This window comes from Micromonospora sp. USAFONa4 (assembly GCF_057197825.1).
The window spans coordinates 1770580-2001265 of sequence record NZ_CM170072.1 but is presented as its reverse complement, the minus strand read 5'-3'; the positions used below and the strand labels follow the sequence as shown (position 1 = coordinate 2001265).

Sequence of the window (230686 nt, the reverse complement as noted above, 5' to 3'; positions counted from 1 at the left end):
TGCTGCACGAGGTGGCCACGTTCGACTCGGCAGGGGTGGCCGAGAAGTGAGCGAGCCAACCGACCGGCCCGCAGGCGTGTCGCGTCCCGCCGCCGCCAGCGAGCACGGCGGGGCGGCGGCGTGAGCGGCAACCCGTACCCGCTCGGCCTGCGGCTCGCCGGCCGTCGGGTGGTCGTGGTGGGCGGGGGAGCGGTGGCCACCCGGCGGGTGCCGGCCCTGCTCGACGCCGGCGCGCACGTCTTCCTCGTCGCGCCCGAGCTGACCCCGGCGCTGCGCGCGCACGTCGACGCCGGACGGCTGCACTGGGCGCCGCGCCGGTTCGCCCCCGACGACCTGGACGGCGCGTGGCTGGTCCAGGTCGCGGTCGACGACCCGCTCGCCGCCGCGTCGGTCAGCGCCGCCGCCGCCGAGCGGCGCATCTTCTGCGTACGCGCCGACGACCGCGCCGCCGCCACCGCCTGGACGCCGGCGGTGACCCGGCACGGGCCGGTGACCGTGGCGGTGCTCGGCGGAGGCGACCCGCGCCGGGCGATGGCCGTCCGCGACGCCGTCCGCGCCCTCCTGGATGTGAGGAAGGGCCCCCTGTTGACGCCTGCGGTAGAGGAAGGGTCCCTTCCTTACCCGCCGGCCGGGCGGGTTGCGTTGGTGGGGGCCGGTCCGGGGGACCCGGAACTGATCACCGTCAAGGGCTGGCGGCTGCTCACCGAGGCGGACGTGGTGGTCGCCGACCGGCTCGTCCCGGGGCTGCTCCTCGACGAGCTGCGCCCCGACGTCGAACTCGTGGACGCCTCCAAGATCCCGTACGGGCCGTCCCGGGGTCAGGAGGAGATCAACCGGATCCTCGTGGACCGCGCCCTGGCCGGGAAGTTCGTGGTGCGGCTCAAGGGCGGCGACCCGTACGTCTTCGGCCGGGGCGGCGAGGAGCTGCTGGCCTGTGCGGCGGCCGGTGTGCCGGTGACCGTGGTGCCCGGCGTGACCAGCTCGATCGCGGCTCCGGCCGCGGCGGGCGTCCCGGTCACCCACCGGGGGGTGGCCCACGAGTTCACCGTGGTCTCCGGGCACGTCGCACCCGACTCGCCGGCCTCCCTGGTCCGGTGGGAGGCGCTGGCCGGGCTGCGCGGCACGCTGGTCGTGCTCATGGGGCTGAAGAACCTCGCGGCGATCACCGCGACGCTGATCGCGCACGGCAAGCCGGCGGGGACACCGGCCGCCGTGGTGCAGGAGGCGACGACCGGGGCGCAGCGGGCGCTGCGCTCCACGCTCGGCGCGGTGGCCGCCGACGTGGCGGCCGCCGGGCTGCGCCCGCCCGCGGTGGTGGTGTTGGGGGACGTGGTCGACGCCCTCGCCGACGGGGCTGGTCTTGAGGGATTTGCGGGCAGCCCGCTCGCTCCGGGCGGTCAGGCTTGATCCCTCCGCGAGCGGGCTGCCCGGAAATCCCCGGTGGGCGTCGCCCGTAAGGCGGCTCGGGTTCGACCGGGTTGGTCTGGTCTCGACGGATGAACGACGGCGGCCGGAGACTTCGAGTCTCCGGCCGCCGTTTTCGCTGGTCAGGTCACTGCTTGAGCATGTTGTCCAGCAGCAGGGCGCAGCGGATCAGACCGAGGTGGCTGTAGGCCTGCGGGTGGTTGCCCAGCCCGCGCTCGGCCATCGGGTCGTACTGCTCGGGCAGCAGGCCGGTCGGGCCGGCGGTGTCCACCATCTGCGAGAACAGCTCCTCGGCGTCGGTACGCCGCCCGGTGCGCAGGTACGCCTCGATGAGCCACGCCGTGCAGATGTGGAAGCCGCCCTCCCGCCCGGGCAGGCCGTCGTCCCAGTGGTAGCGGTAGACGACCGGGCCGCTGCGCAGGTCCGCCTCGATCCGCAGGACGGTGGAGAGGAAGCGCGGGTCGTCGCCGGGGAGCAGGCCGGAGAGCCCGATCCACAGCGACGAGGCGTCCATCTCCTCGTCCCCGTACGCCACGCTGTAGGCCTCGACGGTCTCGTGCCAGCCGTACTCCAGCACGTTGGCGCCGATGCGGTCGCGCAGCTCCACCCACTCCGGCCGGTCCTCGCCGCCGTGCTGGCGCATGACGTGCAGCGCCCGGTCGACGGTCATCCAGCACATCACCTTCGAGAAGATGTGGTGCCGCGGGGGGAGGCGGGCCTCCCAGATGCCGTGGTCGGGCTCGTGCCAGCGGCGGCGGACCGCCTCGACCATGTTGTCGAGCACCCGCCACTCGTCCTCGCGGACGGAGCCGCGGGCGTCAGCCACGGCCGCGATCAGGTCCGCGATCGGGCCGAAGACGTCGAGCTGGAGCTGGTGGTTGGCGAGGTTGCCGACCCGGACGGGCCGGGAGCCGGCGTAACCGGGCAGGGTGTCGATGACCGCCTCGGCGCCCAGCTCGTAGCCGTCCACCGTGTAGAGCGGGTGCAGCCGCTCCGGGTGCCCGCCGGTGCGCTCGATGCACCCGTCGACCCAGCGCAGCAGCGCCTCGGCCTCCTCGATCGAGCCCAGGTCGACCAGGGACCGCGCGGTCATCGCCGCGTCCCGCAGCCAGCAGTAGCGGTAGTCCCAGTTGCGTACGCCGCCCAGCTCCTCCGGCAGCGAGGTGGTCGCGGCGGCCAGGATCGAGCCGGTGGCCTCGTGACAGAGCCCGCGCAGGGTCAGCGCGCTGCGGACCACCAGGTCGCGGGCGGTGCTCGGCAGCCGCAGGGTGGCCACCCAGTCCTTCCAGGGCTGCTCGGCCAGGGCCTGCCGCTCGTGGACCGGCAGCCGGTGGTGTTCCAGGCTGTGCGTGCCGAAGCGCAGCTCCAGCACGACCTGCCCACCGGAGGCGGAGAGGTCGACGACCGCCTTGGCCGTCTCGTAGCCGCCGTCGTTGGTGACCTGCCACTCGACCCCGGGCGAGTAGAGCGCGACGGGCTCGTTGGAGCCGAGCACCAGCAGGCCGTCGCCGACCGGCTGCAACTGCACCGCGACCTGGCCGAACTCGGGCCGGGGCGCGAACTCCAGCCGGGCCCGGCCCGAGCCGGTGAGCACCCGGACCATCGTCGAGTCGCCGGTCACGACGGCCGGGCCGTCCGGCGTGGTCTCCCGGGCCGGCTTGTCGAGCCAGTCGGTGACGGTCAGGCCCGACCAGCGGGTCTCGACGGTCATCGTCCCCGAGCGGTAGCGCTGCCCGAGCGGGATGCCCCCGCGTTCCGGGGCCACGCTGAAGTGCCCGGCGGGGCTGCCGCCGACCAGGTCGGCGAAGATCGCCGCCGAGTCCGGCTTGGGGTGGCAGAGCCAGGTGACCTTGGCCTCGGGGGTGAGCAGGGCCACGGTCCGCCCGTTGGCAAGCATCGAGTGCCGCTCGATGGGGACCGCACGCTCGCCGAAGAGCCAGTGCCGCCGGGTCTCCAGCAGCAGGCCGAGGGCGCGGGCGGCCTCGATCGGCTCGGCGACCCGGTAGCCGGCCTGGGTGTCGCCGGGGCCGATCTTGATGCCGACGTCCGGCCCGTGCAGGTTGCCGAAGGCGTTCTCGTCGGTGACGTCGTCGCCGATGAAGAGCACCGCGCTGGCCGAGAGCTGGGTGCGCAGCTGGTCGACGGCCGTGCCCTTGTGCGTGGCGACCACCGACAGCTCGATGACCTCCTTGCCCTGGGTGACCGTCACGTCGTCCCAGGTGGCGGGGCCGCTGCGGACCGCCTCGATGGCGGCAGCCGCGATCTCGGGCGCCACCCCGCGGGTGTGCACCGCGACGCTCGCCGGCTTGCGCTCCAGCCGGATGCCCGGGTGGGCCGAGGCGATCTCGCGCAGGGCGTCGCGCAGCCGGGTGCGCACCGCGATCAGCTCGGGGGAGAGCCGCTCGACGAAGCCGATGTCGAACTCGGAGCCGTGGCTGCCGACGAGGTGGACCTCGCTGGGCAGCCGGGAGAGGGCGGCCAGGTCGCGCAGGGCCCGCCCGGAGACCACCGCCACGGTGGTCTGGGGCAGGGCGGCCAGCGCCCGGACGGCCGCCACCGACTCCGGCAGCGGCACGGCCTTGCTCGGGTCCTCCACGATCGGCGCCAGGGTGCCGTCGTAGTCGCAGGCGATCAGAAGCTGGGGTACCCGGGCGATGCGGCCGATGGCCGCCCGCAGTTCCGGGTCCATCGTGCCGGCCGCCGGGGTGATGATCTCGCTGGCGGCGTTCACGCGTCCTCCGATTGAGGCACACCGAGCTCGGTGAGGAAGGACTTCGCCCAGTGCCCCACGTCGTGGGTGCGAAGATGGCGTTGCATTGTCCGCATTCTGCGGCGTGCCTCCGGCTTCTCGACGTGCACGGCCCTCAGCAGGGCGTCCTTGACCGCGTCAGGGTCGTGCGGGTTACACAGGAACGCCTGACGCAGCTCGGTGGCGGCGCCGGCGAACTCGCTGAGCACGAGTGCACCGCCCTGGTCGGCGCGCGATGCGACGTACTCCTTGGCTACCAGGTTCATTCCGTCTCGCAGCGGGGTCACCATCATCACGTCCGCGGCGGCGTACATCGCGGCGAGTTCAGTGCGACTGTACGACTGATGCAGATAATGCACCGCCGGCACGCCGACCCTGCCGAATTCGCCATTAATCCGGCCGACCTCGCGCTCCACCTTCACGCGTAGTGCCTGGTAGTGCTCCACGCGCTCACGGCTGGGCGTGGCGACCTGCACCATGACCGCGTCGGGAACTGTCAACTTTCCGTCAGCCAGCAGTTCGCGGAAGGCCTTGAGCCGCAACTCGATGCCCTTGGTGTAGTCGAGCCGGTCGACGCCCAGGATGATCGTCTTCGGGTTGCCCAGCTCCTCGCGGATCTCCTTCGCCCGGGCCTGGATCGCCGGGTCGGCGGCCAGCCGCTCCATCTCCTTCGTGTCGATGGAGATCGGAAACGCGCCGGCCTTCACCTGGCGCCCGTCGACCTGGATCATCTGCCCCTCGTAGCGCAGCCCGAGCAGGTGCCGGGCCAGCCGGACGAAGTTCTGCGCGGCGAGGCGCTGCTGGAACCCGACCAGGTCGGCGCCGAGCAGGCCGCGCAGGATCTCGGTGCGGAACGGCATCTGCATGAACAGCTCGATGGGCGGGAACGGGATGTGCAGGAAGAAGCCGATCCGCAGGTCGGGCCGCAGCTCGCGGAGCATCGCCGGGACGAGCTGGAGCTGGTAGTCCTGCACCCAGACCGTCGCCCCCTCGGCCGCGACCTCCGCCGCGGCCTCCGCGAAGCGGGCGTTGACCAGGCGGTACGCCTCACGCCAGCGGCGCTTGTAGGCGGGCGTCTCCACCGCGTCGTGGTAGAGCGGCCAGATCGTCGCGTTGGACTGGCCCTCGTAGTAGCGCTCCAGCTCCTCCGCGCTGAGCGGCACCGGGTGCAGCCGGATGCCCTCCAGGTCGAAGGGCTCGGGGGCGGCGCCGGTGCCACCGGCCCAGCCGACCCAGGTGCCCTGGTGCTCGGCGAGGACGGGGTGCAGTGCGGTCACCAGCCCCCCGGGGCTGCGACGCCACTGCCGTCCTTCGGGGGTGCTCACCTCGTCGACGGGTAGCCGGTTCGCCACTACGACAAAGGAGCTGCGGACGGTCACGTTCGGCCACCTCCGGGTGCTGACGGGTCAACCGCGAATGAGCGTACTGAGCGTAGCTGCGGCTTCTGGGGCCCCGTGCCGGAGTCACCTACCCTTCCCACGATGGTCCAACCCTTGGCGTGATCTTGTCGATACCCCTGCTCGGAAGCAGGGGTGGCGGGACGCGTCCGGGGCGTCGGGGGCGGGGTGATGTGGGCGCGACGCCGCGTACCTGTCAGGATTGACGATGGCGTGCGTGCGGCCGGGCCACCGGCCGGCGGCGGCGGGCGGAGGTCGGAGCCCGCGCCCGCGCCCGCCGAACCCAGTCGCAACCTACGGAGGTAGCCCGCACCGTGGCCCAGTACATCTACGTCCTGGAAAAGGCGCGCAAGGCGCACGGCGACAAGGTCGTGCTCGACAACGTGACGCTGAGCTTCCTCCCGGGGGCCAAGATCGGTGTGGTCGGCCCCAACGGCGCCGGCAAGTCCAGCCTCCTCAAGATCATGGCAGGCCTGGACCGGCCGAGCAACGGCGAGGCCCGGCTGATGCCCGGCTACACCGTCGGCCTGCTCGCCCAGGAGCCCCCGCTCAACGACGCCAAGACCGTGCTCGGCAACGTCGAGGAGGCGGTCGCCGAGACCAAGGCCAAGCTGGAGCGGTTCAACAAGATCGCCGAGCAGATGGCCACCGACTACTCCGACGAGCTGATGGAGGAGATGGGCAAGCTCCAGGAGGAGCTTGACCACGCCGACGCGTGGGACATCGACTCCAAGCTCGAACTGGCGATGGACGCGCTGCGCTGCCCGCCGCCGGACGCCGACGTCACCCAGCTCTCCGGGGGCGAGCGGCGCCGGGTGGCGCTGTGCAAGCTGCTGCTGGAGGCCCCCGACCTGCTGCTGCTCGACGAGCCCACCAACCACCTGGACGCGGAGAGCGTCTCCTGGCTGGAGCAGCACCTGGCCAAGTACGCGGGCACCGTCATGGCGATCACCCACGACCGGTACTTCCTGGACAACGTGGCCGGCTGGATCCTGGAGCTGGACCGCGGCCGGGCCGTCGGCTACGAGGGCAACTACTCCACCTACCTGGAGAAGAAGGCCGCCCGGCTGGCCGTCGAGGGCCGCCGCGACGCCAAGATGAAGAAGCGCCTCACCGAGGAGCTGGAGTGGGTCCGCTCCAACGCCAAGGCGCGGCAGACCAAGTCCAAGGCCCGCCTCGACCGCTACGAGGAGATGGCCACCGAGGCGGAGAAGACCCGCAAGCTGGACTTCGAGGAGATCCAGATTCCGCCGGGCCCCCGCCTGGGCAACACGGTGATCGAGGCGCACGGCCTGACCAAGGGCTTCGGCGACCGGGTGCTCATCGACAACCTGTCCTTCTCGCTGCCCCGCAACGGCATCGTCGGCATCATCGGCCCGAACGGCGTCGGCAAGACCACCCTGTTCAAGACCATCGTCGGGCTGGAGCAGCCGACGAGCGGCGACGTCCGGGTCGGCGAGACGGTCTCGCTGTCGTACGTCGACCAGAACCGGCAGGGCCTGGCCGGGGACAAGACGGTCTGGGAGGTCGTCTCCGACGGGCTCGACCACCTGATGGTCGGCAAGGTCGAGATGCCGTCGCGGGCGTACATCGCCGCGTTCGGGTTCAAGGGGCCGGACCAGCAGAAGCCGACCAAGGTGCTCTCCGGCGGCGAGCGCAACCGGCTCAACCTCGCGCTGACGCTGAAGATCGGCGGCAACGTGATCCTGCTCGACGAGCCGACCAACGACCTGGACGTGGAGACCCTCTCCAGCCTGGAGAACGCGCTGCTGGAGTTCCCCGGCTGCGCCGTGGTCATCTCCCACGACCGGATGTTCCTCGACCGGGTCGCCACGCACATCCTGGCCTGGGAGGGCGACGACGAGAACCCGGCCAAGTGGTTCTGGTTCGAGGGCAACTTCGAGGCGTACGAGAAGAACAAGGTCGACCGGCTCGGCGCGGAGGCGGCCCGCCCGCACCGGGTGACCTACCGCAAGCTGACCCGTGACTGAGCGCGCGGACCGCAGCCGATCATGAGCGACCGCTTCGTCTACCACTGCACCCTGCGGTGGTCCGACCTGGACGCGTACGGCCACATCAACAACTCGCGCTTCCTCACCCTCTACGAGGAGGCGCGGGTGGCGTTGATGTTCGCCGGCGGCCGGGCGTGGGGGGTGGGCTCGTTCGCCGACGGCGTCGTGATCAGTCGGCACGAGATCGACTACCTGCGCCCGGTCGAGTACGCCCTCGGCCGGGCCACCGCCGAGGCTGCCCCCACCGTGCGCATCGAGCTGTGGGTGGAGGAGATCCGGGGCGCGTCCTTCACCGTCGCCTACGAACTCTTCGACGGCGAGGTGCTGGCCAGCCGGGCCCGTTCGGTGCTGGTGCCGTTCGACCTGACCCGGCAGCGGCCCCGGCGGATCACCCCGGAGGAGCGGACGTTCCTGCTCACGTACGCGCCGCAGGGCGGGGTGGCGTGACGACGGCCGGCGGGCCCGTCGCCCCGGCGGGGGCCGGTGGCGGCGGGACGGTCGCCGGCGGGCACGGGATCGCCGACGCGGCCGACGCGGGGGCCTTCCTGGCCCGTCTCGTCCGGCTGGACGGCGAGGCGCCGGTCCGGCTCAGGTCGGCCGGCGCGACGGGCCGTACGGCCCTCTGGGGGCGTCTGCCGTGGGGCGTGCTGGTCGTCCGCACGGTGGCCGGCGACGGCCCCGGCGACGCCACGGTCCCGGCCCGAGAGTTGCTGGCCGAGCTGGCGGCGGGCGGCGCGGCCCTGCCGACGCGGCGGGACGAGCGGTGGCGGTGGCCGCTGCCGCCCGCAACGAGCCGCCGGGTGGAGACGCTGCCGGGCGTGGAGCTGCGGCGGATCGCGGCGGCGGCGGCGGGAGCCCTGCGGGACGCCAGCACCCACGGCGTCGGCGGGCGCGCGGTGGGGCAGCGGGCGCTGCGGGACGCGCTGCTCGACCACGTGCCCGTGGTGGTCACCCCGGAGGACCCACCGGGCGAGCCGGTCGAGGTGACCCAGCGGATGGTCCAGGGGTTGGTCCGGATGGGCTTCCTGGGCGCCGCCGAGGGGTCGGCCGGGACGGTCGGCGAAGGCGACGTCCAGGTGCGAATGGTCGGCCGATGGGTCGGCCTGGTGGGACCGTACGGAGCGACATGGTCGCAGAAGGCCACCGAACTTGCCGTGCGGCCCCTCTGAATTCATCCGTTCGGCTGACCCTCGGTCATTCTTCTGTCCTGGGGCTGTCGTTGGGGGGGTGCTTCAACCCGGCTGTCCGGGTACCGTCCATCCTCGGATCCAACGCACCGTAGGCGAGTGGATCCGCTGGGGAGTGAGGTGCGCGAGCGATGCCGTGGTGGTCATGGCGCCCCGGTCCCGCCAACGGCGGCGGCGACCCGGAAAGGCGGAGCGGGGTCACAGTGGAGAGCACCGTCCGGGTCGGACCACCGACCCCCCGTCAGCCGGGAGACGACTGCCCGCCGACGGAGCGAGCCGTGATCGCGGACATGCCCGCCACGGTCGAGCCGGTCACCCTGCGCCGGGTCTGCGACGCACTCGACATGCTCGACGTGCGCTACCTGGCCGACGGCGACGGCAACCTGCTGGCCATGTGGGAGCGGCACGCCGTGCTGGTCACACTGGAGGGTCCGGAGGACGAGATCCTGGTGATGCGGGCCCGTCCACACGCGACGGTGCCGCCGGACTGGGCCGACCGCGCCTACCGCGTGGTCAACGAGTGGAACCACACCCGCCGCTTCTGCAAGGCCTACATCGGCGACCCGACCGAGCGCGGCCAGTTGCCGATCTACGCGGAGTTGCAGGTGCCGTTCGGTGCCGGGGCGCACGACGCGCTGCTGGTCGAGATGCTCGACTGCGGCGCGGCGGTCGCCACCAGCTTCGTGGACTGGCTGCACGACGAGGGCGCCCTGCTCTGAGGCGCCGGACGCCCGCCGGGCGATCCGGCGCCTGGGCGAACGCCGACGGGCCGCCCGGCACCCGCCGGGCACCCGAGGGGCGACCCGGTCAGGCCGGCCCCGCCGGGTCCTCCATCGCGTTGACCATGAAGTAGGCGGCCCGCTCCAGGTAGTCCCACAGTGCGGTGGCGATCTCCGGCGGCAGGTCGAGCCGGTCCACGGCGCGGCGCATGTGCAGCAGCCATGCGTCCCGCTCGGCGGCGCCGATCCGGTAGGGCGCGTGGCGCATCCGCAGCCGCGGGTGCCCCCGTTGCGCCGAGTACGTGTTGGGACCGCCCCAGTACTGCATGAGGAACAGGGTCAACCGGTCCGCGGCCGGGCCCAGGTCCTCCTCCGGATACATGGGGCGCAGCAGCGGGTCGTCGGCGACCCCGGCGTAGAACTCGTCCACCAGCTTGCGGAATGTGGGCTCGCCGCCGACCGCTTCGAAGAGGGTCATCGACGCACCGGGACGGTCGGACTCACCTGCGGCATTCACCGTTCCATCCTGCCAGGTGCCACGTCGGGCGAGCGGGGGGTGCCGGCTGTGGGCCGGGTCACCGCGTGCCGCCGCCGTCCCGCCTCGCCGGGGCGACTTCCCAACGGGCCGCCGGCCCGCCGGACCGCTCCTCCGCGGGCCGCCCCGGGGCGGCGGGACCGGCTGCCTGCCGGGGGGCCGCTCCGCCCGCCTGCTGGGCCGCCTCGATCGCCGCGTCGATCGTCGACCGGCTCGGCCAGCGCAGGGCGGCGAGCGTCATCAGCAGCACCCCGACGGCGCTCCACACCCCGACCACGAGCGGGATGGAGTATCGCTCGGCCAGCAACCCGGTGACCAGGACGGCCATGCCCTGGATGACCTGGACGCCGGTCGCCATCACGCCGAAGGCGCGGGCCCGGAAGCCGTCGGGCAGCGCCCGGACGAAGAGCCCGTTGGCCACCGGCAGCATGCCGGCGACGGCGAACCCGCAGGCCGCAGCGAGCAGCGCCACCACCAGGGGCGGCGGATCGAGCAGGGCGGGCACCAGGGCCAGTGGGGAGAGCACCGCCAACGGCCGCATCAGGCTCAGCCGGCGGTCCGGCCCGAACGCCCGGCTGACGACGAGGCCGCCGAGGATGAAGCCGACGGGGTTCGCCGCCATGATGATCGCCTGCGCGGCACCGGCGTCCAGCTGGCCGGCGTGCTCGCTCGCCCAGGCGGCGGCGAGGCCCTCCGGCACCACGGAGAAGAGCATGGCGGCGAAGACCAGCACGGCGATGGCCCGCAGCACCGGGGTGCCGAACACGATCTGGAAGCCCTGCGCGGTCTCCCGCAGCAGGTGGCTGCGGTGCGCGGCGGTCATCGCCGTCGGCCGGTCGGCCACGCCGAAGCGGACCAGCGCGGCCGACAGGGCGAACGTCGCCGCGTTGACCAGGAGCGCGGTGGTCGGGTTGAAGGCGGCGATGGCCGCGCCCGCCAGGTAGCCGACGACCTGGGCGGCCTGCCCGACGCTGCTGATCATCGAGAGCCCGACCACCAGGCGGTCCCCGGTGAGGACCAGGGGGATCAGCGCCGACTTGGCGGCCTGGCTCGGTGGGTTGGCCAGCGTGGTGGCGAAGAGCAGGGCCAGGACCATCGGGACGGGCACGCCGGGGATGGCGATGCACACCATCAGCACCATCCGGACGAGGTCGCAGATCACCATGACCTGCCGGTAGCGGTGCCGCTCCGCGAGGGTGGCGAGCAGGGGGCCGCCGACCAGCCAGGGCAGGTAGCTCACCGCGAAGGCGGCGGCCGAGAGCGCGACGGACCGGGTCTCCTCGTAGACCAGCAGGGTGACCGCGGCCTTGGCGATGTAGTCGCCGATCCAGGAGAGCGCGCTGGCCGTGAAGACGGCGCCGTATTCGCGGTTGGCGAACACCTCGCGGAAGGTTGCCGGCCCTTCCGGGGATGGTCGCTCGTCAGGCACCGTCGCCTCCATCGTTCCCCTGAGCAGGCCACTCGTGATGGACGGCCCGGGAACCGTCGTCAGATCCACGGATCAGCGAGGACGTGATCACGCTCCGGGGGAGCGCGTTGCACCGGATTTTGCCCGATCGTCCGACGAGTGGCTAGGGCGAAGGGGTTGATCGTCGCATCTCCGACTGAACGAACGGACGATACCCGAGGGGCCACCCGGCTCGCGACCCCCGCCGCCCGGCGTTCTGGAAGCCTCAGGTGGCGCCGCCCTGCCCGGTCTCGCCGGGGGTGGAGACCGGCATGCCGGGGTAGAACCGGGCGGCGGCGATCTTCGCGGTGATGCCGGAGTTCTCCAGCGCCTCGGCGAGCCGGCGACGCAGCTCCCGGCCGACGGCGAACTGCCCGTCTGCGGTCGTCTTGACCACCGTACGGATCACCGCGCCGTCGACGGTCATCTGCTCGACGCCCAGCACCTCCGGCGCCTCGACGATCTCCGGCGCCAGGTCGGGGTCGATCGCCACCGAGGCGGCGGCGGTACGCAGCACGGCAGTGGCCTCCTCCGTGCCGGCGAAGCCGATCGGCAGGTCGACCACCACCAGGGCCCATCCCTGGCTCTTGTTGCCCACCCGGACGATCTCGCCGTTGCGGATGTACCAGAGCACGCCCCGCCCGTCGCGGACGGTGGTGACCCGCAGCCCGACCGACTCCACCACGCCGGTCGCCTCGCCGAGGTCCACGGTGTCGCCGACGCCGTACTGGTCCTCGATCAGCATGAACAGGCCGGCGATCAGGTCCTTGACCAGGCTCTGCGCGCCGAAGCCGAGGGCCACGCCCGCGATGCCGGCGCTGGCCAGCAGCGGGGCCAGGTCGAAGCTGAACTCCTTGAGGACCATCAGCAGCGCGATGCCGAAGATGAACGCGGTGCTCAGGCTGCGCAGCACCGAACCGATCGCCTCGGCCCGCTGCCGGCGCCGCTCGGGAACGAACTCGCCGGGCTCGACGGCGGCGGTGGGGATCCGCTCGCGCAGCGGACGCAGCATGGTCGGCACGCCCGCGTCGGTGGTGGTGCGCACCAGTCGGCGGATCGTGCGGTGCACCAGCCACCGGGCGGCGACCGCCAGCAGCAGGATCATCACGATCCGCAGCGGCTTGAGCAGGATCCAGTAGCTGCCCTCGGCGAACCACACCGAGCCGGTCATGTCGTAGACGCTCTTGCACAGGGCGTCGTCCAGGCAGGTCGGCGACGGAGCCGGGTCCGGCGCCTCGACGGCGGGCAGGGCGGGCGGCGTCAGGCTGGCAGCGGTCACGCTGTCTTCGTACCGCACCCGGCGCGGCCCCGACCCCCCGACCCTCCGCGTCGTGACCCGGCCCCCGGATGGCGCGTGCCGCCCGGGCGCGGTCGCACCGGTCAGGTCGCGCCCTCGAAGTACGAGGTGACGGCGCACCTATCATGATCAAATGACAGCTTCCACCTTCGTCTTCGTGCCCGGTGCCGGCAGCAACTCGTTCACCTGGGCGCCCATGCAGCGGGAGCTGGCCCTGCGCGGGCACCGCTCGCTGGCCGTCGACCTGCCCGGGCACGGCTTCGGCGCGACGTTCCCGGCGGCGTACCAGGCCCCGCAGGACCTCGCCGCCCTGGCGACCGCGCCGAGCGCGATGGCCGGCATCGGCCACGCCGACAACGTGGCGCACGTCCTGGACGTCGTGCGGCGGGTACGCGAGCACGGACCGGTCATCCTGGTCGGGCACAGCCGGGGCGGGCTCACCCTGACCGGGGTCGCCAACGCCGCCCCGGAGCTGCTGGACCGGCTGGTCTACATCTCGGCGTGGTGCTGCGCCGCCGACACCCCGGCCGGCTACCAGGCCTCGGCGGAGAACGCGTCGAGCGCCCTGAACGGCGTCGGCGGCCTGCTCGCCGCGAACCCGATGGAACTCGGCGCGCTGCGGTTCAACTGGCGTACCGCCGACCCCGCGCTGCTCGCCACCCTCCGCGAGGCGGTCCTGGCCGACGGCACCGACGACGAGTTCCACGGCTACCTGAACACCCTGGAGCCGGACGAGAGCCTGGATGCCGGCGAGGAGCGGGCCGACCCGCAGACCTGGGGCCGCGTCCCCCGCACCTACCTGCGGCTCACCGCCGACCGGTCGATGCCGATCGCGCTCCAGGACCGGTTCATCGCCGACGCCGACGCGCTCACCCCCGACAACCCGTTCGACGTGTGGTCCCTCGACATCAGCCACGCCGCGGTGCTGGTCCGACCCGGGGAGACCGCGGCACTGCTCTCCTCCCTGGCCCGGGTCTGACGGACCGGCGGGCCGATCGACGCCCAGCGCGGCCGACGATGTGCGCGGGAGGTCGCACCCGCCGGGGTCGAATTGATCAAGTCATCGTGATCGTGTTCATCGGCTTCAATGCCGGAATCTCGAATTCAACCGGCCCGACCTCTCTGATGTGCGCTTCCATCTCCTCCGCAACAATGGCGTCTAGGTCGACCGTCCCCGCTGATCCGCTTTTCGGCGTCGCGAGATAAAAGCCGCCGAAATGCTCCACGGAGTATCGCAATTGCTGAAGAACGTGAAGCTCCTCACGAGCAACGTCCATGCATCGTGCGCCGGCTTCCATTCCCAGAACCTCACCGCCTGAGGTTGGGAGGAGTGCAACCTTTCGCCCTTGTTAGTCCCCGCCGCCTCCAGCACCGCCGGCCCCATCACCCAAGGCGCCGTTCTCAAAGATGGCGTGAGAGTGCCGATCCGGCACACCGTGGCCCCGCTGGAAGATGTCCCGGTTCGGGCGGAGTGAATTCCTGCGTATTGACCGCACAGCCCGCCCCGCGTCTCGGCGCTGCTGTTCCCTGGTGCGCGGTCTGCCACGCCGAGAGCGCCGGAGCCACGCCGTTGAGGCCAGGGCAACGACGGTAGCGATCGCGAGGACTATCCATCCATACGTCGACATGAAGCAATTCTATGAGCTGGTCGCCAGCGACTTGACCTATGGCGGGACACTATGGCCGGAGCGTAGTGTGTTCAGACTTTCTTTACTTGGTCAAGGGCGGGCCTGCGGCCCGCCGCCGTGTTCGCGCCGGGGCGCGCGTGCGGCCTGGCGGCCGGTCACGCCCCGGCGCACGGCTATCAGGAGAGCCCTTGACAGCCGCAGTGCAGCTCCCCGGCCGACCAGGCTAACCCTCGTGTACTCCGGCGTCAGGACAGGCCACCGCCGGGGTCTCAGCGCCGAGAATGACCCGCAGGGCAGGACCGGTAAGCCCCAAGCATGGGGGCGGCGCCCGCGGTGCCGAGCAGACGACCCCCCGTGCCAGCCACGACCCAATCCAGGTCAGGTCAAAACCATCGCCTGGAAGGGGGTGGGCAGCCGCCGGGGTCGAGGCGATCGGCCAGGAGCCGGCTTCGCTGCCGGTCGCGGTTCAGGTCAAGAGCGCCGCTGTGGCGGTGTCCGCCGGGTGCCGGACCGTGACGCGAAAGCCGACTCCGACCCCAGGCGCCCATCAGATCGACGGGCAGAGCGCAGGCCAGTCAGCCGGACGAAGATTTCCCGCTTGTCGACGGCGTTGCCCCGCTCATCGAGCTGATAGCCCGTCAGCCACACCCAGCCCGGATAGGTCGGCTTCGGGCACACCGAGATCACCCGGAACACGAACCGCTTCCCCACGAACTGCACCGAGGCTTCCCGGTCGATCCACAGCTCATCACCAGACTTGGGCGGGCAAGATCGCGGCCTGGCCCACGTGTTGCCCTGTTGTTCGGCAGGCATGAAGACCCCTTCCTGCTCGAAGGTTGCCCTGCCCGGCGGGTTCGGAGGTCACCGGCCGGGCAGGGCGTTCGCCGTGCCGGTGGCGGGTTCGAGTCCTCCACCACTGGCACAGCGCCGACCGTCACCTAACAGGCGTCAACCCCGTCGACTTGACGGAGTTGCTAACCGGCAAGTCCGTACGGTCTGGCTATGCGGCTCGCGGGCATGTCAGAGATCCAACAGATGTTGGGTGGCGTCAGCCGGCAGCGTGCATCGGAGATCGTGGCTCGACCCGGGTTCCCAGCACCGCTGGACACCTTGGCAACCGGGCGAATCTGGGAGCGGGATGCGGTGATGGCGTGGATCGCCGAGAACCGACCGACCCAGCGCACCGACGAGCAGTAGAACAACGTCCGCGAGGCGGTGACGGCACGTCAGTCGTCAGCAGCGGTCTGGCCGGATGTAGTCGCCACACCAAGCCGGAGCCTCAACCGACCAGACCCGCCAACCGCCCCGATCTTCTCGGACCTCAAAGCGCCGCGGATGCCGACTGCCCGTCTGTGACACCTGGTCGAGCCACCAGACCGCGTAGACCTCGGTGACCACCAGGGCGACGCCGTCGCGGACGTGGTCGACCTGCAACGGACCCGATTCCAGCTTGTTGGGCGGCATGGCGGACCCTGACATCTGCGCCCGGTAAGCGCGCCACTGACGCACCAGCTCGTCACGGCGATCGGCGGCAAGCACTCGACGCAGCCCGCCGTCATCCCCGCTACTCAGCCGCAGCAGGTAGACCGCCACCGCAGCATCAGGAGCGCGCTCACCCTGTTCCGCCTCAACCTGGACTCTCGCCGCCCAAGCCGCAGGAACGGCCAGCGCACCTGAGCCCGCCAAGACAACGACAGACAGGAAAAACCCAGGGCCAACGCTTCGAGAGGGCTTCCCGCTTCACGCTGGGCACTGTAGTGATCTTAAGTTAGCTTGATCAAGTTTACGAAGGTCGATGCGAACGCAAGATCATCGGGCACGGATCCGGCACAACTGAGATCGAAAACGGGTGTAAAACGTCGAGAGGTGCTGAGGGGTTCCGCCCTGCTCAGAGGGCAGATCTGCCCGTTTCCGGGTGATGTCCACTTGGCTTGTCACATTAGTGCGTGCAATCCGGGAGCCGATCAGGGACGATGGGCGCACGGACGTCGGTGATCCGGCCGGCGTCGGCCGTGGTGGGCGACTGCGCCCGTTTCCGGTCGGCGGTGGCGAGCATGGGGCCGCTGAACCGGGAGGGTGAACGCGATGCCTGACATACGACCCACGGTGGGCTCCGGTGCGCTGGTCCTCAACGCCACCTACGAGCCGCTGTGTGTCGTGTCGGTGCGCCGCGCCGCCATTCTCGTGCTCTCCGCCAAGGCGGTCTGCGTCGCCGACGGCGACGGCATCCTGCACAGCGCCCGCGACGCGCTGCCGGTGCCGTCGGTCGTCCGCCTCACCCGCTTCGTACGCGTGCCCTACCGCACCCACGTCGGGCTCTCCCGCCGCGCCATCTTCGCCCGGGACGGCTGGCGGTGCGCCTACTGCCGGGGGCCCGCCGAGACCATCGACCACGTCTTCCCGCGCAGCCGGGGCGGCCGGCACGCCTGGGAGAACGTCGTCGCGGCCTGCGCCCGGTGCAACCACACCAAGGGCGACAAGACGCCGGCCGAGCTGGGCTGGCGGCTGCACGCGCTGCCAGCGGCCCCGAAGGGCACCGCCTGGCGGGTGCTCGGCCACCGGGCACCGGATCCCCGCTGGTCCGACTGGCTCGACCTGCGCGAGCCCGAAGGCCGCCTCAGCCGGGAACCCGAGGCCGCCTGACCCGTCGCCCGCGCCCGCACGCGGCGCGCGGGCGGGGCCGGTCACGTCGTGCGCGCGCGGACCAGGGACGCGAAGACCACCACGTTGTCGGCGTAACCGGTCTCCCCGCCCACCCAGCGCCCGCCGCAGGTGATCAGACGCAGTCGGGGACGGTCGAAGTCGCCGAAGACCTCGTCGACAGGCAGCCGGTCCTTGTCGAAGCGCTCGACGGAGTCCACCTCGAAGACGGCCACCGAGCGGTCCTGCCGGGCGACCTCGATCCGGTCGCCGTCGTCCAGGTCCCGCAGCTTGTGGAAGACCGCCGGACCGCTGGTCGTGTCGACGTGCCCGACGATCACCGCCGGGCCGTACTGCCCGGGGGTCGGGCCCTGGTCGTACCAGCCGGCCTCCTGGGCGCGGGCGGCGTCCGGCACCGCGATGCTGCCGTCCGGGGCGATGCCGACCCCGTGCACGGGCGCCCGGACGTCGATCGGGTCGATGGCGATGCCGACGGGCCGGCTGGCGGGCAGCACCGGGAACTTCTTCGGCGCGGGCCGCAGCCCCGCGAGGAACCGCTCCGGCAGCACGCTCACGCCGGCGATCCGCTCCACGCCGAGCATCGTGACGATCAGCGCCATCAACGTCCCGATCACCAGCACCGGCAGGCCCGGCCCCCGCCCCGGGGCCAGCCGGCGGCCGGCCGGGATCCGGCGGTACCGGGGCCGGGCGGGCAGCGGACCGGCGGCCGGGTCGGTCGTGGCGACGCTCGCCGACCCCGCCTCCCCGGCCACCCGGCGCAGCCGCCGGGCGGCCGCGGCCGCCGCCCGGCGGGACGCCCGCAGCGCCCGCCGGGTGGTCGCCCGGACCCGGCCCGGATCCGATCGCCTGGTACGCCTCAGGGAGCCGGCCATGGCGACGGCGGGTCAGGAACCGGACCCGGTCCGGCGGCGGTTGCCGAAGAAGCCGAAGCCCACGGCCAGGGCCACGACCGCGAGGCCACCGATCATCAGCATCGAGCCGGTGCCCGAGGCGCCGGCGGTGCCGCCACCCCCGGTGGCCGGGCCCTTGCTCGGCTGCTCCATGTTCAGCACCGTGAGCGTGGTGGTCGCGGTCTTGCCGTTGTCGCACCGCAGGTCCACCGGGTAGTCGCCGGGCTCCTTGCTGCCCGGGATGGTCACCTGGCCGGTCAGGAAGCCGTTGTCCGGCCGCAGCATCACCCGCCCGAAGGCGTCGGAGTGCACGTCGGCCTGGCGGTTGTTGGCGTTGTCGCAACCGGCCCGGATGCTGACCCGGGTGCCGGCCTGCGCGCTGTTGGGCACCACCTCGACGAAGGTGTTCTCACCCGCCCAGGCGGGTGCGAGAGTCGTCAGGACGAAGGCCCCGACCAGCCCCAAGACGGTCAGAGCGCGGGTCAGGGCACGTTGGAACGCTGTGAGCACCGGCATGATCCCCCCTTCCGGTGACGATCACCGGAATCCTCCCCGGGCAACAGGGGCCTGCTTTCCCGCTGGCCGGGGGGCAAACCCGGGGCGGGTCAGCGCTGCCGGTCGGCGGGGGGCAGCGGGGTGACGGGCTGCCATTCCAGCGGGGTGGAGAGCACCATCGTGCTGGACGGCTGGCCGTACGGGGCGAGCCGGTCGATGACGCCTTCGAAGTCGCCGATCGACCCGGCGGCCACCTTGAGCATGCTGCACGCGTCGCCGGTGATCCGGTGGATCTCCAGGATCTCGGGCCAGCCCGCCACGTCCGGGTCGTGCAGGATGCACCGCGCCCCGTAACAGGACATCCGGATCAACGCGACCACGGTGCGGCCGGCCCGGGTCAGGTCGACGTGGGCGTGGTAGCCGGTGATCACCCCGGACTCCTCCAGCCGGCGCACCCGCTCGGCGACGGCCGGCGGCGACAGGTGCACCCGTCGGGAGAGTTCGCTGAAGGAGAGACGTGCGTCGGCCTGCAGTTCCTTCAGCAGCGCCCAGTCCATGTCGTCCATGAGGCGACCTTACTTTCTCGAAGCCGAATCCGGCTCATGCCTTCTGCGTCGCAGGTCAGACGGGGTGAGCGCCGTTGATCCGGCATTCCATCCGGGGGTTCCGCCGAGAGATCATGTCGACATCCCGAAAACGGCCGACCGTCGGCCGTCCCGGGTGACGGAGCAGAGGGAGGCCACGGGTGGAGCAGACGGACGTGCGCGTACCCGCCAAGGCGGCGGTGCGCCCGGTGACCCCGCGGCAGCGCGCGGCCCGCGCCGCCCGCAACGGCGGCGAACCGACGCTGGAGTTCGCCGAGCGGGTGCCGTACGACGCGTACGTGCACGCCAGCACGCTGCATCAGCTGCAGCAGCCGCTGAGCGACGACCCCGGCGAGATGTCCTTCCTGATGGTCAGCCAGATCATGGAGCTGTACTTCAAGCTGACCTGCCACGAGCTGCGCGAGACGCAGCGACTGCTGCGGGCCGACCGGGTGTGGGACGCGCTGGCCCCGCTGCGCCGCGCCGCGCTGCACCTGGAGGGGCTGAACGCGGCCTGGAACGGGCTGCGCTGGATGACCCCGGCCGACTTCAACCGGTTCCGCAACCTGCTGGGCGAGGGCTCCGGTTTCCAGTCGGCGATGTACCGCCACCTGGAGTTCCTGCTCGGCCTCCGCGACGAGACGCTGATCCGGCCGTTCCGGCGGCAGACCGACGTCTACGCCGAGCTGCGCGCCACCCTGGCAGCGCCGAGCCTCTGGGACGACGTGGTCGCCCTGCTGGCCCGCCACGGCCACGACCTGCCGGCCGATCTGCTCGACCGGGACGTCAACGCCGAGCACCAGCCGCACGCCGCCGTGGAGGCCGCCTGGGTGCGGATCTACGCCGAGCCCGGGCCGGAGAACCACCTGCGGATGCTGGGCGAGGCGCTGACCGAGGTGGCCGAGCAGTTCGGCGACTGGCGGCAGCACCACGTCAAGGCGGTGCAGCGCACAATGGGCGCCAAGGTGGGCAGCGGCGGCTCCGCCGGACTGGCGTGGTTGCAGCGGAGCATGGCCCGGGTGGTCTTCCCCGAGCTGTGGTCGGCCCGGACAGCGATGTGACCCGAGAGCGAGACGACCCCATGACCACCCCCGCATCCGATCCGTCCGGTTTCGCCGCCGGTGAGGCCGAGGCGCGTCGCCTCGACGCCGCCGATCCCGGGCACCGCCACCTGTTCCATGTGCCGTCGGCCGACGGCGGCCGGTACCCCGAGGCCGCCTACCTGGCCGGCAACTCCCTCGGCCTGCAACCCCGGGCCACCCGCGACGAGCTCACCGCCGACCTGGACGCGTGGAGCCGCCTCGGCGTCGAGGGACACCTGGAGGGCGAGCGCCCCTGGCTGCCGTACCACGAGCTGCTGACGGCGCCGGCCGCGCGACTGGTCGGCGCCGCCCCGGCGGAGGTCGTGGTGATGAACTCCCTGACGGTCAACCTGCACCTGCTGATGGTCAGCTTCTACCGGCCGGTCGGGGCGCGCACGCGGATCGTCATCGAGGACAGCACCTTCCCCTCGGACAGCTACGCCGTGCGCAGCCAGGCCCGCTTCCACGGCCTCGACCCGGACACCACGGTCGTCCGGCTGCGCCCGCGCGCCGGCGAGGACACCCTGCGCACCGAGGACGTGACCGCCTACCTGGCCGCCGAGGGCGACACGGTGGCGCTGGTGCTGCTCGGCGGGGTCAACTACCTCACCGGGGAGCTGATGGACATCCCGGCCATCACCGCCGCCGGCCGCGCGGCGGGGGCCGTGGTCGGCTGGGACCTGGCGCACGCCGCCGGTAACGTCCCGCTAGCCCTGCACGACTGGGACGTCGACTTCGCCGCCTGGTGCTCCTACAAGTACCTGAACTCCGGCCCCGGCGCGCTGGCCGGCGTCTTCGTGCACGAGCGGCACCTCGGCGCCCCTGACCTGCCCCGCTTCGAGGGCTGGTGGAGCACCGAGGCGGCCACCCGGTTCGAGATGACCCCGGTCTCCCGGCCGCCGGCCACCGTCGAGGCGTGGCAGATCTCCAACCCGCCGATCTTCGCGATGGGCCCGGTGCGTACCTCGCTGGAGCTCTTCGACTCCGTCGGGATGCCCGCGCTGCGCGAGCGCAGCGTCCGGCTCACCGGCTACCTGGGTCAGCTGCTGGACGAGGTGACCGCGAACCGTCCGCTGACCGTGGTCACCCCGCGCGAGCCGGAGCGGCGCGGCTGCCAGCTCTCGGTGCGCATCGGCGCGGGCAGCGCGGCCGGGCTGGCCAAGCGGCTGCGGCACGAGCACGGCGTGATCGCCGACGCGCGGGAGCCGGACATCATCCGGTTCGCCCCGGTGCCGCTCTATTCCACGTTCCACGACTGCTGGCGGGTCGCCGACGCGCTGGCCGCCACCGTGGCGGAGGTGAACCGATGACGAAGGAACGAGACGAGATCGCGGTCGTCGGCGCGGGCCTCGCCGGCTGCCTGCTGGCCTGCTTCCTGGCCCGGCGCGGCTACCCGGTGGCGCTCTACGAGCGGCGGCCCGACCCGCGCACCGGCACGGTGGAGCGGGGACGCTCCATCAACCTGGCGCTCTCCGAGCGGGGCCTCGACGCGCTGCGCCGGATCAGCCTCGACGAGCAGGTGCTGGCCGACGGGCTGCCGATGCGCGGCCGGATGATCCACCCCGTCGACGGCGAGGCGCAGTTCCAGTCGTACAGCGCCGCCGGCGACCGGGCGATCAACTCGATCAGCCGGGGCGGGCTGAACAACGCCCTGCTCGACGCGGCCACCAGCCTGCCCGGGGTGCGGGTCGCCTTCGACCACCGGCTCGTCGGGCTCGACCCGACCAGCGGCGAGATGACCTTCGAGACCCCGCAGGGCACGGTCGCGGCCACCGCGTCGGTCGTCCTCGGCGCCGACGGCGCCGGCTCCGCGGTGCGCGGGCAGTTGCTGGCGTACGGGCTGCTGACCGAGAGCGTGGACTTCCTCGACTACGGCTACAAGGAGCTGACGATCCCGCCGCTGGGCGGGGACTTCGCCCTCGACCCGGAGGCGCTGCACATCTGGCCGCGCGGCACCTCGATGATGATCGCGCTGCCGAACCCGGACCGCTCGTTCACCTGCACGCTCTTCTGGCCCACCCACGGCACCGCCAGCTTCGCCTCGCTGGGCAGCCCGGCGGCCATCGAGCGGCACTTCGCCGAGCACTACCCGGACCTGCCGCCGCTCGCCCCGGGCCTCGTCGACGACTACCAGCACAACCCCGTGGGCGTGCTCGGCACCGTCCGCTGCACCCCCTGGCAGGCGTACGGGAGGGTCGGCCTGCTCGGCGACGCGGCGCACGCCATCGTCCCGTTCTACGGCCAGGGCGCGAACTGCGCCTTCGAGGACGTCGTCGAGCTGGACCGCTGCCTGGACGAGTGCGCCGACGACTGGTCCGAGGCGCTGCCGCTCTTCCAGCAGCGCCGGCAGGCCAACGCCGAGGCCATCGCGCAGATGGCGCTGGCGAACTTCGTGGAGATGCGGGACAAGGTCGCCTCGCCGCTGTTCCAGGCCGGCCGGAAGGTCGAGCACGCGCTGGAGCGGGTGCTGCCGGGCCGGTACGTCTCCCGCTACGAGCTGGTGTCCTTCTCGACCACCCCGTACGCCGAGGTGCGTCGCCGGGTCCGCCGGCAGCACCGCCTGCTCGGGGCGGTGGCCGCCGGGACCGTGGCGCTGCTGGCCGGCGCGGTCGGCCTCACGATCAGCCGAGGGAGGCGTCGATGACCGTCACCTGGGATCCGCGACTGATGGCCGGGACGGCGCCCGACGGCCCGCCGCTCCTGCGCAATTTCGTCGGTGGTGAGTTCGTCGATGTGGGGCGGCGGTTCACGAAGCGCAGTCCGGTCACCGGTGAGCCGGTCTTCGAGGTGGTGGAGGCCGACCAGGGGTGTGTGGACGACGCGGTCGCCGCCGCGCGGGCGGCGTTGCGGGGGCCGTGGGGTCGGATGGGGGAGCGGGAGCGGGCGGAGGTGTTGCGTCGGGTCGCCGTCGAGTTGGAGCGTCGTTTCGACGATCTGGTGACCGCCGAGGTCGCGGACACCGGTAAGTCGATTTCGCAGGCGCGGACGTTGGACATTCCGCGTGGTGCGGCGAATTTCCGGGCGTTCGCGGAGATCGTGGCGACGGCGCCGACGGAGTCCTTCACGACGGTCACCCCGACCGGCGGTCGGGCGCTGAACTATGCGGTGCGTAAGCCGGTGGGTGTGGTGGCGGTGATCGTGCCGTGGAACCTGCCGCTGCTGCTGCTGACCTGGAAGGTCGCTCCGGCGCTGGCGTGCGGTAATGCCGTGATCGTGAAGCCGAGTGAGGAGACGCCGGCCTCGGCGACGTTGCTCGCCGAGGTGATGGCTGCCGCCGGGGTGCCCGACGGTGTGTTCAATCTGGTGCACGGCTTCGGGCCGGATTCGGCCGGCGAGTTCCTGACCCGCCACCCGGGGGTGGACGCGATCACGTTCACCGGTGAGTCGTCCACCGGGAGCGCCATCATGCGGGCGGCGGCCGAAGGTGTTAAGGCGGTCTCCTTCGAGTTGGGTGGCAAGAACGCCGGGCTCGTCTTCGCGGACGCCGACCTGGACGCGGCGGTGGCCGGCTCGGTGCGGTCGAGTTTCACGAACGGCGGTCAGGTGTGTCTGTGCACGGAGCGGATCTATGTGCAGCGGCCGGTGTTCGAGGAGTTCACGGCCCGGTTGGCTGAGCGGGCTGCTGGGCTGTCGTTCGGGTGGCCGGTGGACGAGGCGACGGTGAACATGCCGTTGATCTCGCGTCAGCATCGGGAGAAGGTGCTGGGCTATTACGACCTGGCTCGTGGTGAGGGTGCGCAGGTGCTGGCCGGGGGTGGGGTGCCGGCCTTCGGTGATGCGCGTGATGGTGGTGCGTACGTGCAGCCGACGGTGTTGACGGGGTTGGGTGCGGATGCGCGGACCAATCGTGAGGAGATCTTCGGGCCGGTGGTGCACGTGGCGCCGTTCGATGATGAGGATGAGGCGTTCGCGTTGGCGAACGGCACGGAGTATGGGCTGGCGGCGGCGGTTTGGACGCGGGATGTGGGTCGGGCGCACCGGGCCGGTATGGGGTTGGACGCGGGGATCGTGTGGGTGAACACGTGGTTCCTGCGGGATCTGCGGACGCCGTTCGGTGGGGTGAAGGCGTCGGGGATCGGGCGTGAGGGCGGCGTGCACTCCCTTGATTTCTATTCCGAGTTGACCAACGTCTGCGTGGACCTGACATGAGCGCGCAGCCAATCAGGCGCAGTGCCGTGGAGCCCGCTGGCGGCGGCGAGCGGAGTGGGGAGCCGACATGAGCGTTGATTACGAGGCGGCGGCCCGGGAACTGGTCGACGCGCGGGAGGTCGGTAGGCCGTGTCCGCCGCTGCGCGGGCGGCTGCTGCCGGAGGGGGACGTCACGTCGGCGTACCTGGTGCAGCAGCTTCAGGTGCGGCAGTGGTTGCAGCGCGGCCACCGGCGGGTGGGCGCGAAGATCGGGTTGACGTCGCGGGCGGTGCAGGAGAGCTTCGGTGTCTTCCAGCCGGATTTCGGGGTGCTGCTCGATGACATGGCGGTGCCCGACGGGGTCGAGGTGCCGATGGGTCGGCTGCTGCAGCCCCGGGTGGAGGCGGAGGTCGCGTTCGTGCTGGGCGCGGATCTGCCGGACGAGCGGATCACGAGTGCGGACGTGATCCGGGCGGTGGATCATCTGTTGCCGGCGATTGAGATCGTGGATTCGCGGGTGGCGGGGTGGGACATCTCGATCGTGGACACGGTGGCGGACAACGCCTCCAGCGGCCTGTTCGTGCTCGGCACCACGCCGCGCCGGCTCCCCGACGTGGACCTGCGGCTGTGCGGCATGGTCCTGGAGCAGGCTGGTGAGCCGGTGTCGGTGGGGGCGGGCGCGGCGTGTCTGGGTAATCCGTTGCACGCGGTGCAGTGGTTGGCGCAGACGATGGCACGCTCGGGTGATCCGCTGCGCGCCGGGGATGTGGTGCTGTCCGGGGCGCTCGGCCCGATGGTGCCGGTGACTCCCGGTGCGGCGTACGAGGCGCGGATCTCCGGCCTGGGCTCTGTCCGTACGTGCTTCTCCAAGGAGGCGTCGTGACCACCGGCGTGGCGGTGATCGGGTCGGGCAACATCGGCACCGATCTGATGATCAAGGTGTTGCGGTTGTCGGAGTCGCTGCGGATGGTGGCGATGGTCGGCATCGACCCCGACTCCGACGGGTTGGCGCGGGCGCGGCGGTTGGGTGTGGCGACGACCGCTGAGGGTGTCGACGGTCTGGTGGCGATGCCGGAGTTCGCGGATGTGGAGTTGGTGTTCGATGCCACGTCGGCGGGCGCGCACCGTTACAACGACGCGGTGTTGGCGGCGCATGGTCGGTTGGTGGTGGATCTGACGCCGGCGGCGGTCGGTCCGTATGTGGTGCCGCCGGTGAACCTGGACGAGCACCTGGGCGAGCGCAACGTGAACATGGTGACCTGTGGTGGGCAGGCCACGGTCCCGATCGTCGCGGCCGTCGGTCGGGTGACTCCTGTCGTCTATGGGGAGATCGTCGCGTCGATCGCGTCGAGGTCGGCGGGGCCGGGGACGCGGGCGAACATCGACGAGTTCACGGAGACGACGGCGCGGGCGATCGAGGTGGTCGGTGGTGCGCAGCGTGGTAAGGCGATCATCGTGTTGAATCCGGCGGATCCGCCGTTGTTGATGCGTGACACGGTGTACTGCCTGTGCGAGGACGCCGACGCCGATCGGGCGGCGATCGCCGACTCGGTGGGACAGATGGTGGCGGCGGTGCAGGAGTACGTGCCGGGGTATCGGTTGAAGCAGGACGTGCAGTTCGACCGGGTGGATGCGTATGTGCCGTCGTTGGGTCGGCGTCTGCGCGGGTTGCAGGTGTCGGTGTTCCTGGAGGTCTCGGGCGCGGGCCATTATCTGCCGGCGTACGCGGGGAACCTGGACATCATGACGTCGGCGGCCCTGCGTACGGCGGAGCGGCTGGTGGCGGTGCGTTCCGAGGCCGCTTCGGGGGTGCTGTCGTGACTGATCTGTACATCCAGGACGTGACGTTGCGCGACGGCATGCACGCCGTCGCCCACCGCTACACCGTCGAGCAGGTCCGCACGATCGCGGCGGCGTTGGACGCTGCCGGGGTGGCGGCGATCGAGGTGGCGCACGGCGACGGCCTGGCGGGGTCGAGTGTGAACTATGGCCATGGTGCGGCCAGTGATGCCGACTGGATTGCGGCGGCGGCCGAGGTGATGACGAACGCGAAGCTGACGACGCTGCTGTTGCCGGGGATCGGCACGATCGCGGATTTGAAGGCGGCGAAGGCGCTCGGGGTGACGAGTGTGCGGATCGCGACGCACTGCACGGAGGCCGATATTTCGGCGCAGCACATTGCGTGGGCGCGGGAGAACGGCATGGACGTGTCGGGGTTCCTGATGATGTCGCACATGAACGACCCGGCTGGTCTGGCGGGGCAGGCGAAGTTGATGGAGTCGTACGGGGCGCACTGCGTCTACGTCACCGACTCCGGCGGCCGGCTGCTCATGTCCGATGTGGCGCAGCGGGTGGACGCGTACCGGCAGGTGTTGGAGCCGAGCACGCAGATCGGCATCCACGCCCACCACAACCTGTCATTGGGTGTCGCCAACAGCGTCGTCGCGGTGGACCACGGGCGCATCCTCGGCGACGGGCCGCTCGGCTCGGCGTCAGGTCGGACGGTGCGGGTCGACGCGTCCCTGGCGGGGCAGGGTGCCGGGGCGGGCAACGCGCCGTTGGAGGTGTTCGTGGCGGTGGCGGAGTTGCACGGGTGGGAGCACGGCTGTGACGTGTTCGCGTTGATGGACGCCGCCGACGACATCGTGCGTCCGTTGCAGGACCGGCCGGTGCAGGTCGACCGGGAAACCCTGTCCCTCGGCTACGCGGGGGTGTATTCGAGTTTCCTGCGGCATGCGGAGCGGGCCTCGGACAAGTACGGGGTGGACGTGCGCTCGATCCTGGTGGAGTTGGGCCGCCGCCGCATGGTCGGCGGGCAGGAAGACATGATCGTGGACGTGGCACTGGACCTCGCCGGCAAGGAGACATCATGATCGGGCCGGACACCGCCGGTATCGCCGAGCGCCTCGGCGCGGCGGCCGACACCGCCACCGCGATTCCGCAGTTGGCTGCGGAGACGGGTCTGGACGTGGATGCGGCGTACGGGGTGCAGACGGCGTTGATCCAGCGTCGCCTCGACCGGGGCGAGCGTCTGGTCGGGTTGAAGATGGGCCTGACCAGCAAGGCGAAGATGGCGCAGGTCGGCGTGGACGAGGTCATCTGGGGCCGCCTCACCGACACCATGCGCATCCCCGACGGCGGCACCCTCGACCCCACCGCCTTCATCCACCCGCGTGTCGAACCGGAGGTGGCGTTCCTGCTGGACCGGCTGCCCGAGCCGGGCGAGCCCGTCGGGGACTTCACCGACGCCGTGCGCGCGGTCGCCCCGGCCATCGAGGTCATCGACTCGCGGTACGCGAACTTCACGTTCTCCCTGCCGGATGTGATCGCTGACAACACCTCTGCCGCCGCCTTCGTCATCGGCCCCTGGTCGCCGGTGCCCGACGGCCTGGACAACCTTGGGGTGCTGCTGGAGATCGACGGACGGGTGGCGCAGGTCGGCTCGACCGCCGCGATCCTCGGCGACCCCCGCCGCGCACTCGACGAAGGCATCCGCCTCGCCGGCCGCCACGGCGTACGCCTGCGCGAGGGCTGGGTGTTCCTCGCCGGCGCCGCCACCGCCGCCGTGCCCCTGAAACCCGGCGCCCACGTGCGCGCCGTCGTCGAACACCTCGGCACCACCTCCCTGCGAGCCGCCGCATGACCCCCAACCAGGGCACGAGCGCGAGCCAGGACACGCCCACGAGCCAGGACACGGGCGCGAGCCAGGACACGACCACGAACCAGGGCACGGCCGCGAACCAGGGCGCGACAGTCGGTCCCAGCACGAGCGCCGGCCACGGCACGGGCGCACAGGCGCATGTCGTGGCCGGCAAGGCCGTACCCCGGGGCGCGTTTCCGCACGTGAAGGTCGCCGGCGGGTTCGTCTTCGTCTCCGGCACCTCCAGCCGCCGCCCCGACAACACCTTCGCCGGCGTGCAGGTCGACGAGCTGGGCACCACCAACCTCGACATCCGCGTGCAGACCAGGGCCGTCATCGACAACATCCAAGATCTGTTGAAGACAGTCGGCGCCGACCTGAACGACCTCGTGCAGGTCACCACCTACCTCGTCAACATGAACGACTTCGGCGGCTACAACCAGGTCTGGGCCGAGTACTTCGACGCCACCGGACCCACCCGCACCACCGTCGCCGTGCACCAACTACCCCACCCGCACCTGCTCATCGAGATCCAGGCAGTGGCCCTTCTTCCGTCAGGAGGTCAGTCGTGAGTGAGATCGCGGAGCCGTTCAGCTTCCCCGGTTGGATCGCGGAGAACCAGCACCTGCTCAAGCCGCCGGTCGGCAACAAGGAGATGTTCCCGGGCGGGGACGACTTCATCGTGATGGTGGTGGGCGGACCCAACCAGCGCACCGACTTCCACGTCGACCCGTACGAGGAGTTCTTCTACCAGGTCAAGGGCAACATGCACGTCAATCTGATGACCCCGGAGGGGCCGCGTACGGTGCACGTGCGCGAGGGCCAGATGTGGATGCTGCCGCGCAACACCCCGCACTCGCCGCAGCGGCCCGAGGCCGGCTCGATCGGCGTGGTCGTGGAGCGGGTCCGCGAGGAGGGCACGCTGGAGAAGTTCCAGTGGTACTGCGCCGAGTGCGGGCACAAGGTGCACGAGGTGGAGTTGCAGGTTCGCGACATCGCCGCCGACCTGCCCCCGGTGTTCCAGGCGTTCTACGCCGACGAGGCCGCCCGCACCTGCGGGAACTGCGGCGCGCTGCACCCGGGCAAGGGCTGATGCCTGCCGGGTCCGGGCCGGCGCGGCCCCCGGTGGTCGACGTGCACACGCACGTCGTACCGAAGGGGTGGCCGGACCTCGGCGCGGCGTGCGGCGGGTCCGGTTGGCCCTGGCTGCGGGTCGACTCCGAGCGGGCGGCCATGATCATGGTGGGGGAGATGGAGTTCCGCCCGGTCGGGGCGGAGTGCTGGGACGCACCGACCCGCCTCGGCGACATGGACGCCGACGGCGTGGACGTGCAGGTCGTGTCGCCCACCCCGGTCTTCTTCAGCTACGACCGGCCCGCCGACCAGGCGGTGAAGGTGGCCCGGATCTTCAACGACCGCACCCTGGAGGTCACCGCCGCCGGTGGCGACCGGCTGGTGCCGTTCTGCCAGGTGCCGTTGCAGGACCCGGAGGCGGCCTGCGCCGAGTTGGACCGCTGCCTCGCGGCCGGGCACGCCGGGGTGGAGATCGGCAACCACGTCGGCGACCGCGACCTGGACGACGCCGGGATCGTGGAGTTCCTGACGCACTGCGCCGAGGTGGGCGCGCCGGTCTTCGTGCACCCGTGGGACATGCCGGGCGGCCCCCGGCTGGACCGGTGGATGGCCCGCTGGCTCGCCGGGATGCCCGCCGAGACGCACCTGTCGGTGCTGGCGCTGATCCTCGGCGGCGTCTTCGACCGGGTGCCCGACACGCTGCGGATCTGCTTCGCGCACGGCGGCGGCAGCTTCCCGTTCTGGCTGGGCCGCGCCGACAACGCCTGGCACCGCCGTGGCGACCTGGTACGTGGCGCCTCCACCGCCCCGCCCAGCTCGTACGTCGACCGGTTCTGCGTCGACTCGGTGGTCTTCTCCACGCCCGCGCTGCGGCTGCTGGTCGACACGATGGGCGCCGAACGGGTGCTCGTCGGCAGCGACTACCCGTACCCGCTGGGGGAGCGGCCGGTCGGCCGGGTGGTGCGCGAGGCGGACTTCCTCACCGGCGAGCAGCGCGACCTGCTGCTCGGCGGCAACGCGCTGCGCTTCCTCGGCACCCGCTCCTGAGCCGCGCCCGGGCGGCGCGGTCCCCCAGGGCCCCGCGCCGCCCGGCGGGTGGAATCCGGAGCCGTCGCGGCCCCCAGTGCGCGCGACGGCTCCGGAGCATGGGGTTCAGGAGTGCGGGCAGGTGTCCCGGTACTCCTCGATCGCCGAGCCCCGCGGGGCCGGGCAGAGGAACTGCTCGTAGCGGGTGTCGTCGTCGACGAACCGCTTGAGCCAGGAGATGCTGTACTTCGCCACCGTCACGTTCGACGACGTGGGCGCGGAGTGGCTCGCCGCGTTCAGCTCCAGGTACGCCTTGTCCAGAGTGGCCGGCAGGCTGGTGTAGAACGGCTCCGAGTGCGACGAGACCGGGGCCACGGTGTCGTTCTCGGCCCCGATGACCAGGGTCGGTACGCGCACCGACGACCAGCTCTTCTGGGTGTGCCAGCCGGTCAGCGGGATCGCCGCCTGCAACGCGGGCCGGGTGCTGGCCGCCGACAGGCTGCCTCCGCCGCCCATCGAGTGACCCATCACGGCGAGCCGGTTCCGGTCGATCCGGGTGCGGACGGTGCTGGTGTTGGTCAGGTAGTCCAGAGCGGCCAGCAACTGGGTGCCCCGGCTGGCCGGCTGGTCGTACACGGACAGGGTGTCGATGGTGATGACGACGAAGCCCTGCGAGGCCAGGCGGGGGCCGAGCCACGCGACGGACGTCTGGCGCGCGGTGAAGCCGGGGGAGATGGCGACCGCGCCGAAGGTGCCCTCGGCGGTGCTCGTCGGGTAGTAGATCGTCCCGCCGCCGAAGCCGCTGACGCTGCTGGCACCCACTGTGGTCTGTGCGGTGGCGAACGGGCCCCGGGTGGCCTCGATGCTGGCCACGGTGGGCGCGGGGCCGCGCTCGTAGGGGTTGGCGGCGAGCGGCGCGGCCGTAGGCAGGTCCCGGGCGCCGGCGGGTGCGGCGGGGGCGGCGGCCAGGCTCGCGCCGACCAGGGCGAGGGCCAGCAGCGGACGGGTGGCGCGCGAGGACCAGCGGCGGCGGGGGACGGGGTGCAGAGCGGGTAGAGGTTGCACGACGACGCTCCCTGCGGGGGTGGGGGTCGGTGGCGGCGTTGCGGGGGACCACCGGGTGGACTGTGATCGCCATCGATCGGGTCCATCCTGCGTGCCGGGTGCCGGGGGCCGGTCATCCCGATGTGGTCATGTCCGGGGGGATATGGCGCTCGTCGCACCGCCGGCCGGCCGTGTCGTACGGCACAGTGGCGGCCGGGCGGGCAGGATGAGGGGATGGCCGAGCCGCACGACCTGACCGCGCTGGAGCAGGCCGCCGCGATCGCCGGCGGCGAGCTGTCCAGCGTCGAACTGGTCGAGCACCACCTGACCCGGGTCGACGCGCTCGGCGACACCGTCGGCGCGTTCGTCACGGTCACCGGCGAGCGGGCCCGCGCGGCGGCCCGCGCCGCCGACGCCGTCCCCGCCGACGAGCGCGGCCCGTTGCACGGCGTACCGACCGCGATCAAGGACCTGACCCTCACCGCCGGGGTGCGCACCACCTTCGGCTCGGCGGCGTTCGCCGACTTCGTGCCGCCCGTGGACGCCGACGTGGTCCGGTTCATGGCGGAGGCCGGGCTGGTGAGCCTGGGCAAGACCACCACCTCCGAGCTGGGCTGTTCGCTCTACTCGGAGGGGCTGGTCGCGCCGCCGGCCCGTAACCCGTGGGACCTGGCGTACACCGCCGGCGGCTCCAGCGGAGGGGCGGCGGCGGCCGTCGCGGCCGGGCTGGTGCCGGTCGCCCAGGGCTCCGACGGCGGCGGCTCGCTGCGCATCCCGGCGTCGCTGTGCGGCCTGGTCGGCTACAAGCCGAGCCGAGGGCTGGTCTCCGGTGGGCCGGTCGGCTCCGGCGCCTTCGGCCTGCCCACCAACGGCCCGATCGGGCGTACGGTCGCCGACGTGGCGGCGCTGCTCGACGTGCTGGCCCGGCCGGTGCCCGGCGAGCCCTACCTGGCGCCCGTCCCGCCCCCGGGCGGCTGGCTCGGCGCGGCCCGCGCGGCCGACCCGGGGCGGCTGCGCGTCGGGCGGTTCACCGCCCCGATGCTCGCCGACGAGCCGGTGCACCCCGACTGCCTCGCGGCCGTGGACCGGGCGGCGGCGCTGCTCACCGCCGCCGGCCACGAGGTGGTCGAGGTCCCCGCGCCCCTCGGGCCCGCCGTGTGGCCGCTGTTCGAGATCGTCTGGTACGTGCTCGCGCTCGCGCCCGTGCCGCACGGGCGGGAGAGCGCGCTGCTGCCGCTGACCCGCCACCTGCGGGCCCGGGGCGCGGAGATCTCCGCCGGCACCCTCACCGCCACGCTCGGCGAACTCCAGGCGCAGGTACGCCTCGGGGTGCGCCGCACCGCCGGCTGCGACCTGCTGCTCTGCCCGACCCTCGCCGCGCCGCAGGCGCCGCTGGGGTGGTTCGCCGAGGGGGGCGACCCGGCCGAGGACTTCGACCGGCAGCGCCGGTTCTCGCCGTACTGCGCCGTGTTCAACGTCACGGGTGATCCGTCCGTGTCCCTGCCGGTGGGCGTCACCGCCGAGGGGCTGCCCGTGGGGGTCCTGCTGACCGGCCGGTACGGCGACGACGCGAGGTTGATCGCCACGGCTGCGCAACTGGAGCACTCCAGTGGCGGATGGGATCGCCACCCCGCAATCTGGCGGGCCGTGGGCTCCGCTAACGTGAATGGCAGCGGTGTCGGGAGGTCGGCGCCATGATCGTCCACCCGACCCGGATCCTTGAGGTCTCTTCTTCCGCCTGGGGGCGTTGGGATTGTCTGTAACCGAGACGTTGCTGGTCTTCGTCGGCATCCCGGCGGCCGCGGTGCTGGTGATCGCCGGTCTGGCGTACGCCGGTAGCCGTGGCGGCGGCGGTGGCGGCGCCAAGCGCTACCGGCCGGGCCGGTCCTTCGACTTCACTCCGGTCTGGTTCCTGGGCCGGCCGGAGCAGCTGGCCGACTCGGCCGGCACCGCCCTGGCAGCGGGCGCGCAGGCGCCGGCGCTGACCAGCCGCAAGCAGGAGCAGGCCGGCATCGAGGCGCCGGCCGGTGGAACCGGAGGCGCAAGTGACCGTTGGTGAGAAGCAGGCCGGGACGGGGAATCCGCCCGAGGTGCTGGACGGGCCGTTCTCGACCCGCCAGCTGCTGCGCATCGACGAGGCCCTGCGCCTGGCCGACCAGGGCACCGGCCTGGTCTTCTCGGTCTTCGTCGGCGGCCTCGACGAGCCGATCCGGGAGCACGCGGAGCGGCTGCACCGCCAGCTCGCCGAGCCCGACCGGTCGGTCCTGATCGCGGTGTCGCCCAACCAGCGGCAGCTGGAGATCGTCACCGGCCGGCACGCCCGCAAGCGCATCCCGGACACCTACGCCCGGCTCGCCGCGCTGTCGATGGTGGCGGCGTTCGGCGGCGGCGACCTGGCCGGCGGCATCATCAACGGCCTCGACCAGCTCGCCAGCCACGCCGGCAAGGGCTGACCGACCCGAGCCCCACCCGACATCCAACGGTGAAGCCCGGTCCGCACCGCGGACCGGGCTTCACCGTGTCGGGCGTACGTCAGGCGCTGCGGGCGTCCCGCTCGCGGGCCCGCAGGGCGCGGACGACGCCGTCGCGGCCCTCGCCCACCAGCCGGCGCAGCGGGGCCGAGTGGCCGTCGCCGGCCAGCCACGCGTCGGTGGCCGCCACGGTCTCGTCGTCCACCAGGTACGCCGGGTACGCCAGCTGCGCGAACTCCTGCGCCGGCTCGCTGTCCCGGCTGCCCCAGACCTGGTCCACCGTGGCGAAGTACGCGTCGCGGTAGGGCACCGTCAGCTCGACCTGCGCCGGGTGGATGAGGCCCTGCAACAGCGCCCGGTTGCGCCAGTTCGGCAGCGACTCCGGGCCGGTCAGCTCGGCCCACACGGCGGCCTTGTTCTCCGCCGTCGGCACCAGCGCGTGCGCGTACGCGGCCTCGCGCTCGCCACTGGCCGTGCGGTCCCCGGCCAGCTCGGCCTCGATCTCGGCGGGACCGGCCGCGCCGTTGGCGACCAGCGCCCCCAGCACGGCCCACCGCAGCTCGGTGTCGATGGACAGGCCCGCCGGAACGTCGCTGCCGGCCAGCCAGCCCCGCAGGGTGGCCAGGTCCTCGGCCGAGCGGGCCGCCGTGGCGTACGCGCGGGCCCAGGTCAGCTGGAAGCCGCTGCCCGGCTCTGCCGCCGCCAGCGTCGTCCGCGCGGTGCGGGCCAGCTCCGCCCAGCCGGTCGGCGCCCAGGCCGGGTCGGCGTAGAACGTGAGCGCCGTCTTGGCCTGGCGCAGGGCGGCGTTGACCAGGTTGATGTCGGTCTCGGCGGGCAGCCCCGCCAGCACCAGCGCCACGTAGTCGCGGGCGGCCAACTCGGCGTCGCGGGTCATGTCCCAGGCGGCGGTCCAGCACAGCGCGCGGGCCAGCGACGACTCGAAGCCGGCGATGTGCTGCACCACGGTGGCCATCGACCGCTCGTCGAGGCGCAGCTTGGTGTAGGTGAGGTCGTCGTCGTTGAGCAGCAGCACGTCGGCGGCGGGCACGCCGCGCAGCGCGGTCAGCTCGGTCCGCTCGCCGGCGACGTCGATCTCGTGCCGCTCGCGGCGGACCAGCCGGCCGTCGGTCAGGTCGTAGAGGCCCACCCCGATCCGGTGCGTACGCAGCGTCGGGTGCGCGGTGGGCGCCTCCTGGAGCACGACCACCTGCTCGTAGGTGCCGTCCGCGCCGATCGTCAGCTCCGGCCGCAGGGTGTTGACCTGCGCCGTCTCCAGCCACTGGGCGGCGAACTTGCGCAGCTCCCGGCCGGAGGCCGTCTCCAGCTCGGAGAGCAGGTCGTCGAAGGTGGCGTTGCCCCAGGCGTGCTTGGCGAAGTAGGCCCGCAGGCCGGCCAGGAACGGCTCCTCACCGACGTACGCGACGAGCTGCTTGAGCACGCTCGCGCCCTTGGCGTAGGTGATGCCGTCGAAGTTGACCTCGACCGCCTCCAGATCCGGCATCTCGCAGTAGACCGGGTGGGTGGAGGAGAGCTGGTCCTGCCGGTAGCCCCAGTTCTTGCGGATGGACAGGAACGTCGTCCAGGCCTCGGTGAAGCGGGTGGCGTGGGTGTTGCACCAGTGGCTGGCCCACTCGGCGAACGACTCGTTGAGCCACAGGTCGTTCCACCAGCGCATGGTGACCAGGTCACCGAACCACATGTGCGCCAGCTCGTGCAGGATCGTGTTGGCCCGCTGCTCGTACTCGTAGTCGGTCACCTGCGAGCGGAAGAGGTAGTGCGACTCGGCGTGCGTGACGCAGCCGAAGTTCTCCATGGCGCCGGCGTTGAAGTCGGGCACCCACAGCTGGTCGTACTTGGGCAGCGGGTAGCGCACGCCGAACTGCTCGTGGAAGAAGTCGAAGCCCTGCTTGGTGACCAGGAAGAGGTCGTCCGAGTCGAGGTGCGGCGCCATCGAGGCCCGGCAGAACGCGCCCAGGTCGATGCCGTCGTGGCTGTCCCGCACCTCGTGGTACGGCCCGGCGCAGAGGGCGGTGATGTAGGTGCTCATCCGCACCGAGGTGGTGAGGTGGACGGTCTTCAGCCCCTCGCCGGCCGCCTCCTCCCGCTCCACCGGCATGTTCGAGACCACCTTCCAGTGGTCCGGGACGGTGGCGTGCCAGGTGTAGACGCTCTTCAGGTCGGGCTGGTCGAAGCAGGCGAAGACCCGCTGGGCGTCGGCCGTCTCGAACTGGCTGTAGAGGTAGGTCTCGCCGTCGACCGGGTCGACGGTGCGGTGCAGGCCCTGCCCGCTGTTCGAGTACGCGAAGTCCGCCTCGACGACGAGCGTGTTCTCGCTGTCCAGTCCCGACAGGGTCAGGCCCTTCTCGGCCGACCAGTCGCCCAGGTCCACCGGGGCCCCGTTCAGCGTCGCGGACCGCACCGAGTCGGCGGCCAGCTCGATGAAGGTGCTCGCGCCGGGCTCCGCGCACCGGAACCGCACCTCGGTCCTCGAACGGAAGGTGCGAGCCTCGGCTGCCGCCCGTACGGCGGACGAGAGGTCCAGACTGATGTCGTATCCGGTCACGTCGAGCAGGCGGGCCCGCTCGGTGGCCTCGACCTGCGTCAGGTTGCGCACTCCCGGCACTTTTCGTCTCCATCCCGTTTCGCCGCACGCCTTGGTGGCGCCGTCATCGACCGCTCGTGACGGCCGGATTCGAGTCTTCCATGCACGAACACCCTGTGGTGGGCGAGGTCACGCTCTCATTCCGCTGTCGGTCGATACCCGCTGGGGTGAAGATCGCAGGAGGCGCCGGGAGGCCGGCGCACCCCGTTTTCGAAGGGACCAGCCGTGAGCGAGCGTGCCGCCGTAGACATGTTCTTCGACCCCCTCTGCCCGTGGGCGTGGATCACCTCCCGTTGGCTGCTGGAGGTGGAGCAGGTCCGGGACGTGGACGTCCGGTTCCGTGTGATGAGCCTCTCGGTGCTCAACGAGGGCCGGGACCTGCCGGAGCAGTACCAGGAGCTGATGCGGACCGGCTGGGGCCCGGTGCGGGTCTGCATCGCCGTCGAGCAGCGGTACGGCCAGGACGCCGTCCGGAAGCTCTACACCGCGCTCGGCACCCGGATCCACCTCGGGCAGGAGAAGCTCACGCGGGAGCTGTTCGTCGCCGCGCTGACCGACGTCGGGCTCGACCCGGCGCTGGCCGACGTGGCCGAGGGCACCGCCCACGACGAGGCGCTGCGGGCCAGCCACGAGGCCGGCATGCGTCCGGTCGGCACCGACGTCGGCACCCCGGTGATCCACGCGCCCGGCCCGGACGGCGGCACGGTCGCCTTCTTCGGCCCGGTGGTCACCCCGGCGCCGAAGGGGGAGGCCGCCGGCCGGCTCTGGGACGGCGTCCTGCTGGTCGCCGGCACCCCGGGCTTCTACGAGCTGAAGCGCTCCCGCGACCAGGACCCCATCTTCGACTGACCCGCTCCTTCGTCCGGCCCCACCGTGGGCACCTCCCGGACCGATCAGGGGTTCGCGTCGTGAACCCCCTGGTCGGCGGCGGGCGACGCGGGGCCCGGGGGCGGGCGGGGGCGTCACCGGGGCGGCGGCGGGATCGTTGGCCCGGGTGTCCGCCGCAGCGACCCGCAGGGCCGCACCCGCAGCTCGTGGAGGCAGTTCCGATGGCCAAGCACCGTGTGCCCGGTGACGACCCGTCGACCCGGGAGGGGGTGACCGAGCGCCCGGACGCGGCGTACTGGTCGGTCGACGACTCCCGCTGGCCGGCGGTCCGTCCCGACCTTCCCGCCCACATGGTGGACCTGCTCGCTCCGCCGATCGTGGTCGGCGTCGCCCGCGTGCCGGCCACCTCCCGGCTCACCCCGCCGACCGAGCACCGGCCGGTACCGGCCGCGCCGGGCGGGACCCGGCGGATCGTGCCCGCGGGGCCGGGCGTGCCGGGCCGGCGACCGGCGGGCGGCCCCACGCCGGGCGGCCGGCACCGCAGGGCTGCGGGACAGTCCGACCGCACCGCCTGAATCCGGCGCCCGCCCCGGTAGCTCTTTCATCTGGTGGACCCCGCGCGGGTCCCGCGCCGGCGGGACCCGCGTCGCCGGTAGCGTCTCCGCACATGACGGTCGTGCATCCGATCGCCCGGGCCTGGATCACCACTGGCGGCACCGGCGCGCAGAACTACGACGAGTTCGCCGACGACGCGGAGATCACCGCGATCATCGAGGCGAACCCGCACAGTGCCCTCGGCATCGAAATGCCGCACCGGGCGCCGGAGAGCCTGGGCAGGTCCTTCCTCGACGCCCTGCCGGACGCGGTGACCCGGCTCGCCGAGGCCAAGGCCGACGGCAGCTACACGCCGGCCGAGCAGGTCGTGGTCCTCTACCGCATCAGCGCGCCGGGGGAGGAGAACGCGTACGGGCTCTTCGCCATGGTGGACACCGACCAGATCTCCACCCGCGCCGACGAGCCCGGCCTGGTCATCCGCAACGAGGACGTCTTCATCGCGAAGGTGCGGGAGCGGGTGGCGCTCGCCGAGGCGCTGGGGCACCTGCTGTCGCCCGTACTCCTGCTCCAGACCGGGCGCGGCGACGAGCTGCACGCCGCCCTCGCGGCGGCGACCGACGCGGCCGGCGCGCCGGCGGCGACCGACACCGACCAGGCCGGGCGCACCCACGCCATCTGGCTGCTCGGGCCGGGCCCGCGCCAGGACGAGCTGACCGCCCTGGCGGGCGGCGGGGAGCTGGTCGTGGCAGACGGCAACCACCGCAGCCTGGCCGCGCAGACCGGCGGGCTGCCGCGCTTCCTGTCGGTCATCACGACCCCGGCGTCGGTGGCGATCCAGCCCTACAACCGGCTGGTGAGCGAGCTGACCACCACCGCCGACGACCTGCTCGGCCGGCTCCGCGCCGCCGGCGCGGAGATCAGCCCGATCGACGGCCCGGTCGAGGTCCCGGCGGCCGGCGGCACCGTGCACCTCCGCCTCGCCGGCCGGGGGTACGCGGTCACCCTGCCGCACGTCGGCGAGAACCGGCTGGAGAACCTGGACCACGCCCTGGTCGAGCGGCTGCTGCTGCGCGACGCGCTCGGGCTCGACCCGGGCGACAAGCGGATCACCTACGTCGGCGGCGACTATCCGGCGAGCTGGCTGACCGGCGAGGTCGACGCGGGCCGGGCCGAGCTGGCGGTGCTGGTCGCCCCGGTGACGGTGGACGACTTCGTCGCGGTCAACCTGGCGCGGGAGAAGATGCCGCGCAAGAGCACCTGGTTCACCCCGAAGGCCCGCGGCGGCCTGGTGGTCGCCGAGCTGTCCCGCTGACCCCTGTGACGAATCCGCCTCCGGGACGCCGCCCGCGCGTCGTCCCGGAGGCGCGCCTGACAGACTGCGCGGTATGCGCGTCTACCTGGGATCCGACCACGCCGGTTTCGAGTTGAAGGTGCACCTGGTCAACCACCTGACCAAGGAGGGGCACGACGTGGTCGACGTCGGCCCGCACGCCTTCGACCCGGACGACGACTACCCGGCCTTCTGCCTGCACACCGGTGACCGGGTGGTGGCTGACGAGGGCAGCCTCGGGGTGGTCATCGGCGGCTCGGGCAACGGCGAGCAGATCGCCGCGAACAAGGTGGCCGGCGTCCGGGCGGCCCTCGCCTGGAGCATCGACACCGCCCAGCTGGCCCGCGAGCACAACGACGCGAACATCGTCGCGGTCGGCGCCCGCCAGCACACGCTGGACGAGGCCACCGCCATCGTCGAGGCGTTCCTGACGACCCCGTTCTCGGGCAACGAGCGGCACGCCCGCCGGATCGCCCAGGTGGCCGACTACGAGAGCACCCGCCAGCTCCCCACGCTGCCCTGACCGCCGTGTCCCTGCCCGGCGGTTTCCGCCAGGGTCGGGGTCAGCGGCGGGGGAGGTCCTCGCGGGGCGTCCAGTTGCGGCGGATGATCACCACGCGTTCCTCGGCCGCGGCCAGGTCCTCGTCCGTGGGGCGGGAGGCGTCGCGGGCCCGCATCGCGGCGGTCACGCTCACCTGGGAGGAGCCGGGGCCGACGAGACCACGCAGGCCGCGGTCGCCCTCGTCACCCGGGCCGCCCCGGCGGGCACGCGGCGGCTCGGGGCCGTCGTGCACCCCGGCGGTCGCCGCGTTGGGGCCCCCGGTCGCGCCCGCGTCACCGCTCGGGTGCCGTACCCGGCGTCGGCGTCGCTCCGTGTCACCCATCAGCCGACCGTACCGCCCCGGCCCGATCGGCGCTGGCTCGCGCGTCCGGCGCTGGCTCGCGGGTCTGTCCCTGCTCGCGGGTCCGGTGCCGGCTTGCGTATCCGGCGCTGGCTCGGGGCGTCGGTTCGCGGGTCCGTGTCGGTTCGCGGGTCCGGGGCGTGGCGCGCGGAGTGGTCGGTGACCTCGGTCACGGCGATCCGGCCGTTGGCGCACGGCGGGTCGGCCGGCCCCCGCCGTGGCCGGCGGATCTGGGCCCGCGCCCGGGTGCGGCCTCGGCGACCGGTTTGCGGGCTGGCTACCCTCGGAACGGACGGCGGCCGGTGGTTGCCGTCGGTCCAGGGGAGGGACGAGATGGTCGACCAGACGCAGCCGTGGGCCGAGCGGACCGTCGAGGTGCCGCCGCAGCCCGGTGCCGGGGTGCCGCCGCAGCGCGACGCGTACCAGCGGGGGGTGGCCTCGGTCGGGCAGTCCCGTACGACGCGCACCGAGCCGTTCCCCGTCGTCGAGCACGAGCCGACGGGCACCGGGTGGCCGGACGCGCCGGCCCCGCGCCGGCCGCTGAGCTGGCACGTCGAGCAGTTGAAGCGCGGCGGCGAGTGGAGTGCGGCCGGCGCGCTCTTCGCCTTCGTCTGCTGGGGGATCTGGGCCATCTCGGGCGGCGGGAACCTGGGCGGCCCGTTCCTGATCTTCCTGCTGAGCCTGCTGGTGGCCGTCGGCCTCTTCGCGTTGGCCCGGCTGCTCGGCAGGGTGGTGCTGGAGCGGCAGTTGGGTCGGGTGCGGCGCAGCGCGCGCGGGGCGCACCTGGTGACGGCGGTCTTCCTGGCCGGTCTCGGGATCGCCTACCTCCAGCAGACCGAGTGGGTCGTGTCGGCCTGGAACTGGATCAGCAACAACTGACCGTACGCCCGGGCGGGCCGGCCTGCGCCGCCCGCCCGCGCGCCCGGTCGCGGCGTCTCGCGACCTCCGGTCGTTCCACCAGGTCGCCGGCTGCTTACCCGGCCGGCCGCGGTTCATCCGCGCCCGGCCGGAGCTGATCCGCAGCTCAGTGCTTCCCGCCGTGGCCCTCCGAGTCGGCCTTCGGGGAGGCCACCCGGGCCGCCGGGTCCTCGACGCCGGGCTCCCCGCCGTCCGGCGCCACCATTCCGTCGTAGTTGTAGACCGTGCCGTCCTCGCCGTGCTGCTTCGTGGTCCGGACGTAGCGGTGCATCATGCCGTCGATCTCCACCTCGAGCAGGGCGTCGCCGCCCGTGTCGATGGTGCTGCCGTCCCGGGGTCCGCCAACGAGGTGTGCCTTCGTGTTCGTGTCCATGTCCCAGGCCGTACCCGGGCGGTCCCGGCGCAAAACGGGCGATGCGCGTCCGGCACGCCGAATCCTGGTCGGCTGCGGTATGACCGACGCGGGATGTGTCGGGGCATTGCCATGCATCGATAGATATCCATAGGCTCCCGCCATCGGTTTCCGGCGCGCCGCCTCGGCCCGCCGCGAGGGTTCGGGAGGCTTCCATGGTCCGTTGGCGCACACTCGTCGGCCGGTTGGCCGCCGCGTTGGTGGCGGTCACCGCCGGCTCGTTCGTCCTGGCTGTTCCGGCCTCCGCCAAGCCCGGGCCCGAGGTGACCCCGTACGTCGTGGGCGGAACGCTGGCCGCGCAGGGCGAGTTCCCCTTCATGGTCCGGCTCTCCATGGGCTGCGGCGGTTCCCTCTACAGCCCGCGCCTGGTGCTGACCGCCGCGCACTGCGTCGGCGGGACCGGCACGAACACCAGCATCACCGCCACCCTCGGCGTCGTGGACCTCCAGTCGTCGAGCCGGATCCAGGTGCGCTCGAACTACGTCTACCGGGCGCCCGGCTACAACGGCAACGGCAAGGACTGGGCCCTGATCCGGCTGGCCACGCCGGTCACCACGCTCCCGACGCTGAACATCGCCACCAGCACCGCGTACGACAACGGCACCTTCACGGTCGCCGGCTGGGGTGCCGCCCGCGAGGGCGGCGCGCAGCAGCGCTACCTGCGCAAGGCCAGCGTGCCGTTCGTCAGCGACGCGACCTGCAACTCCTACTACGGCGGCCAGATCATCGCGAACGAGGAGATCTGCGCCGGCTACGCCAGCGGCGGCATCGACACCTGCCAGGGAGACTCGGGTGGCCCGATGTTCCGGCGCGACGCGAGCAACGCCTGGATCCAGGTCGGCATCGTGAGCTGGGGCAACGGCTGCGCCCGGCCCTCCTACCCCGGCGTCTACACCCAGGTGAGCACCTTCGCCCCGGCGATCGCCTCGGCGGCGGCGAGCCTCGGCGGCTGACCCGGAGCCAACCCTCGGGGCCCGGCCGGCTAGTCCGGCCGGGCCCCCGCGCGTGCTCCGACTGGCCCTGACCGTGCGCCCGCCCGACGGCTCCGCGCGGCGGGCCGCTCGGGCCGCGGCCTCGACTACAAGTGACAGAAAGCGAGGTGGCGAAAGTCGCGTGCTCCCCTTCTTCGGCCGGCCCCCTGATGCCCGTGATCGGCGATGGGGCATGGATCGGCGCCGATAGTCGTAGGTCGCTTTGCCGTATGTCGATCCCGCCTGTCGACCGTCGTCTTGCGGGTGGTGAGGGGTGCGGGTAGGGGTTACTGCCCCCAGCCCCTGTTCGTAATGATCGGACTGTCGTGTTTCGGGGCGTACGGGGAGGTAGTTCGTGGCACGCATGGGCGGGAATGGTCACTGCCGTTCGTTCAACGGGAACGGGAGGCTGGACATCATGGCCCGTGACGACGACACGGGTGAACTGCTGGTCTTCCCGCACAGCGGCAGCTTCCGGGGTAGCGAGACATACGACGAGCCCGTGCTGATCAGCACCGGCTTCCACCCGTACCGCCACCACGGAATGGTTCGTCCGATCGACGTCAACGGCAACGGCTACGCCGACGTCATCGGCGTCAGCATGAGACACATGAACGAAACGCACGGGATCTTCCTCTATCCGAACAGGGGTGGGCTGAACGGTCTCGACACGCTCGGCGAGCCGATCCGCATCTCCGGCGCCCGCGACGACAAGAAGTGGGAGACCCTCGGCATCGCCGACGTGGACCTGGACGGCTGTGACGACATGTTCGGCCGCGAGCAGGACGCGGGCCACGTCGACGCGTTCTTCAACAAGCGCCAGGTCACGCAGAACGAGACGTACGACCGCACCGCGCACCGCCTGGTGACGATCGACGTCGAGGACTTCCCGCTGGCGATGGCCGACGTCACCGGCACCGGCCGGCCCGACCTGCTGGTCCGCCGCGCCAACGGCGACCTCGACCTGTACGAGTTCGCACACGACACCTCCGGCGAGGGCCCCTGGTGGCGGGGCGAGGGCCAGTGGTTCACGCTCGGCAAGGGCTGGCAGGAGTTCGCGCACATCACGGTGACCGACATCGACCTCGACGGCCGGCCGGACCTGCTGGCCGTACGCGCCGACGGCACGCTCGTCGTGCACCTGCACAACGGCAAGTTCGACGCGGAGCGGCCCTCGGCCACGTTCTCCGCGCCGGAGGTGCTCGCGACGGGTTGGCAGAAGTACTCGGTGGTGAGCTGACGTAGGCCGCCCGCTGGAGGCCGGCCGGCCCGGTGACGCCGGCTTCTGCCCGGTGGAGGCCCTCTTCGATGTGCGACGCGCGGACGGGGGTCCAGACCGCCCCGACGAGGTGACGGCGGCCGGGTCCCGCGCCCGCCCGGCTGCCGGCCACGCGGCGACACCACCGGTCCGGCCCGGGCGACATCCCGCACGTGCGGACGATCCGCTGACCGCAGGACATCTCGACACGGCTGCCGAGCCTTCGCGTGGAAGCGCCCGACCACCCCGCCGCTCGCGTGGGAAGCGCCCTGCCGCCGCACTTTCGCGTGGGAGCGTCCTGCCGCCGCACTTTCGCGTGGGGGCGTCCTGCCGCCCCGCCGCTCGTGTGGAAAGCGCCCTGCCGCCGCACTTCCGCGTGCGAGCGCCCCTGCCGCCGCGCCGTTGCGTGCGGCCGCCCCCGCCGCTCGCGTATGGCCGCCCCGGTGATCAGGACGCCATGGACGTTATCCAGCCGTTTTAAGGTCCATGGCGTCCTGATCACCATTGGCTGGGTCGTCGTCAACACGGCGTTCCCGGAATGCGTCAGTTATCAGCCGGACAAACCGGGCGGGGTGCCGTGGTGCGTCGTCCGCCGTGGAACGCAGCGCCAACCAGCCCGCCGCGCGGAGTGCGTTGAGCGCCGAGCCACGTCCCGCTGGAAGTGCCTGCGTTCCCGCTGGTGGTCACCCTCGTACTCGATCGGCGTGCGCCCGGGGCCGGCGGGCCTTTCCCGGTCCGGACGGGTCGTTCCCGTCCGGGTGGGCCGTCCCCCGGTCGGGCTGCTTCCGGTCCGGGCGGGTGCGGATTCGGCGGGCGTCTCGTGCGTCTCGCGAACGGACCAGCCCTCCATCCCGTAAACGGACCGCCCCCCACCCCGTCTTGCGGGGTGGGGGGCGGTCGTGGCTGGCCCGGGGTCAGGCGTTGTCGAGCTCGCTGTCCAGGATGTCGAACAGGTCGTCCGCCGTGACCGAGGCGAGGTCCGTGGCCTCGGCCGGGCTGGACTTGTCGCGCCACCTGGTCAGCAGCCGTTGCAGGGCAGCGGCGATGTCCGTCTCCGCCGTCTGCGTCGCGTCCACCAGCTCCAGCGTCGCCTCGACCCTGGCGATGCTGTCGACGAGGGTGCGCAGGTTGAGCTGCGCCTGGTTGCCGCCGAGCTCCCCGATCAGGTGCTCCACGAGCGCCGCGGGCGTGGGGTGGTCGAACGTCAGCGTCGCCGGCATCCGCAGGCCGGTGGCCTGGTTGAGCCGGTTTCGCAGCTCCACCGCCGTCAGCGAGTCGAAGCCCAGTTGCTTGAACGCCTGGTCCGCCGCGATGGTCTCCACCGAGTCGTGGGCCAGCACGGCGGCCACGTTCGTGCGTACCAGGGTCAGCAGCACCTCGCGCTGCTCCGGCTCGGCGAGGCCGGCCAGCCGGCTGGACAGCGATGCCGCGCTGCCGGCCGAGGAGGCGCGCCGGGGGCGGGTGAAGGAGCGCAGCGGTGCCGGCGCCGACGTGCTCGTGCGCAGGACAGCTACGTCCAACCTGATCGGGACCAGGCACGGCTCGTCGGTCCGGCAGGCCGCGTCGAACAGCGCGAGCCCCTCCTCGACGGTGTGCGCCCGCACGCCGGTGCGCCCGATGCGGGCGAGGTCGGCCTCGGTGAGCCCGCCGGTCATCGCGCCACCGCTGCGCCACAGGCCCCAGGCCAGCGAGGTCGCCGTGCGGCCGGACGCCCGACGGCGCGTGGCGAGCGCGTCCAGGAAGGCGTTCGCCGCCGCGTAGTTCGCCTGGCCGGCCGTGCCCAGCACCCCGGTCGCCGAGGAGAACAGCACGAACAGCTCGACGTCGCCGGCCAGCTCGTGCAGGTTCAGCGCCGCGTCGACCTTCGCCCGCAGCACCGCGTCCACCCGTTCCGGCGTGAGCGACTCGACCGTGCCGTCGTCCAGCACGCCCGCGGCGTGCACGACGCCGACCAGGCCGGGCAGGGACGCCAGGAGTTCCGCCAGCGCGGTCCGGTCGGCGGCGTCGCAGGCGGCGACCGTGATCCTGGCGCCCAGCGACTCCAGCTCGGCCGTCAGCTCCGCGGCGCCCGGCGCGGCCGGGCCACGACGGGACGTCAGCACGAGGTGCCGCGCACCGTGCGCGGTGACCAGGTGGCGGGCCAGTTCCGCGCCCAGGGCTCCGGTGCCGCCGGTGACGAGCACGGTGCCCGCCGGGTCGAACAGGCGGCGGTCCGAGCCGGTCGCGAACGTCGCGAGCCGCGGCACGGTCGGCACCCCGTCGCGGACGGCCACCTGCGGTTCCCCGGTCGCGACGGCCGCGCCGACGAGAGCCGGGTCGTCGGTGTCGACGAGGACGAAACGATCGGGATGCTCGGTCTGCGCCGAGCGGACCAGGCCCCAGACCGCCGCGCCCGCCGGGTTCGTGCCGTCGGTCGCACCCTGGGACACGAACACCAGCGGGGAGCGGTCGCCGGGCAGCCACTCCTGGACCGCCGCGAGCGCGTCGTGCACGGCGGCCCGTACCGCCTCGGCGTCCGTGCCGGTCCCGACCTGGAACACGTCGAAGGCGCCGGCGGGGGCCACGGGCGTGGGGACGGGTTGCCACTCCAACCGGTGCAGCCCGTCCGGACCGGCGGTGGAGCGCAGCTGCTCGATCGTCACCGGGCGCGCGACCAGGGACTCGACCGTGGCCACCGGCATGCCGGTGGCGTCGGCGAGCGCCAGGGCGAACGCGTCGCCGGCGGTGGGCGTGATCCGCACCCGCAGGGCCGTCGCCCCGGTGGTCAGCACCCGTACGCCGTGCCAGCTGAACGGCAGGCGCAGCGGACCGTCGGCCCCGGTGGCCAGGGAGATCGGGTGCAGGGCCGCGTCCAGCAGTGCCGGATGCAGTCCGAAGCGGCCCGCCGGCGCGTCGGCGGGGAGCGCGACCTCCGCGAGCAGTTCGTCGCCGCGCCGCCAGGCCGCCACCAGTCCCCGGAACGCGGGGCCGTAGTCGACGCCGAGGTCGGCGACGCGGTCGTACAGCTCCTCGACCGGGGCCGGCACGGCGTCGGTCGGCGGCCACTCACCGGCCCAGCCGGTCTCGGGTTCTCCGGCGGCGTCGAGCAGGCCGCTCGCGTGCTGCGTCCACGGCTCGCCGTCGGCCGCGTCCTCGCGCCGGGAGTGCACCCGCAGCGGCCGGCGTCCGGCCTCGTCGGGTTCCCCGACCTCCACCTGCACCCGTACCGCGCCGTCGGCCGGCAGCACCAGCGGCGCGTGCAGGGTCAGCTCCTCGATGCGGTCGAGTTCGACGTGCTCGGCGGCCCGCCGCGCGAGTTCGACGAACGCGGCACCCGGCAGCAGGACCGTGCCCAGGACGGCGTGGTCGGCGAGCCAGGGCTGTTCGCGCAGGGAGAGCCGGCCGGTGAGCACGCTCCGCTGGGAGTCGGCGAGCGCCAGCACCGCGCCGAGCAGCGGATGGTCCGCAGCCCCGAGCCCGAGCCCGGCCGCGTCCGCCGGCCCCTCGTCGGGGACCAGCCAGTACCGCTGGTGCTGGAACGGGTACGTCGGCAGCTCCACCTCGCGGGCGCCCGCCCGGTACGCGCCGGCGTCGGGTCCGGCCCCCGCGGTGAAGAGTCGCCCGACGGCCCTGCCGAGGGTCGCGGTCTCGGGTTGTCCCCGGCGGGTGGTGGCGATGGTGGTGGCGTCGCCGGTGGCGGCGGCCGTGGCGAGGACGGTGTCGGGGCCGATCTCGAGGAAGGTGCCGACGTGGTGCGTGCCGGCGAGAGCCTCGACGGCCTCGTGGAAGCGGACGGTGTGACGCAGTTGGGTGACCCAGTGGTCGGGAGTGGAACGCAGCGGTCGGCCGTCGACGGTGGAGATGACGGGAACGGTGGGCTCCCGGTGGGTGATGGAGTCGGCGACGGCGCGGTACTCGTCGAGGACGGGGTCCATCAGGTGGGAGTGGAAGGCGTGGGAGACGGTGAGGCGCTTCGTCCGGTGGCCCTGTGCGGCGAGTGCCTCGGCGGCCGCGAGGGTGGCGGCCTCGTCGCCGGAGAGGACGAGGTCGGTGCCGGTGTTGACGGCGGCGACGCCGACGGAGTCGGAGAGGTACGGGGTGACCTGTTCCTCGGTGGCCTGCACGGCGACCATGGCGCCCCCGGTGGGGAGGGCCTGCATGAGCGTGGCGCGGGCGGCGACGAGCCTCGCGGCGTCGGCGAGGTCCCAGACGCCGGCGACGTGGGCGGCGGCGAGTTCGCCGATGGAGTGCCCGGCGAGGTGGTCGGGGCGGATGCCCCAGGATTCGAGGAGCCGGTAGAGGGCGACCTCGAAGGCGAACAGGGCGGGTTGGGTGTAGCCGGTCTGGTGCACCTCGTCGGTGTCGATGACCTTGCGCAGCGGTTGGTCGAGGTGCGCGTCGAGGGCGGCGCAGACCTCGTCGAAGGCGGCGGCGAAGACGGGGTACGCGGCGGCGAGTTCGGCGCCCATGCCCAGCCGCTGCGCGCCCTGCCCGGTGAACAGGAACGCCAACCTGCCGGCCCCGGGGGTGCCGGTGACCAGGTTGGCGGCCTCCTGGCCGGCGGCCAGCGCGGCGAGGCCGTCGAGGAGTTCCCGCCGGTCGGTGCCGACGACGGCGGCCCGCTGGGAGAACCGGACCCGGGCGGCCAGGGAGCGCGCGACGTCGGCGTCCGGCAGTTCGGGGCGGGCCGCGAGGTGGTCGTGCAGGCGGCGGGCCTGCTCCCGCAGGGCCTGCTCCGAGCGGGCGGACAGCAGCCACGGCAGGGCCTGCGGCGGCGTGCCGGTGTCGGCGCTGTCGGCCTCGGCGGGGGGCTCCTCGATGATCACGTGCGCGTTCGTGCCGCTGACGCCGAACGAGGACACCCCGGCGCGGCGCGGGTGGCCGTTGCGCTGCCACTCGGCCGGCTCGGTCAGCAGCGCGACCGAGCCCGCCGACCAGTCGACCTTCGGCGACGGCTCGTCGACGTGCAGGGTGCGCGGCAGCAGCCCGTGCCGCAGGGCGAGGACCATCTTGATGACCCCGCCGACGCCGGCGGCGGCCTGGGCGTGGCCGATGTTGGACTTGAGCGAGCCCAACCAGAGCGGGCGCTCGCGGTCCTGGCCGTAGGTGGCGAGGATCGCCTGGGCCTCGATGGGGTCGCCCAGGGACGTGCCGGTGCCGTGCGCCTCGATGGCGTCCACCTGGTCGGCCGACAGCCCGGCGTTGGCCAGCGCCGACCGGATGACCCGCTGCTGCGAGGGCCCGTTGGGGGCGGTGAGGCCGTTGGAGGCGCCGTCCTGGTTGACGGCCGAGCCGCGTACGAGGGCGAGGACGCGGTGGCCGTTGCGGCGGGCGTCGGAGAGCCGCTCGACCACCAGTACGCCGACGCCCTCCGCCCAGCCCGTGCCGTCCGCGGCGGCGGCGAACGACTTGCACCGGCCGTCGCGGGCGAGGCCCCGCTGCTTGGAGAACTCGACGTACAGGCTGGGCGTGGACATGACTGTCACGCCGCCGGTCAGCGCGAGGGAGCACTCGCCGGAGCGCAGCGCCTGCACGGCGAGGTGCAGGGCGACCAGCGACGACGAGCAGGCGGTGTCGACGGTGACCGCCGGCCCCTCCAGCCCGAACGTGTACGCCACCCGGCCCGAGGCGACGCTGCCCGCGGTTCCGGTGCCCAGGAACCCTTCGACACCGTCGGGTACGGCGCTCGCCCCGGCGGCGTAGTCGTGCGTCATGAGGCCGGTGAACACGCCGGTGGGTGAGCCGCGCAGCGCGTCCGGCCGGAGGCCGGCGTTCTCCAGCGCCGCCGAGCAGGTCTCCAGGAAGATCCGCTGCTGCGGGTCCATCGCCAGCGCCTCGCGGGGGCTGATGCCGAAGAACTCCGCGTCGAACCCGGCCGCGTCGAGCAGGAATCCGCCGCGGTCGACGTAGCTGGTGCCGGGGGTGTCCGGGTCGGGGTCGAACAGCGTGTCCAGCGACCAGCCGCGGTCGGTCGGGAAGCCGCTGATGCCCTCCCGTCCGTCGAGCAGCAGCTGCCACAGCTCGTCGGGTGAGCTGACACCGCCGGGGTAGCGGCAGGCCATGCCGACGATCGCGATGGGCTCGTCGGTGGGGCGGGCGGCGACCGCCGCCACGACGGGGCGCGGTTCGTCCTCCCGGTCGCCCAGCTCGCCCCGCAGGTACTCGACGAGGGCCTCCGGGGTGGGGTAGTCGAAGGTCAGCGTCGCGGGCAGGCGCAGCCCCGTCGCGGTGTTGAGCCGGTTGCGCAGCTCGACGGCCATCAGCGAGTCGAAGCCGAGCTGACGGAACGGTTCGGCCACGGAGACGGCGTCCGCGTCCGGCTGGGCGAGCACGGTCGCGACCTGCGTACGCACGATGTCGAGCAGCAGCCCGCGCTGCTCCTCCTCGCTGCGCCCGGCCAGCTCGCGGGCCAGCGCGGTGGCGCCCGGCCGGGTCGCGGCCTGCCGCCGGCGCGGCACCCTGGCCAGGCCGTGCAGCGGCGGCGCGGCGTTCGTGGCGGCGCGTACCGCGGCGACGTCGATGGTGACGGGCACCAGGTGCGCCAGGTCGGAGCGGCACGCGGCGTCGAACAGCGCGAGCCCTTCCTCGACGCTGTGCGGGAGGAGACCGCCGCGCGCGATGCGGGCCAGGTCGGTCTCGCCGAGCTGGCTGGTCATCGCGCTCTGCTCGGCCCACAGGCCCCAGGACAGCGAGGTGGCGGCCCGACCCTCGGCCCGGCGCTGTGCGGCCAGGGCGTCGAGGAACGCGTTCGCCGCCGCGTAGTTCGCCTGCCCCGCGGTGCCGATGACGCTCGCGACGGAGGAGTAGAGCACGAACAGGTCGACGTCGCCGGCCAGCTCGTGCAGGTTGAGCGCGGCGTCGAGCTTGGGTCGCAGGACGGCGTCGAGGCGCTCGGGCGTGAGCGACTCCAGGATGCCGTCGTCGAGCACGCCCGCGGTGTGCACCACGCCCACCAGCGGCCGGGCGAGCCCGTCGAGCAGCTCGGCCAGCGCCTCGCGGTCGGCGGTGTCGCACGCGACGACGTCGACAGTGGTGGCGCCGAGGGCGGTCAGCTCCTCGGCCAACGCGGCGGCGCCCGGCGCGTCCAGGCCCCGGCGGGAGGCGAGGACCAGGTGTTCCGCGCCGTGCCGGGTGACCAGGTGGCGGGCGAGCGCGGCGCCGAGCGTGCCGGTGCCACCGGTGATCAGGACGGCCCCCGTCGGGTCGAACAGCGCGCCGTCCGGGGTGGCGGCGGTGTGCCGGGCGAGCCGTGGCACGGTCAGCGCCCCGTCGCGGACGGCGAGCTGCGGCTCCCCGGTGGCGAGGGCTGCGGCGAGGACGCGCTCCGACTTGTCGGTGCCGTCGGTCTCGACGAGGACGAAGCGGTCCGGGTGCTCGGTCTGGGCGGAGCGGACCATGCCCCAGGCCGCCGCGCCCGCGAGGTCGCCGCCGCGGGTGACCACGGCCAGCCGCGCGGTGCCGGCCGCGGCCCGCTGAAGCGTCGCCAGCGTGTCGTGGAGGGACTGTCGTACGGCGTCGGCGGTGTCGCCCGCCTCGACCCGGAACACCTCGACGTCGGGCGTGCCGGTGCCGGTCGGGGCGGCCACGGGCACCCAGTCCGTGCGGTACAGCGCGGCGGTGGGGCCGCTCGCGCCGGCCAGGCCGTCCGTCGTGACCGGCCGGACCGCGACCGCGTCGGCGCTCAGCACCGGGTTGCCGTCGTCGTCGGTGGTGCTCACCCGCAGGGTGTTCTCGCCGGCCGGGGTCAGCCGGACCCGCAGTGCCGAGGCCCCCCGGCGGTGCAGCCGCACCCCCCGCCAGGAGAAGGGCAGCCAGGCCCGGCCGGCCGGGTTCCCGCCGCCGTCGAGGTGCAGCACGAGCGGGTGCATGGCGGCGTCGAGCAGCGCCGGGTGTACGCCGTAGCGCACGGCGGCCGGCTCGTCCTCGGTGCGCAGGGTGGCCCGGGCGAACAGCTCGTCGCCGCGCCGCCACACCTCCTGGACGCCCTGGAAGGCGGGCCCGTAGCAGAATCCGCGCGCCAGCAGCCAGCCGTAGAAGTCGCCGACCTCGACGGGCTCCGCGCCGGGTGGCGGCCACTCCTCCAACACCGGGGCCGGCGCGGGTGCGTCGGCCAGCGTGCCCGAGGCGTGACACGTCCACTCCGCGCCCGGCGGCTGCCCGGCCGGCTGGGAGTACACGCCGAACTCGCGGCGGCCCTGCTCGTCGGGTCGGCCGACCCACACCTGGAGGTTGACCCGCTGCTCCTCGGTCAGCGTCAGCGGGGCCTGGAGGGTGAGTTCCTCGATCGTGCCGCTGCCGGTGTGCTCGGCGGCGTGCGCGGCCAGTTCGAGGAACGCGGTGCCGGGCAGCAGGACGGTGTCGAGGACGGCGTGGTCGACCAGCCAGGGCTGCTCGCGCAGGGAGAGCCGCCCGGTGAGCACGAGCCGGTCGGTGTCGACGACGCCCAGCACCGCGCCGAGCAGCGGGTGGCGCGCCGCGGTGAGGCCGGCCGTGCCCACGTCGCCCCCGGCGGTGGGCCGCAGCCAGTACGACCTCCGCTGGAACGGGTACGTCGGCAGCGGCACCTCGCGGGCGCCGGGAAAGTAGGCGTCGGCGTCGGGGCTGGTTCCGACGGTGAAGAGGTGGCCGACGGCCCGGGCGAGGCTGTGCGTCTCGGGCTGCCCCCGGCGCATGGTGGCGATGCCGGTGGCGTCGCCGGTGGTGGTGGCGAGGACGGTGTCGGGGCCGATCTCGAGGAAGGTCTCGACGCGGCCGTCGGCGGTGAGGGCAGCGACGGCGTCGTGGAAGCGTACGGCCCGGCGGACCTGGGTGACCCAGTGCTCGGGCGTGGAGCGCAGCGGCTGCCCGTCGACCGTGGAGATCAGCCCGATGCGGGGTTCGTGATGGGTGATGGACGCGGCGACGGCCCGGTAGTCGTCGAGCATCGGGTCCATCAGGTGGGAGTGGGCGCCCAGCGGGATCGGCAGCCGCTTCGTCTTGTGACCGAGCGCGGCGAGCTGCTCGGCGGCGGCGAGGGTGGCGGCCTCGTCGCCGGAGATGACCAGGTCGGTGGGGGTGTTGATGGCGGCGATGCCGACCTGCTCGCTCAGGTACGGGGTGACCTGCTCCTCGGTGGCCTGCACGGCGACCATCACGCCGCCCAGCGGCAGGGCCGCCATGAGGGTGGCGCGGGCCGCGACGAGCTTCGCGGCGTCGGCGAGCGACCAGACGCCGGCCACGTACGCGGCGGAGAGCTCGCCGAGGGAGTGCCCCGCCACGAAGTCGGGGCGGATGCCCCACGACTCGACGAGCCGGTGGAGGGCGACCTCGAAGGCGAACAGGGCCGGCTGCGTGTACGCGAACCGGTGCAGGTCGTCGCTGCGGATGATCTCGCGTACCGGCTTGTCCAGGTGCCGGTCCAGCTCGGCGCAGGCCTCGTCGAACGCGTTCGCGAAGACGGGGTACGCGGCGGCGAGTTCGGTGCCCATGCCGAGGTACTGGGCGCCCGTACCGGTGAACAGGAACGCCAGCCCGCCGGGGCGGGCGGTGCCGGTGAGCACGTCGGCGGTGCCCTGACCGGCGGCGAGGGTGGCGAGGCCGTCGAGCAGGTCCTGCCGGGTGGCGCCGGTGACCGCAGCCCGGTGGCCGAAGGCGACCCGGGTGGTGACGAGGGACCGGCCGACGTCGGCGACCGACAGCTCGGGCCGGTCGGCGAGGTGGTCGTGCAGCCGGCGGGCCTGCTCCCGTACCGCCTGCTCGGAGCGCGCCGACAGCAGCAACGGCAGCACCGGCGGCGCGGCCGGGGCGTCGGCGGGCGGGGCGTCGGCGGCGGGCGGCTCCTCGATGATCACGTGCGCGTTCGTGCCGCTCATCCCGAACGACGAGACGGCGGCCCGGCGCGGCCGGTCGCCGGCGGGCCACGCGACCGGCTCGGTCAGCAGCGACACCGCCCCGGTCGACCAGTCCACCTTGCGGCTCGGCTCCGAGACGTGCAGGGTGCGCGGCAGCAGCCCGTTGCGCAGGGCGAGGACCATCTTGATCACGCCGCCGACGCCGGCGGCGGCCTGCGTGTGGCCGATGTTGGACTTCAGCGAGCCGAGCCGGAGCGGCTGTTCGCGGCCCTGGCCGTAGGTGGCGAGGATCGCCTGGGCCTCGATGGGGTCGCCCAGCGACGTGCCGGTGCCGTGCGCCTCCAGCGCGTCCACCTCGCCGGGTGCGAGGCCCGCGTTGGCGAGCGCGGCGCGGATGACCCGCTGCTGCGAGGGCCCGTTGGGGGCGGTGAGGCCGTTGGAGGCGCCGTCCTGGTTGACGGCCGAGCCGCGGACGACCGCCAGCACGCGGTGGCCGTTGCGGCGGGCGTCGGAGAGCCGCTCGACGACCAGCACGCCGACGCCCTCGCCCCAGCCGGTGCCGTCGGCGTCGTCGGAGAACGCCTTGCACCGCCCGTCGGGGGAGAGGCCGTTCTGCCGGGAGAACTCGGTGAAGGTCTCCGTGCCGGCCATCACGGTCACGCCGCCCGCCAGGGCCATGGAGCACTCGCCGGAGCGCAGCGCGCGTACGGCCAGGTGCAGGGCGACCAGCGACGCCGAGCAGGCGGTGTCGACGGTCATCGCCTGGCCCTCCAGGCCCAGGGCGTACGCGACCCGGCCGGACGCCACGCTGCTCGCGGTGCCGGTGATGAGGTGGCCGTCGACCCCGTCCTCCTCGCTGTGCCCGAGCCGGCCGTAGTTCTGCACGTGCAGGCCCGTGAAGACGGCGGTGTCGCTGCCGCGCATCGAGGTCGGCGGGATGCCGGCGTGCTCCAGCGCCTCCCACGCGGTCTCCAGGAACACCCGCTGCTGCGGGTCCATCGCCAGCGCCTCGCGGGGGCTGATGCCGAAGAACTCCGCGTCGAACTCGTCCGCGTCGTGCAGGAAGCCGCCGGCGGTCGCGTTGCAGGTGCCCGGCCCGTCGCCCGCGAACAGCGCCGCGAGGTCCCAGCCGCGGTTGGTGGGGAACTCGCCGATGACGTCGGTGCCGTTCTCGACCACCCGCCACAGGTCGTCCGGGGAGGTGATGCCGCCCGGGTAGCGGCAGGCCATGCCGACGATCGCGATCGGCTCGCTCTCGTCGTACGACCCGACCGTGGCCGGCGCCGCCTCGACCGTGCCCAGCCCCAGGGCGTCGAGCAGGTGGCCGGCGAGGATGTCCGGCGTCGGGTAGTCGAAGACCAGGCTCGCCGGCAGGCTGAGGCCGGTCGCGGCGCAGAGCCGGTTGCGCAGCTGCACGGCGATGAGCGAGTCGTAGCCGAGCTGGCGGAACGGCGTCTCGCCGTCGATCGTGGCGGGCGCCTGGTCGCCCAGGACCTCGCCGGTCGCGGCCCGTACGAGTTCGCGCAGCAGGCCGAGCCGCTCGTCCGTCGGGGTCGCCAGCAGCCGTTCGGCCAGGGCGTTGCCGGCGCCGTCGGTGCCGGCGTCGGCGGCCGGCACGGGGCGCGCGGCGACGACGCAGGGCTCGCCCGTGGCCAGCGCGGCGTCGAGGAGGGCGCTTCGTCGTGCCGCGGGGGGCCGGGCGAAGCCCGGCGCGCTCCACGCCACGGAGACGCCGGGCAGGCCGAGCGCGCGCCGGTGCCGCACCAGCGCGTCGGCGGCGACGGTGGCGGCGACGTCGCGGCCGTCGGTGAGCAGCACGAGGTCGGCCGGGGCGCGCCCGAGCGGCGCGGTGTGCAGCGCCAGCGTCTCGGTGACCGTGAGGTCCACCGCCGCGACGGTGGTGACCGGCCGGTCGCCGAGCACGGCCGCCAGCGTCTCCGGGTCGAACGGCACGTCCGGGTGCACGCAGACCTCGGCGCCGAACGCCGCCAGCTCCGCCGGGGCGCCCGCCGGCACGTCGTCCGGCCCCACCAGGACCAGTTCGCGTACGTCGTGGGCCGCCACGAGGTGGCGGGTGAGCGCCGCGTCGTACGACCGGGCGACGAGCACGAGCGTGCCCCGCAGCGGTGCACCGCCGGGCAGGGCGGGGACGTCCGCGTACCGGGGCACGAGCAGTTCGCCCTCGCGTACGGCCAGCACGTCCTCGCCGGAGGCCACGGCCGCGCGCAGCTCCTCGGCACCGACCCGGTCGGCGTCGACGAGCACGAGCCGGCCGGGGCGGCGGAGCTGGTGGGCGCGTGCGAGCGCCCAGGCGGCGGCCTGCCCGGGGGCCGCCGCGTCGTCGCCGTGCAGGCCGCCCCGGGTCAGTACGACCAGGCGCGAGTCCGCCGGGTGGTCCTCGTCGAGCACCCGCGCCAGCAGCTCGGACAGCGCGGTGTGGTCGGGGTAGCTGTCGACGGTGAGGTCGGCGTCGGTGAGTTCGGCGGTCAGCTCGGGCGGGCCCACGACCGTCCAGGCGAGCCGACCGGGGTCCGACCCGGAGGCGGGCTCCGGTGCCGGCTCCCAGCGCAGCGCGTGTAGCCGGTCGGGCAGCGACGCGGCCACGCCGATCAGGCGGGCGGGCAGCTCGGGGAGCCGGTGCCGGGCGGGGCTGCCGAGGGTGGTGCGGGGGATCTCCCGCACCAGGTACGTCTCGACCGGCACGGCCGCGGCGGGCAGTTCCGCGCGGCACCGCGCCAGCAGGCCGGCGGCGTCCACGTCGGACCCGACGACGAACGCGACCGGACCGTCGGGCCCGGCGGAGGCTGCCGCGTCGGCCACCCCCGCCACGCCGCGCAGCACCGCGTCGATCCGGTCCAGCCGGACCCGCTCGCCGCCGACCTCGACCGCGTCGGCCAGCCGGCCGGTGACCGTGAGGTGCCCGGAGTCGTCGCGGCGGGCCAGGTCGCCGGTGCGGTACCAGCCGCCGCGCAGCGCCTCGGCCGTCTCGGCGGCGAGCTCGTGGTAGCCGCCGGCCATCACGTTCGGGCCGCTGACCCAGACCTCACCCTCCTGCCCGGGGCCCAGGTCGGCGCCCGATGCGGGGTCGACCACCCGCACGCTGAGGCCCGGCAGGGGCAGGCAGCGTCGTTCCGCGTCGCCGCTCGGCCAGCTCACCGCGATCAGGCCGGACGTCTCGGTGGTCACGTAGCCGGTGAGCAGCGGCGCGGCGAACGCGGCCTCGAAGGACCCGCGCAGCGCCGGGTCCACGGGGCCGACGGCCAGCGCGATCCGTACCCCCTGCGGGTCGGGGCCCGGGGCGTCCAGCAGGGCGCGGTGCGTCGCGCCGGCGCCCACCAGGACGGTGCTGCCCTGCGTGACGAGCGCGGCCCGCAGCTCGTCGGGGGAGAGGCCGCCGGCGAGGCGTACCGACGCCCCCGCCGCGGTGGCGGCGAGGAGCTGCCCGAAGCAGGCGTGCACGGGCAGCATCCACAGCACCCGGTCGTCCGCTGTCCACCCGAGCCCGGCCACGTAACTTGCCGCGGCGGCGGGCCACAGCGCGTTGCGCTGCGTGGACAGCACGCCCTTGCGGCGGCCGGTCGTTCCCGCCGTCCAGGTGAGGAACGCCAGGTCGTCGAGGCCGGCGTCGTCCTGGGGCGGCGACGCCGGGTCGGTGGTCGCCAGTTCCTCGAACGAGTGCCCGTCCCCGCCGTGCCCGCCGTCGACGACGAGGACCGACACGGACACCCGCGCCGCGTTGGCCGCGTCGGTGATGACCGCGTCGGCGCCGGCGTCCTCGACCAGCCGGGCCAGCTCGGCGTCGTCCAGGGCCGGGTCCAGCGGCACCGCGATGCCGCCGGCCCGGACGACGGCGAGGACGCCCTCCACCGCCGTGACCCCGTCGAGCAGGACGACGACGCGGTCCGCCGGCCACACGCCGAGGTCGGTGAGGTGGCCGGCGAGCCGCGCCGTCCGTACCGCCAGCTCCGCGTGGGTCACGCTCCGCCGCGAATCGGCGTACGCGACCTGGTTGCCGGACCGGTCGGCGTTGGTCCGGAGCAGTTCGGGCAGGGGCCGGAGCAGATCGGTACGCGGCATGGTTCAACAACCTCTTGTCGGATAGCAGTGGTGATGCGGACCGTGTGTGGGGATGCGCTCAAGACCGTGACCGGAAGGGACACCAGGGCGGGCACCAGCGGCGTACGCCTGACCTTCAGCGACTCCCGGGGGGCGGCGAGCTGGATGTCCGGGAAGCGGGTGCACAGCCCCCGGAGGGCGGGTCGGGGAACCGCTTCGGGGCGTCGTACGCCGCGTACGGGCCCGCGAAGTGGTCGTCGTCCATCAGCTGCCGATGCCCGTGCTCCAGGCACGTGTCCGCCATGTCGTCCTCGCTGTGATCGCTCGGAAGGAATCGCTGTCGGATGCGGTGCGCCGGGCGGGAGGGACCGCCCGCGCGCCCATGGTGCCCCCAGCCCGTCCACGCTCGGGTAACTGCCGGGACGACCGCCGTTGGTGCGGGTGACGCCCCCACTACCGGGTACGGGGCCCCGGATCGGGCCCCTGGGCGAGTTCTTCCGCTGTTACCGGGTGGTGGACACGCGCTGATTACGTTCAGTTCGCACTCGTGCGCAAGGAGGAACGGCGATGACGGCGTCGCGGGCCAGGCACAGCGCGGCCGGTGGGCTGGCGGGCGCGGAGGGCGGGTTCGTCCAGATCGTCGACCTGCCCCGGCGTCTCCCGGACGACGACGGCGGCATCGCCGGGTGCGAGGTGCGGATGGCGCCGGTCAGCCCGCCCGGCATGCGTTCCCCGGCCGACGCGGCGTGAGCCGCCCCCACCCCGTACGTCCACTGAGGAGGACTTGGTGACCGTTCAGTTGCGCACGCTCGTCGACGTGGCACGCCGGCACGCCGCCCAGCAGCCGGAAGCCGTCGCGATCATCTGCGAGGGCCGGCGCGTCGACTACGCCACCCTGCACCGCGTCAGCAACCAGGTGGCACGCGGCCTCCAGGCGGCGGGCCTGCGCCCCGGGGACCGCGTCGCCTACCTCGGCAAGGAGTCCGAGCACTTCTACGACCTGCTCTTCGGCGCCGCGAAGATCGGCGTGGTGTTCGTGCCGATCAACTGGCGGTTGGCCGCCGGCGAGGTCGAGCACATCCTGCGCGACTCCGGCGCCGCCCTGCTCTTCGTCGACGCCGACTCGACCCCGGTCGCCGAGAAGTTGGCGCCGGAGCTGCCGATGCTGCGGCAGGTGGTCGCGCTGGACGCCGACGGCGTGGCCCGCGCCGGCTTCGCGGCCTGGGTGTCGGCGCAGCCGGACGCGAACGTGCTGGCCAAGGTCACATCCGACACGCCGCTGGCGCAGATGTACACCAGCGGCACGACGGGGCTGCCGAAGGGAGTCGTCCTCGCGCACCGCAGCTTCTTCGCGGTACGCGACGGGCTCGCCTCGGAGAACCTGGACTGGCTCGACCTGCGCGAGAGCGACGTCAGCCTGCTCTGCAACGGCGGATTCCACATCGGCGGCCTGTCGTGGGCGGCGATGGGTTTCGCCGCGGGCGCCACGAACGTGCTGATGCGCGAGTTCAACACCGCGGGCGCGGTCGAGCTGATCAGATCGCTGCGCGTCACCACCATCCTCGCGGTGCCCTCGATGCTGCGACTGCTGCTCGCGGAGCCCGGCGTCACCAAGGCGGACTTCGCCTCGCTGCGGAAGATCGTCTACGGCAGCGCGCCCATCTCGACGGCGCTGCTGGCCCGCTGCATCGAGGGCTTCGGCTGCGAGTTCGCCCAGATCTACGGCCTGACCGAGACCGGCAACTCCGCCGTCTGCCTGCCCCCGGCCGACCACACCCCGGACGGCGGCAAGATGCAGTCGGCGGGGCTGCCGTACCCGGGCTTCGAGGTCAAGATCGTGGACGACAAGGGCGACCCGCTGCCGGCCGGCGAGGTCGGCGAGGTCTGGCTGCGTTCGCCGGGCGTGATGGTGGAGTACTGGAACCTGCCGGAGGCCACGGCGAAGACGCTCGTCGACGGCTGGGTCGTCACCGGGGACGCCGGCCTGCTGGACGAGGACGGCTACCTGTACATCCGCGACCGGATCAAGGACATGATCATCGTCTCGGGGGAGAACGTCTACCCGGTCGAGGTCGAGAACGTCATCAGCCGGCACCCGCTGGTCGCCGAGTCGGCGGTCGTCGGGGTGCCGGACGAGCGCTGGGGCGAGGCCGTCTACGCGTTCGTGGTGCCGGTGGAGGGGCAGCAGCTCACCGAGCGCGACCTGGCGCTGCACCTGCGCGGCCAGCTCGCCGGTTTCAAGCAGCCGCTGCACTACGAGTTCATCGACCGGGTGCCGCGCAACCCCAGCGGGAAGATCCTGCGCCGCGAGCTTCGGGAGCGGTTCTGGCAGGGGCACGACCGCCGGGTGAGCTGATCGCGATGAGGGCGGTGGTCGGCGAGCGGGACACCCGCGAACCGCTGCACGGGCGCGAACGGTCCGCGCGTCGCTGGCTACCGTCCGTCATCGCTCCTGCTCGTCGCGTGGCGGGGGCGCCGGTCCGCCCCGCCGGTGCGCCTCCGCGCGTGGCCGGCGGTCCAGCGTGGAATCTCCGCGTACGCCGGCGGGTGGGCGAAGGATTCCCTGGTGGGAGGCCTGCCCGCCGGACGGGCGGCGCGCGGGGGGCGCGGTCGCCACTTCCAAGTGACGGAAATCGATGTAGCAGAAAGTTGCATATTCCCTCCCATCGATCGGCCCTCTAGTGTCCTTGACCAGCAGCCAGGGCATCGACCGGCGCCGATAACTACCCTTGCTGCGCGTCGGGTCGGATTCGTCCCGTCCGCAGCATGACGACAGGCCTGCGGGCACGGGGACAGGAGGCGTGATGAGGGCGGGCGACACCGGATCCACGGCGGCGGTTCCCGTCTCCGACGGGCCCACCTGCCGGTGCACCGCCACCGCTGCGGCGGCCGCCGGGAAGGCGTACGACGACCGGCCCTTCCTGGCCGTGCCCGGCATGGTCGAGGAGCGCGTCGACCGGCACCCGCACCGCCGGGCGGTGTCGTTCCGGGGCCGCTCGCTGACGTACCGCGAACTCGACGACCTGGCCAACGGCGTCGCCGCCGCCCTCACCGGGCGGGGCGTCCGGCGGGGCGACGTGGTGCCCGTCCTGATCGCCGACGGGCTCGAACTGCCCGTCGTCGACCTGGCGCTGATGAAGCTCGGCGCGGCCTTCGTGCCCGTCGATCCCGGCTGGCCGGCGGACCGGCTGCACGCCGCGCTGCGGGAGGTGCGGCCCCGGCTCGCGGTGGTACGCGGCACCGGCCCGCGTCCCGACACCGGCGACGTCCCCTGCCTGCCCGTCGACCTCGACGGGATCGTCCCGACCCGCCGCCGGCCCGGCGTGCCGATCGGCCCGGCCGACCTGATCTACGGCATCTTCACCTCCGGCACCACCGGCACCCCGAAGTGCGCACTGAACCGGCACGACGGCATCGCCAACCGGCTGCGGTTCATGACGCGGCACTTCGCGGCGACCGGCGACGAGGTGGTGCTCCAGAACAGCCGGCACACCTTCGACTCGTCGGTGTGGCAGATGTTCTGGCCGCTGACCACCGGCGGCCGCACCGTGGTGCCGGTCGAGGGCGGGTTCCTCGACGTCGAGCGGACCATCCGGACCATCGCCGACGAGACCGTCACGATGACCGACTTCGTGCCGAGCGTGCTCGGCGCGCTGGTGTCGGTCCTGGACCGGGACCCGGCGGCCCGGCGTGCCGTCGCCTCGCTGCGCAACGTGATCGTCGGCGGCGAGGAGATCGACCCCTGGGCGGTGCACCGGCTGGTCGAACTGGTGCCGGGCGTGGCGGTCACCAACGGCTACGGCCCGACCGAGGCGTCGATCGGAATGATCTTCCACACCGTCGCCCGCAGCGACGGCGACGTCATCCCCATCGGCCGGCCCATCGACAACTGCCACGCCGCCGTCGTGGACGACGAGCTGCGCCCCCTGCCGCCGGGCGAGACCGGCGAGATCGTCATCGGCGGCGTGTGCCTGGGCGAGGGCTACCTCGGCGACCCGGCCCGCACCGCCGAGGTGTTCGTGCCCAACCCGCTGCCCGACATCCCGGGTGCCCGGCTCTACCGCACCGGCGACCTCGGCCGGATCGCCCCCGACGGCCGGCTGCACTTCGCCGGCCGCCGCGACCACCAGCTCAAGGTCAACGGCGTCCGGATCGAGGCGGGCGAGATCGAGACCGCCGCCACCCGGCTGGCCGGCGTACGGCTGGCGAAGGTCCTGCTGGCCCGCGAGCACCGGGGGAAGTCGCTGGCCCTCTTCCTCGCCGCCGACCCCGAGGTGACCGAGCCGCAGGTGCGGGCGCACCTGCGCGGGCTGCTGCCCCGCACCCACGTGCCCCGGCACGTCGTCGTGCGCGACGCGCTGCCGCTGACCGGCAACGGCAAGGTCGACCGGCAGGCGCTGGAGGCATGGCTGGACCGTACGCTCGCCGACCGGACCCGCCCGTCGGCCGCGCCCGCCGAGGCACGGACGCTGGCCGACCGTGTGCTCGGGGTGTTCCGGACGGTCCTCGGCCGGCCCGACCTCGACCCCGACACCGACTTCCTCAACGCCGGGGGCGACTCGCTCCAGGCCCTCGACGCGGTCACCGCCCTCGGCGCGGACCAGAGCGTGCGCGTCGGCGTGCAGGACCTGTTCACCCACCGCAGCGCCGCCCGGCTCGCCCGGGCACTCGCCGTACGGCTGCGCACGGCCGATCCCACCGAGACCGAGGACGAGCTGGTGGAGCGGGACGCGAAGATCCCGGCAGACCTGCCCGTACGCCCCGTCGGCCGGCGCCGGGCGCCGCGCACGGTCCTGGTCACCGGGGCCACCGGCTTCGTCGGCGCGCGCCTGGTACACGAGCTGCTCGCCACCACCGACGTCCGGGTGCTCTGCCTGGCCCGCGCGGCCGACGACGCCGAGGCCACCGCCCGCGTCGTGCGCGCGCTGGCAGAGCGGGGCCTGTGGCGGCCCGGCCACGGCCCGCGCCTGCACGCGTACGCGGCCGACCTCGGCAGCCCGGCCCTCGGCCTGACCCCGCAGGCGTGGGACCGGCTGGCCCACGACTGCGACCTCGTGCTGCACGCCGGGGCGCTCGTCAATTTCCTGTTCGACTACCGGGCCCACCGCGCCGCGAACGTCCTCGGCACCGCCGAGCTGCTGCGGCTGTGCCTGACGGGACGGCCGAAGCCGCTGCACCACGTCTCCACCCTCGGCGTCCTCGACAGCGAGGCCGCCCGCCATCCGCAGCCGCTGCCCGAGACGTACGACCCGGCCCTCGCCGTCGCGCCGACGAGCGGCTACAGCCGGTCGAAGTGGGTGGCGGAGCGGTACCTCGACGACGCCCGGCGGCGCGGCGCGACCGTCACGGTGCTGCGCCTCGGCGAGGTGATGCCCGCGGCCGACGACGGCCACCCCAACCCCCGGGCCCTGACTCACCTGCTGCTGGCGGCCTGCCACCGGCTGGGGATGCGGCCCGACGCGCCCGTGCGCTCCGACTGGACGCCGGTGGACTGGGCCGCCCGGCGGATCGTCGCCACGGTCGTCGACCCGCGCCAGTGGGGCGGCACGCTGCACGTCCTGCACCCGGTGAGCGTCGACTTCACCGACCTGCCGCTGGGCGGCGCGGACGCCCTGCCCCGGGTGAGCTGCGCGCGGTTCCTGGCGGGGTTGCGCGAGGCGGCCGGCGAGGGCGACCGCGACGCCGCCGTGCTGCTGGCCCTCTTCCCGCCCGGCGCGGGCGCCGACGAGGAGCGGCTGCGCGCGGTCTTCGCGACGCTGCTCACCGACAACCCCCGGCTCTTCCGGCGCGACGGCTGCGCCGAGTTGGAACGCCGCCGGGGCTTCACCGACCACCGGCTCGGCCCGTCCGTCGGCGCCTACCGCGCCTGGCTGGGCGCGCACGAGGGGCGGGAGGCCGACCGGCTGCTGCTGCCGGCGGGACCAGGGTGAACGGTCGCGTGCGACGCGATTTCCGGCACGGATGAGGGAGTGGAATGCGATACCGCAGGATGGGTCGGCTCGGCTGGCAGGTCAGCGAGGTCGGGTACGGGATGTGGGGCATCGGGGGCGGACCCGGCGGCTTCACCGGCTGGGACTACGACACCGCGCCGGCCTGCCTGGACGAGGCGGTGGAACGGGGCTGCAACTTCTTCGACACCGCCTGGGTCTACGGACGGGGCGTCAGTGAGCAGCTCCTCGGCGGCCTGGTGCGCCGGCACCCGGACCGCCGGCTGTACCTGGCCACCAAGATCCCGCCGAAGAACCGCGAGTGGCCGCCCGGCCCCCAGGACACCCTGGACGACGTCTTCCCGGCCGAGCACATCCGCGAGTTCACCCACCGCAGCCTCGAGAACCTCGGCGTGGACCGGATCGACCTGCTCCAGTTCCACGTCTGGGAGGACCGGTGGGCCGCCGACGGCCGCTGGCAGGAGGCGATCGCGGACCTCAAGCGGGAGGGCGTGGTCGACGGCGTCGGGATCAGCGTCAACCGGTGGGAGCCGACGAACTGCCACGCCGCCCTCGACACCGGCCTGATCGACGTCGTGCAGGTCATCTACAACATCTTCGACCAGGCGCCGGAGGACGAGCTGTTCCCGCGCGCCCAGCGCGACGACATCGCGATCATCGCCCGCGTCCCGTTCGACGAGGGGACGCTGACCGGCACGCTGACCGCCGAGAGCACCTGGCCGGAGGAGGACTGGCGCAGCACGTACTTCGGACCGGAGAACCTGCTGCCCAGCGTGGAGCGCGCCGAGCGGCTGGCCGCCGACGTGCCGGCCGGGATGACCATGCCGGAGCTGGCGCTGCGGTTCATCCTGCACCATCCGGCGGTGAGCACGGTGATCCCCGGCATGCGCCGCGTCGAGCACGTCCGCGCCAACCTGGCCGTCAGCGACGGCGTACCGCTGGACGCCGGGCTGCTGGACACGCTGCGCGGCCACCGGTGGGACCGCAAGCCCACGTCGTGGTCGCAGTGAGCGCGCCCCGCCGCGGCGCCGCACCGGGGCGGCGGGAGACGCGCCACGGGAGGCCGGCATGCCGGTGATCGCCATGTGGGCGCACCCCCGGGCGCTCTCCACCGCGTTCCTGCGCATGATGATCGCCCGCGGCGACGTCACGGTCGTCCACGAGCCCCTGGTCACCCTCGTCGACGAGGGGCACGTCGAGCTGCCCACCGCCGACGGCGGCACCGTCACCGTGACCGACGCGGCGGAGGTCGTCGCGCACCTGACCGAGCTGGGCCGGGACCGGACCGTGTTCGTCAAGGACACGCTCGAGTACCGCTATCGGCACCTGTTCGACGACCCCGGGGCGGTCGCCGACGTCACGCACACATTCATCGTCCGGGAACCGGCCCGCACGATCAGCTCGCACTACGCGATCAAGCCGACGGTGACCTGCCCGGAGATCGGCTTCGAGCACCAGTGGGAGCTGTTCGACCTGGTCAGCCGGACCGCGCACCGGCCGCCGGTGGTGATCCGGGCCGAGGACCTGCTGCGGCACCCCGCCGAGACGGTGTCGGCCTGGTGCGAGGCCGTGGGGCTGCCGTTCCTGCCCGAGGCGCTGAACTGGGCGCCGGGGGAGCGCGCCGAGTGGCGACGTACGCGCAAGTGGCACCTCGACGTCGAACGCACCTCGGGCTTCTCGCCGGTCGAGAAGTCCTTCGAGACGACCGTCGCCAACAACGACACCCTGCGGTCGTACCACGACCACCACCAGCCCTTCTACGAGCGGCTGATCCGGCACGCCATCTCCATCGGGGAGGACTCATGACCATCACCACCGCGCCACCCGTGACCGCGCCGTCGACGCTGTCGCCCGGTGAGCTGTTCGCCCGCGCGTACGCCGACGATCCCGCCGGCGCCGAGGTGCGCTTCGACTACACCATCACGGACGCCTTCCAGCCGACCAAGGAACGCCCCCGGGTGACCGTGCGCAACCTGTTCCGCAAGCGGCCGGTCGGCATGGAGCCGGTCCGGTTCTGGTCCGAGGGCCGGCCCGACGCGGGCGAGGCCGCCGCCGTGCACGAGTCGGGCCTGCGCCGGGAGGCCGCCTTCCGGTTCGGCACCGCCTCGGCCGGGGTGCACCCGATCCGCGCCTGGGTGCGCATCCCCGAGGAGCTTGCCGACGACCCGGAGGCGCTGGCCTCCTTCATCGACTACCGGCTGCTGGTCCGCCTCGCCACGGCCGAGAACCAGGCGCTGACCATCGGCGAGGGCGGCCTGCTGCGGCACCCGGAGATCGGGCGGCTGCCGTACCGGCACGACTGGCTCAGCGGCCTGCTCGCCGCCTGCGACGAGATCGAGCAGACCGGGGCCACCCCGCACGCCATGATCGTCAACCCGCGGGACTACTACACCCACCTGCTCGGCAAGGGCTCCTTCCTGACGGACCTGACCCGCAACGGCGTCCAGATCAGCCGTACGCGGATGGTGGCGCCGGGCGAGGCGGTGGTGGGCGACTTCGCGATGGCGGCCCGCCTGCTGGACGCGGGGCGGTCCGCGATCCGCGTCGACACCCCGCCGCCCGGCACCCTGTCCACCGACGGTCCGGCCGTCTGTGCCGAGATCCACGAGGGACTGGCCGTGCACCTGCCGACCCACTTCTTCCACGTCGTACCGGCCTAGCGCCCCGTCATACAGCTCGGACTCGTGATCCGTGCTGCGTGGGACGGTGGTGGTCGCCGAGCCGGTCCGGGGCGGGAGGGTGTGTGACGCTGTCGAGCTGAGTCGTCTGTGACATCAGGCGTCGTCCGGGCCCATCGTGGCGCCAGACGGCGGTGAATCGTCTGCGACATCAGCTCGACAGCGTCCCACGTGCGGACACTCCTTCCGACGGACACCCATGACGGACCCTGGAGTTCGTCGCGGACCCGCATCGGGTCGGAATGCTGGTCCCCCCAGCGGTCACCCGACCGAACGCCGGACCAGCCGTTCGTGATCAGGACGCCATGTACCTCTTCCCGTTTCCTGGCGGTCGTCGGATGACCTCACGCGACGCGGAAGTTCGCCCCGGGGCTGCTTCGTCAGCCGGCTGCCGCCAGGGCTGGCGCGTTCGCGGACCCGGCTGAGGGGTCGTGGACCCAGGTGGTGGTGCAGCCGTCGGCGATGGTCTCCAGTCGCTGATTGGATCGTTCTGCTTCGATGCCGCTATCCTGAGCGCGAGGTGCCCGGCCGGCCTTCGGTCTGCCCGGTCGCTGGTCGATCCACTGAGGACTCGACCTGCGTCGGCAACCGCGACGCCGGACCACCTCGCCGCCCAGCAAGGCCTCACGGAGCACGGGCTAGGAGCGTCACCGCATGACCATGACCGGCGGGAAACTATCGTTCTACCGGCCCATCGTCCCGCTCTTCGCCGCGATCTTCCTGTGCCTGCTCGGCGTGGGCGCGTCCCTGGCGGTGCTGCCGTTCTACGTCCTCGACGAGTTGGGCGGCAACCGGGTACAGGTGGGGGTAGTAATCGCCGCGATCGCGGTCTCCGCCGTGATCGCCCGGCCCATCGCCGGCCGGGTCGGCGACCGGCACGGGTACCGGACGGTGATGCTGGGCGGGGCGGTGGTGTGCGCCGCCGCCGGGGCGGCCTACCTGGTGGCCGGCAACGTCGGCGTGCTGGTCGGCGTCCGGGTCCTGCACGGGATCGGTGAGGCGGCCGTCTACACCGCCGGCGCGGCCTGGCTGGTGGCGTTGGCGCCGGCCGACCGGCGGGGTCGCGTCGTCGGCCTGTACGGCATCTACATGTGGCTGGGCATCACGCTTGGCGCCCTGCTCGGCGCGGTGTTGCTGCGTACCTCCGGTTATCCGGCGGTGTGGCTGTTCGCGGTCCTGGCGGCGACCGTCGGGGCCGCGCTCGTCGCCACCCGGCCGCGGCCGCAGCAGGCGAGCCCGGCGGGCCGGGCCGGCATCCTGCCGCGCAGCGCGGTGGCGCCCGGCGTCGCGCTCTCCCTGGCCGGGTTCGGCTACGCCGCGCTGGCCGCGTTCGTGGCCCTGCACATGGCGGAGCGGGGCATCGAGAACGGCATCGTCGCGTTCAACGCGTTCGGCTTCACCTACGTGGGGGTCCGGCTCGTCGTGGGCGGGCTGCCCGACAAGCTCGGCGCCGGCCGGGTGGCCGTCGGGTCGGCCCTGGTGGAGGCGGTGGGGCTGCTCCTGGTCGCGGTCGCGCCGAACCTGCTGGTCGCGGTCCTCGGCGGGCTGGTGATCGGCGCCGGGCTCTCGCTGCTCTTCCCGGCGCTGGCCCTGTTGGTGATCAACCGTACGGACCCGGCCCACCAGGGGACGGCGCTCGGCGCGTTCACCTCGTTCTGGGACATCGGCCTGGTGGCCGGGGCACCGCTGGCCGGCCTGGTCGCCAGCATGGCCGGCTACCCGGCGGTCTTCCAGGTGATGCTGCTGGCGGCGCTGCTGTCGGCGGCCCTCTCGGCGTGGACGATGCTGCCCCGCCGCTCCCCGTTGAACCAACACTCCGGCTGACTCCCCGGCCCTCCGCTGGTCATGAGGTTGGCGGCGGAGGCGATCTCCTCGGCTGCCGCCAATCTCATGAAGCCGACGCGCGTGGCCGAGCGGCCGGGTGGTCGAGTGGTCGGGTGGTCGAGTGGTCGGGGCGGGTCAGGGGAGGCGGGACGGCGACAGCGGGGTGGGGTCGACCGGGGGTGCGGCGTCGACCGCCAGCGCGGCGAGCAGGGCGCCCGCCGCCGGCGAGGTCTGGACGCCGTAGCCGCCGAGCCCGGCCATCCAGAGGAAATCCGGCGCGTCGGGCGCCGGGCCGATCACGGGCACGTCGTCCGGGGTGGAGGTCCGCAGCCCGGCCCAGGGCTGGTGGACGCGGCGGATGTCCAGTGTGGTCGCCGCCTGCACCCGGTCGGCGCCGATCGCCACGTCGAGGTCGTCGGGGCGGGCGTCGCCCGGCGGTGCGGGAGTCATGTCGCACGGGGAGACCAGCAGGCGCCCCGACTCCGGCTTGAAGTAGAAGGTGCCGTCGACGTCGTTGACCATCGGCCAGTCCCCCGTAGGGGCGCCGGCCGGCGCGTCCACCAGGAAGGCGGTGCGCCGCAGGGGCGTCAACCCCGCCGGTCGTACGCCGGCCGCCGTCGCGACCTCGTCGGCCCAGGCGCCCGCCGCGTTGACGACGACCCGGGCGCTGAACTCGCCGGCGTCCGTGCCCACCTGCCAGCCGTCGCCGCCGCGCCGCAGCCGGCGCACCCGCGCGCCGCACACGACCCGGCCGCCGGCCGCCCGGATGCCGCGCAGGTAGCCCTGGTGCAGCGCGGCGACGTCGAGGTCCCGCACGGCCGGCTTCACCATCGCCCGCCGGCACCACTGCGGCCGCACGACGGGGCAGTGCAGGGTCAGGTCGGCGACGTCGATCTCGCGGGCCGGCGGGTCCACCTCGGCCCCGTCGCGCAGCGCCGCCTCGAAGGCGTCCTCGCTGCCCGGCGGGCAGAGGCTGAGCACGCCGCGCGGGGTGAGCAGCGGATGCTCGGCGAACCCCGGCGGCGGCGCGGTGAGGAAGCCCCGGCTGGCCCGGGTCAGCGCGCGCACCGCCGGCCCGCCGTAGTACTCGGAGAACACGGCGGCCGAGCGGCCGGTGGAGTGCTGGCCGGGGGCCTGCTCCATCTCCAGCAGCACCACGGTTCCGTACGCGGCGAGGTGGTGTCCGGCGCTGGCGCCCGCGATTCCGCCGCCGATGACCAGATAGTCGATCATCAATTGAACGGTAGTCGGCGGGCCCTGCACGGACAAGGCCCGCCGAACATCGATCTTCCCGCCGAGGCCGCAGCCCTCATCCGCGCCCCGCAGCCGGAGTTCACGGCCGCGGGGGCGCGGGTGAGCCGCGCGGCCCGCCGGTGCGACGGGCCGCGTGGGTCAGGGGCCGCAGTAGAGCAGGCGGTTCGGCGTACCGCTGACCACGCCCGTCACCACTCCGGTCGTCGCCCTGCCGACCAGATACGCGGCCACCTGCGCGGGGCTCCAGGTCGGATTGGCCGAGAGGGCGAGCGCGGCGCAGCCGGTGACGTGCGCGGCGGCCATCGAGCTGCCGCTGATGGTGTTCACCGCCGCGTCGCCGGTGTGCCAGGTGGAGGTGATGTTGGCGCCGGGGGCGAACAGGTCGATGCAGCTGCCGTGGTTGCCGCTCGGCATCCGGGCGTCGGTGCTGGTGGTGCCCGCCACCGTGAGCGCCGCCGCCACCCGCGCCGGGGAGTAGTTGCAGGCGTTGGCGTTCGAGCTGCCCGCCGTGACCGCGTAGGTCACCCCGGACGAGATCGACCGGTTCACCGCGGCGTCCAGCGCCGTGCTGGCGCCGCCGCCGAGCGCCAGGAGCGCCACCGCCGGCCGCACGGCGTTCGCGGTGACCCAGTCCACCCCGGCGATCACCTGGGAGAAGGTGCCGCTGCCGGCGCAGTTGAGCACCCGTACCGGCCGCAGCTGGATCTCCTTCGCCACCCCGTGCCGGGTGCCGCCGATGGTGCCGGCCAGGTGGGTGCCGTGGCCGTTGCAGTCGTCCGCCGGGCCGCCGTCGACGAGGTCGACGCCTCCGCCGGCCCGGACGCCGAAGTCGCCGTGCGTGCTCCGGATGCCGGTGTCGATGACGTACGCGTGCACGTTGTGCGCGGTGTTCGGGTAGGCGTACCGGCCGTCGAGCGGCAGGTTGCGCTGGTCGATGCGGTCCAGGCCCCACGACGGCGGGTTGAGCTGCACGCCCGGCCCGACGAGGGTCACCACCCGGTCCCGCTCCACGTACGCCACGGCCGGGTCGGCGGCGAGCCGCCGGGCGGCCCGCTCCGGCAGGTGCGCCACGAATCCGTTGAGCGCGTGCCCGTAGACGCGGTCGACGGTGGCCCCGTAGCGGTCGGCCAGCCGCCCGGCGGCGTCCGCGACGGTGGCCCGCCGGTCGTCGGCGCGTCCGATCGCGTCGTCCCTGAGCACGACGACGTATCCGTCGGTCACCGCGTTCGGGGCGTCGGCGTGCAGGATCTCGCCGGTGGCCGGGGCGGCCGCCGCGGGGGTGCCCATCGCGGCGACGACCGCAGCGGCGGCGAGTACGCCCACCGTGCGGGCCCGCCATCGCCGGGTACGGGGAATCGTCATCTGCCGGTCCTCCTCCTGTCGGCCCCGCGCCGGCTCGTGACCGGACGCGGAGCAGCCTGGCCGTTGAGAGGAGGCTATCGGCTATATAGATCCATCTGAATGCCTGTCGGGGTGTCGGCTACCCGGCGAACCGGTAGAGCACGAATCCGTACGGGGACTCCGCCCCGGCGTCCCCGCTCTGCCTGCCGGCACCGCAGGCGATCACGCTGGTGTTCCACGAGCACGTGTCGCTGCGTACGTCCGCCAGCTGGCCCAGCTCGGCCACCTCACCCGAGCCCACCGACAGCCCGGCGACGCTGCGGTCGTCCTCGATCGAGCTGGGCGGGTCGGCGAGGAGCAGCAGGTTGCCCCCGTCGAGCCGGACCGCCACCCCGCGACGGTCGGCGAGCACGGCGCGCCCGTCGGGGCCGAACAGCGTGCCGGCCGACTCCGGGGTGGTCCGCCGGGCGAGCAGGTGCTCGCCGAGCGGCACGAGCCGGGTCGCCCGCGGCGCTCTCCACCGGCTCACCTTCTCCTCGGTGGCCGCCACGACCTCGGTGGTCTCGTCGTCGCCGCCGGTCACCTCCAGCAGGCACGCCCGCCGCTCGCCGCAGGGCACCAGGGCCTCCGGGCGGCGCTTGTCGTCCTCGGCCGTGTACAGCACCTTCGGCTGGGCGTCGCTCGTCAGGTCGTACGCGAGCAACTGGTAACCGGCGTCGTCGCGGGCCACGTAGAGGCGGTCCTCGTGCGCCACCACCAGGTCGTCGTGGTCGGCCACCCCGGCGCGGGTGCGGACCACCCGGCCGCTGCCCATGTCGACCAGTCGGACCGACCGGTCCGCGCCCACCTGCACGATCCGGTCGACCTCGCCGCGCCAGGGATCGCGCGGGGAGCCGTCGAGGAAAGCCGGGCCGCCCAGGGCCTTGTCGGTGGTGACCGGGTGGACGCTGGTGCGGGTGTTGTCGTACTCGTCGCGCGGGCTGGGCTGCGACCAGGCCTCCCCGCCGTCGCCGAGGCGCAGCCCGACGAGCCGCTTCCCGGCGCGGTCCACCTGCACCGCGACGCCGTCGCCGAAGATCACGTCGTCGTTGCCCAGGATCGACCGGCGCCACCGCTGGTCGCCGGAGGCGCCGTCGAGCAGCACGAGGTCCCGGGGGGTGTCGTCGCCGATGGCGTCGGCGAAGACCGCGACCGCGCCGGGCAGGGCGACGATCCCCTTCCACCGCTCGGAGGACGCCGCGGTCTGCCTGCGCCACTTCACCGCGCCGGTGCCGGCGTCGACCGCCACCACCTCCAGCCGCCCGTCGCCGAGCGGATACCCGAGGTAGGCCCGCTGCCCGAGGAGCGCGGTGAACATGTCCGCCGGTCGTTCCGTGCCGGCGGGCACCCGGGTCAGCTGGTCGACGGTCCGGAACTCCAGGGCGGGATAGCGGTCGCGGGTCAGGTACAGCACCGCCGCCGTCGCCACGCCGGCGAGCGCGAGCACGGCGGCGAGCGAGACCCACAGCGCCCGGCGTCGGGGGAGCGCCGACCCACTCCGGCCGCCGCCGGGCGACGCCGACACCGGCGTGCCGGAGACGGGTACGCCCGGCCATGCCCCCGCAGGACCACCTTGGGGTACGCCCGGCGGTGCGTAGGCTGCCGCGCCGCCCGCCGGTGCGCCCGAGGCCGGGGCGGCGGCCGGAGTCCCCGGCGATGCGTACGGTGCCGCGCCTTCGGCCGGTGCGCCCGACGGGCCAGCGGCCGGCGCCCACGGCGGCGCGAACGGTGACGGGCCTGCGCCGGGCGGCGCGAACGGCGACTGGCCCGCGCCCGGCGGTGCGAACGGGTCGGCCGGTGCCGGTGCGGCGGGCACGGTCGGGGCGGTCGACTGCCCGGCGACCATGGTCGGCGTCAGCCCGGCGGGCAGGGCCGGCGTGACACCCTCCGGTCCGGCGACGGCCGTCGGCGTGGGGGCCGGGCCGGCGGGCACGGTCGGCACACCGCCGTCGTGGCTGCCGACGCCGTCCCCTGGCGCGGCGGGCGCGTGCGGCGAGCTGTCGGCAGATGCGGGCTGCGCCGGCACGGCGGGCGGTGCCGGTGCGAGGGCCTGTGGCGCGGGTGCGGGGGCCTGCGGTGCCGGCGCGGCGGGATCGGGCGGTGGTGCTCCGGCCGGCTGCGCCGCAGCGGGAGGTGGCGCGGGTGCGGCGAAGGCGTCGGCGGCCCGGGCGCGCCGGGGCAGGGGCAGGTCGGTCAGCGCCCCCTCGGCCACCGGCAGCTCCGGCTGCTCCAGCACGGTCGGGGCGATGCCCAGCTCGGCGTGCAGCAGCCGGGCCACCATCGGCATCCGGGTGGCGCCACCGACCAGGAAGAGGCCGGAGAGCTGCTGCGGGTCGAGACCGGCCGCGCCGATCACGTCGCGGGTCACCGCCACCGCCCGGCCCAGCAGCGGCCCGGCCACCCGCTCCAGGTCGGCCCGGGTGAGCGTGACCGCCGCCTCCACCCCCGGCACGGCCACCGGCGCCGCCGGCACCCGCGACAGCATCTCCTTCGCGCCCCGGACGTTCTCCCAGAGCTCGTGCCGCTCCCGCCACTGCGTCGCGGACTCCGGGCGGGTCAGCCGCTCCCACCGCGCCGGATGCGCCTCGGCCACCAGTTCGCCGAGCCGACCCAGCAGGGCGGCGTCCACGTCCAGGCCACCGAGGTCGTCCGCGCCGCCCGCGGTGACGACCGTGAACCCGGAGTCGCCCCACGGGTCGGCGCCCTCGTTGCGCAGCACCGCGACGTCCAGCGTCCCGGCGCCGAAGTCGAAGACCGCGATCGTCCCGCCCACCGGCACCGGGCGGCGCAGCACCTGCGTGTAGTAGCGGGCGGCGGCCACCGGTTCCCGCAGCAGCCGGGTGCCCGGCGGCGTGGGACCGGAGAGCGTGTGCTCTGCCGCCGACGGCCAGCCCGCCGTCGCCAGGGCGTCGGCCAGCACCTGGCGGCGGGCGGCGTCCCAGGTCGCCGGGCACGTCAGCACCGCCGGGGGCAGGAACCCGACCGCCTCGACGGCCGCCCGGGCCACCGCGTGCAGCGTCGCGGCCAGCAGTTCGGCCGGCAGGTACCGGCGGTCACCCAACACGACGGCGGGCTCGTCGATGCGCCGCTTCGGGTTGGGCTCGTACCGGCCCGGATCGGTGCGGGCCAGCCGCTGGGCGTCCCGGCCGGCGTGCAGCAGCCCGTCCACGTCGGCGTACACGCCGGAGGGGATGATCGGCTGGCCGTCCACGAGCAGTGCTCGGGTGTGCCCGTCGGGTCGGCGCAGCACGGCGACGGTGTGGGACGTGCCGAGGTCGACGCCGAGGGCGTACCCCTCGTGCTGGCCTGCCATCTGCCGTTACCTCCGCGGGACGAGGGGATGCCCGGCCCCGAATCGTACGCAGCAGCCGCACCAGCGCCGATCGCGCCCTGACGTGCGACTCAGGCGGCGCGGACCGTCACCCGACGACCAGGTCCAGGCCGGCGATCTGCTCGGGGTCGGCGACCACCTCGATGCCGAGGATCCGGTCGGTCACCACGAAGCTGAGCACCAGGCGGGTACGGCCGTCGACGAGCACCACCGCTCCCGGCGCGCCGTCCACGAACGCCGGGACCGCCCCCTGCGCCTTGCCGGAAAAGAAGCTGGCGACCGTGGCCGAGCCGCGTGCCTCGCCGGCCCCGCCCATCCGCACGGCCGCCGCGTCGGAGCGCAGGACGACGTGCGGGTCGAGCAGGGTGAGCAGGTCGTCGAAGCGCCCCTCGCGGGACGCGGCGAGGAACGCCTCGACGGTCCCACGCTGCCGGGCCCGGTCGGCCTCCGGCGCCGGCGACCCGCCCTGCACGCGCCGGCGGGCCCGGCTGGCGATCTGCCGTACGGCGGCCGGGCTGCGGTCGACCACGGGCGCGAGCTCGTCGAAGGAGACCGCGAACATGTCGTGCAGCACGAACACGAGCCGCTCGGTGGGGCCGAGGGTCCGCAGCACCACCTCCAGCGCGCGCCCGACCGACTCCGTGAGCATCGCCTCCCGCTCGGGGTCGGCCTCGCCGTCTCCGGGCGTGGTCGACTCGTCGGCGGCCACGTCGGCGGGCCGCTCGTGCCGCGCGGCGCTGGAGCCCAGCCGGTCGAGGCAGACCCGCCCGACGGTGGTGGTGAGCCAGCCCGGCAGGTTCTCGATGCCGTCGACGTCGGCGCGGCTGAGCCGCAGCCAGGTGTCCTGGACCGCGTCGTCGGCCTCGGCCCGGGAGCCGAGCATCCGCTGGGCCACGGAGCGCAGCCGTTGGCGCTGCTCCTCGAAGCGCTCGGCGAGCAGGTCGGTGTCGCTCACGGCATCGCCATCCCGGTCGGCCTCCGGCCCTCGTGTGGTCCGGGTCACATCTGTCACGTCGCCCCTCCGGCTGTCGACAGCAGGGTGACGAAGAGGAAAGCGCTGCGGCGGGGGCGTCGGCAGCGTAACAGGAAGGACGGCACACGATGTCCGTACAGGCCCGTATGCAGAACCCCGCGACCCTGCTTCCCGACGCGGTGAAGGCGATCAATCTGCTCTACAAGGCGGCCCACTCGGCCGGGGTCCCGGGGAGCACCCTGGAGCTGGTCCACCTGCGGGCCAGCCAGATCAACGGGTGCAGCGCCTGCCTCGATTCCGGTGCCCGCAACGCCCGGAAGGCGGGGGAGACCGAGGAGCGGCTGTTCGCGCTGGCCGCCTGGCGGGAGACGCCGTACTTCACCGACGCCGAGCGGGCCGTACTCGCGCTCGCCGAGTCCGCGACCCGGCTCGCCGACCGGGCCGACCCCGTGCCCGACGAGGTGTGGGACGAGGCCGCCCGGCACTTCGAGGAGAAGGAACTGGCCGCGCTGGTGCTCTGGCTCGCCACCACCAACTTCTTCAACCGGTTGAACGCCACCACCCGCCAGCCCGCCCCGCAGAACTGGGGCTGAGCGGGCGACCGACCCGGGCGTACGGCGCGCGCCGCCGCACGCCCGGGTCGCCGCGTATGGCAAGGGGCGCTCAGGCGGTGTGCACCAGCCGGAAGCGTTCGAGCAGCACCGCTGTGTCGTCGTCGACGGTGAAGCCCGGGTCGCCCAGCTCCGCGCGAACCTCCGCGCTGTGCCAGAACGTCTCGTGCCCGGCCCGCCACTGCGCCACCGACTCGTACCCCTCGCCCTCGTCGAGGGCGTGCGGCAGGTCGACGTCGCCGAGCCGGACCACACGTACCTCGGTCACCTCGATCACCGCGACCCGCCGGCCCGCCGAGTCGACCACCGCCGAGCGCTCACCCACCTCGGGCATCGGCTCGTCCGTCCGCTCGTAGCCGAGCACGAGGCTGGACGTCGACGTCTTCGCACCGGACAGGATCGCGGCCACCAGCTGGTCCCGCAGCGGCCCCGGAAAGGCGAACTCCGCAGGAGGAAGATCATCAAGTTCCACGTCCGAAGGGTACGCGCCGGCGCTGCCCGGGGCGGTCGGGTTTTCGCCGACGACGTCGGCATCCACCGATGCCTGGCCCCGGCTCCGGTCTAATGAACCCATGCGCATGCGCCGAGCGTCGACCGTCGCGACCTTCCTCGCCGCGGCGGCCACTGCCCTCGTCGCCACCCAGACGCCCGGCTGGCTCGCTGCGCAGCGCGACGCGGCCCCCGCCGAGGCCGTCCCCAGCCGCGTACGGGACCCGTGGCTGTGGCAGGCGACCGTGGGGCAGCACCCGGTGGGCCCGGCCTCGGTGCTCTTCTTCACCGCGCACACCCGCTACTTCGAGTCCACCGGGGTCGTGATCGGTCGGGCCGGCGGCTACCGGCTGTTGCCGATCAGCGTGGGGGAGACGCACGGGATGCTCTCGCCCGACGGCAGGTGGTACCTGCGTGCCGGCACCGGCAGCCTCGTCGACCTGCGGACGGGCGAGGAACGGCCCGCGCACCGGCCGGGCCTGCGCCCGCTGGCCTGGTCCCCGCACGGCAGGCAGGTCCTGTTCACCAGGGACAACGACGACACCGTGATCACGTACGGGCCGGACAACCAGCAGCTCAACGACCCGTCGAAGCCCGACGACGTGCTCACCGTCGACCCCTGGACCGGAACGGAACGGGTGCTGCCGGTCGGCACGTTCGCCAGCCACAGCGCGGCGGCCTGGTCGCCCGACGGGTCCCTGCTGGCCGTGGCGGGCCGGGTCGACCCGACCGCGGAGGCTTCCGAGCGGGAACGGCTGGTGGTGGTCGACCCCGTCGCGGGCGGGGTGCGGTGGCAGGTCGAGCTGGGCGAGCAGCGGCAACTGGCTGGCCGGGGTGCCTGGAGCCCCGACGGCCGACGGATCGCCGTGCTGGCATACGACGGCTGCGCCACCAACCGGTGCGCCGACACCGCCGAGACGCTCCGGCGCTCCTGGCGCATCGAGTATCTCGACGCGGCCACCGGCCGCCCGGTCGGCGACGCCACCCCTGTTTACGGCTCAGCAGTGGAGCTGGTCGCCTGGCGGAACGGCGAACCGGTGGTGGAGCGCCAGTCGCAGGAACCGGACCTCGCGAAGCGGCACACCGTTCTCGCGGCGGTCTCCGCCCAAGGTCGGGAGCAGGTGCTGCTGACCGCCCCGGAGGGCGTCGGCGACGTCGAGGTGCCCGGGGACCTGCTGGCCCGGGCCGCGTACGGGGGCCCGGAGCCGCGTCCGTCTCCGTTCGCCGCGCCGCCGTGGTGGTACGCCACGCTCGCCGTACCGCTGCTGCTCTTCGTCCTGGCACTGGTACGTCGGCAGCGTCGCCGCCGAGGTTCTCGGCACTCGTGACCTCAGGGAACTCTGGGCCCGTCGACAGCCGGCTGGAGCTTTGGCACCATCGGCGGGTGCTCGGAAGGGACAGGCCGGTGGTGGTTGCCGTCTGCGGATCTCCCGGAGCCGGAAAGACCACGGTCGCCATCGCATCGGCGCGCCGCCTCGGGCTACCGCTGCTGACCCGGGACGAGGTGAAGACCGGCCTCGGGCTGTCCTCCGCTTCCGTCATGCCGGGTGGCGACGTCCAGCTCGATTCCGATTTCCACATCGCCGGTGGTCCCTTCAGCCTCCGCGCCGAGGCCGTGATGGCCGACACGGCCCGGCTGTTCGCGATCGCACGGGTGAGTTTCGTCGTGGAGTCCTCGGTGTTGTCGCACACCTTGCTCGATGCGCTGATCACGTGTGGCGCACGAGTCCTCGCTGTGCACGTCGTGGCCGACGAGGCGGTGATCCGCGATCGCCTCCGTGCCAGAGCGGTCAGCGGCGCGGCTGTCGACCAACAGCTCGAATCCCAGTTCCAGCGAGGCGAGTTGAAGCGGTCGATCTTCGAGCCGCCGGACGGAGTCGACGCCGTCGTCGAAGTGGACACCTCAGACCACGGGGATCCGGTCATCGAACCCATCGAGGCAGCGGTCGTCGCCCTGCTTCGGTCGTCGCCCTGACCGTACGTTCCGGTCCAGGCCGGATCGGACCTTGAAGCGGAACGTGGAGCCGCCGCTGCTACTGGCCCGCCAATGGCACGCGAGATCAGAGAGAGCTGAGACGAGAGCGGCCCAGGCTCTGCGGCAACGCCGCTGACCTGGGCCGGTACTACTGGAGCGGGCGACGAGAATCGAACTCGCACCGTCAGTTTGGAAGACTGAAGCTCTGCCATTGAGCTACGCCCGCGTGCACCCCGCCATCGCAGGGCGCGCCGACAGCGTACCGAATGACCCGCGTGCTCCGCGCGGCCGTATCCCCGGCGGGCTGGTGTCGGAGCGTCGGATGTCCGGTTGGTCCCCCTTCGGCGCGTTGAGGGACGCCCCGGGACTTCCGGCGGGTCGCGACGGCATAGACTGCTCGTCGCCACGGGGTGTGGCGCAGCTTGGTAGCGCACTCGCTTTGGGAGCGAGGGGCCGTGGGTTCAAATCCCGCCACCCCGACTGTCGTCCGCGGCCGGTCGCCGGGGTCGCCCTCTGTGCGGTCCCCGGCCGCTGCCGGTGCGTCCGGCCGGCTCGCCTACACTCGATGGGCTTATCACGCCCAGACTAAAACCGAGATCCGTCAAGGAGTACGCCTGTGAAGAGCACCGTCGAGACTCTGAGCCCGACGCGCGTGCGGCTCGCCATCGAGGTGCCGTTCGTCGAGCTCGAGCCGAGCCTCAGGAAGGCGTACCGGGAGATCGGGCAGCAGGTCCAGGTGCCCGGCTTCCGCAAGGGCAAGATTCCTGCGGCCGTGATCGACCAGCGGGTCGGCCGGGGCACCGTCCTCAACGAGGCGGTGCAGGAGGCCATCCCGCAGAACATCCTCGCCGCCGTCCGCGAGCACGACCTGAAGACGCTCGGCCGTCCCGAGGTCGAGATCACCGAGTTCAACGACGGTGACTCGCTGAACTTCACCGCCGAGGTCGACGTCCGCCCGGAGATCACCCTGCCGGACCCGGCCACCATCGAGGTGACCGTCGACGAGCTGCAGATCGACGACAGCGAGATCGACGAGCAGGTGAAGAACCTGCGCGAGCGGTTCGCCACCCTGAAGACCGTCGAGCGGGCCGCCCAGGAGGGCGACTACGTCCAGATCGACCTGAACGCGACCGTCGACGGCGAGGACGTGCCGGGCGGCTCCGCCAGCAACATCTCCCACGAGGTCGGCAGCAAGCAGCTCCTCCCGGGCCTGGACGAGGCCGTCGTCGGCCTGGCCGCCGGCGAGGACACCAGCTTCACCACCCAGCTCGTCGGCGGCGACTTCGCCGGCCGTGACGCCGAGGTGGCGGTGACCGTCCGCACGGTCAAGGAGAAGGAGCTGCCGGAGCTCAACGACGAGTTCGCCCAGATGGCGAGCGAGTTCGACACCATCGAGGAGCTGCGCGGCGACCTGCGGGAGCGGGTCACCCGGGGCAAGCGGGTCGAGCAGATCTACGCCGCCCGCGACAAGGCGCTGGAGCAGATGGTGGCCGCCGCCGAGGTGCCGGCGCCGGAGGGCATCGTCCGCGAGGAGGTCGAGAGCCGCAAGCAGGCGATGGTCGACCAGCTCGAGCGGATCGGCGCCTCGCTGGAGGAATACCTCGCGGCCGAGGAGAAGACCGAGGAGCAGATCGACGCCGAGCTGACCGAGGCGGCGACCGAGGGCGTCAAGGTCCAGCTGCTGCTGGACACCCTGGCCGACGCCGAGGACGTGCAGGTCTCCGACGACGAGTTCGGCCACGAGATCGTGCACCGGGCCCAGCGCGCCGGGATGGCTCCGCAGCAGTACTACGACCAGCTGGTCCGCTCGGGCGCGGCCGGTGCCGTCTTCGGTGACGTGCGGCGGGGCAAGGCCCTGGCCTCGGTCATGGAGCGCATCAAGATCAAGGACTCGGCTGGCAACGAGGTCACCCTCGACGCGCTGCGCGCCGAGAACGAGGCCGAGCACAACCACGAGCACTGACAGTGCGGGGAGGCCGCCGTCCGCCGCCTGCGGTGGACGGCGGCCGATTCCCTTTTCGGGTACGCCTCGGCGGTACTGCGCTGATAGCGAACACTGCCCGGACCGGCGCTCTGCCATCCGGCTGAGCGGTTAGTGTCGGGTAGGACGGTACGGAGAGCGAAGGGCTGCCATGACCGACATGCACATCCAAGCGAAGCCGCTCCGGGCGATCGATGCCCGCGGTGGCGACACCATTGGCAACCTCGACGACTCGGTCTACAACCGGTTGCTCAAGGAACGCATCATCTTCCTGGGCAGCGAGGTGACCGACCAGGTCGCCAACCGCATCTGCGCGCAGCTCCTGCTGCTCGCCGCGGAGGACCCGGACCGCGACATCAACCTCTGGATCAACTCGCCGGGCGGTTCGGTCTACTCCGGCATGGCGATCTACGACACCATGCAGTTCATCGACAACGACGTCTCGACCGTGGCGATGGGCATGGCGGCGTCGATGGGTCAGCTGCTGCTCTGCGCCGGCACCAAGGGCAAGCGCTACGCCCTGCCGCACGCGCGGATCATGATGCACCAGCCCTCCGGCGGTCTGGGCGGCACCGCGTCCGACATCGCCATCCAGGCGGAGCAGATGCTCTACACCAAGCGGATGTTCCAGGAGCGGGTCGCGCACCACACCGGTCAGAGCCAGGCGCAGATCGAGGCGGACTCCGACCGCGACCGCTGGTTCACCGCCCAGGAGGCCCTGGACTACGGCTTCATCGACAAGGTGATCATCGGGGCCGCCCAGGTTCCGGATGGCGCCGGGACCCTGAGCTGAGGAGCTGACGATGACCGACCTGAGCCTGCCGCCCCAGTTCGCGGCCGTGCACAACCGCTACGTCCTGCCGTCGTTCGTCGAGCGCACGTCGTACGGGGTCAAGGAGTCCAACCCCTACAACAAGCTCTTCGAGGACCGGATCATCTTCCTCGGCGTCCAGGTCGACGACGCGTCGGCCAACGACGTGATGGCGCAGCTGCTGACGCTCGAGGGCACCGACCCGGACCGCGACATCATCATGTACATCAACTCGCCCGGCGGTTCGTTCACCGCCATGACGGCGATCTACGACACCATGCAGTACGTCCGGCCGGACATCTCGACGGTCTGCCTCGGCCAGGCCGCCAGCGCGGCGGCCGTGCTGCTGGCCGCCGGCACCCCGGGCAAGCGGATGGCGCTGCCGAACTCGCGGATCATCATCCACCAGCCGGCCACCGAGGGCGGCTACGGGCAGGGCTCGGACATCGAGATCCAGGCCCGGGAGATCCTGCGGATGCGCACGCAGCTCGAGGACATGCTCTCGCGGCACTGCAACCAGCCGATCGAGAAGGTCCGCAAGGACATCGACCGTGACAAGATCATGACGGCCGAGGAGTCCAAGGAGTACGGGCTGGTGGACACCATCCTCACCAGCCGCAAGAAGGGCCTGCTGGCGGCCAACGCCGCCAGCTGAACAGCTCGGGTCGCGGTCGGCCGGGAGTCCGCTCCCGGCCGACCGTCTGACACACCCGTTTTGGGGGTCGGAGAAACCCCCGCCAGCGGGTAACGTCGGGTCTGTGCCGCTCCACCGGTACGCCGGCGGGGTGGACGAGCGGGGTGAAACGAGGCGGACGCTTCCACGTCCGCAGGCGAGGGCCGGGTCTCCGGCCGACGAGTGCAGGGAGAACGTAGGTGGCACGGATCGGTGACGGCGGCGACCTACTTAAATGCTCGTTCTGCGGTAAGTCGCAGAAGCAGGTCAAAAAGCTCATAGCGGGCCCCGGGGTCTACATCTGCGACGAGTGCATCGATCTCTGCAACGAGATCATCGAGGAGGAGCTGGCCGAGTCCGGCGAGGTGAAGTGGGAAGAGCTTCCCAAGCCGATGGAGATCTGCCAGTTCCTCGACACCTACGTCGTCGGGCAGGACCAGGCCAAGAAGGCGCTCGCCGTCGCGGTCTACAACCACTACAAGCGGATCCAGGCCGAGGCGGCCGGCGCGCCGGGCTCCGGCAGTGACGCCGTCGAGCTGGCCAAGTCCAACATCCTGCTGCTCGGCCCGACGGGGTGCGGCAAGACCCACCTGGCGCAGACCCTGGCGCGGATGCTGAACGTGCCGTTCGCCATCGCCGACGCCACCGCGCTCACGGAGGCCGGCTACGTCGGCGAGGACGTGGAGAACATCCTCCTCAAGCTGATCCAGGCCGCCGACTACGACATCAAGCGCGCCGAGACCGGCATCATCTACATCGACGAGGTCGACAAGATCGCCCGTAAGTCGGAGAACCCGTCGATCACGCGGGACGTCTCCGGCGAGGGCGTCCAGCAGGCGCTGTTGAAGATGCTGGAAGGCACGGTGGCCAACGTGCCGCCACAGGGTGGGCGCAAGCACCCCCACCAGGAGTTCATCCAGATCGACACCACGAACGTGCTGTTCATCTGCGGTGGTGCCTTCGCCGGGCTCGACCAGATCATCGAGGCCCGCACCGGCCACGGCGGCACGGGCTTCGGCGCCCGGCTCCGGTCGGTCTCCGAGCGGTCGACCGATGACATCTTCAGCCAGGTCATGCCGGAGGACATGCTGAAGTTCGGCCTGATCCCCGAGTTCATCGGCCGGCTCCCGGTGATCACCAACGTGCGCAGCCTCGACCGCACCGCCCTGGTGCGCATCCTCACCGAACCGCGCAACGCCCTGGTGAGGCAATATCAGCGCCTCTTCGAGCTCGACGGCGTCGAGCTGGAGTTCGAGCCGCCGGCCCTGGAGGCGATTGCCGACCAGGCGATGCTGCGCGGCACGGGCGCCCGCGGCCTCCGGGCGATCATGGAAGAGGTCCTGCTCTCCGTGATGTACGAGGTGCCGAGCAACCCCGACGCCGCCCGGGTGCTGATCACCCGCGAGGTGGTGCTCGAGAACGTCAACCCGACGATCGTTCCCCGCGAGTTCACGGGCCGGCGTGCCCGGCGGGACCGCGAGGAGAAGTCGGCCTGATCCACCGCCGCCGCGCCCGACCGCTCCGGTCGGGCGCGGTGTCATGTCCGGCCCGGCCGACGCCGCAGGCTCGATCCACCCGTGGCCCGGGAGCCCCGCCACCTCTTCGACGCTGTCGCCGCGCCCCCTCCGGTCGTACGCTGATCCCCATGCGCGTCGCCGTCTGTCAGCTGAACTCCCGGGAAGACCGTAAGGCGAACCTCGCGGCCGCGGAGGCCCTGCTGGAACGCGCGGCGGCGGCCGGCGCGGACCTGGCGCTCCTGCCGGAGTTCGTCGACTATCTCGGCCCCGCCGCGGGCCTCCCCGAACCGGAGCCGGTCGACGGCGAGGTCGGCCAGTTCTTCGCCGGCGTCGCCCGGCGGCTGGGCATGTGGCTGATCGCCGGGTCGATCCACGAGCGCGGGCCGGATCCGGCCCGCACCTGGAACACCTCCCTGGTCTTCGACCGCTCCGGCACGCTCGCCGCCAGCTACCGCAAGATCCACTTGTACGACGTGGAGATCCCCGGCCGGGTCTCCTACCTGGAGTCGGCCACCGTGGCCCCGGGCGACCAGCCGGTGGTCGTCGACGTCGAGGGCCTTCGCGTGGGCCTGTCGATCTGCTACGACCTCCGGTTCCCGGAGCTGTACCGGCGGCTCGTGATCGAGGGCGGCGCCCAGTTGCTCGTGGTGCCGGCGGCCTTCATGGTCCACACGGGGCGGGACCACTGGGAGGTGCTGCTGCGCGCGCGGGCGATCGAGAACCAGTGCTTCGTCGCCGCGGCGGGGCAGGTCGGCGACCACGAGCCGAGCCGGACCTGCTACGGACGCAGCATGGTGGTCGACCCGTGGGGGGTGGTGCTCACCCAGGTGCCCGACGGCCCGGGTCTGGCCGTCGCCGACCTCGATCTTGACCGGCTGCGGACGATCCGCGCCGAGTTGCCGAGCCTCGCGAACCGCCGGCTCTGACGCTCACCCCTGAAGCAGTACGCCCAGCACGGCGAAGCCGGCGATCGCGGCGGCGGTGACCAGGAGTGCCGTCGTCATGCGGGACCGACCACGGCGGGCCAGCCGAGCCACCGAGACCAGGACGACGAAGACCACGAAGGCGCCGATGACCAGCTGCCAGAACGGCAGCAGCAGTCCCGTCAGCGCGTCCTCGGCGAGCACGGTCACCCGGGTGCGCGGGAGGTCAGCCATGACAGACACTCTGGCACGCCGGGACCGCCTTTGGACCCACGTGGTCGTCACGAATGCGCGACCGCCGGCGGCCCTTGCGGGTTCAAGTGACGATCGCCGATTTGCCTTCTCCGGGCGGGCGGCGTAACTTTCTCTCTGCACGCGGGAGGCCGGACAAACTGGCCGACAACGGCACCAGGCTCGTGGCGGAGACGCCGGGCGAGGCTGAGGATCCGGGCGGTGCGAGAACACTCCAAGATGGGGTTGCGATCGCGAGGCCGACCGGGTAAAGTTCGGACGCCGGCAGGAGCCGGGCGGATGACCACGAAGTGGTGATCGGCCGGTCTGCGGCTCCCCACGACAGCAACGACCGCCGTGATACGGCGAGCGTCATCGTGGAATCCGGAACACCTCCTCGATCACCTCGGACACGAGGTTGACGACGGGAAGTGAACCGAGTAAGGTAAAGAGGTTGCCCCAAGCGGGTTCCCACAATGTGGGACACCCGAGTGGTGTGTGGTTGTTCTTTGAGAACTCAACAGGGTGCTTGATAAGCCAGTGCCAATTATGATTTATACCCTGGACTGGTCAGGCTTCGGTTTGGCTGGTCTTGGATTCCTTTGGCAACACTTTTGTTGTCGGGACAGTTTTTCAACAAGTTTTTGTTGGAGAGTTTGATCCTGGCTCAGGACGAACGCTGGCGGCGTGCTTAACACATGCAAGTCGAGCGGAAAGGCCCTTCGGGGTACTCGAGCGGCGAACGGGTGAGTAACACGTGAGCAACCTGCCCTAGGCTTTGGGATAACCCTCGGAAACGGGGGCTAATACCGAATAGGACCACCGGTCGCATGGTTGGTGGTGGAAAGTTTTTCGGCCTGGGATGGGCTCGCGGCCTATCAGCTTGTTGGTGGGGTGATGGCCTACCAAGGCGACGACGGGTAGCCGGCCTGAGAGGGCGACCGGCCACACTGGGACTGAGACACGGCCCAGACTCCTACGGGAGGCAGCAGTGGGGAATATTGCACAATGGGCGGAAGCCTGATGCAGCGACGCCGCGTGAGGGATGACGGCCTTCGGGTTGTAAACCTCTTTCAGCAGGGACGAAGCGTAAGTGACGGTACCTGCAGAAGAAGCACCGGCCAACTACGTGCCAGCAGCCGCGGTAAGACGTAGGGTGCGAGCGTTGTCCGGATTTATTGGGCGTAAAGAGCTCGTAGGCGGCTTGTCGCGTCGACTGTGAAAACCCGCAGCTCAACTGCGGGCCTGCAGTCGATACGGGCAGGCTAGAGTTCGGTAGGGGAGACTGGAATTCCTGGTGTAGCGGTGAAATGCGCAGATATCAGGAGGAACACCGGTGGCGAAGGCGGGTCTCTGGGCCGATACTGACGCTGAGGAGCGAAAGCGTGGGGAGCGAACAGGATTAGATACCCTGGTAGTCCACGCTGTAAACGTTGGGCGCTAGGTGTGGGGGGCCTCTCCGGTTCCCTGTGCCGCAGCTAACGCATTAAGCGCCCCGCCTGGGGAGTACGGCCGCAAGGCTAAAACTCAAAGGAATTGACGGGGGCCCGCACAAGCGGCGGAGCATGCGGATTAATTCGATGCAACGCGAAGAACCTTACCTGGGTTTGACATGGCCGCAAAACCGGCAGAGATGTCGGGTCCTTCGGGGGCGGTCACAGGTGGTGCATGGCTGTCGTCAGCTCGTGTCGTGAGATGTTGGGTTAAGTCCCGCAACGAGCGCAACCCTCGTTCGATGTTGCCAGCGCGTTATGGCGGGGACTCATCGAAGACTGCCGGGGTCAACTCGGAGGAAGGTGGGGATGACGTCAAGTCATCATGCCCCTTATGTCCAGGGCTTCACGCATGCTACAATGGCCGGTACAATGGGCTGCGATACCGTGAGGTGGAGCGAATCCCAAAAAGCCGGTCTCAGTTCGGATCGGGGTCTGCAACTCGACCCCGTGAAGTCGGAGTCGCTAGTAATCGCAGATCAGCAACGCTGCGGTGAATACGTTCCCGGGCCTTGTACACACCGCCCGTCACGTCACGAAAGTCGGCAACACCCGAAGCCGGTGGCCCAACCCTTGTGGAGGGAGCCGTCGAAGGTGGGGCTGGCGATTGGGACGAAGTCGTAACAAGGTAGCCGTACCGGAAGGTGCGGCTGGATCACCTCCTTTCTAAGGAGCACCTTCCGACGAAAGTCGGTAAGGAGCCCGCACTGCCCGAATGTGGTGGTGGGGTGCTCAATGGCGGAGACACTGGTGAGTTGGATGCCGGCAACGGCCGGGATACCTAGTACGGCCATCTTTCGGGGTGGTGTGGAACGGTTCCTCCTGGTGCGGCTGGGGTTTGGCGTAGAGCACCCTGTTGGGTCCTGAAAGAACAACCGGTGGTTGTTTCTTTCGGAGCCATTGCTTCGCCTGTGGGTGGAGCTGGTTGCCAGGCATGGCCTGGTCTCGCATACCGATCACTGTGGTGGTGCTGGTGTGGGGCTGTGGGGTTGTGGGTTGGTCGTTTGTTGAGAATTGCACAGTGGACGCGAGCATCTTTGTGGTCAAGTTGTCAAGGGCGAACGGTGGATGCCTTGGCACCAGGAGCCGATGAAGGACGTGGGAGGCCGCGATAGGCCTGGGGGAGCTGTCAACCAAGCTGTGATCCCAGGGTGTCCGAATGGGGAAACCTGGCTGGAGTCATGTCCAGTCACCCACACCTGAACACATAGGGTGTGTGGGGGGAACGCGGGGAAGTGAAACATCTCAGTACCCGTAGGAAGAGAAAACAAATAGTGATTCCGTGAGTAGTGGCGAGCGAAAGCGGATTGAGGCTAAACCGGCTGCGTGTGATACCTGTCAGGGGTTGCGTGGTTGGGGTTGTGGGACCCTGCTGAATGAGCTGACACTTGTTCGAGAAGTTACAAAGCCAGTTGCTAGCCGAACAGTCTGGAAAGGCTGACCGTAGGCGGTGAGAGTCCGGTAGGTGAAAGTGGCTGGTCTTCTGTGGGTGTTCCCGAGTAGCGGCGGACCCCTGTAATCTGCCGTGAATCTGCCAGGACCACCTGGTAAGCCTAAATACTTCCTGGTGACCGATAGCGGACGAGTACCGTGAGGGAATGGTGAAAAGTACCCCGGGAGGGGAGTGAAATAGTACCTGAAACCGTTCGCCTACAATCCGTCGGAGCCTTGCGGGGTGACGGCGTGCCTTTTGAAGAATGAGCCTGCGAGTTAGTGGCATGTGGCGAGGTTAACCCGTGTGGGGGAGCCGTAGCGAAAGCGAGTCTGAATAGGGCGATTCAGTCGCGTGTCCTAGACCCGAAGCGGAGTGATCTAGCCATGGGCAGGCTGAAGCGCGGGTAAGACCGCGTGGAGGGCCGAACCCACCAACGTTGAAAAGTTGGGGGATGACCTGTGGTTAGGGGTGAAAGGCCAATCAAACTCCGTGATAGCTGGTTCTCCCCGAAATGCATTTAGGTGCAGCGTCGCGTGTTTCTTGCCGGAGGTAGAGCACTGGATGGTCTAGGGGGCCCACAAGCTTACCGAAATCAGCCAAACTCCGAATGCCGGTAAGTGAGAGCGCGGCAGTGAGACTGCGGGGGATAAGCTTCGTAGTCGAGAGGGAAACAGCCCAGATCACCAGCTAAGGCCCCTAAGCGTGTGCTAAGTGGAAAAGGATGTGGGGTCGCATAGACAACCAGGAGGTTGGCTTAGAAGCAGCCACCCTTTAAAGAGTGCGTAATAGCTCACTGGTCAAGTGGTTCCGCGCCGACAATGTAGCGGGGCTCAAGCACACCGCCGAAGCTGTGGCATTCACATTTTAACCACGCAACGCCTTGATGTGTTGTGCAGGTGTGTGGATGGGTAGGGGAGCGTCGTGCCGGGGGTGAAGCAGCGGGGTGACCCAGTTGTGGACGCGGCACGAGTGAGAATGCAGGCATGAGTAGCGAAAGAAGGGTGAGAAACCCTTCCGCCGGATGACCAAGGGTTCCAGGGCCAGGCTAATCCGCCCTGGGTGAGTCGGGACCTAAGGCGAGGCCGAGAGGCGTAGTCGATGGACAACGGGTTGATATTCCCGTACCCGCGAAAGAGCGTCCCTGATGAACCTCGTTGTGCTAACCACCCAAACCTGGGGAGGTCTTCGGACCGAACTGGGGGAGCGTGGGAACCTGGCGGGTAGTAGTCAAGCGATGGGGTGACGCAGGAAGGTAGCTGAGCCCGGCCGGTGGTTGTGCCGGGGTAAGCGTGTAGGCCGGTGTGTAGGCAAATCCGCACGCCATGAAGGCTGAGACGTGATGCCGAGCCGATTCAGGTGAAGTCAGTGATCCTATGCTGCCGAGAAAAGCCTCTAGCGAGTTCTTAGCGGCCCGTACCCCAAACCGACACAGGTGGTCAGGTAGAGAATACCGAGGCGATCGGGCGAACTGTGGTTAAGGAACTCGGCAAATTGCCCCCGTAACTTAGGGAGAAGGGGGGCCGGAGACGTGAAGCCCCGCGCGGGTGGAGCGTTGTATGGCCGCAGAGAGCAGGGGGAAGCGACTGTTTACTAAAAACACAGGTCCATGCGAAGAAGTAATTCGATGTATATGGACTGACGCCTGCCCGGTGCTGGAACGTTAAGGGGACCTGTTAGCTCTTCGGGGCGAAGCGGAGAACTTAAGCGCCAGTAAACGGCGGTGGTAACTATAACCATCCTAAGGTAGCGAAATTCCTTGTCGGGTAAGTTCCGACCTGCACGAATGGCGTAACGACTTCCCCACTGTCTCAACCACAGGCCCGGCGAAATTGCATTACGAGTAAAGATGCTCGTTACGCGCGGCAGGACGGAAAGACCCCGGGACCTTTACTATAGCTTGACATTGGTATCCGAATTAGCTTGTGTAGGATAGGTGGGAGCCGGTGAAGTCCATACGCCAGTATGGGTGGAGGCAATCTTGAAATACCACTCTGGTTGATTTGGGTATCTAACTTCGGACCGTTATCCGGTTCAGGGACAGTGTCTGGTGGGTAGTTTAACTGGGGCGGTTGCCTCCTAAAGGGTAACGGAGGCGCCCAAAGGTTCCCTCAGCCTGGTTGGCAATCAGGTGTTGAGTGCAAGTACACAAGGGAGCTTGACTGTGAGACTGACAGGTCGAGCAGGGACGAAAGTCGGGACTAGTGATCCGGCACTTGCGAGTGGAAGCGGTGTCGCTCAACGGATAAAAGGTACCCCGGGGATAACAGGCTGATCTTCCCCAAGAGTCCATATCGACGGGATGGTTTGGCACCTCGATGTCGGCTCGTCGCATCCTGGGGCTGTAGCAGGTCCCAAGGGTTGGGCTGTTCGCCCATTAAAGCGGTACGCGAGCTGGGTTTAGAACGTCGTGAGACAGTTCGGTCCCTATCCGCCGTGCGCGTAGGATACTTGAGAAGGGCTGTCCCTAGTACGAGAGGACCGGGACGGACGAACCTCTGGTGTGCCAGTTGTCCCGCCAGGGGCACGGCTGGTTAGCTACGTTCGGAAGGGATAACCGCTGAAAGCATCTAAGCGGGAAGCTCGCTTCAAGATGAGGTATCCCACCCACCTTTGGTGGGGTAAGGCCCCCAGCTAGACGACTGGGTTGATAGGCCGGAAATGTAAGCCCGGTAACGGGTTCAGTTGACCGGTACTAATAGGCCGAGGACTTGACTACTAAGCTGCTACGCGTCCACTGTGCAACTCACAGCAAACGAACAACAGACCACATTGTGTGGTGTTGTTTGATATGTTGATAGAGTTACGGCGGTCATGGCGGAGGGGAAACGCCCGGTTACATTCCGAACCCGGAAGCTAAGCCCTCCAGCGCCGATGGTACTGCACTCGGGAGGGTGTGGGAGAGTAGGACACCGCCGGACAATCTTTCAGTTCAGGGTCACCCCGTACGGGGTGGCCCTGAACTGCGTTACGGCTCATTTCGGGGCGTGGCCGAAAGCCGAAGCCTGCGGGGACCGGAGGCCGAGAACCGGATCCCCACGGAGCAGGACCGATCGGGCGGCGGAATCGTTTCCAGGCCGGGGCCGGGGGATTTCCCGGCCAGGCGCCGGGGGGCCCTCCGCCCGCACCACTTGAACTGCGCCCGCACCACTTGAACTGCGCCCAGACCACCCCGACTCCGCCCGCACCACTTGGGCTCAGGGCGCACCCACCTGGTCGGGCCGGGCCGCAAGAGCATCAGCCTCGGGTCTGGATCTCCTCGCGCATGGCGCGGAACAGCCCGCCGGCGTCGTTCACGGAGCGGCCTGGGAACATCGCCATCACCACGCTGCCGTGGTCGGCCCACCCGCAGACCGCGAAGTCGCCGCCGTCGCCGCTGGTGATGCCGCACTTCATCACACCACCGAAGCGTCCCGCGGGCACCTTGCGCAGCCCCGTCACCTTGCCGGTCTCGTCGGTCAGCAGGCCGAAGAGGCTGTCCAGGTCCCGCTCCGGCTGCCAGAGCACTGTCGTCCCGCCGAAGATCGGCACCGGGCGCCTGTCGTCGGCGGGATCCCGGTAGACGGTGCCGAAGCTGCTGTCCAGGTCGATGCCAGCGGCGAATCCGCTGCGCAGGTAGTCGGAGGTGCTGCGGGCCCGGTCGCTGTCGTCGCGGACGAGGCCCGCCACCCGGTCCGGGGTGGCCAGGTCGGCGTCCTTCTGCTGGGCGACCCGCCAGCCGGCCGTGCCGAGCACCGCGGCCCCCGCGATCCCGACCACCGCCGCCACGGCCCACGCCACCCGCCGGCGCCCCGACCACGTCCCCCGCCGTTCCGGGGCGCTCTCCGGGTCCCGGTTGCTGAGCTGGATGGGCTCGTCGGTCAGGTCGATCGGTTCGGACCCGTCCGCGACCGGGCGATCGGTGAGATGTGCGTCGGACATAGCCGACACCGTACGCGAACGGCAGGTGGCGCACGTCGGGTCCACCGAAGCGCTCCGTAGACTTTCAGGGTGACCGAGAGACTGGATGCCCGACGCCCCGACGCCCCGACCCTTGCCGGCCAGTACCAGCCCGGCGAGGTGGAGCAGCGACGGTACGAGCAGTGGGTAGCCGCCGGCCACTTCCGGGCGTCGGCGGACAGCGACAAGCCCCCCTTCACCATCGTCATCCCGCCGCCCAACGTCACCGGCTCCCTGCACATGGGCCACGCGCTGGACCACACCGTCCAGGACGCGCTGGTGCGGCGCAAGAGGATGCAGGGCCACGAGGCGCTGTGGCTGCCGGGCATGGACCACGCCGGGATCGCCACCCAGAACGTGGTCGAGCGGCAGCTCGCCGGCCAGGGCCTGTCCCGGCACGACCTGGGCCGGGAGAAGTTCGTCGAGCGGGTGTGGCAGTGGAAGGCCGAGTCCGGCGGCGCGATCCTCGGGCAGATGCGTCGCCTCGGCGACTCCGTCGACTGGGACCGTGAGCGCTTCACCATGGACGAGGGCCTGTCGCGGTCCGTCCAGACCATGTTCAAGAAGCTCTACGACGACGGGCTGATCTACCGGGCCAACCGGATCATCAACTGGTGTCCGCGCTGCCTGACCGCGCTGTCGGACATTGAGGTGGAGCACACCGACGACGACGGCGAGCTGATCTCGATCCGGTACAGCGACGACGTCGTGGTCGCCACCACCCGGGCCGAGACGATGCTCGGTGACACCGCGGTCGCCGTGCACCCGGACGACGAGCGCTACCGGCACCTGATCGGCACCGAGGTGGCCGTGCCGTTGACCGACCGGCGGATCCCGATCGTGGCCGACGAGCACGTCGACCCGAGCTTCGGCACCGGCATGGTCAAGGTGACCCCCGCGCACGACCCGAACGACTTCGAGATCGGCCAGCGGCACGACCTGCCGTCGCTGACGATCATGGACGAGCGGGGCGTCATCACCGCGCACGGCCCGTTCCAGGGCCTGGACCGCTACGAGGCCCGCCCGGCGATCGTCGCCGCGCTGCGGGAGCAGGGCCGGATCGTCGCGGAGAAGCGGCCGTACGTGCACGCGGTGGGGCACTGCTCCCGGTGCCGGACGACCGTCGAGCCGCGGCTGTCGCTCCAGTGGTTCGTCAACACCGCCCCGCTGGCCGAGGCCGCCGGCGACGCGGTGCGCGACGGCCGGGTGAAGATCGAGCCGGCGGAGCTGGCCAAGCGGTACTTCGCCTGGGTCGACAACATGCACGACTGGTGCATCTCCCGCCAGCTCTGGTGGGGCCACCGCATCCCCGTCTGGTACGGCCCGGACGGCGAGATCGTCTGCGTCGGCCCGGACGAGGAGCCGCCGGGCGGCGAGGGCTGGCACCAGGACGAGGACGTCCTGGACACCTGGTTCTCCAGCGGCCTGTGGCCGTTCTCCACGCTCGGCTGGCCGGAGCAGACTCCCGACCTGGCGAAGTTCTACCCGACCAGTGTGCTGGTCACGGGCTACGACATCCTCTTCTTCTGGGTCGCCCGGATGATGATGTTCGGCCTGTACGCGATGGACGGCCGGCCGCCGTTCCACACGGTTGCCCTGCACGGCATGGTCCGCGACCAGCACGGCAAGAAGATGTCGAAGTCGTTCGGCAACGTGGTCGACCCGCTGGACTGGATCGAGCGGTACGGCGCCGACGCCACCCGGTTCACCCTCGCCCGGGGCGCCAACCCGGGCGGGGACGTGCCGGTCAGCGAGGACTGGTGCCAGGGCTCCCGCAACTTCTGCAACAAGCTGTGGAACGCCACCCGCTTCGCGCTGCTCAACGGCGCGCACACCGAGGGCCCGCTGCCGGCGGCCGACACGCTGTCGACGGTCGACCGGTGGATCCTGTCCCGGCTGGCGCACGTCACCGCCGCCGTGGACGAGCAGTTCGAGGCGTACGAGTTCGCGAAGGTCTGCGACCTGCTCTACCACTTCGCCTGGGACGACGTCTGCGACTGGTACGTGGAGCTGACCAAGCCGGTGCTCGCCGAGGACGGCCCGGCCGCCGAGGCCAGCCGCCGGGTGCTCGGGCACGTCCTGGACCAGCTGCTGCGGCTGCTGCACCCGGTGATCCCGTTCGTCACCGAGGAGCTGTGGACCGCGCTTACCGGCGGCGAGACGGTGATGACGGCCGCCTGGCCGGTGGCCGATCGTACCGGAGTCGACGACGCCGCGGAGGTCGAGGTCGGCACCCTCCAGCGGGTGGTGACCGAGATCCGGCGGTTCCGCTCGGACCAGGGGCTGCGCCCGACGCAGCGGGTCGCCGCGCGGCTCGACGGCCTGGCGGCCGCCGGCATCGCCGCGCACGAGCCGCTGATCCGGTCGCTGGTGCGCCTCGACGCGGCCGGCGACGGCTTCCAGGCCAGCGCGACGCTCGCCATGCCCGGCGACGTGAGCGTGGCCCTGGACACCCGGGGGTCGATCGACGTGGCCGCCGAGCGGGCCCGGCTGACCAAGGACCGGGCCGCCGCCGAGAAGGAGGCCGCGCAGGCCCGGGCGAAGCTCGGTAACCCGGCGTTCGTCGACAAGGCGCCGGAGCCGGTGGTCGCCAAGATCCGCGACCGGCTCGCCGTCGCCGAGGCCGACCTCATCCGCATCGACGCCGCTCTGGAGGCGCTGCCCTCGTGACCGACCGCACCGATTTCGCCGCCGTCGAGGCCGAGCTGGCCGAACGCGGGTTCACCCGCATGGCCTTCGAGCTGGACAAGATCGAGTCGCTGCTGGACCTGCTCGGCAGCCCGCAGCGGGCGTACCCGTCGATCCACCTGACCGGCACCAACGGCAAGACCTCGACGGCCCGGATGATCGACTCGCTGCTGCGGGCGTTCGGGCTGCACACCGGCCGCTACACCAGCCCGCACCTGGAGAGCGTCCGGGAGCGGATCAGCCTGGACGGCGAGCCGGTGGACGAGGGGCGGTTCGTCGCCACGTACCGGGAGATCGAGCCGCTCGCCCGGCTGGTCGACGAGCGCTCGGCGGAGCCGCTGACGTACTTCGACATGACGACCGCGCTGGCCTTCGCCACCTTCGCCGATGCCCCGGTGGACGTGGCGGTGGTCGAGGTGGGTCTCGGCGGCGCCGAGGACGCCACCAACGTGATCCAGGCCGGGGTGTGCGTGCTCACTCCGGTCGGGCTGGACCACACCGAGTGGCTCGGCGACACCATCCAGGACATCGCGCTGGCCAAGGCGGGAATCATCCACAAGGGCGCGACGGTGATCTCCGCGGCGCAGGAGGAGGAGGCCGCCGGGCCGATCCTGGAGCGCTGTGCCGAGGTCGGCGCGACCATCGCCCGGGAGGGCGCCGAGTTCGGGGTGCTGCGGCGGGCCGTCGCCGTCGGCGGGCAGGTGCTCACCCTCCAGGGCCTCGGCGGCGTCTACGAGGAGGTGTTCATCCCGCTGCACGGCGCCCACCAGGCGCAGAACGCGGCGGTGGCGCTGGCGGCGGTGGAGGCGTTCCTCGGCGCCGGGGCGAAGCGGCAGCTCGACGTCGAGGCGGTCCGGGAGGGCTTCGCCACCGCCAGCTCGCCCGGCCGGCTGGAGCGCGTACGCAGCGCGCCGACCATCCTGCTCGACGGGGCGCACAACCCGCACGGGATGGCGGCCACGGTGGCCGCCCTTCAGGAGGAGTTCGCCTTCAGCAAGCTGGTCGCGGTGGTCGGTGTCCTCGCGGACAAGGACGCGGCGAGCCTGCTGGAGCTGCTGGAGCCGGTGGTCGACCAGGTCGTGGTGACCCGCAACAGCTCGCCCCGGGCGCTGCCGGCCCGGGAGTTGGCCGCGCTGGCGGCGGAGGTCTTCGGGCCCGAGCGGGTGGAGGTGGCCGAGGAGATGCCGGACGCGATCGAGGCGGCGGTGGCGATGGCCGAGGAGGACGTACCGGGGGAGCTGAGCGGGGTCGGGGTGCTGGTCACCGGGTCGGTGGTGACGGTGGCCGACGCCCGTCGGCTGCTGAAGCGATGACCGGGCCGGAGCGCGCCCCCACGGGCGACGACCGCCCGACCGGGGCACCCGGCAAGGTCCCCGGCGACCTCCCCGCCGGTACGTCGGACGGCACCCCTGACGACGGCGCGGTCCGGACGGCCGACGGCAACCCCGCAGGGCGCCCGCCGCGCCGCTCCGGGCTGCGCAACCCGGAGCGGGCGGTCCGTGGCCTCGGTGCCGGCACGCTCAGCCTGGAGGCGCTGGTGCTGGTGCTGGCCATCCAGCCGATCCGGGTGGTCGGCGGCGACCTGGGCGGCGCCGCGATCGGGGCCGTGGTGGCGTTGGCCGTGGCGGCGGTGCTGCTCGCCGGCATGATGCGCCGGCCGTGGGCCTGGCACGCCGGCACCGCCCTGCAGGGACTGCTCATGCTGGCCGGCCTGCTGCACTGGTCGCTGCTGGTGCTGGGGATCGTCTTCGCCCTGGTGTGGGGCTACGCCCTGCACGTGCGCCGGGTCATCCTGGGCTGACGGGTCAGGCCTGGGCGAGCTGGGCCGGGTCAGGCCTCGGCGCGTTCCCGCCACTGGGTGAGGGCGATGCCGTGGCCGTCCGGGTCGCGGAACGCCGCCGCCCACACCTCCAGCTTCGTGCCCCGGTTGACCACCCGGGGGGCGTACGTGAACCGGACGCCCGTGCCGCGCAGCCGCTCGTAGGCGGAGCCGATGTCGTCGACCTCGAGGTTGACGTGCACCAGCCGGCGGCTGATCGGCGCGGCCTCGGTCACCTCGCGCAGCACCAGGCGGGTCGTCCCGGAGGAGAGGACCGCGTTGCCGGAGCCCCGGTCGACCTCGGCGAAACCCAGGTCGCGGTAGAAGTCCAGCGAGCGGGGCAGGTCGGTGACCAGCAGGGTCAGCCCCACACCGGCGATCGGCGCCCCGAACTCGTCGCCGGCCGCCGCGGTCTCTCCGGCCTCGTCGTCGGCGTCGGTCGCCGGGCCCGGACCGAAGATCGCCTCGTCCAGTTCCTCCGGGCTGATCCGGTCGTCGCGGACCCGGTCGTCGCGGACCCGGTCGTCGCGGACCCGGTCGCGCGGCGGGGCGGGATCGTCCAGGGGCAGGTCGAGCGGATCCGCCGGCGCGGTCGGGTCGGGGCGCTCGCCGGGCGCGTCGAACCGCTCCTCGGCGGGCGGGCGGGGCGTCGGGGTGGCCCGGCGCGGCAGGGTGCCGGTGGCGGGCTGCTCGACGAGCGTGCCCTCCAGGACGACCGGCCCACCCGGACGCTGGTGCATCACGACGGGCTCGCGTTCCTCGGGCCGCCCGACCCGGTCCCCACCGAGCGGATCGCCCAGGGGATCCCCGACGGGGTCGCCCAGCGGATCGCCCACCGGCGCCCGGAAGTCGTCCCGGTAGTCGTCGCGGTAGTCGTCCCGGAAGTCGTCGTCCGGCGCCCGGTCCGCCCACGGCGGGGCCTCCTGCTGGATCAGCACGTCGTCCAGCGGCTCGGTGCCCGCGTACTCGGGCGGCAGGTCGGCCGCGGCGGCGGCGGCGGTCTCTGCGTGGGTGGGCACGTCGTCCCAGAGCACCCGGACGTGGCGCTGGTCGTCCAGGGCCACCCGGATCGGCAGCGTCTGGCCGAGCGACGGCCACTTCGCCACCGGCACCCGCGGCTCGATGATCTTCTTGGACCGGGGCGGCAGCCCCGGGGCGTCGATCACCAGCTGGAGTTCGCAGCGGCCGAAGGCGTACTGCGTGGGCGGCTCGGAGGCGCTGTGCACGTGCCCTTCGCCGATGACCCAGGTGCGACCGCCCCCACGCACCGTGGCCAGCGCGATGGCCAGCACCAGCAGGGCGACGCCGAGCGCCACGATCGCCCAGCTCGTCATGCCCAGGCCGAAGAGGACGACGAAGGTGGCCACGGTGCCCAGCACCGCGGCGATCAGCTTGCGTACCGGTGCGATGGGCCGGTTCCCGCCATTCGCCACAGTGGACCTCCCGAGGGTCAAGGGCCAGGCTAGGCCGGATCGGCCGCCGGAGGAAGGACCGGCCGCCGCGCCGGTGCCGGGACCGGGTCGCTAGGCTGACCGTACCCAGCCCGACCGTCTTCCGCGCACAGGAGGAACCCAGCGTGTCCAGCAGCAGCCCCGATGAGCGCACCCTCGTACTGATCAAGCCCGACGCGGTCCGCCGCGGGCTGGTCGGCGAGGTGATCTCCCGCTTCGAGCGCAAGGGGCTGCGGATCGACGCGATGGTGTCCCGGACGATGGACGCCGCGCTGGCCGACGAGCACTACGCCGAGCACGTCGACAAGCCGTTCTATCCGCCGCTGAAGGACTTCATGACCGGCGGGCCGCTGGTGGCGCTGGTGCTCTCCGGCGACCAGGTCATCGACGTGGTGCGCGGGCTCGTCGGCGCGACCGACGGGCGTCGGGCGGCGGCCGGCACGATCCGCGGCGACCTCTCCCTGTCCAACCGCGAGAACCTGGTGCACGCCTCCGACTCGCCGGACAGCGCGAAGCGCGAGATCGCGCTCTGGTTCCCCGAGCTGGTCTGACGCACCCGCGTCGCGGGGCCGGTGCGCGTCGCGCGCACCGGCCGCCCGCGTCGCGTCGCGGACCGTCACACCTCCGTGGGGAGGTCGGTGCGGCAGGTCACCGCGATCCGGTTCCACACGTTGATGGTGGCGATCGCCATCAGCAGGTCGGCGAGTTCCTTCTCGGACCACACCTTCGCCGCCGCGTCCCAGACATCGTCGGGCACGCCGTGCTCGCCGAGCCGGGTCACCGCGTCGGTGAGCGCCAGCGCGGTCCGCTCCCGCTCGTCGAAGAAGGGCGCCTCCCGCCAGGCGGCGACGGCGAAGAGCCGCCGCTCCGACTCGCCCGACGCCAGCGCGTCCCGGCTGTGCATGTCGACGCAGAACGCGCAGCCGTTCAGCATCGACGCCCGCAGCTTCACCAGCTCCAGCACCGTGTGTCCGACGTTCGCCCGGACGTACTTCTCCAGCCCCAGCACGGCCTGGTACGCCTGCGGTGCCACCTCGGCCACGTTGATCCGTTGCATGACGGCCCTCCTCGATCCGGTCTGTGTCGTCACCCATCCGACGACGCGCGCAGGCGCGGCGTGACACCGGCGGACGTGAGCCCGGTCACGCCGCTCGTCACCCTGGCCGCCGGTCACCGGGCGGGTTTACTCGGCGGCGATCTTCGTGGGTGGTCGGGTAACCTTGGCGGTCGTAAGGCGATGACCCGGCCATCACCGGCGAGCCTCCGGAAGAACAGCCGGTTCACCCCGGCCCAGTAGAACCGGACGGGTCCGGCCCGTCACAGCCGGCCAACGAGCGGGCGGTCGATCCTGGCCGCCAAGCGGGGTGGTACCGCGGGCCTGCCCGGGGGCGCCGTCGAGGCGTACCCGAGAAGGCTCGTCCTCGCAGACCCACACGACAGTGAGCTGCGCGAGGAGAGCGACCCCGATGGTCTATCCGTTGCACGAACCGACCGCCGCCGGCGTCCCGGCCAGCCCGGACCTGCCCGCGGTCGAGCGCCGCGTGCTGGAGCACTGGACGGCCGACAAGACCTTCGAGGCCTCGGTCGAGGCCAGGCCGGCCTCCGGCCGGCGACCGGAGAGCACGGACGCGGCCGGAGGCGGCGTCGCGGGCGACGCCGACAACGAGTACGTCTTCTACGACGGCCCGCCGTTCGCCAACGGCCTGCCGCACTACGGCCACCTCTTCACCGGGTACGTCAAGGACGTCGTGCCGCGCTACCAGACGATGCGCGGTCGGCGGGTGGAGCGGCGCTTCGGCTGGGACTGCCACGGCCTGCCCGCCGAGGTGGTCGCCGAGAAGCAGCTCGGCATCACCAGCAAGGCGGAGATCCTCGACCTCGGCGTGGCCCGGTTCAACGAGGCGTGCCGCACCTCGGTGCTGGAGTTCACCCACGACTGGGAGCGTTACGTCACCCGGCAGGCCCGCTGGGTCGACTTCGCCAACGACTACAAGACCCTCGACCTGGACTACATGGAAAGCGTCATGTGGGCCTTCAAGACCCTGCACGACAAGGGCCTGGTCTACGAGGGCTTCCGGGTGCTGGCGTACTGCTGGCGCTGCGAGACGCCGCTGTCGAACACCGAGACCCGGATGGACGACGTCTACCGGGACCGGCACGACCCGACGCTGTCGGTCTGGTTCGCGTTGACCCCCGACGAGAACGCGCCGGAGCTGGTGCGCGGACCGGTGCGCCTCGGCGTCTGGACCACCACGCCGTGGACCCTGCCGTCCAACCTCGCGCTCGCCGTCGGCCCCGACATCGAGTACGCCGTGCTGGAGCGCGACGGCCAGCGGTACGTCGTCGGGGCGGCGCGGCTCGCCGCGTACGCCAAGGAGCTGGAGGGCTACGAGCAGGTCGGCACCGTCTCCGGCCGCGACCTGGCCGGGCGCCGCTACACCCCGCTGTTCGACTTCCTCGTCGAGCAGGCCGGCCCGAACGCCTACCAGGTGCTCGGCGCGGAGTTCGTCACCACCGAGGACGGCACCGGGATCGTGCACCTGGCCCCGGCCTTCGGCGAGGACGACCAGAACGTCTGCAACGCGGCCGGCATCCCCACCATCGTCACGGTCGACGACCACACCCGGTTCACCGCGCTGGTGCCGCCGTACGAGGGCGAGCAGGTCTTCGACGTCAACAAGCCGGTGATCCGCGAGCTCAAGGAGCGGGGGGTCGTCCTCAAGCAGGACACCTACACCCACTCGTACCCGCACTGCTGGCGCTGCGACACCCCGCTGGTCTACAAGGCGGTGTCGTCGTGGTTCGTCGCGGTGACGCGGTTCAAGGACCGGATGGTCGAGCTGAACCAGCAGATCAACTGGACGCCGGGGCACATCAAGGACGGCTCGTTCGGCAAGTGGCTGGCCAACGCCCGCGACTGGTCGATCAGCCGGAACCGGTTCTGGGGCTCGCCGATCCCGGTGTGGAAGTCCGACGACCCGAACCATCCCCGGGTCGACGTCTACGGTTCGCTGGAGGAGATCGAGCGCGACTTCGGCGTACGCCTGAGCGACCTGCACCGGCCGGCGGTGGACGACCTGGTCCGCCCCAACCCGGACGACCCCACCGGGAAGTCGACGATGCGCCGGGTGCCGGAGGTGCTGGACTGCTGGTTCGAGTCCGGCTCGATGCCGTTCGCCCAGGTGCACTACCCGTTCGAGAACCGCGACTGGTTCGAGCACCACTACCCGGGCGACTTCATCGTCGAGTACATCGGGCAGACCCGCGGCTGGTTCTACACCATGCACGTGCTGGCCACCGCGCTGTTCGACCGGCCGGCGTTCCGCAACTGCCTCAGCCACGGGATCCTGCTCGGCTCCGACGGGCGCAAGATGTCCAAGAGCCTGCGCAACTACCCGGACGTCTACCACGTGTTCGACTCGTACGGCTCGGACGCGATGCGCTGGATGCTGATGTCCTCGCCGGTGCTGCGCGGCGGCGACATGGCCGTCACCGAGCCGGGCATCCGCGACGCCGTCCGGCAGGTGCTGCTGCCGCTGTGGAACGTCTGGTACTTCTTCTCGCTCTACGCCAACGCCGACGGGTACACCGCGAAGCGGAACACGACAAGCACCCACCTGCTCGACAGGTACGTGCTGGCGAAGACGAACGAGCTGGTGTCGACGGTCCAGGAGCAGATGGACGCGTACGACATCTCGGGCGCCTGCGTGACCGTGCGGTCCTACCTGGACGCGCTGACCAACTGGTACGTGCGCCGCTCCCGGGACCGGTTCTGGTCGGGCGACGCCGATGCCTTCGACACCCTGTGGACGGTGCTGGAGACCCTGTGCCGGGTGGTGGCGCCGCTCGCGCCGCTGACCGCCGAGGAGATCTGGCGCGGCCTGACGGGGGAGCGGTCGGTGCACCTGACCGACTGGCCGTCCGCCGGGGAGTTCCCGGCCGACCACGAGCTGGTCGCCGCGATGGACGCCACCCGGGAGGTCTGCTCGGCGGCGCTGTCGCTGCGTAAGGCCAAGGGCCTGCGGGTGCGGCTGCCGCTGGCGAAGCTCACCGTCGCCTCGCCGGTGGCGGCGCAGCTGCGGCCCTTCGGCGACCTGGTCGCCGACGAGGTCAACGTGAAGGCGGTGGAGTTCACCGACGAGGTGTCGGCGTACTGCCAGCAGGTGCTGACCGTGGTGCCGCGCGCGCTCGGCCCCCGGGTCGGCAAGCAGGTGCAGCAGGTCATCAAGGCGGTCAAGGCGGGGGAGTGGGAGCTGGTCGACGGCGCCCCGGTCGCCGCCGGCGTCACCCTCGCCGAGGGCGAGTACGAGCTGCGTCTGGTCGCCGCCGACGCCGAGCACTCCGCGCCGCTGCCCGGCGGCGAGGGCGTGGTCGTGCTGGACACCGAGGTCACCCCCGAGCTGGCCGCCGAGGGGCTGGCCCGGGACGTCGTCCGGGTGGTGCAGCAGGCCCGCCGCGACGCCGACCTGGACGTCTCGGACCGGATCGTGGTGGCGTTGTCGGCCGGCGAGGAGGTGCGTGCGGCGGTGGCCGCGTACACCGACTTCGTGGCCCGCGAGGTGCTGGCCGACTCCGTCGACTTTGCCGACGGGGTGGACGGCTTCACCGGGGAGGTCGGCGAGGGCGAGCGGGTGACCGTGGCCGTCCGCAGGGTATGAGTCGGTGAGACGGGGGCGGTCCGGCGGAGTGTCGCCGGACCGTCCCCGCCGGCCCCGACAGGCCCGCTCACCAGGCGGTCGACCCGCCACCCGGGCGACGACGCGTGGACCCGTCGGTTACGGTGACACCGCCTGTTCGCACACACTCCGCCGGAGGACCAGTGCCCCTGCTCTACACCATCGGCAAGCTCACCGTGGCGCCCGCGCTCCGGCTGGCCTTCCGTCCGACCGTGGAGGGGTTGGAGCACATTCCGGACACAGGGGGTGCGATCTTCGCGGGCAACCACCTCTCGGTCGCCGACGAGCTGTTCCTCGGCACCGTGGTCCCCCGGCACCTGGCGTTCTGGGCCAAGTCGGAGTACTTCAAGGGCACCGGCCCGAAGGGCGCCCTCTCCAAGCACGTGCTCACCGGCCTGGGCGCCATCCCGGTCGAGCGGGCCGGCGGTCGGGCGGCGCTGTCCGCGTTCGACGCCGCCATCCCGGTGCTGAAGGCCGGTGACCTGGTCGCGGTCTATCCGGAGGGGACCCGGTCGCCGGACGGCCGGCTCTACCGGGGGCGCACCGGGGCGGTCCGGCTGGCGGTGGCGGCCGGCGTGCCGGTCATTCCGGTCGGCATGACCGGCACCGACAAGGCCCAGCCCATCGGCACCCGGGTGCCCCGCCCCGGCCGCGCCAAGATCACCATCCGGTTCGGCAAGCCGCTCGACTTCACCGGCCGGTCGGACGACCGCACGTCGCTGCGCGAGATGACCGACGAGGTCATGGCCGAGATCCAGAAGCTCACCGGCCAGGAGTACGTGCCCCGCTACGCCCCGCCGCGCGGGCACTCCGCCACCCCGGGCGACGCCCCGGCCTGAGCCCGGGCACGCCGGAGCCGCGCCGCTGCTCCGTCGCGACCGTGGGACCGCAGCGGCCCGTCGACCGGCCCCCCGGGCCCGCTCGACGGCGTCGAGCGGGTGGAGCCGCTACTTCTGGTTGGTCGTGACCATCTGCTCCCGCAGGGTGCCGAGCAGGGTGGCGCTGTCGTCGAGGGAGAGCCGGGTGAAGATCGCGGTGGCGATGCTGCCGTGGTCGACCGAGGTGCACACCACCACGTCCTGGCCGTCGGCGCGTCCCACCGCGCAACGCTGGTGCCGGCCGCGTACGCCGGTGTCGATCACCTGGGCCTCGCCGAGGGAGTACTGCCCGGTGAGGCGGGTGATCTCGTCCTCCGCGTCGGACTCCGGGGTGAACCGGAAGCCGGTGCCGCCGAAGATCGTCACCCGCTTGCCGGCGGGCGTGGCGTAGACGCCGGCGAAGGTCTTCTCGGCCAGCCAGTGCGCCTTGCGCACGTCCGCCTCCAACTGCTTGGCGGTCGCCTTGCTGGTGTTGTCGTCGCGCAGCCGCAGGTCGGCCACCTCGGCCGGCAGGCTGGCCTCGGCCGGGTACTGCGACGTCATCGGCACCCCGTAGTAGGCCGGGCAGCCGCAGCAGCAGGCCAGCATGAGCAGCAGGAACCACGGCCAGCGGCGACGCTTGCGGGCGGGCCTCGGGGCGTACCCCCTGGGGGCCTGCTGGCCGGGTGGCGGGCCGGCCGGCGGCGCCGTCACCCGCCGTTGCCTCGGCGGCGCGGGCGGCGGAGGCGGTGGTGGCGCCGGGCGGGCCGGGCCGGGCGCCCGGGAGACCGGCGGCGGGGAGACCGGGTAGGCCGCGGGCGGCGGGGAGACGGGGTACGCCGGCGGCGGCGGGGCGGCCGGGTACGCGGCCCGCTGCGGTGCGGGCCGCGGTGGCTCCGGCGGTGCGGGGGAGTGCACGGGTGGCGCGGGGGAGTGCACGGGTGGGGCGGAGTGCACGGGTGGCGCCGGCGGTCCGGAGTACGGCCTGGGCGGTGGCGCGGCGGGGTAGGGCAGCGTCGGCGAGGGCGGCGGGGGCGGCGGCAGGTCCCACCCCCCGGTGTCCGCGCCCGCCCACGGGTCGACCGGCGTGCGGTGCTCGGCGGGCTGCTCGGGCGCGGGCGCCGGCGGAGGCGCCGGCACCGGGGGGATCTCGGCCGACTCGCCCCAGGCCCGCTTGCGCGGCTTCGGCGGGGGCACCGCCGCCGAACCGCTCCACCGGGGCGCGGGCGGTTCGGCCGGTAGCTCGTCGGGGGAGAACATCCGGGTGCCCTGCGGCCCCACGGCAGGGCGCTCGTCGCCGGGGAACATCCGGGTGCCCTGCGGTCCCGCGGCCGGCGGGCCGTCGTCGGGCAGCAGGCGGGTGCCCTCCGGGCCGGTGCCGGCCACCCGCCCGGGCCCCGCGTCCCGGGTGCCCGCGGCCCCGGTGTCGTCGGCGTCCTGCGGCGCGGTGGCGTCGCCCGCGTCCGGCCGGTCGGTGGCGTCGCCCGAGCCGTGCGGCGCCGTGGCGTCGCCCGTGTCCGGCAGCGCGGCGTCGGCCCCGGCGCCGCGCGCCCCGGCGTCGTCCGGGTCCTGCCCGGCGGCGGACGTCGCGGTCGGCCCGGGGTCGTCGGTGGGCAGCTCACGGGTGCCCTCCGGGCCCGTGCCGCCGGCAGGGGCGGGCGTTGCGGGGGAGGTCGGGGGCTCCTCGGTGACCGCCGGATCCGGACCCTGGTCCTGACCCGGAGGGCTCCCGTCGGCCGGCCGGTCCGTGCCCGGCTGCGGCTGCGGCATCGCGGCAATCTCCTCTCGCGCCGGTCCGAGGTTAGTACCGATGCGCCAGCGGGGCGATTCCGGCCACCGCCGTCGCGGGTACCGCAGGGCCGGACGGGCGCCGCGACGTGCCGGGGGCGCGGCGACCGGCGCCCCCGGGGGCGTGACGACAGGCGTGCGCGCGGTGTCCGCCGCCGGGCCGCGTACCCTTGGGCATCATGAGCGTCCCGTCCACCACGCCGCGCCCCGCCGCGGCCAATTCCGTCTGGCCCCGGCTGGAGCCGCTGCTGCCCCAGGTGACCAAGCCCATCCAGTACGTCGGTGGCGAGCTGGGCGCGGTGGTCAAGGACTGGGACGCGGCGGCCGTGCGCTGGGCGCTGATGTATCCCGACGCCTACGAGGTCGGCCTGCCCAACCAGGGCGTGCAGATCCTCTACGAGGTGCTCAACGAGCTGCCAGACGTGCTCGCCGAGCGGACCTACGCGGTCTGGCCGGACCTGGAGAAGCTGATGCGCGCCCACGGCGTGCCGCAGTTCACCGTCGACGCGCACCGCTCCGTGCGCGACTTCGACGTCTTCGGCGTCTCCTTCTCCACCGAGCTGGGCTACACCAACCTGCTCACCGCGATCGACCTGGCCGGCATCCCGCTGCTCGCCGCCGACCGCACCGACGCCGACCCGGTGATCGTGGCCGGCGGCCACGCCGCGTTCAACCCGGAGCCGATCGCCGACTTCGTCGACGCCGCCGTGCTGGGCGACGGCGAGGAGGCGGTCCTGGAGATCACCGGGATCGTGCGGGAGTGGAAGGCCGAGGGCTGCCCGGGCGGGCGCGACGAGCTGCTGCTGCGCCTGGCCCGCACCGAGAGCGTCTACGTGCCGCGCTTCTACGACGTGGACTACCTGCCCGACGGCCGTATCCAGCGGGTCGTGCCGAACCGGGCGGACGTGCCGTTCCGGGTGCACAAGCGCACGACCATGGACCTGGACGCCTGGCCGTACCCGAAGAAGCCCCTGGTGCCGCTGGCCGAGACCGTGCACGAGCGGTACGCCGTGGAGATCTTCCGGGGCTGCACCCGGGGCTGCCGGTTCTGCCAGGCCGGCATGATCACCCGGCCGGTGCGCGAGCGCTCCATCACCACCGTCGGGCAGATGGTGCGGGAGGGGCTGGAGTTCTCCGGCTTCCACGAGGTGGGCCTGCTGTCGCTGTCGTCGGCCGACCACTCCGAGATCGGCGACATGTGCTCCGGCCTGGCCCAGCAGTACGAGGGCACCAACGTGTCGCTCTCGCTGCCGTCGACCCGGGTGGACGCGTTCAACATCGACCTCGCGCAGGAGCTGTCCCGCAACGGGCGGCGCACCGGCCTGACCTTCGCCCCCGAGGGCGGGTCGGAACGGATCCGCAAGGTCATCAACAAGATGGTGTCGAAGGAAGACCTGATCCGCACCGTCGTCACCGCGTACACGAACGGCTGGCGGCAGGTGAAGCTGTACTTCATGTGCGGCCTGCCCACCGAGACCGACGAGGACGTCCTCGAGATCGCGGACATGGCCCACGAGGTCATCCGGGCCGGCCGGGCCGCCACCGGCTCGAAGGACATCCGCTGCACGGTCTCCATCGGCGGGTTCGTGCCGAAGCCGCACACCCCGTTCCAGTGGGCGTCGATGGAGCGGCCGGAGGTCATCGACGGCCGGCTCAAGATGCTCAAGCAGGCGATCAACGCGGACCGGTCGCTCGGCCGGGCGATCGGCTTCCGCTACCACGACGGCGAGCCGTCGCTGATCGAGGGCCTGCTCAGCCGGGGTGACCGGCGGGTCGGCGCGGTGATCCGGCGGGTGTGGGAGAACGGCGGCCGGTTCGACGGCTGGAGCGAGCACTTCTCCTACCAGCGCTGGGTGGAGGCGGCGACCGAGGTCCTGCCGGCCTTCGGCGTCGACCTCGACTGGTACACCACCCGCCAGCGCGACGAGCTGGAGGTCCTGCCCTGGGACCACCTGGACTCGGGCCTGGACAAGGACTGGCTCTGGCAGGACTGGCAGGACTCGCTCAGCGAGTACGAGCAGGACGACTGCCGGTGGACCCCGTGCTTCGACTGCGGCGTCTGCCCGTCGATGGACACCGAGATCCAGATCGGCCCGACCGGGAAGAAGCTCCTCCCGCTCACCCCGGTCAACGGTCTGAAGCTCCCCACCGGCGCCCAGCAGTAGCCCCGGCGCACGGCGGGTACGCCCGCCGTGCGCAGGGTTGATCATGTGGTTATCGTCAGCGGCACGCGAGTCGCGAGCAGTGCCGTCACGATCAACCGGTTCCGACACGAGGAGCACGACGATCAGTAGGAAACCACAGCCAGAGGGCGGCCAGGCACCCGTCGTGCAGCGGGTCCGGATCCGGTACGCCAAGCGCGGCCCGTTGCGCTTCACCTCGCACCGGGACTTCGCCCGGGCGTTCGAGCGGGCGCTGCGCCGGGCGGGCGTGCCGATCGCCTTCTCCCAGGGCTTCACCCCGCACCCCAAGATCTCGTACGCCAGCGCGGCCCCGACGGGCGTGGCGAGCGAGGCGGAATACCTGGAGATCGGCCTCCGCGAGCAGGTCGACCCGGCGGAGCTGCGCGACGCGCTGGACGCCGCCCTCTCGCCCGGTCTCGACGTGCTCGACGCCGTCGTTGCCGCCGGCGGGAGTCTTGCCGACCGGATCGAGGCGTCGCACTGGCGCATCGAGCTGCCCGAGGTCGACCCGGGCGTCCTGCAACGGGCGGTTTCCGCCTTCACGGCCGCCGAGGAAGTGCTGGTCGAGCGGATGACCAAGCAGGGCCGGCGCACCTTCGACGCCCGGGCTGCGGTGATCCGCATCGATGTGATCGCGTCGCCGGAGACGCCTTCCGGGGCACCGGCCGTACCGTGTGCGATACTCGAACTGGTCGTGCGGCAGGTCACCCCCTCCGTGCGGCCCGATGACGTCCTTTCCGGCCTCCGCGTGGTGGCCGACCTGGAGCCGCCGGTCTCGCCGAGGGTGATCCGGCTGGCACAGGGCACGCTGACCGCGCAGGATGCGATCGCGGATCCGTTGGAAGCGGACCGCGACGGGGCAACCATCGGTGAACGCTGACCGTCGGTCGGCGTTCAGGTAGGCAGACTTCGGCGGTCGCGCACCGTGCGCGCCCGGCGGAAACACTTTTGCGGCGACCCTGCGTGGCAGCGCTCACCCGCGCCCGGGGCAGCCAGAACTGGAGAACGTCCATGCTCGAGAACGAGCCCGAGGGCGGCGAACGGACCGGTTCACAGCCGGCCGACGAGACCGCTGACAACAGCACCGTCGAGAACGCCGCCGGGGCGCAGAACGCCGCCGACGCCGGAACCGGCGACGCCGAGCAGGCCCCGGCCGCGCCGGTCCGACGGCGTACGACCCGGCGACGGGCCACGCCACTGAGCCAGCCGGAGCAGACCGAGGTGCCGGTCGAGGCGTCGACGGCGCCCGTGCCGGGTCGCGGCGAGGCGCCCCAGGCCGAGGTGTTCGCCCCCGTCTCCGGTGATCTCGACGCCGCCCCGAAGGCGACGCGCCGCCGCCGCAAGGCCACCACCGCGCCGCCCGCCGAGGACACCACCGCGCCGCCCGCCGAGGCCGCCGGGCAGGCCCCCGAGGCCGTCGCGCCGCCCGCTGCGGAGGCGCCGGTCGCGGCGGACCAGGCACCCGCCGAGCCGGCCACGCCGCCGGTCAAGGCGACGCGTACCCGCCGGAAGAAGGCCGCCCCCGCCGCGGCCGAGCCGGCCGCGGAGACCCCGACCGACGCCGACCGGACCGGCACCGCGCCCGCGGAGCAGCCGCCGGCCGCCGCCGGCATCGAGCCGGAGGCCGGCACCGGGTTCGGCGCCGCCGCCCCGCCCGCCGCGGTCAGCGGCGCGGAGAGCCGTTCCGGCGAGGTCCCGCCCGGCGTGGCGGTCACCCCGCCCGCCGAGGAGGAGCCGACCGAGGCCGTCGAGCCGGACGTCGAGCCGGAGCCAATCGTCGAGCCCGAGCCGGTCGTCGAGCCGGAGCCGCGCACCCGCCGCCGGCGGGCCGCGCTCTCCGCGCCCACCGTGCTGTTCATGGCCCCGCAGCCGGAGGACGTCCCGGTCGCCCGGGTCGTGGCTCCCGCTCCGGAACCGGAGCCGGAGGAACCCGCCGCCGAGGAGCCGGCCGAGCCGGCGCGCCGCCGCCGGCGTGGCCGCCGCGACGTCGAGGCGGTCGAGGCCGTCGAGCCCGAGGAGCCGACCGAGGAAGCCGAGGAAGCCGCCGAGGACGAAGACGAGGACGAGGACGAGAGCGCCGCGGCCCGCCGCCGGCGCCGCCGTGGCCGCCGCGGACGCGGCCGGGGCAAGGGCGGTGCGGAGGACGCCGAGGACGAGGAGTCCGAGGAGGGCGCGCAGGCCGAGGCGGAGGAGCCCGAGGGTGACGAGGACGAGGAGGCCGAGGGCGGCGACGCCCTGACCCGTCGCCGTCGTCGTCGCCGCCGCCGGGGCGCCGGTGACGTCGAGGCGGGCGCCGACGACGGCGTGCCGACCGTCGTCAAGATCCGCGAGCCGCGCAAGACCGTCGACGAGGTGCAGGGCGTCTCCGGCTCCACCCGGCTGGAGGCCAAGCGGCAGCGCCGCCGCGACGGCCGCGAGCAGCGCCGGACCCGGCCGCCGATCCTCAGCGAGTCGGAGTTCCTGGCCCGCCGGGAGGCCGTCGACCGGGTGATGGCCGTACGCCAGCGCGGCGACCGGACCCAGATCGCCGTCCTGGAGGACGGGGTACTCGTCGAGCACTACGTCACCCGCAACTCCTCAGGCACCATGGCCGGCAACGTCTACCTCGGCAAGGTGCAGAACGTCCTGCCCAGCATGGAGGCGGCGTTCGTCGACATCGGGCGCGGCCGCAACGCCGTCCTCTACGCCGGCGAGGTCAACTGGGACACCACCGGCCTGGAGGGGCGGGCCCGCTCCATCGAGCAGGCGCTGCGCTCCGGCGACTCGGTGCTGGTGCAGGTCACCAAGGACCCGATCGGCCACAAGGGCGCCCGGCTGACCAGCCACATCGCGCTCTCCGGCCGGCACCTGGTCTACGTGCCCCACGGCAACGCGTCCGGCATCAGCCGCAAGCTGCCCGACACCGAGCGCAAGCGGCTGCGGGACGTGCTGAAGAAGCTGGTGCCGGACGGCGCGGGCGTGATCGTCCGGACCGCCGCCGAGGGTGCCAGCGAGGACGAGCTGGCGCGCGACGTCAAGCGGCTCCAGGCGCAGTGGGAGGACATCCAGGCCAAGGCGGCCGAGGGCGGCGCCCCGGTGCTGCTCTACGAGGAGCCGGACCTGGTCATCCGGGTCGTCCGGGACCTGTTCAACGAGGACTTCCGCGAGCTGGTGATCGAGGGCGAGCAGTCGTACGACATCGTCGAGTCGTACCTGTCGCACGTCTCCCCGGACCTGGTCGCCCGGCTGCGCCGGCACGTCGGCGCGGCCGACGTCTTCGCCGAGTACCGGATCGACGAGCAGATCATCAAGGGGCTGGACCGCAAGGTCTTCCTCCCCTCGGGCGGGTCGCTGGTGATCGACCGGACCGAGGCGATGACGGTCATCGACGTCAACACCGGCAAGTACACCGGCTCCGGGGGCAACCTGGAGGAGACGGTCACCCGCAACAACCTGGAGGCGGCGGAGGAGATCGTCCGCCAGCTCCGGCTGCGCGACCTCGGCGGCATCGTGGTGATCGACTTCATCGACATGGTGCTGGAGTCCAACCGTGAGCTGGTGCTGCGCCGGCTGACCGAGTGCCTGGGCCGGGACCGGACCAAGCACCAGGTCACCGAGATCACCTCGCTCGGGCTGGTGCAGATGACCCGCAAGCGGATCGGCGCGGGCCTGCTGGAGGCGTTCAGCGAGACCTGCGAGTGCTGCAAGGGCCGGGGCCTGATCATCCACACCGAGCCGGTGCCGGAGAAGCCGCGTTCCGGCGGCGGCGCGGGGGAGAAGGTCAAGGCGGTCGCCTCGGCCGTGGCCGCCCCGGCGGCACCGGAGCAGGGCACCGGCACTTCCCGGCGGCGGGCGCGCAAGAGCGCGCCGGCCGAGCGCACCGTGGCCGAGGTCACCGACGCCGAGGCCGACGCCGACGCCGCGCCGAACGCCGAGTACCACGACACCATGGGCTACGACCTGTCCCGCTACGAGGCGGACACCGCCGCCGCCGGAGAGGTCGCCGACAGTCAGACGGGCGAGTCGGCGCGGCTGGCCGCCCCGGACGATCCGGACGCGCTCTCCGACGCCGACGGCGACGAGTCGGAGGGGGGCTCCGGCCGGCGCCGGTCCCGCCGCAGCGGCGCGCGGCGGCGTACCCGGCCGTGACCGGCTGACCGACCCGACGTGTGACAGGGCCCCTTCCCGGTGATGTCCGGCGGGAGGGGCCCTGTCGTATGGTCGATCCCCGGCCACGATCGGCCGCCTGCGGTCAGGAGAAGAACGATGCGCCGTATGCTCGCCGTCACCGCGCTCACTGCCGTCCTGCTCTCCGGCGCCGGATGCGCGGCCGAGCGTCCGGAGCGGGCCGGCCCAACCGGCGGCGCACCGGGCGGTGGCGTCACGCCGGGCGGATCCGTCGGCGGCGGGGCGCCGGGCACCGGGCCGGGGGCCGGCAGCGGGGCGGCCGGCGGCAACGCGCCCGAGGTGTGTGCCGCGGCACAGCGGGCCGGCGAGACGGCCGTGCGGACGTACGTCGAGGAACTCGGCAAGATGGTCGCGGCGGTCGGGGCGGACGACGCCGCGGCGGCCCGGACCGCCCGGGACCGCATCTCCACCGCGCTGACCGACTGGCGCAGCACGCTGCGGCGCGAGTCGACCCGGGCCGAGGACGCGCAGCTCAAGACCCTCCTCGCGGACATGGCGGCGGAGGTCGGCACGCTGGGCACCGACGTCGACTCGATCGACGAGACCGGGCTCGACCGGCTCCGGCAGCGCCTCGACCAGCTCTGCGCCCGCTGACCGACGGGGCCCGGTTTGGGCGTCGGCCCTCCGATGGCGTACGCTGGCCTGCGGTGCACTTTGGTGTACCGAGTTCTCGCGTGCCCGCGCCGCCGTGCCTCTGCTACCCGGCGAGCCGCTGCGGGAACAACCGACCGGCAACGGTGGGAAAAGACGCCAGCAGCCTCAACGACAGGGAGTCCGCCTCCGATGTACGCGATCGTCAAGACCGGCGGCAAGCAGTACAAGGTCGCCGAGGGCGACGTGATCGAGGTCGAGAAGCTCGTCGGTGCCCCCGGCGACGCGGTGAAGCTCACCGCGGTGCTCCTCGTCGACGGTGACGACCTGGTGACCGACGCGGCGAAGCTTGCCAAGGTCGCGGTGTCCGGCGAGATCGCCGCACACACCAAGGGCCCGAAGATCCGGATCCACAAGTTCAAGAACAAGACCGGCTACCACAAGCGCCAGGGTCACCGCCAGCCGTTGACCCAGGTCAAGGTGACCGGCATCTCCAGCGGGAAGTAGGTCGTCCTCAGATGGCTCACAAAAAGGGTGCGTCCAGCTCGCGTAACGGCCGTGACTCCGCGGCGCAGCGGCTCGGCGTGAAGCGCTTCGGTGGTCAGGTCGTCAGCGCGGGTGAGATCCTCATCCGTCAGCGTGGCACCAAGTTCCACCCCGGTGACCTGGTCGGCCGCGGCGGAGACGACACGCTCTTCGCGCTGGCCGCCGGTTCGGTCCAGTTCGGCACCAAGCGCGGTCGCAAGACCGTCAGCATCGTGCCGCAGCAGTAGTTCGAAGGCGTTGCGGGCCGCGGACCTCGTGTCCCGGCCCGCTTCGCTTTTTTCGTGCGGGGCGTGAACCTCGCTGGAAGGATTGACGCCCGTGGCGACGTTCGTTGACCGGGTCGTCCTGCACCTGCAGGCCGGCGATGGTGGGCACGGTTGTGTCTCGATCCACCGGGAGAAGTTCAAGCCGTTCGGCGGCCCCGACGGCGGCAACGGCGGGCACGGCGGCAGCGTGTCCCTGGTGGTCGACCCGCAGGTGACGACGCTGCTGGACTTCCACTTCCGTCCGCACGTGAAGGCCGAGAACGGCAAGGGTGGCGCCGGGTCGAACCGGGACGGCGCGAACGGCCGCAACCTCGTGCTCAAGGTGCCGAACGGCACCGTGGTGCAGGCCCCCGACGGCACGGTCCTGGCCGACATGGTGGGCGCCGGCACGACCTTCGAGGTGGCCCGGGGCGGGCGCGGCGGCCGGGGCAACGCGTCGCTGGCCAACGCCCGGCGCAAGGCCCCCGGCTTCGCCGAGCTGGGCGAGCCCGGCGAGCAGCTCGACGTGGTGCTGGAGCTCAAGAGCGTCGCCGACGTCGGGCTGGTCGGCTTCCCGTCGGCAGGCAAGTCGTCGCTGATCTCGGTGATCTCCGCCGCCAAGCCGAAGATCGCCGACTACCCGTTCACCACCCTGGTGCCCAACCTGGGCGTGGTCCGGCTGGACAACCACACCTTCACCGTCGCCGACGTCCCCGGCCTGATCCCCGGGGCGGCCACCGGCAAGGGCCTCGGCCTGGAGTTCCTGCGGCACATCGAGCGCTGCGCGGTGCTGGTGCACGTCATCGACACCGCCACCCTGGAGCCCGGCCGGGACCCGGTCGCCGACATCGACACCATCGAGGCCGAGCTGACCGAGTACGGCGGCCTGGCCGACCGTCCCCGGCTGGTGGCGCTCAACAAGGTCGACGTGCCCGACGGCCGGGACCTGGCCGAGATCGTCCGCCCCGACCTGGAGGAGCGCGGCTTCCGCGTGTTCGAGGTCTCCGCGGCGACCCGGGAGGGGCTCAAGGAGCTCATGTACGCCATGGCGGAGCTGGTGGAGCAGGGGCGCAAGGCCGCGCCGCCCGCCGAGGCGACCCGGATCGTGATCCGCCCCCGGGCGGTCGACGACGCCGGCTTCACCATCGAGGCCGCGGCGGACGGCGCCTGGGTCGTGCACGGCGTCCGTCCCGAGCGGTGGGTGCGGCAGACGAACTTCGACAACGACGAGGCCGTCGGCTACCTGGCCGACCGGCTGGCCCGTCTGGGTGTCGAGGAGAAGCTGGGCAAGGCCGGCGCGGAACCGGGCGACCTGGTCCGGATCGGCGAGCGGGAGTTCGACTGGCAGCCGACCCTCTACGCCGGGGCCGACTTCATCCCCGGCAACCGGGGCACCGACGTCCGGCTGGAGGAGAAGTCCACCCGGGCGTCCGCCGCGGAGCGGCTGGCGGCCCGCAAGGCCCGCCGGCAGCGCCCGGAGGACGACGTCGAGGGCACCGACGCCGACGTCTCCGACGACGTCGACCCGGCCGACGGCTTCGGCGACGCCGGGCCGGTCCGGGAGGCCGGCCCGTCCGACGGGCCCGGTCCTTCCCAGGAGCCCGGCCCGTCCCGCATCGCGGCGGCGGACGACGCCGAATAGCCCGCCCAGGCGGACGACGCCGAACAGCCCGCTCCGGCGGACGGCGCCGAACAGCCCGCCCAGGCGGACGACGCTGAATGGCTCGTCGCGCTCCGCGCGCGGGTCGACTGCCGGAAACCTGCCCGAAATCCCCGCCGCCTAGCGTGGCCTGATGCTGATCGAGTCCCGCCCCGCCACCGATGCGGAGATCGACGCCCTGGTCGCCGCCCAGCAGCGCGAGCTGCGGGCGGCCGACGGCGGGCTGGACGGTCAGGCGACCGTCACCCACGACGACATCCGCTACCTGGTGGTGGTCGCCGACGGGCGGGCGGTCGCCTGCGGCGGGATCCAGGCGCTCGACGCGGGCACCGGCGAGGTGAAGCGGATGTACGTCCGCCCGGCCTACCGGGGGCGGGGCATCGCCCGGCAGTTGCTGACCGCGCTGGAGGAGTTGGCCTTCCAGCAGGGGTACGCGGTTCTCCGCCTGGAGACCGGCACGTACCTGCCGGCCGCGATCGGGCTCTACACCTCCAGCGGGTACGAACCGATCCCGGTCTACGGCGAGTACGTCGGCAACCCGTACAGCGTGTGCTTCGCCAAGCGGCTGCGCGTGCCGGCCTGACGGGGCCGGACGGTCAGTCGCCGGTGTGCGCGTGTTCGGCGGTGACCGGCTTCGACTCCGGCGAGGCGTGCTGACGCAGGAAGATGCTCAGCACGATCAGCGTGCCGACGGCGAGGAACTCACTCTGCCAGTTCTGCATCGACTGGAACCAGAAGTCGCTCGTGCCGAGGAACTCCCACGCGCCGATCGGCGGCGCCCCGCTCTGCAACGCCTGCTGCTGGTTGTAGTCGGCGGTTCCGCCGAGCAGGTGGCCGACGAACGAGCCGGCGAAGATCAGCAGCAGCGCGATGGAGAGGCTGTTGCGGTAGACGACCAGGGGCAGCCCGCCGGCGCGTACGGGCCAGGGGGAGTCCGGGGTGGCCCGCCGCTCGTCGTCCTCGGGCCGGTCGGTCTGCCCCACCGGCTTCGACTCCGCCGACCCGCGCTGCACCAGGTAGGCGGTGAGCAGGACGTAGCCGCCCATCTGGAGGAACTCCGACTCCCAGTTCTCGAAGACCGACTCCATGAAGTGCCCGGTGCCCAGGTACGCCGGCCAGCTGGTCGGCGCGGCCCCGAACTCGGCCAGCTCCTGGTTGTACGTCTGCCAGCCGAACACGCTCTGCAACGCCAGGAAGACGAGGAAGGCGCCGAACATCGCCACGGTCAGCGCGTTGTCACGCAACCACCTCGGCATGACGACCTCCTCGTCGACGGACCTCCGACCTCCGTGCCCGAAGGGCCCGGCGGGCAAACGCCGCCACGCGGCCCGGGTCAGGGGCGGTCGAAGGGGTCGTCGGCCCGGGTGCCGGTGCCCACCTGGTTGGAGAGCAGCAGCCCGAAGGCGAGCATGCCGAAGCCGAGGACCAGGTGCAGCCAGTTGTCGGCGTCGTTGACCGGGATGAAGTTCGCCGCGCTCTCCCGGTCGATCGCGAAGCCGTACAGCCACAGGCCGAGGTAGAGGGCGCCACCGCCGGCGAGGAAGATCCGGGCCCCGGCGACGCTGCGGGCCAGCAGCAGGCCGGCCAGTCCGAAGCCCAGGTGCAGCGCGTTGTGCAGGATCGACACCTGGAACAGGCCGAGCAGCCGGGCCTCGGAGTGGTGGCCGGCGAACGTCATGTCGGCGTAGTTGATGGTGATGCCGGGGATGAACCCGAGCACTCCGATCAGGGCGAAGACGCCGGCCGCGGCCACGGCGGCGAGCTGCACCTTCGGCTTCGGGCCCGCCGGGCCGCCGCGTGCGTGTCGTGCCATCGGTTCACCTCCGTGGAGCCGCGGAACGCCCTGCCCGCGGCGCCGGCGGCGGGGGAGTGTCCGCCACTGTGCGTGACAGTTCCGACACGCGATCCGGCGATCCTCCATTTTGTAGCGGGCCGGTGGCGGCCCGCAGGGAAAGTCACGAAGGAGGTATGGAACCGGCGACGCAGGGTAGGTCAAGAGGTGCGACGGCAGGAACCGGCCGGCGCATCCCCCCAGCACACACCCGCGAAGACTTTCCGAGCGGAAGGGAAATCATGACCTACGATCTGTCACCCACGACTTCCACGTACGGCCAGGATTCGAGCAACGGCAGCGGCGTCCGCGAGCAGGCCCGTCAGGTCGGCTCGGAGGCCAGGCACGCCGGCGGCGCCGTCGCCGAGACGGCCAAGGAGCAGGGCCGGGAGGTCGTCGGCGAGGCGAAGCTCCAGGCGCGCAACCTCTACGGTGAGGCCCGCAGCCAGCTCGCCAGCCAGGCCGGCGACCAGCAGCGGCGCGCCGCCGGCGGGCTCCGTTCGCTGGCCGACGAGATGCGCTCGATGGCCGAACAGGGCGGCCAGGCCGGCCCGGTGAGCGAGATCGCCCGCCAGGCCGCCGACCGGGTGCACGGGGTGGCCGGCTGGCTGGAGCAGCGCGAGCCCGGCGACCTGATCGCCGAGGTGCGCGACTACGCGCGTCGCAACCCGGGCACCTTCCTGGTCGGCGCCGCCGTGCTGGGTGTGCTCGCCGGCCGGCTGACCAAGAACATCTCGGCCGGCGGCGACGGCCAGGGTGGCAACGGCTACCCCGCGTACGGCTCGGGCGCCGGCTACGACCCGGAGCGGACCGCGGTCATCCCGACCCCGCCGGCCCCGCGTGCGGTGCCGGACGCCGTACCGCCGGGCGGCTACCTCGACCCGACCCCGGGCGCGTACGCCGACCCGCAGACCACCACCAGCTACGCCGACCCCGCCGGTGGCGTCGGCCAGCCGCTGCCGCCGGTGAGCCAGACCGACCCGCTGCCGGGCGTGCCGTCGACCGGAACCACCCGTCCGTGAGCCCACGAATCACCCGAAGGGAGGCGGCGGCATGAGCATGCCGACGCAGGGGGCGGGGCTGGACTCCGGCTACCACCCCCACGACGCGGACGAGGTCAGGGGCAGCTCGATCGGTGAGCTGATGCGCCAGGTCACCAGCGACCTGTCGACCCTGATGCGGCAGGAGGTCGAGCTGGCCAAGGCCGAGATCCGCCAGGAGGGCAAGAAGGCGGGCAAGACCGCCGGCTTCTTCGGCGGCGCCGGCTTCGGCGGCTACATGGTGGCCCTCTTCCTGTCGCTGGCCCTCTGGGCCGGGCTGTCCAACGTGATGGACGCCGGCTGGGCGGCCCTGATCGTGGCCGTCATCTGGGGCGCGATCGCCGCGGTCCTCTACACCAAGGCCAAGAAGAGCGCCGAGCACATCCGCGGCCTCAAGCGAACCAACGACAGCGTGCAGCGGATCCCCGACGCGCTCAAGCCCCACCCGCAGGAGGTCACCCGATGAGCACCGACCCGGACCAGATCCGCCGGGAGATCGAAGCCACCCGGAACAACCTGAGTTCCGACGTGGACGCGCTGGCGTACAAGGTCAGCCCCGCCCGCATCGTCGACGACCGCAAGCAGCGGGCCCGCAACGCACTGCAGAATGTGAGGGACAAGGTGATGGGAACCGCTTCGGACCTGGGTCACAGCACCAAGCACGGCGCCCACGCGGTGGGCGACCACGCCTCCTCGGCGGCGTCCACCGTGAGCGACAAGGCGCACTCGGCCGCCTCGACGGTCAGCGACAAGGCGCACTCGGCGGCCTCGACCGTCAGCGACGCCGCGCAGCGGGCGCCGCACGTGATCCGGCAGAAGTCCGAGGGCAACCCGCTGGCCGCCGGCCTGATCGCCTTCGGCGTCGGCTGGCTCGCCTCCTCGCTGATCCCGGCGACCCGCCGCGAGCAGCAGGTGGCGTCGCAGGTCAAGGAGAAGGCCGGCGAGCACGCCGGGGTGGTGAAGGAGAAGCTCGGCGAGGTCGCCAACGAGCTGAAGGAGGAGCTGCGCGAGCCGGCGCAGCACGCCACCGAGTCGGTCCGCTCGACCGCCCAGGACGCGGTGCACGCCGTCAAGGACGACACCCGTTCGGCCGCGCACGACGTGAAGGACCAGGCGCAGCAGTCGCGCGAACAGGTGCGGTACTGACCAGCCCGATCACCGTACGCCGCAGCTCGCGGCCACTCCCGGAGCACCGTCCGGGGAGTGGCCGCGAGCTGTCGTGTGCGTCCCGGGCGGGTGGCGGTGCCCAGAGTCAGCGCAGGTGGCGGCGGAGGGTGCGTTCGAAGTGGGCGGCGCGGCGCACCCGGCCGCCCGCGTAGCGGACCCCGCCGAGGAGCAGGCGCCGGCCGACGGCGAGCCAGCCGCACACGCCACGCTCCAGCACCCAGAGCGGGGCCGCCAGGGCGGTGGCCGGCGGGAAGACCGCGGCGCCCCCGCCCCGGCGCCGGCCCGCCTCGGCGAGCGCCACCGTGGTCACGGCCGCCCCGAGCAGCAGCCTCGGCCGCCGGGTCGCGACCGCCGCCGCCAGCGCCGGCAGGACCGCGAGCGAGGCCACCAGGCGGGCCGGCTGGGCCAGGTCGTCGTACGCCTGGCGGACCCGTTGGCCCAGGAAGTGGGCGGTGTCCGGCGGCAGCCGGCGTACGTGCAGCCAGGCGGGTGCCGCCTCGGTCCCCCCGTACGCGCGCACGGTGCGGATCAGCTCCAGGTTCTCGAAGAGCACGTCCGGGTCGTACCCGCCCATGGCGAGGAAGGTGCTCCGGCGTACCGCCAGGGTGCCGGGGTAGTCGGCGCCGAGCGCGCGGTTGAGCAGGGTGCGCCCGGTGTCCCACCACGCGTGCCAGGGCAGTGGGTCGAAGTAGTTCTGCGGCCGGACCAGGTCCACGCGGTCGAGTAGCCGGTGCACGGCGAGCAGCCCCGCGTCGTCGTACCGGACGTCGTCGTCGGCGATCACCACGTGCTCGTGCCGGGCCGCGCCGACGCCGGTGAGCACCCCGGTCACCTTGCCGTTGACGCCGCGCAGGGCGGGATCCGGCCGCAGGTGCCGGACGAGGCCGCGCCAGGCCTCCGCGTGCCGGGCGAACACCTCCGGCGGTGACCCGTCGACCACGGTCACGTCCACCCGGGCGCTCAGCCGCCGCAGGTAGGCGGTCAGTTCGGTCAGGTCGGCGTCGTCGGTCCAGCGCAGCGGCAGCACGTACGCCATGGGAAGCCGGCGCTCGTCGGCGCGCCCGGTCGTCGGCGCGCCGGTGCCGTGGCCGTCGCCGCCGGGAGCGGCCCCGGCGGGGCGGGCCGGGGCGCTCACGCCTGCTCCGGGCGGCGGTAGACGGAGACGTGCTCGCGGCTGTGGTCGGTGAACGGCCGGCCGGACCAGTCCTCCCACCGGTGCTCGCGGCGCAGCCCGGCCAGCTCGGCCATCAGGTCCAGCTCCGCCGGCCAGGCGTAGCGGTGGTTGGCGGGCAGCAGGCGCACCCCGTCGTTGCCGATCCGGACCTTCGTGGTGGTCATCCGCTGCTCGGCGGGGTGCAGCAGGGCCGCCTCCAGCAGCACCACGTCCTCCGCCACCCGCACCGGCCGCAGCGCGCCGCCGGCGCGGAAGGCGCCCGGGTCGGGCACCCACGCCTCGACGACGAACCGGCCGCCGGGGCGCAGGTGGGCGGCGGCGTTGCGGAAACAGGCCACCTGGGCGGCCTGGTCCGGCAGCGCGAAGATCGTGTTGAACGCGAGCACCACCAGGGCGAACTCGCCGGGCACCCGGGTCTCGGCGAAGTCGCCCACGGCCACCTCGATCTTGTCCCCGCCGGGCTTGACGCGCAGCCCGGCGGCCATCTCCGGGGAACCCTCGACACCGGCGACGGTCAGTCCCCGGTCGACCAGCGGCAGGGCGAGCCGGCCGGTGCCGATGCCGAACTCGCACACCGGGCCGCCGTCGGCGAGCGCGGCGAGCCGCTCCACCGCCGCGTCCGGTGTCAGGTGCGCGTACGTCTCGTCGTAGACGTCCGCGGCGTGCCGGCCGTACTCGCTGGCGTCGAAGGACACGGTGCCTCCCGGTGGCGGTGGGTGCCCGCAGCAGGTGCCCGGTTATCGACCGGGCAAACCGGCGCGTCGTTTCGGTCGGGCGGTCCCGGGTAGCGCAACTGGTGCGGGGTGGTCGATCCCCGGGCACCCGGGTGGAGGAGACGAGATGACCAGCAACGGAACGAGGTGGGCGCTGCTCGGCGCCACCACCGTGACCGTGGTCGGCGTCGGCAGGGCGGTGGCCCGTCGACGACGCCGGCACCAGCCCGAGCGCCGCGACGGCTGGTACGTGGTGCGACGCGGGGTGACGATCGACAGGCCGGCGGCGGCGGTCATCGGCTTCTGGACCGACCGGGAGCGGATGGACCGGGCCCTGGCCGGGTGGGCGACCCTGGAGCGGCTCGACGACGACCGGTGGCGCTGCGTGGCGCGGGATCCGGCCGGCGGGGGCACCGAGTGGCGGGCGGAGATCACCGTCGAGGGACCCGGGCGGCTGCGCTGGCGGGTCACCGACGGGCCGGAGCAGGAGGGCACGGTCCACCTGACGCCGGCGCCCCGGGACCGGGGCACGGAGGTCCGCGCCGAGCTGCGGTGGCGCTCCGGGCCGCTGCGCCGGGCGCTCGGACTCCTCGGCGGCGACGACCCGGACCAGGCCCTGCGGGACGCGCTGCGCCGGGTGAAGGCGCTGGTGGAGTGCGGCCAGGTCATCGACACCCGGCGGGACCCGTCCGGGCGCGGCCCGGCCCAGGAGAAGGCGACCGACAAGGTGCGGGAGAGGCTGCGGACGGGAGGGCGGGCATGAGGGCGCTCTGCTGGGAAGGCGGCGGCAAGCTGGCCGTACGCGACGTGCCGGAGCCGCGGATCCGCGCCGAGGGCGACATCATCGTCAAGGTCGGCGCCAGCAGCGTGTGCGGCTCCGACCTGCACCTGATCAACGGCTTCCTGCCGGCGATGCGGGAGGGCGACGTCCTCGGCCACGAGTTCATGGGCGAGGTCGTGGAGACCGGCCCCGGCGTACGGCGGCTGCGCGTCGGCGACCGCGTCGTGGTCGGCTCGGTGGTGGCCTGCGGCGGCTGCTGGTACTGCCGCACCGAGCAGTACTCGCTCTGCGACAACTCCAACCCGCAGCCGGTCTTCACCGAGAAGCTCTGGGGCCACTCGCCGGCCGGCATCCTCGGCTACTCGCACGCCGCCGGTGGCTACTCCGGCAGCCACGCCGAGTACGTCCGGGTGCCCTTCGGCGACATCGGGGCGTTCCAGGTGCCCGACGGGGTGCCCGACGACTCGGTGGTGTTCGCCTCCGACGCCATGCCCACCGGCTGGATGGCCGCCGACTTCTGCGCGCTGAAGGGCGGCGAGGTGGTTGCGGTCTGGGGCGCCGGCGGGGTCGGCCAGATGGCGGCCCGGTCCGCCCAGCTCCTCGGCGCCGAGCGGGTGATCGTGATCGACCGGCTGCCGGAGCGGCTCGCCACCGCCGCCGACCGGCTCGGCGTGGAGACGGTCAACTACGCCGAGACCGACGTGCTGGAGGCGCTGCGGGAGATGACCGCCGGCCGGGGGCCGGACGCGTGCATCGAGGCCGTCGGCATGGAGTCGCACGACGTCGGGCCGGTGTACGCGTACGACAGGGCGAAGCAGACGGCCCGGCTGCAGACCGACCGCCCCACGTCGGTCCGACAGGCGATCATGGCCTGCCGCAAGGGCGGCACGGTGAGCATCGTCGGTGTCTACGCCGGCCTGGTGGACAAGTTCCCGCTCGGCGCGGCGATGAACAAGGCGCTGGTGCTGCGGATGGGGCAGATGCACGCCCAGCGCTACATCCCGATGCTGCTGGACCGGATCGCGGCCGGCGAGATCGATCCCGGTTACCTGGCCACCCACCCGATGTCGCTGGAGCAGGGCGCGCGGGGCTACGAGATGTTCGAGAAGAAGGAGGACGGCTGCCTGCGCACCGTCCTGCACCCGGCCTGAGCGCGATCGCGACCGCACCGCCCCGGGGCCGTCGAGGTCCCCGGGGCGGTGTCGGGTTCAGGCCGTGCGGCGGACGTTGGTGACCAGGAGCCCGCTCGGCGGCAACGCCGGCATCCGGTGCAGGCTCAACGCCAGGTCCTGCGGTGGCACGTCGTACCGCATCGTCGTGGTCAGGTTCGTCACCGCCCGCTTCATCAGCTCGATCGTGATCCACTCCCCGGCGCAGCGGTGACCGGTCAGGTGCTCGCCGCCGCCCTGCGGCACGAGGGCGAACGGGTCGCCCCGCCAACCGGTGAAGCGCTCCGGCCGGAACCGCTCCGGTTCCGGCCAGAGCGCCGGGTGGTGGTTGGTGCCGTACAGGTCGAGCAGCACCCGCCGGCCGCGCGGGAAGTGGTAGCCCCGCCAGTCGAACGAGCGCCGGACCCGGGCGGCGGCCACGGGGAAGATGGGGTAGTAGCGGCGTACCTCCTGCACGAAGCTCTCGGCGGCCTCGTCGCTCTCCCGGACCCGTTCCCGCCAGGCCGGGTGGTCGTGCAGGGCCAGCGCGGCGAAGACGATGAAGCGGTCGACGGCGACCGTGGGCCGTAGCACGTTGAGCAGCTCGACGGCCGCGATCCGGCGGGGGAGCAGCCGCCCGTGGGCGTCGCGGTGCTCGGCGAACACCCGCAGCGCGCTGCCCTCGGGGGCGGGGAGCGTGCCGGCGCGCTGCCGGTCGACGAGCTGGCCGATCCAGCGCTCGCCCCGGCGGCGGCCCCACAGGCCACGCCAGTGCTGGGGGCCGAGCGCCGCCGGCCCTTCGATCATCGCGTGCAGCTCGGCGGTACGCCGGTCCACCTCGGAGTTCGCGAGCGGCACGCCGGCCCAGGCGCAGACCGCGCGGGTCAGCATCCGGCCGACCTCGTCGTAGAGCACCACCGGCCCGCCCGACTCCCAGGACGGGACGCGGGCCCGCCACTCGTCGTCGAAGAGCTGCGCGAGCTGCCGGACCGCGGCCGGCGTCATGATCGACATGAACATGGCCTTGCGGTCGGCGTGGTCCGCCCCGTCGAGGCCCTGCACACCGCCACGGCCGGTGAGGGTGCGCTGCGCCCGCTTCGGCATGGCGCCCGCCCGGACGAAGCGCCCGGTGTCGTAGAAGAGCTCCGCCGCCGCCCGGCCGCGCAGGCAGATGGTGGGCTCCAGCAACAGCCGGGCCTGGAAGATGTCGGTGCCGTGGCGGTCGCAGCGTCGGCCGACGAAGCGGTAGCCGTCGCGCAGGAACGCCACCGAGCTGTCCGGGCTGCGCTCCGTCGGGATGGTCGCCATCGGGCCTCCTGACCGAAGGTGGCGGCCGTTGCCGGCCGGGTCCTGTCCGTGCCTCTGCGTCTACCCGGGCCGGCGTTCCTGAACCCCGCCGCCGGGTCGGCCGCGGCGTGGGGCGGGCGGCGGGTGGTGCCGCGGAGGGGCCAGCGGACGACGCGTCTGCTGGCCCCTCCCAGGAACGCGGCGAGCTGGTTGTCTCGGGGGAGCGGTCCGCGCCGGTCCGCCGCCGGCACGACCCGGCGGTGGCCGGGACGGAACGCGGGCGGTCCACCGCAGGACGAGGACGCCCACGATCGCCACGGGGAGGACACATGCGTGACAACAGGCCGGCGTACTGGCGGCAACGGCAGGCGCGGGAGGCGCTCGGCGCGGCAGGGGAGGTCGCCGGCACGTCGTTGATCGCGCCGCCCCGCCGCTCGGCCCGGCCCGGCCGGTTCTTCACGGTGCACCTCGGCTTCACCGCCGCCGACCTGGCATCGGCCCGGGAGCTGGCCGTCGGGTACGCGGAGGCGCTGAGTCTGCTGCGACCCGAGGTGGCCCTGGGCGCGTCGGCGCTGTCGCCGGCCGAGGCGTGGCAGCAGGCCGAACGGTTGTTCTGCGGCGCGTCCGGCCCGGACGGCGAGCGCTGCGCCGACGTCGCCGGCCATCCCGGCTTCCATCACGCTCCGGGGCCGGGCGGACTCGGCTGGGGCGACGGCGACTAGCCCGCCATTCGAGACCACCGATGCGGCAGTCGCGCGTGCGGGCGATGGGAAAGGTCGGCACGTGCGCGCGGCTGTCGGATATCCGTCGCGGACGTGAATCCGCGAGCGGACGATCGCATTTGTCGTCATCGAAAAGCGGCCGTGTCGGGAATCCCGCCAGCAGCTCATTCCAAAGCGGCGACAGCCCTGCTGAGGAATTGATCTCAGAATCCGCGCCGGAGCAACCTTGCCATCGACCGCCCGTTTTGTGGGCATTTAGTGGGCGAATCCGCGTCGCCCGTGATGCCGAAAGGTCGGCCCCGATCACCAATGCCGGAAGTACCTCGTTTGTTCACCGAGGCAACCGCGCCAGGTGATCGGGAGGTTGACTCCCCACCAGGCGGAAAACGACCGCTCCTGCGAGTTCGGGGGAATCGCACATGCACGTGATGCTGGCCTGGTTCGCCGACGACAATCTGTCGGAGAGCGCCCGGCGCGCCGCGAGACATCGCTTTGAAACGGCCGTCGCCGACGTGGTGCCCGACAGTTTCGTACGCCACGAATTCGGCGCCGACGACTGGGGCGTGACCGTCCTGCACCGCAGCGACCAGGGTGCCTACCGGTGGCCGGCCGTCGACACCGTCGGGCCGGTCACCGCCGTGTCGCTCGGGCTGCCCGTGGGTGTCGACGTGACGGGCGGCCCGGCGGCGCTGGCCGGGCGCCTGCTGGCGGGCGGGGAGGTGCACCGTGAGGTGGTGCCACCGTTCGGCCTGCTGGCCCTCGACGCGGCCGGAAACTTCGCCCTGCAACAGGACTGGATCGGCATGTGCCGGGTCTTCACGGGCCGTTCGGCCGGCCTGACGGCCTTCTGCACCCGGCCCGGCCTGCTGGCCGCGTTCCTGCACGGCGACCTGCGGCCCGACCTGGACGGCTGGGCGTCGTACACCCTCTGCGGGCACTTCGGCGGCGACAGCTCCCCGGTGCGGGGCGCCCGACTGCTCCGCCCCGGCGAGCGGGTGACCGGCCGCCGGCGCGACGGCGGCGGATGGCAGCTCACCACCACCACGAAGTACGCGACCGACGACGTGGTGCGGGACGGGCTGGCGGCGCAGGGCCGACCGGTGACCGAGCTGCTGGACCGCGCCGCCGACGCCATCACGACCACCGCCGCCAGCATCCACGGCCTCTACGACGAGGACATCACCCTCGGGCTGTCCGGCGGGAAGGACTCCCGGCTCATCGCCGCGTCGCTGATCGCGGCCGGCCGGACCCCCAGGTTCCTGACCAACGAGGACACCCGCGCCGAGGGCGAGGTCGCCCGCGAACTCGTGCGGATCCTGCGCGACAAGCGGGGACTGCACCCCGAGCACACACTCCGGCTCGCCGGGGCGCGGGCCAACGTGCTCGGGACCGGCCTGCACGAGCGGGCCCGGCGACTGCAACGACTGACCGATCACCAGTTCCCCTCCAGCTACCTGGTGCGCCCCGCCGGCCCCGGGCGCCTGGTCGACCAGGCCGGCCCGGCGACCTTCACCGGTGCCGCCGGCGAACTCGCCACCGAATACTGGTATCCCCCGACGGACGACGACGGCGGGCCGTCCCCGCAGGAGACCGCCCTGGCCCGGCTGCTGAACGCCGTGCCGACGGGCGTGGCCGACGCGGCCGTGGTCACCGCGGAGCAGGAGAGGATCCGCGGCCTGCTCGACCACGGCAGCGGGCTCGGCCTGCACGACCTGCGCCTGGTCGACTACATCTACCTGGTGGAGCGGGTCCGCCGCTGGTACACCTCCGCCTACGCGATCGGGATGGTCACCCCGTTCCTGTCGCCCGGCTTCGTCGCGGCCACCTTCGCGTTGACTCCCGGGCAGAAGCGCGAGCGGCTGATGCACACCGGGCTGATCGCCCGCCTGGTGCCCGAGTGGGCGCAGGTCCCGTTCGTCAGCGTCTCCACCGGCCCGTCCACCGCCACCCGGGTGTGGGAGGGCGACGGCCTCCAGGCAATGGCCGAACTGCTGGACACCGCGCACGGCCCGCTGACCGGTCTCGTCCGGCGGCCCGCCGTGGAGAAGGCGCTCCGCACCGCCGCCCGGGGCGGCCGACCCGACCAGCGGACGCTGCAACAGTTCACCTGGCTGGCGCTCGCCTCCGAGCAGCTCGAACCGGGCACCACCCGGCCCGCCACCGGCGCCGCGTACGTCCGGATCACCGCGCCCCCGCAGCAACGCCAGCCGGCCGGCGGCGCGGTCGCCCGACTGCGCTGGGTCAAACGGACCCGGCTCGGTGGCCGGCTTTGGTCGGCGGTGGCCAAGCGGGTGCGGCCACGGCGACCGAGCCGGTGAGCGGGCCCGCCACCTGACCGACCGCCGGCACGGGGCCGGGCACACGGAGCGCCCGGCCCCGCACCGCCGCCCGCCTGGGGAACAGTCGGCCCATCGACGATGTCCTATTGCGGAGCCTGCGTGACCACGAGTAGCTTGGCACCGTTGCAGAGCCGAGCCGGCCTCGCACCCGTACGTCGCACTCGTCACGAGCGCGCCGCGCACCGCCATCCGCGTGCGCCTGGGCAGGCGTGCCTGTGCCCCGATCCGTCGGGGCCTCACCCTGAGGTAGGCCATGAAGAGAAGACTTCTCTCGGTCGGCGCTGCGTTGCTCGCCGTCGCCGCGTCCGTGCTGGTGTTCGTCAAACCGGCGGACGCGGCCGTGGGACTGCACGTCGAGGGGCGCCACATCGTCGAGGCGAACGGCCAGCCGTTCGTCATGCGGGGCGTCAACCACCCCCACGTCTGGTACACGGGCGAGACCGACTCGTTCGCCGACGTCAAGGCGCTCGGCGCCAACACCGTCCGGGTGGTGCTGGGCAGCGGCAAGCGCTGGGGTCTGTCCACCGACGTCGCCGACGTGATCTCACTGTGCAAGCAGAACCGGCTGATCTGCGTACTGGAGGTCCACGACACCACCGGCTACGGCGAGGAGGGCGCCGCCGCGTCGCTCGACGAGGCGGTCGACTACTGGACCAGCCAGAAGAGCGCGCTCGTCGGCCAGGAGAACTACGTCGTCATCAACATCGGCAACGAGCCGATCGGCAACGTCAACGCCGGCCAGTGGACCGCCGCGACCACCGCCGCGATCACGAAGATGCGGGCCAACGGCTTCGAGCACCTGCTCATGGTCGACGGGCCGAACTGGGGCCAGGACTGGCAGTACGTCATGCGGGACAACGCGCAGGCGATCCTGGACGCCGACAGCCGGCACAACACCGTGCTCTCCATCCACATGTACGCGGTGTTCAACACGGCCGCGGCCATCACCAACTACCTCGACCGGTTCGAGGACAACGGCTGGCCGCTGGTCATCGGCGAGTTCGGCTGGCGGTTCAACGCCAACGAGGTCGACCACGAGACGATCCTGGCCGAGTCGCAGGCCCGTGGCCTGGGCTACCTCGGCTGGTCCTGGAGCGGCAACACCGACCCCATCCTGGACATGGCCACCAGCTTCGATCCCACGCGGCTGACGACCTGGGGCGAGCGGATCTTCAACGGCGCCAACGGCATCAGGGCCACCGCCAGGGAGGCCACGATCTTCGGCGGTGGGCCGAGTCCCACCGCGACGGTGACGCCCACGGTCAGTCCGACGGTCTCGCCGACCCCGACGGACCCGCCCACCCCCACCCCGACCAGCGGTGTCAGGTCCTGCACCGCCGCCTACCGGATCGTGGGCCAGTGGCCGGGCGGCTTCCAGGGCGAGATCCGGATCACCGCCGGGAGCGCGGCGATCAGCGGCTGGACCGTGACGTGGGCCCTCGCCTCCGGCCAGGCCGTCAACCAGGCCTGGAACGCGACGGTCACCACCAGCGGATCCGCGGCCAGCGCGCGCAACGTGAGCTACAACGGCAGCCTCGGCCCGGGTGCCGACACGGTCATCGGCTTCCTCGGCTCGTGGAGCGGCACCAACCCCGTTCCGCCGCTGACCTGCACCGCCACCTGACGGCCGAGCGGGCGGGCCGGGCGCGGTCAGCCCGGCCCGCCCGCTCGGGCAGGCAGCGGTCAGCCCGCCCTCAGTCCAGGTCGAACTCGCCGTCCTGGGCGCCGGCGACGAAGGCGTCCCACTCGGCCTGGGTGAAGACCAGGACCGGGCCCTCCGGCTCAGCGGAGTTGCGCATACCGATCAGGTCGTCGACGAAGGCGACCTCGACGGCGCTCTCGGAGGTGTCGCCCTCGGCCCGCTGCCAGACCGCCCGGGAGAGGTCGAAGTCACCCTTGGGGTGCGAAGCCATCGTTCAGTCCTCCAGTGCCAGGGGGTCATGAGGGAAACACGCACGGTTCCCCATCGGGCAGGATAAGCGGATGCCGAGCCTGACCCGTGTAGAGGCGACCGCGCGTGGCGCGGCGATCACCGTCGAGTCCTATCAGGTGGACCTCGACCTGACCGGCGACGGCGAGCGGTTCCGCTCCGACGTCACCATCCGCTTCCGGGCGACCCCCGGCGCGGAGACCTTCGTCGAGGTCCAACCCGCGAAACTGCTGGCGGTACGACTCAACGACCGCGACGTCGACCCGGCCGCGCTTGCCGACAACCGGCTGCCGCTGACCGGGCTGGCCGAGGCCAACACGCTCACCGTCGCCGCCGAGATGGCGTACTCGAACACCGGGGAGGGGATGCACCGCTTCGTCGACCCCGCCGACGGTGAGACCTACCTCTACGCGATGTCCTTCCTGGACAACGCGCAGCGCATCTTCGCCGCCTTCGACCAGCCCGACCTGAAGGCCCCGGTCACCATGTCGGTCACCGCCCCGCCGGAGTGGACCGTCGCGGCCAACGGCCAGCTCGCCGCCACGCCGCGCCCCGGGCGCTGGGAGTTCGCCCCGACGGCGCCGCTGGCCACGTACTTCGTCTCGCTGATCGCCGGCCCCTGGCACGTCCGGCGCGGCGAGCACGACGGTGTCCCGCTCGGCGTCTACTGCCGGCGCTCCCTGGCGGCGCACCTGGACGCCGACGCCGAGGAGATCCTCACGGTCACCGGGCAGTGCCTCGACCGGTTCCACCAGCTCTTCGCCGAGCGCTACCCGTTCGGCAAGTACGACCAGGCGTTCGTGCCGGAGTTCAACGCCGGCGCGATGGAGAACCCGGGGCTGGTCACCTTCCGCGACGACTACGTCTTCCGCTCCGCGGTCACCGACACCGAGCGGGAGCAGCGCGCCACCACCATCGCCCACGAGATGGCGCACATGTGGTTCGGCGACCTGGTCACCATGCGCTGGTGGGACGACCTGTGGCTGAACGAGTCCTTCGCGGAGTACCTCGGCACCCGGGTGACCGCCGAGGCGACCCGTTTCGACCAGGCCTGGACGACCTTCGCCCTGCGGCGCAAGGCCTGGGGCTACGCGGCCGACCAGCGCCCCTCCACCCATCCCGTGGCGCCCGAGGAGGTCGCCGACGCCGCCGAGGGCCTGCTCAACTTCGACGGCATCTCGTACGCCAAGGGCGCCAGCGTGCTGCGGCAACTGGTCGCCTGGCTCGGCGACGACGCCTTCCTCGCCGGCCTCAACGCCCACTTCGCGAAGCACCGGTTCGGCAACGCCACCCTGACCGACCTGCTCGGCAGCCTCGCCGCAGCCGCCGGGCGGGACCTGTCCGGCTGGGCGCGACGCTGGCTGCGGTCGGCGCAGGTCGACACGCTGCGCGCCGAGGTCAGCGTCGACGCGGACGGCCGCTACCGCCAGGTGGCGATCCGGCAGAGCGCCCCCGACTCGCACCCGGTGCTGCGCCCGCACCGCATCGGCGTCGGCCGGTACGCCGCCGACGGGACGGTCGTCCGGACGGAGGTCGACCTCGACCCGGACGCCGACGGCGGCCGTACGGTGCTGACCGGGCTGGTCGGCGAGCCGGCGGCCCGGCTGCTGCTGCCCAACGACGGCGACCTGACCTTCGCCAAGATCCGGCTCGACCCCGCGTCGGCGGACGCCGTACCGCTGGTGCTGCCCGGCCTGGCCGATCCGCTGGCCCGGGCGCTGCTCTGGGGCGAGGCGCTGGACGCCGCCACCGACGGGGAGCGTCCGGTCGCCGGCCTGGTGGCCCTGATCTCCGCCGCTCTCCCCGCCGAGACCGAGGTGATCATCGCCGAGGACGTGCTCGCGCTCAGCCGCTCGCTGGTCGACCGCTACCTCGACCCGCCCGCCCGCGAGGCCACCCTGGCGCAGGTCGCCGCCGCCTGTTGGAAACTGCTCGCCGGCGCCCCGGCGGGCGGCTCGCTCCAGCTCGCGGCGGCTCGGGGCTGGATCGCCGCCAGCACCGACGCCGACCGGCTGGCCGGCTGGATCGACGGCCGGGACGTCCCGCCGGGGCTCGCGGTCGACGCCGAGCTGCGCTGGGCGCTGCTGCTGCGGCTGGTGGTGCTCGGCGCGGCCGGCGCGGCGGAGATCGCCGCCGAGGCCGCGGCCGACCCGAGCGCCGCCGGTGCCGAGCGGGCCGCCCGCTGCCGCGCGGCGCTGCCCGATCCGGCCGCCAAGCGGGCCGCGTGGGAAATCGTCGTGTCGAACACCGAGCTGTCGAACCGCATCGTCGAGGCGACCGCGGAGGGGTTCTGGCAGCCGGAGCAGGCCGAGCTGACCGCCGGCTACGTGGCGCGCTACTTCGCCGACATGCCGGCCGCCGCGCGGGCGCGTACGCCCTGGGTGGCCGACCACGTCGCGAGACTGGCCTTCCCCCGGCACGCCGTGGCGCAGCCCACCCGGGAGGCGGCCGCGGCACTGCTGGCCCGCGACGACGTCACCCCCGGCCTGCGCCGCGTGGTGACCGACGCCGACGACGACCTGCGCCGCGCCCTGGTCGCCCGGACTGCGGTCGCCGCGGCGGCGGCCTGACGGCCGACGGGGCGGCCGCCGCCCGCCACCCGCGAGGGCGCCGAGGCCGGGTCGCCGGACGGGACGGTCCGGCGGCCCCCCGGGGTCGCCGGTTCCGCCCGGCCTAGGATCGCGGGGTGGAGGAAGACATCCGGCGGGTCGGGATCATGGGCGGCACCTTCGACCCGATCCACCACGGGCACCTCGTCGCGGCCAGCGAGGTGGCGGACCGGTTCGGGCTGGACGAGGTGGTCTTCGTCCCCACCGGCCAGCCGTGGCAGAAGGCGGACGAGCCGGTCAGCCCGGCGGAGGACCGCTACCTGATGACGGTCATCGCCACCGCCTCCAACCCGCGCTTCCAGGTCAGCCGGGTGGACATCGACCGGGGCGGGCCCACCTACACCGTCGACACCCTGCGTGACCTGCACGCCGAGTACGGCCCGAAGGTGCAGCTGTTCTTCATCACCGGGGCGGACGCGCTGGAGCGGATCCTCTCCTGGAAGGACCTGGACGAGATCTTCGAGCTGGCCCACTTCATCGGGGTGACCCGGCCGGGCTTCGAGTTGACCGCCGCGCACCTGCCGGCCGACACCGTGAGCCTGGTGCAGGTCCCGGCCATGGCCATCTCGTCCACGGACTGCCGGGCCAGGGTCGCCCGAGGGGAGCCGGTCTGGTATCTGGTGCCGGACGGTGTGGTGCAGTACATCGCCAAGCGGCGCCTCTATCAGCAATGATTCGGCCCGTTATGGGGCGGTTCGGGCGGGTAACGCGCCAGAACTGACGAGTCGGGATTCCACCGGGTGTGAGACGCTTGGAGCATCGCACGGTTGATCGAAGGAGAACGGTGACAATTTCCGAACGCGCCCACGAGTTGGCCATCGCCGCCGCCCAGGCCGCGGCCGACAAGAAGGCGCAGGACATCGTCATCATCGACGTGGGCGACCAGCTCGCCATCACCGACGCGTTCCTGCTCGCCGCGGCTCCCAACGAGCGTCAGGTGCTCGCCATCGTCGATGCCATCGAGGAGCGGCTGCTGGAGCTGCCGGAGAAGGCCAAGCCGATCCGGCGCGAGGGCGAGCGGGGCGGCCGGTGGGTGCTGCTCGACTACGTCGACATCGTGGTGCACGTCCAGCACACCGAGGAGCGCGAGTTCTATGCCCTCGACCGGCTCTGGAAGGACTGCCCGACGATCCCGTTCGTCGACCGCGACCTCGTCGACGCCGAGTCCGGCACCGGCTCCACCACCGCGGAATGACCCGCCTGATCATCTGGCGGCACGGCAACACCGACTGGAACGCCGCCAGCCGGGTCCAGGGGCAGACCGACGTACCGCTCAACGACCTCGGCCGCGAGCAGGCCCGCACCGCGGCGCCCCTGCTGGCCGGGCTGCGGCCCGACGCCATCGTGGCCAGCGACCTGAGCCGCGCGGCGGACACCGCCGCCGCGCTGGCCGCGCTGACCGGGCTGCCGGTGCGCACCGACCCACGGCTGCGGGAGCGCCACTTCGGTTCCTGGCAGGGGCTCGCCCTCACCGAGGCCGCCGAGCGCCACCCCGCCGAGTTCGCCCGCTGGCGCGCCGGCGACCCGGACCCGGGCGCCGGCATCGAGACCCTGGACGACCTCGGCAAGCGGATGGGCGCGGCCCTGTCCGACGCCGCCGACGCCGTGCCCGGCGGCACCGTGGTGGTCGCCACCCACGGCGGCGCGGCCCGGCAGGGCTGCGGCCACCTGCTCGGCTGGGAGCACGCCGTCCTGCGCACCATCGGTTCGCTGCAGAACTGCCACTGGACCGAGCTGCGCCACGACGCCACCCGGGGCTGGCACCTGCGCGCCCACAACGTCGGCCTGATCACCGTCCCGGCCACCGAGGCCGTCTGACCCGGGCGTTCCCCGACGACATCGGCTAGCGTGCCGGGCATGCCCGTCGCGGTCGTCACCGACTCCACCGCCTACCTCCCGCCCGAGCTGCTGCGCGTGCACCGGCTGACGGTGGTGCCGCTGGCCGTCGTGCTCAACGGCGCCGAAGGGCTGGAGGGGGTGGAGACCACCCCCGCCGACGCCACCCGGGCGCTCGGCGGCCGGCGCGTCTCGGTGAGCACCTCCCGCCCCGCGCCGGAGCAGTTCGCCCAGACATACCGGGAGCTGTTCGACGCGGGCGCCGACGGGATCGTCTCGGTGCACCTGTCGGCCGAGCTCTCCGGCACGGTGGAGGCCGCCCGGCTGGCCGCCGCTGGGTTCGACGACCGGGTCGCCGTGGTCGACAGCCGCTCGACCGGCATGGGCCTCGGCTTCCCCACCGTCGTCGCCGCCACGGCCGCCGAGCGGGGCGGGGACCTGTCGGCGGTACGCGACGCCGCCGTCGACGCCATCGCCCGTACCAGCATCTGGTTCTACGTCGACACGCTGGAGTTCCTCCGCCGGGGCGGCCGGATCGGCGTCGCCGAGGCGCTGCTCGGCACCGCCCTGTCGGTCAAGCCGATCATGCACATGCCGGACGGCGCGATCGTCCTCAGGGACAAGGTGCGTACGGCCAGCCGGGGCGTGGCGCGGCTGGCCGATTTGGCCGTCGAGGCCGCCGGGGACGCCGAGGTGGACCTGGCCGTGCACCACCTCGCCGCGCCGCAGCGGGCGGAGGCGCTGCTGGAGGCGCTGACGGCCCGGCTGGGTGACCGCCTGCACGACACGTACGTCTCGGAGGCCGGCGCCGTCGTCGCCGCGCACGCCGGGCCCGGCCTGGCCTGCGTGGTCGTGCACCGCCGCCCGCCGGTCAGCGGCTGAGGCGTCCTGTCGACCGTGATCGCTGTCGATCACGCGGGGCAGCGCCGGCACCCGCCCGGATGCCATCGTGACCCGATGAAGGACGACCTGCACAGTTACCTCAAGGGCGGCCGTGACGCCCTGCTGTGGAAGCTCGACGGCCTCAGCGAGTACGACGCCCGGCGCCCGCTGACCCCGACCGCGACCAACCTGCTCGGCCTGGTGAAGCACGCGGCGGCCATGGAGATCCTCTACTTCGGCGTCGTGTTCGGCCGGCCGTTCGCGCAGGAGCTGCCGTACGTCGGCGACGGCGCGGAGGCCAATGCCGACATGTGGGCGACCGCGGACGAGAGTCGCGAAGAGATCGTCGCGTCGTACCGTCGCGCCAGCTCCCACGCCGACACCACCATCGAAGCCCTCGCGCTCGACGACGTCGGCCGGGTGCCGTGGTGGGGCGATGCCACGGTCACGCTGCACCGCGTCCTGGTCCACGTCGTCGCGGAGACACAACGGCACGCCGGCCACGCGGACATCGTGCGCGAGCTGGTCGACGGCGCGGCCGGGCTGCTACCCGGTAACGACAACCTGCCACCCGCTGACGAGCCGTGGTGGCGGGACCACCGCCAGCGGGTGGAGCAGGCTGCCCTCGACGCCAGCAACCGCTGAGCTGCCGTTCTTCGCCGCCCTAGCACATCACCCGCATGATCAGGCGGTTGTCCACAGGCGGTGCCGTCATCCACAGCCGTACCCCGGCCGAGCGCGCGCCCCGGGCTCGCGGACCTAGCTTCGCGTCGTGTCAGAAGACGAGGAGACGGTGGTCCGGGAACGACTGCGCCAGCTGGTGGCGGACTGGCCGTCGAGCGCCGCACCGGCGTACCCCGGCGGGTCCGCCGATCCCCTGGACCGGACCGGCGAACCCGTCGGGCCGTTCGAAGACCGTCAGGGGTCCGCCGGGCTGTCCGGCGATCATCGGAGGCTCGCCGGGCTGTCCGTCGACAGTCCGGGCTCGGTCGGGGTGCCGGAGCCGGTCGTGGCGCTGCCGCCCCGCACAGCGGCATTGCCGGCCGGCGCGGCGGCGCCGCCGGAGCCCGACCCGCCGACCCGGGCCGTCGAGGCCGGCGTGGCGTCCCGGTTGCCGGGGCCCGGGGCGTTCGACCCCGGCCGGCGGGGAGTGCGGGCGCTGGCCGCCGTCGCCGTACTGGTGGTGCTCGGGGCCGGCTTCTGGGCCTGGCGGTCCCGGCCGCAGACCGAGCCGGTCCGCCCGGTCGCCACCGCCGAGGCATCCGATGCGACGGTGACCGGACTCGCGGAACCGGCCGCCACGTCGGCCGGCGAGCTGGTGGTCGCGGTCGCCGGCAAGGTACGCCGTCCCGGGCTGGTCCGGGTGCCGGCCGGCGCGCGGGTCGCCGACGCCGTGGAGGCGGCCGGTGGGGCGCTGCCGGGGGTGGACGTGGCCCTGCTCAACCCCGCCCGCAAGGTCACCGACGGGGAACTGATCCTGGTCGGCGTCACGGCACCGCCGGGCGCGGCACCCCCGCCCGGTGCGGCTCCCGGCGGTGCGCCCGGAGCGCCCGGCGCGGGCGGCCGGCTCAACCTGAACACCGCGACGCTCGCGCAGCTCGACGCGCTGCCGGGCGTCGGGCCGGTGCTCGCCCAGCGCATCCTCACCCACCGTGACCAGCAGGGCGGCTTCCGCTCGGTCGGCGACCTGCGCCAGGTCGACGGCATCGGCGACGCCCGCTACGAGCAGCTCAAGGACCTGGTGACGGTGTGACGGCGGGCGGCGCACTGGGCTCGCCCGGCTCCGGCCCCGGCTCCGGCCCCGGCTTCGGCCCCGGCTTCGGCCCGGGCCCCGGCTCCGGCCCCGGCCCTGGCTCGTCCGGCCCCGGGACGTCCGGCGCCGATGCCGGAGGCGAGCGGGGCGCGGCGGCCATCGACCTGCGGCTGGCCGGACTGGCGGTGGCCACCTGGCTCGCCGCGCTGGCCGGGCTGCACCTGACCGTCGGCGGGACCATCCTGCTGGCGGCGGTGGCAGCCGGGGCGGCCGGGCTGGGCGGGCTGCACCTGGTCGGCGTCCTCGGGCGGCCCGCCGACCCCGTCCGGCGGTACGGCTGGATCGCCGTGGCCGTGCTGCTCGGCGTGGTCTGCGGCGCGACGGCCACCGCCGCGCGGCTGTCCGTCCGCGACTCCGGTCCCGTCCGCGCCCTGGTGGAGGAGCGGGCGGTCGTCACCGCCGAACTGGTCGTCCGCGACGACCCACGCCCCGTACGCGGCGTTGCCGGGCGCCCGGCCACCCTGCTCGTGCCGGCCGAGCTGACCTGGTTCACCGGGCCGGACGGACGGCGGGTCGCGACGCCGGCCCGCGTGCTGGTCCTCGCCACCGATCCCGCCTGGCGGGGGCTGCTGCCCGGTCAGCGGTTGACCGCCGAAGGGCGGCTCGCCGCCCCGCGCGGCGGCGACCTGACCGCAGCGGTGCTGAGCGCGGCCGGACCGCCGGTGCCGCACGGGGCCGCCCCGTCGCCGCAGCGCGCCGCCGGATCGTTGCGGGCCGGCCTGCAACGCGCCTGCCTGCCGCTCCCCGACGAGCAGGGCGGCCTGCTGCCCGGCCTGGTGGTCGGCGACACGAGCCGGCTGCCGCCCACCGTCGAGGAGGACTTCCTCGCCACCGGCATGACCCACCTGAACGCGGTCTCCGGTTCCAACGTGGCCATCGTCGTCGGGGCGGTGCTGCTGCTGGCGCGGTGGGCGCGGGCCGGGCCGTGGCTGGCCGCCGGGCTCTGCGGGTTGGCGCTGGTGGGCTTCGTCATCCTGGTCCGTCCCTCGCCGAGCGTGGTACGCGCCGCCACCATGGGCGCCATCGGGCTGGCGGCGTTGGCGGCCGGGCGCCCCCGGGCGGCGCTGCCCGCCCTCTCCGCAGGGGTGGCCGTGCTGGTGCTGGTCGACCCGGAGCTGGCCGGCGACGCCGGCTTCGCGCTCTCCGTGCTGGCCACCGGGGGCCTGCTGCTGCTCGCCCCGAGGTGGCGCGACGGGCTGCGTCGGCGCGGGGTGCCGGCCGGGCTCGCCGAGGCGTTGGCCGTGCCGGCGGCCGCGCAGCTCGCCTGCGCCCCGGTGGTGGCCGGGATCTCGGGCACGGTGAGCCTGGTCGCCGTGCCGGCGAACCTGCTGGCGGTGCCGGCCATCGCGCCCGCCACGGTGCTCGGGGTGCTGGCGGCGGCGGTGTCGCCCGTCTGGCCGGCCGGGGCGGAGTTCGTCGCGTGGCTGGCCAGCTGGCCGGCCTGGTGGCTGGTCATGGTGGCGCGGTACGGCGCGCGGCTGCCGGCGGGCACGCTGCCGTGGCCGGGCGGGGTGCCGGGGGCCCTGCTGCTGGCCGGGCTGACCGTCGCGCTGCTGGTGGCCACCCGGCACCCGGTCGTCCGCCGGCTGGTGGCGGTGGTCGTCGTCGCCGTCGTGGCCGGCACGCTGCCCGTACGGCTGGCCGCCCCCGGCTGGCCCCCGGCGGGCTGGGTGGTCGCCGCCTGCGCGGTCGGCCAGGGCGACACCGTCGTGCTGCCGGTGGCGGCCGGCCGGGCGGTGGTGGTCGACGCCGGGCCGGACCCGGGGGCGGCGGACGGCTGCCTGCGTCGGCTGGGCGTACGGGAGGTCGCACTGCTGGTGGTCAGCCACTTCCACGTCGACCACACCGGCGGCGTCGCGGGCGTGTTCCGGGGTCGACCGGTGGGCGCCGTGCTCACCCCGCAGTGGTCCGAGCCCGCCGCCGGGCGGGAGCTGGTCCTCGCCGAGGCCGCGGCGCACTCAGTCGACGTGGTGGCGGGCGCGGCCGGGTGGCGGTACCGGGAGGGTGGCGTGGAGTTCACCGTCATCGGCCCGCCCCGCCCGTTGCGCGGCACCCGGTCGGATCCCAACAACAACTCGCTGATGCTGCTCGCCACCGTCTCCGGCGTACGGATCCTGCTCGCCGGGGACGCCGAGACCGAGGAGCAGCGGGCGCTGCTGGACGGCACCTCGCCGGGCGGCCTGCGGGCCGAGGTGCTGAAGGTCGCGCACCACGGGTCGGCCTACCAGGACCCGGCCTTCCTGGACGCGGTGCGTCCCGTGGTGGCCCTGGTGCCCGTGGGGACGGGCAACACCTACGGGCATCCCAACCCGGCGGTGCTCGGGCGGCTGGCCCGGGGCGGGGCGCGGGTGCTGCGTACCGACACGGAGGGGGACGTGGCGGCGGTGCTCGGCCGGGCCGGCCTGGGGGTGGCGACACGAGGCACGCCGCCGGGCCGGCAACGGTAGGAATCGACGCCGATTATTGGCTTTAGCGGTGCACTGAGGTAAATGTCTGGATTTGCGCTGAGTGCGGGCTCCGCAACCGGAGTGCCGACGAGCAGACTGGATCCGGCCGCCGGCCGTGCGAATATGGGCGGCGTGACCGCCGCCAGCTTCGCTCCTATTCTGCTCGTCCTCGGCGACGAGGAGCTGCTCGCCACGCGCGCGGTCACCGAAGCCGTCGCGAAGGCCCGCAGCGTCGACCCCGACGTGGACGTCCGCGAATACCAGGCCGGTGCCCTCGTCGTCGGCGAGATCGCCGAGATGCTCAGCCCGTCCCTCTTCGGCGGGCGACGGGTGCTGGTGCTGCGCGCCGGCCAGGACGCCCGCAAGGACCTGGTGGCGGCCCTGCTGGCGTACGCGAAGAATCCCGACCCGGACGTGCAGCTGATCGTGCTGCACCTCGGCGGGGCCAAGGGCAAGGCGTTCGCCGACGGGCTGAAGGCGGCCGGGGCGACGGTGGTGCCGGCGGCCAAGCTCAAGGGGCACCGCGACCGGGTGGCCTTCGTCCGGGACGAGATCCGCCGGGCCGGCGGGAAGTGCACCGACGACGCGGCCGAGACGCTCATCACGGCGGTCGGCAACGACATGCGCGAGCTGGCCGCCGCCTGCTCCCAGCTGATGGCCGACACCGACGGCCGCATCGGCGCCGACACGGTCTCCCGCTACTACCGGGGGCGGGTCGAGGTGACCGGCTTCACCGTCGCCGACGCCGCCATGGTGGGCGACGTGCCGGCGGCGCTGGAGGCGCTGCGCTGGGCGCTGCACGTGGGAGTCGACCCGGTGCCGATCGCCGACGCGATCGCCGACGGCGTACGCACCGTGGCCCGGGTGGCCGCCGCCGGCCGGGGCGACCCCTTCCAGTTGGCGAGCAGCCTCGGCATGCCGGCGTGGAAGATCAGGTCCGCTCAGCAGCGGGCCCGTGGCTGGACGCCCGAGGGACTGGTCGAGGCGATGCGGGCGGCGGCCGAGTGCAACGCGGCCGTCAAGGGCGGCTCGGACGACCGCGCGTACGCGCTGGAGCGGGCCGTGTTCTCGGTCGCCGCCGCCCGGCAGGGTGGCGCCCGGTGAGCGGAGCACCCCGCGGCTCGTGGGCCACGATCCCCGCCGACGAGGAGCGGTACCGTCCGCTCTACGCGCGCCTGCTCCGGCTGCGCTTCGTCAACCCGGGCGGGGTGCTCTGCTTCCTCTTCTTCGAGGGCGCCGTCGCGCTCGCCGCGCTGCTCGCCCTCGCCGAGCTGGTCACCTGGTGGTCGGTGCTCGTCCTGCCCGCCACGGTGGCCGCGATGGTGAAGCTCAACGACATGGTGGCCGCGATGGTGGTCCGCACCGCCGCCCTCGTGCCCGAGCAGGAACGGGACCGTTTCCGCCAGCAGATGGAGCCGGTGGTCGGGCGGGCCAGGGTCGACTGGGTCGCACACACCGTGCCGGGCGTCGTCGTCACGGCGTCGCCGGTGCCGCACACCGCGCGGGCCGTACGCGACCGGCAGGCGTACCTGGACGCGCGGCACGGCACGGGGGAGCGCGACGGTGGCCGCGCGGACGCCGAGTTCGGCCCGCAGCGCGCCCACCCCGACCCGCTGGGCTGACGATCCGCCACAGGTCACGGTGACCCGACGACCGACCCGCCGGCGACCGATCGGTGCCTGGCAGGCCGTGGCCCACCCGGTGTCGCCCCGCTTGAGATCTTGGAAGGAAACGGCCCCGGTGAGGGCCCGTTCCCGCCAAGATCTGCTGTGCGACCGACGGCGAGCCACGAAGAGCCGCAGCGAACGACGCCAGGGCACGGCGGACGACGGGGCGTCCGCAGCACAGCGTGTGAAACGCAGACAGCCGGAAGCCCCGGGTCGTGCCCGGGGCTTCCGGTCAGGTCTGAGGTCGCCTCGTCAGGCGGAGAGCGACACCACGCGCCGGGCGATCGCGGACTTGCGGTTCGCGGCCTGGTTCGAGTGGATCACGCCCTTGCTGACCGCCTTGTCCAGCTTGCGCGAGGCGTCCCGCATGAGGATGGTGGCCTTCTCGACGTCACCGGCCTCAGCAGCCTCGTTGAACTTCCGGACGGCGGTCTTCAGCGACGACTTGACCGACTTGTTACGCAGCCGGCGCTTCTCGTTCTGCCGGTTGCGCTTGATCTGGGACTTGATGTTCGCCACGCGACAGCCTCGTCTTGATAGCTCGGGTTGGTCTGCATTCCGCGCGCGACGAGCATGCGTCATCGCTGCGCGAAGAGCCAGGTTACCAGGTCGCCCGGGACGAGCCAAAACGGCTCGGTCCCCGCCCTGGTGGCGCCGCGGGCATGCCACCAGGGCGAGCGGTCGTAGGCATGCCACAACGGCGGCGAGCGGTCCGGTCAGGTCCAGCCCTGCCGGCGGGCGAGCCAGCCGAGTGACTGCTCGCCGCTCCACCGCTGGTGCGCCGGAAGGTGCGGCGACGCGGTACCGGGCGCCGAGGCGGCGGTGGTGAGGAAGTAGCCGGAGAGGGCGGCGAGGCTGGCGTCGAGCGCGTCGGGAGGCGCGTCCGCCGATGCCGGGTGCCGGGCGAAGAGCGCGTCGGCGTCCAGGCCGTCGGCGTACGCGGTGAGCAGCAGGGTCACCAGGTCGAACCAGGGCGGCCCCTGGCAGAGCCACGTCCAGTCGCAGAACCAGGCCCGCCCCGCCCCGTCGATCAGCACGTTGTCCAGCCGCAGGTCGCCGTGGATCAGGCCGGTCGCGCCGGCGGCGTACGCGGGGAGGCGGGACTCCAGCGCGACCAGCTCGGGCAGGCGGTCCCGCAGCGGCGCGGGCAGCGGCGGTGCCGGCTCCCGGCCGGCGGCCACCTCGCCCCACCAGAGGATGTCGTCGCGGGCCAGGTCGGCGAGGTGGGGCAGCCCGAGTTCGCGCAGACCGGCCGGCGCACCGGCCAGCGCGGCGGCGACGTCGGCGTACCCGGTCAGGGTCGCGGTCAGCTCGGCGGGGTCCCAGGGCAGCCGGGGCGTGTGCCCGTCGACGGCGTCCAGGCAGAGCGCGAACCATCCGGCCTCGTGCAGCGTCCACCGGGGGCGGGGCGCCGGCAGTCCGGCCGGGAGCCGGTCGAGGACCGCGGCCTCCCGGGCGTACCAGTCGACCAGTCGCGGTTGCTCGGCGGTGGCCGCGGCCTTGACGAAGGCCCGGCCCCCGGCGGCGGTGCGGAGCACGGCGGCGAAGCCGCGGGTGAAGCCGGCGCCGGCGACCCGGGCCGCGACCACGGGCGCGCCGAGGCGGTCGCCGATGGCGGTACGCAGCGCCGCCGGCAGTGCCGCCCACTCCGGCCGGCGGGCGGTCGCGTGGTACGGCACGGGCGGCGGGGACGTCGGGGTCACGCCACCATGCTGCCGGGTGGCGGGTCGGCCCGCACCGCCACGGCGCCCGCCGGCCGCGACCCGCCGTGCCTGCCGTGGCGGGGCGGGGGCGGCGCGCGGTCTGCCAGACTGCCAGGCCATGAGGACCGACGACTTCTGGCAGTTGATCGACCGGGCCCGGGCCGGCGGCGGGGGAGAGCCGCACGCGGTCGCCGCGCGGGCCGTCGCCCTGCTCGCCGAGCGCGACCCGGAGGACATCGTCGGGTACGCCCGCCACCAGGCGCGGGTGCTGTCCGCCTCGCACAAGGTCGACCTCTGGGGTGCCGCCTACCTGATCAACGGTGGTGTGTCCGACGAGGGCTTCCACCACTTCCGGGGCTGGCTGATGACCCAGGGGCGCGAGGTGTTCGCACGTGCCGTCGCCGACCCGGACTCGCTGGCCGGGCTGTCCCAGGTCAGAGCGGCCTCGCTCAGCGGTGAGGAGTTCTCGGCCGCCGAGATGCTGGCGGCGCCGTGGGACGCGTACCGCCGGGTCACGGCCGCCGAGCTGCCGGCGGACCCGGAGCCGGCACCGGTGCCCGACCTCAACGACTTCTGGGACTTCGACGACGAGGAGGAGGCGAAGCGGCGGCTGCCCAGGCTCGCCGCCCTCTTCGTCGAGCCCCCCGCCGAGTGACCCCGCTCGCGGGGTGGTCCCGGCGGCGGGGATCGCCCGCGCAGCGGACGCGCGGCGGCGACGTGGGAGCATAGAGGGGGCCGGCGACGTGCCGGCCCGCTCACGTCAGCCGATCAGAACGGACCGCTGTGCCACCGACGCTCGATTCCGGCGCGAACGCTCCTGGTGCCACCGACCCGGCGCGCATCCGGAACTTCTGCATCATCGCCCACATCGACCACGGGAAGTCGACCCTGGCCGACCGGATGTTGCAGCTCACCGGCGTGGTCGACCCCCGGCAGATGCGTGCGCAGTACCTCGACCGGATGGACATCGAGCGCGAGCGCGGCATCACGATCAAGAGCCAGGCCGTCCGGATGCCCTGGACCATCCGGGAGGGCGACCGGGCCGGCGAGACCGCCGTGCTGAACATGATCGACACCCCGGGCCACGTCGACTTCACCTACGAGGTGTCCCGGTCGCTGGCCGCCTGCGAGGGCGCGGTCCTGCTGGTCGACGCCGCGCAGGGCATCGAGGCGCAGACCCTGGCGAACCTCTACCTGGCGCTCGAGAACGACCTGCACGTCATCCCGGTGCTCAACAAGATCGACCTGCCGGCCGCCCAGCCGGAGAAGTACGCCGAGGAGCTGGCCCACCTCATCGGCGGCGACCCGGCGGACTGCATCAAGGTCTCCGGCAAGACCGGCGAGGGCGTGCCGTACCTGCTCGACGAGATCGTCCGGCAGTTCAAGCCCCCGGTCGGCGACGCGGAGGCGTCCGCCCGCGCCATGATCTTCGACTCGGTCTACGACGTCTACCGGGGCGTGGTCACCTACGTCCGGGTCATCGACGGGCGGATCAGCGCCCGCGACCGGATCAAGATGATGTCCACCGCCGCCGTGCACGAGCTGCTGGAGATCGGCGTCATCTCGCCCGAGATGGTGAAGGCCGACGCGCTCGGCGTCGGCGAGGTGGGTTACCTCATCACCGGCGTGAAGGACGTCCGCCAGTCCCGGGTCGGTGACACGATCACCATCAACTCGCGGCCGGCAAAGGAGGCACTCGGCGGCTACAAGGACCCGAAGCCGATGGTCTACTCGGGCCTCTACCCGATCGACGGCTCCGACTACCCCAACCTGCGCGAGGCGCTGGACAAGCTCAAGCTCAACGACGCCGCGCTCGACTACGAGCCGGAGACGTCGGGCGCGCTCGGCTTCGGCTTCCGGTGCGGCTTCCTCGGCCTGCTGCACCTGGAGATCATCCGGGAGCGGCTGGAGCGCGAGTACAACCTCGACCTCATCTCCACCGCCCCGAACGTGGTCTACCGGGCCATCACCGAGGACGGCGAGGAGATCGTCGTGACGAACCCGAGCGAGTACCCCACGGGCAAGATCGCCGAGGTGTACGAGCCGGTCGTGCGCGCCACGGTGCTCACCCCGAACGACTACGTCGGCGCGGTGATGGAGCTCTGCCAGGGCCGGCGGGGCAGCCTGCTCGGCATGGACTACCTCTCCGCCGACCGGGTCGAACTGCGTTACACGCTGCCCCTCGCGGAGATCATCTTCGACTTCTTCGACCAGTTGAAGAGCCGCACCAAGGGCTACGCGTCGCTGGACTACGAGCCCTCCGGCGAGCAGGCGTCCGACCTGGTGAAGGTCGACATCCTGCTGCACGGCGAGCCCGTGGACGCGTTCAGCGCGATCGTGCACAAGGACAAGGCGTACAACTACGGCGTCACGATCGCGGCGAAGCTGCGCAACCTGATCCCGCGCCAGCAGTTCGAGGTGCCGATCCAGGCGGCGATCGGCAGCCGGGTGATCGCCCGGGAGACCATCCGGGCGATCCGCAAGGACGTGCTCGCCAAGTGCTACGGCGGTGACATCAGCCGCAAGCGCAAGCTGCTGGAGAAGCAGAAGGAGGGCAAGAAGCGGATGAAGATGGTGGGCCGGGTGGAGGTCCCCCAGGAGGCCTTCATCGCCGCGCTCTCCTCCGACTCCGGCGACGGGAAGGCCCCCGGCAAGAAGTGACCCGCCGCCGGTGCGTCCGGCGGATGACGACGTACGACGGCCGGCGCCCCGGCCGGGCTGCGGACCCCTCGGGGTCCCGCCCGGCCCGGGGCGCCGGCCGTTCGCGTCGGAGGAATTTTTCAGCCCCGTGGCGCCCGCGCTCCGCCCGCCGGGCAGAAGGGCACCACCTGCGCGAATGATCGTGCGGGCGTGGTCGCCGCCGGTGCGCCATTGATGTACGACGTCGTCCTTCGTCGGTCGAACCGGTTTGGGTTTTCTGCGGGTCGGGAACTTAGCGGTCACGACAGGAACACCACAGACAGTGGAACTGATTCTTTTTGAAGGAGGAGGGCGACGTGGAGCTCACCGTTTGGGGCATCGTCACTGCGCTCATCGTTGGTCTTATCGTCGGCGCTCTGGGTCGCCTGCTCGTGCCGGGCCGCCAGAACATGCCGATGTGGCTGCACATGCTGATCGGTGTCGGCGCCGCGCTGCTGGGCACCGTGCTGGCCCGGGCGATGGGCATCGCCACCTCGACCGCCGGCATCGACTGGGGCGAGCTGCTGGTCCAGGTGGTGCTGGCTGCGATCGCCGTGGCCCTGGTGGCCGGTGTGGGTCGTCGCCGCAGCGTCACCCACCGGTAATCCCCGTACCGCTCGACGGGCGTCCGACCGCACAGGTCGGGCGCCCGTTTCGCGTACGCCCCGGGGCCCTTCGCGGGCAGTCCGGGGCATCCGTCCGTCCGGTCCCGGCTGCGCTGTGGCGGTGCCGGAAGTCCGGTCTGGAGCGTGCCGAACCGGTGCCCCAGAAAAGCGGTTTGGAATTTCGGCGGGTCGGGAACTTAGCGGTCACGACAGGAACACCACAGATCGTGGAACTGACTTTCTCAAGGAGGAGGGCGACATGGAGCTCACCGTTTGGGGCATCGTCACTGCGCTCATCGTCGGTCTCATTGTCGGCGCTCTGGGTCGCCTGCTCGTGCCGGGCCGCCAGAACATGCCGATGTGGCTGCACATGCTGATCGGTGTCGGCGCCGCGCTGCTGGGCACCGTGCTGGCCCGGGCGATGGGCATCGCCACCTCGACCGCCGGCATCGACTGGGGCGAGCTGCTGGTCCAGGTGGTGCTGGCTGCGATCGCCGTGGCGCTGGTCGCCGGTGTGGGTCGTCGCCGCAGCGTCACCCACCGGTAATCCCCGTACCGCTCGACGGGCGTCCGACCGCACAGGTCGGGCGCCCGTTTCGCGTACGCCCCGATCGTCTGGGTGCGCCCGGTTTCGCCCCCGCGCCCGGCCGCGCGTGATCGACCCGCTGCGGTACCGTCGCCTCTCTTTCGCCAGCCGCCCACTGTCGTAAAGGAATTTTTCCTACTAAGGTGCGGCGGAGAAGGTTAGTGCCAAGCGGCGCGAGGGAGATGTGGCGTGAACAGGTGGAAGCGGCTGGCTCCGGTCACCGCCGTCGTGGCCTCGGCCGCGATGGTCCTGGCCGGTTGCGGTGGCTCGGATGACGACAAGGCCGCCGACAACAGCAAGCTGACGGTCTGGATGATGGGCGAGGGCAGCGAGGCGCAGACCAAGTTCCTCGACGGCGTCGAGACCGAGTTCCGGCAGAAGCACCCGGACACGGACGTGGTGGTCCAGTACATCCCCTGGCTCGAGGCGCCGAAGAAGTTCCAGGCCGCGCTCGCCGGTGGCGAGGGGCCGGACATCACCGAGCTGGGCAACACCGAGACCCAGGGCTGGGCGGCGCAGGAGGCGCTGGCCGACGTGACCGACCGGATGAACGGCTGGACCGAGGGCAAGGACCTCCTCCCCGACCTGGTCAAGAACGCCCAGCTCGACGGCAAGCAGTACGGCGTCCCGTGGTACGCCGGCGTCCGGGGGATGTACTACCGCGCCGACTGGTTCGCCGAGGCGGGCGTGAAGCCGCCGACCAACTGGGACGAGCTGGTCGCCGCCGCCAAGACCGTGCAGGCCAAGAAGCCGGGCACCTACGGCATCGCGTTGCCGGGCAACTCCGAGCTGCCCTTCTACTCGTTCCTGTGGGGCGCCGGCGCGGAGATCGCCACGCAGCAGGGCGACTCCTGGAAGTCCGGCTACAACACGCCCGAGGCGCAGAAGGCCGTCAAGTTCTGGACCGACCTGGTGACCGTGCACAAGGTGGCCCCGCCGGCCGCCGCGGGCTGGAACGAGATCGACGCCCGGACCCAGTTCGCCACCGGCAAGGCGGCGATGGCCTTCGGCGGCAGCTGGCAGCAGGGCGCCATCAAGAAGGACAACCCGGAGATCGAGAAGGTCTGGGGCACGTTCCCGATCCCCGGCCCCGACGGCAAGGCGGCACCCGGCTTCGCCGGCGGCTCCGACGTCGCGATCTGGAAGGACAGCGAGCGGCAGGACCTCGCCTGGGACTACCTGACCGTGCTGGTGAACAAGAAGAACGACCAGGCCTTCGCCGACAGCCTCGGCTTCTTCCCGGTCTACAAGGACCTGGTCGGCGGCGACAAGTACGCCAACGACAAGATCATGTCGGCGTTCGCCACCACGATGCAGAACACCAAGCTCACGCCGCTCACCCCGAAGTGGGTGGAGGTCAGCCGGACCAAGACGGTGACCCAGGCGATGAACAGCTCGGTCATGAAGGGTCAGAAGACGGTCGAGAAGGCTACCGCCGACGCGGCCGCGGAGATGGAAAGCATCCTCAACGCCAAGTGACCACGCTGACCGAGGCGCCGGAGACGGCCGCCGCGCGGGAGACCCCCGCGCGGCGGCGTCGCCGGGTGGACCGCCTGCCCTACCTGCTGCTCCTGCCCTGCCTGGTGATCATCGGCGTGCTGCTGCTCTGGCCGCTCGGCCAGGTGGTGGTGATGTCCTTCCACCAGCTCAACAACGTCCGACAGCTGCGCGGCGACCGTGAGTGGCCGTGGGTGGGCTTCGGCAACTACGCCGAGATCCTCAGCGATCCGTTCTTCCTGACGGTGCTGCGCAACACCGTGCTCTTCGCGGTGGCCAACGTCGTGCTCACGATGATCCTGGGCACCCTGGTCGGGCTGCTGCTCAACCGGCTCGGCAAGAAGATGGCCGCCTTCGTGGCCAGCTGCGTGATGCTCGCCTGGGCCACCCCCGCGCTGACCGGCACGATCGTCTGGAAATGGATCTTCGACGACACGAGCGGCCTGGTCACCTGGTTGTTCAACGCGCTGCCCGACGGGCTGTCGCAGGGCCTCTTCGGGCGCAGCGACTGGACGGGCTACGGCTGGTTCAACTCGCCCCTGCTGTTCTTCTCGATCCTGACGCTGGTGGTGGTCTGGCACTCGTTCCCGTTCATCGCGGTCAGCGTGCTCGCCGGCCTGAAGAGCGTGCCGAGCGAGCTGCACGAGGCGGCCCGGGTCGACGGGGCCGGCCCGTGGAAGGTGTTCTGGAAGATCACCTTCCCGCTGCTGCGGCCGGTCTTCGGGATCCTGATCGTGCTCTCCACGATCTGGGACTTCAAGGTCTTCACCCAGCAGTTCGTGCTGGCCGGCGGCACGCAGGACCGGCCGACGTTCATGCTCTCCATCTACTCGTACGCGGAGGCGTTCTCACCCCCGCCGAAGTACGGTCTCGGCGCCGCCATCGCGGTGATCCTCACCCTGATCCTGCTGGTGGTGACCGGCCTCTACGTCCGCATGGTGCTCAAGCAGGAGGAGGACGCGTGACGCGACGCGGAGGCGGCGGGGGCGCGAAGCGACTCGCGCTCAACGGCGCGGGGCTGCTGGTGGCGCTCTTCGCCGCGTTCCCGGTCTACTGGATGATCTCGACCTCGCTGAAGCCGAGTTCGGAGATCTTCTCGTCCACCCCCCGGCCGGTGCCCACCGAGCCGACCCTGGAGCACTACCGGCAGATCCTCACCGGGAACCTGATCCCGGGCGTCACCTTCGGCGACTTCTTCCTCAACAGCGCGCTGGTCGCGGTCTGCACCGTGGTGCTCAGCGGGCTGGTGGCGCTGCTGGCCGCCACCGCCGTGGCCCGGTTCCGGTTCAAGCTGCGGACGACCTTCCTGATCATGCTGCTGATAGTGCAGATGATCCCGCTGGAGGCGCTGGTCATCCCGTTGTTCCTGATGATCCAGCGGCTCGGGCTCTACAACACCCTGCCGAGCCTGATCCTCACCTACCTCGGCTTCTCGCTGCCGTTCGCGGTGTGGATGCTGCGCGGCTTCGTCGCCGCGGTGCCCAAGGAACTGGAGGAGGCCGCCGCCATCGACGGGGCCAGCCGGGCGCAGATCTTCCGCAAGGTCCTCTTCCCGCTGGTGGCGCCCGGGCTGGTGGCCACGAGCATCTTCTCGTTCATCACCGCCTGGAACGAGCTGATCTTCGCGTTGACCTTCATCAACGACCAGGAGAGCTACACCCTGCCGGTCGCGATGACGTTCTTCTTCGGCCGCGACGACACCGCCTGGGGCCCGGTGATGGCCGCGTCCACGCTGTTCACCCTGCCGGTGATCATCTTCTTCCTGCTGGTGCAGCGGCGGATGGTCTCCGGGCTGGTGGCCGGCGCCGTCAAGGGTTGACCCCGCATGCGTCGGGACGGTCTGTGGGGCGGGCTAGGCTGGCCGCCATGACGGGCAGGCTGGCTTCGGTGAACCTCGGCGGCGTGACCGAGGCGGAATGGGCGGGCGACGCGAGCGGTCGCAGCGGCATCGACAAGCGGCCGGTCGGCGGCCCGGTGCTGCTGCGCGTGGACGGGGTGGCCGGCGACTTCATCGGCGAACGCGCCCACCACGGCGGTCCGGAGCAGGCGGTCTACGCGTACGCCGAGGAGGACGCGTCCTGGTGGGCGGGGGAGATGGGCCGCAGCATCCGCCCCGGCGGCTTCGGGGAGAACCTGACCACGTACGCGGTGGACGTGACGGGCGCCGTGATCGGCGAGCAGTGGGCGGTCGGGTCCGCCCTGCTCCAGGTGACCAAGCCGCGCACGCCGTGCACCACCTTCGCCGGCTTCTGGGGCGTACCGGACCTGATCAAACGGTTCACGGTACGGGCGACGCCCGGGGCGTACCTGCGGGTGCTGCGCGAGGGGGAGGTCGGCGCGGGGGACCCGGTCGAGGTGGTGGACCGGCCCGCGCACGGGGTGACGATCGGCGAGGTGTTCCGGGCACTGAGCCTGGAGCCTGAGCTGCTGCCCCGGCTGCTCGACGCGCCCGACCTGCCGGACGGGGTCCGGGAGAAGGTGCGCCGCCGGCTCGCCGGCCGGAGCTGACGGCGGGCGGCTGAACGGGAACGGGCCCCGTCCCGTGGGGGAGGGGGCCCGTCCGACGTCGGCTCGGCGCGCGCGCCGGGTGACCGGCTCAGCGCAGCCAGGGCACGTTGCGGTCGAGCAGGCCGCGCTGCTTGAGCTCCTTGCGCAGCGGGATCTCGTCGTCGATGTAGCCGTCCCAGTTGATGCCCCAGTAGTTGGCGGTGTGGGTGCCCTCACCGCAGAGCTGGCGCTGCACCGGCGTGCGGTTGGCCCACCACTCGCCGTCCTTGTCGATGTGCAGCTCGTCCAGCGGGCGGATCCACCGGTAGGTGTAGCCGACGAAGAGCATCTTGCGGGTGATGGTCGACAGGTTGGTGGACCGCGAGTGCCACTGGCGGCGGTCGAAGATGAAGGCGTCACCGGGGTTGGCGGTGATCTCCACCGTGCCCTCGGGGTCCGGGTTGTGCACGGAGGTGTCCTCCGGGCGGGGCAGCGAGTTCCACAGGTGGCTGCCCGGGATCACCTTGGTGGCGCCCCGGCCGTTCTCCGACAGGTCGGAGAGGACGTAGGCCACCTTGAGCGAGAACATCGGCCGGGGCAGGTTCGGGTCCATCGTCTCCGGGTCGGAGTTCTGCCGGTAGCCGTCCTGGTGCCACCCCCAGTAGGGCTTCTCCGGCTCCGCCGCCGGCGGGGTGACGTCCAGGTGGTTGTGGTGGGTGTAGATGTTCCAGCCGGCCAGGCCCCACATGTACGGGAAGGCGATCGGGTGGGTCAGCAGGTCGCCGAAGAGTTCGTCGCGCTCCAGGAAGCCCAGCAGGTGCAGGGTGCCGTCCTTGGTGGTGGTGCCCTTCGCCTTCTCCTCGGCGTAGACGCGGTCCACCGCCGCCTCCAGCGCCGCCCGGTGGTCCTCCGTCAGGACGTTGCGCAGCAGGAGGAAGCCCTGCTCGTGGAATTCCTTGCGGTCGGTGTCACTGATCGGTTCGTAACCGGTCCGGTCGCCGTAGTCGAACACTTCGACGTACCCCTCCCCATGAGGCGAAACCATTGCTGGCACAGGCCGCCGATCGTAACCCGCTGGTTTCGGGGCGGGGTACTGCCCAGCACGATATGCGACCGTTGTCCGGACTGTGGGGAGCGGCGCGGTGACGATCCGTCAGAGCCGGGTGGCGTGACGGGAGCTATCGCCGGTAATGCCGGTTTACGCGGTGACTGCCGGTAAGGAGATCGGGGGTCACTACGCCTCGGCGAAGACCTCCGCGACGACCCGCCCGGTGGCCGGCGTGTCGTCGGTCCGGTTCCAGGTGCCGTCGCGGGCCGTCCACTCCAGGTCGCCGAAGCGCACCCGCTTCACGCCGTGGTCCTGGGCGTGCGAGACGAGCCAGTGCGCGTACCGCCAGCCCCGCAGCTCGTCGGCGGCCGGGACCGTCAGGCCCGTCAGGTCCGCCGCGGTGGTCGCGCCGGCCAGGCCCCAGTCCAACGACAGGCCGCGGGTCAGCGCGGTCGCCGCGGCCTCGCCGCGCATCGCCGGGTCGCGGCCCACCGTGCAGGCGACCGCCCCGGTGGCGTGCCCGAGCAGGGCCCGGGTCAGCACCTCGGACTCGTCGGCCCACTTCTCGTACGCCTCCGGGAAGGCCGAGCGCTGCACCTTCTGCGCCGCGTCGGTGACCCGCATCTGCTCCCAGCCGCGCACCTTCTTCAGCCCGGCGTAGAACTTCCTGGCCGCGTACCGGGGGTCGCGGATCTGCTCCGGGGTGCCCCACCCCTGGCTGGGACGCTGCTGGAACAGCCCGACCGAGTCGCGGTCGCCGCCGGCGAGGTTGCGCAGGCCGGATTCCTGGTAGGCGGTGGCCAGCGCCACGACGACGGCCCGCTCGGGCATCTTCCGCTGGATGCCGATGGCCGCGATCGTCGCCGCGTTGGCCATCTGGTCGGGGTCCAGCGCCACCCGGCCGTCCGCCTGCACCGTGCAGGTCCGGCTGGCCAGGGGGAGGCGCAACTGCCCGCCCATCTGCCGCATGACGATCCAGATCCCGACCGCGACGAGGACGACGAGGACGACACCGCCCGCCACGACTGCCCGAGTACGCACCCACACCCCCTGATCGACAGTCCGACAAGCGTACGTCCCTCGTGGTGCCTTACGGGTCGTCCGACCGGTTCTCCACGAGCGCTGGGCGTGGCCCCGACCCGCCGGGCGGGCGCCCCGGCGGGCCGCCGGGACGCAACCCGCAGTCCCCGCTCACCGCGCGGCCACACCCCCGCCCCGGCCCGGTGTCACCGCTCGGCGCCCGCGTCGCCGTCGGCGGGCACCCAGCGCGCCGGCCGCTTCTCCCGGAACGCCAGGACGCCCTCGCGTCCCTCCTCCGACAGGAAGTACCCGGTCGAGAGGGTGGACAGGCCGGCGATCTCCGCCCGCAGGTCCGCGGCGGGCGGCCGGCGCAGCAACTGCTTCGCCCCGGCCAGCGCGCCCGGTGCCCCCCGCACCAGAGAGTCGCAGTACCCCGCAACCGCCGCGTCCAGTCCGTCCGCCGGCACGGCGGCGGTGACCAGGCCGATCTCGGCCGCCCGCCGGCCGTCGAAGGTGTCGCCGGTCAGGTAGAGCTCGGCCGCCGCGCGGGGGTGCAGGCGGGGCAGCACGGTTGCGGAGATCACCGCCGGCACCACGCCGATCCGCACCTCGGTGAAGGCGAACGTCGCCTCCCGCGCGCACACCGCCAGGTCGGCCGCCGCGATGAGACCGAGGCCGCCCGCCCGGGCCGGGCCGGCCACCTTCGCCACCACCGGCTTCGGGCACTCCCAGACCGCCGCGAGCACGTCGCCGAGCATCCCGGCCGGCACGCTCCCGCTGGCGTACGCGGCGGCCGTCTCCTTCAGGTCCGCGCCGGAGCAGAAGACCGGGCCGGTGTGGTCGAGCACGATCACGCGTACGGCGTCGTCGGCGACCGCCTCGGCGAGCCCGGCCAGCAGCTGGGTCATCAGCGGCGTGGAGAGCGCGTTGCGGTTGTGCGGGCTGTCCAGGGTGAGCGTGGTCACCCCACGGGCCGTGGCGACCCGTACGAGCGCGTCGGGAGAGGTCATGGAAGGGCACACTAGTGGCCATGCCCGGCGTCCTTCCAGAAGGCGAAACCGTCCCCGTCGACGGGTCGCTGCCCGCCACCGCCACCCGTGCCGTCGGCGCGCGCGGCTTCGGCGTGTACGTGCACGTGCCGTTCTGCGCCAGCCGCTGCGGCTACTGCGACTTCAACACGTACACGGCCGCCGAGCTGGGCGGCGGGGCGGGCCGGGAGGACTACGCCGACACCGTGCTGGCCGAGCTGGCGCTCGCCCGCCGGGTGCTGGGCGACGCACCGCCGCCCCGGGTGGACACGGTCTTCGTCGGCGGCGGCACCCCGACCCTGCTCCCCGCCGACGACCTGGCCCGGATCCTCGACGGCATCGACCGCACCTGGGGGCTCGCGCCCGGCGCCGAGGTGACCACCGAGGCAAACCCGGAGTCGGTCACGCCCGAGTCGCTGAAGGCGCTGCGGGCCGCCGGCTACACCCGGATCTCGCTGGGCATGCAGTCCGCCGCGCCGGGGGTGCTGGCGATCCTCGACCGCACGCACAGCGCCGGCCGGGCCGTCGCCGCCGCCCGCGAGGCGCGCGACGCCGGGTTCGACCACGTCAACCTGGACCTCATCTACGGCACGCCGGGGGAGACCGAGGCGGATTTCGCCGCCTCCCTCGACCAGGTCGTCGCCGCCGGGGTGGACCACGTCAGCGCGTACGCCCTGATCGTGGAGGACGGCACCCGGCTGGCCGCCCGGATGCGGCGCGGCGAGCTGCCGTATCCCTCCGACGACGTCGCCGCGGACCGCTACCTCGCCGCGGACGCCGCCCTCGGCGCGGCCGGCCTCTCCTGGTACGAGGTGTCGAACTGGGCCCGCGACGAGGCGGCCCGGTGCCGGCACAACCTGCTCTACTGGACCGGGGCCGACTGGTGGGGCCTCGGCCCGGGGGCGCACAGCCACGTCGGCGGCGTGCGCTGGTGGAACGTCAAGCACCCCACGACGTACGCGAAGCGGCTGGCGGCGGGCGGCTCGCCCGGCCTGGCCCGCGAGGTGCTCACGGCCGACGAGGCGCACATGGAGGACGTCATGCTCCGGCTGCGCCTCGCCTCCGGGCTGCCCCTGGACGCCCTCGACGACGCCGGCCGGGCCGGCGCCGCGCGGGCCCTCGCCGACGGGCTGCTGGCCGCCGACGAGCACGCGGCCGGTAGGGCCGTGCTGACCCTGCGGGGCCGGCTGCTCGCCGACGCGGTCGTCCGCGACCTGCTGCCCTGAGCCGCGTGCCGGGGCCGGCCGGGGGAGCGGCCGACCCGGGTCACTTGGTGAAGGTGTAGGTCAGCGGGTAGCGGTAGAGCACGCCCTCGTTGGCCTTGAGCCCGCCGATGACGCCGAAGATCAGCGGCACCAGCCAGACGAGCATGGGGACGAAGAACAGCACCCCGCAGGTGATCAGCGTGACCACCCAGCTCAGCACCCCGACGATCGTCCAGGTGAGCTGGAAGTTCAGCGCCGCGGCGGCGTGCGCCCGGGCGGTCGGCGACTGCTGCCCCCGGACCATCAGCGCGATGAGCGGTGCCAGCCAGCCGAGCATGCCGCCGCCGACGATCACGCCGGCCGCGCCGCCGAAGTGGGCGATCAGGGCCCAGTTCTTGTCCTCGTTGCTGGCGTAGCCGCCCGTCGGCGGTCCGTAGCCGCCACCGGCCGGATAGCCGGCCCCCGGCGCTCCGTAGCCGCCGGGCGGTCCGTAGCCGCCGGACGGTGGGTGGTCGCCGGGCGGTCCGTAGCCACCGGGCGGCGGGTAGTCGCCGGGCGGTCCGTAGCCGCCCGACGGCGGCTGGTCACCGGTGGGCGGCGGATAGCCACCGGGTGGAGGATGGCTGCCCGGGCCCGGTGCCCCGGACAGTGGTGCGGTGGGGTCGCCGGAGCCGGCGGGGCCGGGAACCCCCGACGGGGCGGTCGGGTCCGGCGGGAAGCCGGGGTCCCCCGCTCCGGGAGGGCGAGGTGGTTCAGTCATGGAGGTCACGGTAGGGGCAGCCGGCAAGGCGGCACCAGCGCGACACCGGCCGGGACGCCCGGAACACCGGCCCCACGGGGGCGTCGGGCGGGCCCGCGCGGTCGCCGATCGGACTGATCACCCCAGGTCGATCATCGCGCGGGCGGCCCCGCCGACGTAGACTGGCACTCGCTACAGTCGAGTGCCAGCAGCCCGCCCCGGCCCCCCGCGTGCCGGGGCCGACGTGCGACAGGAGGTGGGGAGGATGGGTCTCGACGACCGCAAGCTCGCCGTGCTGCGCGCGATCGTCGAGGACTACGTCGCCACGCAGGAGCCCGTCGGCAGCAAGGCGCTGGTCGAGCGGCACCAGCTGGGGGTCTCACCGGCGACCGTCCGCAACGACATGGCCGTGCTGGAGGAGGAGGGCTACATCCGCCAGCCGCACACCAGTGCCGGCCGGGTGCCCACCGACCGGGGCTACCGGCTCTTCGTGGACCGGCTGTCCCGGGTGAAGCCGCTCAGCCCGGCCGAGCGCCGGGCGATCGAGCGTTTCCTGGTCGGCGCCGTCGACCTCGACGACGTGGTGCACCGCACCGTCCGGCTGCTGGCGCAACTCACCCGGCAGGTCGCCGTCGTGCAGTACCCGAGCCTGGCCCGTTCCTCGGTGCGCCACCTGGAGCTGGTGCCGATCTCCACCACCCGGCTGATGCTGGTCATGATCGCCGACACCGGCCGGGTCGAGCAGCGGCTGGTCGAGCTGCCCGCGCCGATCCCCGCCGACGACGTCACGGACCTGCGCCGGCTGGTCAACGAGAAGCTGGTCGGCACCCGGCTGTCGGAGACCCCGCCGCTGGTGCAGGCGCTCGTCGAGGAGTCGGTGCCGCACCTGCGTCCGGCCATGACCACCCTCTCCACCGTGCTGCTGGAGACGCTGATCGAGCGGCACGAGGAGCGGATCGCGCTGGCCGGGACGGCCAACCTCACCCGCGGCGGGCTGCTCGACTTCCAGGGCTCCCTGCGCCCCATCCTGGAGGCGCTGGAGGAGGAGGTCGTCATGCTCAAGCTCATCGGCGAGGCGGAGCCGAGCACGACGCGGGTGCTGATCGGCGACGAGAACGAGATCGACAACCTGCGCGCCGCCTCGGTGGTCAGCACCGGCTACGGGCCGGGCGCGACCAGCGTCGGCGGCCTCGGCGTGCTGGGGCCGACCCGGATGGACTACCCCGGCACCATCGCCACGGTGCGGGCCGTGGCACGCTACGTGGGCGAGCTGCTGGCCCAGAACTGACCAGTCAGGGCCGACGGCCGGCTCCGGCCGCCGACCGGCGCAACGCGAGACGAACATGAGGACACGGAACGCAGTGGCCAGGGACTACTACGGCATTCTCGGCGTGAGCCGGGAAGCCTCCGACGACGAGATCAAGCGCGCCTACCGCAAGTTGGCGCGGCAGTTCCACCCGGACGTGAATCCGGATCCGGAGGCCCAGGAGAAGTTCAAGGACATCAACGCCGCGTACGAGGTCCTCTCGGACGACCGGAAACGGCAGATCGTCGACCTGGGCGGTGACCCGCTCGCCCCCGGTGGCGGGGGCGCGGGTGGCCCGGGCGGCCCCGGCGGCGCCGGGCCGTTCGTCGGCTTCCAGGACATCATGGACGCGTTCTTCGGCGGCGCGGCCGGCGGTTCGCGGGGTCCGCGACCGCGGACCCGGCCCGGCGCCGACGCGATCCTGCGGCTGGAGCTGGACCTGCACGAGACCGCGTTCGGCGTCGAGGCGCCGATCACCGTCGACACCGCCGTGCTCTGCACCACCTGCTCCGGCGCCGGCACGGCGGCCGGCACCCACCTGGCCACCTGCGAGGCGTGCGCCGGCCGGGGCGAGGTGCAGTCCGTGCAGCGCACCTTCCTCGGCCAGGTGGTCTCCGCCCGGCCGTGCACGGTCTGCCAGGGCTACGGCACCACCATCCCGCACCCGTGCCCGACCTGCGCCGGCGACGGTCGCGTCCGCACCCGCCGTTCGCTGACCGTCAAGATCCCGGCCGGCGTCGAGGACGGCATGCGCATCCGCCTCGCCCAGCAGGGTGAGGTCGGTCCGGGCGGCGGCACGGCCGGCGACCTCTACGTGGAGATCCACGAGCGCCCCCACGACGTCTACTCCCGCAAGGGCGACGACCTGCACTGCCGCGTCACGGTGCCGATGACCGCGGCGGCCCTCGGCACCCGGCTGACCATCAAGACGCTGGACAGCGAGGAGACGGTCGACGTCAAGGCCGGCACCCAGCCGGGCAGCACGCTGCGGCTGCGCGCCCGGGGCGTGCCGCACCTGCGTGGCACCGGCCGGGGTGACCTCTACGTCCACCTCGACGTGCGCACCCCCACGAAGCTCGACGCCGACCAGGAGAAGATGCTGCGCGACTTCGCCAAGACCCGGGGCGAGGAGGTCGCCGAGCTGACCAAGCAGGGCGGCTTCTTCTCCCGGATGCGCGACGCCTTCAACGGCCACGCCTGAGCGGCCTGACCGCCCCGGCGTCCGTCGGGGCGGCTAGCCTGATCGTCGTGTCCGCGCCGCTGTTCCTGGTCGAGTCGCTGCCCACCGTTGACCAGCTCACCCTGGGCGGCCCCGAGGGGCACCACGCCGCCACGGTGCAACGACTGCGCGTCGGCGAGGAACTCCTGCTCGCCGACGGCCGGGGCGGCACCGCGTCCGCGGTGGTCACGGCCGTCGGCCGGGGCAGCCTCGAACTCGATGTCATCTCCCGGGGGTACGTCGACGCGGCCGTCCCCCGGCTCGTCGTGGTGCAGGGCATCGCCAAGGGCGACCGGGGCGAGCTGGCCGTGCAGGCGATGACCGAGGTCGGGGTGGACGAGATCGTGCCCTGGGCGGCGTCCCGCTCGGTGGCACAGTGGCGCGGCGACCGGGGCGCCCGGGCCCGGGAGAAGTGGGTGGCGACGGCCCGGGAGGCGGCGAAGCAGGCCCGCCGGTCGTGGCTGCCGGTGGTGGCCGGCGCCCCCGACGAGTCCACCGCGACGGTGGCCCGCCGGATCGCGGGCGCCGCCGCGACGTTCGTCCTGCACGAGGAGGCGCGGGAGCGGCTGACCACCGTCGAGCTGCCCGCCGCCGGTGAGATCGTGCTGGTCGTCGGCCCGGAGGGCGGCATCGCCCCGGCCGAGCTGACCGCCTTCACCGAGGCCGGCGCCCGGCCGGTGCGGCTGGGGCCCTCGGTGCTGCGTACGTCGACCGCCGGGGTGGCCGCCCTCAGTGTCCTGGCCACCCGCCTCGGCCACTGGTGACGGCCGGCGGCACCCGACCCGACGGGGTCGGTCACGAGCGGTACCAGCCTGGTCGGCGACCGTCGCCGGCGCGTCGCGGCCCGCCTGGTCGGGGCGAACGCCCGGCGGGGGGTCAGAGCCGGGGAAAGACGTGCACCGTCTGCTCCTCCGGGTCCAGGTCCAGCCCGGCCGGGCCGATGATCAGCGGGTCCGGTACGCCGACCACCTCATGGTCCTTGTCGTAGTAGTCGAAGCGGCTCAGCACGTGGCGCATCGCCTCGATCCGGGCCCGCTTCTTGTCGTTGCTCTTCAACACCGTCCACGGTGCGTCGGCGGTGTCGGTGTAGAAGAACATCGCCTCCTTGGCCTCGGTGTACTCGTCCCACTTGTCGAGCGAGGCGATGTCCATGTCGGAGAGCTTCCACTGCCGCACCGGGTCCACCTGGCGGACGGCGAACCGGGTGCGCTGTTCGTTCTGCGACACCGAGAACCAGAACTTGACCAGGCGGATCCCCGAGCGCACCAGCATCCTCTCCAGTTCGGGGGCCTGGCGGAGGAACTCGAGGTACTCCTTGCGGGTGCAGAAACCCATCACCCGCTCCACCCCGGCGCGGTTGTACCAGGACCGGTCGAACAGCACGATCTCGCCGGCCGCCGGCAGGTGCCCGAGCCACCGCTGGAAGTACCACTGGGTGGACTCCCGCTCGTTCGGCTTGGCGAGGGCCACCACGGACGCGCCGCGCGGATTGAGGTGTTCCATGAAGCGCTTGATCGTCCCGCCTTTGCCGGCCGCGTCGCGCCCCTCGAAGAGGATCACGAGCCGCTCACCGGACTCCCGGATCCAGTCCTGGAGCTTCAGCAGCTCGATCTGGAGCAGCCGCTTGTGGTGGTCGTACTCCGTGCGCTCCATGCGCTCGTCGTACGGGTAGTCCTCCCGCCAGGTGTCCACCGGGCTGCCGTCCGGGCGCAGCAGTACGGGATCGTCGTCGTGACCGTCGACCACCTGGTAGTCGTCGGTGAGGTCCAGCACGCTGTCCGTCATGCCGGCAACCCTTACCCCGGCAGTCTCCAGCGTCACCCCCGCCACGCTGGGAGTTTGTTGAGGAACGAAGCCGGTCAGCTGCGCAGGTAGGAGGCGCCGTTGAGGTCGACGATGGTGCCGGAGGCCCACTCCGCCTGCGGGGAGGCGAGCCAGTGCACGGCGGCGGCGATCTCCTCGGGGCGGGCCACCCGGTTGAACGGGCTCTGCGCCCGGATCGCGGCGCCCCGCTCCCCGCTCAGGTGCCCGGTGGTCATGTCGGTCTCCACGAAGCCCGGGGCGACCGTCGCGATCGTGATGCCGTACGGGGCGAGGGCCACCGCCAGCGACTGCCCCAGCGCGTTCAGCCCCGCCTTGCTCGCCCCGTACGCCGGCTGCTCCGGCTCGCCCCGGAACGCCCCGCGCGAGGAGACGTTGACGATCCGGCCGCCCCGGTCGCGCATGTGCTGCGCGGCGCACCAGATGACGTTGCCCGCGCCGGTCAGGTTGGTCTCCAGCACCTGCCGCCACTGCGCGCGCCACTGCTCGTAGGAGGCGCCGAAGACCGGGTGCGGGGCGTCCCGCTCGCCGTACACCCCGGCGTTGTTGACCAGCACGTCGAGCCCGCCGAGCAGGCCGGCCGCCTCGTCGACCATGGCCCGTACGGCGTCCGGGTCGGTGAGGTCGGCGCGGACCACGACGTGCCCCTCACCGGGCAGTTCGGCGCGTAGCCGTTCGGCCAGCTCCGCCGAGTCCCGGTGGTGGATCGCCACCCGGTCGCCGCCTGCCGCGAACGCGGTCGCCACCGCCCGCCCGATGCCGCGCGAGGCCCCCGTCACCAGTACCGCCCGTGAAGTCACGCCGGCCATCATGCCCGGCCCGCCCGGGTGCAAGGAAGGGGCCCTTCCTCTACCGAAGGCGTTGACAAGGTGCCCTTCCTTACACTGCCCCGATGGGAACCGACTGCCTCTTCTGCCGCATCGTCGCCGGGGAGATCCCGGCCACGATCGTCCGGGAAACCGCCACCACGCTCGCCTTCCGTGACATCGACCCGAAGGCGCCGGTGCACGTGCTGGTCATCCCGAAGGAGCACTACGCCGACGTGGCGGCGCTCGCCCAGGGCGATCCGGCGCTGGCCGGGGAGGTACTCGCCACGGCCGCCACCGTGGCCGAGGACGAGGGACTGCTCGGCGACGGCTTCCGGCTGATGTTCAACACCGGCGCGTACGGCGGCCAGGAGGTCTTCCACGTGCACGCGCACGTGCTCGGCGGGGCGCCACTGGGCCCGATGCTGGCCCGGAACCTCGCGTGACGGCGGTCGACGACCGGCTCTCGCGGATGGTCCGGGCGGTCCAGGCGCAGGCCCGGGTGCCGGCGGTGTCGGCGGCCCTGCACCGGGCGGACCGCCCGCTCTGGACGTGCGCCGTCGGCGGGACCGGCAACGACACCGAGCTGGGGCCGGGCACCCGGCTCCGGATCGGATCGGTCACGAAGACGTTCACCGCCGTGCTGACCCTCCAGTGCCGCGACGACGGCCTGCTGGACCTCGACGACCCGCTGGACCGGCACCTGGACCTGCCGGCCCACGGCGAGCTGACGGTGCGCCGGCTGCTGTCGCACACCGCCGGCCTGCAACGCGAGCCGTACGGCGACGTCTGGGACACCCTGCACACGCCGGACGCCGAAGGGCTGGTCGCCGACCTGGCCCGGGCCGAGCGGGTGCTGCCCCCGGGCCGCCGCTACCACTACTCGAACCTCGGCATGGCGCTGCTCGGCCGCCTCGTCGGCCACCTGAGGGGCGGCACCTGGGCGGAGGCGCTCGCCGAGCGGGTGCTGACCCCGCTGGGGCTGGCCGGGACCTCGACGGAACCCGGACCGCTCGCCGCGACGGGGTTCCTGGTCGACGCCTACTCGGACGAGGCGCGCCCCGAGCCGCCGACCGACTTCAGGGCGCTCGGTCCGGCGGCGCAGCTCTGGAGCACCGCCTCCGACATGGCCCGCTGGGCGGCCTTCCTCGCCGACCCGGCGGCGCTGGACCCGGCCGGCGCCGTGCTCGCCCCGGCCACGCTCGACGAGATGCGCTGGCCGGCGACGGTCACCGACGAGACGCTCTGGGCCGGCGGCTTCGGGCTGGGGCTGATCCTGGTGCCGCAGGGCAAGCGGGTCATGCACGTCGGCCACGACGGCGCGATGCCCGGCTTCCTGGCCGGCGTCTACGGCCGGCGGGGCGGGGAGGGCACTCCCGGCGCCATGGGGGTCGCGGTGCTCGGCTCCTCCGGCACCGCCGGCGAGGTCCTCGACCTGCCGCACCGGCTGCTGGCCGCCGCCGTCGAGCACGACCCCGCCGACGTCACGACGTGGCGGCCGGGCCCGCCCGCCCCCGAGGGCGTACGCGGGCTGCTCGGCCGCTGGTGGGGGGAGGGCTTCGAGTGCGTCTTCTCCTGGCACGACGGCGAGCTGCGGGCCCGGGGCGCCGACGATCCGGCGGGAAAGCCGCCGTCGGTCTTCGTCGCCCTGCCGGACCGGCCGGACGTGTTCCGCACGGTCTCCGGCCGGGAGGCGGGGGAGCTGCTCCGGCTGACCCGGGACGAGCACGGCACGGTGGTGCGGATGCACTGGGCGACCTACCGGTTCACCCGGCACCAGGAGACCTTCGAGCGGTACGACTTCCGAGCCGGCTCCTGACGCGCGACCGGACGGGCCGAGGACCCGGCCCCGTCCGGTCCGCCCGGGCCGCGGACGAGGTGACCGGTCCGCCCGTGCCCCACGCGCGGAAATGGGCAGGGTGCCACCGCTGTTGGAAAGATAAGATGGCGGTAACGTCAGCGCGCCGCGCCAGCAGGCCGGCGCCGAGATCGAGAGCAGGTGCGCAGGGCCCCTCGGCCCGACCTATGACCGGCACCCCACCTCCCGGCCCGCCCCGGGTGCAGACCAGGATCACCGTCCCGGATTCCAAGATCATGGTCAACCTGCTCGGCGCGGGTGACGAGATCCTGCGACTGGTCGAGCGCTCGGTCGACAGCGACGTGCACGTCCGGGGCAACGAGATCACCATCACCGGCGCCCCCGCCGACAACGCCCTCGCCGAGCGGATCTTCAGCGAGCTGCTGGAACTCATCGAGAAAGGCGAGACCCTGACCACTGACGCCGTACGGCGTACCGTCGGCATGCTCGAGCAGGGCGGCGCCGAGCGGCCCGCCGAGGTCCTGACGCTCAACATCCTCTCCCGGCGCGGCCGCACCATCCGTCCCAAGACGCTGGGGCAGAAGCGCTACGTCGACGCGATCGACGCGCACACCATCGTCTTCGGCATCGGCCCCGCCGGCACCGGCAAGACCTACCTGGCGATGGCGAAGGCCGTCCAGGCGTTGCAGGCCAAGCAGGTCAACCGGATCATCCTGACCCGGCCGGCGGTCGAGGCGGGGGAGCGGCTCGGCTTCCTGCCCGGCACGCTCAACGAGAAGATCGACCCCTACCTGCGCCCGCTCTACGACGCGCTGCACGACATGCTCGACCCGGATTCCATCCCCAAGCTGATGGCGGCGGGCACGATCGAGGTCGCGCCGCTGGCGTACATGCGGGGCCGCACGTTGAACGACGCCTTCATCATCCTCGACGAGGCGCAGAACACCACGCCCGAGCAGATGAAGATGTTCCTCACCCGGCTCGGCTTCAATTCCAAGATCGTCGTCACCGGTGACGTCACCCAGGTGGACCTGCCCGGCGGCACGACCAGCGGCCTGCGGGTGGTCCGGGAGATCCTGGAGAACGTGGAGGACGTGCACTTCGCCGAGCTCTCCAGCTCCGACGTGGTCCGCCACCGGCTGGTCGGGGAGATCGTCGACGCGTACGCCCGCTGGGACGAGCGGGAGAACCAGCAGGCGCAGAGCGTGCACGCCGTGCCGGGGCGGTCCGCCCAGGGCGGCCGGGCCAGCCGGCGCCGCTAGACCGAGGGAAGACTGTTGTCCATCGAGATCGCCAACGAGTCGGGTGTCGACGTCGACACCGACGCCGTGCTCGCCGTGGCCCGGCACGCCCTCGACGAGATGGGGGTCAACCCCCTCGCCGAGCTGTCCGTGCTGCTGGTCGACATCGACTACATGACCGAGCTCAACCACCGGTGGATGGGCGGCGACGGCCCGACCGACGTGCTCGCCTTCCCCATGGACGAGGGCAGCGTCGACCACGGGCCCGGTGAGACGTCCGCCGCCGGCGGCGAGCCCGCACTGCTCGGCGACATCGTGCTCTGCCCGGAGGTGGCGGCCAAGCAGGCGGCCACCGCCGGTCACGCCGCCGCCGACGAGTTGCACCTGCTCACCGTGCACGGGGTGCTGCACCTGCTCGGCTACGACCACGCCGAGCCGGAGGAGGAACGGGAGATGTTCGCCCTCCAGGCCCGGCTGCTGGCGAGCTGGCGGTCGACCCGGTCCCGGTGATGGCCACCCCGACACTGGCGGCCGCCGCCACCGGCCTGCCCGACCTGCAACTGCTGGTCTTCGCGGCCGGCCTGGTGGTGCTGGCCGGCCTCATCGCCATGACCGAAGCGGCTCTCGCCGCGGTCTCGCCCGCCCGCGCCGCCGAGCTGGCCCGCGACGGCGCGCGGGGCGCACGGACGCTCCAGGCCGTCGCCGGGGACGTGGTCCGCCACCTCAACCTCCTGCTCCTGCTGCGGTTGCTCGCCGAGCTGACCGCCACCACCCTGGTGGCGCTGGTCGCGGTCGACACCTTCGGCGCGGGCTGGCGCGCGGCGCTGGTCACCGCCGGCGCGATGACCGTGATCAGCTTCGTGGTGGTCGGGGTCGGCCCCCGGACCATCGGCCGGCAGCACGCGTACGTGGTCGGGCGGTCCGTCGCCCCGCTGGTCCGCTGGCTGGGCCGGGCGCTCAACCCGCTCGCCTCGCTGCTGATCCTGATCGGCAACGCGGTCACGCCGGGCCGGGGCTTCCGGGAGGGGCCGTTCGCCACCCAGGTGGAGCTGCGCGAGCTGGTCGACCTGGCGGAGCAGCGCGGTGTCGTGGAGCACGGCGAGCGGCAGATGATCCACTCGGTCTTCGCGCTCGGCGACACCATCGCCCGGGAGGTGATGGTGCCGCGTACCGAGATGGTGTGGATAGAGGAACGCAAGACGCTCTCCCAGGCGTTGGCGCTCTTCCTGCGCTCCGGTTTCTCCCGGATCCCGGTCATCGGCGAGAGCGTCGACGACGTGCTCGGCGTGCTCTACCTCAAGGACCTGATCCGGCGGACCCAGGGCGGTGCCCCGGAGGACCGGCAGCTCCCGGTCGCCGAGCTGATGCGCCCCGCCACCTTCGTGCCCGAGTCCAAGCCGGTCGACGACCTGCTCTCGGAGATGCAGGCCGCCCGCAACCACCTGGTCATCGTCGTCGACGAGTACGGCGGCACCGGCGGGCTGGTCACCATCGAGGACATCCTGGAGGAGATCGTCGGCGAGATCACCGACGAGTACGATGTCGAGCGCCCGCCGGTCGAGCACCTCGACGACGGGGCGGTGCGGGTGACCGCGCGGCTCCCGGTGGAGGATCTGGGCGAGCTGTTCGACACCGACCTCCCCACCGACGAGGTGGAGACCGTCGGCGGCCTGCTGGCCCAGTCCCTGGGCCGGGTCCCGATCCCCGGGGCGCAGGTCGAGGTCGCCGGGCTCCAGTTGGTCGCCGAGGGCACCACCGGCCGACGCAACCGGATCGACACCGTGCTGGTGAGCCGGGCGGAGTCGACCGACACGCAGAACGGCCCGGGGCGTGGCGAGCACGCCGAGCCCCGGGACGACACGAACCGATCCGAGGAGAGGCAACCCGCCGATGCCTGAGTCACCCGCCGTACCGGCCGCCCGGCCCACCCCGTCCGACCCGGTCGAGCTGAGCGCCGAGGACGGCAAGCTGGTCGTCCTGGCGCGGGGCGCGCGTGGCCGGGTGGGCGCCGTGGAGGGCGCGGCGGTCCGCGACCAGGACGGTCGGACGTACGCGGCGGCCAGCGTGTCGCTGCCCTCGCTGACGATCACCGCGCTCCAGCTCGCGGTGGCGTCCGCGGTGGCGGCCGGCGCGACCCGGCTGGAGGCCGCCGTGGTGGTGACCGAGGCGTCGACGCTGGACGGCGCGGGGCACGCGGCGGTACGCGACCTCGCCGCGGACGCGCCGATCCACGTGGCCGCCCCGGACGGGTCCGTCCTCGGCACGGTGGTCGAGTGAGCGATCTCCAGCCGCGCCCCTACCGGGCCGGGTTCGCCTGTTTCGTCGGCCGGCCGAACGCCGGCAAGTCGACGCTGACCAACGCGATCGTCGGGCAGAAGATCGCCATCACCTCGAACAAGCCGCAGACGACCAGGCACATCATCCGGGCCGTCCTGCACCGCCCGGAGTCCCAGCTCGTGCTGGTCGACACCCCGGGCCTGCACCGCCCCCGTACGCTGCTCGGCGAGCGCCTCAACGACCTGGTCCGGCAGACCTGGAGCGAGGTCGACGTGATCGGCCTCTGCATCCCGGCGGACGAGCCGATCGGGCGGGGCGACCGGTTCATCACCGGCGAGCTGGCCGAGTTGAAGGCCACCGTGCTGGCGGTGGTCACGAAGACCGACCTGGTGGACCGCAAGCGGCTGGCCGAGCAACTGCTCGCGGTCAGCGAGCTGGGCGAGTTCGCCGAGGTGGTGCCGGTCAGCGCGGTCTCCGGGCACCAGGTGGACACCCTGGTCGACGTGATGACCGGCTACCTGCCCGAGTCGCCCCAGCTCTACCCCGACGACATGCTCACCGACGACCCGGAGCAGGTGCTTGTCGCCGAGCTGATCCGGGAGGCCGCCCTGGAGGGCGTCCGCGACGAGCTGCCGCACTCCATCGCGGTGGTCGTCGAGGAGATGGTCCCCGAGGGCCGGCTCATGAAGATCTATGCCGACGTCTACGTCGAGCGCCCCAGCCAGAAGGCGATCGTGATCGGCCACCGGGCGAGCCGGCTCAAGCACGTCGGCACCACCGCCCGCCAGCAGATCGAGGAGTTGCTCGGCACCCGGGTCTACCTCGACCTGCACGTCCGGGTGGCGAAGGACTGGCAGCGGGATCCGAAGCAGCTGCGCAAGCTGGGCTTCTGACGCCAAGGGCCGGGACGTGCCGCGTTCCGGCCCAGAGCCCGTCCGACGCATGATCGGTATCGGTCGGACGTATGGGAGATGTCACCTTCTGGTGGGTTCCCTTCTGTTTGGCGTGCTCGGCCCGGAGGGTAGGGGGTAGGACAGCCCCCGTATCCCCGGACATAGATGCAGGCTGATGCGAAACCGATACCTGGACCTGCTCCGCTTCCTGGCCATCGTTCGAGTCGTCGTCTACCACGTCACCGGTTGGGCCACGCTGACCCTCGTCTTCCCGGCGATGTCGGTGATGTTCGCGCTCGCCGGCTCGCTGATGGCGGCCTCACTGCACCGGTGGGGGCCGGGGGCGGTCGTGCGCCGGCTGCGGCGCCTGCTGCCGTCGCTGTGGGTGCTCGCCGCCGTCTTCGTACCGGCGATGCTGCTCACCGGGTTGCCGCTGAGCCCGAAGGTGCTGCTCTGGCTCTTCCCCATCGCCGACCCGCCGGCCAACGGCTGGGGCGCGATCGCGCTCAGCGTCATCTGGTACCTGCGCGACTACCTCTGGTTCGTGCTCGCCTCGCCGGTGGCCCTCTGGCTGTTCCGGCGCGCCCCGGTGCCCACCCTGATCGCCCCGTACGCCCTGCTCGCGGCGGCCGAACTGGGCCTGCTCCCGGCGCTGCCGGTGGCGCTGCACCAGTTCGGGCTCTACTTCGGGGCCTGGCTGCTCGGCTTCGCCCACCAGGCCGGCATGCTGCGCCGCCTCGCCAACCGGGTGCTGGTCCCGGTCGCGCTGGCCCTCGCCGCCGCCGGGGCCGCCTGGATCGTCACCCACCCCGGACCGCGCGGGTACGACCTGAACGACAACCCCCTGGGCAACGCTCTCTGGTCGGCGGCCTTCGTCCTCGTGCTGCTCGGTCGGGGGCCGGCGAGCGCACCCTGGGTGGACCGCAGCGCCGCGTTCGGCCGGGTGGTGACCATGTTCAACCGGCGGGCGCTCACCGTCTACCTGTGGCACATGCCGTTCGTGGTGGCGCTCACCCCACTGGTCGACGTGGTGGGCTGGTCGCACCAGGACCCGCTCGGCCTGGCGATCCGGGTGGCGCTGGTCTTCGCGCTGGTCGCGGCGGTGACCGCCCTCGTCGGCTGGGTGGAGGACGTGGCCGCCCGCAGGCCGCCGGAGCTGGTCCCTGGCCGGGCCCGTCCCGGCCCGGCCACCGTCGGCGCGCCCGCCGACGGCAGGGCCGGCGGACCGGCCACCCGGCACGCGGTCGACGGCGGGGCCGGCGGACCGGTCAGCGGGCGGGCGGTGGTGCCGGCGCCCCGGGCCACGCGCGAGCCGGAGACCGTCGAGATCAACGCTGGGTGAGCGTGATGTCGCCGCTGCCGGTGGAGAGGTCGAGCACCAGCGTGGCGGACGGGTCGTCGGTGACGCCCAGTTCGGCGTCGCCGCCGTCGGTGGTGGAGCGGACCCGGTAGCGGCCCGTTGGCACGACCAGATCGACGCTCCCGCTGGAGGCGTGCACCCGCGCCGAGGCCGGCGTCGTGAGGTCGACGGTGATGTCCCCGGAGCCCGTCTCCGCGTCCACCCCGCCGCCGAGGCGGTGCCCGGTGATGTCGCCCGACGAGGTACGCAGCGTGGCCGCGGCGGCGACCTCCTCCACCTCGACGTTGCCGGAGCCGGTCTGGGCGCGTACGGGCCCGCCGGCGCCGGCCACCTGGATGTTGCCGGAGCCGGTCTCCGCGCGTACGGGGCCGCTGGAGGCGGTCACCCGGATGTTGCCCGAGCCGAGCCGCATCTCCACCGGGCCCACCCTGCTCAGGTCGACGTCACCGGAGCCCGTCTCGCCCTTCACGCTCACCCCGTCGGGGGCGGTGACCTCGTAGGAGATGCTGCACCGGGAACCGCAGTCGGTGTCCAGCACCAGTTCGCCGCCCTTGACCTCGTACGTCGCGTCGGGCTGACCGCCCTGGTAGCGCACCACCCGCTTGATCCGCACCTCGTCCTGCGCGCCGATGGCGCGGACGGTCACGTCGCCGGCCCCCGGAAGCACCCGGATGCTGTTGATCCGGACCGCCTCGGTGTTGTCGTAGTCGAGCCGGCGGAAGGACAGGTTGTCGCACCCGGCGGCGACGATCAGGGTGGTGGCCGCAGCGAGCGCGGCGGCGGTGCGGTGCAGAGCCATGCGAGCACGCTACGAGGCGTGACGACCCCCGCGCATCGGGGTTCCGCGCGCGGACACCCCGAGCTGACCCTGATTCCGCACCCCGAGAGAATGGTCCGATGGCCGGGTACCGCCGACAGCTCTACCGCGACGACGCGGTGGTCCTGCGCGTGCAGAAGCTCGGCGAGTCCGACCGGATCATCACTCTGCTCACCCGCCGGCACGGCCGGCTCCGCGCGGTGGCCCGGGGGATCCGCCGCACCACCAGCAAGTTCGGGGCCCGGCTGGAGCCGTTCGGTCACGTCGACCTCCAGCTCGCCGGCGACCCGAAGGGCAACCACGGCAGCTCGCTGCACACGGTCAGCCAGGTCGAGGGCATCGACCTCTACGGCAAGCGGTTCCTCGGCGACTATCCCCGCTACACGGCGGCCAGCGCGATCGCCGAGACCGCCGAGCGGCTCACCCCCGTCGAACGGGAGCCCTCGCTGCGGCTGTTCCAGCTCACCCTGGGCGCGCTGCGGGCGCTCGCCGAGGGCAGCCACGCCACCACCCTGGTGCTCGACGCGTACCTGCTGCGGGGCATGACGCTCGCCGGCTGGGCGCCGGCGCTGACCGCCTGCGCCGTCTGCGGCACGCCGGGGCGGCACCGGGCGTTCTCCGTACCGGCCGGGGGCGCGGTCTGCCCGGACTGCCGGCCGCCCGGCGCGGCGCATCCGGCCCCGGCCACCATCGACCTGATGTCCGCGCTGACCAGCGGCGACTGGCGGGTCGCCGACGCCACCGAGACCGGCGTACGCCGGGAGTGCAGCGGCCTGGTCGCGGCACACCTGCAGTGGCACCTGGAGCGCGCGCTACGCTCGCTGCCGCTGGTCGACCGGGGCGCCCCGGGGGCCGGCCCGGTCCCGCCGCCGCCCGGCGTCGGGTCCGGTGCGGACGGTGTGAACAGGGGGAGAACCGAGTGATCCGATCGATGAGGGCCGGGCGTCGCGAGCCGGTGCCGCCGACTCCGCACCCGTCGGGCGCCCGGCCGCCGGCGCTGCCCGCCGACGCGGTGCCGAAGCACGTCGCCGTGGTGATGGACGGCAACGGCCGGTGGGCCAAGGATCGCGGGCTGCCCCGCACCAAGGGCCACGAGGCGGGGGAGTTCTCCCTCTTCGACACGGTCGAGGGCGCCATCGAGATGGGCATCCCCTACCTGTCGGCGTACGCCTTCTCCACCGAGAACTGGCGGCGCTCGCCGGACGAGGTCCGGTTCCTGATGGGCTTCAACCGCGACGTCATCCGCCGCCGCCGTGACCAGCTGGTCGACCTGGGGGTGCGGGTGGTCTGGTCCGGCCGGGCCGGCCGGCTCTGGAAGAGCGTCATCTCCGAGTTGCAGACGGCGGAGGAGATGTCCCGGGGCAACTCGACCCTGACCCTCCAGTTCTGCGTCAACTACGGCGGTCAGGCCGAGATCGCCGACGCCGCCGCCGCCATCGCCCGCGACGTGGCGGCGGGCCGGCTGGACCCCGGGAAGGTCAACGAGAAGACCGTCGCGAAGTACCTCTACCACCCGGAGATCCCCGAGGTGGACCTGTTCCTGCGTCCCTCCGGCGAGGAGCGGATCTCGAACTTCCTGCTCTGGCAGACCGCGTACGCCGAGCTGATCTTCCTCGACACGCTCTGGCCCGACTTCGACCGCCGCCACCTCTGGTACGCCTGCGAGCTGTACGCGCAGCGGGACCGTCGCTTCGGCGGCGCGCTGCCCAACCCGGTCGCCCCGCCGCCCGCCTGAGGCTTACCGCCCGGTCGTACGGGGTACCACGGTGGTCAGCAGCCACCGACGGAGGTGAACCCACATGATCCAGAAGCGTATTGCCCAGTGGGCGATGATGGCCGTCGCCGTGCCGTTGGCGGCGGCGGGCGCGCGCCGGCTCAGCCACACGCTGGAGTCCCGCCGCGGCCCGACCGGGGTGAGCCGCCTGCTCAACAAGGGCGCCGACATGCTCCGCCCGCAAAAGGCGAAGCGCCGCCGCTTCTTCTGACCACCACCCGCAAACCCGCACCCCGTGCCCTGACCCCACCCCCGACCCGTCGTCGATCATGCAGTCGTGGTGCCCCGCGAAAGCCCCACACCGGGGCGTTCCGGCCACCAGAAGTGCATGATCGGCCCGCGGGTCGGGGGTTCGGGTCAGGTTCTGGTTTCGGTGCGGTCGGTGGGCCAGCGGGTGTGGAAGGTGCCCTCGCGGTCCACGCGCTGGTAGGTGTGCGCCCCGAAGTTGTCCCGCAGCGCCTGGATCAGGGCGGCCGGCAGCCGCTGGGCGCGCAGCGCGTCGAAGTACGCCAGCGACGAGGCGAAGGCCGGAGCCGGCACGCCCGCCTGCGCCGCGTCGGCCACCACCCGCCGCCAGCTCGGCACGCCGTCGTTCACGGTGTCCGCGAACCACGGCGCCACCAGCAGCGTCGGCAGGTCGGGCCGCTCGTCGTACGCCTGGCGGATCCGGTCGAGGAAGCGCGCCCGGATGATGCAGCCGCCCCGCCAGATCGTGGCGGTGCCGCCCAGGTCGATGCCCCAGTCGTACTCGCGGGAGCCGGCGCGGATGTGGTCGAAGCCCTGCGCGTACGCGACGATCTTCGAGGCGAGCAGGGCGCGGCGGACGTCCTCGACGAAGACGTCGGGGTCCTCGACCCGCCAGGTCGCGCCCGCGTCCGGAAACGCCCGCCGGGCCGCCTCGCGCTGGTCGGCGTGCCCGGACAGCGAGCGGGCGAAGGTCGCCTCGGCGATACCGGTGATGGGGATGCCCAGGTCGAGCGCGCTCTGCACCGTCCAGCGGCCGGTGCCCTTCTGCTCGGCGCGATCCAGCACGACGTCCACGAACGCCCGCCCGGTGGCCGCGTCGGTGTGCGCCAGCACGTCGGCGGTGATCTCGATCAGGAAGGACTCCAGCTCGCCGGAGTTCCAGCCACGGAAGATCTCCGCGATCTCCGCCGGCTGCGCGCCCAGTCCGGCCCGCAGCAGGTCGTACGCCTCCGCGATGAGCTGCATGTCGGCGTATTCGATGCCGTTGTGCACCATCTTGACGAAGTGCCCGGCGCCGTCCGGCCCGATGTGCCGGCAGCACGGCACCCCGTCCACCTGGGCGGCGATCCGCTCGAAGATCGGCCCGAGCGTGCGGTACGACTCCGCGGATCCGCCCGGCATGATGCTCGGGCCGCGCAGGGCGCCCTCCTCGCCACCGGAGACGCCGGTGCCGACGAAGTGCAGGCCGTGGGCCCGTAGCGCCTCCTCCCGCCGGCGGGTGTCGGCGAAGTGCGCGTTGCCGCAGTCCACAACGATGTCGCCCGCGTCGAGCAGTGGGACGAGCTCGTCGACCACGGCGTCGGTGGGGCCGCCCGCCTTGACCATCACGATGACCGCGCGGGGCCGCTCCAGCGACGCGACGAAGTCGGCCATCGACTCGGCGGGCAGCAAGGTCCCCTCGTCTCCGTGCTCCGCGACGAGGCTGCGGGTGCGCTCCGGTGACCGGTTGTGCACCGCCACGGGGAAACCGTTGCGGGCCAGGTTGCGGGCCAGGTTCCGGCCCATCACCGCCAGCCCGGTCACGCCGATCCGTGCTGTCGCCCGCCCGGCCATCCGTCCGCCCTCCGCCGTCGACACCCGCCGGTGCGACCGTATCGCCCGGGCGGGCGTCCCGGAGGCGTGTCGGGCACCCCGTCACCGCCACGTGGCGGTCACTCCGAAGGGCGCGAGGGCCGGCCGACGATCCTGCGCCGGGCGGCCTCTGCGGAGGCGCGACCGGCCGGTCGCGGACCCCGCCGGTAATTCGGCTGCGCGCGAACGGTGGGGCGGCTAGCGTGTGGGCATGCGCAACTGACGCCCCACTTCCGAGCCGACCCGCCGCATCGCCGCGGGTCCGCGTGCTCCCGGGCGTCCGCATCCCGCACCTGCCGTCGACGGCGGTGCTTCTCGTGGTCGATCCCGGGCAGCTGTCCCGATCCCGCCCGACCGTCGCGTGACGGTCGCCGAACGAGACGGGCCCCGGTCACCGGACGTCGCTCCGGTGCGGCAGGGCCCGCAGACCGAGGAGGCACCGGATGCCCGCCAGGCGCAACCCGAAGAAGTCCCGTACCACCGTCCCCACGCCGTCCGTCGCGGACCTGACGCCCGTCAACCTCGACGAGGTGGCGGTCGCGCCGGTCGTGCCGGCGCTGCCGGTCGACCGGCCGGCGGCGCCGAAGGCCGGTCCGCCGGTCTCCGGCGCCGGCCGCTCCGGCGCGCTGCGCGGCCAGAAGGCCGGGCAGGCCCGCCGGTACGCCTTCCGGCGCAGCTGACGGTGCCGGCCGGGTGGAGCCGTCGTCACCGGCGCCTCCACCCGGCCCGCCCGCCCGCACGCGCTCGACCACCCGGGCATGCGCCTCCACCCGGCCCCGCCCGCCGACCAACGGGCGGCGTCAGCCGATCAGCGGGCGGAAGGTGCCGAGCAGCACGCTGACGGTCAGCGCGGCCCCGGCGAGCACCGCCGCGCCGGCGATCAGCAGGCCGTCGGCGGCGACGAAGCGCTGTCGCCGGGCGACGGTGCGCGGGACCCCGGCGTCGAAGCCCCGGGCGTCCATCGCCACGGCCAGCCGGGTGCCCCGGCGGATCGCCCCGACGAGCAGCGCGAAGGCCGTCGACACGAACAGCCGCAGCTTCGCCAGGGGGTTGCGGCCGGCCTCGATCCCCCGGCCGCGACGCGCCATGGAGATCATCTGCCACTCCTGTCCCAGCAGCGGCACGAGCCGGAACGCGGCCAGCGCCCCGATGGCGAACCGGGCCGGCGCCTTCGCGTTCTGGATCAGCGCGTCCGCCAGGTCGGTCGGGTCGGTGGTGGCGAAGACGATCACGCCGGGCAGCGCCACCGCGAACATGCGCAGCACCAGGCCGAGCGCGGTGAGCAGCACCCCGGAGGTGACCACCACCGGGCCGGCCTCGACCAGCACCCGGCCGGAGCGCTCGGCCGCGAAGAGCACCAGCGTCACCACCACGCCGACCGCGCCGACGAGCAGCGGCCAGGCCCGCCGCGCCAACACCCGGAGACGGACCCCGAACAGCGGCAGCAGGGCCAACTCGACGGCGATCGCGATGGCCGGGGCCACCGGGTCCAGGGTGGCGATCAGGATGAACGAGAACACCAGCGCCGCGGCGAGCTTGGCCACCGGGTTGCGCCGGGCCAGCAACGCCTCCGGCGCGGCGACCGGCTCGAAACTGATCACGCCCGCTCCAGCGCGGGGCGGCGGTCCGGGTGGGTGACCGGTGCGGCGGTTCGGACGCTGGTCACGTCCGCCCTCAGGCTGGGGCGGCGGTCTGGGTGGGTGACCGGTGCGGCGGTTCGAACGCTGGTCACGGGCGCTCCAGGGTGAGGCGGCGATCTGCCAGGGCGGCGACGAACTCCGGGTCGTGGGTGACGGCGACCAGGCCGTGCCCGGCGTCGCGCAGCTCGGCGAAGAGGTCCACCAGCTCCAGCCAGGTCCGCCGGTCCTGGCCGAAGGTCGGTTCGTCGCAGATGAGCAGGCGGGGCGCGGTGGCCAGGGCGGTCGCCACGCTCAGCCGCCGCGCCTCCCCGCCGGAGAGGGTGTACGGGTTGGCGGCGGCGAGTTTCGTCAACCGCAGCCGGGACAGCAGGGTGTCGACGGTGGCCCGGACCACCGCCTCGGGCTGACCGGTGCGGCGCGGGCCGAGCGCCAGCTCGTCGAAGACGGTGTTGGTGACGAACTGGTGCTCCGGGTCCTGGAAGACCGAGCCGATCCGGCGGGCCAGCGCCGGGGCGCGCCAGCGGTGCGGGGGAGTGCGGGCGTCTCCACCGGCCAGTGCCGTCGTCGCCGCGATCCGGCCGGCCCCGGGCTTGAGCAGTCCGCCCAGCAACAGGGCGAGGGTCGACTTGCCGGCCCCGTTGGGCCCGACGACGGCGAGCGCCTCGCCGGCGCGTACCGCCAGGTCGACGGGGGCCAGCCGGGGCGGCAGACCGAGCCGGTCGGCGGTGAGCAACACGTCGCCGGGCGGCGCGGTCGCGTGGCGGGGCGGTACCGGGCGGCCGGGCACCCAGACGCCCTCGTCGGCGAGCGTGTCGCCGTGCGTGCCGAAGACGGCCTCGGGTGTGCCGTCGGCGCGGACGCCGCCGCCCGGTTCGAGCACGACCACGCGGTCGACCAGGGGCAACGCCTCAGCGACGCGGTGCTCGACCAGGACCAGCGTGGTGTCGGCGTCGAGCGCGCCGGCCACCGCCGCCCGGATCAGCGCCGCACCGGTCGGGTCGAGGTTGGCGGTCGGCTCGTCGAGCAGCAGCAGGCCGGGGCGCAGGGCCAGCACCCCGGCCAGGGCGAGCCGCTGCTGCTCGCCGCCGGAGAGCGCGGCGGTGGGGCGGTCGCGGGGGTACGGGAAGCCGACCCGGGTCAGCGCCTCGTCGACGCGGGGCCAGATCTCCCCGGCGGGGGTGCCGCGGTTCTCCAGCCCGAACGCCACGTCGTCACCGCTGCGGGCCATCACGAGCTGGGTCTGCGGGTCCTGGAAGACGATGCCGACCCGCTCCCGGCCTTTGCGGGGGTCGAGCCCGTCGATCTCGACGGTGCCCTCCTGCTCGCCCGAGTCCTCGGGCAGCAGCCCGGCCAGCGCGGCGAGCAGCGTGCTCTTGCCGGCCCCGGAGGGCCCCAGCAGCAGCACCCGCTCCCCGGCTTCCACGCGCAGGTCCACCCCGCGCACGGCCCAGGCCCGGCGCCCGGCATGCCGCCACCCGAACCCCCGCAACGTCACCGCCCCCACGCCGCCCCCTTCCTTCCTGCCCGCCCGCGGGCGTTGATCATGAGGTTGTTGTCGTCCGGCACGGCGTGTCGTGGCAACAACTTCATGATCAACGCGGCCGGGTGGTGGGGGTGGGGGTGGGGGGTCAGATTGGGGTGCGGTCTCGGGCGGCGGGGAAGCGGTCCAGGGCGCCCGTGGTGGCCAGGGCGCGGGTCAGGGCCCAGCCGCCGGCACCCGCGACGATCGTGGCGCTGACGATGGTGAGCAGGGCGTAGGGGATCCGGTAACTGCCCAGCGCGTACTCGGTGTTCCAGACGAAGAAGTCGAACAGGGCCGCGCCGAGGCCGGTCAGCGCGCCCGCGATCAGCGCGGTGGGCAGCCGGAACGAGCGGTACCGGAACGCGGCGAAGGCCAGCTCGGCGCCGAGCCCCTGGATCAGGCCCTGGACGATGGTGACGCCGCCCCACTCCGAACCGAGCAGCGCGGAGACCGTCGCCGCCACCGCTTCGCAGAAGAGCGCCGCGCCGGGCTTGCGGATCACCAGACCGCCGAGGACGGCCGGAACCAGCCAGACGCCGTACATGATCGCCTGGCTGGCGGGGAAGAACGCGAACGCCGGGTCGACGGCCCGCCACAGCAGGCCCCAGGCCCAGAAGATGACGCCGAAGGCCACCGCGATCACGGCCGCGACGACGACGTCGACGGTACGCCACCGGGTGGCGGTGTTGTTGTCTCGCATGATTGCTCCCAGTCCCGAACGAGAACCAGGAGAAGACGCACGCCGCGCCCGGAACGTGCCGGACGTCGACGCGGCTGGAGGTCGACCGAACTCCCTGCGCTGGCATTACCCAGATCAGGTTCGAGGGTCTGCGGGCGGTGCCCGCACTCTCAGCGCTGTGCGCTCCCCTGTCGGATGTGAAGTTGTGGCCCGACGCTAACACCTTTGAAGATCATCGGGCAAAGTGATCTTTCCGCAGCTCACCAGCGCGGTCGATCGACGCCGTCCGTTCCGGCCCGGTACCCTCGGGCGGCCACTGGAGAACCGGCAGAGGGACACGTACGTGACATCCGAGGCTGACCGTCGCGCGCCGGACGGGTCGCACCCGGGTGCGGTGGGCGTGGCCGCTCCGGGCGTACGCGAGGAGAGGCCGGCGGCGCCCCGCGGCCCGGACCGGCGGGTCGGGTCGGTGGAGGTCCTCGCCGGCCTGCTGATCCTGCTGGTCGTCTTCCGCGAGCCGCTCGCCCGGGCCCTCTCCGCGCCCCGGTTGCAGACCTGGACCACCGTCTTCGTCTCGGTCATGGTGCAGGCGGTGCCGTTCCTGGTCTTCGGGGTGCTGCTCTCCGCGGTGATCGCCGTCTTCGTGCCCCGGTCGTTCTGGGCCCGGGCGCTGCCGCGGCACCCCGCGCTCGCGGTGCCGGTGGCCAGCGCGGCCGGCGTGGTGCTGCCCGGCTGCGAGTGCGGGGCGGTGCCGATCGCCGGGTCGCTGATCCGGCGCGGGGTCACCCCGGCCGCCGCGTTGGCGTTCCTGCTCGCCGCCCCGGCGATCAACCCGATCGTGCTCACCGCCACCGCCGTGGCCTTCCCCGACGACCCGGCGATGGTCCTCGGGCGGGCCGTCGCGAGCCTGCTCGTGGCGATGGTCATGGGCTGGCTGTGGCTGCGCCTCGGCCGGGCCGACTGGATCCGGCTGCCGCGCCGGCCGGAGCTGGACGGCGGCCCGCGCGGGCAGGCGTTCTGGGGGGCGGTCCGGCACGACGTCACGCACGCCGGTGGCTTCCTGGTCATCGGCGCGGCGGCCGCCGCCACGATCAACGTCGTGGTGCCGGAGCGCTGGTTGCAGACGCTCGCCGACGAGCCGGTGCTGTCGGTGCTCGCGCTGGCCGTGCTGGCCGTGCTGCTCTCCCTCTGCTCCGAGGCGGACGCCTTCGTCGCCGCCTCGCTGTCGCAGTTCTCGCTGACCTCCCGACTGGTCTTCCTGGTGGTGGGGCCGATGGTCGACCTCAAGCTCATCTCGATGCAGGCCGGAGTCTTCGGCCGGCGGTTCGCGCTGCGGTTCGCCCCGACCACCTTCGCGGTGGCCGTCGCCGTGGCCGCCGCGACCGGGGCGGTGCTGCTGTGAACCGGCAGGCGCAGGCGGTCGTCCTGCTGCTGCTCGGCGGTGCGGTGGTCCGGGCCAGCCTCACCGACCTGCACCTGCGCTACGTCAAGGAGGGGCTGCGGCCCTTCCTGATCGCCGCCGGCCTGCTGCTGGTGGCCGCCGCGGTCATGACCCTCTTCTACGAGCTGCGCCCGCTCCTTCGGCGCACGCCCGCCGGCCACCACGACGGCCCGGCCGGTGGATGGCGGCCCCGGCGCACACCCGGCCCCGACGCTCACCACGACCACGACCACGACCACGACCACGACCACGACCACGACGGCGACGGCGACGGCGGGCACGGCGGTGACGACGGGCACGGGCATCGCGAGCCGCGGGTCGGCTGGCTGCTGATCCTGCCCGTACTGGGCCTGCTGCTGGTCGCCCCGCCGGCCCTGGGTTCGTACGCGGCCGGGCAGGCCGGCACCGCCGTCACCACCCGGCAGCAGCCGTCCGACTACCCGCCGCTGCCCGCCGGCGACCCGGTGCGGGTGGCCGTGCTCGACTACGCCTCCCGGGCCCTGTTCGACCGGGGCACCTCGATCGGCGAGCGCCGGGTCCAGCTGACCGGCTTCGTCACCACCGGCCCCGACGGCCGGCCGCTGCTGGCCCGGATGGTGCTCTCCTGCTGCGCCGCAGACGGGCGGCCCGTCAAGCTGGGCCTGACCGGCGCCGCCCCCGACGGGCTCGCCGACGACACCTGGATCGAGGTGACGGGCCGCTACAGCGACCGCATCGCCCGCGACCCGGTCAACGACGCCGAGATTCCCTACCTGGACGTGGAGTCCTGGCGGCAGGTGCCCGTTCCCCGGCAACAGTACGAGTGACAGGTGGGCCCGGCAGTCCCGGGCGGCCGGGTGCGGCGCTGGGTAGGCTCACGATCATGCGGATCGAGGCCCGGGGGTTCACGTTCGACGTCCGCGTCGGCGGACCGGAGGGCGGCACGCCCGTCCTGCTGCTGCACGGCTTCCCCCAGCACGGCGGGGAGTTCGACGACGTGGTGCCCGCGCTGCACGCCGCGGGCCTGCGCACGTACGCGCCGGACCAGCGCGGCTACTCGCCGGGTGCCCGGCCCGAGGCGGTCGAGGCGTACCGGCTGCCGGAGCTGGTCGCCGACGCGGTGGGCGTACTCGACGCGCTGGGCGTCGACGCGGCGCACCTGGTGGGGCACGACTGGGGCGCGGTCGTGGCCTGGGCCGTCGCGGCCCACCATCCCGAGCGGGTCCGCACGCTGACCGCGGTCTCCGTGCCGCACCCCGCCGCCATGGCGTGGGCGCTGGCCGAGGACGCGGGGCAGAAGGCGCGCTCGGCGTACATGACGGTGTTCCGCAAGCCGGGCACGGCGGAGAAGGCGCTGCTGGTGCTGGGCGCGACCGGGCTGCGCCGGATGCTGCACGGGGTCGGCGACGACGCGCGGGTGGCCTCGTACGCGGACCCGATGCGCGAGCCGGGTGCGCTGACCGCCGCCCTGAACTGGTACCGCGCGATGTCCCGCCGGGACCTGGCCGCCACCGGGCCGGTGGCGGTGCCGACCACGTACGTCTGGAGCGGTCGCGACATCGCGATCGGCCGGACCGCCGCCGAGGCGTGCGCCGAGCACGTGACCGCAGACTACCGCTTCGTCGAGCTGCCCCGGGTGAGCCACTGGATCCCCGACGAGGCGCCCGCCGCGCTGGCCGAGGCGATCCTGGCCCGGGTGCACGACCCGGTCTGACCTTCCCCGCGACACCGGCCGGCGGACGCCGGGCCCACCCCTGACGGAGGTACGACATGGACCGAGCAGACACGACGGTGAAGGCCGAGGACTTCCTGGCCGTGGTGACCGACACGATGCACCGGGTCGCCGAGAGCCAGCGCGAGGCGGTGGGACGGGCCGCCGACCTGATCGCCGAGGCGGTACGCGCCGACGGCGTGGTCCACGCGTTCGGCACCGGCCACTCCGAGGCGCTGGCCATGGAGATCGCCGGGCGGGCCGGCGGGCTGGTCCCGACGAACCGCATCGCCCTGCGGGACCTGGTGCTGCTCGGCGGCGCCCCGGTCGACGTGCTCGGGCCGCTGCTGGAGCGCGACCCGGCGGTGGCGCACCGCCTCTACGAACTGGCCCCGGTCGGCCCCCGGGACGTCTTCGTGCTCGCCTCCAACTCGGGCGTGAACGGCGCGATGGTGGAGTTCGCGTCGCTGGTCAGGGAGAAGGGCCACGGGCTGGTCGCGATCACCTCGGCGCAGCACTCCGGGCAGATGACCTCGCGCCACCCGTCGGGACGCAAGCTCGCCGACTTCGCCGACGTGGTGCTCGACAACGGCGCCCCGTACGGCGACGCGACGCTGCCACTGCCCGGCGGGGGCGCGGTCGGCGCGGTCTCGTCGATCACCGCGGCGCTGCTGGCGCAGCAGATCACGGTCGAGGTGGTGGCGCGGCTGCTGGCGGCGGGAGAGCGGCCCCCGGTCTACCTGTCGGCCAACATCGCGGGGGGCGACGAGCACAACAACGCCCTCGAGGCCCGGTACGCGGGCCGGATCCGCCGCGGCTCCTGACGCCTTGTGGCTACGGCCGGCCGCATGACGGTCGACCCGGAACCGGCGCGCCAGACAGTGACGTGAGTCGGTTTCGCGCGTCGACGGGTGGGGCATCAGCGATGCTGCCGCCGGCCGCCCCCGCCGGCAGTACCGTCTGACCGGAGGTAGCGCGTGTCCAAGGAAACCGAGAAGCAGCGCTGGCAGCGCAACTTCGCCGACCTGCTCCAGGAGCTTCGGGTCGCCCAGACCGGCGTGCAGATCCTCTTCGCGTTCCTGCTCACCCTGCCGTTCAGCAACGGCTTCACCCGTACGAGCGGCTTCCAGAAGGACGTCTACATCGTCGCGTTGCTGGCCGCGGCCGCCGCCACCGCGATGATCATCTCTCCGGTGGCGTTCCACCGCGCGCTGTTCCGGCAGGGCCGCAAGCCGGAGCTGGTCCGGTTCGCCCACCGGATGGCCAGCGGCGGGCTCGCCTTCATGCTGATCTCGATGGTCAGCGCGGTGCTGCTGATCACCGACTTCGTGCTGGACCGGAGCATCGCCCTGGTGCTCAGCGGCCTCACCGGCCTCTGGTTCCTCACCTTCTGGGCGTTCCTGCCGTTCTCCCGCCGCAACTGGGGCGACGACGACGATGACGACGACGACGAGAACGAGCCACGGTCCCTCAGCGACTGACGAAGGTCGACACAACTCGATATTTACCAATCGCTACCCCTGGGTAACACCCGGGGGTAGCGTGCTGTTCGTCGAGCACGTTGACGCATCCGGACCGAGGTTCGAGGGGGCCGCCGTGACCGCGACACACAACAGCCGACCCACGCCCGACGGATCAGGCGCCGACCAGCCGCCGCCATCGCCAGACGCCCCGCCTGCGGCCGCCGGCAACCCGCCTGCCGCCGCCGACACCCCGCCCGCTGCCGGCGCGGCCGGACCCCTGCCGACCGAGGCCGGCCAGGTCTCCGAGAAGGAGGCCCGACAGGTCGCCGAGGCGGCCCGGGAGTCCTCCTGGGACCGTCCCAGCTTCGGCAAGGAACTCTTCCTCGGCCGGTTCCGGCTCGACCTGATCAACCCCTGGCCGCGCTCCGACCCGGCGGACGTCGCCCGCGCCGACGAGTTCCTCGGCCGGTTCCGCGAGTTCCTGGCCTCCGAGGTGGACGGTGCCGCGATCGAGCGGGACGCGTCCATCCCGGACGAGGTGTTCCAAGGAATGGCCCGCCTCGGCGCCTTCGGCATGAAGATCGACCGGTCGTACGGCGGGCTCGGGCTCAGCAACCTGCACTACTGCCGGGCGCTCATGCTGGCCGGCTCGGTCAGCCCGGCGATCGGCGCGCTGCTCTCGGCACACCAGTCGATCGGGGTGCCGCAGCCGCTGAAGATGTTCGGCACCGCCGAGCAGAAGCAGCGCTTCCTGCCCCGGCTCGCCGCAGGTGAGGTGTCGGCGTTCCTGCTCACCGAACCGGACGTCGGCTCCGACCCGGCCCGGCTGGCCACCACCGCCGAGCCCACGCCCGACGGCACCGGCTACCGCCTCAACGGCGTGAAGCTGTGGGCCACCAACGGCACCGTCGCCTCCCTGCTCGTGGTGATGGCCCGGGTGCCCGCCGCCGAGGGGCGGCGCGGCGGGATCACCGCCTTCGTCGTCGAGGGCGACAGCGAGGGCATCACGGTCGAACGGCGCAACGCCTTCATCGGCCTGCGCGGCCTGGAGAACAGCCTGACCCGCTTCCACGACGTCTTCGTACCGAAGGAGAACGTCATCGGCGGCGAGGGCAAGGGCCTGAAGATCGCGCTGACCACCCTGAACACCGGACGGCTGTCGCTGCCGGCCATGTGTGTCGGCGCCGGCAAGTGGGCGCTGAACGTGGCCCGGGAGTGGGCCGTAGACCGGGTGCAGTGGGGCCGGCCCGTGGGCGAGCACGAGGCGGTGGCCCAGAAGCTGTCCTTCATCGCCGCGACGACGTACGGCATGGAGACCATGCTGGACCTCTGCTGCCTGCTCGCCGACGACGACCGCAACGACATCCGGATCGAGGCGGCGCTGGTCAAGCTCTACGCCAGCGAGATGGCCTGGAAGATCGCCGACGAGCTGGTGCAGATCCGGGGCGGTCGCGGCTACGAGACGGCCGACTCCCTCGCCGCGCGGGGCGAGCGACCGGCCGCCGTCGAGCAGCTGCTGCGCGACCTGCGGATCAACCGCATCTTCGAGGGCTCCACCGAGATCATGCACCTGCTCATCGCCCGGGAGGCGGTCGACGCGCACCTGTCGGTCGCGGGCGACATCATCGACCCGGACGCCGGGCTGGGCCGCAAGGCGAAGGCCGGGGCGCGGGCGGGCGCGTTCTACGCGAGGTGGCTGCCCACCCTCGCCGTCGGCCGGGGGCAGCGCCCATCGGCGTACGCCGAGTTCGGCCCGCTCGCCGGCCACCTGCGGCAGGTGGAGCGCGCCTCGCGAAAGCTTGCCCGCTCGACGTTCTACGCGATGTCCCGCTGGCAGGGAAAGATGGAGCGCAAGCAGGCGTTCCTCGGCCGGGTGGTGGACATCGGTGCGGAGCTGTTCGCGATGTCGGCGGTCTGCGTGCGCGCCTACGCCGAGCGGGACACCCGCCCCGAGAACGTCGAGCTGGCCGACCTGTTCTGCCGGCAGGCCCGGGTACGCGTCGACGCGCTCTTCACCGCCCTGTGGGACAACACTGACTCCGTCGACACGGCCGCCGCGAAGCGGATCCTGGCCGGGCGCTACGCCGCGCTGGAGGACGGCGTGATCACCCCCGCCGACGACCTCCCCTGGGTGGCCCCTTGGTCGCCGGGCCCGTCCACCGCCGCCGACACCCGCCGCCGCATCCCACCCCCGCCCCCACCCTCCTCCTGACCAGCCTCCCCGCCCCGCCCCCTCACTCTGGCGTCGATCATGCAGTTGTGGAGCTTCATAGAAGCGACGAGAGTGGTCGTTCCGGGCGCCATAACTGCATGATCGCCGGGCTGGGCTGGGCTGGGCTGGGCCGGGGCGGGTGAGGCAGGGGTCAGCGATTGGCGCGTAGGCCGAGGTGGCGTAGTTCCAGGGCGGCCAGGGCGTCGACGGTGGCGTCGTCGCCGCGCCGCCACGACTCGGCCACGTCGGGGGCGATCCGGGTCAGCCGGCCCAGCGGCTGGGTGGCCAGCGCGCGCAGGGCGAGCAGGTCCCGGCCGGCGGGCGCGGCGGCCAGCTTCGCGGCCGAGCCGGCGCGGCGCATCCAGCGCACCCGCAGCGGCAGCCAGCCGAAGAGCACCAGGCCGAGCGGGAAGACCAGCACGGCGACGGCCAGCGCGAGGGCGAGCTGGTCGACCAGTTCCTGCTGGTCGCGGCCCGCCTCGGCCAGCGAGCGGGCGGCGGTGGCGGCCCGCTCGAACGGCGCGGTCAGCTCGTCGCCGACCAGCGGCACCCGGCCGACCTTGCCGCCGGCGTCGGCCAGGTTGTCGGCCAGGCCGCCGCCGGCACCCTCCAGCTTCTGTCCGGGTACGGCGAGCTTCTGGACCAGGTCGTGCAGCCACAGCGCGCCACGGATCGCGCCGTACACCCAGGCGACGACGAGCAGGTCGGTGATCAACTGTCGGACGGCGGTCGGGAAACGATCGGCGTAGATCTTCACGCCGGACAGCGTGCCACGTGCGCGGGCCCCTGGCACGGCGCGAACGACGGCACTCCGCCCGGCGGACGGCGGGCGCCGACGCAACGGGGCCGGTGGACGTCGCAACGGTCGGACCCGCGCCCGCCGCGGCGGGCGGGCGGTGGCCAGCGCTACGGGCGGACCCGGCGGACTGCGCTACGGGCGGGGTCAGCTCGCGCAGGCCGGGCAGGTGCCGAAGATCTCCAGGGTGTGGCTGACGTCGGCGTAGCCGTGCTTCGCCGCGACCCGCTCGGCCCAGCTCTCCACCGTCGGCCCCGCCACCTCCACGGTGCGGCCGCAGGTCCGGCAGACCAGGTGGTGGTGGTGGCCCTCGCTGCACCGGCGGTAGAGGTGCTCGCCGCCCGGCGGGCGCATCACGTCGATCTCGCCCGTGTCGGCGAGCCCCTGGAGCGTGCGGTAGACGGTGGTCAGCCCGACCCGCTCGCCGCGCTCGCGCAGCATCGCGTGCAGCTCCTGCGCGCTGTGGAAGCCCTCCAGCTCGCCGAGCAGCGCGCTCACCGCCGAGCGCTGCCGGGTGTTGCGGACCGTGGAACCCGTCATGATCATGATCCCTCCCCGGCGTGGCTCACCGCGTCGGCCACGATGTGTGCGACGTGCTCGTCGACCAGCGCGTACGCGATCTCGCGACCCCGCCGGGAGCCGCGCACCACGCCGGCGCCCCGCAGCACCCGCAGGTGCTGGGAGACCAGCGGCTGGGCGGCGCCGAGCTTGTCGACCAGCTCGTGCACGCAGCGCTCGCCCTCGGCGAGCTCGCTGACGATGGCCAGCCGGATCGGTGCCGAGAGGGCACGCAGCAGCTCGCTCGCGCCCTCGAAGGCGTCGTAGCCTGATCCGTCGGTCACCCTGTAACGGTAACCAATCCCACCGACACGGCGCTGACCAGGATCAGTGGAGCACGACCTCGTGCGGCTCCGGCGCGGGCGCGGCGGCGGGGGTGCGCCGCCTGCGCAGCGTCCGCCACGCCGCGCCGAGGACCGCGACCACCCCGAACGAGGCGATCGCCATCAGCACCACCGAGGCGCCGGGGGCGGTGTCGGCGTTCGCGGCCACCCAGACCCCGGAGCCGGCGGCGAAGAGCCCGAGCGCCATCGCCGCCGCCATCGTGCTGCGGAACCCCCGGGTCACCTGCTGCGCGGTGGCCACCGGCACCACCATCAGCGCGCTGATCAGCAGCACCCCGACGGCCCGCATGGCGATCGTCACCGTGACGGCGGTGGCCACGGCGAGCAGCAGGTTGAGCGTGCGCACCGGCAGGCCGGAGACGCGGGCGTACTCCTCGTCATGGCAGACCGCGAACAGGGCCGGGCGCAGCGCCAGCATGGTCACCCCGATCGCGACGCCGAGCACCGCGATGGTGGTCAGGTCCTGCGGGGAGATCGTGGTCAGCGACCCGAACAGGTAGGCGTTGAGGTTGGCGCTGGTGCTGTCGGAGAGCCCGACCAGCGTCACGCCGCCGGCGATGCCGCCGTAGAAGAGCAGGGCCAGGGCCAGGTCGCCGGAGGTGCGCCCACGGGCGCGGACCAGCTCGATGGTGATCGCGCCGGCGGTCGCCACGGCCACCGCGACGAGCACGGGGGAGCGGTTGAGCAGCAGGCCCGCGCCGACGCCGGTGAGCGCCACGTGCCCGACCCCGTCGCCGATCAGGGCGAGTTTCCGCTGCACCAGGTAGATGCCGAGCGCCGGGGCGGCCAGGCCGATGATCAGCGCGCCGATGAGGGCCCGCTGCATGTAGGGGTACTGGAAGAGTTCCATCTCAGCTGCTCCACAGCCCGGCGGGCTCGTCGGGACCGTGCGGGTGCACGTGGTCGTGGTCGGGCTCCGCGTGGTGGCCGGCGGGCTCGGGCACCGCGCCGTCGTGACAGATCCCACCCTGGTGTACGACGACCGCCCGGCTGATCAGCGGCCGCAGCGGCCCGAGTTCGTGGGCCACCAGCAGCACCGTGCCACCGCCGGCCACGAAGCCGTGCAGCGCCTCGGCGAACGCCTCCTGGCTGGCGGCGTCGACCCCGGCGGTCGGCTCGTCGAGGACCAGCAGCTCCGGCTGGCCGGCCAGGGCCCGGGCGATCAGGGTGCGCTGCTGCTGCCCGCCGGAGAGGGTGGCCACGGGATCGCGGGCCCGGTCGGCCAGCCCGACCGCCTCCAGCGCGGCGGTCACCGCCGCCCGGTCCGCCGCGCCGGCCGGGCGCAGCACCCCGCGCCGGGCGAGCCGGCCGGAGGCCACCACCTCGCGGACGGTGGCCGGTACGCCGCTGCCGGCGCCGAGGCGCTGCGGGACGTACCCGATGCGGTGCCACTGCCGGAAGCGGCGCAACGGGCGGTCGAAGAGGGTGACCGACCCGGAGCTGAGCGGCACCAGGCCGAGCGCGGCGCGGATGAGGGTGGACTTGCCGGAGCCGTTGGCGCCGAGCACCGCGACCACCTCGCCGGCGGTCACGGTCAGCGAGACGTCGCGCAGCACGGGGCGGCCGTCGTAGCCGACCACCCCGTGCGCGACGGTGATGACTGGGGTTGTCACGAGCAGCTCAACGCCGTCCTCAGGGTCGCAAGGTTGGTGCGCATCACCGAAAGGTAGTCGCCGCCGCCGGGGGACAGCCCCTCCAGGGGGTCCAGCACCGCGGTCTTCGCGCCGACCTCGGCGGCGATGGTCTCGGCCACCTTCGGGCTGACCAGCGTCTCGAAGAAGATCGTGGTGGCCTTGTGCTCCCGGGCCTCCTGGGCGACCTCGGCCAGGCGCTGCGGGGACGGCTCGTTGTCGGGGCTCAGCCCGGTGATGCCGATCTGCTCCAGCTGGTAGCGCCCGGTCAGGTAGCCGAAGGCGGTGTGGCTCACCACGATCTCCCGCCGCTGGCAGGTCTTCAGCCCGGCTGTGAACTCGGCGTCCAGCTTCTCCAGCTCGACGCGCAGCGCCTTGGCGCGGGCCGTGTAGTCGGCGGCGCGGTCCGGGTCGGCCCGGCCGAGCCGCTCGGCGAGCTTGTCGCCCACCGTGGCGAGGCGGGTCGGGTCCAGCCAGAGGTGCGGGTCCTTGGCGCCGCCCTCCTCGTGGCCGGGCTCCTCGGCCTTGCCCGACTCCTCGGGGTGGGCGTGCTCCTCACCCTCGTGGTCGTGGTCGTGGCCGCCCGCGGCGGCGTCCAGCAGCGGCTGCACGGTCGACACGTCGAACGCGCGGTCCTTGGCGTTCTGCTCGACGGCCTCGTCCAGCGCCGGCTGGAAGCCCTTGAGCAGCACGACCAGCTCCGCCTCGGCGACCTGGCCGACCTGGCCCGGGTTCAGCTCCAGGTCGTGCGGCTCCGCCCCCGGCTTGACCAGGTTGCTCACCTTCACCGCGTCGCCGCCGATGCGCTCGGTGAGGAACTGCAGCGGGTAGAAGGCGGCCACCACGTCGACCCGCTGCGGGTCGGCGCCGGTCGTGCCGTCGTCGGAACAGGCCGTGACGCCACCCAGGGCGAGCAGGGCGGTGGTGGCGACGGCCAGGGTGCGCGGGGCGGAGCGGATGTTCATGTCGTGAACTGTCCGCGACAACGATAATGATTGTCAAAAACGCATGCTTGCATGTCAGAGGAGCTTCACCAGGCCCGCGGTGACCAGCAGGGTGAGCGCCACCAGCCGGATCACCCGGGTCGGCACCGTCTGCACCGACCAGGTGGTGACCAGCAGCGCGGCAACGGCCGCGGCGAGCAGCAGGGTCAACAGCCCGCCGACCACGCCGGGGGTGAAGAACGCGACAAGCACCAGCACGAGGGTGACCAGGAACACCGTCGTCGGGTTCGCCCGGGCCAACCGGGCCGGCATCCGGCTCTGCGTACGCTGCATCCCACAGACTCTACGAGGAGGAACCCCGTGCTGGTGACGAACCGGTTCGTGGTGGACGTCGATGTCGCCGACGAGTTCACCGAGCGGGCGCACGCCGCCCTCGCCGCGCTCGCGGCCCGCCCCGGTTACCTGCGCGGCCAACTGGTGCGTGCGCTGGACGACCCCCGGCACTGGTGCCTGGTCACCGAGTGGGAGTCGGTCGGCACCTACCGGCGGGCGCTGGGCGGCTTCGACGTCAAGATCACCGCCGTGCCGCTGCTCGCCGAGTCGCTCGACGAACCGTCGGCGTACGAGGCGCTCGCCACCGCCGCCCCGGGCGGGGACGTCGTCCCGGCCGCCAGCGATCGGGCCGCTGGTCCTTACCGCTGAGCCTGCGGGCACTACATTGCTTGCATGACCGCTCCCGGACCGGCGACCCCGCCGGCGTACCCTCCGTCGCCCGGCCAGCAGGGGGCGCAGCCGCCCGCCGTGCCCGGCCCGCCGGCGGACCCGGGCGTGCCCGCCCCGCCGGCCGGGCCGGGGGTCACCCCGCCGTTCGCGGCGCCGCCCACCGAGGGGCGCAACACCCGGCTCTGGCTCGGGCTGGGCGCCGGGGCGCTCGCCGTGCTGCTCTGCTGCGGCGGTGGCGGCGCGGCCGTGGTGGGTCTGGCCGTGACGGGGGTGCAGGCCGTGCGCGAGCAGGGACGCACCGTCTCCACCGACTACTACCGCGCGCTCGTCGAGCGGAAGTACGGCGCGGCGTACGACCAGCTCTGCGACGACGCGCAGCGGCGCGAGTCACGCCGCGAGTTCGAGCGCCGGGTGGCCGCCGAGCCGCAGATCGCGACCTTCCGGGTGGGCGACGTGGACGCCGTATCCCTCACCGTGCCCGTCGACGTCACCTACACGGGCGGCCGGCAGGACCGGCAGGAGGTCACCCTCGGGCAGGACCAGCAGACCGGCGGCATGGAGGTGTGCGGGGTGAGCTGACCCGCCCCCGGTATTCTGCTGGGCCCGGGACGGCACGGGTCGTACCGTTGTCCCGAACTGTTCCTTCCGTCCTTACCGCGTCCCCGCCGACCGCCAGTCGGCGTAGGAGGAAACATGCCAGCCGACCGTATCGACGCCGTCGTCAGCCTCGCCAAGCGCCGAGGCTTCGTCTTCCCCTCCAGCGAGATCTACGGAGGCACCCGGTCGGCGTGGGACTACGGTCCGCTCGGCGTGGAGCTCAAGGAGAACGTCCGCCGGCAGTGGTGGAAGACCATGGTCCAGCAGCGCGACGACGTGGTCGGCCTCGACTCCGCCGTGATCCTGGCCCGCGACGTCTGGGCCGCCTCCGGCCACCTGGACGCCTTCGTCGACCCGCTGACCGAGTGCCAGTCGTGCCACAAGCGGTTCCGGGCCGACCACCTCGAGGAGGCGTACGAGGCCAAGCACGGCAAGCCGCCGGCCTCGCTGACCGAGCTGAACTGCCCGAACTGCGGCAACAAGGGCACCTTCACCGAGCCGAAGATGTTCAACGGCCTGATGAAGACCTTCCTCGGCCCGGTCGAGAGCGAGGAGGGCATGCACTACCTGCGGCCCGAGACCGCCCAGGGCATCTTCGTCAACTACAAGAACGTCGAGACGGTCGCCCGCAAGAAGCCGCCGTTCGGCATCGCCCAGACCGGCAAGTCGTTCCGCAACGAGATCACCCCGGGCAACTTCATCTTCCGTACCCGCGAGTTCGAGCAGATGGAGATGGAGTTCTTCGTCGAGCCGGGCTCGGACGAGCAGTGGCACGAGTACTGGCTCTCCGAGCGCTGGAACTGGTACCTCGACCTGGGCCTGTCGGAGAGCAACCTGCGCTTCTACGAGCACCCGAAGGAGAAGCTCTCCCACTACTCGAAGCGCACCGTCGACATCGAGTACCGCTTCCAGTTCGGCGGGACCGAGTTCGCGGAGCTGGAGGGCATCGCCAACCGCACCGACTTCGACCTCTCCACGCACAGCAAGCACTCCGGCGTCGACCTGTCCTACTTCGACCAGGCCAAGGGCGAGCGCTGGATGCCGTACGTCATCGAGCCGGCCGCCGGCCTCACCCGCGCGGTGCTCGCGTTCCTGCTGGAGGCGTACGACGAGGACGAGGCGCCGAACACCAAGGGCGGCGTGGACAAGCGCACGGTGATGCGCTTCGACCCGCGGCTGGCCCCGGTCAAGGTGGCCGTGCTGCCGCTGTCGCGCAACGAGGCGCTCTCGCCGAAGGCGAAGGGCCTCGCCGCCGACCTGCGCAAGCGCTGGGTGGTGGAGTTCGACGACTCGCAGGCGATCGGCCGCCGCTACCGCCGCCAGGACGAGATCGGCACCCCGTTCTGCGTGACCGTCGACTTCGACACCCTGGACGACAACGCGGTGACCGTCCGGAACCGGGACACCATGGCCCAGGAGCGCATCGCGCTGGACCAGGTCGAGCGCTACCTGATCGAGCGCCTCCCCGGCTGCTGAGCTGCGGTGGGGCCCGGCCGGCGCGGAAGTGGCGCCGGCCGGGGCCCGTACACTTGTCCGGTGACCGCGCCGACCGTTCCCGCACTGCGCCCGCTGACCCTCGGGCGGCACGAGGTGTGGCCGCCGGTGGTGCTCGCGCCGATGGCCGGCATCACCAACGTCGGCTTCCGGCAGCTCTGCCGGGAGCAGGGCGGCGGCATCTACGTCTGCGAGATGATCACCACCGTCGCGCTGGTCGAGCGGAACCCGAAGACGCTGCGCATGATCGCGTTCGGCGACGACGAGCGGCCCCGCAGCCTCCAGCTCTACGGCACCGACCCCGAGATCACCGCCGCCGCCGTGCGGATCGTGGTGGAGAAGGACCTCGCCGACCACATCGACCTCAACTTCGGCTGCCCGGTCCCCAAGGTCACCCGCAAGGGCGGCGGCTCGGCGCTGCCGTGGCGCCGCCGGCTCTTCGCGCGGCTGGTCAGGGCCGCGGTGGACGCCGCGTCACCCGCCGGGGTGCCGGTCACGGTCAAGATGCGAAAGGGCATCGACGACGACCACCTGACGTACGTCGAAGCGGGCCTCGCCGCCCAGGACGCGGGGGTGGCGTCGGTCGCCCTGCACGGGCGTACGGCCGCACAGCGCTACTCCGGCACGGCGGACTGGGACGCCATCGCGACGCTCAAGCAGGCCCTCGACGTCCCGGTGCTCGGCAACGGCGACATCTGGGAGGCCGACGACGCGCTGCGGATGGTGGCGCACACGGGCGTCGACGGGGTGGTGATCGGCCGGGGCTGCCTGGGTCGACCGTGGCTCTTCGCCGACCTGGAGGCCGCGTTCGACGGCCGCCCGGAACGCCGCCTGCCCACCCTCGGCGAGGTGGCGCTGACGATGCGCCGCCACGCCGAACTGCTGGTCGACCAGTTCACCGCCGGCTCCCGTACCCCCGCCCGGGGCGAGCGGGACGGCTGCACCGACTTCCGCAAGCACGTCGCCTGGTACCTCAAGGGCTTCCCGGTCGGCAGCGAGCTGCGCCGCGAGCTGGCCATGATCGAGAGCCTGGCCCAGCTCGACGACCTGCTCGCCAAGCTGGACCCGACCGAGCCCTTCCCCGTGGCCACCTTGGGCCAGCCGCGCGGTCGCACCAACTCGCCCGGGAAGGTCTTCCTGCCGGACGGCTGGCTGGCCAGCCGCGACGACGACACCGTCCCGGAGGGCGCCGAACTAGCCGACTCGGGCGGCTGAGCCCCCAGCCGGCCCCCGGGCCTCGGCGGTCCCCGGCCCTCGCCCTGGCTCCTGCCCCGGTCCTTGGCTCCCGCACCGGCCCTCGGCTGCGGCTCGGCCCGGCCTGCCCGGCTGCGGACGCCGGGTGAAGGTGAAGACCCGGCTGACCTCCGGGCTCTGGCTTCGGCTCGGTCCCGGCTGCCGCCCCGGGCTCTGGCTTCGGCTCGGCCCGGCCTGCCCTGCTACGGACGCCGGGTGGAGGTGAGAGACGACGAAAGGGCCGGCCCCTTGTGGGGGCCGGCCTTTGTCGTTGGGCTTTCGCCGGTTGGGTGTCGCTGGGTGGTGTGTGTCGCTGGTGTTGGGTCAGGCGGTGTAGCCGCGGGTGGCGATCCAGTCGGCGAGGTTGTCGACGCTCATCCGGTAGGAGGCCTGGTTGGGGTTGGCGGAGTCGGCGATGGTGACGGTGTTGCCGTTGTCGCGGTAGCCGACGACGCTGATGTAGTGCCCGCCTTCGAAGGAGTGGGTGGTGCCGTCGGTGTCGGTGGCGGTGCCGGCGATGTTGGCGACGATGGCGTGGCCTTCGTCGATGGCGGTGACGATGTCGCCGCGCAGCTTGTCGGTCTGCTTGTCGTCGGCCTTGGCGCCGGGGATCTCCACCGACTGGTAGGCGTCCTTGCCGGTCTCCTTGTTCAGCACGGGGGTGATGTCGTTGATGGAGTTGGTGCCGGCTTCGGTGGTGCCCATGCGCTGGGCCATGCCGTCGACGTCGATGTTCTTGCCCTGCACGCTGAGGGCGTTGCGGGCGGCGGCGGGGCCGCAGTAGTAGAAGTTGGGCTGGGCCTCGTAGCGCACGCCCAACTCGCGCTCGCCGCCCTTGCGGTCCTGGGCGACCGTGGTGGGCTTGGCCTCGGCGGGGGCGGCGAGGGCGGTGGTGACGGGGCCGGCGATGGCGCCGCCGGTGAAGGCGAGCCCGGCAGCGGTCAGAGCGGTCTTACGCAGGATGTCGGTACGCATGATGGCAGCACCTTTCGATCGGGGGTACGCGGACGCGCGGGGGAGCGGCGTGCCGCGAGGGGGAAGTCAGAACGGATCGCTCCGGCGGTGGGGGGACCTGCTCGGGCGTCCGGGATGTCTCAACGACTCGGGTCGGCCAGTCATTCCGCCGGCCGGTCGGGCCACCGTGGCGCGGGGGAGCGCCGTGGGTATGCCATGTTCAACGACCCGCACCGGCCCACGATTCCGCCGTCGAGGTGGCGCCGACCACGGGACGCACCGGACGGCGGCGACATCCAGGCACGTATTGGGAGGCCGCGAAGCGGACAAAACCCCCACGAATCTGCGGTCCGCCGCAGCCGTTAAAGTCCGACGCCGTCGGCCGTCGGGTGAGCATGGGGCGGCGAGCGCGCTGTCGAGCTGATGTCGTAAACGACTCACGCTGCCCCGACGGCATGAACCGCGACTCCGCTCCGCGCCGTCGGCCCGCTTTCCCTGCCGATCGGGGACGGACGGCACCGCTGAATCGTCTACGACATCAGCTCGACAGCGCCCGAGGAGCGGATCCGCGCGCCTGTCCGCGTGCCCGCCAGCAATAGGCACCCCAGCAACCGGCGGTACGTGCCCTGAGTGACGCGTCAGGCGGAACCGCCCGGACCCCGAGATCGAGAGGCATCCGCGACGGCGATGGCGGCGGCACCGTGACCGTCACGGCACCCGTGGCCGTCACGGTGACCGCGACCGCGACGGCAGCGGCGACCGCCACCGCCCCGTCCCTGCGCCGAGCACGGCGGGCCACACCCCGCCGGTGCCCACTCTCGCGTTCGTCCGCTGGGCTCTACCGGAGATCTTGGTGAGAAACCGCCCCTCCAGGGGCCATCTCGTACCAAGATCTCCACCGATGATCCGATGGACCCGGGTGACCCGGTAACCGGGGTGAGCCAGGTGACCCGGTGACGACCGCGATGGCGGCGGCGACCGCCACCGTGGCGGGGATGGGGGCGTTGGGCGCGGGCGTCAGGCGGACGGGCCTGGCGCGGGGGCCTCCTCGGGGCCGGTCTGGGTGGGGATCGCCGTTTGCGGCGCGCTGGGAGTCGGGTGGGCGGTTTGGGTGGGGATCGCCGTGTGTGGCGTAGTGGGAGCCGGGTGGCCGGTCTGGGTGGGGATCGCCGCCTGCCGCGCGGCGGGAGTTGGCCGCTCGGCGGGCCAGGGGATCTCCGGCGAGCGGTGGAAGGCCATGCCGGCCGCGGTCCAGCGCGGGCCGTGCCCTGCCAGCCGGTCGCGGAACGCGGCCCAGTCGTGCGTCGCGCGGGGCGACCAGCCCAGTTCGGCGATCGCGGGTAGGCGCGGGAAGAGCATGAACTCGACCTCGGCCCGCGAGGTGACCGACTCGGTCCACAGCGGCGCCTCGACGCCCAGCACCGCGTCGGCCGGTACGCCGGCGACGTGGGTGCCGGGGTCCCAGTCGTACGACCGCCGCACGTCGATCAGGCCGGCCCAGTCGTGCCCGATGGGGGTGTCCGGGGCGTACTTCATGTCGAGGTAGGCGTGGTTGCCGGGGGAGAGCACCAGTCGCGCGCCCCGGTGGACGGCGTCCGCCGTGACCGGGTCCTCGCCCTTGGTGCCCCACCACTGGAGCACCCGCCCCTCGGCGTGCGCGACGGGCGCGATCTGGTGCCAGCCCACTACCGTCTTGCCGGTTGCGGCGACGATGCGCTGGGTCCGCTCGACGAAGGCCGCGTACGCGTCGGGACGTACCTTGAACGCCTCGTCGCCCCCGATGTGCAGCCACGGCCCGGGGGTGAGCGCCGCGATCTCGCCCAGCACGTCGGCGACGAAGTCGTACGTCCGCTCGTTGGTGGGGTCGACGTAGCTGAAGCCGACCTCGGTGCCGGTGTACGGCGGCGGCGCGGTGCCCTCCGGGGCCAGCTCGCCGTACGCGGTCAGCGCGGCGTTGGTGTGGCCCGGCAGGTCGATCTCCGGCACCACGGTGACGTGCCGCTCGGCGGCGTAGGCGACGATCCGCCGGTAGTCGTCGCGCGTGTAGTGCCCGCCCGGGCCGCCGCCCACCTCGACCGCCCCGCCGACCTCCGCGAGCCGGGGCCAGGAGTCGATCGCGATCCGCCAGCCCTGGTCGTCGGTGAGGTGCAGGTGCAGGTGGTTGAGCTTGTAGCGGGCCAGGTGGTCGATCACCCGCAGCACGTCCGGTACGCCGAAGAAGTGCCGGGCCACGTCGAGCATCGCCCCCCGGTAGGGGAACCGGGGCCGGTCGGTGATCGAGCCGCCGGGCAGCGCCCAGTGCTCGGCGACCGGTACCGGGCTCTCGATGGCGGCGGGCAGGAGCTGCCGCAGCGTCTGCACGCCGTGGAAGAGCCCGGCCGGGGCGGCGGCCTCGATCCGTACGCCGTCGGGCGTCACGTCGAGCCGGTAGCCCTCCGGGCCGAGGCCGGCGGAGCCGGCCAGCGTCAGGGTGATGCCGCCGGCCGGCTCCGGTCGGGTGGCGTCGGTCACCGGCAGCGGGTAGCCGGTGGCCGGCCGGAGCAGGGCGGCCAGCTGTCCGGCGACGGCGCGGGCGTCGTCGTCGCCGTTCACCCGGATCGCCGCGTCGGGAGTGAGGACGAAGTCGGCGCCCGGGACCGGCGTGACCCGCTCCGGCGCGGGCACGACATCGCCCAGCCGGATCCGGCCCGGCGGGACGGGCAGGTCGTCGGCGGCCCTGGGCGGCGGAACGGGCAGGTCGTCGGTGGCCCCGGACGGCGGGACGAGCAGGTCGTCGGCGGTCCGGGTCGCCGCCCGGGCCAGCTCGGCGGCGGCCGGTTCGTGGGCCGGCAGGGCGTGGTGGCCGGGCTCCCGCTCCTCCACCCCGGCAGCGCGGGACGGGTCGAGCGGCTCCGGGGCGGCGGTGGGAACGGCTGGCACGGCGTCGGCTCCGAGGGGTGTATTTGCGGCGGTTATGGCAAAGGTGAGGTTCACCGAAAAGCGTGCGGCCAAGGATACGAGGCGGAGCCGGAAATGCGTGATCGTGCGCGTGGAAGCGTTCCCAAAAACCGGTACGAACGCGGATAGTCGGGATAGCTGTGCCTATTGTCACCGAACGGTCCCGGGTCCCTCGATGTTCGCTTAGCCTTCGCCCACCGGCCGGCTTGGCACCGGGATTGCCGGTGGTCCGTCCCGGGGTATGAGAGCGACTGAACCTTCGTTAAGTGTCGGACCGGCGCGCGTGGGAGGGCTCTGGTGGCAAAGCAGGAGACGGTGGAACACAAGTACGTGTACGCCTTCGCCGAGGGCAACAAGGATCTCAAGGAACTGCTCGGTGGCAAGGGGGCCAACCTGGCCGAGATGACCAATCTCGGCCTGCCGGTCCCACCGGGCTTCACGATCACCACGGAGGCCTGCAAGGCGTACCTCGTCACGGGGGAGGAGCCGGACGGCCTCGCCGACCAGATCGCCGCGCACCTCGCGTCGCTGGAGCAGGCGATGGGCAAGCGCCTCGGTGACCCGGAGGACCCGCTGCTGGTGTCCGTCCGCTCCGGCGCCAAGTTCTCCATGCCCGGCATGATGGAGACCGTCCTCAACGTCGGCCTCAACGACCGCAGCGTCCAGGGGCTCGCGCGACAGGCCAGCGGCGCGGACGCGCAGACCTCCGGCGGCGCGGACCGGTTCGCCTGGGACTCCTACCGCCGTCTGATCCAGATGTTCGGCAAGACGGTGTGCGAGGTGCCGGGCGAGGAGTTCGAGCACGCGCTCGACGACGCCAAGCGGGCCAAGGGCACCCACGACGACCTCGACCTCGACGCCGACGACCTGCGGGGGCTGGTCGACGCGTACAAGAAGATCTTCTTCAAGCACACCGGCCGGGAGTTCCCGCAGGAGCCGCGCGAGCAGCTCGACCTGGCCATCCGCGCGGTCTTCGAGTCGTGGAACGCCGAGCGCGCGGTGCTCTACCGACGCCAGGAGCGGATCCCGGCCGACCTGGGCACGGCGGTCAACGTGGTGGCGATGGTCTTCGGCAACCTCGGCCCGGACTCCGGCACCGGCGTCGCGTTCACCCGCGACCCCGCCAGCGGCGCCCAGGGCATCTACGGCGACTACCTGGCCAACGCCCAGGGCGAGGACGTGGTCGCGGGCATCCGCAACACCGTGCCGTTGCAGGATCTGGAGCGGCTGGACAAGAAGTCCTACGACGAACTGCTCGGCATCATGGCCCGCCTGGAGGGCCACTACAAGGACCTCTGCGACATCGAGTTCACCATCGAGCGCGGCAAGCTCTGGATGCTCCAGACCCGCGTCGGCAAGCGCACCGCCGCCGCGGCGTTCGTCATCGCCGGGCAGCTCGTCGACGAGGGCCTGATCGACCTCGACGAGGCGCTGCACCGGGTCAACGGCGCGCAGCTCGCCCAGCTGATGTTCCCCCGGTTCCGGCTCGACCACGAGTTCCAGCCGGTGGCCAAGGGCATCGGGGCATCACCGGGCGCGGCGTCGGGCAAGGTGGTCTTCACCTCCGCCCGCGCGGTGGAACTGGCCGCCGAGGGGGAGTCGGTGATCCTGGTCCGGCGCGAGACCAACCCCGACGACCTCAACGGCATGATCGCCGCCCAGGGCATCCTCACCTCGCGCGGCGGCAAGACCAGCCACGCCGCCGTCGTGGCGCGGGGGATGGGCAAGACCTGCGTCTCCGGCGCCGACGAGATCGACGTCAACGTCCCGCAGCGCCGCTTCGTCGTCGGCGGGCAGACCGTCGTCGAGGGCGACATCGTCTCCATCGACGGCACCACCGGCAAGGTCTACCTCGGCGAGGTGCCGGTCATGCCGTCGGAGGTGGTGCAGTACTTCGAGGGCAGCCTCGACCCCGAGCACGTCGACAACGCGCTGGTGCGGGCCGTACACCGGATCATGACGCACGCCGACGAGCGGCGGCGGCTGGCCGTGCGCACGAACGCCGACACCGGCGCGGACGCCGCCCGGGCCCGGCGCTTCGGTGCGGAGGGCATCGGCCTCTGCCGCACCGAGCACATGTTCCTCGGCGACCGGCGCGAGCTGGTCGAGCGGCTGATCCTGGCCCGCGACAACACCGAGCGGGAGGCCGCGCTGGCCGCGCTGCTCCCGTTGCAGCGCGCCGACTTCGAGGAGATCTTCCGGGAGATGGACGGGATGCCCGTCACCGTCCGGCTGATCGACCCGCCGCTGCACGAGTTCCTGCCCCCGCTGGAGCAGCTCGCGGTCAACGTGGCGGTCGCCCAGGAGCGCGGCGAGGACGTGGCCCAGGAGGAGGCACTGCTCGCCGCCGTCCGGCGGATGCACGAGGAGAACCCGATGCTGGGCCTGCGCGGCGTGCGCCTCGGCCTGGTCATCCCCGGTCTGTTCGCCATGCAGGTCCGGGCGATCGCGGAGGCCGCGGTCACCGTCACCCGCAGCGGCGCGGTGGCCCGGCCGGAGATCATGGTCCCGCTGGTCGGCGCGGTGCAGGAGCTGGAGACCGTACGCGCCGAGGCCGAGAAGATCATCGCCGAGGTGGTCGGGGACAGCGGCGTCGAGGTGCTGATCGGCACGATGATCGAGGTGCCCCGGGCGGCGCTGACCGCCGGCCAGATCGCCGAGGCGGCGCAGTTCTTCTCCTTCGGCACCAACGACCTGACCCAGATGGGCTGGGGGTTCTCCCGCGACGACGTCGAGGGCGCGTTCTTCTGGCGCTACCTGGAGCTGGGCATCTTCGGCATCTCGCCGTTCGAGTCGATCGACCGCGACGGCGTGGGCCGGCTGGTGCGCATCGCCGCGGAGGAGGGCCGGGCGGCCCGGCCGGAGCTGAAGCTCGGCGTCTGCGGCGAGCACGGCGGCGACCCGGAGTCGGTGCACTTCTTCCACGAGGTCGGCCTGGACTACGTGTCCTGCTCGCCCTTCCGGGTGCCCGTCGCCCGGTTGGAGGCCGGCCGCGCGGCGGTGGAGACGGACGGCTCCGACAGCCGCTGACGCGCGAGGACGACTGACGCGCGAGGACGACAGGCCGGCGGCGGACCCGGGGGAGCGGAATCCGCCGCCGCTGCCGTGCGGGCGGCCCGTGCCGGCGCGACCGCACCGTGGGTCGGGAGCCGGTCGCGGACCGACTCCCGGGGGTTGCTCAGACCGGCGGGCGGCGCCAGGTGTGGGGGGTGACGCGCCGGGGCAGCCTGCCGCCCGAGGTGCGGGCCGCGAGCCGGGCGTGCGCCTCGGGCACCGTCGCCGCCCCGATCAGGCGGCTGGTGTCCAGCACCGAGCCGGTGCGCCGGGCCACCGCCCGCGCGTCGGCGTGCAGCTCGTCCAGGTCGGCGCTGGCGTCGGCGACCAGCGTCAACAGGGCGTTGCGCCCGGCGGGGTAGGTGACGACGGCGCCGGTCGAGGTGCGGACCACCGACTCCCGGAACTCGCCGTGCCGCACGGTGTCGGCCACCCGGTGGCCGAGGCCGAAGCTGGCCGCCGCGAGCGCCGCCAGGTGGGTGGCGTCCGTCGCCGGAAGGTCGCTGGAGATCAGCAGGCCGTCGGTGCCCGCGAGCACCGTGCCCGCCACCTCCGGGCGGCGCCGGCGCAGCTCCGACAGTTCCGTTCCCATCATCGTGTCCGCGTTCACGGGCGTCTCCCCACCGTCGGGCCCTCAGTCTGGTCACGTTCCGCGCTGGGAACGCTACCGCCGGCCATGCCGGATCGCGATCCCGTAACCGTCGGCGATCGGTCGACAACTCTCGACTGTTCGGAGGTTGCGTAGCCGTCGGGCGCGCGCCGGCGGCGCGCCGTTCGCGGCGCGCGGGCGTAACCTGATCGGCATGAGCAGCGCCTGGGAGAGCCTGACCGTCGACGCCCGGGACCCCGCCCGGCTCGCCCGCTGGTGGGCCGAGGCGCTGGGCTACCAGGTGGTCACCGAACAGCCGCACGAGGTGGAGATCCGCCGGTCCGCCGACCTGCTGCCGGGCATCGTCTTCGTGCCGGTGACCGACGAGAAGACCACCAAGAACCGGCTGCACTTCGGCCTGCGTCCCGACGACCAGGAGGCCGAGGTCGAGCGGCTGGTCGACATGGGCGCCCGGCACGTCGACGTGGGGCAGGGCGACAGCGGGTGGACCGTGCTGGCCGATCCGGAGGGCAACGAGTTCTGCGTGCTGCGGCAGCGTGAGGACTGAGCCTCCCGGGCCGGACGACCCGGACGTCGCCCGCTGGGCCGACGAGCCGCCGAAGGACACCGGTCACGGGCGGTCGGCGTACGAGCGGGACCGCGCCCGGGTGCTGCACTCGGCGGCGTTCCGGCGGCTGGCCGCGAAGACCCAGGTGCACACGGCCGGCACCGACGACTTCCTGCGTACCCGGCTGACCCACTCGCTGGAGGTCGCGCAGATCGCCCGCGAGATGGGGGCCCGGCTGGGCTGCGACCCGGACGTGGTCGACACCGCGGGGCTCGCCCACGATCTCGGTCACCCGCCGTTCGGGCACAACGGCGAGGACGCGCTGGACGACCTCGCGGCCGGCTGCGGCGGCTTCGAGGGCAACGCGCAGACGCTGCGGGTGCTGACCCGCCTGGAGGCCAAGGTGGTGGCGCCGGACGGGAGGTCCGCCGGCCTCAACCTGACCCGGGCCTCGCTCGACGCGGTGAGCAAGTACCCGTGGCCCCGCCGCCGGGAGCAGCGCAAGTTCGGGGTGTACGACGACGACCTCCCGCTCTTCGCCTGGCTGCGTGCGGGCGGCCCGGGTGACGACCGGCGCTGCCTGGAGGCGCAGGTGATGGACTGGGCCGACGACGTCGCGTACTCGGTGCACGACGTCGAGGACGGCATCCACGGCGGGTACGTGGCGCTGCGTACGCTGCTGCGCGACCCCGACGAGCGGGCCGCGCTCTGCGCCGACGTCGCCGCCACCTACTCCGGCGAGTCTCCGGCCGACCTCGGCGACGTGCTGCTGGAACTGCTCGACGACCCGGTGCTCGCCCCGCTGGCCGGTTACGACGGCAGCCACCGCGCGCAGGCGGCGCTGAAGGCCACCACCAGCGTGCTGACCGGCCGCTTCGTCTCGACGGTGGTGGCGGCCACGCAGGAGCGGTACGGCCCGGGCCCGCACCGCCGCTACGCCGCCGACCTGGTGGTGCCCCGGCGGATCGGGGCGCAGTGCGCGCTGCTCAAGGGCATCGCCCTGCGGTACGTGATGCGTCGCCCCGGCGCGGGGGACCGCTACCGGCGGCAGCGGGAGGTGCTGGCGGAGCTGGTGCACGCCCTGGTCGACCGGGCGCCGGACGGGTTGGATCCCGTCTTCGCCCCGCTCTGGTCGGCCGCGCCGGACGACACGGCCCGGCTCCGGGTGGTGGTCGACCAGGTGGCCTCGCTGACCGACCCGGCGGCTGTCGCCTGGCACGCGCGGGTGGTACGCGGTGGGCGCGGGCATCCGCCGACGGGGGATCAGGGATGGGCAGGCGCGCGAACTTAGGCTAGCCTAACCGGCATGACGGAGCGCCCCATCAAGGTCACCACCGCCCGGGTACTGCGCACCGAGCGGCCCACCCCCCACGTCGTCCGGCTGGTGCTCGGGGGTGAGGAGCTGACCGGCCTGCCGGTGGGCGAGTTCACCGACCACTACATCAAGATCGTCTTCCCGGCGCCGGGGACGCGGTACCCGATCCCGGCGGATCTCAACGCGCTCCGCCGTGACCTGCCCCGGGAGCAGTGGCCCCGGCTGCGCGCGTACACGGTGCGGGCCTGGGACGCGTCGGCCGGCGAGCTGACCGTCGACATCGTGCACCACGGCGACGTGGGGCTGGGCGGGCCGTGGGCGGCCGCGCTGCGCCCCGGCGACCCGGTGCCCTTCGTCGGCCCCGGCGGGGAGTACGCCCCCAGCCCCGACGCCGACTGGCACCTCCTGGTGGGCGACGAGAGCGCGCTGCCGGCCATCGCCGCCGCCCTGGAGCGGCTGCCCGCCGGCGCCCCGGCCACCGTCTTCGTCGAGGTCGCCGACCCGACCGAGGAGCAGCCGCTGGCCAGCCCGGGCGCGGTGCGCCTGACCTGGCTGCACCGGGGCGACCGCCCGGTCGGGGAGGCCCTGGTCACGGCCGTCCGCGCCCTGGAGTTCCCGCCCGGTGACGTGCAGGCCTTCGTGCACGGCGAGGCCACCTTCGTCAAGGATCTGCGCCGCCTGCTCCGCGTCGAACGCGCCGTTCCCCGCGAGCGGCTCTCCATCTCCGGCTACTGGCGCCGGGGCATGAACGACGAGGGCTGGCGGGCCAGCAAGCCCGACTGGAAGCGGCAGGTGGAGGCCGAGGAGGCCGCCGCCGTCCCGGCCTGACCAACCACTTCCTGACGGGCCTCGCCGCGCCTGACCGGCCCGGCACGCCCACGGCTGCCGGGCCGTGGCCGTGCCGACCGATGCGGTCCGGCCGGGCAGGTTCGCCCGATATCGCCGTGTGCCGCCCTCCTGCCCAGCAGGATGGGCAGGGGGTGGCGCATGAGCGGGCAGGTACGGGACCAGGCCGTGGGCCGGATCGACCGCACGGTGCTGGCGCTCAGCGTCGGCGGCGTACTGGCCGTGGTGGCGTGGGGCGTGCTGGCCCGGGGCTCCCTGGCCGGCTTCGGCGAGTCCGGCCTGGCCTGGGTCATCGACACCTTCGGCTGGTTCTTCGTGGTGGCCGCCGACGCCTTCCTGGTGCTCTCGGTGATCATCGCGGCGACGAAGTTCGGCCGGATCCGGCTCGGCGCCGACGACGACGAGCCGGAGTTCAGCACGCTGGCCTGGGTCGCCATGATGTTCAGCGCCGGCATGGGGATCGGCCTGGTCTTCTTCGCCGTGGCCGAGCCCATCCAGCACTACGCCGCACCTCCGCCGGCCACCGGCGTCGCACCGCAGACCGGCGCAGCCGGCGCGACGGCGATGCAGTACACCCTCTTCCACTGGACGCTGCACCCCTGGGGGATCTACGCGGTCGTGGCGCTCGCGCTTGCGTACTCGACCTTCCGCAAGGGCCGGGAGAACCGGATCTCGGCGGCCTTCCAACCCGTGCTCGGGGATCGTGCCGACGGCGCGGCCGGGCGCGCGATCGACCTGCTGGCCGTCTTCGCCACCGTGTTCGGCTCGGCGACCAGCCTCGGCCTCGGCGCGCTCCAGGTCGCCGCCGGCCTCGACCTGGTGGCGGGGATTCCGGACACGACCACGGTGGAGCTGGTGGTGATCGGCGCGCTCACCCTGGCCTTCGTCATCTCCGCCTTCTCCGGGCTGCACCGGGGCATCAAGTGGCTCTCCACCACCAACGTGCTGTTGGCGGTGCTGCTGATGCTCTTCGTCTTCGCGGTCGGGCCGACCATCTACACGCTGGAGGTCCTGCCGGCCTCGGTCGGCGACTACCTGAGCAACCTGGTCTTCATGTCCACCCGCACCGGGGCCTTCTCCGATCCGTCCTGGCTCGGCTCCTGGACGATCTTCTACTGGGCGTGGTGGATCTCCTGGGCGCCCTTCGTGGGCACCTTCATCGCCCGCATCTCCCGGGGCCGCACGGTCCGGCAGTTCGTCGTCGGGGTGCTGCTGGTGCCGAGCGGGGCCAGCGCGGTCTGGTTCGCAGTGATGGGCGGGAGCGGGCTGCGGGCGCAGGCCACCGGAGCCCGGGACCTGGTCGCCGACGTCGGGGCGGGCACCGAGCAGGCTCTCTTCGGCCTGCTGGACGCGTTGCCGCTGGCGACGCTGACCAGCGTGCTGGCCATGGTGCTGATCGCGCTGTACTTCGTCACCAGCGCCGACTCGGCGTCCCTGGTGCTCGGCTCGCTGACCTCCCGGGGCGCGCTGCGCCCGCACCGCGTGCTGGTGGTGGTCTGGGGCGTGCTGATCGGCGCGGTCGCCGCCGTACTGCTGCTGGTGGGCGGGCTGGACGCGCTGCAACAGGCGACCATCCTCGTCGCCCTGCCCTTCGTCGTGGTGATGCTCGGTTTGGCCGTCGCGCTGGTCCGGGACATGGCCCGGGACCCGGCGGTCAACCCACCGCCGCGGGTCCGCCGCTCCGGCCTGGCCGCGGCCGTCCGGGCCGCCCGGTCGTACGACGAGGAGGACCCGCCGCCGGTGCGACGCTACCTGCGGCGCCCGCGCTGACCCGGGTGGCCGTGGCCCGGCCGTCGCGGGCGCGGGCGCCGAGGTGACGGCGGTGGTCGCCACACGCGGCGTCCCCCGGCGGCGCGGCGTCGGTGCGGCAGGGCAGGATGTACGCCGAGGGGGTGGCGGACATGGCTGGGCGGATCCGGGACGAGGACATCGCGCTGGTCCGGGAACGCAGCTCGATCGCCGACGTCATCTCCGAGACGGTGACCCTGCGGTCGGCCGGCGGCGGCAACCTCAAGGGGCTGTGCCCGTTCCACGACGAGAAGAGCCCGTCGTTCAACGTCTCGCCCGCCCGTAACGTCTGGTACTGCTTCGGCTGCGGCGCCGGCGGCGACGCGATCAAGTTCCTGATGGACGCCGAGCACCTCAGCTTCGTCGAGTCGGTCGAGCGGCTCGCCCACCGCGCCGGCCTCCAACTGCGCTACGTCGAGAACGACTCCGCCACGCCGCGCCCTCGCCCGCAGCAGGGGCAGCGGCAGCGCCTCGTCGCCGCGCACGCCGCCGCGGTGGAGTTCTACCGCGGCCAGCTCACCACCGCCGGCGCGCGTCCGGCCCGGGAGTTCCTGGCCCGGCGCGGCTTCGACCGGGCCGCCGCCGAGCGCTACGGCTGCGGCTTCGCGCCCGACGCCTGGGACCTGCTCACCAAGCACCTGCGTCAGCAGGGCTTCAGCCACGACGAGCTGGTCACCGCCGGGCTGTCCCGCCCGTCGCGGTCCGGCACGCTGATCGACCGGTTCCGCCGCCGGCTGATGTGGCCGATCCGCGACCTGACCGGCGACGTGATCGGCTTCGGCGCCCGCAAGCTCTTCGACGACGACGACGGCCCGAAGTACCTGAACACCCCCGAGACGCCGATCTACAAGAAGTCGCACGTCCTCTACGGGATCGACCAGGCCAAGCGGGAGATCGCCAAGCAGGGCAAGGTGGTGGTGGTCGAGGGCTACACCGACGTGATGGCCTGCCACCTGGCCGGGGTCCCGACGGCCGTGGCGACCTGCGGCACGGCGTTCGGCGGGGACCACATCGGGGTGCTGCGCCGGCTGCTGATGGACACCGACGACGTGGCCGGCGAGATCATCTTCACGTTCGACGGGGACGCCGCCGGCCAGAAGGCGGCCCTGCGCGCCTTCGAGGACGACCAGCGCTTCGTCGGGCGTACGTTCATCGCGGTCAGCCCCGACAACATGGACCCCTGCGACCTGCGCCTGGCCAAGGGCGACCTGGCCGTCCGCGACCTGGTGGCCCGCCGCGAGCCGCTTGTCGACTTCGCGCTGCGGCACGTGATCAACCGCTTCGACCTCGACACCGTCGACGGCCGGGTCGAGGCGATGCGCCGGGCCGCGCCGCTGGTCGCCAAGCTCAAGGACCGGGAGAAGCGCCCGGAGTACGTGCGCAAGCTCGCCGGCGACCTCGGCATGGAGATCGAGCCGGTGCAGCGGGCCGTGCTCGCCGCCGCCTCGGCCGCACCCGGCCGGGACGCCCCGCCCGCGCCCCGGCCCGCCCCGGCCGAGCCGGTCGTCGACAACCCGCAGTCGATGGTCGAGCGGGAGGCGCTGAAGCTCGCCCTCCAGGAGCCGGTGCTGGCCGGGCCGATGTTCGACGCGGTCGAGGCGTCGGAGTACCGGCACCCCGTGCACGTGGCGGTGCGGGCGGCCGTCGCGGCGGTCGGCGGGGTCGCCACGGCCACCGGCGGCGCGGTCTGGATCGAGTCGGTCCGCGACGCCTGCGAGGACCTGGCCGCCCGGGCGCTCGTCGGCGAACTGGCGGTGGAGCCGCTGCGCATCGACGGCGAGCCCGACCCGCGCTACGTCTCGATCACCATGGCCCGGTTGCAGTGGGGCTCGGTGACCAGCCGGATCAGGGACCTCAAGTCCCGGATCCAGCGGATCAACCCGGTCAACAACAAGGACGAGTACTTCGCCGCCTTCGGGGAGCTGCTGTCGCTGGAACAGCACGCCCGGGCGTTGCGCGAGCAGGCCGCGGGAGGACTGTAGATGGGACTGTTCCGCCGCAAGCCGAAGCTGCCCGCGGCCCAGCGGCCGCCGCTCGCCGCCGAGGAGCGGGTGCTCGCCTGGGCCGCCGTCGGCGACGGCCAGGGCGACGGCGTCGTCGTGGCCAGCAACCTCGGCCTCTGGCTGCCCGACCGGGCGCAGAGGCTGGGCTGGCACGACATCCTCAAGGCGGTCTGGTCCGGCCGGCAGCTCACGGTGACCCCGGCCGAGTTGTCCGCCGAGCGTGACGGCTACCTGATGGTGGCCGACGGCCCGGCCGAGAGCCACCTGCTGCTCGACCCGGGGGAGCTGCCGCACCAGGTGCGGGAGCGGGTCACCCGGTCGGTGGCGTACACGCAGCACCGTCCGGTGCCCGGCGGCGCCGGCCGGGTCGCGGCGCGCCGGGTGCCGGGGGTGGACGGTCTCACGTGGACGGTCCGTCTCGACCCCGGCACTCCGGCCGACGACCCCGAGGTGCTCGCCGAGGCCGACCGCCTAGTGGCGGAGGCCCGCGCCGCCACCGCCCCGGCGGACGTCTGACCGGCGCGGGTCACCCGCGCTGGTAGAACCGCGCGGCCCCGGGGTGCAGCGGGATCGGGTCGGTGCCCGAGGCGCTCTGCTGGGTGAAGTTGCCGGCCTCGGGGTGCACCTTGACCAGGTCGGCCTGGTAGGCGAAGAGCAGCCGGGTCAGGTCGTACGCCAGTTGGTCGGGCATGTCGGCGCTGACCAGGATGACGTTCGCCACCGTGACCGTCGGCGTGCCACTCCTCGTCTTGTAGACCTCCTTCGGCAGCTCCGCCGTGGTGTAGACCGAGCCGTGGCGCGCGGTGAGCGGCTCCATCAGGTCGACGATCGGCAGCAGCGCGTACTTGCCGGGCGCGCTGGCCAGCAGGTCGGCGATGCCCGGCGTGGGCAGGCCGCCGGAGAAGAACATCGCGTCGAGCGTGCCGGCCCGCATCCGCTTCACGGTCTCCGGCAGGGAGAGCGTGGCCCGCACGACGTCCCGGTCCGGGTCGAGGCCGGCGGCGGTCAGCAGACGCCCGGCGATGATGTCCGTGCCGGACTTCGGCGAGCCGGTGGAGACCCGCTTCCCGCGCAGGCCCGACAGCCTGGTGACCTTCGCGTCGGCGCGGACGATGACGTGGGTGTAGTTGCTGTAGACCCGGGCCAACGCCCGCACCGGCTGCGGCTGGCCCTCGAAGGCCCCGCGCCCCGCGACGGCGTCGGCCGCCGTGTCGGCGAGGCTGAAGGCGATCTCCATGTCGCCACTGGCCAGCCGGTTGACGTTCTCCACCGACGCGCCGGTCGGCTCGGCCCGTGCCTCGTAGCCGGGCAGGTGCCGGCTGATCACGTCCGCGTAGCCGCCGCCGAGCTGGTAGTAGACGCCTGTGGTGTTGCCGGTGGCGAGGAAGATCCGGCCACCGTGCCAGGGTTGCGGCCCGGCCTCGGCCGCGCCGCAACCGGTGGCGAGCACTGTCGCCAGCAGGGCCGCCAGCAACCGGGAGGACCGTCCGATCACGCCCGGACCGCCGGCTCCAGGGCCTCCGCCACCCGCTGGACCAGCATGGCGGTCTCGTAGCCGATCTGGCCGAGGTCGCAGCCGGGCGCGGCGAGCACCCCGACGAGGGCGCGCTCGCCGACCGCCATCACCAGCATCACTCCGCCGTCCATGTCGACGATCTGCTGGCGTACGCGGCCGGCCGACATCAGCCGGGCGGCACCGACGGTCAGGCTGGCCAGGCCGCTGATCACGGCGGAGAGCTGGTCCACCTGGTCGGGCGCGAGGTGGGGCGAGGCCGCCAGCCGCAGCCCGTCGCCGGAGACCGCGAGGGCGTGCGACACGTCCGGCACCTGTTCGGCGAAGTTGGCCAGGAGCCAGTCCAGGCCGGCGCTCTCGGATGGGGTCATGGGATTCTCCTGGGGGGTGTCGTCTGGGTACGTCGGGTCGCCGCGGCCACTCCCTCGGCGAGCGAGGACAGCCGGGACCGCACGACCTCGGGGTCGAGCAGGTCGCCCGCCGGCCGCGCCGTCGGGGCCTCGTGCAGCGCGGCCGGCAGTTGGCCGCCCCGGGTGCGGCGCGGCAGCCCGGCCCCGGTGAGCGGGGGCGGCGCGGGCGGGGCCGACGCGGGACGGGACGGCGGCACCGCGGCTCCACCCGCCCCGGTCGGGCGCGCGCCGAGCACCGGGAGCGTGATCGTCGGCGCGTGGTGGACGCTGGTCAGGTCGGGCAGGGTGGCGGGACCGCCGGTCCCGGTCCGGGGCCGGAACCAGGCCGTCTGGGCGGAAACGACCGGCGCCTGCGTACGCACGGGCGGCGGCTGCGCGGGCACCGTCCGGACGGGTGGCGCCGGCGCGTGCACCTGCGGGGCGGCCTGCGCGGGGGCGCGTACCTCCGGCGCGGAGCGCGGGGCGACCTCCTCGACGCGGGTCAGCGCCGACTCCGGGATCTCCACCTGCGCGACGGTGCCCGCGCCGCTGTTGTGCAGCTGCACCCGCACCCCGTGCCGGGCCGCCAGGTGGGCCACCACGTGCAGGCCCATGCTGCCGGCGGAGGCGCTGGACAGCATCGCGGGGGCGAGCAGCCGCTCGTTGATCGCGGCGAGGCGGCTGTCGCTGATGCCGATGCCCTGGTCGTGCACGCGCAGCGTGAGGCCGTCGATCGTGCGCCGGCCGTCGACGTGCACCGGCGAGTTCGGCGGGGAGTAGACGGTGGCGTTCTCCAGCAGCTCGGCGAGGAGGTGGACCAGGTTGCCCACGGCGGCCCCGTGCACCGCGGCGGTCGGCACGTCGACCTCCACCCGCGGGTAGTCCTCGATCTCGGAGGCGGCCGCCCGCACCACGTCGGCGAGCAGGTGCGCGCCGTCGTGCGTACGGCCGGGCTCCCCGCCCGCGAGGACGAGGAGGTTCTCGCCGTTGCGCCGCATGCGGGCGGCGAGGTGGTCCAGCGCGAAGAGCCGGGCCAGCGCGTCCGGGTCGGTCTCCTCGCGTTCGAACTCGTCGAGCAGCCGCAGCTGCCGGGTGATCAGGGTACGGATGCGCCGGGCCAGGGCCTCGGCCATCCGGGTCACGTCCATCCGCACCTCGGCCTGTTCGCCGGCCAGGCGCAGGGCGGCCCGGTTCACCGTGTCGAAGGCCTGGGCGACCTGCGCGATCTCGTCCCGGCCCTGCCCGATGCCGGCGGTCAGCCGGGTCGCCGCGCCGTCGGTCGGCGCGCCGTCACCGGAGGCGATGGCGGTGATCCGCTCCGGCAGTTCGCGGTGCGCCATGGCGAGCGCCGCGACCCGCAGCCGGCGCAGGCGACGGCTGGTGCGGACGGCGAGCAGCACGGCGGCGGTCAACGACGCCAGCGCGACGGCGGTGGTCGCGCCACCGGTGACCAGGGCCCGCCGCTGGGCGTCGCGGGCCAGCCCGGCGGCCTTGCGGTCGAGTTCCTCGGAGAGTTCCCGGCCGAGCAGGTTGTACCGCCGGATGGCCCCGCTCTGGGCCACGTACCAGGCGTCGCCGTCGGTCTTCAGCCCGGCGGGCTCGGACTCCACGTTGAGCGCGCTGTCGCGCATCCGGCGGGCGGTGGAGACGTCGGTCCCGGCCACCAGCCGGGTGTACGCGTCCGCCGCCGGCCGGCCGGCGATGCGGGAGAACTCGGCCTGACGCTGCTCCTGCGCGCCCCGCAGCTGGCCGAGGCGGACCAGTTCCCCGTTCACCAGCGTGCCCCGCACGAAGACGGCGCGGAGCAGGTCGCGTTCCACGGCGGCGAGGTGTTCCTGGGCGGCCACGGCCGCCACCTCCCGGGCCCCGTTGGCCAGCTCCCGGTCGCGCAGCTGGGCCGGCAGCGCGTCGGCGACGGCGAGCAGCGACTCGACGAGCGAGAGGTAGGCCGGGTCGGCGGTGGTGCCGCCCAGCGCGGAGCCGCGGGCCGGTTCGAGCTGGTCGAGCTGCGCGTCGGCGCCGTCGAGCACCCGGCGCAGGTCGGGGGCGGCGCGGCGGGCGTCCCGGCTGGCGCCGCGGTAGCGCTCGACGGACGCGTCGACCCGCCGTCGCTGCGCGTCGACGAGGGGCCGTCCGCTGCTGCCGCCCCGCTGGCGCAGGGCCGCCGTCTCGCCGAGTTCCCGTTCCAGCTCGTGCACGAGGCGCACGGTGGCGGTCGCGGTGCCGGCCAGCACCCGGGCGCGGTCCGCGTCGTCGGAGGCGTCCAGGGCGGTGGCGGTCTGGGCCGCCCCCAGCACCACCAGGCCGACCGTGGCCACCAGGATGGGCGCGAGCAGCTGGGTGCGTACCGACCACAGCCGGTCGGTGTGGTCGGCGGGCCGGTGGTGCCGGCGTACGCGGCCGGGGGTGGGGAGCGACACTCGGGCCCTCCGGGGTCAGGGTCGGGGGCGCCGGGCCCGGGCGCGAGGCCCGGACCCGGCGCCGGGGATCAGCGTGCGCCGAGGTCCTGCAACGCCTTGTCCGCGCCGCGGTGCAGCGGTACGGGGTCGGTCTTGCGGGCGTTGTCCAGGCTGATGCCCTTGGCGGCCGGGTTCGCCTGGGCCAGGGCGTCCTTCTTGTCGAACACCGTCCGGGTGATCGCGCAGGCCACGTTCGCGTTGAGGTCCTTGCGGACCAGCAGCACGTTCGGCACCACGATGGTCGGGGTGTCCGCGGCGGTCTTGTAAACGTCCGCGCCGATGGTCCCGGCCTGGTACGCCGGGTTGAGCTCGGTCATCTTGGGCAGCAGCGGGGTGATGTCGATGAACTTCACCTTGTCGCCGGCGGTGGTGAACAGGTCGGTCAGCCCGCCCGTGGGCACCCCGCCCGACCAGAACAGCCCGTCGACGCTGCCGTCCTTGACGCCCTCGACGCTCTTGGTCAGGTCGAGCCGCTGCGCCTGGACGTCCTTGGCCGGGTCGAGGCCGGCGGCCTCCAGCAGCCGGTTGGCGATGACCTCGGTGCCGGACTTCGGGGAGCCGGTGGAGATCTTCTTGCCCTTCATGTCGGCGACCGAGTTGATCCCCGAGTCGGCCCGGACGACGACCTGCGTGTAGTTGTCGTAGATCCGGGCGAGCGCCTCGACGGGCTGCGGGGCCGTGAAGCTGCCCTTGCCCTGCACCGCGTTGACCGCCGTGTCGAACAGCGAGAAGGCGACGTCGTACTGCCCGCCGACGAGCTGTTCGATGTTCTGCACCGAGGCGCCGGTCTCGGCGGCGGTGCCGGTCAGCTTGCCCTCGGTCGCACCGGAGAGCTGACCGGCCAGGGCGTTGCCGACCACGTAGTAGACCCCGGTGGCGTTGCCGGTGGCGATGCCGACGCGGGTGCTGTCGGTGATCTTGCAGGTGATCTCACTGGCGGCGTCGTCCTTGGTCGCGCCGTCCTGACGGCCTCCGCAGCCGGCGGTGCCCGCGGCGACGAGGGCCAGCGCGCCAACCCCCGCGGCGAGCCGCATGTTGATCCGTCTCACTGTGTTTCCTCCCCATGGTTCACCGTTGGTACTGCTGACGGCCCGCCGTTCCGGCCGGCGGATCCGCGTCTGACGAGCACGCCCGCCACCATGACGGCAGCCAGGGCGGCGCCGATCGCGACGGGCACGGGTTCGAGCCAGAGCAGCGTGAGCCCGGCGAGCGCGCCGACGATCCGCTCCGGCGCGCCGGCCGGGCCGACGCCGGGCAGCCAGCCGCCCGCCGCGACCGCGAGCACGGCGACGCTGAGGGCGGCGACCGTCGCGGCGACGGCTATCCGCTGCGGGCCCCCGATGCCGAGCAGCCCGAGGCCGGTCGGGGTGACCACGAAGGCGAGCGGGATGAGGTAGGCCGGCAGGGCGTACCGCAGGGTCTGCCACATGGTCGGCACCAGCCGGCCGCCGGTCACCGCGGCGGCGGCGACCGCGGCGAGCGCGGTCGGCGGGGACGCCTCGGACAGCACCGCGAAGTAGAAGACGAACATCGCCGCGGCGGGCGCGGTGACGCCCAGGTCCAGCAGGGCCGGGCCGATGATCACCCAGCCGATCACGAACGACGCGGTGACCGGCACGGCCAGCCCGAGCAGGGTGAGGGCGACGGCGGCGAGCAGCGCGGTGAGCGCCAGCACCACGGCCGGCTCGGAGCTCACGGCCCGGGCTTGGTCGATGAGCAGGTCCGCCATCTGGGGACCGAGGCCCGTCTTGGTGGTGGTGGCCGTGATGATGCCGGCCGCCGCGCAGACCGCGCTCACCGCGAGGACCCCGCGCACGCCGGCGCTGAGCGCGGCGAGCAGGCGGGGCGGGGTGAGCCGGTGCCGACGGTCGAGGAAGGACAGCACGGCGGCCAGGATGGTGGCCAGCACCACGGCCTTCGTCGCGGAGAAGCCGACGGCGAGCAGCCCGACGATCGCGAAGAGCGAGAGGAAGTGGTAGCCGAACCGGGCCAGCAGCCGGCCGGCGGAGGTCGTGTCGATCACCACCGGCCGCACGCCCGAGCGTCGGGCGTCGATCTCGACCGCGAGGAGGATGCCGAGGTAGTAGAGCACCGTCGGGACGGTCGCCCAGCCGAGCACCTGGAGGTACGACACGCCGAGGTACTCGGCGATGATGAAGGCCGCCGCGCCGAGGGTGGGCGGGGAGAGGATCGCCCCGACGCCGGCCGCGGCGAGCATGCCGCCCGCCCGCTCCGGCGGGTAGCCGGCGCGGCGCAGCACGGGCCAGGTGACCGCGCCGATGCTGACGGTCGTCGCCGCGCCGGAGCCGGAGACGGTGCCGAGCAGGAACCCGGAGGCGACGGCGGTGCGCCCGGCGGCCGTGCGCGAGCGCCGGAAGGCGGCGGCGGAGAGCTCCACGAAGAACCGGCCGGCCCCGGAGAGGTCCAGCACCGCGCCGTAGATGGTGAACAGCACGATGTACGTCGCCGCGACGTCGAGCGGGGTGCCGTAGAAGCCGCTGTCGGAGTTGTAGAGGCCGTCGACGATCTGCCCGAAGTCGAGGCCGGCGTGGGCCACCGGCCAGGACTGGGGCAGCAGCCCGCCGTAGTAGCCGTAGCCGAGGAAGACCACGCAGACCGCCGGCAGGATCCAGCCGGTGGTGCGCCGGCACGCCTCCAGCAGCAGGATCAGCAGGACGGTGCCCATGGCCACGTCCATGCCGACGAGCAGGCCCTGCCGGTCGAGGAAGGCGTCGTACCCGCCGCCGCCGTCACCCAGGTCGACGGGCAGCACCGGGTAGAGGCAGCTGACCAGCGCCGCGCCGGCCAGGATCCAGTCCGCCACGGTGGGGCCCCGGCGCCTGGGGCGCTCAGCCGGGATCGCGTCGCCCGGCCCGGTCGCGTCCGTGCGGCGCAGCCGCCGGGGCAGGCGCAGATCCGCCGGGTACGCCAGGAAGACCATCGGCAGGATGCCGGCCAGGAAGATGACCAGGTAGAACTTGCTCCCCTGCGGCAGCGGGTAGAACACCTGCCAGAGGGCGAGCAGCGCGATCGCCAACGTCGTTCCGGTGACCAGCACGCCGATCGGCCCGGAGAGTTCCCGCCCGGGCTTTTCGTCCTCGAACTGCGCGGCGAGTTCCCGTGGATCAGGCGCGGCACCGTCTGGATCGGACCGATCGTCCGTCTCGGGCGGCAACGGAACCGGACCGCCATCCGGGGTGGACTCGGGGCCCACGGTGGACGGCTGCGGGGCGGGTTCGCCGGAGGAACGCACTGGTGGCACGAGGGGGCACGATACGCGAATTAGATACCGGGCGGAACATTGCTGATCATGATTGCAGCCAGTAATTAATTGGGACTTGCGATTACGCAGAGAGACTGTAATGGGGTCCGGATATGCGGCAGGATGCACGCCCTGATTGGTAAGAATGCGGCAAGCCGGGAAGCGGGCCGTATCCGATGCGTCCACTCTGGTCCGGTAGCAGCGCGTTTCCGACCTGCCCTCGCCCGACCGTCGCCGCGCCCTCGGCACCGCACGAGGCCATGACGCAGGGTAGTTTCCGTCGCTCTCCGTTGCCGGATGGGCCCTGACCAGGGCGCCTGTACCCCTACCGCCCCGCCCCCTATCACCCCGGCGACGGACCCGCCCGGATCCGGTGGGGGTGCCGGAACCGTCCGGTGGGGTGTCGGATCCGGAGGTTAGGGTCGGGCGATGACGACGGCTCCACCACTCATCCAGGCGCGGGCGTTGGTGAAGCGGTTCGGCGACTTCACCGCCGTCGACGGCATCGACGTCGAGGTGCTGGCCGGCGAGGCGTTCGGCTTCCTCGGGCCCAACGGCGCCGGCAAGTCCTCCACCATGCGGATGATCGGCTGCACCTCCCCGCCCAGCGGCGGCGAGCTGCGCATCCTCGGCATGGATCCGGTGCGCGACGGGCCGGCGATCCGGGCCCGCCTCGGCGTCTGCCCGCAGCTCGACAACCTGGATCCCGAGCTGACCGTCCAGGAGAACCTCACCACCTACGCGCGCTACTTCGGCATCTCCCGGCGGGTGGCCCGGGCGCGGGCCGCCGAGCTGCTCGACTTCGTCCAGCTCACCGAGCGGGCCGACAGCAGGGTGGAGCCGCTCTCCGGCGGCATGAAGCGGCGGCTGACCATCGCCCGCGCGCTGGTCAACGAGCCCGAGATCGTCCTGCTCGACGAGCCGACGACCGGCCTGGACCCGCAGGCCCGGCACCTGGTGTGGGAGCGGCTGTTCCGGCTCAAGCAGCAGGGCGTCACGTTGGTCCTCACCACGCACTACATGGACGAGGCGGAGCAGCTCTGCGACCGCCTGGTGGTGATGGACGGCGGGCGGATCGTCGCCGAGGGCTCGCCCCGGTCGCTGATCGACCGGCACTCCACCCGGGAGGTCGTCGAGCTGCGGTTCGCCGCCGAGTCCCAGGAGGCGTTCGCCGGCAAGCTCGACGGGCTGGGGGAGCGGGTCGAGGTGCTGCCCGACCGGATCCTGCTCTACGTGCCCGACGGGGACGCGGCCGTCGCCGAGGTCGGCGAGCGGGGGCTGCACCCGGCCAACGTGCTGGTCCGGCGCAGCAGCCTGGAGGACGTCTTCCTCCACCTCACCGGCCGCACCCTGGTCGACTGACAGCGCGTCCGGTCGCTCGTCGTCGGTCGCTCGTCGGTCGTTCGGGATCCGGTGCCGGTCGTCCGGCGCCACCGGGTGGGTGCGGCGGCGTCGGCCGTTACGTAGCATCGGCGGGCCGGCGGCACGTCGACCGCCCGGCGACGCACACGGGGGTGTCATGTCGGAGCTGGAGTTCCAGTCCCGCCGCCAGGCCGGGTTCGCCGCGCTCTACCTGGGCGTCTTCGCGACGATCTGGTTCAGCGTGCCGGCCGCCGAGCAGCCGCTGCGCGCCCTGCTGGTGGTCGCGAGCGGCGCGGCCCTGGTCACGGCGGTGATCGGCGCCGTCGTCGTGGCCCGCAGCCGGGGAGCCGGGGGCGTCGCCCACGACCGCGCCGCCGACCGCCGCTACCTGCTGATCGTCCTGGCCGAGTTCGCCGCCGCCGGGCTCGGCGCCGTCGTGCTCGCCCTCGTCGGCTGGTCGGAGTTCATCCCGGTGCTGGTCGGCGCCGTCGTGGGGCTGCACTTCTTCCCCCTCGTCCCGGTGCTGCGCGACCCGCTGCTGTGGCCGCTCGGGGTGGCGGTGTGTGCCGTCGCCGTGGCCGGGCTGGTCACCGCGCTCGTCTCGGCGGTGCCGGCGGGGCTCGTCGTCGGCACCGGCACCGGGCTGCTGCTGCTCGCCTACGCGGTGCAGGCGCTGCTGCGCGCGGCCCGTAAGCGCTGACGGGGCGACGGAGTCGCCGGCCTGTCGTACCCGCGAGGTAGTAAGGCCGTGGTGGACGCGGAGCGAGACGGGGGTGGTCGCGTGAGCGTGGCGCAGTCGGCGCGGGAACGCGCGCGCCCGAGGTTGCCGCGGGTGCCGGCGCTCGCGGTGCTGGCGCACCATCTCGTCGGCTACCGGCGCACCTGGCGGGCGGGGCTCTTCTCGTCGTTCCTGCTGCCGGTGCTGACCGTCCTCGGCTTCGGCTTCGGCGTCGGCTCCTACATCGACCAGGGCATCGACGGGGTGAGCTACCTCGACTGGATCGTGCCCGGCCTGATCGCGTCGACCGCGTTGCAGACGGCCGTCAGCGAGTCGACGTGGCCCGTGTTCGGCAACTTCCAGTGGGTCAGGACCTACTTCGCGCAGAGCGCGGCGCCGCTGCGGGTGGGCGACATCCTCGGCGGGCACCTGGCCTTCGTGGTGTTCCGGGTGGTCACCACCGTCGCGGCGTTCCTGCTGGTGACGGCCCTGTTCGGGGCGCTGCGCCCGCCGTGGGCGCTCGCCGCGCTGCCGGTGACGGCGCTGCTCGGGCTGGCGGTCGCCGCGCCGACCTTCGCGTACGCGTCGGTGGTCTCCGTCGACAGTTGGCTCGCGATGCTGCTCCGCTTCGCGGTGATCCCGATGACGCTCTTCGCCGGCGTGTTCTTCCCCGTCGAGTCGCTGCCCCCGGCGCTGCGCTGGCTGGCGTACGCGACCCCGCTCTGGCACGGAGTGGACCTGTGCCGGGCGGCGGCGCTCGGCGTCGCTCCGCAGTGGTCGGTTGCCGGCCACCTGCTCTACCTCGCGGCCTGGGCGGCCGGCGGCTGGCTGCTGGCCCGGCGCGCGTTCCGTCGCAGGCTGGTCGTCTAGGAGGGTCGCAGTGGTCGGTCTCGTCCTGCCCCGGCTGGTCGCCGTCTCCGCCGCGTCCCGCCGGTCGGTCTCCGTGGCCGAGCGCAACGTCGCGGCCCTGAAGGCCGTCTACTGGCTGCTGCTCGTCTCCGGGTTCGTGGAGCCGCTGCTCTACCTGCTCTCCATCGGCGTCGGGGTCGGCACGCTGGTCGGCGACCTCACGCTGCCCGGCGGCGAGGTCGTCACCTACGCGGCGTTCGTCGCGCCGGCCATGCTCGCGTCGTCGGCCATGTCCGGCGCGCTGTCGGAGACGACCTTCAACTTCTTCGGCAAGATGAAGCAGATGAAGCTGTACGACGGGGTGATCGCCACCCCGGTGCAGCCGTTCGAGATCGCGCTGGGGGAGCTGCTCTGGGCGATGCTGCGCGGCAGCGCGTACTCGGCCGCCTTCCTGGTGGTGATGGTGGTGATGGAGCTGACCACCGCGGCGCGGGCGCTGGTCGCCTTCCCGGCGGCCGTGCTGGTCGGCTTCGCCTTCGGCGCGCTGGGCATGGCGATCACCACCTTCATGCGCAGCTGGCACGACTTCGACCTGATGTCGGCGGCCCAGTTCACCCTCTTCCTCTTCTCCGGCACGTTCGTCCCCGCCGAGGCCTACCCGGCCGCGCTGCGCTGGGCGGTGGAGGTGACGCCGCTCTACCGCGCGGTGCACCTCATCCGCGGCGTCTCGGTGGGCGCGGCCGGCTGGGAGTGGGTGCTCGACGTGCTCTACCTGCTCGCGGCGATGGTCCTGGGGCTGCTGGTCGCCTCGCGCCGGATGGGCAGGTTGCTCTACGGCTAGGGGTTAACGGTGGCCGCTGCCTGGGCATGTCGAGGGGGACTGACACCGACCACGAGGAGGGGCGATGGCCTCCGACGAGTCCTCCACCCGCAGCGGACGCGACCGCGACGATTCCGGGGCGGCCGGCCGGGTGGGCGACCGCCGGACGGGCCGCGCGGACCGGGGGTCCGACCCCGTCCGTGCCGAGCGGCACCGCCCGGGTCGCGGCCCGGTCGGGCCCGACGAGGGTCCCGACAGCCCGACCGAGCTGCCGGGCGCCGGTTGGAAGGCCGCGCTGCGCCGCACGGTGCGGGAGTTCCAGGACGACAGCCTGACCGACTGGGCGGCGGCCCTGACGTACTACGGGGTGCTCTCCATCTTCCCCGGTCTGCTGGTGCTGGTCTCGATCCTCGGCCTGCTCGGCCCGCGGGCCACGGAGGGCGTCAAGGACACGGTCAACGACGTCGTCCCGCAGGACAGCATCCGGCAGATCGTCGAGGGGGCGATCGACCAGGCGCAGCAGAGCGGCGGCTTCGCCGGCTTCGCCGCGATCCTCGGTCTGCTCGCCGCGTTCTGGTCGGCGTCGGGTTACGTCGCCGCGTTCATGCGCGCCTCCAACACCATCTACGACGTGCCGGAGGGGCGGCCGATCTGGAAGACGCTGCCGATCCGCGTCGGGGTGACCGCGGTGATCGGCGTGATGCTGCTGGCCAGCGCGGTGATCGTGGTCTTCACCGGCGGCCTCGCCGAGCAGGTCGGGGAGGCGATCGGGCTGGGCTCCACGGCGGTGACCGTGTGGAACATCGCCAAGTGGCCGGTGCTGCTGCTCCTGGTGAGCCTGATGTTCGCGATCCTCTACTGGGCGTCGCCGAACGCGCGGCACGGCGGCTTCCGCTGGGTCAGCCCCGGAGGCGTGCTGGCGGTGGTCATCTGGTTGGTGATCTCGGGCCTGTTCGCGCTCTACGTCAGCAACTTCGGCTCGTACAACAAGACGTACGGGGCGCTCGCCGGTGTGATCGTCTTCCTGATCTGGCTGTGGCTGAGCAACATCGCGATCCTCCTCGGCGCGGAGTTCGACGCCGAGCTGGAGCGCAGCCGCGCCATCGAGGCGGGCCACTCGCCGGACGAGGAGCCGTACGTCGAGCTGCGCGACGACCGCAAGCTCAAGAAGAAGCGCAACGCCGCCAACCGCAGCTGAGCGCGTCGCCCGTAGCCCCACTCGTGCCCGCGCCGCCCTGCCACCCTCGGTGAGCAGGGCGGCGCGTCACGTTCCGCCCGGGCACCGGCGTGCCGGCGCCCTTCCGCCCGCCTCCGCGCGGTCGCGCCTCGGGTGATCCGGACGCCATGGACGTTATCCGGCGCTTTGAGGTCCATGGCGTCCTGATCACCAAGTTGGCCTACGCGCTGGCTTGCTCAGCGGCTGCTGCTTTTCCTGATCCTTCCGATGCTTTTGCTCGATCGGACAAAAGTTCGCGTCAAATCGGCCGAAGCTCTGGACACGTGACACGGAACACTCCTACTGTGTCGGCACGACACCTCGGCATCACGTCGATGTGAACGAGCCCGCGAAGAGGTGAGTCCGGTGCGGACGGTCGACCCCCTGCACGTACGGCTGCTGCGGCTGCTCCGTGACGAGGGCGCGGTCTCCCGGGCCGAGCTGGGCGACCGGTTGCAGATGCCCCGTCCCCGGCTGCTGGCGGAGCTGGAGCGGCTCGTCGCCCTCGGCTACGTCGCCGAGGCGGGGCTGGCCGCCTCCCGGGGCGGTCGCCGTTCCACCCTGGTCGAGCTGAGCCCGCGCCTGCGCTTCGCCGCCGTCGACCTCGGCGCCAGCTCCATCGACGTCGAGGTGGTCAACGGCCGGCTGGAGCCGGTCGCCGCGTACGCCGAGGCGGCCGACATCCGCACCGGCCCGAAGGTGATCCTCCAGCGGGTCAACGAGCTGCTGCACAAGGCCCGGGTGGACGGCGCCTACGAGCGGCTCGACGCCGTCGGCATCGGGGTGCCCGGCCCGGTCAGCTTCCGCGACGGCGTGCCGGTCTCCCCGCCGATCATGCCCGGGTGGGACCGGTTCCCGGTGCGCGAGCTGCTCACCCGCGAGCACGGCTGCCCGGCGGTGGTCGACAACGACGTCAACATCATGGCCATCGGGGAGCGGCACGGCGGGGTCGCCCACTCCGTGGACGACTTCCTCTTCGTGAAGATCGGCACCGGGATAGGGTGCGGGATCTACCTCAGCGGCGAGGTCTACCGGGGCACCGACGGCTGCGCCGGGGACATCGGCCACATCCAGGTCGACGCGCAGGGCCCGATGTGCTCCTGCGGCAACGTCGGCTGCCTGGAGGCGCTGTTCAGCGGGGCCGCGCTGGCCAAGGACGCGACCGCCGCCGCGCGCAGCGGGGTGTCGCCGGCGCTGGCCGAACGCCTCGCCGCCCACGGCGCGGTGACCGCGCTGGACGTCGCCGGGGGTGCCGTCGAGGGGGACGTGACGTGCATCCAGCTGATCCGCGACGGGGGTCGGCGGGTGGGTGGGGTCCTGGCCGGGCTGGTCAGCTTCACCAATCCGTCGATGATCGTGATCGGCGGCGGGCTCGCCCAGCTCGGGCACATCCTCCTCGCCGAGATCCGCAGCGTCGTCTACCGCCGGTCGCTGCCGCTGGCCACCGGCAACCTGCCCGTCGTCCTGTCCGAGCTGGGCCCGCGCGCCGGCGTCGCCGGTGCCGCCGTGCTGGCCAGCGACGTGGCCTTCGCGGAGGCATCATGAGTGAGCAACTGGTCGAGACGCCCGCCGGCGCCGTCGCGGGCGAGGTGGTGCTGCGCCTCACCGACGTGGTCAAGACCTTCCCGGGCGTACGGGCCCTGGACGGGGTGCAGCTGGAGGTGCGCGCCGGCGAGGTGCACTGCCTGCTCGGGCAGAACGGCGCCGGCAAGTCCACCCTGATCAAGGTGCTGGCCGGGGTGCACCGGCCCGACTCGGGGCTCGTCGAGTGGCGGGGCGAGCCGACCACCTTCGCCAACCCGCAGGCCGCCATGCGCGCCGGCATCGCCACCATCTACCAGGAACTCGACCTGGTCGAGGACCTCTCGGTCGCGGAGAACGCCTTCCTCGGCCACGAGCCGCGCCGGCTCGGCTTCGTCCGGCGGGGCGTCATGGCCCGGCACACCCGGCAGATCCTCGGCCGGCTCGGCCACGCCGAGATCCCGCCCGGTCGGATGGTGCGCGCGCTGCCCGCCGCCGGCAAGCAGATCGTCAGCATGGCCCGCGCGCTCTCCCACGAGGCACGGCTGATCATCATGGACGAGCCGAGCGCCGTGCTGGCCCACGACGAGGTGGGCAACCTGTTCCGGATCATCCGGGAGCTGACCGCGCAGGGCATCGCCGTCATCTACATCTCGCACCGGCTGGAGGAGATCCGCGAGATCGGCGACCGGGTCACCGTACTCAAGGACGGCCGGACCACCGCGGCGAACCTGTCGGCCCGCGACACCCCGACCCGCGACCTGGTCAGCCGGATGACCGGCCGCACCATCGAGTACGTCTTCCCGGACCGCCCGGCCGGCGCGGCCGGCGGCGCGGAGCTGCTCACGGTCGAGGGGCTGACCCGGGCCGGCGAGTTCGCCGACGTCTCGCTCGGCGTGCGGGCCGGCGAGATCGTCGGCATCGCCGGGCTGGTCGGCTCGGGCCGTTCCGAGCTGCTGGAGACCATCTACGGCGCGCGCCGTGCCGATGCCGGCTCGGTGCGGATGGCCGGCCGGGCGCTGCGCCCCGGCAGCGTCGGCGCGGCGGTGCGGGCCGGCATGGGGATGGCCCCCGAGGAGCGCAAGAGCCAGGCGCTGCTGCTGGGCGAGCCGATCTACCGCAACGTGACCCTGGCGACCTTCGCCCGCTACGCCCGCGCCGGGTTCACCGACGCCGGGCGGGAACGGGCCGAGGCGGACCGGATCGCCGAGAGCCTGGAGCTGCGCCCCCGCGACGTACGCCGGCCGGTGCGCACCCTCTCCGGCGGCAACCAGCAGAAGGTGGTGGTCGGCCGCTGGCTGCTCGGCGACACCCGGCTGCTGCTGCTCGACGAGCCGACCCGGGGCGTCGACGTCGGCGCCCGGGCGGAGCTCTACCAGGTGATCCGGGGGCTGGCCGCGCGCGGCGTCGGGGTGCTGCTGGTCTCCAGCGAGGTCCCCGAGGTGCTCGGCCTGGCCGACCGGGTGCTGGTGATGCGGGAGGGGCGGGTCGTCCACGAGGCCCCGGCCCGCGAACTCGACGAGAACACCGTGCTCGACCTCGTCATGGCGGGGTCCCTGATGGAAGGCGCACCGGCATGACCGAGGGTCCTACTCCCACCGTGGCGCCGGAGCGGGCGGCACAGCTGCCGGCGCAGTCGCCGCCGGTGGACCCGGCGCAGACCGCGGCGGCCGTCGACAAGGTGGCGGCACCGGGCCGGATCTCCTGGTGGCGGGGGGACGGCGGCGAGGGCGCCCGCCGCAACCTCGGCCTGATCGGGGTGCTGGCCGTGCTCGTCGTGATCGGTGCCCTCACCCGCTCCGACCTGTACTCCGATCCCGACTGGGTGTGGGACAACGTCCTGAGCATCCTCAAGCTGGCGGCCGTGGTCGGCGTGGTCACCGTCGGCATGACCTTCGTGATCATCGGCGGCGGCATCGACCTCTCCGTCGGCGCGATCGTCGCGCTGGCCGGGGTCTGGTGCACCACGGTGGCCACCCAGAGCTACGGCGCCGGCGGCATGATCTTCAGCGCGCTCACCGTCGGGCTGGCGGTCGGCCTGGTCAACGGGCTGCTCATCTCGTACGGCCGGCTGGTGCCGTTCATCGCGACCCTCGCGATGCTGGTGGCGGCGCGGGGCCTGGCCGCCGAGATCTCCGACAAGCAGACCCAGGTGTCGGACAACGGCTTCATCAACGGCCTCGCCAGCAACAGCCTGCTGGGCATCCCGCTGCTGGTCTACATCCTCGCCGCCGTGGTGGCCGCCGGCTGGGTGCTGCTCAACCGCACCACCTTCGGCCGGCGTACGGTCGCCGTCGGCGGCAACCCGGAGGCCGCCCGGCTCGCCGGCATCAACGTCCGGCGGCACACCGTGCTGCTCTACGCGCTCTCCGGGCTCTGCTGCGGGATCGCCGCCATCATGCTCACCGCCCAGGCCAACTCGGCGCAGGCGGCGATGGCGAACCTCTACGAGCTGGACGCGATCGCCGCCGCGATCATCGGCGGCACGCTGCTCAGCGGCGGGCGGGGCACCATCATCGGCTCCCTGCTCGGGGTGGTCATCTTCGCCACCATCACCAACCTCTTCGCCATCAACGGCCTCTCCACGGAGGCCCAGAACATGGTCAAGGGCGGCATCATCGTCGCCGCCGTCCTGGTCCAGCAGGTCCAGTTCCGCAGCGTCACCCAGTTCCTGAGCCGCAACCGGCTCACCACCACCTGACCCCCCACCGCACCGACCGCGCGGCATCCGGGCCACCTCAGCGACGGTGGCCGGGCACCGCACGCGCTCTTCCGTCCCGCACCGCGAGATTTCCTCCACCACCGTCAACCCAGGAGGTCGTCATGACCCAGCACAGTCGCGACATGTCGCGCCGCCGGCTGCTCTTCGGCGGGGCCGCCGTCGGCGCCGGCGTGCTGCTCGCCGGCTGCACCAGCAACGAGACCAAGCCGACCGAGGCGCAGACCAAGGCGGCGGCCGCGCCGGGCGGCAACAACGAGCCCGGCAAGCGGGTCGTCATCGGCTTCTCCGCGCCGGCCGCCGACCACGGCTGGATCGCCGCCATCACCAACAACGCCAAGGCGCAGGCCGGGGCGTACTCCGACGTGGAGTTCAAGTCGGTCGAGGCCGGCGCGGACGCGGCGGCCCAGCGGGCGGCGCTGTCCACGCTGATCTCGCAGAAGCCGGACGTGATCGTGCTGCTGCCGCACGACGGCAAGGAGCTCAACGCGTTCGGGCTGGAGGCGATGAAGGCCGGCGTCCCGGTGGTCAACCTGGACCGGGCGTTCCCCGACGCGCGGGCCTACCGGCTCCAGATCAAGGGCGACAACTACGGCATGGGTGTGGCCGCCGCCACCTACATGATCGAGCAGTTCAAGGCCAAGGGCGTCAGCAACCCGGTGATCGGCGAGATCGCGGGCATGGACGAGCTGGAGCTGACCCAGGAGCGGTCGAAGGGCTTCGTCGACACCCTGACGGCGAGCGGCTTCAAGGTCGCCAACCGCCGGGCGGCCCGGTTCACGGCCGACTCGGGGCAGCAGGAGGCGGCGCAGCTGCTCCAGGCCCTGCCGAAGATCGACGCGCTCTGGAACCACGACGACGACCAGGGCATCGGCGTGCTGGCCGCGGTCAACCAGAGCGGCCGCAAGGAGTTCTTCATGGTCGGCGGCGCCGGCTCGAAGAAGGCGATGGAGGACATCCAGGCGGACAACACGGTGCTGAAGGCGACGGTGACCTACAGCCCCTCGATGGCCTCCTCGGCCATCTCCCTGGCCCGGCTGATCGGCCAGGGCAGGGGCATGTCCGACCTGGTGGAACTCCAGGTGCCCAAGGAGATCATCCTCGCCTCCGAGACGATCACCAAGGAGAACGCGGGCAGCTACCTCAAGCTCGGGTTCTGATACACGGGGGGAGACCCACCTTGTCCACGACAGACAGAGAACTGCGGGTCGGCATGGTCGGCTACGCGTTCATGGGCGCCGCGCACTCGCAGGCGTGGCGCACCGTGAACCGGGTGTTCGACCTGCCGGCGCGGGCCCGGATGTCGCTGATCTGCGGCCGGGACGCCGGGAAGGTGGCCGACGCCGCCGACCGGCTCGGCTGGGACGCGTACACGACCGACTGGCGTGACCTGATCGCCCGGGACGACATCGACGTGGTCGACGTCTGCACGCCCGGGGACAGCCACGCCGAGATCGCCCTCGCCGCGCTGGCCGCCGGCAAGCACGTGCTGTGCGAGAAGCCGTTGGCCAACACGGTCTCCGAGGCCAGGGCGATGGCCGCCGCGGCGGTCACCGCGCAGGCCGCCGGGGTGCGGTCGATGTGCGGGTTCAACTACCGGCGGGTGCCGGCGGTCGCGATGATGCGCCAGCTCGTCGCCGACGGGCGGCTCGGGGTGATCCGGCACGTCCGGGCGACGTACCTGCAGGACTGGATCGTGGACCCGCAGTTCCCCCTGGTGTGGCGGTTGCAGCGGGACAAGGCCGGCTCCGGTGCGCTCGGCGACATCGGCGCGCACATCATCGACCTGACCCAGTACGTCACCGGCCGGCGGATCACCGGGGTCAGCGCGGTCACCGAGACGTTCGTCAAGGAGCGGCCGCTGCCGGCCGGATCGAGCGGGCTGGCGGCGACGGTGGACGGGACGACGGCCGACGGCAACGGTGCCGACGGCCACCGCCCGGCCACCGGGGCGGTCACCGTCGACGACGCGGCGGTCTTCGTGGCCCGCCTCGACGGCGGCGTGCTGGCGACGTACGAGGCGAGCCGCTTCGCCACGGGGCGCAAGAACGCCCTCCGGGTGGAGATCAACGGCTCGCTCGGCACGGTGGCCTTCGACTTGGAGCGCCTCAACGAGCTGGAGTTCTACGACGCGACGCGACCCGCCGCCGAGCAGGGGTTCAGCCGCATCCTGGTGACCGAGGGGGAGCACCCGTACATGTCCGCGTGGTGGCCGCCCGGCCACCTCATCGGCTACGAGCACTCCTTCACCCACCAGATGCGGGACTTCGTCGAGGCGGTCGCCACCGGCGTCGACCCGGCGCCCTCCTTCGTCGACGGGTTGCAGGTCCAGCTGGTGCTGGACGCGGTGACCCGGTCGGCGGAGCTCGGCTCCTCGTGGACCGAGGTGGAGCCGGCCCTGGCCACGGTCGCCGCCTGAGCCGACTCCGGCGCCGACCGGCGAGGGACCGGCCGCGGTTGCGCCCCGCGGCCGGGACGAGGTCGGAGCCGGAGGACGTGCGGCCGGGCCGGCGTGGCCCGGTGACGCACGAGCAGAACGGTCGTCCGGTGCGGCCGGACCGGGATTCCCCGGTCGCACCGGAGGACCGTCACCACCCGGCGACCGTTGCCGGGCCGTGTCACCCCACGACGTCCGGTCGGCGCGCGCCGTCGTCCCGACCGGCGGATGCGGGGGAGGCAGGGACGGGACGCCGACCGGCCCTGCCTGCCAGCCCCGTCCGTCCGTGCCCGCGCCGGGATCCGGGCCGGGGTCGTCGCCGCCGACGTCGACACCGGACCGGTGGGCTCCTCCCGGGGCGGCCGGCGGACGGGGCCCATCCGCATAGATGCATATCTTTCCGAACAAACTTCTGATATCTATATAACTCAATGCACGGCTGGTTCCTCCTGATCGGGAAGGAGCACCATGCGTACGGGTGTCTGGCTGGTGGGAGCACGCGGCTCGGTCGCGACCACCAGCATCGTGGGGGCGCTCGCCCTGCGGTCCGGGCTCACCGGCCCGACCGGCTGCGTCACCGAGCTGCCCGACCTGCGGGGGCCCGCCCTGCCGGCCTTCACCGACCTGGTCCTCGGCGGGCACGACGTCGTCACCACCCCGCTGGCGAAGCGGGCCGAGACCCTGGCCGCCGCCGGCGTGCTGCCCGGCCGGCTGGTCGCCGCCCTCCCCGACGAGCTGGCCGCCGTCGAACGCGAGCTGCGTCCGGCCCCCGCCGGCGGCACCCAGGCGGACCGGGCCGCCGCGACCGTACGCGACCTCACCGGCTTCCGCCGCCGGCACGGGCTGGACCGGGTGGTGGTGGTCAACGTCTCGGCCACCGAACCCGCCGCCCGCCCGCACCCGGGCCACGCCGACCCGGGCGCGCTGGCCGCCGCGCTCGCCGGCCCCGACGAGGTGCTGCCGCCCAGCTCCCTCTACGCGTACGCGGCGGTGCGGGCGGGCTGCCCGTACGTCGACTTCACCCCGTCCACCGGGCTGCGACTCCCGGCCCTGGTGGCGCTGGCCGCCGAGCGCGGGATCCCGTACGCCGGGCACGACGGCAAGACGGGGGAGACGCTGGTCAAGTCCGTGCTCGCGCCGATGTTCGCGATGCGGCACCTGGCGGTGCGCTCCTGGTCCGGGGTCAACCTGCTCGGCGGCGGCGACGGCGCCACCCTCGCCGACCCGGCGGCCAACGCGGCCAAGGTGGAGAGCAAGCAGCGGGTGCTCGGCGAGACCCTCGGCCACCTGCCGCAGGGCGGCACCCGGATCGAGTACGTCGAGGCGCTGGGCGACTTCAAGACCGCCTGGGACCTCATCACGTTCGCCGGGTTCCTCGGCACCGGGATGCGGATGGAGTTCACCTGGCACGGCTGCGACTCCGCCCTGGCCGCGCCCCTCGTGCTCGACCTGGCCCGACTCACCGCCGCCGCGCACGCCGGCGGCCACGCCGGCCCCCTGACCGACCTCGCCTTCTTCTTCAAGGACCCGCTCGGCACGCCCACCCACTCGCTGGCCGACCAGTGGGCCCGACTGTGCGGCTTCGCCCACCGGCTGCACGCGGGAGGCACCGATGCCGCGCCTCGCTGACCTCGCCGAACTGGTCCGGGCGCCGGCCGCGCTCTCGGTGCCCGGGGACGTCGTCGCCGGGGCGGCGGCCGCCGGCACGCTCGGGCGGCGTACGCCCGCGCTGGCCGCCGCGTCCGTCCTGCTCTACTGGGCGGGGATGGCCGCCAACGACTGGGCCGACCGCCGGCTGGACGCCGTCGAACGCCCCGAGCGGCCCATCCCCAGCGGCCGGGTGGCCCCCGGGGCCGCGCTCGGCCTCGCCGCCGGGCTCACCGCCGCCGGGGTCGCGCTGGCCACCGCCGCCGGTGGCCGGCGCGCCGCGACTGTCGCGGTCCCGCTCGCCGCCGCCGTCTGGGGGTACGACCTGGCGGCGAAGTCGACGGCCGCCGGCCCGGCCGTGATGGCCGCCTGCCGGGGGCTGGACGTCCTCCTCGGCGCGACGGGTGGACGGGTGCTGCGGGCGGTGCCGGCGGCGGTCACCGTGGCCGCGCACACATGGACGGTCACCGCGCTCTCCCGCCGCGAGGTCACCGGCGCCGACGCCGCGCTGCCGCTGCGTACCCTCGCCGGCACCGCCCTGGTCGCCGCGGGCGCCGCCGTGCCGCGCGTTGCCCCGCCGGTGCGGGACCGCCGACCCGACGCGGATGTCGCACCGCCCGGCCGCGCCGGCCGGCGGGGTCCGGCCACCGCGCTGCCGGCGCTGCTGGCCGGCTGGTACGCGGCCCGCTACGGCGCGGCCCAGGCCCGGGCGGCGGCCGACCCCCGCCCCGGCCGGGTGCGGGCGGCGGTGGGAGCCGGGATCACCGGGCTGCCCGCGTTGCAGGGTGCCCTCACCGCACGCGCCGGGGCCGGGCTACTGGGGCTGGCGGTGGCGGCGGCCGCGCCGCTCGGCGGCCGGCTCGCCCGAAGGATCTCCCCGACATGACCGCCCCGACGCGTCCCGCTCCGGGCCTCCGGGCCACGGCGGTGGCCGGCCCGGCCGACGGCGACGGCGGGCTCCGGTTCGGCTACGGCACCAACGGATTCGCCAACCACCGGCTGACCGACGCGCTCGCCGTCGTCGCCGACCTGGGCTACCAGGGCGTCGCGCTCACCCTGGACCACGACCACCTCGACCCGTTCGCGCCCGCGCTGGCCCGTCGGGTGGCGGCCGTCGCCCGCCGGCTCGCGGCGCTCGACCTCGCCGTGGTCGTCGAGACCGGTGCCCGCTACCTGCTCGACCCGTGGCACAAGCACGCCCCGACGCTGCTGCACGACGACCCGGCGCGGCGCGTCGAGTTCCTGCGCCGGGCCGTGCGGATCGGCGCGGACCTGGGCGCGGAGGCCGTCTCCCTCTGGTCCGGCGTACGCCCCGACGCCGTCGCACCGGAGACCGCCTGGGACCGGCTGGTCGCCGGCTGCGCGACGGTGCTCGACGCCGCCGAGGCGGCCGGCACGACCCTCGGCTTCGAGCCGGAGCCGGGCATGCTGGTCGAGGACATCGCCGGCTGGCGCCGGCTGCGCGCGGCGCTCGGCGACCCGGCCCGCTTCGGCATCACCCTCGACATCGGGCACTGCCGCTGCCTGGAACCGCGAGGTGTCCCCGAGTGCGTACGCGAGGTCGGCGCGTACCTGGTCAACGTGCAGATCGACGACATGCGCCGGGGCGTGCACGAGCACCTGGAGTTCGGCGCGGGGGAGATCGACTTCCCGCCCGTGCTGCGGGCCCTGGGCGACGCCGGCTACCGGGGCCTGGTCGCCGTGGAGCTGCCCCGGCACTCGCACGCCGCCCCCGCCGTCGCGGCCCGCTCGCTCGACTTCCTGCGCGCCGCCGCGACGGAGGCGGCACGCCCGGAACCGGGTGCCACCGCGACGGAGGCGGCACGCCAGCGACGGTGACGGGCCACGTCGGCAGCACGAGGGAGGAGACGGGATGACACCGGATCAACTGCGGGCCGCGCTGCGGGGCGTACCCGAACCCGACTGGCTGGACGAGGCGCTGCGGCGGGTGGCGGCCGAACCGGCGACGATCGACCGGTTCTTCCCCGCCGCCGGGCGGCGCTGCGGCCGGGCACCGCTGCCCGGGGCGCCAGGCTGGAGCGCCGACGAGGCGGCCCGGGCCCTGCTGCTGGCCGCGCTGCCGACCGACCACGCGGCCCACGCCGGGACCCGCTACCGGCAGGGCGACGCCGCCGAGAAGCGGGCCGTGCTCAAGGCCCTGCCGCTGCTGCCGGTCGGCGCGGCCGGGACGCCGCTGCTGCACGACGCGATCCGCACCAACGACACCCGGCTGCTGGCCGCCGCCCTCGGCCCGTACGCCCGGCACCTCGACCCGGCCGCCTGGCGGCAGGCGGTGCTCAAGTGCGTCTTCACCGGCGTGCCGCTGGCCGTGGTGCACGACCTCGACGCCCGCGCCGACGGCGAACTCGCCGTGATGCTCGCGTCGCTGGCCGCCGAGCGGCAGGCCGCCGGGCGCGCCGTGCCGGCGGACGCGACCGACCTGCTCACCCGGCTGCGCGAAATCCAGGAGGCCTGATGCGCATCTTCGACCCGCACATCCACATGACCTCGCGGACCACCGACGACTACGAGCGGATGGCCGCCGCCGGTGTCCGGGCGGTGGTGGAGCCGGCGTTCTGGCTCGGCCAGCCCCGCACCAGCCCCGCCTCCTTCGCCGACTACTTCGACTCGCTGGTCGGCTGGGAGCCGTTCCGGGCCGGGCAGTTCGGGATCCGCCACCACGCCACGGTCGCGCTGAACCCGAAGGAGGCCAACGACCCGCGCTGCCGCCCGGTGCTCGACCTGCTGCCGCGCTACCTCGACAAGGACGCCGTGGTGGCGGTCGGCGAGATCGGCTACGACTCGATGACGCCGGAGGAGGACGAGGCGTTCGCCGCCCAGCTCGCCCTGGCCGTGGCCCACGACCTGCCGGTCCTGGTGCACACCCCGCACCGGGACAAGGCGCGGGGCGTCGAACGCAGCCTCGCCGTCGTCGCCGAGTCCGGCGTCGCGCCGGGCCGGGTGGTGCTCGACCACCTCAACGAGGTGACGGTGGGGCTGGTCCGCGACACCGGCTGCTGGCTGGGCTTCTCCATCTACCCCGACACCAAGATGTCCCCGCCGCGCATGGTGGAGCTGCTGCGGGCGTACGGGACCGAGCGGGTGCTGGTCAACTCGGCGGCCGACTGGGGGCGCTCGGACCCGCTGCTCACCCGGGCCACCGGGGAGGCGATGCTGCTGGCCGGCTTCACCGACGACGACGTGGACCGGGTGCTGTGGCGCAACCCGGTCGAGTTCTACGGCCAGTCCGGGCGGCTCGACCTGACGGACCTGGAGCACGCCGCCGCCGACCCGCCGATCGGCACCTGGGCGGGCAACTCGATCCTGCGCGGCGGCAGCTGATGCGGCTGCGGCACGCCGGCGGCGACACCGTCCACCTCGGCTACTGCACAAACGTGCACCCCGCCGAGGACCTCGCCGGCATCCTGCGCCAACTGGACACGCACGCCGAGCCCGTACGCGAGGCGCTCGGCGCCGACCTGCTCGGCCTCGGGCTGTGGCTGGCCGCCCCGGTCGCCGCCGAGCTGGCCGCCGACCCGGCCGCCCGCCGCCGGCTGCGGGCCGCGCTTACCGCCCGGGGGCTGGAGGTGGTCACGCTCAACGGCTTCCCGTACGCGGCCTTCCAGGCTCCCGTGGTCAAGGGCGACGTCTACCACCCCGACTGGACGACGGGCGGGCGGCTCGCGTACACCCTGGACCTGGCCCGGGTGCTCGCCGACCTGCTGCCCGACGACGCGGCCCGGGGTTCGGTCTCCACCCTGCCGCTGGCCTGGCGGAGGCCCTGGGACGCCGCCCGCGCGGACGCCGCCCGCCACCGGCTCGACCAGCTCGCCGCCGGTCTCGCGGCCGTCGAGCGGGCGACCGGCCGCAGCGTGCGGGTCGGGTTCGAGCCGGAGCCGGGCTGCGTGGTGGAGAGCACCGGGCAGGCCGTCGCGGCCCTGTCCGGCGTGGACACCGACCGGCTCGGCGTCTGCCTGGACCTCGCCCACCTCGCCTGCGCCTGGGAGGCGCCGGCCGAGGCGCTGGGCCGGCTGCGCGCCGCCGGGCTGCCGGTGGTGAAGGTGCAGGTCTCGGCCGCCATCGAGGCGCCCGCCGGGGCCACGCCGGCGCTGCGCCGCTGGGTGGAGCCGCGCTTCCTGCACCAGACCCGCGCGGCCGGCTGCGCGGGGGCGGCGGATCCCGCCGACCCCGCCCACGCCGCCGACGACCTGGACGCCGCCCTGGCCGCGCGGCTGCCCGGCCCGTGGCGGGTGCACTACCACGTGCCGCTGCACGCCCCGCCCGAGCCGCCGCTGGGCTCGACCCTGCCGGTGCTGCGCGCCGCGCTGGCCGCGCTCTACGCCGGGCCGGAGGCGGGCTGCGACCACCTCGACGTCGAGACGTACACCTGGGGGGTGCTGCCGGCCGCGCGGCGCCCGCGCACCGACGCGGAGCTGGCCGCCGGCATCGCCGCGGAGCTGGCCTTCGCCCGCGCCGAGCTGCTCGCCCTGGGCCTGGCGCCGGCGGGCCGGGCGACCCCGGCGACTGCGGAGGTACGGCGATGAGCGGGCGGCTGGTGGTGCTGGACGTGGTGGGGCTGACCCCGCGCCTGCTGGCGCACATGCCCCGGCTGCGCGCGGTCGCCGACGCCGGCTTCCGCGCGGAGCTGGGCACGGTGCTGCCCGCGCTGACCTGCCCGGTGCAGTCGACGTTCCTCACCGGGGAGCTTCCGGCCGGGCACGGGATCGTCGGCAACGGCTGGTACTTCCGGGACCTCGGCGAGGTGCTGCTCTGGCGGCAGCACCACGCCCTGGTCGGCGGCGAGAAGCTGTGGCAGGCGGCCCGCCGGGTCGAGCCGGGCTTCACCGTCGCCAACGTCTGCTGGTGGTACGCCATGGGCGCCGACGTGGACTGGACGGTCACCCCCCGCCCCGTCTACCGGGCGGACGGGCGCAAGGAGCCGGACTGCTACACCGACCCGCCGGAGCTGCACGACGCCCTCACCGACCGGCTCGGCACCTTCCCGCTGTTCAGCTACTGGGGGCCGGGCGCCGGGCTGGCGTCGTCGGCGTGGATCTGCCGGGCCGCCGAGCGGATCCTCGCCGACCACGCGCCGGACCTGACCCTGGTCTACGTCCCGCACCTCGACTACGACCTGCAACGCTTCGGCCCCTCGTCGCCCCGGGCCGCCGCGGCGGCGGCCGAGCTGGACGGGGTGCTCGGGCCGTTGCTGGACGCCGCCCGCGCCCGGGACGCGACAGTGGTGGTGCTCTCCGAGTACGGCATCACCGACGTGTCCCGGCCGGTCGACGTCAACCGGCTGCTGCGCGCCGAGGGACTGCTGCGGGTGCACACCCAGGCCGGCATGGAGTACCTCGACCCGTGGACCTCGCGGGCCTTCGCGGTGGCCGACCACCAGGTGGCGCACGTCCACGTCCGCGACCCGGCCGACGTGCCGGCGGTGGCGGCGCTCTGCGCGGGGCTGCCCGGGGTGGCCGAGGTGCTCGACGCCGACGGCCGGGCCGCGCACGGGCTGGACCACCCGCGCGCCGGCGAACTGGTCCTCGTCGCCGAGCCGGACGCCTGGTTCACCTACTACTACTGGCTCGACGACGCCCGCGCGCCCGACTTCGCCCGGCTGGTGGAGATCCACCGGAAGCCGGGCTACGACCCCGCCGAGCTGTTCTTCGACCCGGCCGCGCCGGGTGCGGCGAAGCGGCGGGCCGCCGTGGCGCTGGCGCGCAAGAAGCTCGGGATGCGCTACCTGATGAGCGTGGTGGGGCTGGACGCCGGCGCCCGGGCGGTGCGCGGGTCGCACGGCCGGCTCCCGGCCGACCCCGCCGACGGGCCGGTGCTGCTCTGCTCCGATTCGTCCGCCGCCCGGGACCGGGTCGCCGCGACCGAGGTCAAGGCACTCCTGCTGGAGCTGGCGGGGCTGGCGCCGCCGGCGATCCCCGGCCCGGTCCCGCTGCCGCGCCGCGCCACCCCGCCCTCGGCCACGCCGCCCACCCCGGCGTCGGCCGGGCCGTCCGGGGAGGAGGCGTGACCGCCGTCGTCGCCCCGACCGACACGAGCGGGCTGCGGGCCCGGTGCGACGCCGCGCTCGCCGCCTTCCTCGACCGGCAGGGCCGGGACTGGCCGGACGGCGCGCCCCGGGGCGTCTTCACCGCGCTGCACCGGTTCGTGCTGGCCGGCGGCAAGCGGCTGCGCCCGCTCTTCTGCTACTGGGGATGGCGGGGTGCGGGCGGCCCCGACGGCGCCCCGATCGTGACGGCCGCCGCCGCGTTGGAGCTGTTCCACGCGTTCGCGCTGATCCACGACGACATCCTGGACGGCAGCGACCGCCGCCGGGGCGGGCCGTCGGTGCACCGGCT

195 protein-coding genes, 2 tRNA genes, 3 rRNA genes, 2 pseudogenes and 1 riboswitch (2 of these 203 running past the window's edge) are annotated in these 230686 nt (G+C 73.1%); of the genes and pseudogenes, 140 read left to right on the top strand and 62 right to left on the bottom strand.

Annotated features, from left to right (window positions below):
- A protein-coding gene (locus AC0OO9_RS08285) for a nicotinate-nucleotide--dimethylbenzimidazole phosphoribosyltransferase (protein WP_484517888.1) crosses the window boundary here: on the top strand, positions 1 to 50 show its 3' end. 1144 nt of this gene lie to the left of the window's left edge; 50 of the gene's 1194 nt are visible here — the last part of the coding sequence; its start codon lies beyond the left edge, outside the window; the stop codon is at positions 48 to 50.
- Between the two features lie 70 nt (positions 51 to 120).
- Positions 121 to 1407, top strand: coding sequence for a uroporphyrinogen-III C-methyltransferase (cobA, locus tag AC0OO9_RS08280; RefSeq protein WP_484516715.1), 1287 nt, complete (start codon positions 121 to 123; stop codon positions 1405 to 1407).
- Positions 1408 to 1552: 145 nt separating this feature from the next.
- Here the strand turns inward: cobA and otsB are convergent, their stop codons facing one another.
- Together otsB and AC0OO9_RS08270 are read right to left on the bottom strand one after the other, a co-directional pair.
- Complete coding sequence (otsB, locus tag AC0OO9_RS08275; RefSeq protein ID WP_484517887.1) at positions 1553 to 4114, bottom strand: trehalose-phosphatase; 2562 nt, start codon at positions 4112 to 4114, stop codon at positions 1553 to 1555.
- A gap of 38 nt (positions 4115 to 4152) precedes the next feature.
- A complete protein-coding gene (locus AC0OO9_RS08270) occupies positions 4153 to 5553 on the bottom strand; it encodes an alpha,alpha-trehalose-phosphate synthase (UDP-forming) (RefSeq protein WP_132239329.1) in 1401 nt (466 codons plus the stop codon).
- Positions 5554 to 5885: 332 nt separating this feature from the next.
- Here AC0OO9_RS08270 and ettA point away from each other — a divergent pair, with 332 nt between their 5' ends.
- From ettA to AC0OO9_RS08250, 4 genes are all read left to right on the top strand, one after another.
- The gene (ettA, locus tag AC0OO9_RS08265) at positions 5886 to 7562 is read left to right on the top strand and encodes an energy-dependent translational throttle protein EttA (protein WP_121399423.1); all 1677 of its coding nucleotides are present in this window, start codon (positions 5886 to 5888) and stop codon (positions 7560 to 7562) included.
- A gap of 21 nt (positions 7563 to 7583) precedes the next feature.
- Complete coding sequence (locus AC0OO9_RS08260) at positions 7584 to 8030, top strand: acyl-CoA thioesterase (protein ID WP_151457130.1); 447 nt, start codon at positions 7584 to 7586, stop codon at positions 8028 to 8030.
- Positions 8027 to 8752, top strand: coding sequence for a DUF8185 domain-containing protein (locus tag AC0OO9_RS08255; protein ID WP_484516712.1), 726 nt, complete (start codon positions 8027 to 8029; stop codon positions 8750 to 8752). Before AC0OO9_RS08260 ends, AC0OO9_RS08255 begins: the two co-directional genes overlap by 4 nt.
- A 149-nt stretch (positions 8753 to 8901) precedes the next feature.
- Positions 8902 to 9489 (top strand): type III secretion system chaperone family protein, encoded by a 588-nt coding sequence (locus tag AC0OO9_RS08250; protein ID WP_088998782.1) that lies wholly within the window; start codon positions 8902 to 8904, stop codon positions 9487 to 9489.
- 88 nt (positions 9490 to 9577) lie between these two features.
- On the opposite strand, the gene AC0OO9_RS08245 is transcribed toward AC0OO9_RS08250, so the two are convergent.
- The 3 genes from AC0OO9_RS08245 to AC0OO9_RS08235 all read right to left on the bottom strand — a co-directional run bounded on the left by AC0OO9_RS08245 (position 9578) and on the right by AC0OO9_RS08235 (position 12750).
- Positions 9578 to 9967, bottom strand: coding sequence for a globin (locus AC0OO9_RS08245; protein WP_192581484.1), 390 nt, complete (start codon positions 9965 to 9967; stop codon positions 9578 to 9580).
- A 97-nt stretch (positions 9968 to 10064) separates the two neighbouring features.
- Positions 10065 to 11465 (bottom strand): MFS transporter, encoded by a 1401-nt coding sequence (locus AC0OO9_RS08240; protein ID WP_484516710.1) that lies wholly within the window; start codon positions 11463 to 11465, stop codon positions 10065 to 10067.
- Between the two features lie 232 nt (positions 11466 to 11697).
- A complete protein-coding gene (locus tag AC0OO9_RS08235) occupies positions 11698 to 12750 on the bottom strand; it encodes a mechanosensitive ion channel family protein (protein ID WP_484516709.1) in 1053 nt (350 codons plus the stop codon).
- Between the two features lie 151 nt (positions 12751 to 12901).
- Here AC0OO9_RS08235 and AC0OO9_RS08230 point away from each other — a divergent pair, with 151 nt between their 5' ends.
- Positions 12902 to 13747 carry an alpha/beta hydrolase gene (locus tag AC0OO9_RS08230; RefSeq protein WP_484516707.1) on the top strand — a complete coding sequence of 282 codons (846 nt, stop codon included), beginning with the start codon at positions 12902 to 12904 and terminating at the stop codon, positions 13745 to 13747.
- Positions 13748 to 13823: 76 nt separating this feature from the next.
- Here AC0OO9_RS08230 and AC0OO9_RS08225 read toward each other — a convergent pair whose 3' ends face one another.
- Both AC0OO9_RS08225 and AC0OO9_RS08220 read right to left on the bottom strand, forming a co-directional pair.
- Positions 13824 to 14066: a hypothetical protein gene (locus tag AC0OO9_RS08225; RefSeq protein WP_484516705.1), complete on the bottom strand. Its 243-nt coding sequence runs from the start codon at positions 14064 to 14066 to the stop codon at positions 13824 to 13826.
- An 861-nt stretch (positions 14067 to 14927) separates the two neighbouring features.
- A pseudogene (locus AC0OO9_RS08220) lies at positions 14928 to 15209 on the bottom strand (hypothetical protein); the annotation flags it as partial.
- A gap of 189 nt (positions 15210 to 15398) precedes the next feature.
- Here AC0OO9_RS08220 and AC0OO9_RS08215 point away from each other — a divergent pair.
- Positions 15399 to 15593 carry a hypothetical protein gene (locus AC0OO9_RS08215; RefSeq protein WP_484516703.1) on the top strand — a complete coding sequence of 65 codons (195 nt, stop codon included), beginning with the start codon at positions 15399 to 15401 and terminating at the stop codon, positions 15591 to 15593.
- 36 nt (positions 15594 to 15629) lie between these two features.
- Here the strand turns inward: AC0OO9_RS08215 and AC0OO9_RS08210 are convergent, their stop codons facing one another.
- Positions 15630 to 15989, bottom strand: coding sequence for a hypothetical protein (locus AC0OO9_RS08210; RefSeq protein ID WP_484516702.1), 360 nt, complete (start codon positions 15987 to 15989; stop codon positions 15630 to 15632).
- Between the two features lie 492 nt (positions 15990 to 16481).
- Between AC0OO9_RS08210 and AC0OO9_RS08205 the strand changes: the two genes are divergently transcribed.
- Positions 16482 to 17039, top strand: a complete 558-nt coding sequence (locus AC0OO9_RS08205) for an HNH endonuclease (RefSeq protein WP_132239323.1) — start codon at positions 16482 to 16484, stop codon at positions 17037 to 17039.
- A gap of 41 nt (positions 17040 to 17080) precedes the next feature.
- On the opposite strand, the gene AC0OO9_RS08200 is transcribed toward AC0OO9_RS08205, so the two are convergent.
- The 3 genes from AC0OO9_RS08200 to AC0OO9_RS08190 form a co-directional block, all read right to left on the bottom strand.
- The gene (locus AC0OO9_RS08200; protein WP_484516700.1) at positions 17081 to 17929 is read right to left on the bottom strand and encodes a class F sortase; all 849 of its coding nucleotides are present in this window, start codon (positions 17927 to 17929) and stop codon (positions 17081 to 17083) included.
- 12 nt (positions 17930 to 17941) lie between these two features.
- Entirely contained in the window at positions 17942 to 18463 is a 522-nt protein-coding gene (locus AC0OO9_RS08195) for a hypothetical protein (RefSeq protein WP_132239319.1), read from the bottom strand.
- 89 nt (positions 18464 to 18552) lie between these two features.
- Entirely contained in the window at positions 18553 to 19008 is a 456-nt protein-coding gene (locus AC0OO9_RS08190) for an Lrp/AsnC family transcriptional regulator (protein ID WP_132239317.1), read from the bottom strand.
- A gap of 179 nt (positions 19009 to 19187) precedes the next feature.
- On the opposite strand from AC0OO9_RS08190, the gene AC0OO9_RS08185 reads away from it, so the two are divergent.
- The 11 genes from AC0OO9_RS08185 to AC0OO9_RS08135 all read left to right on the top strand — a co-directional run bounded on the left by AC0OO9_RS08185 (position 19188) and on the right by AC0OO9_RS08135 (position 29997).
- Complete coding sequence (locus AC0OO9_RS08185; RefSeq protein WP_484516699.1) at positions 19188 to 20087, top strand: tryptophan 2,3-dioxygenase; 900 nt, start codon at positions 19188 to 19190, stop codon at positions 20085 to 20087.
- Between the two features lie 20 nt (positions 20088 to 20107).
- Positions 20108 to 21418, top strand: a complete 1311-nt coding sequence (kynU, locus tag AC0OO9_RS08180) for a kynureninase (RefSeq protein WP_484516697.1) — start codon at positions 20108 to 20110, stop codon at positions 21416 to 21418.
- Positions 21415 to 22752 carry an FAD-dependent oxidoreductase gene (locus AC0OO9_RS08175; protein ID WP_484516696.1) on the top strand — a complete coding sequence of 446 codons (1338 nt, stop codon included), beginning with the start codon at positions 21415 to 21417 and terminating at the stop codon, positions 22750 to 22752. The genes kynU and AC0OO9_RS08175 overlap by 4 nt, the downstream gene beginning before the upstream one ends.
- A 23-nt stretch (positions 22753 to 22775) precedes the next feature.
- Positions 22776 to 24257, top strand: a complete 1482-nt coding sequence (locus AC0OO9_RS08170) for a 2-hydroxymuconic semialdehyde dehydrogenase (protein WP_484517886.1) — start codon at positions 22776 to 22778, stop codon at positions 24255 to 24257.
- A 67-nt stretch (positions 24258 to 24324) separates the two neighbouring features.
- On the top strand, positions 24325 to 25119 hold the full coding sequence (locus AC0OO9_RS08165) for a 2-keto-4-pentenoate hydratase (RefSeq protein WP_484516694.1): 795 nt from the start codon (positions 24325 to 24327) through the stop codon (positions 25117 to 25119).
- Positions 25116 to 26057 carry an acetaldehyde dehydrogenase (acetylating) gene (locus AC0OO9_RS08160; protein ID WP_484516693.1) on the top strand — a complete coding sequence of 314 codons (942 nt, stop codon included), beginning with the start codon at positions 25116 to 25118 and terminating at the stop codon, positions 26055 to 26057. The genes AC0OO9_RS08165 and AC0OO9_RS08160 overlap by 4 nt, the downstream gene beginning before the upstream one ends.
- Positions 26054 to 27109 (top strand): 4-hydroxy-2-oxovalerate aldolase, encoded by a 1056-nt coding sequence (gene dmpG, locus AC0OO9_RS08155; protein ID WP_484516691.1) that lies wholly within the window; start codon positions 26054 to 26056, stop codon positions 27107 to 27109. The genes AC0OO9_RS08160 and dmpG overlap by 4 nt, the downstream gene beginning before the upstream one ends.
- Positions 27106 to 27879 carry a 2-keto-4-pentenoate hydratase gene (locus AC0OO9_RS08150; RefSeq protein WP_484516689.1) on the top strand — a complete coding sequence of 258 codons (774 nt, stop codon included), beginning with the start codon at positions 27106 to 27108 and terminating at the stop codon, positions 27877 to 27879. Before dmpG ends, AC0OO9_RS08150 begins: the two co-directional genes overlap by 4 nt.
- Positions 27880 to 28040: 161 nt before the next feature.
- Positions 28041 to 28448, top strand: coding sequence for a RidA family protein (locus AC0OO9_RS08145; protein WP_484517885.1), 408 nt, complete (start codon positions 28041 to 28043; stop codon positions 28446 to 28448).
- Complete coding sequence (locus tag AC0OO9_RS08140) at positions 28445 to 28969, top strand: 3-hydroxyanthranilate 3,4-dioxygenase (RefSeq protein WP_132239299.1); 525 nt, start codon at positions 28445 to 28447, stop codon at positions 28967 to 28969. The genes AC0OO9_RS08145 and AC0OO9_RS08140 overlap by 4 nt, the downstream gene beginning before the upstream one ends.
- Complete coding sequence (locus tag AC0OO9_RS08135; RefSeq protein WP_484516687.1) at positions 28969 to 29997, top strand: amidohydrolase family protein; 1029 nt, start codon at positions 28969 to 28971, stop codon at positions 29995 to 29997. Before AC0OO9_RS08140 ends, AC0OO9_RS08135 begins: the two co-directional genes overlap by 1 nt.
- Positions 29998 to 30102: 105 nt before the next feature.
- Here the strand turns inward: AC0OO9_RS08135 and AC0OO9_RS08130 are convergent, their stop codons facing one another.
- Positions 30103 to 31041 carry a poly(ethylene terephthalate) hydrolase family protein gene (locus AC0OO9_RS08130; protein WP_484516686.1) on the bottom strand — a complete coding sequence of 313 codons (939 nt, stop codon included), beginning with the start codon at positions 31039 to 31041 and terminating at the stop codon, positions 30103 to 30105.
- Positions 31042 to 31254: 213 nt separating this feature from the next.
- Here AC0OO9_RS08130 and AC0OO9_RS08125 point away from each other — a divergent pair, with 213 nt between their 5' ends.
- The 3 genes from AC0OO9_RS08125 to AC0OO9_RS08115 are packed head-to-tail and all read left to right on the top strand — an operon-like array spanning position 31255 to position 33473.
- Positions 31255 to 32718 carry an amidase gene (locus AC0OO9_RS08125; protein ID WP_484516685.1) on the top strand — a complete coding sequence of 488 codons (1464 nt, stop codon included), beginning with the start codon at positions 31255 to 31257 and terminating at the stop codon, positions 32716 to 32718.
- A gap of 55 nt (positions 32719 to 32773) precedes the next feature.
- Positions 32774 to 33079 (top strand): aa3-type cytochrome oxidase subunit CtaJ, encoded by a 306-nt coding sequence (ctaJ, locus tag AC0OO9_RS08120; RefSeq protein ID WP_449560154.1) that lies wholly within the window; start codon positions 32774 to 32776, stop codon positions 33077 to 33079.
- Positions 33066 to 33473, top strand: a complete 408-nt coding sequence (locus AC0OO9_RS08115; protein WP_132239293.1) for a DUF5130 family protein — start codon at positions 33066 to 33068, stop codon at positions 33471 to 33473. Before ctaJ ends, AC0OO9_RS08115 begins: the two co-directional genes overlap by 14 nt.
- Positions 33474 to 33552: 79 nt before the next feature.
- Here the strand turns inward: AC0OO9_RS08115 and pepN (AC0OO9_RS08110) are convergent, their stop codons facing one another.
- Positions 33553 to 36105 carry an aminopeptidase N gene (gene pepN, locus AC0OO9_RS08110; protein WP_484516683.1) on the bottom strand — a complete coding sequence of 851 codons (2553 nt, stop codon included), beginning with the start codon at positions 36103 to 36105 and terminating at the stop codon, positions 33553 to 33555.
- A 213-nt stretch (positions 36106 to 36318) separates the two neighbouring features.
- Here pepN (AC0OO9_RS08110) and AC0OO9_RS08105 point away from each other — a divergent pair, with 213 nt between their 5' ends.
- The 4 genes from AC0OO9_RS08105 (at position 36319) to AC0OO9_RS08090 (ending at position 39329) form a co-directional block, all read left to right on the top strand.
- The gene (locus tag AC0OO9_RS08105; RefSeq protein WP_484516682.1) at positions 36319 to 36942 is read left to right on the top strand and encodes a mycothiol-dependent nitroreductase Rv2466c family protein; all 624 of its coding nucleotides are present in this window, start codon (positions 36319 to 36321) and stop codon (positions 36940 to 36942) included.
- Between the two features lie 200 nt (positions 36943 to 37142).
- Positions 37143 to 37496 carry a hypothetical protein gene (locus AC0OO9_RS08100; RefSeq protein WP_484516680.1) on the top strand — a complete coding sequence of 118 codons (354 nt, stop codon included), beginning with the start codon at positions 37143 to 37145 and terminating at the stop codon, positions 37494 to 37496.
- Between the two features lie 92 nt (positions 37497 to 37588).
- Positions 37589 to 38788 carry a DUF1015 family protein gene (locus tag AC0OO9_RS08095; protein WP_311414406.1) on the top strand — a complete coding sequence of 400 codons (1200 nt, stop codon included), beginning with the start codon at positions 37589 to 37591 and terminating at the stop codon, positions 38786 to 38788.
- A 73-nt stretch (positions 38789 to 38861) separates the two neighbouring features.
- Positions 38862 to 39329 carry a ribose-5-phosphate isomerase gene (locus AC0OO9_RS08090; protein ID WP_151457188.1) on the top strand — a complete coding sequence of 156 codons (468 nt, stop codon included), beginning with the start codon at positions 38862 to 38864 and terminating at the stop codon, positions 39327 to 39329.
- Positions 39330 to 39369: 40 nt separating this feature from the next.
- Here the strand turns inward: AC0OO9_RS08090 and AC0OO9_RS08085 are convergent, their stop codons facing one another.
- Entirely contained in the window at positions 39370 to 39690 is a 321-nt protein-coding gene (locus AC0OO9_RS08085; RefSeq protein ID WP_484516678.1) for a hypothetical protein, read from the bottom strand.
- A gap of 351 nt (positions 39691 to 40041) precedes the next feature.
- Between AC0OO9_RS08085 and AC0OO9_RS08080 the strand changes: the two genes are divergently transcribed.
- Entirely contained in the window at positions 40042 to 40587 is a 546-nt protein-coding gene (locus AC0OO9_RS08080; protein WP_151457190.1) for a hypothetical protein, read from the top strand.
- Positions 40588 to 40732: 145 nt separating this feature from the next.
- Here AC0OO9_RS08080 and AC0OO9_RS08075 read toward each other — a convergent pair whose 3' ends face one another.
- Positions 40733 to 40999, bottom strand: a complete 267-nt coding sequence (locus AC0OO9_RS08075) for a hypothetical protein (RefSeq protein ID WP_132239277.1) — start codon at positions 40997 to 40999, stop codon at positions 40733 to 40735.
- 194 nt (positions 41000 to 41193) lie between these two features.
- Here AC0OO9_RS08075 and AC0OO9_RS08070 point away from each other — a divergent pair, with 194 nt between their 5' ends.
- Both AC0OO9_RS08070 and AC0OO9_RS08065 read left to right on the top strand, forming a co-directional pair.
- Positions 41194 to 41991, top strand: coding sequence for a S1 family peptidase (locus tag AC0OO9_RS08070; RefSeq protein ID WP_484516675.1), 798 nt, complete (start codon positions 41194 to 41196; stop codon positions 41989 to 41991).
- Between the two features lie 382 nt (positions 41992 to 42373).
- Positions 42374 to 43249, top strand: a complete 876-nt coding sequence (locus AC0OO9_RS08065) for an FG-GAP repeat domain-containing protein (RefSeq protein WP_484517884.1) — start codon at positions 42374 to 42376, stop codon at positions 43247 to 43249.
- Positions 43250 to 44181: 932 nt separating this feature from the next.
- Here the strand turns inward: AC0OO9_RS08065 and AC0OO9_RS08060 are convergent.
- A complete protein-coding gene (locus AC0OO9_RS08060; protein WP_484516673.1) occupies positions 44182 to 57153 on the bottom strand; it encodes an SDR family NAD(P)-dependent oxidoreductase in 12972 nt (4323 codons plus the stop codon).
- Between the two features lie 546 nt (positions 57154 to 57699).
- Between AC0OO9_RS08060 and AC0OO9_RS08055 the strand changes: the two genes are divergently transcribed.
- The 7 genes from AC0OO9_RS08055 to AC0OO9_RS08025 all read left to right on the top strand — a co-directional run bounded on the left by AC0OO9_RS08055 (position 57700) and on the right by AC0OO9_RS08025 (position 67582).
- Positions 57700 to 57882: a hypothetical protein gene (locus AC0OO9_RS08055; RefSeq protein WP_484516672.1), complete on the top strand. Its 183-nt coding sequence runs from the start codon at positions 57700 to 57702 to the stop codon at positions 57880 to 57882.
- A 37-nt stretch (positions 57883 to 57919) separates the two neighbouring features.
- The gene (locus AC0OO9_RS08050) at positions 57920 to 59488 is read left to right on the top strand and encodes a fatty acid--CoA ligase (protein ID WP_393172057.1); all 1569 of its coding nucleotides are present in this window, start codon (positions 57920 to 57922) and stop codon (positions 59486 to 59488) included.
- Positions 59489 to 59936: 448 nt separating this feature from the next.
- On the top strand, positions 59937 to 63062 hold the full coding sequence (locus AC0OO9_RS08045) for a non-ribosomal peptide synthetase (protein ID WP_484516670.1): 3126 nt from the start codon (positions 59937 to 59939) through the stop codon (positions 63060 to 63062).
- Between the two features lie 44 nt (positions 63063 to 63106).
- Positions 63107 to 64090: an aldo/keto reductase gene (locus AC0OO9_RS08040; RefSeq protein WP_484516668.1), complete on the top strand. Its 984-nt coding sequence runs from the start codon at positions 63107 to 63109 to the stop codon at positions 64088 to 64090.
- Positions 64091 to 64148: 58 nt separating this feature from the next.
- Positions 64149 to 64886: a sulfotransferase-like domain-containing protein gene (locus AC0OO9_RS08035; RefSeq protein WP_484516666.1), complete on the top strand. Its 738-nt coding sequence runs from the start codon at positions 64149 to 64151 to the stop codon at positions 64884 to 64886.
- Positions 64883 to 65740, top strand: coding sequence for a family 3 encapsulin nanocompartment shell protein (locus tag AC0OO9_RS08030; protein WP_421453442.1), 858 nt, complete (start codon positions 64883 to 64885; stop codon positions 65738 to 65740). Before AC0OO9_RS08035 ends, AC0OO9_RS08030 begins: the two co-directional genes overlap by 4 nt.
- 672 nt (positions 65741 to 66412) lie before the next feature.
- Positions 66413 to 67582 (top strand): MFS transporter, encoded by a 1170-nt coding sequence (locus AC0OO9_RS08025; RefSeq protein ID WP_484516664.1) that lies wholly within the window; start codon positions 66413 to 66415, stop codon positions 67580 to 67582.
- A gap of 135 nt (positions 67583 to 67717) precedes the next feature.
- On the opposite strand, the gene AC0OO9_RS08020 is transcribed toward AC0OO9_RS08025, so the two are convergent.
- The 4 genes from AC0OO9_RS08020 to AC0OO9_RS08005 form a co-directional block, all read right to left on the bottom strand.
- Positions 67718 to 68815: an NAD(P)/FAD-dependent oxidoreductase gene (locus AC0OO9_RS08020; RefSeq protein ID WP_484516662.1), complete on the bottom strand. Its 1098-nt coding sequence runs from the start codon at positions 68813 to 68815 to the stop codon at positions 67718 to 67720.
- A gap of 159 nt (positions 68816 to 68974) precedes the next feature.
- Positions 68975 to 70198 (bottom strand): S8 family peptidase, encoded by a 1224-nt coding sequence (locus AC0OO9_RS08015; RefSeq protein ID WP_484516661.1) that lies wholly within the window; start codon positions 70196 to 70198, stop codon positions 68975 to 68977.
- 118 nt (positions 70199 to 70316) lie between these two features.
- Complete coding sequence (locus tag AC0OO9_RS08010) at positions 70317 to 73529, bottom strand: Hsp70 family protein (RefSeq protein WP_484516659.1); 3213 nt, start codon at positions 73527 to 73529, stop codon at positions 70317 to 70319.
- 106 nt (positions 73530 to 73635) lie between these two features.
- The gene (locus AC0OO9_RS08005) at positions 73636 to 74502 is read right to left on the bottom strand and encodes a sigma-70 family RNA polymerase sigma factor (RefSeq protein WP_484516658.1); all 867 of its coding nucleotides are present in this window, start codon (positions 74500 to 74502) and stop codon (positions 73636 to 73638) included.
- A gap of 146 nt (positions 74503 to 74648) precedes the next feature.
- On the opposite strand from AC0OO9_RS08005, the gene AC0OO9_RS08000 reads away from it, so the two are divergent.
- Positions 74649 to 75113, top strand: a complete 465-nt coding sequence (locus tag AC0OO9_RS08000; RefSeq protein WP_484516656.1) for a carboxymuconolactone decarboxylase family protein — start codon at positions 74649 to 74651, stop codon at positions 75111 to 75113.
- A gap of 70 nt (positions 75114 to 75183) precedes the next feature.
- Here the strand turns inward: AC0OO9_RS08000 and AC0OO9_RS07995 are convergent, their stop codons facing one another.
- A complete protein-coding gene (locus AC0OO9_RS07995) occupies positions 75184 to 75603 on the bottom strand; it encodes an ASCH domain-containing protein (RefSeq protein WP_484516654.1) in 420 nt (139 codons plus the stop codon).
- A gap of 100 nt (positions 75604 to 75703) precedes the next feature.
- On the opposite strand from AC0OO9_RS07995, the gene AC0OO9_RS07990 reads away from it, so the two are divergent.
- Complete coding sequence (locus AC0OO9_RS07990; protein ID WP_484516653.1) at positions 75704 to 76948, top strand: TolB family protein; 1245 nt, start codon at positions 75704 to 75706, stop codon at positions 76946 to 76948.
- Between the two features lie 56 nt (positions 76949 to 77004).
- The gene (locus AC0OO9_RS07985) at positions 77005 to 77595 is read left to right on the top strand and encodes a P-loop nucleotide/nucleoside kinase family protein (protein ID WP_484516651.1); all 591 of its coding nucleotides are present in this window, start codon (positions 77005 to 77007) and stop codon (positions 77593 to 77595) included.
- Between the two features lie 152 nt (positions 77596 to 77747).
- Here AC0OO9_RS07985 and AC0OO9_RS07980 read toward each other — a convergent pair.
- Positions 77748 to 77821: transfer RNA gene (locus AC0OO9_RS07980), tRNA-Gly, on the bottom strand.
- 180 nt (positions 77822 to 78001) lie between these two features.
- Here AC0OO9_RS07980 and AC0OO9_RS07975 point away from each other — a divergent pair.
- The 6 genes from AC0OO9_RS07975 to AC0OO9_RS07950 all read left to right on the top strand — a co-directional run bounded on the left by AC0OO9_RS07975 (position 78002) and on the right by AC0OO9_RS07950 (position 83503).
- Positions 78002 to 78075: transfer RNA gene (locus AC0OO9_RS07975), tRNA-Pro, on the top strand.
- Positions 78076 to 78211: 136 nt separating this feature from the next.
- Positions 78212 to 79558, top strand: a complete 1347-nt coding sequence (gene tig / locus AC0OO9_RS07970; protein WP_132239241.1) for a trigger factor — start codon at positions 78212 to 78214, stop codon at positions 79556 to 79558.
- Positions 79559 to 79727: 169 nt separating this feature from the next.
- Positions 79728 to 80369, top strand: a complete 642-nt coding sequence (locus AC0OO9_RS07965; protein ID WP_091628855.1) for an ATP-dependent Clp protease proteolytic subunit — start codon at positions 79728 to 79730, stop codon at positions 80367 to 80369.
- A 10-nt stretch (positions 80370 to 80379) separates the two neighbouring features.
- Positions 80380 to 81042, top strand: a complete 663-nt coding sequence (locus AC0OO9_RS07960; protein WP_132239239.1) for an ATP-dependent Clp protease proteolytic subunit — start codon at positions 80380 to 80382, stop codon at positions 81040 to 81042.
- Between the two features lie 218 nt (positions 81043 to 81260).
- A complete protein-coding gene (gene clpX / locus AC0OO9_RS07955) occupies positions 81261 to 82556 on the top strand; it encodes an ATP-dependent Clp protease ATP-binding subunit ClpX (protein ID WP_132239237.1) in 1296 nt (431 codons plus the stop codon).
- Between the two features lie 149 nt (positions 82557 to 82705).
- Complete coding sequence (locus AC0OO9_RS07950) at positions 82706 to 83503, top strand: carbon-nitrogen hydrolase family protein (protein ID WP_484516650.1); 798 nt, start codon at positions 82706 to 82708, stop codon at positions 83501 to 83503.
- A 3-nt stretch (positions 83504 to 83506) separates the two neighbouring features.
- Here the strand turns inward: AC0OO9_RS07950 and AC0OO9_RS07945 are convergent, their stop codons facing one another.
- The gene (locus AC0OO9_RS07945) at positions 83507 to 83734 is read right to left on the bottom strand and encodes a hypothetical protein (protein ID WP_121399376.1); all 228 of its coding nucleotides are present in this window, start codon (positions 83732 to 83734) and stop codon (positions 83507 to 83509) included.
- A 641-nt stretch (positions 83735 to 84375) separates the two neighbouring features.
- Between AC0OO9_RS07945 and AC0OO9_RS07940 the strand changes: the two genes are divergently transcribed.
- The 3 genes from AC0OO9_RS07940 (at position 84376) to rrf (ending at position 89577) form a co-directional block, all read left to right on the top strand.
- Positions 84376 to 85890: ribosomal RNA gene (locus AC0OO9_RS07940) — 16S ribosomal RNA — on the top strand.
- A 375-nt stretch (positions 85891 to 86265) separates the two neighbouring features.
- Positions 86266 to 89375: ribosomal RNA gene (locus AC0OO9_RS07935) — 23S ribosomal RNA — on the top strand.
- Between the two features lie 85 nt (positions 89376 to 89460).
- A 5S ribosomal RNA gene (gene rrf, locus AC0OO9_RS07930) occupies positions 89461 to 89577 on the top strand.
- The 16S, 23S and 5S rRNA genes sit together here, the layout of an rRNA operon.
- 316 nt (positions 89578 to 89893) lie before the next feature.
- Here rrf and AC0OO9_RS07925 read toward each other — a convergent pair.
- Positions 89894 to 90577, bottom strand: a complete 684-nt coding sequence (locus tag AC0OO9_RS07925) for a hypothetical protein (RefSeq protein WP_484516649.1) — start codon at positions 90575 to 90577, stop codon at positions 89894 to 89896.
- A 69-nt stretch (positions 90578 to 90646) separates the two neighbouring features.
- Here AC0OO9_RS07925 and AC0OO9_RS07920 point away from each other — a divergent pair, with 69 nt between their 5' ends.
- The 3 genes from AC0OO9_RS07920 to AC0OO9_RS07910 are packed head-to-tail and all read left to right on the top strand — an operon-like array spanning position 90647 to position 95084.
- A complete protein-coding gene (locus AC0OO9_RS07920) occupies positions 90647 to 93265 on the top strand; it encodes a valine--tRNA ligase (RefSeq protein ID WP_484516648.1) in 2619 nt (872 codons plus the stop codon).
- Entirely contained in the window at positions 93262 to 94596 is a 1335-nt protein-coding gene (locus AC0OO9_RS07915) for a bifunctional folylpolyglutamate synthase/dihydrofolate synthase (protein WP_132240454.1), read from the top strand. The genes AC0OO9_RS07920 and AC0OO9_RS07915 overlap by 4 nt, the downstream gene beginning before the upstream one ends.
- Positions 94593 to 95084 (top strand): DUF4233 domain-containing protein, encoded by a 492-nt coding sequence (locus AC0OO9_RS07910; RefSeq protein WP_484516647.1) that lies wholly within the window; start codon positions 94593 to 94595, stop codon positions 95082 to 95084. Before AC0OO9_RS07915 ends, AC0OO9_RS07910 begins: the two co-directional genes overlap by 4 nt.
- Positions 95085 to 95113: 29 nt before the next feature.
- Here AC0OO9_RS07910 and AC0OO9_RS07905 read toward each other — a convergent pair whose 3' ends face one another.
- On the bottom strand, positions 95114 to 96535 hold the full coding sequence (locus AC0OO9_RS07905) for a VOC family protein (protein WP_484516645.1): 1422 nt from the start codon (positions 96533 to 96535) through the stop codon (positions 95114 to 95116).
- Positions 96536 to 96678: 143 nt separating this feature from the next.
- Here AC0OO9_RS07905 and ndk point away from each other — a divergent pair, with 143 nt between their 5' ends.
- Positions 96679 to 97104: a nucleoside-diphosphate kinase gene (gene ndk / locus AC0OO9_RS07900; RefSeq protein WP_132240451.1), complete on the top strand. Its 426-nt coding sequence runs from the start codon at positions 96679 to 96681 to the stop codon at positions 97102 to 97104.
- Between the two features lie 65 nt (positions 97105 to 97169).
- Here ndk and AC0OO9_RS07895 read toward each other — a convergent pair whose 3' ends face one another.
- Positions 97170 to 97610, bottom strand: a complete 441-nt coding sequence (locus tag AC0OO9_RS07895) for a carboxymuconolactone decarboxylase family protein (RefSeq protein WP_484516644.1) — start codon at positions 97608 to 97610, stop codon at positions 97170 to 97172.
- Positions 97611 to 98019: 409 nt separating this feature from the next.
- Here AC0OO9_RS07895 and ileS point away from each other — a divergent pair, with 409 nt between their 5' ends.
- On the top strand, positions 98020 to 101211 hold the full coding sequence (gene ileS, locus AC0OO9_RS07890) for an isoleucine--tRNA ligase (protein WP_484516642.1): 3192 nt from the start codon (positions 98020 to 98022) through the stop codon (positions 101209 to 101211).
- 161 nt (positions 101212 to 101372) lie between these two features.
- Positions 101373 to 102068 (top strand): lysophospholipid acyltransferase family protein, encoded by a 696-nt coding sequence (locus tag AC0OO9_RS07885; protein WP_421453384.1) that lies wholly within the window; start codon positions 101373 to 101375, stop codon positions 102066 to 102068.
- 108 nt (positions 102069 to 102176) lie between these two features.
- On the opposite strand, the gene AC0OO9_RS07880 is transcribed toward AC0OO9_RS07885, so the two are convergent.
- On the bottom strand, positions 102177 to 103394 hold the full coding sequence (locus AC0OO9_RS07880) for a hypothetical protein (RefSeq protein ID WP_484517883.1): 1218 nt from the start codon (positions 103392 to 103394) through the stop codon (positions 102177 to 102179).
- Between the two features lie 659 nt (positions 103395 to 104053).
- On the opposite strand from AC0OO9_RS07880, the gene AC0OO9_RS07875 reads away from it, so the two are divergent.
- The 8 genes from AC0OO9_RS07875 (at position 104054) to AC0OO9_RS07840 (ending at position 113849) form a co-directional block, all read left to right on the top strand.
- Entirely contained in the window at positions 104054 to 106039 is a 1986-nt protein-coding gene (locus AC0OO9_RS07875) for a TIGR03960 family B12-binding radical SAM protein (protein ID WP_484516641.1), read from the top strand.
- 163 nt (positions 106040 to 106202) lie between these two features.
- Positions 106203 to 106937 carry a TIGR03936 family radical SAM-associated protein gene (locus AC0OO9_RS07870; RefSeq protein WP_484516639.1) on the top strand — a complete coding sequence of 245 codons (735 nt, stop codon included), beginning with the start codon at positions 106203 to 106205 and terminating at the stop codon, positions 106935 to 106937.
- Positions 106938 to 107068: 131 nt separating this feature from the next.
- Complete coding sequence (locus AC0OO9_RS07865) at positions 107069 to 110185, top strand: Rne/Rng family ribonuclease (RefSeq protein WP_484516637.1); 3117 nt, start codon at positions 107069 to 107071, stop codon at positions 110183 to 110185.
- A 117-nt stretch (positions 110186 to 110302) separates the two neighbouring features.
- Positions 110303 to 110818 carry a hypothetical protein gene (locus AC0OO9_RS07860; RefSeq protein WP_484516635.1) on the top strand — a complete coding sequence of 172 codons (516 nt, stop codon included), beginning with the start codon at positions 110303 to 110305 and terminating at the stop codon, positions 110816 to 110818.
- Between the two features lie 189 nt (positions 110819 to 111007).
- Positions 111008 to 111322 carry a 50S ribosomal protein L21 gene (rplU, locus tag AC0OO9_RS07855; protein WP_088975625.1) on the top strand — a complete coding sequence of 105 codons (315 nt, stop codon included), beginning with the start codon at positions 111008 to 111010 and terminating at the stop codon, positions 111320 to 111322.
- 11 nt (positions 111323 to 111333) lie between these two features.
- Positions 111334 to 111588, top strand: coding sequence for a 50S ribosomal protein L27 (gene rpmA / locus AC0OO9_RS07850; protein WP_013288010.1), 255 nt, complete (start codon positions 111334 to 111336; stop codon positions 111586 to 111588).
- Between the two features lie 91 nt (positions 111589 to 111679).
- Positions 111680 to 113248 (top strand): GTPase ObgE, encoded by a 1569-nt coding sequence (gene obgE / locus AC0OO9_RS07845; protein ID WP_484516633.1) that lies wholly within the window; start codon positions 111680 to 111682, stop codon positions 113246 to 113248.
- A 151-nt stretch (positions 113249 to 113399) separates the two neighbouring features.
- Entirely contained in the window at positions 113400 to 113849 is a 450-nt protein-coding gene (locus AC0OO9_RS07840; protein WP_357577642.1) for a GNAT family N-acetyltransferase, read from the top strand.
- A gap of 13 nt (positions 113850 to 113862) precedes the next feature.
- On the opposite strand, the gene AC0OO9_RS07835 is transcribed toward AC0OO9_RS07840, so the two are convergent.
- Both AC0OO9_RS07835 and AC0OO9_RS07830 read right to left on the bottom strand, forming a co-directional pair.
- Positions 113863 to 114522 (bottom strand): DUF6766 family protein, encoded by a 660-nt coding sequence (locus AC0OO9_RS07835; RefSeq protein ID WP_484516630.1) that lies wholly within the window; start codon positions 114520 to 114522, stop codon positions 113863 to 113865.
- Positions 114523 to 114599: 77 nt separating this feature from the next.
- On the bottom strand, positions 114600 to 115079 hold the full coding sequence (locus tag AC0OO9_RS07830; protein WP_484516628.1) for a DUF4383 domain-containing protein: 480 nt from the start codon (positions 115077 to 115079) through the stop codon (positions 114600 to 114602).
- A gap of 260 nt (positions 115080 to 115339) precedes the next feature.
- Between AC0OO9_RS07830 and AC0OO9_RS07825 the strand changes: the two genes are divergently transcribed.
- The 3 genes from AC0OO9_RS07825 to AC0OO9_RS07815 are packed head-to-tail and all read left to right on the top strand — an operon-like array spanning position 115340 to position 117283.
- Entirely contained in the window at positions 115340 to 116119 is a 780-nt protein-coding gene (locus AC0OO9_RS07825; RefSeq protein WP_132240441.1) for a F0F1 ATP synthase subunit B family protein, read from the top strand.
- Between the two features lie 31 nt (positions 116120 to 116150).
- Positions 116151 to 116603: a phage holin family protein gene (locus AC0OO9_RS07820; protein ID WP_484516626.1), complete on the top strand. Its 453-nt coding sequence runs from the start codon at positions 116151 to 116153 to the stop codon at positions 116601 to 116603.
- Positions 116600 to 117283: a DUF3618 domain-containing protein gene (locus AC0OO9_RS07815; RefSeq protein WP_484516624.1), complete on the top strand. Its 684-nt coding sequence runs from the start codon at positions 116600 to 116602 to the stop codon at positions 117281 to 117283. The genes AC0OO9_RS07820 and AC0OO9_RS07815 overlap by 4 nt, the downstream gene beginning before the upstream one ends.
- Before the next feature lie 106 nt (positions 117284 to 117389).
- On the opposite strand, the gene AC0OO9_RS07810 is transcribed toward AC0OO9_RS07815, so the two are convergent.
- A complete protein-coding gene (locus tag AC0OO9_RS07810; protein ID WP_484516622.1) occupies positions 117390 to 118439 on the bottom strand; it encodes a glycosyltransferase family 2 protein in 1050 nt (349 codons plus the stop codon).
- Positions 118436 to 119173 (bottom strand): class I SAM-dependent DNA methyltransferase, encoded by a 738-nt coding sequence (locus AC0OO9_RS07805; RefSeq protein ID WP_484516620.1) that lies wholly within the window; start codon positions 119171 to 119173, stop codon positions 118436 to 118438. Before AC0OO9_RS07805 ends, AC0OO9_RS07810 begins: the two co-directional genes overlap by 4 nt.
- A 145-nt stretch (positions 119174 to 119318) precedes the next feature.
- Here AC0OO9_RS07805 and AC0OO9_RS07800 point away from each other — a divergent pair, with 145 nt between their 5' ends.
- Together AC0OO9_RS07800 and AC0OO9_RS07795 are read left to right on the top strand one after the other, a co-directional pair.
- Complete coding sequence (locus tag AC0OO9_RS07800; protein ID WP_484516618.1) at positions 119319 to 119954, top strand: SRPBCC family protein; 636 nt, start codon at positions 119319 to 119321, stop codon at positions 119952 to 119954.
- The gene (locus AC0OO9_RS07795) at positions 119951 to 121123 is read left to right on the top strand and encodes a zinc-dependent alcohol dehydrogenase (RefSeq protein WP_484516616.1); all 1173 of its coding nucleotides are present in this window, start codon (positions 119951 to 119953) and stop codon (positions 121121 to 121123) included. The genes AC0OO9_RS07800 and AC0OO9_RS07795 overlap by 4 nt, the downstream gene beginning before the upstream one ends.
- Positions 121124 to 121180: 57 nt before the next feature.
- Here AC0OO9_RS07795 and AC0OO9_RS07790 read toward each other — a convergent pair whose 3' ends face one another.
- Positions 121181 to 122428 (bottom strand): cytochrome P450, encoded by a 1248-nt coding sequence (locus tag AC0OO9_RS07790; RefSeq protein ID WP_484516615.1) that lies wholly within the window; start codon positions 122426 to 122428, stop codon positions 121181 to 121183.
- Between the two features lie 308 nt (positions 122429 to 122736).
- On the opposite strand from AC0OO9_RS07790, the gene AC0OO9_RS07785 reads away from it, so the two are divergent.
- The 3 genes from AC0OO9_RS07785 (at position 122737) to AC0OO9_RS07775 (ending at position 127092) form a co-directional block, all read left to right on the top strand.
- Entirely contained in the window at positions 122737 to 123129 is a 393-nt protein-coding gene (locus tag AC0OO9_RS07785; RefSeq protein ID WP_484516613.1) for a hypothetical protein, read from the top strand.
- A gap of 419 nt (positions 123130 to 123548) precedes the next feature.
- The gene (locus AC0OO9_RS07780) at positions 123549 to 125447 is read left to right on the top strand and encodes a hypothetical protein (RefSeq protein ID WP_484516611.1); all 1899 of its coding nucleotides are present in this window, start codon (positions 123549 to 123551) and stop codon (positions 125445 to 125447) included.
- Positions 125448 to 125721: 274 nt separating this feature from the next.
- Positions 125722 to 127092 (top strand): cellulase family glycosylhydrolase, encoded by a 1371-nt coding sequence (locus AC0OO9_RS07775; protein WP_484516609.1) that lies wholly within the window; start codon positions 125722 to 125724, stop codon positions 127090 to 127092.
- A gap of 70 nt (positions 127093 to 127162) precedes the next feature.
- On the opposite strand, the gene AC0OO9_RS07770 is transcribed toward AC0OO9_RS07775, so the two are convergent.
- On the bottom strand, positions 127163 to 127381 hold the full coding sequence (locus AC0OO9_RS07770; protein WP_151452795.1) for a DUF397 domain-containing protein: 219 nt from the start codon (positions 127379 to 127381) through the stop codon (positions 127163 to 127165).
- 70 nt (positions 127382 to 127451) lie between these two features.
- Between AC0OO9_RS07770 and pepN (AC0OO9_RS07765) the strand changes: the two genes are divergently transcribed.
- From pepN (AC0OO9_RS07765) to AC0OO9_RS07720, 10 genes are all read left to right on the top strand, one after another.
- On the top strand, positions 127452 to 129968 hold the full coding sequence (gene pepN, locus AC0OO9_RS07765) for an aminopeptidase N (protein ID WP_484516607.1): 2517 nt from the start codon (positions 127452 to 127454) through the stop codon (positions 129966 to 129968).
- A gap of 116 nt (positions 129969 to 130084) precedes the next feature.
- Positions 130085 to 130681: a nicotinate-nucleotide adenylyltransferase gene (nadD, locus tag AC0OO9_RS07760; protein WP_357577631.1), complete on the top strand. Its 597-nt coding sequence runs from the start codon at positions 130085 to 130087 to the stop codon at positions 130679 to 130681.
- A 110-nt stretch (positions 130682 to 130791) separates the two neighbouring features.
- Positions 130792 to 131202: a ribosome silencing factor gene (rsfS, locus tag AC0OO9_RS07755; RefSeq protein ID WP_132240430.1), complete on the top strand. Its 411-nt coding sequence runs from the start codon at positions 130792 to 130794 to the stop codon at positions 131200 to 131202.
- Positions 131199 to 131825: a histidine phosphatase family protein gene (locus AC0OO9_RS07750; RefSeq protein WP_484516604.1), complete on the top strand. Its 627-nt coding sequence runs from the start codon at positions 131199 to 131201 to the stop codon at positions 131823 to 131825. The genes rsfS and AC0OO9_RS07750 overlap by 4 nt, the downstream gene beginning before the upstream one ends.
- 39 nt (positions 131826 to 131864) lie before the next feature.
- Complete coding sequence (locus tag AC0OO9_RS07745) at positions 131865 to 132725, top strand: DegV family protein (protein WP_484516603.1); 861 nt, start codon at positions 131865 to 131867, stop codon at positions 132723 to 132725.
- Between the two features lie 75 nt (positions 132726 to 132800).
- Positions 132801 to 133370: a DinB family protein gene (locus tag AC0OO9_RS07740; protein WP_484516601.1), complete on the top strand. Its 570-nt coding sequence runs from the start codon at positions 132801 to 132803 to the stop codon at positions 133368 to 133370.
- 319 nt (positions 133371 to 133689) lie between these two features.
- Positions 133690 to 134478, top strand: coding sequence for a ComEA family DNA-binding protein (locus AC0OO9_RS07735; protein ID WP_484517882.1), 789 nt, complete (start codon positions 133690 to 133692; stop codon positions 134476 to 134478).
- A gap of 158 nt (positions 134479 to 134636) precedes the next feature.
- Entirely contained in the window at positions 134637 to 136985 is a 2349-nt protein-coding gene (locus AC0OO9_RS07730) for a ComEC/Rec2 family competence protein (RefSeq protein ID WP_484517881.1), read from the top strand.
- A gap of 123 nt (positions 136986 to 137108) precedes the next feature.
- A complete protein-coding gene (holA, locus tag AC0OO9_RS07725) occupies positions 137109 to 138089 on the top strand; it encodes a DNA polymerase III subunit delta (protein ID WP_484516599.1) in 981 nt (326 codons plus the stop codon).
- Positions 138086 to 138607, top strand: a complete 522-nt coding sequence (locus tag AC0OO9_RS07720) for a hypothetical protein (RefSeq protein WP_484516597.1) — start codon at positions 138086 to 138088, stop codon at positions 138605 to 138607. The genes holA and AC0OO9_RS07720 overlap by 4 nt, the downstream gene beginning before the upstream one ends.
- 297 nt (positions 138608 to 138904) lie before the next feature.
- Here AC0OO9_RS07720 and rpsT read toward each other — a convergent pair whose 3' ends face one another.
- Entirely contained in the window at positions 138905 to 139171 is a 267-nt protein-coding gene (rpsT, locus tag AC0OO9_RS07715) for a 30S ribosomal protein S20 (protein WP_132240425.1), read from the bottom strand.
- Positions 139172 to 139368: 197 nt separating this feature from the next.
- Positions 139369 to 140355, bottom strand: a complete 987-nt coding sequence (locus tag AC0OO9_RS07710; protein ID WP_484516594.1) for a phosphotransferase family protein — start codon at positions 140353 to 140355, stop codon at positions 139369 to 139371.
- Between the two features lie 118 nt (positions 140356 to 140473).
- Here AC0OO9_RS07710 and AC0OO9_RS07705 point away from each other — a divergent pair, with 118 nt between their 5' ends.
- The 8 genes from AC0OO9_RS07705 to AC0OO9_RS07670 all read left to right on the top strand — a co-directional run bounded on the left by AC0OO9_RS07705 (position 140474) and on the right by AC0OO9_RS07670 (position 148230).
- Positions 140474 to 141010, top strand: a complete 537-nt coding sequence (locus tag AC0OO9_RS07705) for a DUF4240 domain-containing protein (protein WP_311413783.1) — start codon at positions 140474 to 140476, stop codon at positions 141008 to 141010.
- Between the two features lie 128 nt (positions 141011 to 141138).
- Positions 141139 to 143016 carry a translation elongation factor 4 gene (gene lepA, locus AC0OO9_RS07700; protein WP_421453311.1) on the top strand — a complete coding sequence of 626 codons (1878 nt, stop codon included), beginning with the start codon at positions 141139 to 141141 and terminating at the stop codon, positions 143014 to 143016.
- 335 nt (positions 143017 to 143351) lie between these two features.
- Complete coding sequence (locus tag AC0OO9_RS07695; protein WP_088998878.1) at positions 143352 to 143639, top strand: GlsB/YeaQ/YmgE family stress response membrane protein; 288 nt, start codon at positions 143352 to 143354, stop codon at positions 143637 to 143639.
- A gap of 259 nt (positions 143640 to 143898) precedes the next feature.
- On the top strand, positions 143899 to 144186 hold the full coding sequence (locus AC0OO9_RS07690; protein ID WP_088998878.1) for a GlsB/YeaQ/YmgE family stress response membrane protein: 288 nt from the start codon (positions 143899 to 143901) through the stop codon (positions 144184 to 144186).
- Positions 144187 to 144414: 228 nt separating this feature from the next.
- Positions 144415 to 145704 carry a sugar ABC transporter substrate-binding protein gene (locus tag AC0OO9_RS07685; RefSeq protein ID WP_151452807.1) on the top strand — a complete coding sequence of 430 codons (1290 nt, stop codon included), beginning with the start codon at positions 144415 to 144417 and terminating at the stop codon, positions 145702 to 145704.
- Positions 145701 to 146687, top strand: a complete 987-nt coding sequence (locus tag AC0OO9_RS07680; RefSeq protein ID WP_484516590.1) for a carbohydrate ABC transporter permease — start codon at positions 145701 to 145703, stop codon at positions 146685 to 146687. The genes AC0OO9_RS07685 and AC0OO9_RS07680 overlap by 4 nt, the downstream gene beginning before the upstream one ends.
- Positions 146684 to 147541 (top strand): carbohydrate ABC transporter permease, encoded by an 858-nt coding sequence (locus AC0OO9_RS07675; RefSeq protein ID WP_484516588.1) that lies wholly within the window; start codon positions 146684 to 146686, stop codon positions 147539 to 147541. Before AC0OO9_RS07680 ends, AC0OO9_RS07675 begins: the two co-directional genes overlap by 4 nt.
- A 47-nt stretch (positions 147542 to 147588) precedes the next feature.
- Complete coding sequence (locus tag AC0OO9_RS07670; protein WP_151452810.1) at positions 147589 to 148230, top strand: MOSC domain-containing protein; 642 nt, start codon at positions 147589 to 147591, stop codon at positions 148228 to 148230.
- Between the two features lie 88 nt (positions 148231 to 148318).
- On the opposite strand, the gene AC0OO9_RS07665 is transcribed toward AC0OO9_RS07670, so the two are convergent.
- The 3 genes from AC0OO9_RS07665 to AC0OO9_RS07655 form a co-directional block, all read right to left on the bottom strand.
- Entirely contained in the window at positions 148319 to 149221 is a 903-nt protein-coding gene (locus AC0OO9_RS07665) for a phytanoyl-CoA dioxygenase family protein (protein ID WP_484516586.1), read from the bottom strand.
- Positions 149222 to 149443: 222 nt separating this feature from the next.
- Positions 149444 to 150304, bottom strand: a complete 861-nt coding sequence (locus AC0OO9_RS07660) for a hypothetical protein (protein WP_484516584.1) — start codon at positions 150302 to 150304, stop codon at positions 149444 to 149446.
- 179 nt (positions 150305 to 150483) lie between these two features.
- Positions 150484 to 151287: an enoyl-CoA hydratase-related protein gene (locus AC0OO9_RS07655; RefSeq protein WP_421453295.1), complete on the bottom strand. Its 804-nt coding sequence runs from the start codon at positions 151285 to 151287 to the stop codon at positions 150484 to 150486.
- A gap of 20 nt (positions 151288 to 151307) precedes the next feature.
- Between AC0OO9_RS07655 and hemW the strand changes: the two genes are divergently transcribed.
- Positions 151308 to 152531 carry a radical SAM family heme chaperone HemW gene (gene hemW, locus AC0OO9_RS07650; protein ID WP_484516582.1) on the top strand — a complete coding sequence of 408 codons (1224 nt, stop codon included), beginning with the start codon at positions 151308 to 151310 and terminating at the stop codon, positions 152529 to 152531.
- A gap of 40 nt (positions 152532 to 152571) precedes the next feature.
- Here the strand turns inward: hemW and AC0OO9_RS07645 are convergent, their stop codons facing one another.
- The gene (locus AC0OO9_RS07645) at positions 152572 to 153270 is read right to left on the bottom strand and encodes a DUF4870 domain-containing protein (RefSeq protein ID WP_484516580.1); all 699 of its coding nucleotides are present in this window, start codon (positions 153268 to 153270) and stop codon (positions 152572 to 152574) included.
- A 244-nt stretch (positions 153271 to 153514) separates the two neighbouring features.
- Here AC0OO9_RS07645 and hrcA point away from each other — a divergent pair, with 244 nt between their 5' ends.
- From hrcA to AC0OO9_RS07630, 3 genes are all read left to right on the top strand, one after another.
- On the top strand, positions 153515 to 154537 hold the full coding sequence (hrcA, locus tag AC0OO9_RS07640) for a heat-inducible transcriptional repressor HrcA (RefSeq protein WP_151452815.1): 1023 nt from the start codon (positions 153515 to 153517) through the stop codon (positions 154535 to 154537).
- A gap of 73 nt (positions 154538 to 154610) precedes the next feature.
- Entirely contained in the window at positions 154611 to 155756 is a 1146-nt protein-coding gene (gene dnaJ / locus AC0OO9_RS07635) for a molecular chaperone DnaJ (RefSeq protein ID WP_192581261.1), read from the top strand.
- Between the two features lie 47 nt (positions 155757 to 155803).
- Positions 155804 to 156538, top strand: a complete 735-nt coding sequence (locus AC0OO9_RS07630; RefSeq protein WP_484516578.1) for a 16S rRNA (uracil(1498)-N(3))-methyltransferase — start codon at positions 155804 to 155806, stop codon at positions 156536 to 156538.
- A 112-nt stretch (positions 156539 to 156650) separates the two neighbouring features.
- Here the strand turns inward: AC0OO9_RS07630 and ppk2 are convergent, their stop codons facing one another.
- Both ppk2 and AC0OO9_RS07620 read right to left on the bottom strand, forming a co-directional pair.
- A complete protein-coding gene (ppk2, locus tag AC0OO9_RS07625) occupies positions 156651 to 157559 on the bottom strand; it encodes a polyphosphate kinase 2 (RefSeq protein ID WP_151452819.1) in 909 nt (302 codons plus the stop codon).
- Positions 157560 to 157633: 74 nt separating this feature from the next.
- Positions 157634 to 158395 (bottom strand): SDR family NAD(P)-dependent oxidoreductase, encoded by a 762-nt coding sequence (locus tag AC0OO9_RS07620; protein ID WP_121400873.1) that lies wholly within the window; start codon positions 158393 to 158395, stop codon positions 157634 to 157636.
- Between the two features lie 92 nt (positions 158396 to 158487).
- Between AC0OO9_RS07620 and AC0OO9_RS07615 the strand changes: the two genes are divergently transcribed.
- The 8 genes from AC0OO9_RS07615 (at position 158488) to AC0OO9_RS07580 (ending at position 165973) form a co-directional block, all read left to right on the top strand.
- A complete protein-coding gene (locus AC0OO9_RS07615) occupies positions 158488 to 158847 on the top strand; it encodes a histidine triad nucleotide-binding protein (RefSeq protein ID WP_132240408.1) in 360 nt (119 codons plus the stop codon).
- On the top strand, positions 158844 to 160220 hold the full coding sequence (locus AC0OO9_RS07610) for a serine hydrolase domain-containing protein (RefSeq protein ID WP_484516575.1): 1377 nt from the start codon (positions 158844 to 158846) through the stop codon (positions 160218 to 160220). Before AC0OO9_RS07615 ends, AC0OO9_RS07610 begins: the two co-directional genes overlap by 4 nt.
- A gap of 206 nt (positions 160221 to 160426) precedes the next feature.
- Entirely contained in the window at positions 160427 to 161482 is a 1056-nt protein-coding gene (locus tag AC0OO9_RS07605; RefSeq protein ID WP_484516573.1) for a PhoH family protein, read from the top strand.
- Positions 161483 to 161497: 15 nt separating this feature from the next.
- Positions 161498 to 161971 (top strand): rRNA maturation RNase YbeY, encoded by a 474-nt coding sequence (ybeY, locus tag AC0OO9_RS07600; protein ID WP_132240405.1) that lies wholly within the window; start codon positions 161498 to 161500, stop codon positions 161969 to 161971.
- Positions 161947 to 163359 carry a hemolysin family protein gene (locus AC0OO9_RS07595; protein WP_132240462.1) on the top strand — a complete coding sequence of 471 codons (1413 nt, stop codon included), beginning with the start codon at positions 161947 to 161949 and terminating at the stop codon, positions 163357 to 163359. Before ybeY ends, AC0OO9_RS07595 begins: the two co-directional genes overlap by 25 nt.
- On the top strand, positions 163352 to 163738 hold the full coding sequence (locus AC0OO9_RS07590; RefSeq protein ID WP_101412356.1) for a cytidine deaminase: 387 nt from the start codon (positions 163352 to 163354) through the stop codon (positions 163736 to 163738). The genes AC0OO9_RS07595 and AC0OO9_RS07590 overlap by 8 nt, the downstream gene beginning before the upstream one ends.
- Complete coding sequence (era, locus tag AC0OO9_RS07585) at positions 163735 to 164631, top strand: GTPase Era (protein WP_421453276.1); 897 nt, start codon at positions 163735 to 163737, stop codon at positions 164629 to 164631. Before AC0OO9_RS07590 ends, era begins: the two co-directional genes overlap by 4 nt.
- A gap of 175 nt (positions 164632 to 164806) precedes the next feature.
- Positions 164807 to 165973, top strand: coding sequence for an acyltransferase family protein (locus AC0OO9_RS07580; RefSeq protein WP_484516570.1), 1167 nt, complete (start codon positions 164807 to 164809; stop codon positions 165971 to 165973).
- Here AC0OO9_RS07580 and AC0OO9_RS07575 read toward each other — a convergent pair.
- Entirely contained in the window at positions 165960 to 166790 is an 831-nt protein-coding gene (locus AC0OO9_RS07575) for a DUF4097 family beta strand repeat-containing protein (RefSeq protein WP_484516568.1), read from the bottom strand. The two genes, AC0OO9_RS07580 and AC0OO9_RS07575, sit on opposite strands and share 14 nt — an antisense overlap.
- A 98-nt stretch (positions 166791 to 166888) precedes the next feature.
- Between AC0OO9_RS07575 and recO the strand changes: the two genes are divergently transcribed.
- The 3 genes from recO to AC0OO9_RS07560 all read left to right on the top strand — a co-directional run bounded on the left by recO (position 166889) and on the right by AC0OO9_RS07560 (position 168793).
- Positions 166889 to 167731 carry a DNA repair protein RecO gene (gene recO / locus AC0OO9_RS07570; protein WP_484516567.1) on the top strand — a complete coding sequence of 281 codons (843 nt, stop codon included), beginning with the start codon at positions 166889 to 166891 and terminating at the stop codon, positions 167729 to 167731.
- Between the two features lie 8 nt (positions 167732 to 167739).
- Complete coding sequence (locus AC0OO9_RS07565) at positions 167740 to 168543, top strand: isoprenyl transferase (RefSeq protein WP_132240461.1); 804 nt, start codon at positions 167740 to 167742, stop codon at positions 168541 to 168543.
- Between the two features lie 64 nt (positions 168544 to 168607).
- A complete protein-coding gene (locus AC0OO9_RS07560) occupies positions 168608 to 168793 on the top strand; it encodes a hypothetical protein (RefSeq protein ID WP_484516565.1) in 186 nt (61 codons plus the stop codon).
- 146 nt (positions 168794 to 168939) lie between these two features.
- Here the strand turns inward: AC0OO9_RS07560 and gndA are convergent, their stop codons facing one another.
- Complete coding sequence (gene gndA / locus AC0OO9_RS07555; RefSeq protein WP_484517880.1) at positions 168940 to 170382, bottom strand: NADP-dependent phosphogluconate dehydrogenase; 1443 nt, start codon at positions 170380 to 170382, stop codon at positions 168940 to 168942.
- A 461-nt stretch (positions 170383 to 170843) separates the two neighbouring features.
- Here gndA and AC0OO9_RS07550 point away from each other — a divergent pair, with 461 nt between their 5' ends.
- A complete protein-coding gene (locus AC0OO9_RS07550; protein WP_357577595.1) occupies positions 170844 to 171080 on the top strand; it encodes a hypothetical protein in 237 nt (78 codons plus the stop codon).
- Positions 171081 to 171200: 120 nt separating this feature from the next.
- Here the strand turns inward: AC0OO9_RS07550 and AC0OO9_RS07545 are convergent, their stop codons facing one another.
- The 4 genes from AC0OO9_RS07545 to AC0OO9_RS07530 form a co-directional block, all read right to left on the bottom strand.
- Positions 171201 to 172001 (bottom strand): energy-coupling factor transporter transmembrane component T family protein, encoded by an 801-nt coding sequence (locus tag AC0OO9_RS07545; protein WP_484516563.1) that lies wholly within the window; start codon positions 171999 to 172001, stop codon positions 171201 to 171203.
- Positions 171998 to 172132 carry a hypothetical protein gene (locus AC0OO9_RS07540; RefSeq protein ID WP_484516561.1) on the bottom strand — a complete coding sequence of 45 codons (135 nt, stop codon included), beginning with the start codon at positions 172130 to 172132 and terminating at the stop codon, positions 171998 to 172000. Before AC0OO9_RS07540 ends, AC0OO9_RS07545 begins: the two co-directional genes overlap by 4 nt.
- Positions 172129 to 173544, bottom strand: coding sequence for an ABC transporter ATP-binding protein (locus AC0OO9_RS07535; RefSeq protein WP_484516559.1), 1416 nt, complete (start codon positions 173542 to 173544; stop codon positions 172129 to 172131). The genes AC0OO9_RS07540 and AC0OO9_RS07535 overlap by 4 nt, the downstream gene beginning before the upstream one ends.
- A 124-nt stretch (positions 173545 to 173668) precedes the next feature.
- A complete protein-coding gene (locus AC0OO9_RS07530) occupies positions 173669 to 174262 on the bottom strand; it encodes an ECF transporter S component (protein WP_421453257.1) in 594 nt (197 codons plus the stop codon).
- 73 nt (positions 174263 to 174335) lie between these two features.
- Positions 174336 to 174441, bottom strand: a riboswitch (TPP riboswitch).
- Between the two features lie 200 nt (positions 174442 to 174641).
- Between AC0OO9_RS07530 and AC0OO9_RS07525 the strand changes: the two genes are divergently transcribed.
- The 6 genes from AC0OO9_RS07525 (at position 174642) to AC0OO9_RS07500 (ending at position 181047) form a co-directional block, all read left to right on the top strand.
- Complete coding sequence (locus AC0OO9_RS07525) at positions 174642 to 175643, top strand: permease (RefSeq protein WP_484517879.1); 1002 nt, start codon at positions 174642 to 174644, stop codon at positions 175641 to 175643.
- On the top strand, positions 175640 to 176488 hold the full coding sequence (locus AC0OO9_RS07520; protein ID WP_484516557.1) for a TIGR03943 family putative permease subunit: 849 nt from the start codon (positions 175640 to 175642) through the stop codon (positions 176486 to 176488). The genes AC0OO9_RS07525 and AC0OO9_RS07520 overlap by 4 nt, the downstream gene beginning before the upstream one ends.
- A gap of 56 nt (positions 176489 to 176544) precedes the next feature.
- Entirely contained in the window at positions 176545 to 177375 is an 831-nt protein-coding gene (locus AC0OO9_RS07515; RefSeq protein WP_484516556.1) for an alpha/beta fold hydrolase, read from the top strand.
- Positions 177376 to 177431: 56 nt separating this feature from the next.
- Positions 177432 to 178196, top strand: coding sequence for a sugar isomerase domain-containing protein (locus AC0OO9_RS07510; RefSeq protein ID WP_132240392.1), 765 nt, complete (start codon positions 177432 to 177434; stop codon positions 178194 to 178196).
- A 153-nt stretch (positions 178197 to 178349) separates the two neighbouring features.
- Positions 178350 to 178853: a DUF6328 family protein gene (locus AC0OO9_RS07505; protein WP_484516554.1), complete on the top strand. Its 504-nt coding sequence runs from the start codon at positions 178350 to 178352 to the stop codon at positions 178851 to 178853.
- Positions 178854 to 178968: 115 nt separating this feature from the next.
- A complete protein-coding gene (locus tag AC0OO9_RS07500; RefSeq protein ID WP_484516553.1) occupies positions 178969 to 181047 on the top strand; it encodes an acyl-CoA dehydrogenase family protein in 2079 nt (692 codons plus the stop codon).
- Between the two features lie 151 nt (positions 181048 to 181198).
- Here the strand turns inward: AC0OO9_RS07500 and AC0OO9_RS07495 are convergent, their stop codons facing one another.
- The 7 genes from AC0OO9_RS07495 to AC0OO9_RS07465 form a co-directional block, all read right to left on the bottom strand.
- The gene (locus AC0OO9_RS07495; protein ID WP_484516551.1) at positions 181199 to 181804 is read right to left on the bottom strand and encodes a hypothetical protein; all 606 of its coding nucleotides are present in this window, start codon (positions 181802 to 181804) and stop codon (positions 181199 to 181201) included.
- Between the two features lie 186 nt (positions 181805 to 181990).
- Positions 181991 to 182383, bottom strand: coding sequence for a Fur family transcriptional regulator (locus AC0OO9_RS07490; RefSeq protein ID WP_396888872.1), 393 nt, complete (start codon positions 182381 to 182383; stop codon positions 181991 to 181993).
- Positions 182384 to 182385: 2 nt separating this feature from the next.
- Positions 182386 to 182685 (bottom strand): ArsR/SmtB family transcription factor, encoded by a 300-nt coding sequence (locus tag AC0OO9_RS07485; protein WP_088998913.1) that lies wholly within the window; start codon positions 182683 to 182685, stop codon positions 182386 to 182388.
- 43 nt (positions 182686 to 182728) lie between these two features.
- Positions 182729 to 183595, bottom strand: a complete 867-nt coding sequence (locus tag AC0OO9_RS07480) for a metal ABC transporter permease (protein ID WP_132240388.1) — start codon at positions 183593 to 183595, stop codon at positions 182729 to 182731.
- A gap of 1 nt (position 183596) precedes the next feature.
- Complete coding sequence (locus AC0OO9_RS07475; protein ID WP_484516548.1) at positions 183597 to 184358, bottom strand: metal ABC transporter ATP-binding protein; 762 nt, start codon at positions 184356 to 184358, stop codon at positions 183597 to 183599.
- Entirely contained in the window at positions 184355 to 185341 is a 987-nt protein-coding gene (locus AC0OO9_RS07470; protein WP_484516547.1) for a metal ABC transporter substrate-binding protein, read from the bottom strand. Before AC0OO9_RS07470 ends, AC0OO9_RS07475 begins: the two co-directional genes overlap by 4 nt.
- 54 nt (positions 185342 to 185395) lie before the next feature.
- Entirely contained in the window at positions 185396 to 185653 is a 258-nt protein-coding gene (locus AC0OO9_RS07465; protein WP_132240385.1) for a hypothetical protein, read from the bottom strand.
- 27 nt (positions 185654 to 185680) lie between these two features.
- On the opposite strand from AC0OO9_RS07465, the gene AC0OO9_RS07460 reads away from it, so the two are divergent.
- The 4 genes from AC0OO9_RS07460 (at position 185681) to dusB (ending at position 189349) form a co-directional block, all read left to right on the top strand.
- Positions 185681 to 186022: an antibiotic biosynthesis monooxygenase family protein gene (locus tag AC0OO9_RS07460; protein WP_311414944.1), complete on the top strand. Its 342-nt coding sequence runs from the start codon at positions 185681 to 185683 to the stop codon at positions 186020 to 186022.
- Between the two features lie 126 nt (positions 186023 to 186148).
- Positions 186149 to 186622 carry an Rv0361 family membrane protein gene (locus tag AC0OO9_RS07455; protein WP_132240457.1) on the top strand — a complete coding sequence of 158 codons (474 nt, stop codon included), beginning with the start codon at positions 186149 to 186151 and terminating at the stop codon, positions 186620 to 186622.
- A 114-nt stretch (positions 186623 to 186736) separates the two neighbouring features.
- Entirely contained in the window at positions 186737 to 188116 is a 1380-nt protein-coding gene (locus AC0OO9_RS07450) for a glycine--tRNA ligase (RefSeq protein WP_132240383.1), read from the top strand.
- A gap of 60 nt (positions 188117 to 188176) precedes the next feature.
- Entirely contained in the window at positions 188177 to 189349 is a 1173-nt protein-coding gene (dusB, locus tag AC0OO9_RS07445) for a tRNA dihydrouridine synthase DusB (protein ID WP_484516545.1), read from the top strand.
- Between the two features lie 342 nt (positions 189350 to 189691).
- Here dusB and AC0OO9_RS07440 read toward each other — a convergent pair whose 3' ends face one another.
- Both AC0OO9_RS07440 and AC0OO9_RS07435 read right to left on the bottom strand, forming a co-directional pair.
- Positions 189692 to 190342, bottom strand: a complete 651-nt coding sequence (locus tag AC0OO9_RS07440) for a C39 family peptidase (protein WP_484516543.1) — start codon at positions 190340 to 190342, stop codon at positions 189692 to 189694.
- A gap of 1101 nt (positions 190343 to 191443) precedes the next feature.
- Positions 191444 to 193240: pseudogene (locus AC0OO9_RS07435) on the bottom strand (beta-N-acetylhexosaminidase); the annotation flags it as partial.
- 315 nt (positions 193241 to 193555) lie between these two features.
- Here AC0OO9_RS07435 and ppdK point away from each other — a divergent pair.
- The gene (ppdK, locus tag AC0OO9_RS07430; RefSeq protein WP_484516541.1) at positions 193556 to 196288 is read left to right on the top strand and encodes a pyruvate, phosphate dikinase; all 2733 of its coding nucleotides are present in this window, start codon (positions 193556 to 193558) and stop codon (positions 196286 to 196288) included.
- Positions 196289 to 196436: 148 nt separating this feature from the next.
- On the opposite strand, the gene AC0OO9_RS07425 is transcribed toward ppdK, so the two are convergent.
- Positions 196437 to 196922 (bottom strand): roadblock/LC7 domain-containing protein, encoded by a 486-nt coding sequence (locus tag AC0OO9_RS07425; protein WP_484516540.1) that lies wholly within the window; start codon positions 196920 to 196922, stop codon positions 196437 to 196439.
- 193 nt (positions 196923 to 197115) lie between these two features.
- On the opposite strand from AC0OO9_RS07425, the gene AC0OO9_RS07420 reads away from it, so the two are divergent.
- The 6 genes from AC0OO9_RS07420 to AC0OO9_RS07395 all read left to right on the top strand — a co-directional run bounded on the left by AC0OO9_RS07420 (position 197116) and on the right by AC0OO9_RS07395 (position 203937).
- Entirely contained in the window at positions 197116 to 197469 is a 354-nt protein-coding gene (locus tag AC0OO9_RS07420) for a VOC family protein (RefSeq protein WP_484516538.1), read from the top strand.
- The gene (locus AC0OO9_RS07415) at positions 197459 to 198760 is read left to right on the top strand and encodes a deoxyguanosinetriphosphate triphosphohydrolase (protein ID WP_484516536.1); all 1302 of its coding nucleotides are present in this window, start codon (positions 197459 to 197461) and stop codon (positions 198758 to 198760) included. Before AC0OO9_RS07420 ends, AC0OO9_RS07415 begins: the two co-directional genes overlap by 11 nt.
- Before the next feature lie 15 nt (positions 198761 to 198775).
- Positions 198776 to 199612, top strand: coding sequence for a siderophore-interacting protein (locus AC0OO9_RS07410; RefSeq protein WP_484516535.1), 837 nt, complete (start codon positions 198776 to 198778; stop codon positions 199610 to 199612).
- A gap of 159 nt (positions 199613 to 199771) precedes the next feature.
- On the top strand, positions 199772 to 201400 hold the full coding sequence (locus tag AC0OO9_RS07405) for a BCCT family transporter (protein ID WP_484516533.1): 1629 nt from the start codon (positions 199772 to 199774) through the stop codon (positions 201398 to 201400).
- 107 nt (positions 201401 to 201507) lie between these two features.
- On the top strand, positions 201508 to 203400 hold the full coding sequence (dnaG, locus tag AC0OO9_RS07400) for a DNA primase (protein WP_484517878.1): 1893 nt from the start codon (positions 201508 to 201510) through the stop codon (positions 203398 to 203400).
- On the top strand, positions 203401 to 203937 hold the full coding sequence (locus AC0OO9_RS07395; protein WP_484516531.1) for a hypothetical protein: 537 nt from the start codon (positions 203401 to 203403) through the stop codon (positions 203935 to 203937).
- Between the two features lie 10 nt (positions 203938 to 203947).
- Here AC0OO9_RS07395 and AC0OO9_RS07390 read toward each other — a convergent pair whose 3' ends face one another.
- The 5 genes from AC0OO9_RS07390 to AC0OO9_RS07370 form a co-directional block, all read right to left on the bottom strand.
- Positions 203948 to 204916, bottom strand: coding sequence for a TAXI family TRAP transporter solute-binding subunit (locus tag AC0OO9_RS07390; protein ID WP_484516529.1), 969 nt, complete (start codon positions 204914 to 204916; stop codon positions 203948 to 203950).
- On the bottom strand, positions 204913 to 205305 hold the full coding sequence (locus tag AC0OO9_RS07385) for a roadblock/LC7 domain-containing protein (RefSeq protein WP_088998933.1): 393 nt from the start codon (positions 205303 to 205305) through the stop codon (positions 204913 to 204915). Before AC0OO9_RS07385 ends, AC0OO9_RS07390 begins: the two co-directional genes overlap by 4 nt.
- Positions 205302 to 207743, bottom strand: coding sequence for a sensor histidine kinase (locus AC0OO9_RS07380; protein ID WP_484516527.1), 2442 nt, complete (start codon positions 207741 to 207743; stop codon positions 205302 to 205304). The genes AC0OO9_RS07385 and AC0OO9_RS07380 overlap by 4 nt, the downstream gene beginning before the upstream one ends.
- A 68-nt stretch (positions 207744 to 207811) precedes the next feature.
- Positions 207812 to 208831 (bottom strand): TAXI family TRAP transporter solute-binding subunit, encoded by a 1020-nt coding sequence (locus tag AC0OO9_RS07375; protein ID WP_484516525.1) that lies wholly within the window; start codon positions 208829 to 208831, stop codon positions 207812 to 207814.
- Positions 208828 to 211044, bottom strand: coding sequence for a TRAP transporter permease (locus tag AC0OO9_RS07370; protein ID WP_484516523.1), 2217 nt, complete (start codon positions 211042 to 211044; stop codon positions 208828 to 208830). Before AC0OO9_RS07370 ends, AC0OO9_RS07375 begins: the two co-directional genes overlap by 4 nt.
- Positions 211045 to 211473: 429 nt before the next feature.
- Between AC0OO9_RS07370 and AC0OO9_RS07365 the strand changes: the two genes are divergently transcribed.
- The 18 genes from AC0OO9_RS07365 to AC0OO9_RS07280 form a co-directional block, all read left to right on the top strand.
- Positions 211474 to 212406: an ABC transporter ATP-binding protein gene (locus AC0OO9_RS07365; protein WP_484516521.1), complete on the top strand. Its 933-nt coding sequence runs from the start codon at positions 211474 to 211476 to the stop codon at positions 212404 to 212406.
- Positions 212407 to 212563: 157 nt separating this feature from the next.
- On the top strand, positions 212564 to 213106 hold the full coding sequence (locus AC0OO9_RS07360) for a hypothetical protein (protein ID WP_484516519.1): 543 nt from the start codon (positions 212564 to 212566) through the stop codon (positions 213104 to 213106).
- Positions 213107 to 213193: 87 nt separating this feature from the next.
- A complete protein-coding gene (locus AC0OO9_RS07355; protein ID WP_484517877.1) occupies positions 213194 to 213994 on the top strand; it encodes an ABC transporter permease in 801 nt (266 codons plus the stop codon).
- 10 nt (positions 213995 to 214004) lie between these two features.
- A complete protein-coding gene (locus AC0OO9_RS07350; protein WP_484516517.1) occupies positions 214005 to 214814 on the top strand; it encodes an ABC transporter permease in 810 nt (269 codons plus the stop codon).
- A 64-nt stretch (positions 214815 to 214878) separates the two neighbouring features.
- A complete protein-coding gene (locus tag AC0OO9_RS07345; protein ID WP_132236958.1) occupies positions 214879 to 215991 on the top strand; it encodes a YihY/virulence factor BrkB family protein in 1113 nt (370 codons plus the stop codon).
- Positions 215992 to 216375: 384 nt separating this feature from the next.
- Positions 216376 to 217554, top strand: coding sequence for an ROK family protein (locus AC0OO9_RS07340; protein ID WP_132236960.1), 1179 nt, complete (start codon positions 216376 to 216378; stop codon positions 217552 to 217554).
- Positions 217551 to 219110: a sugar ABC transporter ATP-binding protein gene (locus AC0OO9_RS07335; RefSeq protein ID WP_484516514.1), complete on the top strand. Its 1560-nt coding sequence runs from the start codon at positions 217551 to 217553 to the stop codon at positions 219108 to 219110. Before AC0OO9_RS07340 ends, AC0OO9_RS07335 begins: the two co-directional genes overlap by 4 nt.
- A complete protein-coding gene (locus tag AC0OO9_RS07330; RefSeq protein ID WP_484516512.1) occupies positions 219107 to 220231 on the top strand; it encodes an ABC transporter permease in 1125 nt (374 codons plus the stop codon). The genes AC0OO9_RS07335 and AC0OO9_RS07330 overlap by 4 nt, the downstream gene beginning before the upstream one ends.
- A 122-nt stretch (positions 220232 to 220353) precedes the next feature.
- Positions 220354 to 221409 carry a substrate-binding domain-containing protein gene (locus AC0OO9_RS07325; protein ID WP_132236966.1) on the top strand — a complete coding sequence of 352 codons (1056 nt, stop codon included), beginning with the start codon at positions 220354 to 220356 and terminating at the stop codon, positions 221407 to 221409.
- Between the two features lie 53 nt (positions 221410 to 221462).
- Positions 221463 to 222668, top strand: coding sequence for a Gfo/Idh/MocA family protein (locus AC0OO9_RS07320; RefSeq protein ID WP_484517876.1), 1206 nt, complete (start codon positions 221463 to 221465; stop codon positions 222666 to 222668).
- A 486-nt stretch (positions 222669 to 223154) separates the two neighbouring features.
- Positions 223155 to 224315: an inositol-3-phosphate synthase gene (locus AC0OO9_RS07315; RefSeq protein ID WP_484516510.1), complete on the top strand. Its 1161-nt coding sequence runs from the start codon at positions 223155 to 223157 to the stop codon at positions 224313 to 224315.
- Positions 224299 to 225219, top strand: a complete 921-nt coding sequence (locus AC0OO9_RS07310; protein WP_484516508.1) for an SCO3242 family prenyltransferase — start codon at positions 224299 to 224301, stop codon at positions 225217 to 225219. The genes AC0OO9_RS07315 and AC0OO9_RS07310 overlap by 17 nt, the downstream gene beginning before the upstream one ends.
- A complete protein-coding gene (locus tag AC0OO9_RS07305; protein WP_484516506.1) occupies positions 225216 to 226172 on the top strand; it encodes a sugar phosphate isomerase/epimerase family protein in 957 nt (318 codons plus the stop codon). Before AC0OO9_RS07310 ends, AC0OO9_RS07305 begins: the two co-directional genes overlap by 4 nt.
- A gap of 34 nt (positions 226173 to 226206) precedes the next feature.
- Positions 226207 to 226809 (top strand): EboA domain-containing protein, encoded by a 603-nt coding sequence (locus AC0OO9_RS07300; protein ID WP_484516504.1) that lies wholly within the window; start codon positions 226207 to 226209, stop codon positions 226807 to 226809.
- The gene (locus AC0OO9_RS07295; RefSeq protein ID WP_484516502.1) at positions 226809 to 227675 is read left to right on the top strand and encodes a TatD family hydrolase; all 867 of its coding nucleotides are present in this window, start codon (positions 226809 to 226811) and stop codon (positions 227673 to 227675) included. The genes AC0OO9_RS07300 and AC0OO9_RS07295 overlap by 1 nt, the downstream gene beginning before the upstream one ends.
- Positions 227675 to 228877, top strand: a complete 1203-nt coding sequence (eboE, locus tag AC0OO9_RS07290; protein ID WP_484516500.1) for a metabolite traffic protein EboE — start codon at positions 227675 to 227677, stop codon at positions 228875 to 228877. Before AC0OO9_RS07295 ends, eboE begins: the two co-directional genes overlap by 1 nt.
- Entirely contained in the window at positions 228874 to 230358 is a 1485-nt protein-coding gene (locus AC0OO9_RS07285) for an alkaline phosphatase family protein (RefSeq protein ID WP_484516498.1), read from the top strand. Before eboE ends, AC0OO9_RS07285 begins: the two co-directional genes overlap by 4 nt.
- A protein-coding gene (locus tag AC0OO9_RS07280) for a polyprenyl synthetase family protein (protein ID WP_484516496.1) crosses the window boundary here: on the top strand, positions 230355 to 230686 show its start. 736 nt of this gene lie beyond the right edge of the window; the window shows 332 of its 1068 coding nt (coding positions 1-332); the start codon lies at positions 230355 to 230357; its stop codon lies beyond the right edge, outside the window. Before AC0OO9_RS07285 ends, AC0OO9_RS07280 begins: the two co-directional genes overlap by 4 nt.

Coding starts and splice junctions, on each gene's coding strand:
- otsB (WP_484517887.1), bottom strand. CDS start 4,114: ATGGACCCGGAACTGCGGGCGGCCATCGGCCGCATCGCCCGGGTACCC.
- AC0OO9_RS08260 (WP_151457130.1), top strand. CDS start 7,584: ATGAGCGACCGCTTCGTCTACCACTGCACCCTGCGGTGGTCCGACCTG.
- AC0OO9_RS08250 (WP_088998782.1), top strand. CDS start 8,902: ATGCCGTGGTGGTCATGGCGCCCCGGTCCCGCCAACGGCGGCGGCGAC.
- AC0OO9_RS08245 (WP_192581484.1), bottom strand. CDS start 9,967: ATGACCCTCTTCGAAGCGGTCGGCGGCGAGCCCACATTCCGCAAGCTG.
- AC0OO9_RS08240 (WP_484516710.1), bottom strand. CDS start 11,465: ATGGAGGCGACGGTGCCTGACGAGCGACCATCCCCGGAAGGGCCGGCA.
- AC0OO9_RS08230 (WP_484516707.1), top strand. CDS start 12,902: ATGACAGCTTCCACCTTCGTCTTCGTGCCCGGTGCCGGCAGCAACTCG.
- AC0OO9_RS08225 (WP_484516705.1), bottom strand. CDS start 14,066: ATGGAAGCCGGCGCACGATGCATGGACGTTGCTCGTGAGGAGCTTCAC.
- AC0OO9_RS08215 (WP_484516703.1), top strand. CDS start 15,399: ATGCGGCTCGCGGGCATGTCAGAGATCCAACAGATGTTGGGTGGCGTC.
- AC0OO9_RS08205 (WP_132239323.1), top strand. CDS start 16,482: ATGCCTGACATACGACCCACGGTGGGCTCCGGTGCGCTGGTCCTCAAC.
- AC0OO9_RS08200 (WP_484516700.1), bottom strand. CDS start 17,929: ATGGCCGGCTCCCTGAGGCGTACCAGGCGATCGGATCCGGGCCGGGTC.
- AC0OO9_RS08195 (WP_132239319.1), bottom strand. CDS start 18,463: ATGCCGGTGCTCACAGCGTTCCAACGTGCCCTGACCCGCGCTCTGACC.
- AC0OO9_RS08190 (WP_132239317.1), bottom strand. CDS start 19,008: ATGGACGACATGGACTGGGCGCTGCTGAAGGAACTGCAGGCCGACGCA.
- kynU (WP_484516697.1), top strand. CDS start 20,108: ATGACCACCCCCGCATCCGATCCGTCCGGTTTCGCCGCCGGTGAGGCC.
- AC0OO9_RS08175 (WP_484516696.1), top strand. CDS start 21,415: ATGACGAAGGAACGAGACGAGATCGCGGTCGTCGGCGCGGGCCTCGCC.
- AC0OO9_RS08170 (WP_484517886.1), top strand. CDS start 22,776: ATGGCCGGGACGGCGCCCGACGGCCCGCCGCTCCTGCGCAATTTCGTC.
- AC0OO9_RS08165 (WP_484516694.1), top strand. CDS start 24,325: ATGAGCGTTGATTACGAGGCGGCGGCCCGGGAACTGGTCGACGCGCGG.
- AC0OO9_RS08150 (WP_484516689.1), top strand. CDS start 27,106: ATGATCGGGCCGGACACCGCCGGTATCGCCGAGCGCCTCGGCGCGGCG.
- AC0OO9_RS08135 (WP_484516687.1), top strand. CDS start 28,969: ATGCCTGCCGGGTCCGGGCCGGCGCGGCCCCCGGTGGTCGACGTGCAC.
- AC0OO9_RS08125 (WP_484516685.1), top strand. CDS start 31,255: ATGGCCGAGCCGCACGACCTGACCGCGCTGGAGCAGGCCGCCGCGATC.
- AC0OO9_RS08100 (WP_484516680.1), top strand. CDS start 37,143: ATGGCCAAGCACCGTGTGCCCGGTGACGACCCGTCGACCCGGGAGGGG.
- AC0OO9_RS08095 (WP_311414406.1), top strand. CDS start 37,589: ATGACGGTCGTGCATCCGATCGCCCGGGCCTGGATCACCACTGGCGGC.
- AC0OO9_RS08090 (WP_151457188.1), top strand. CDS start 38,862: ATGCGCGTCTACCTGGGATCCGACCACGCCGGTTTCGAGTTGAAGGTG.
- AC0OO9_RS08085 (WP_484516678.1), bottom strand. CDS start 39,690: ATGGGTGACACGGAGCGACGCCGACGCCGGGTACGGCACCCGAGCGGT.
- AC0OO9_RS08080 (WP_151457190.1), top strand. CDS start 40,042: ATGGTCGACCAGACGCAGCCGTGGGCCGAGCGGACCGTCGAGGTGCCG.
- AC0OO9_RS08075 (WP_132239277.1), bottom strand. CDS start 40,999: ATGGACACGAACACGAAGGCACACCTCGTTGGCGGACCCCGGGACGGC.
- AC0OO9_RS08070 (WP_484516675.1), top strand. CDS start 41,194: ATGGTCCGTTGGCGCACACTCGTCGGCCGGTTGGCCGCCGCGTTGGTG.
- AC0OO9_RS08065 (WP_484517884.1), top strand. CDS start 42,374: ATGGGCGGGAATGGTCACTGCCGTTCGTTCAACGGGAACGGGAGGCTG.
- AC0OO9_RS08060 (WP_484516673.1), bottom strand. CDS start 57,153: ATGCCGCGTACCGATCTGCTCCGGCCCCTGCCCGAACTGCTCCGGACC.
- AC0OO9_RS08055 (WP_484516672.1), top strand. CDS start 57,700: ATGACGGCGTCGCGGGCCAGGCACAGCGCGGCCGGTGGGCTGGCGGGC.
- AC0OO9_RS08045 (WP_484516670.1), top strand. CDS start 59,937: ATGAGGGCGGGCGACACCGGATCCACGGCGGCGGTTCCCGTCTCCGAC.
- AC0OO9_RS08040 (WP_484516668.1), top strand. CDS start 63,107: ATGCGATACCGCAGGATGGGTCGGCTCGGCTGGCAGGTCAGCGAGGTC.
- AC0OO9_RS08035 (WP_484516666.1), top strand. CDS start 64,149: ATGCCGGTGATCGCCATGTGGGCGCACCCCCGGGCGCTCTCCACCGCG.
- AC0OO9_RS08030 (WP_421453442.1), top strand. CDS start 64,883: ATGACCATCACCACCGCGCCACCCGTGACCGCGCCGTCGACGCTGTCG.
- AC0OO9_RS08025 (WP_484516664.1), top strand. CDS start 66,413: ATGACCATGACCGGCGGGAAACTATCGTTCTACCGGCCCATCGTCCCG.
- AC0OO9_RS08020 (WP_484516662.1), bottom strand. CDS start 68,815: ATGATCGACTATCTGGTCATCGGCGGCGGAATCGCGGGCGCCAGCGCC.
- AC0OO9_RS08015 (WP_484516661.1), bottom strand. CDS start 70,198: ATGACGATTCCCCGTACCCGGCGATGGCGGGCCCGCACGGTGGGCGTA.
- AC0OO9_RS08010 (WP_484516659.1), bottom strand. CDS start 73,529: ATGGCAGGCCAGCACGAGGGGTACGCCCTCGGCGTCGACCTCGGCACG.
- AC0OO9_RS08000 (WP_484516656.1), top strand. CDS start 74,649: ATGTCCGTACAGGCCCGTATGCAGAACCCCGCGACCCTGCTTCCCGAC.
- AC0OO9_RS07990 (WP_484516653.1), top strand. CDS start 75,704: ATGCGCATGCGCCGAGCGTCGACCGTCGCGACCTTCCTCGCCGCGGCG.
- AC0OO9_RS07965 (WP_091628855.1), top strand. CDS start 79,728: ATGACCGACATGCACATCCAAGCGAAGCCGCTCCGGGCGATCGATGCC.
- AC0OO9_RS07960 (WP_132239239.1), top strand. CDS start 80,380: ATGACCGACCTGAGCCTGCCGCCCCAGTTCGCGGCCGTGCACAACCGC.
- AC0OO9_RS07950 (WP_484516650.1), top strand. CDS start 82,706: ATGCGCGTCGCCGTCTGTCAGCTGAACTCCCGGGAAGACCGTAAGGCG.
- AC0OO9_RS07945 (WP_121399376.1), bottom strand. CDS start 83,734: ATGGCTGACCTCCCGCGCACCCGGGTGACCGTGCTCGCCGAGGACGCG.
- AC0OO9_RS07925 (WP_484516649.1), bottom strand. CDS start 90,577: ATGTCCGACGCACATCTCACCGATCGCCCGGTCGCGGACGGGTCCGAA.
- AC0OO9_RS07910 (WP_484516647.1), top strand. CDS start 94,593: ATGACCGGGCCGGAGCGCGCCCCCACGGGCGACGACCGCCCGACCGGG.
- AC0OO9_RS07895 (WP_484516644.1), bottom strand. CDS start 97,610: ATGCAACGGATCAACGTGGCCGAGGTGGCACCGCAGGCGTACCAGGCC.
- ileS (WP_484516642.1), top strand. CDS start 98,020: ATGGTCTATCCGTTGCACGAACCGACCGCCGCCGGCGTCCCGGCCAGC.
- AC0OO9_RS07880 (WP_484517883.1), bottom strand. CDS start 103,394: ATGTTCCCCGGCGACGAGCGCCCTGCCGTGGGGCCGCAGGGCACCCGG.
- AC0OO9_RS07875 (WP_484516641.1), top strand. CDS start 104,054: ATGAGCGTCCCGTCCACCACGCCGCGCCCCGCCGCGGCCAATTCCGTC.
- AC0OO9_RS07865 (WP_484516637.1), top strand. CDS start 107,069: ATGCTCGAGAACGAGCCCGAGGGCGGCGAACGGACCGGTTCACAGCCG.
- AC0OO9_RS07860 (WP_484516635.1), top strand. CDS start 110,303: ATGCGCCGTATGCTCGCCGTCACCGCGCTCACTGCCGTCCTGCTCTCC.
- rplU (WP_088975625.1), top strand. CDS start 111,008: ATGTACGCGATCGTCAAGACCGGCGGCAAGCAGTACAAGGTCGCCGAG.
- rpmA (WP_013288010.1), top strand. CDS start 111,334: ATGGCTCACAAAAAGGGTGCGTCCAGCTCGCGTAACGGCCGTGACTCC.
- AC0OO9_RS07840 (WP_357577642.1), top strand. CDS start 113,400: ATGCTGATCGAGTCCCGCCCCGCCACCGATGCGGAGATCGACGCCCTG.
- AC0OO9_RS07835 (WP_484516630.1), bottom strand. CDS start 114,522: ATGCCGAGGTGGTTGCGTGACAACGCGCTGACCGTGGCGATGTTCGGC.
- AC0OO9_RS07830 (WP_484516628.1), bottom strand. CDS start 115,079: ATGGCACGACACGCACGCGGCGGCCCGGCGGGCCCGAAGCCGAAGGTG.
- AC0OO9_RS07825 (WP_132240441.1), top strand. CDS start 115,340: ATGACCTACGATCTGTCACCCACGACTTCCACGTACGGCCAGGATTCG.
- AC0OO9_RS07820 (WP_484516626.1), top strand. CDS start 116,151: ATGAGCATGCCGACGCAGGGGGCGGGGCTGGACTCCGGCTACCACCCC.
- AC0OO9_RS07815 (WP_484516624.1), top strand. CDS start 116,600: ATGAGCACCGACCCGGACCAGATCCGCCGGGAGATCGAAGCCACCCGG.
- AC0OO9_RS07800 (WP_484516618.1), top strand. CDS start 119,319: ATGACCAGCAACGGAACGAGGTGGGCGCTGCTCGGCGCCACCACCGTG.
- AC0OO9_RS07795 (WP_484516616.1), top strand. CDS start 119,951: ATGAGGGCGCTCTGCTGGGAAGGCGGCGGCAAGCTGGCCGTACGCGAC.
- AC0OO9_RS07790 (WP_484516615.1), bottom strand. CDS start 122,428: ATGGCGACCATCCCGACGGAGCGCAGCCCGGACAGCTCGGTGGCGTTC.
- AC0OO9_RS07785 (WP_484516613.1), top strand. CDS start 122,737: ATGCGTGACAACAGGCCGGCGTACTGGCGGCAACGGCAGGCGCGGGAG.
- AC0OO9_RS07780 (WP_484516611.1), top strand. CDS start 123,549: ATGCACGTGATGCTGGCCTGGTTCGCCGACGACAATCTGTCGGAGAGC.
- AC0OO9_RS07775 (WP_484516609.1), top strand. CDS start 125,722: ATGAAGAGAAGACTTCTCTCGGTCGGCGCTGCGTTGCTCGCCGTCGCC.
- AC0OO9_RS07770 (WP_151452795.1), bottom strand. CDS start 127,381: ATGGCTTCGCACCCCAAGGGTGACTTCGACCTCTCCCGGGCGGTCTGG.
- pepN (WP_484516607.1), top strand. CDS start 127,452: ATGCCGAGCCTGACCCGTGTAGAGGCGACCGCGCGTGGCGCGGCGATC.
- AC0OO9_RS07750 (WP_484516604.1), top strand. CDS start 131,199: ATGACCCGCCTGATCATCTGGCGGCACGGCAACACCGACTGGAACGCC.
- AC0OO9_RS07745 (WP_484516603.1), top strand. CDS start 131,865: ATGCCCGTCGCGGTCGTCACCGACTCCACCGCCTACCTCCCGCCCGAG.
- AC0OO9_RS07740 (WP_484516601.1), top strand. CDS start 132,801: ATGAAGGACGACCTGCACAGTTACCTCAAGGGCGGCCGTGACGCCCTG.
- holA (WP_484516599.1), top strand. CDS start 137,109: ATGGGCGGCGTGACCGCCGCCAGCTTCGCTCCTATTCTGCTCGTCCTC.
- AC0OO9_RS07705 (WP_311413783.1), top strand. CDS start 140,474: ATGAGGACCGACGACTTCTGGCAGTTGATCGACCGGGCCCGGGCCGGC.
- AC0OO9_RS07690 (WP_088998878.1), top strand. CDS start 143,899: ATGGAGCTCACCGTTTGGGGCATCGTCACTGCGCTCATCGTCGGTCTC.
- AC0OO9_RS07670 (WP_151452810.1), top strand. CDS start 147,589: ATGACGGGCAGGCTGGCTTCGGTGAACCTCGGCGGCGTGACCGAGGCG.
- AC0OO9_RS07655 (WP_421453295.1), bottom strand. CDS start 151,287: ATGACCTCTCCCGACGCGCTCGTACGGGTCGCCACGGCCCGTGGGGTG.
- hemW (WP_484516582.1), top strand. CDS start 151,308: ATGCCCGGCGTCCTTCCAGAAGGCGAAACCGTCCCCGTCGACGGGTCG.
- AC0OO9_RS07645 (WP_484516580.1), bottom strand. CDS start 153,270: ATGACTGAACCACCTCGCCCTCCCGGAGCGGGGGACCCCGGCTTCCCG.
- hrcA (WP_151452815.1), top strand. CDS start 153,515: ATGGGTCTCGACGACCGCAAGCTCGCCGTGCTGCGCGCGATCGTCGAG.
- ppk2 (WP_151452819.1), bottom strand. CDS start 157,559: ATGACGGACAGCGTGCTGGACCTCACCGACGACTACCAGGTGGTCGAC.
- AC0OO9_RS07615 (WP_132240408.1), top strand. CDS start 158,488: ATGGGAACCGACTGCCTCTTCTGCCGCATCGTCGCCGGGGAGATCCCG.
- AC0OO9_RS07605 (WP_484516573.1), top strand. CDS start 160,427: ATGACCGGCACCCCACCTCCCGGCCCGCCCCGGGTGCAGACCAGGATC.
- AC0OO9_RS07590 (WP_101412356.1), top strand. CDS start 163,352: ATGCCTGAGTCACCCGCCGTACCGGCCGCCCGGCCCACCCCGTCCGAC.
- AC0OO9_RS07580 (WP_484516570.1), top strand. CDS start 164,807: ATGCGAAACCGATACCTGGACCTGCTCCGCTTCCTGGCCATCGTTCGA.
- AC0OO9_RS07575 (WP_484516568.1), bottom strand. CDS start 166,790: ATGGCTCTGCACCGCACCGCCGCCGCGCTCGCTGCGGCCACCACCCTG.
- recO (WP_484516567.1), top strand. CDS start 166,889: ATGGCCGGGTACCGCCGACAGCTCTACCGCGACGACGCGGTGGTCCTG.
- AC0OO9_RS07565 (WP_132240461.1), top strand. CDS start 167,740: ATGAGGGCCGGGCGTCGCGAGCCGGTGCCGCCGACTCCGCACCCGTCG.
- AC0OO9_RS07560 (WP_484516565.1), top strand. CDS start 168,608: ATGATCCAGAAGCGTATTGCCCAGTGGGCGATGATGGCCGTCGCCGTG.
- gndA (WP_484517880.1), bottom strand. CDS start 170,382: ATGGCCGGGCGGGCGACAGCACGGATCGGCGTGACCGGGCTGGCGGTG.
- AC0OO9_RS07550 (WP_357577595.1), top strand. CDS start 170,844: ATGCCCGCCAGGCGCAACCCGAAGAAGTCCCGTACCACCGTCCCCACG.
- AC0OO9_RS07530 (WP_421453257.1), bottom strand. CDS start 174,262: ATGCGAGACAACAACACCGCCACCCGGTGGCGTACCGTCGACGTCGTC.
- AC0OO9_RS07515 (WP_484516556.1), top strand. CDS start 176,545: ATGCGGATCGAGGCCCGGGGGTTCACGTTCGACGTCCGCGTCGGCGGA.
- AC0OO9_RS07510 (WP_132240392.1), top strand. CDS start 177,432: ATGGACCGAGCAGACACGACGGTGAAGGCCGAGGACTTCCTGGCCGTG.
- AC0OO9_RS07490 (WP_396888872.1), bottom strand. CDS start 182,383: ATGACGGGTTCCACGGTCCGCAACACCCGGCAGCGCTCGGCGGTGAGC.
- AC0OO9_RS07480 (WP_132240388.1), bottom strand. CDS start 183,595: ATGGAACTCTTCCAGTACCCCTACATGCAGCGGGCCCTCATCGGCGCG.
- AC0OO9_RS07470 (WP_484516547.1), bottom strand. CDS start 185,341: ATGAACATCCGCTCCGCCCCGCGCACCCTGGCCGTCGCCACCACCGCC.
- AC0OO9_RS07465 (WP_132240385.1), bottom strand. CDS start 185,653: ATGCAGCGTACGCAGAGCCGGATGCCGGCCCGGTTGGCCCGGGCGAAC.
- AC0OO9_RS07450 (WP_132240383.1), top strand. CDS start 186,737: ATGCCAGCCGACCGTATCGACGCCGTCGTCAGCCTCGCCAAGCGCCGA.
- AC0OO9_RS07440 (WP_484516543.1), bottom strand. CDS start 190,342: ATGCGTACCGACATCCTGCGTAAGACCGCTCTGACCGCTGCCGGGCTC.
- AC0OO9_RS07420 (WP_484516538.1), top strand. CDS start 197,116: ATGAGCAGCGCCTGGGAGAGCCTGACCGTCGACGCCCGGGACCCCGCC.
- AC0OO9_RS07410 (WP_484516535.1), top strand. CDS start 198,776: ATGACGGAGCGCCCCATCAAGGTCACCACCGCCCGGGTACTGCGCACC.
- AC0OO9_RS07405 (WP_484516533.1), top strand. CDS start 199,772: ATGAGCGGGCAGGTACGGGACCAGGCCGTGGGCCGGATCGACCGCACG.
- dnaG (WP_484517878.1), top strand. CDS start 201,508: ATGTACGCCGAGGGGGTGGCGGACATGGCTGGGCGGATCCGGGACGAG.
- AC0OO9_RS07395 (WP_484516531.1), top strand. CDS start 203,401: ATGGGACTGTTCCGCCGCAAGCCGAAGCTGCCCGCGGCCCAGCGGCCG.
- AC0OO9_RS07385 (WP_088998933.1), bottom strand. CDS start 205,305: ATGACCCCATCCGAGAGCGCCGGCCTGGACTGGCTCCTGGCCAACTTC.
- AC0OO9_RS07365 (WP_484516521.1), top strand. CDS start 211,474: ATGACGACGGCTCCACCACTCATCCAGGCGCGGGCGTTGGTGAAGCGG.
- AC0OO9_RS07360 (WP_484516519.1), top strand. CDS start 212,564: ATGTCGGAGCTGGAGTTCCAGTCCCGCCGCCAGGCCGGGTTCGCCGCG.
- AC0OO9_RS07345 (WP_132236958.1), top strand. CDS start 214,879: ATGGCCTCCGACGAGTCCTCCACCCGCAGCGGACGCGACCGCGACGAT.
- AC0OO9_RS07335 (WP_484516514.1), top strand. CDS start 217,551: ATGAGTGAGCAACTGGTCGAGACGCCCGCCGGCGCCGTCGCGGGCGAG.
- AC0OO9_RS07330 (WP_484516512.1), top strand. CDS start 219,107: ATGACCGAGGGTCCTACTCCCACCGTGGCGCCGGAGCGGGCGGCACAG.
- AC0OO9_RS07325 (WP_132236966.1), top strand. CDS start 220,354: ATGACCCAGCACAGTCGCGACATGTCGCGCCGCCGGCTGCTCTTCGGC.
- AC0OO9_RS07320 (WP_484517876.1), top strand. CDS start 221,463: ATGGTCGGCTACGCGTTCATGGGCGCCGCGCACTCGCAGGCGTGGCGC.
- AC0OO9_RS07315 (WP_484516510.1), top strand. CDS start 223,155: ATGCGTACGGGTGTCTGGCTGGTGGGAGCACGCGGCTCGGTCGCGACC.
- AC0OO9_RS07310 (WP_484516508.1), top strand. CDS start 224,299: ATGCCGCGCCTCGCTGACCTCGCCGAACTGGTCCGGGCGCCGGCCGCG.
- AC0OO9_RS07305 (WP_484516506.1), top strand. CDS start 225,216: ATGACCGCCCCGACGCGTCCCGCTCCGGGCCTCCGGGCCACGGCGGTG.
- AC0OO9_RS07300 (WP_484516504.1), top strand. CDS start 226,207: ATGACACCGGATCAACTGCGGGCCGCGCTGCGGGGCGTACCCGAACCC.
- AC0OO9_RS07295 (WP_484516502.1), top strand. CDS start 226,809: ATGCGCATCTTCGACCCGCACATCCACATGACCTCGCGGACCACCGAC.
- eboE (WP_484516500.1), top strand. CDS start 227,675: ATGCGGCTGCGGCACGCCGGCGGCGACACCGTCCACCTCGGCTACTGC.
- AC0OO9_RS07285 (WP_484516498.1), top strand. CDS start 228,874: ATGAGCGGGCGGCTGGTGGTGCTGGACGTGGTGGGGCTGACCCCGCGC.